Genomic DNA, 230,686 nt, shown 5'->3' with positions numbered 1-230,686 from the left:
GTGGTAGTCCTGCACGACCACCACTGCACCCCGGGCCGCCTCGTCGGCCAGCGCCTCGGCGAACGCGCGGTTGTACGCCTCGTACGACGCCCACTGGCGCCTGAACTCCGCGTCGAAGACCGGCTCCAGTGGCGTCTGGTACAGCATGTGGTGGACGAACCACAGCACGGAGTTCGCGATGCCGTTGTAAGCGTCGGCGTGCACCTCGGCGTCGATGTCCAGCATCCGTACGCCGTCCTCGCCGACCCCGCGCCGCACCGCCTCGCGGTCCCCGTCGCCGAGTGCCGAGCACACCCACAGGGCGCCCGCGTCCGGCCCGATCGCCGACAGGCCCGAGACCAGCCCGCCGCCACCGCGCTTGGCGATCAGCGAGCCGTCCTCGCGCACCTCGTAGGTGACCGGGCCGCGGTTGGAGGCGACCAGGATCCGGTGGGCACCGTGCGTTGAAGCCATGCCACGAAACCTAGCCCGGCACCGAAACGCTCAAACGTTCCCCTTGGCTGTATGCAATGCGGCGCCGCGTGAGATCCGCGGGCAGGCGGGGGCCGGCCGCGCAGTTCCCCGCGTCCCTCACGGACACGGCCTACGCGGCCTTCCGTTTCTGGTACTCGGAGATTTCCACCATCGGAGGGCGTTCTTCCGTGTCAACGGAGTGGGTGCGCGGCTCGAAGCCCTCTTCGCCCCGCTCGAACTGCGTGAGCGACGGGCGGATCATGTGGCCGCGGGCCAGGCGCAGCTGGGCGGTGCGGTAGATCGCCGCGGCCATGCGGCCCAGCGCCTGTCCGTCCTGGTGGCGGTGCTTGCGGACGCCCACGTCGACCTGGGCCAGGGCGTCCAGCCCCACCAGGTGCAGGGCGTCGACGAGCATGCCCAGCTCGACGCCGTACCCGACGGGGAACGGCAGCTGTTCGAGCAGCGAACGGCGGGCCGCGTACTCGCCGCCGAGCGGCTGGACGAAGCCCGCGAGCTGCGGCCAGTGCATGTTCAGCAGGGGGCGGGCCATCAGCTCGGTGACGCGGCCGCCCTGGCCCGCGGCCTGGCCGAGGGGGCGGTCGTACATCGCCTTGACCAGGTCCACGCCGGGTTCGGTGAGCAGCGGCCCCACGATCCCGGAGACGAAGTCGGACGAGAATTCCTTCAAGTCCGCGTCGATGAAGCAGATGATGTCCCCGCTCGTCACCAGCAGCGACCGCCACAGGACCTCGCCCTTGCCGGGCACGGTAGGGATGCGCGGCAGGATCGCGTCCCGGTGCACGACGCGCGCGCCCGCGGCGGCGGCGACCTCGGAGGTGCGGTCCGTCGAACCCGAGTCGACGACGACGATCTCGTCGACGAGGGGCACCTGCTGCATCAGATCGTGGCGGATGATCGCGACGATCTCGCCGACGGTCTCCTCCTCGTTGAGCGCGGGCAGGACGACACTGACCGTCGACCCGGTGGTGCGCTTGGCGGCCATGAGTTGGTGGAGCGGGCGATCGGTCACGGACCAGGAGCGTGTGCTCAGCCAGCGCTCGACTTCCTTCAGCACAGTCTGCGGCTCCTCACTGTCTGATCACCCCGTCTCGCACGGTGTGATCCATCTCGCGGTTCGGACGACTATCTCAACTGTCCTGGCCTTCGGTTACAGTCTTGAACAACGCGGATGACCATCGCATTGCGTAGATCATCGGCGCGCATGGTGATCAATAGTTCAACAACCGAATACCGCTCATCCAGAGGGGCAGAGGGATACGGCCCGTTGAAGCCCCGGCAACCCTCCAGCCGGTCTTGTCACGTTGACGTGGCGAGGCTCCCGGCTAGGGAAGGTGCCAAATCCGTCTCACGGCGAAGTGCGTCGTGAGGAAGATGAGGAGAAAGGGCCTCGCCTCCATGGCTGCGCAGACTGTTGCAAGCACCACGAACACCGTAGACGCCGTTGATCTCGGCCCCGCCGCCGCGCTTTCCTGCCGCGAGTGCGGGCACCGGGTCCCACTCGGCCCGGTCTTCGCCTGCGAGGAGTGTTTCGGCCCGCTGGAGATCGCGTACGACTTCTCGGCCTACGACACCGAGGAACTCCGCAAGCGCATCGAAGCGGGCCCCGCGAACATCTGGCGCTACGCGCCCCTGCTGCCCGTCCCCGCGGACGTCGCCGAGAAGCCGAACATCAACCCCGGCTGGACCAAGCTCGTCAAGGCCGACAACCTGGCACGCGAGCTCGGTGTCGACGCCGGCAAGCTCTTCGTCAAGGACGACTCCGGCAACCCGACGCACTCCTTCAAGGACCGCGTCGTCGCCCAGGCCATCGAGGCCGCCCGCGCCTTCGACTTCACCACCCTCTCCTGCTCCTCCACCGGCAACCTCGCCGGCGCGGTGGGCGCTGCCGCCGCCCGCGCCGGCTTCCGCTCCTGCGTGTTCATCCCGCACGACCTGGAGCAGGGCAAGGTCGTCATGGCCGCGATCTACGGCGGCGAGCTCGTCGGCATCGAGGGCAATTACGACGATGTGAACCGCTTCTGCTCCGAGCTGATCGGCGACCCGGCCGGCGAGGGCTGGGGCTTCGTCAACGTCAACCTGCGGCCGTACTACGCGGAGGGCTCCAAGACCCTGGCGTACGAGATCTGCGAGCAGCTCGGCTGGCGGCTGCCCGACCAGCTGGTCATCCCGATCGCCTCCGGCTCCCAGCTCACGAAGATCGACAAGGGTCTGCAGGAGCTGATCAAGCTCGGCCTCGTCGAGGACAAGCCGTACAAGATCTTCGGCGCCCAGGCCGAGGGCTGCTCGCCGGTGTCCGTCGCCTACAAGGCCGGACACGACGTCGTACGGCCGCAGAAGCCGAACACCATCGCCAAGTCGCTCGCCATCGGCAACCCGGCCGACGGGCCGTACGTCCTCGACATCGCGCGCCGCACGGGCGGTGCGGTGGAGGATGTCAACGACGAGCAGGTCGTCGACGCGATCAAGCTCCTTGCGCGCACGGAGGGCATCTTCGCCGAGACGGCGGGCGGTGTGACCCTCGGCGTCGCCAAGAAGCTGATCGAGAACGGCCTCCTCGACCCGACCCTGACCACGGTCGTCCTCAACACCGGCGACGGCCTCAAGACCCTGGACGCGGTGGCCGGCACCGGCCTGACCGCGACCATCCGCCCGAACCTGGACTCCTTCCGAGAGGCTGGCCTCGCATCATGAGCGTCAACGTCCGCATCCCCACCATCCTGCGCACCTACACCGGCGGTCAGGCCGAGGTGACGGCCGAGGGCGGGACCCTCGCCGAGGTCCTCGCCGACCTGGAGAAGAACCACACGGGTATCGCCGCGCGCGTTCTGGACGATCAGGGCAAGCTGCGTCGGTTCGTCAACGTGTACGTCAACGACGACGATGTGCGGTTCGAGCAGGGTCTGGAGACGGCGACGCCGGACGGTGCGGGCGTGTCGATCATCCCGGCGGTCGCGGGCGGCTGAACCCGTCACCCAGGGTGAGATTGTTACCGTAGGTAACGCTCATCACTAAGAGTTCATCGAATTGCCCCCTCCGTGAGAGAAACGGAGGGGGCAATTCTGCATGGTTGAGCACGGTAGAGTTGGGGAAGCTGCTTCGCTTTTCATGCCGGACGCATATGAGTATCTGCGCGACAGCCGACAAGAAGTAGCCAAAGTGCCCCACCTTTTTGAGCCGATTATGGCATTTACGGGGCCCGACTTGCCCTGAATCTTCGCGAATTCTCCGCATTTTCCCGATCGGCCGTGCCCAGAATTCTCGTCCGATTGACCTGTTGCAGACGGCAGTTGGACAGATACATTCAGCCGCGGTCGACGCGTTCCGGCGCACACCCCCAACCGTTGGGGGGTGAGGTCTGACCCGGATCCGCGAAGTGTGGATCTGTGCAAGGGCCAGTAATAGGGGAGTTAGGCATGGCTCAGGGCACCGTCAAGTGGTTCAACGCGGAGAAGGGGTACGGCTTCATCGCGGTCGACGGTGGTGCGGACGTCTTCGTGCACTACAGCGCGATTCAGATGGACGGCTACCGCACCCTTGAAGAGGGTCAGCGAGTGGAGTTCGAGATCTCGCAGGGCCAGAAGGGTCCGCAGGCGGACATGGTCAAGCTCGCCGTCTGATCCCGGCGCGAACGGCCACCGACGCACTCACGCCGAGGGGCCCGCATCCCATCAGGGACGCGGGCCCCTCGTGCGTTCCCGGACCCGCTCCCGTTCGTGAGAGGCGCTTGCGCCCGCCGGTCGGCCGACTACCACCCCTCAACGGGCTCGTTGCGCGGGAGCACCTTGCACTCGAGGGGGCCGAGTGCTAATCATTGGCGTTAGCACTCTCCCAGTGAGAGTGACAGAACTTGGATCGGGTCAGCGAGGTCCGCAAGCCGGTGGGGCAAGGAACCACAAGGCTTGCAGGCCGTCCGTCGCGGGCGCGGGCACGGTCCGGAGCAATCCACCCCGTCCGGGAGGACCACTTCACATGGCCAAGATCATCGCGTTCGACGAGGAGGCACGGCGCGGTCTCGAGCGCGGGATGAACCAGCTCGCCGACGCCGTCAAGGTCACCCTTGGCCCCAAGGGCCGCAACGTCGTCCTCGAGAAGAAGTGGGGCGCCCCCACGATCACCAACGACGGTGTCTCCATCGCCAAGGAGATCGAGCTCGAGGACCCGTACGAGAAGATCGGTGCCGAGCTGGTCAAGGAGGTCGCGAAGAAGACGGACGACGTCGCCGGTGACGGCACGACGACCGCGACCGTCCTGGCCCAGGCGCTGGTCCGCGAGGGTCTGCGCAACGTAGCCGCCGGCGCCAACCCGATGGCCCTCAAGCGCGGTATCGAGAAGGCCGTCGAGGCCGTCTCCGGTGCCCTGCTCGAGCAGGCCAAGGATGTCGAGACCAAGGAGCAGATCGCTTCCACGGCCTCCATCTCCGCCGCCGACACCCAGATCGGCGAGCTCATCGCCGAGGCCATGGACAAGGTCGGCAAGGAAGGCGTCATCACCGTCGAGGAGTCCCAGACCTTCGGTCTGGAGCTCGAGCTCACCGAGGGTATGCGCTTCGACAAGGGCTACATCTCGGCGTACTTCGCCACCGACATGGAGCGTATGGAGGCCGTCCTCGACGACCCGTACATCCTGATCGCCAACTCGAAGATCGCCAACGTCAAGGACCTGCTCCCGCTCCTCGAGAAGGTCATGCAGGGCGGCAAGCCGCTGCTGATCATCGCCGAGGACGTCGAGGGCGAGGCCCTGTCGACCCTGGTCGTCAACAAGATCCGTGGCACCTTCAAGTCCGTCGCCGTCAAGGCCCCGGGCTTCGGTGACCGCCGCAAGGCCATGCTCGGCGACATCGCCATCCTCACGGGCGGCGAGGTCATCTCCGAGGAGGTCGGCCTCAAGCTGGAGAACGCGGGTCTGGACCTGCTGGGCCGCGCCCGCAAGGTCGTCATCACCAAGGACGAGACCACGATCGTCGACGGCGCCGGCTCCGCCGACCAGGTCGCCGGCCGGGTCAACCAGATCCGTGCCGAGATCGAGAACTCGGACTCGGACTACGACCGCGAGAAGCTCCAGGAGCGCCTGGCGAAGCTGGCCGGCGGCGTGGCCGTCATCAAGGCCGGTGCCGCCACCGAGGTCGAGCTCAAGGAGCGCAAGCACCGCATCGAGGACGCCGTTCGCAACGCGAAGGCCGCCGTCGAGGAGGGCATCGTCGCCGGTGGTGGCGTCGCTCTCATCCAGGCGTCCGCCGTGTTCGAGAAGCTGGAGCTCGAGGGTGACGAGGCGACCGGCGCCAACGCCGTGAAGCTCGCCCTGGAGGCCCCGCTCAAGCAGATCGCCGTCAACGGTGGTCTCGAGGGTGGCGTCGTCGTCGAGAAGGTGCGCAACCTGGCCGTCGGTCACGGTCTGAACGCCGCGACCGGCGAGTACGTCGACATGATCGCCGAGGGCATCATCGACCCGGCGAAGGTGACCCGCTCTGCCCTGCAGAACGCCGCCTCCATCGCCGCGCTGTTCCTCACCACCGAGGCCGTCATCGCCGACAAGCCGGAGAAGGCCGCCGCGGCCGCTCCGGGCGGCATGCCGGGCGGTGACATGGACTTCTGATCGACCTCCGGTTGATCACTGTCCTTACGTTTCGAGGGCGGTACCCCCACTCCCAGGGGGTGCCGCCCTCGGGCGTTTCCGGGACCGGAGTGGCCGGGATCACAGAATGGGTCGGTGGGGCGCCGGAATGCCGACGCGGGGGAGGCGGTTGACGCTGAGGGACGGTTGATGCATGTGCACATACCGTCCGGAATCTCCGTCTTCCATCTGCTCGATGTCCGATCGACCTCTCCGAGGAGCCCCCACGTGACTGCCGCCGCCTCCCGCGCAGCCGAGATCCTGTCCCGCCCCGTCTCCCTGAACGGCCTGACCGTCCCGAACCGGATCGCGATGGCCCCGATGACCCGGATGTTCTCGCCGGGCGGCGTGCCGGGGGAGGACGTCGTCGGGTACTACTCCCGCCGCGCCGCCGCGGGCGTCGGCCTGATCGTCACCGAGGGCACGTACGTGGGCCACGATTCGGCCGGGCAGAGCGACCGGGTGCCGCGCTTCCACGGTGAGGAGCAGCTGGCGGGCTGGGCGAAGGTCGCCGACGCCGTGCACGCGGCGGGCGGCACGATCGTGCCCCAACTGTGGCACATCGGCATGGTGCGCAACCAGGGCGAGCCGCCGTTCGCGGACGCCCCGGCGGTCGGCCCCTCCGGCATCGGCTCCGAGGGCGCCGACGTCGCCGGCAAGGCCATGACGCAGTCCGACCTGGACGACGTGGTCGGCGCCTTCGCCGCGGCGGCGGCCGACGCCGAGCGCATCGGCTTCGACGGTGTCGAGCTGCACGGCGCCCACGGCTACCTGATCGACCAGTTCCTGTGGGCGGGCACCAACCGTCGCACGGACGCGTACGGCGGCGACCCGGTGGCCCGTACGAAGTTCGCGGCGGAGATCGTGGCCGCGGTCCGCGCGGCGGTCTCCCCGTCCTTCCCGGTGCTCTTCCGCTACTCGCAGTGGAAGCAGCAGGCGTACGACGCCCGGCTCGCCGAGACCCCGGAGGAGCTGGAGGCGATCCTGACGCCGCTCGCCGCCGCCGGAGTGGACGCCTTCCACGCCTCCACCCGCCGCTACTGGCTCCCGGAGTTCGACGACTCCGACCTGAACCTGGCCGGCTGGACGAAGAAGATCACCGGCAAGCCCGCCATCACCGTCGGCTCGGTCGGCCTGGACGGTGACTTCCTCAAGGCATTCCAGGGAGAGGGCTCCTCGGTCAAGGGCATCGACGACCTGCTGGACCGCCTGGAGCGCGACGAGTTCGACCTCGTCGCCGTGGGCCGCGCGCTGCTTCAGGACCCGGAGTGGGCGGCAAAGGTCCTCGACGGACGGTTCGCGGACCTGGCGCCGTACGACGCGGCGGCCCTGAAGACCCTCAGCTGAGCTGAGCCTGCTCGCCGTACGCCCCGGGGGCGGCTCTTCTGCAGCAGCGGAGCCGCCCCCGGCGCATGGGGTCAACCGGCTGCGTCCTCGGGTGAGTCGGTGCCACCATGGCGATGCGCGACGGGGGCATCGAGCGGTTCGGCCTCACGGCTCAGTCCGCGTAGTCCTTGAGTTTCTCGGTGTCCAGGGTGATGTTCACGGGGGAGGGGAGCTCGACTACAGCTCCGTACGGGTATGAGGGGCTCTGCCGGTAGGTCCCGTTCCTCAGATCGTTGTGCACGACGAGGGTGTCGTTGTCCCGGTCGATGAGCAGGTAGACGGGAATGCCCGCCTCCGCGTAACCGCGGACCTTGTCGACGCGGTCGCGCCGGTCGGTGTCGCGGTCGCGAGAGGTGACTTCGACGACCATGAGGACGCCCTCCGGATCGGCCCATTCCTGCCGGGACATCTGTGGGCGCCTGGTGCCAAAGGTCATGGTGAGCTCGCCTCCTTCCCACCATGGTGCCCCGGGCGTGTGCTTCCGGACCGTTGGAGCGGTCATACGCGTGGCCTTTCTCGTCGGTCGACCATCGCCGCGCGGGCCGCGGCGGCGTGGGCGTGGACTGCCGAGGTCGGCACAGGGCCTAAGGGCCGGGGCGGCGCGGCCTCGCCGCGGCACGGGCCGCAGACGCCGCCCGGCAGGGCCTCCGGGCGGCCCGGTGTTCCGCACTTCGCGCACTCCAGTACGCGCAGGGGTGGTCGTAGGGTGCGTACGGGGTCCGGCGGGAGTTTGTCCCTCAGCCGGGTGGCGACGAGGGCGGCCGGGCTGTGGACGGGGACCGGGAGCCCGGCGGTCAGCGCGCGCAGTACGTCCTCCTCGGCGGCGCCCCGGGCGAACCACTCGGTGACCAGCGGTGCGAGTTCCGCGCAGGCCGCGTGCGACAGGGACAGGACCGGGGCGGTACGGCCGAGCGCCGCGAGCAGGATGTAGGCGCGGGAACGGGTGGGGGCCTTCCTGGCGTTCGGGGACTCCTGCGGTACGTCGCCCCGCGTGAACGCCGCCCACCAGTCGTCGTCACGTGCCGTGCGGGAGAACCACGTTCGGGTGATCCAGTGTTGGCTGCCCGACTCGGCCAGGTGTTCGCGGCCTCGGCGTAAGTGGCCTGCGTTGGTGAGGTTGTTGAGGGCTGTGCGGAGGGCGCATTGCCCGTACGGGAGCGTCTTGGCCAGCGTTTTTACGGAGATGTCGGCGCCGTCGGGGAGGCGGTCGACGTACGCGGCGATCGCTGCTTCGCGGGGCGGGAGGTGCGTGAAGTCGTGGTTGGTGCGGGGGAGTTGGTCCGGGGCGGCGCGCTTTCCGTAACCCGGGTTGGCCATTGGGTGCGGGGACGCGTGCGCGGACAAAGGCGCGGCACTAAGCTTGGCATCAGCCATGGGATCGAACTTGTCCTTCGATCTTGTCGGTCAAGCCCCCGCAGGTGTTGCTAGCACCTGACGGGGGCTGTTTGTTCTCCGCACGCCAGAGCGTCGTCACTGTGTGTGGCAAGTCGAATGCGTCAAGTCAACTCGCGGGGAGGGTGGGCGGGTTGAGGCCCGCCTCCCGTTCCTTGCAAAGAGGGCTCGGAGCTCGGCGCCCGAGGCTCAAGTCCCCTGGCAGGAGCCGTCGGTGACGTCGACGGAGAGGGCCGCGTACGTCTCGTTCGTCGGCGTCGCGTGGATGTGCATGCAGAACGCGGCGTCCGTACCGGGGCCGGTGATGGTGTAGTCGTCGTCGGCGGCGGGGACCTTTTCGAAGGAATGCGTGGCCTGGTCGATCACTGCGCCGGTCGACGGGCCTTCCCCGGTGCGGTCGATGGCCTCGTCGATGTAGCTCTGGAAGCCCAGGTACTCGTCGTAGACGACCGGCTTCCTCTCCAGGTCGTCCGCCGCTTGGTGCACCGCCGAACGGAGTTCGCCCTCACTCCAGTTCGAGCTCGCGTGCAGGTAGTACATGCCGCCTGCCGCGAAGAGCAGCGAGCCGAAGACGAGGGCGAGGCCGACGGGGTTGTTCGGGTTGTAGACGTACCGGTTCGTCCCCCACTTGCTTCTGACGAAGACCGGCTCGTGATCGCGCGGTTCGCTCAACGGGCGCCCCGGACCTCGCCCTTGACGCCCATGACGAACGCGGACCAGACCTCCGCCTGGAACACGAGCTTCGGGCCGTGGGGGTTCTTGGAGTCGCGGACGGGGACGGCGGTGGGGTGATCGTCGGCGACTTCCAGGCAGTCGCCGCCTTGGCCGCCGCTGTACGTCGACTTGCGCCAGCGGGCGACTTCCAGACAGTTGCCGCCGCTCCCGCCGCTGTGGCTCGACTTGTACCAAGTGGCCGTGCTCAGGTCGTACTCACGGGTGCTGTGCTCCATGTCCGTAATCCTGCGCCACCGACTCGACCAGAGCCAGGGAGTTTCGTGGCGAAAGCGCTGCGGCCTGGAGGAGGTTGAACATCAGCGTGTGGCGGGCGACCGTGGCAGGGTCGTCCAGCAACTTCCCCATGTCTGGCGCTTCGACGAAGGAGAGCGAAGGCGCGTCCTCGAACTCCATAAGTTTCAGGGAACCTTCCATCGATGCGTGTGCTCCGGAGCTGAACGGCACCACCTGCAGGATGATCCGGTGCTTGTGCGCCAGGTCTGCCACGTGACGCAGAGCCTCCGCCATCACCGTGCCGCCGCCGGTCGTCCGCCGAAGGGCGGCCTCATCGAGGATCGCTCACAACAGAGGCGTTGTTGGATCGTCCAGGAGGTGGGCGCGTTCCAGCCGGGCCGACACCAGAGCTTCGATCTCGACGTCCGTGGCTGTCGGCTTATACGCGCGGCACACCGCCTCCGCGTAGGCCTTCGTCTGTAATAACCCCGGGATCAGCAACTGTGAGTACTCCCTGATCGCCGTAGCGATCGCCTCCGCCTCCGCGGCCTCCGCGAAGTGATCGGGGTACTTCGACCTGGCCAGCGCCTTGCAGTTGCGCTCGAAGAAGCCGTTCATGCCGAGGATCTCGTCTATCTGGACGGCGTATTCGAGTTGCAGGCGTCGCGTGCCGGCCTCCAGCTGGCCGATGAACGAACCGCTGACGAACAGCGGCTCGCCGAGCTCGGCCTGGCTGAGGCCCGCGTTCTCGCGGGCGTGCCGCAGCTCCGCGCCGATCATGGCGCGTGGCGACGAGGACGGATCGAGGTCCTTCGGTCCTGGCATGGCAACTCCCTGTCACACAGGCGAGGTTGTTGAGGCGCCGTCTCTTGCCAGGTTAGAGGCGGGATGGCCACGCTGTGTGGTGAAAGCGAACACTCAGCGTGGAGGAGCGGGGTGATGGAGATGACGTCGAGTAGGCGGGTGCGGCCCACCGAGGAGATCGTCGAGGAGCTGCGGGCCGCCCTGGTCGGGGTCGGTGTGGTCCTGCCGTCGCTGCGGGTCGACCCGGTGACGGGTGCGAGCGACGAGCCGTTCGCCCTGGTCGCGCTGGGGCGCTGCAACGTGGGCACGGCGCAGAAGCTGACCGCCGTGTTGCGCGGGCTCGGCGGGCCGGGCGGCGGCGGTGAGTCGTGACCGAGGAGTACGCGATCGACGTACGGGACGGGCGGCTCGGTCAGGTCATGGGGCGCGAGGGCGGCTACGTACAACTGCGGCCCCTGGGCGGCGGATGTGAGTGGGACTGTCCTGCGGAGGCGCTCGGACAGGCGCCGCCGGGGGAGGTGCTGCGGGCGCGGGTGCGGCGGATCAACGCGGAGGGGCGGCTGCCCTGAGCAGCCGGTGCGCGGGCGCGGTCACGGGCTGCTCCCTGTCGCGTCGGGCTACAGATTCCCCATCGGTTCGATGTCCACTCGTACCGGTGTGCCCCAGATCCTCAGCACCTCGTAGTCCGTGAACTCGTGGACCAGGCGGTAGGCCATGCCCGGGCGGGGCGTTCTGCGTTCGGCGGCCAGGTAGCGTTCGGCCTCCTGGCGGTCGCGGCGGGGGGTGCCGCAGAGCTGCCACGCCTGGCCGTTCCAGACCTCCGGGAGCCAGCGCTGCTGGGGCTGGGGGCGGTCGCCGCGCAGGCCGTAGCGGGACTTGGTGCGCTCAGGGGCTTCCTCGGAGCCGGTGGTGGTGCGGCCGTGCGCGTACGCGTCGTTGACCTCGGAGCGGCGGGCGGCGCGGCGGCGGGTCTCGCAGAGCAGGCAGAGGTCGGCGGCGCCCTCGTCGACCGGCCCGGTCGGGTGCTCGGCGCAGCGGGTGGTGGGCGCCGCTGTCGTCACCGTCTCGTCGAGCAGGTCCAGGGCCCGCTTCAGGTCCGCCTTGACCTCGTGCAGCTTCGCGTCGGGCGTGTCGGCGGTCAGCGCGTCACCGTGCTCCCCGAGCAGGCGCAGGGCTCGCCCCAGGGCGGTCAGCTGTGCGTGGTTCATGGCTCCACCTTTGCACGCGCCACTGACAACCCGGCAGGGCCGGTGGGGCCGGCGCGGTCGGTGAGGCCGGTGAGACCGAAGAAGTACGTCGCGGCGAAGCCGACCACGTATCCCGTGAACAGGCCGCCCGCGTAGATCGCGGCCGTCAGGGCCAGGCCCCGGTTGCCGGAGAGCAGGGGGAACAGGGCCCAGCCCGACGGACCGATGGCTGTCGAGCCGACCTTGTCGCCGAGCATGGAGAAGAAGCCCACGAAGGCGCCGCCCGCCGCTCCGCCCGCGCAGGCCGTGATGAAGGGGCGGCCGAGGGGGAGCGAGACGCCGTAGATCAGGGGTTCGCCGACGCCGAGGAGGCCTGCGGGGAGCGCCGACCTGATCGTCGTGCGGATGGAGTGGTCGTGGCGGAGGCGGACGTACACCGCGGCGGCCGCGCCGACCTGGCCCGCGCCCGCCATCGCCAGGATGGGGAGGAGGACGGTGTAGCCCTGCTGCTCGATGAGAGTGGTGTGGATGGGGATCAGGGCCTGGTGCAGGCCGAGCATGACGAGGGGGAGGAACAGGCCGCCCAGGATCAGGCCCGCGAAGGCGCCGGTGTTCTCCAGGAGCCAGTTCGCCGCCGTGCCGATGGCCGTGGAGAGCTCGCCCGCCGTGTACATCAGGGCGTAGAGCGTCACCAGGCCGGTGAGGAGGACGGTGAGGGTGGGGGTGACCAGGACGTCCAGCGTCTCCGGGACCCAGCTGCGGCACCATTTCTCGACGTACGTCCCCAGGAGCGCGGCCGCCAGTGCGCCCAGGACGCCGCCCTGGCCGGGAGCGAGCGTCATGCCGAACACCGTCACCTTGGCGACGCCCGCGTACACGATCACCGCCGCCACGGCGCCGCCCAGGATCGGCGTGCCGCCGAACTCCTTCGCCGTGTTGTAGCCGACGAAGACGGCGATCAGAGCCATGAAGCCGGAGGCGATGGCGGCGAGAGCGGGGGTGACCGTCGCCAGCAGACTCAGGTTGATCAGCAGGCCGTTCAGGCCCGCGATGACGCCGCAGCCGATCAGGGCGGGGATCAGGGGGACGAAAATGTTCGCGATGCGGCGCAGGAGGAGTTTGAGGGGGGTGGCGTTGCGTTGTCGCCTGGTTGCCTTCAGCTCGGCGCCCTTGGCCGCCAGGTGATCGGCGGCGGTCGCCAGCAACGCCTCGAACTCCGGGGTCACTCGGGCGACCGTGCCAGGGCCGAGGACGATCTGGTACGTGTCGTCGTCGGCGACGATGCCGAGTACGGCGGGGAGTGCTCTGAGGGTGTCCTCCTGGACCTCGGTCCGGTCCCGTAGGCCCAGGCGCAGGCGGGTCATGCAGTGGGCTACGGAGGTTACGTTCGCGGGGCCGCCGACCAAGGGGAGGATCGCGGCGGCGGTGGCGTGGGGGGAAGGGTTCACTGTGCGTTTGTCCTGGTTGCTCGGGGGTGGATGCGTTACCAGCGCTTGCAGGGTGCCGCCGTGCCCACCCGTGCTGCCCCGGCGGCACGATGGCCCACGGCTATGAGGGCGGGTGGGCTGCTGCCCCGGGGCCGCGCATGGCCGCGGCTATGAGGGCGGGTGGGCTGCTGTTCCAGGGGTGTGCGTGCTCACGGCTATGAGGGCGGGTGGGCTGCTGCCCCGGGGCCGCGCATGCCCGCGGCTGCGACGGCGGGTGGGCTGCCGCCCCAGGGGCACGCATGCGCACAGTTGTGACGGCGTGCTTTCAGTGGGGCGCTGCCGCCAGTGCCGCTCGCAGGTGGCCCTTGCTCTCGTCCAGGAGGTGGGCCGCCGTGGGACCGTCCACGCCCCCCAGGATGGTCAGGATCGCGTTCTTCACCTCGCCGTCGGTGGCGGTGAGGGCCTGTTCGATTTCCTCGTCCGAGGCGCCGGTGGCGAGGGCGACGATGCGGCGGGAGCGGGCCCGCAGCTTCTCGTTCGAGGCGCGTACGTCGACCATCAGGTTCCCGTAGGTCTTGCCGAGGCGGATCATGGTGATCGTCGAGAGCATGTTGAGGACGAGTTTCTGGGCCGTGCCCGCCTTCAGGCGTGTCGAGCCGGTCAGGAGCTCGGGGCCCACGACGACCTCGAGGCCGTGGTCCGCGGCGGCGGCGAGCGGGCTGTCCGCGTTGCAGGACAGGCCGATCGTCAACGCGCCGCGCGCGCGGGCGTGTTCGACGGCGCCGACGGCGTACGGGGTGCGGCCGGAGGCGGAGATGCCGACGACCGTGTCGTCGGGGGTCAGCCCCAGTCCGGAGAGGTCCTGCGCGGCCAGCTCCTTGGAGTCCTCGGCGCCCTCGATCGAGGTGATCATGGCGGTCGGGCCGCCCGCGATCAGGCCCACGACCTCGGACGGGTCGGTGTTGAAGGTGGGCGGGCACTCGGAGGCGTCCAGGACGCCGAGGCGGCCCGCGGTGCCCGCGCCCGTGTAGATGAGGCGGCCGCCGCGGGACATGCGGTCCGCGATGTCGTCGATGGTGGCGGCGATGAGCGGGAGCTGCGCCGCGACGGCCGTCGGCACGGTCGCGTCCTCGCCGTTCATGATCTTCGCGATCTCCAGGGTGGCCAGCTGGTCGATCTCGGCGAGTTCGGGGCGGAACGCCTCGGTGGTGAGTGTCTCCAACTCGGCCCTCAGGCCGCGGTAGTTGGAGGAGGCGTCGGCGGTTGAAGTCATGGAGGACGGCTCTTTTCCGTGCGGTACGACGACTTTCCGGTGCTGCGAGAAGAAGGGCCCCGTTGGAGAAGAGAAAGAAGAGAAGAAGAGAGGGAGAGAAGAAGAGATGGGCCGGTGGTGCGCGGTCTAGCGGCGTCCCCCGCCGCGCGGCGTGTGGCGGTGTGCCAGGGCCTCGTACGAGGCGGACAGCGCCGGCGCCGCCGTCTCGTACGTCCGCTGGGCCACCCCCACGAACAGACAGTCCACCACCAGCAGCTGGCTCGTGCGCGACGACATCGCCGCCGGGCGCAGCTCGCTCTCGCGGGCCGTCGACGTGGTGAGGATGTGGTCCGCGTACTGCGTGACGGGACCGCCGGGGCGGCCGGTGATCGCCACCGTCGTCGCCCCGTGCTCGAAGGCGACCCGGAGCGGTTCGATGACGTCGCCGGTCGAACCGGAGTGGGTGATGGCTATCGCCACGTCCTTGGCGCGCAGCTGTACCGCGTTGGTGACGGCCAGGTGCGGGTCGCTGTGCGCGTGGGCTATGAGCCCTATGCGCATGAGCTTCTGGAAGAGGTCCTGGGCGACCAGGCCGGACGCGCCGACGCCGTAGATGTCGATGCGGCGGGCCGCGGCGATCGCGGCGACCGCCGCGCCGAGCTGGAGGGTGTCGAGCCCGGCGGCGGTGTCGGCGAGGGTCTGCTGCTCGTCGTACGCGAGTTTCGCGACGACGTCCGCGATGGGGTCGTCGACCGCGATGTCGGCGGTGACGGCGGGGGCGCGCCCCGACTGCTGCTGGGCGGCCAGTCCGGCGAGCGCCAGGCGCAGATCCCGGTAGCCGGGGTAGCCGAGCAGACGGGCGGTACGGACGACCGTCGCCTCGCTGGTGCCGGTGAGCTCGGCGAGGCCGGTGACCGTGAGGGCCGCGCAGCCGGCCGGGTCGCCGGCGACGGCCTCGGCGACCCGCTGCATGGAGCGGGTCATCGACGGGGCGAGTGTCCGCACCTTGGCCGCGAGGGCGGCGGGGGCGGGCGGCGCCTCTCCCGCGAAAATTTCCTTCACGTCATGGGTCACAGCTGAAAGATATTTTCCGTTGGGGCATACGGTCAAGGGTGCGCACAATGGGTGCATGGACCCCATCAGCCCCCTGGAGCAGGCCTTGCACGCCGCTCGCGCCCTTGTCCTCGCCGATCTCGTCGCGGGTGACGTGGCCGAGGCGGACGTCGTCTCCCTGGTGGAGGAGTCGGTCGTGCAGCGCCGCTGGTGGATCGAGCAGTGGCCGGAGGGCACGGACTACGTCGCCGGGCTGGTCGCCCAGGACGTACAGGACGCGTTGCTGGAGCGGTACGGCCGGTGGCCGCTGTGCCCCGTCTGCGGCTCCGGCGATCCGCACGCCCTCGACGTGGAGCCCGAGTTGGGGCCCGACCCGCACTGGGTGTGCCACAAGGCGGGCGTGAAGGTCGCCTCGGTGGGCTCCCTCGGCTCGGCGACGGGTGGGGCCGCCTCCTCGTGACCGTCTACATCGATCCACCCACCTGGCCGGGGCACGGTCGCATGTGGTCCCATCTGATCAGCGATGTCTCGTACGACGAACTGCACGCGTTCGCCGCGGAGTTGGGTGCGCCGCGGCGTGCCTTCGAGCGGGACCACTACGACATTCCCGCACACCGGTACGACGATGCCGTGCGGGCGGGTGCGGTGCAGGTGAGCAGCCGCGAGGTGGTGCGGCTGCTGTACGGGGCGGGGCTGCGCCGCCGCAAGCGGCCGGGAGACAGCCGCTGAGGCTCGGGGCGAACCCGGGCTGTCAGGTCGCCCGGGCGTACAGCTGGAGTGAGCGGTCCATGCCGTGGAGCTCGTACGCGTAACGTTCCATGTCCTCGCTCACCCGGGTGAAACCGGCGCGCGAAATGACGCGTTGGGAGGGCGTGTTGGTCCGGTCGATGGCGGCGAAGAGGAGCTGGACGTCGTCTCGGGCCAGGGCCCAGGCGGCGAGGGCGCGCAGGGCCTCGGTCGCGTAACCGTTGCCGCGGGCGCTCTCCGCGAGGTCGTAGCCGACCTCGGCCCGGCCTTCCTCGTCGGGCACGCCGTGGAAGCCCATGCCGCCGACCGCGCGCCCGTCCTCCCGGCGGACGAGGACGAACATGCCCCACTCCGGCCGGTGCACCCCGCCCTCGTACGCCTTCACGACCATCCCGGCGGCGTCCCGTGTGCCCTCGAACGGGCCGCCCGCGATCCACTCGAAGCCGCCCGTGCCCCCCGCGCGCAGCTCGGCGGCGGCCGCCGGGGTGACCCCCTGGAGCGTGAGCCGCTCGGACTCGATCACGAGGTTGTTGCTCCAGCGCCACTCGGTGACCGGGGCGCGGCCCGGCAGTTCGCCGCGGCCGGTGGCCCACAGGAGGGTGCGCCAGGGGGAGGGCCCTGGCCGGACCTGGGGAAAGATCCGGGTGAGGACGCCCCCGCAGAGTGCGGCCGGGGGTTCGTAGGCAAGCCCCAGTCCCTCCGCGATGTCATGCGTGTGCAAGAGGACTTCGGCGATGCCCATCGCGGCGAAGCCCTCGCGGTTCGCGCTGCGGAAGGGGTACGGGTGGAAGGCGCGCACCTCGCGCGGCGTCGTGCGGACGGTGGCCGCGAACAGGGCGCCGGTCGTCTCGATCACGTCGATGACGCCCGCGTTGTCGGTGCCGTCCTCCATCACGATCTCGAAGGGCACGTACGCCTCGGTGGCCCGCCCGGCCAGCTGCCCCGCGTACGCGATGAGATCGCTGGAGATGTGCTCGGCCGTCCGCCGGCAACTCCACTCCAGGTGCCCCGCCTTGATGCCTTCCCAGTCACGCCCGGCAGCCGTACGCAGCAGCGCGACGCTCCCCGCGACGGCTTCCGCCACCTGGTCCGCGGCCAGGTGCCCGCCCACTTCCGCACCCATGGCCTCGCCCGGGTCCCGGCTCAAGTCCCGGTTCAAGTCCCCGCTCAAGTCCCCGCCCATGTCTCCCATGCGGGCGAGGATAGGTCGGATCACGCTTCCGTACGTACCGATTTGTTCGCGGCCCCCGCCTTGGGCACGACGGTCACGCCGCGCGAGGACCGCGTACGGCGGTGCAGCCGCAGTGAGACGACGGCCACGCCGATCGCGGACACCGTCATGGCCGCGCCCGCCCAGGCGGTGGAGGCGTACCCGAACCCCGCGTCGATGACCGCACCGCCGACCCAGGGCCCGCCGGTAAGGCGCGCACCGGCTGTCGGGGTGGTGGTCCACCGGGCGATGTCAGTCGGTGAGCAGCTCCAGCTCGGCGCCGATGTTGTACCGCGCGGTGTTCTCCCACAGCGCCGCACCGTGCGGTGTGCGGAACAGGCGGGGCAGGTCGAGGAGTTGACGCAGGATCGCGGCGCGGCCCTCGTGGAACGCGTCGTTCGGGACGAAGGCGTACTCCTGGCGGACTGCGGCGGTGTACGCGGCGTACGCGTTCGGGGACGAGGCCAGGATCGCCAGGTCGGCGTCGCACAGGACCTGGCCGTTGCGGTCGTCGTCGGCAGGGTCGTGGGTGACCGTGAGGCGGACCAGGCGGGCGACCTCCGCGGTCCTCTCCTGGGACACCCCGGCCTCGGGGAGCGCGCGTTCGGCGAGGCGGGCCGAGCGCTCCTCGTTCTCGGAGCGGTCGGGGAAGTACACGGCGTCGTGGAACCAGGCGGCCAGGCGTACGAGGTCCGGGTCGTCCGCGTGTTTCTCCAGTACGTCGATGTGGTCGAGGACCGCCTGGAGGTGCGTGACGGTGTGGTAGTGGCGCTGGGGCTCCTGCCAGCGGGCGAGGAGATGGTCCGCGTACGGAACGGGGTCCGGGCCGCCGCCGGGCGCCCGGGCTCCTTCCAGGGCACGGGTCCAGCGGGTGCGCAGGGCGTCGAGATCGGCCATGCGCCCATTCTCCCGTGCGGAGCCCTCGGCCCCCTAGCGTGGCACCCATGACTACTGCTGACATGCACGACGTACGGGACCCCGAGCTGCCCGGGCGGCTTCTGACGATCGAGCGTGACGCGCTGATACCGCTGCTGCGGGCCCGGCCGGAGGAGGACTTCGCGCTGGCGACCGGCGCGTGTCCGGGGTGGACCGTGCGCGACGTGCTCGCGCACTGTTCGGCCGCGTTGATCCGGGTGGTGGAGGGGCGGTTCGAGAAGGGCGTGTTCTCGCCCGAGTCGAACGACCGGGACATCGCGGAGCGGGCCGCCTGGACGAACGCGTGGGTAGTGGACGAACTGGAGCGCGGGATGACCGAGGCCGGGCCGGTGATCGCCGAGGCGGGTGGTGTGCTCGACCCGATCGCGCTGGGGGAGTGGGTGCATGCCGGGGACGTGCGCGAGGTCTTCGGGGAGCCGGGGGCGTACGCGGGCGACGGGCTGCCGCACGCGCTCGCCCTTCTCGCGCGGGTCACCCGCCACAAGGGGCATCTGCCGCTGCACGCCGACGTCGACGACATGGACGAACCGCTGCGGTTGGGGAGTGTGCCGGGGGAGCGGCCGCCGGCCCGGTACATCGGCAGTGCCGCGACGCTGGTACGGCTGTACGCGGGACGGCCGGTCGACGGCGAGCGGTATGAGCTGGTCGGGGCGGAGAAGAGGGAGCTGAACATCTTCGGCTGACGGGCGGATGAGGGCGGCGGGGTTTTTGCTGCCCCACCCGGAGCGGGCTGGTAGCGCAGTTCCCCGCGCCCCTTCAGGGGTGCGGGGAACTGCGGCGATCTTTTGGCAGGGGTCTGGGGGCGGTGGTTCCCAGGGGCGGGACGGGTAGGGGCGGAGGGGGCGAAATCCACCCACCCGCGCACCGACGCGGCGTGATCTTCTCGCGGCGGCAGCCCCACCCGCGTACTCTGAGATTGGACTAGACCTGTAGCCGCCCAAGGGAAGAGGTCCGATGATCAAGCGCAAGCGCGCAGTCCTGGAGGTGATCGCCCTCGGCGTGGAGGACGCGGTCGCCGCCCAGGCCGGAGGTGCGGACCGGCTGGAGCTGGTCACCGACATGGCCGCCGAAGGGCTCACCCCACCGGTGGAGACCTTCGCCGGTATCCGCGCCGCCGTGGACATCTCGCTGCGCGTGATGCTCCGCCTCGCGGACGGATTCGCCGCGGGAGACGTCGACGCGCTCGTCCGCGTCGCCGGGGAGATGCGCGCCGCGGGGGCGGACGAGTTCGTGCTCGGCTTTCTCGACGAGCACGGCGGCGCGGACCTGGCCGCTGTAGAGCGGCTCGTCGCCGAACTGGACGGCTGCCACTGGACCTTCCACCGCGCGATCGACCGCGCCGCCGACCGCGACGCCGTGCGCAAGCAGCTCGCGGACCTGCCGGGCCTCGACGCCTACCTGACCGCCGGTTCCGCGGCGGGCGTCGACGACGGCCTCCCCACGCTGCTCGCCGAGGCCGCCCGCGGCGGTGAGCCGGGCTACGAACCGCGGATCATGGTCGGCGGCGGTCTGCGCCTCGACCATGTGCCACCCCTGCGCACGGCGGGCATCGACGCCTTCCACATCGGCGGCGCCGCCCGCCCGGGCGGGTGGACCGCACCGGTGTCGCCGGAGGCCGTCCGGGAGTGGCGGGAGGCGCTGGACGCCTAAGGCCTGTCCGGCGGTTCATGTCGGAGACGCGGGTCCTGGCACGCCCTCCCCCACTCTCGGCTTCGCTCGAGCGGGAGGTGCCCCCACCGGCGTTGTCGTCGGTTGCCGACTCCCCCACGCTCGGCTTCGCTCGCGCGGGGGACCCCTATCGCGTCGTCGCCCTCCTCCGCCTTGCGGCCGGACGCACCAGGACCCGCTCACCCGCGCTGATGAGGAGCCGCAGGTCCCCTCCGACCTGATCCGCCGGACAGGCCCCAGGGACGCGGCGCCACGCGGCCTTCGCCCCAGAACCCGTTCACCGCTGCACCCCGCCCCCACCCGGTCTCGCCCACCCCTGACCCAAGGTCACGGATCGGTATCCGAGCGGTAGTTGTTGTGTGCTGACCGCCCTCCCGCGATCTCTCCCCGGCTCGGTGCGTGCATAGTAAAGACGCCCTGGATCGGCCAGGGCATGACAAGCCGTGTCACGTCATGGCATGTCAAGCCACTACGCACGCGCGCCGTGGGAAGTGACACGCGCGCGAAGCACGAAGCACGCAGCAACAGGGGGACAAGGCTCCATGCCATCCATACGCAGCCGCTCGCTCGCGGCCGCCGCAGCCGTGATCGCGGCCGTCATGGTCACCACCACGGCCTGTGACAGCAAGAAGGACGACGGGGCCGCCGCCCAGCCCTCGTCGTCCACGCAGGCGGGCAAGAACGTCGACACCGGCCAGGACGACGACGGCTCCACCTCGCTCGGCGGCTACAAGCTGCCCGTCGGCATTCCCACCGATCTCAGCGGCGCCGCCCTGGAGAAGTGGAAGAACGGGGGGTGGAAGGACTACAGCAACTGGGCATCCAAGGCCGAGGACTTCGCCAACCCGTACATCAAGGACTTCTGGACGCCGGAGAAGATGGCCGCGGCCAAGTCCAGCATTCCGGTCGCGCAGGCGGGCAGCACCAGCTCCGGTTCGGGCAACGGTGCCACCTCGTACCTGCCCGACGGGACGGTGAAGCGGAAGACGGCCACGAAGGTCAAGGCGACCTACCACCACTACGCGGCCCCGGTGGGCAAGCTGTTCTTCTCCTCGCCCGAGGGCGCCATGGTCTGCTCCGCCGCGGTCGTCACCGACCCGGCGCACCCGGGCAAGTCCAACATGGTGTGGACCGCGGGCCACTGCGTGCACGCGGGCAAGGGCGGCGGCTGGTACCGCAACATCGCCTTCGTCCCCTCGTACAACAACGGCGCGAGGCTGAGCAACCGGCAGATCACCGACCCGCGTGCCAAGTCCGTCTCCCCGTACGGCATTTGGTGGGCCGACTGGGCCACCACGTCGTCCCAGTGGATCAAGGGTGGCGGCCACCAGGGCAACGCGGCCTCGGCGTACGACTACGCCGTGCTGCACGTGAAGCCCGAGAGCGGCAAGAAGTCCCTTCAGGAGCGGCTCGGTTCCGCCCTGCCGGTGTGGTTCAACGCCCCGGCGGCCAACAAGGTCAAGAACATGAAGGTCCGCGGCTACCCCGCCGAGGCGCCGTACGACGGCTCGAAGATGTACGACTGCCGCGGCGCCACCAAGCGTTTCGTGCTGGCGAGCAACGCCCCCGCCCAGTTCATGATCGGGTGCACGATGAACGGCGGCGCCTCCGGCGGCCCCTGGTTCCTGACGCACAACGGCCGGACCTACCTGGTCTCGAACAACTCGCTGAGTGACCGCAAGACGTTCATCACCGGGCCGCGCCTCGGCAAGAACGCCAAGCAGGTCTATCTGGCGACCAGCCGCAAGTTCAAGTAACGGCATCCGCAGGATCGTTGGCGGCCTCCGGCGCTCGGCGCCGGGGGCCACTCGCCCGTGCCCGCGTGGTCACGGCATTAGGCCAGTTGTGCCGGTAGCGGCGCCGCGTGCGTGACGATCAGGCCGGAGACCGCTCGGGTCAGGGCCACGTACAGGCGGCGCAGGCCGGTCCGCTCGTCCGGCTCGCCGTCGACGACGCCCTGCGGCTCGTCCAGGACCACGTAGTCGTACTCCAGGCCCTTGGCGAGCGAGGCCGGCACCAGGGTCAGACGGGTCTCGGCCGTCGTCTCCTCGCCCGGGCCGAGGTACGTCAGCCCGGCCGCCGTCAGCACCTCGGCGAGAACCGGAACCCGGGCGTCGGCGGCAATGAGCCCGATCGACCCCTCGTTGCGAAGCAACTCCGCGCAGGCGCCGACCACTTCGGAGTCGGCCGTGCTCGGCCGTACCTCGAAGAAGCCCGGGTTCTCCCGCACCGACGCCACCGGCGTCAGCCCGGGCGCGATGTGCGGCAGCAGCCGGGACGCGTACATGATGACATCCGTGGGCACGCGGAAACCCGCCGTCAGCTCCTCCACGACGGCCTCCGCCTTGCCGAGATGGCGCAGCGCCTCGTCCCAGCTCCGGGTGGCCCAAGGAGTCGTGCCCTGCGCGAGATCCCCGAGCACGGTCGCCGAACCGGTCGTGCAGCGCCGCCCCACCGCCCGGTACTGCATCGGCGACAGATCCTGCGCCTCGTCGAGCACCACATGCCCGAGCGAGTGCGTGCGCCGCACCAGATCGGTGGCCTCGTCGATCAACACGGTGTCGGCAGCCGACCACTTGGCAGACTTCACCGAGCGCACCGGCCTCTGCCAGAGGATCTGCTTCTGCTCGTCCTCGTCGAGGACCCCCTGCGCGTGGACGGCGAGGAAGTCCGCGTCGGAGAGCAGCCGCAGGACGAGCTTGGCCGGGTCGACGGGGGGCCAGATGGCCTTGACCGCGGCCTTCACGGCGGTGTTGCGGGCGACGGCGTCCTGCACCCGGTCGTCCGGCGCCTCTCCGGACCGCTCCATCTGGACCAGCACGGCGTGCGCGATGCGCTGCGGAAGGGCCTCACGGGCGGCGCCGTAGCGGATCTCGCGGTCCAGCAACTCCCGTACGATCTCTTCGAGTTCGTGCGCCGCCACGCGCCAGCGCCGCGAACCGCGCACGACGACGACGGGCTCGGTCGGCAGCGTCACATGGGAGCGCACCGCCCGCCGCAGCACCTCCGCCATCCGGGCGTCGCCCTTGATGACGGCGGCGGTCGCTTCGTCGCTCCCGCGCACCTCGACATGCGCGACGAGATCGTCGACCGTCGCCTGCTTGACCTCCAACTCGCCGAGGGCCGGAAGGACTTGCTCGATGTAGTGCAGGAAGGACTTGTTCGGCCCGATGACCAGGGTGCCGGTGCGGGCCAGCCGCTCCCGGTGGGCGTACAGCAGATACGCGACCCGGTGCAGGCCGACGGCGGTCTTCCCGGTGCCGGGGCCACCCTGCACGCACACGGACCCGGCGAGCCCGCTGCGGACGATCTCGTCCTGCTCCGGCTGGATGGTCGCCACGATGTCGCGCATCGGACCGACACGAGGCCGCTCGATCTCCTGCTGGAGCAGCTTGCTGGTGGTCGCCGCCTCGCCCGGGTCCGACAGATGCTCGTCCTCGTACGCCGTGAGGTCACCGCCGGTGTAACCGAAGCGGCGCCTGAGCCCGACGTCCAGCGGGTCCTTCTTCGAGGCCCGGTAGAACGGCTGCGACACCGGCGCGCGCCAGTCGATGACCATCGGGTCGCCCTCGGCGTCGTGCACATGGCGCCGTCCGATGTAGAACCGCTCGCCCGCCGCGCCCTCCGCCTTCTCGGCGCCGGGCGCGTGCAGGTAGTCGAGCCGGCCGAAGAACAGTGGCGTGTGGCTGAGGTCGGCGAGGGCCTTGATGCGCTCGCTGATCTGCCGGTGCAGCACTTCGGCGTTCACCCAGTTCGCGGTGACGTCGCGGATGTCGAGGTTCTCCACGTCCTCGCGCATCGCACGCAGGGCGGCGCGGGACGAGCTGAGGTGGGTCCGCTCACGGGAGAGGGGATCGTCGGACGGGTAGTCGGGCGGGGTGGACACGGGTGTTGCCTCCGGGGATCTGCTGCGGGCGTGATTCCGTCGAGGAGCTGCCGATGGATCTGCGGGGAATCGGTGACGGTGCGTGATTCCTGGATGCCGTCCGGTTTCCGGCCGGGCGGCGGCACTCCGTGAAGGGAGGCGGGCAAGAGCGGAGATTCTAGGTGACCGGAGGATGTGGGGGCCAACGGTTTTTCACCGCCTCGGGGACGCGCCCCCCAAGGCCCTAGGGGTCGGGGTCCGTCGTGAGGCGTACGGCGGGCGGCCCGCAGGTGTACGAGGGGTCCACCGAGGCTCGGTCCGCAGGCCGACGCCATTCGGGGCAATGCGTTCCACCATGGATACATGAGCGCAGCCACTTTCACCCCAGGACCTGTCCACCCCAACCCACCGACCGGCGCGACCGCCGCCACCTCCACCCACCACCGCCACCGCCTCGGCGACGCCCTGCGCGCCGTCAAGGTGTTCGCGGAGGCGGCCTTCGGAGTGGTGGTCCTCGGCGAGTACGGCGAGGAGGCGGGCGTACGACGCCGGTGATGCCCAAGTCAGTGAGCAGTACGCCCGGCCCACGCCAGCGAGCGGTACGCCCGGCTCGCGCCGGTGAGCGGTACCCGGCTCGCGCTGGTGAGCGGTATGCCCGGCACTCACTGAGCGGTACGCCCGGCTCGCGCTGGTGAGCGGTATGCCCGGCACTCACTGAGCGGTACGCCCGGCTCGCGCCGGTGATCGGTACGCCCGGCTCGCGCCGGTGAGCGGTACCCGGCTCGCGCTGGTGAGCGGTATGCCCGGCACCCACTGAGCGGTACGCCCGGCTCGCGCCGGTGATCGGTACGCCCGGCTCGCGCCGGTGAGCGGTACCCGGCTCGCGCTGGTGAGCGGTATGCCCGGCACCCACTGAGCGGTACGCCCGGCTCGCGCCGGTGAGCGGTACGCCCGGCTCGCGCCGGTGAGCGGTACCCGGCTCACGCTGGTGAGCGGTATGCCCGGCACCCACTGAGCGGTACGCCCGGCTCGCGTCACTGACCGGTACGCCCGGCTCGCGCCGGTGAGCCGCACGTCGGGCCGAACGGCTCGGACACTAGGGTCACTCCGTGCCCCGACGGAACGTGATCGCCGCGTCACCCACCGAAGTCGCCCTGCTCGCCTTCTCCTTCGTCGCCTTCTGCGCGCTGTGCGTCGTCACGCACGCCCCCATGGCCGACGCGCTGGTCTACCGGGCCGAGGGCGCGGCCTTGCTGAACGGCACGAATCTCTACGGATTCACCGTCACCGAGTGGCAGCTGCCCGCCACCTACCCGCCCTTCGCGGCGCTCCTCTTCGTGCCGACGGCCTGGCTCCCGCCGGACGTCCTCAAGGTCGCCTTCGTCGCCGGAAACGTGGTCCTGTTGGCCACGCTGGTCCGGCTCTCCTGCCGTCTCGCCGGACTCCCGGGGCGGCTCCCCGCCGTCTGCGCCGCCACCGCCCTGGCCCTCTGGCTCGAACCCGTCTTCCAGACCGTCCTTTTCGGCCAGGTCAACCTTGCCGTCGCCTGCCTGATCCTCTGGGACCTGACCCGGCCGCCGGGCGCGCCCGGCAGGGGAGTCGCTCTCGGCGTCGCGGCGGGCGTGAAGCTCACCCCGGCCCTCTTCATCGCCTATCTGCTGCTCACCGGGCGCGTTCGCGAGGGAGTGACGGCGCTGGCCGCGTGTGCCGGGACCGTACTGGTGGGAGCGCTCGTGCTGCCGTACGCGAGCGTGGATTTCTGGACCCGACGGCTGTATGAGACCCACCGCGTCGGCAAGGCGTGGATCGTGGACAACCAGTCGCTCCAGGGGCTGATCGCGCGTGCGCTGGGGGAGCCGTCGCCGGGCCCGGCGTGGGCGGTGCCGGCGGTGGCCGTTGCCTGCGCGGGCCTCTGGCTGGCCCGCCGCACGGCCACCTGTGACGACCGTCGGGGCATCCTGATCACCGCCTTCACCGCCCTCCTCGTCTGCCCGATCAGCTGGTCGCACCACTGGGTGTGGTGCGTACCGCTGATCGCCGTGCTGGCGGCGGACGGCCGCAGGCGTACGGCGGCGCTGGTGGCGGCGGTCTTCACGGCCCGCACGCTGTGGCTGGTCCCGCACCAGGGCCCGCTGGATCTCCAACTCCCGTGGTGGCAGCAGCCATTGGCGTCACCGTACGCGCTGCTGACGCTGGTCCTGCTGCCTCAGCTGTCGACGTCGTCGTCGACGTCGGCCTTGCCGGCGTCGCCGGCCAGCAACTCGTCCGCGTCGACGATCCGGTAGGCGTACCCCTGTTCCGCCAGGAACCGCTGCCGATGGGCGGCGAAGTCCTGGTCGATGGTGTCGCGGGCGACGACGGAGTAAAAGTGGGCCTGGTGGCCGTCGGCCTTGGGGCGCAGTACCCGGCCCAGCCGCTGTGCCTCCTCCTGCCGCGACCCGAAGGTGCCCGAGACCTGGATGGCGACGGTCGCCTCCGGCAGGTCGATGGAGAAGTTCGCGACCTTGGACACGACCAGGACGCTGATCTCGCCCTCACGGAAGGCGTCGAAGAGCTTCTCGCGCTGCGCGTTGCTGGTCTCGCCCTTGATGACGGGCGCGTTCAAGTGCTCGCCCAGCTCGTCGAGTTGGTCGATGTACTGCCCGATGACGAGGATCTGCTGCCCCGCGAAGCGGCGGACGATCGCCTCGGTGACCTTCCGCTTCGTCTCCGTCGTCGCGCAGTAGCGGTACTTCTCCTCGGTCTCGGCGGTGGCGTACGCGAGCCGCTCGGAGTCGGTCAGATTGACCCGGACCTCGACACAGTCGGCGGGCGCGATGTACCCCTGCGCCTCGATCTCCTTCCAGGGCGCGTCGAACCGCTTGGGCCCGATCAGCGAGAAGACGTCCGACTCGCGCCCGTCCTCGCGCACGAGGGTCGCGGTGAGCCCCAGCCGCCTGCGCGCCTGCAGATCGGCGGTGAACTTGAACACCGGCGCGGGCAGCAGATGCACCTCGTCGTAGACGATGAGCCCCCAATCCCGCGAGTCGAAGAGCTCCAGGTGCGGGTAGACACCCTTCCGCTTGGTCGTCAGCACCTGGTACGTCGCGATGGTGACCGGCCGGATCTCCTTCCTCGTACCGCTGTACTCGCCGATCTCGTCCTCGGTCAGCGAGGTTCGCTTCACCAGCTCGTGCTTCCACTGCCGGGCGGAGACGGTGTTGGTGACGAGGATCAGGGTGGTGGCCTTGGCCTGCGCCATCGAGCCGGCTCCCACGAGCGTCTTGCCGGCACCGCAGGGGAGGACGACGACCCCACTGCCGCCGTGCCAGAAGTTCTCCACGGCCTGCTTCTGATACGGCCGCAGCGCCCACCCGTCCTCCGCCAGCTCGATGGGGTGCGCCTCCCCGTCGACGTAGCCCGCGAGGTCCTCGGCCGGCCAGCCCAGCTTCAGCAGCGTCTGCTTGATCTGCCCGCGCTCGGAAGGGTGCACGGCGACGGAGTCGGGGTCGATCCGCGCCCCGACGAGCGGCGCGATCCGCTTGGATCGCAGGACCTCTTCGAGCACGGGCCGGTCGGTGGTGGTGAGCACCAGCCCATGGGCGGGGTGCTTGCTGAGGGTGAGCCGCCCGTAGCGGTCCATGGTCTCCGCGATGTCGACGAGCAGCGCGTGCGGAACCGGATACCGGCTGAACTCCACGAGCGCGTCCACGACCTGCTCGGCGTCGTGCCCCGCGGCCCGCGCGTTCCACAGGCCCAGCGGCGTCACCCGGTAGGTGTGAATGTGCTCGGGCGCCCGCTCCAGCTCGGCGAACGGCGCGATGGCCCGACGGCAGGCGTCGGCGAGCTCGTGATCGACCTCGAGGAGCAACGTCTTGTCGCTCTGGACGATTAGGCAGGACACACATACCTCCGGAGATAAGGTCGTCTCATGACAGAAACAACGCCTGTCACAGCACGGGCTATGCCCCGTGCCCGACGCCGGAAGGGCGTCCCGGCCAGCGCGCCGGGGATGCGCGCCGCTATCTATATTCGCCTATCGCGCGAAACCGACGAGACGACTTCGCCTGAACGCCAGCGCGCGGCCTGTGAGGCGTTGTGCGAGGCACGCGGCTGGGAGGTCGTAGCCGCCGAGGAAGACATCGTTGTCTCGGGCTTCTCGCGTGGACTCGTCCGGCCGGGACTGTAACGCATCCTGACCAGGCTCGCCGAGCTGGACGTGATCGTGTTCTTCAAGATCGACCGGCTTAGGGAGAAGCGTCGGGAGGGGACATCGCTGCTGCGCGGTGTCCTGCACTGCGGAGTCTGCGGTGAGCGCATGTACACGTTCAGTGGGCGAAATGGCCAGCTTCGGTACCGGTGCATCGGGCCCCTGAAATACCGCCAGCGGGCGGCCAAGGGGGAGGAGGAGCCGGGCGTGAAGTGCTACGGGCCGACCGTGGCGGGAGTGACCACTGAGGAGTACGTCACCGAGCAGTTCCTCGCGAAGTACGGGCACCTTCCCGTGATGCGGATGGTCCAGGAGGTTGGAGAGGACTTCCGTCCCCAGATCCGGCAGGCTGAGGAAGCCTTGGCCGACTTGCAGAAGGACCGCTACGACCGGGGCCTGTTCAAGGGCGACGACGGTGCGGCGCGGTACGCGGAGCAGTACGCCAAGCTGGAGGACCGTGTCGCATCCCTGAAGGAGAAGCAGCGAACGGCGAAGCCCGGCGGTGTGAAGGCGGAGCCGACCGGCGAGACGCACGCCGAGCAATGGAAGCGCTCGGACGTGGCCGGTAAGCGCGACCTCTTGCTGAACGCGGGCGGCTACGTGGAGGTGGCACCCGCGCGGCGTGGCGGCAAGAAGCTGGACACGTCGCGTCTGTCGGTGCACTTCGGCGAGGAGGGGCACATGCGGCGGGCGGCAGCGGTGAAGAAGAGCGGACAGGAGACCGAGGCGGCCGACAGCGAGGGCTGACGCCGACGCCACCGGACACACGCAGGGGCGCCCTCACCGGACGGACGAGGTGGGGGCGCCCCTGCGTGTGTTCAGGTCAGTTGGCGCGCTGGCCGGGGTTGTGTCAGGGGTCGATGACCTTGATAGCGGGGCAGCAATACGACAGCGCGGCGCCATCGCGGGTTATGAACTCAACTGTCTCTGCAACGAGTTCACAGAGGGCATCCCCGTCTGTCTCGGATAGTGCAATCCTCAGCGTTGGGACGGATTCTGCCAAATCCCATGTTTCTTTACTGGACCAAGGCGGCCCGCCTACGGCGGGCCGCGCGCGCTGGCGGCCACGGGCCACCGCCGCTCCTTGTCTCCGCCACCGCTCCGGCGGCCGACCCGGACCCGTCATGGGTGACGTACTTCGACGAGACGAAGCTGATCGTGGACACGGGCATCGCTCACGGCCGACTGGGCGAGGCTGCGACCGCCGAACCTTTGATCGCGGACGCTTTGCGGCGCGAGGCCCGCAGCAACCAGCGCGGCCGGGCGTTTCACTCGTGCTGGCTTGCTCGTACGCAGCTGGACCAGGGCAAGCTTGACCAGGCGTGCCACACCGCCACGCAAGCACTGGAGCCCGCGTCGGCGGTGGCCTCCGAGCGCGTGTCAGGCCATCTCAGGGAGTTCTACGACCAGTTGGCCCCGCACAGGCAGGAACCCGTAGCCCTGGCCTTCGAGGCGCGGCTACGGGAACTCCTCCCACCGGTCAGCGGATCGTTTCATCCATGAGCAGGTACAGCAGACCCACGAGCGAGCCGCTGCTCACGATCTCGCGGCGGTCGATCATGCGAGAGCGACAGATCTACACCAACAAGTGGGTGAATTTGTGCCTGGTCGACGTCCAGCAACCTGACGGGTGCCTCAAAGGGCGATGATCACGGCTGGTCGTCCGCCAGCTCCGACACCCCCGTCACGCGGTGCAGTGGATATGTGCGGACTTCGTCAGCGGTGTGGTCGTACGCCGTCACGAAGCCGCCCTCGACGCGGATGGGGGCGATGACGCGCTGGCTGGCGGAGCCCTCGGCGTTGACGTAGCCGATCCAGAGGGACTCGCCGGTGAGGACGGCGGCCTGCATGGTGGCGAGGGTCTCGGCGGAGCCGGTGCGGGGGAGTTCGCCGTTGCCGGGGCGGTCGCCGGCCGGGGCCGGCTTGCGCGGGGTGGTGGAGGCCAGGTCGCCGGCCCGGATGGCGCGGATCGCGGCGCCGAGGAGGGTGGCGTCGGGGACCGGGGGGCCGTCGGGGACGGGCTCGGGGGCGCTGCGCGGCGGGGTGCGGTGGGCGTGCGCGCGGGTGATCAGGACGTCGCCCTCGGCGGACTCGGCGGCGGGCGCGAACCCCATGGATCGGAGGCCTTCCAGGAGGGTGGCCGGGTCGGCCTGGGCGGCCAGTACCGTGGGCGCGAGGCGCCGCAGGCGCAGTCCGGCCGAGCGCTTGTCGGCGAGGATCTCGTTCAGCAGCGCGTCGTCGTCGCAGCGGACGTACGCCGATGCCGCGCCGATCCGCAGATGGCCGTGTCTGCGCGCCACGTCGTCGATCAGATACGCGAGCGGCTGCGGTACGGGGGTGCGGGAGTGCGCCGCGAGGAAGGCGTGCAGTTCCGACGCCGAGCGGCCCGCGTCCAGAGCGCGGCGTACCGAGCCCGGCGTGAAGCGGTAGACCGTCGCCCCGCCCTTCGACTCCACGTCCGCGAGGACGCCGAGCGTGTCGGCCAGCGGGCGCTCCAGGGGGCCCGGCGCGACCGCGGTGAGGTCCGCCTGAAGGAGGACGTGGTCCAGCGGCTCGGGGAGGAGCGGGGCGAGCAGCCGGGCTGCCCGGGCGGCGGCCGCGGCCCGCTCGGCGGGGGCGTGCGGAGCTTCGGGGAACGGGTGGTGCCGCTTGTGGACGGGGAGCTTGTCGCCGGGGCCGGCGGAATCGGCGTCCAGGGCGCTCGCCGGCGGGAACCCGAGCAGAGCCCGCCCTTGGGCGGACAGCGCCCCGCGGCCCGTGATCCCCAGCAGCTCCGCCTCGGACAGGGTCCAGCGGGCCAGCCGGGTGCGCAGGTCGTCCGTGGTGTCCTGAGGGCCCCGCAGGGGACGCTCCCAGTGGAGGCGGGCGAGAACGGAGTCCTCGGCGGGGGAGGCGCCCTCGGGGAGCGCGGCGAGGAAGGCGAGCACGCGGTGGCGGACCTCCGGCGCGGCGGAACGGTCGAGGCCGGGGCCCAGCGCCGAGAGCGTACGGTCCTTCGCGTCCCGCCCCCCGACCAGGCCCGCCGTGCGGGTCGCGGCCAGCCACGCAGAGGCGAGCCGCGCCCAGCGCTCGGCGGCGGGCAGCTCCAGCCACTCGTCGTACGCGGGCGTCGCCGCGTATCGCTCGTCGGCCTCACCGTCCGACGCCAACAGGCCTGCCGCGTAGGCGAGTTCCACCCAGAACGCGGCCACCGGCTCCACCGCGTCGAGCGCCACCGCCGTCCGCTTCAGATCCCGCACGCTCAGCCCGCCCGCGCGCAGCACGGCCGGACCGCCCTCGTGCCAGTCCTTGAGCAGCTCCTCGATCGTCGCCAGCGCCGTGTACGCCTGGCCCGCGGCCGCGGCGTCCACAACCTGTGGACGGTGCGGCCGTGCGGGCTCGACGGCCGGAGGCGCCGGCTCCGTCACCCGGTGCGCGCGGCCCGCCCGCAGGTGCAGGGCGACCTCCCGGGGCAGTACCACCGTGCCGGGCGCCGTCGGCAGCAGCAGCCCGCGGTCGATCAGCCAGCGCAGATGGCGCGCCGGGTCCGCCGTCACCTGGCCGTACGGCGGTCCCCACACCAGCCGGGACAGCACATCCACCGAGTCGGCGGGGGCGTCGTCGAGGAGCGCCGCCATGCGGGCGCGGTCCGTGAAGAGGGTGGCGAGCGCCGCCACGGCGGACACCGAGTCGTGGGTGGTCGCCAGCCCCGCCGCCGCCACGATCTCCTGGATGCGCCCCGGGGACATGCCCGCCGTGGCCTCCGCGACGGTCGGTCCGAGCCCCGTCGGGGACGGGTGCTGCGGGGACGGGGCGAGCAGCTCCCGGGCCGTCCGCAGCAGCCGGAGGCGGGCGTCGGGGCCCCACACCAGGGCCTGCTCGCGGAGCGTGCCGAGCGCGCGCGGGAACGCCGCCGTGACCGCCGGGTCGGCGTCGTCGCCCGCCATCAGTCCGAGCAGCTCGTCGTACGTCGCCGGGTCCGACGCCACGGCCAGCGCCTCCGCCGTCTGCAGGGCGAAACGGTCCAGGCGCTCCAGGGCCCGGACCACCGAGGCGCGGGTGCCTGCGCGGGTGGCGAGCTGGGTGAGGTCCGTGGGGACGGGGGTGATCAGGTCCGGGCGGGACCTGAGGAGCGCGGACAGTGAGGCGTCGTCCCGCGCGCGGAGGGCTTCCGCCAGGGAACGCGGAGCGGTCTCGGTGCTCATCCTGTCAACGGTAGCGGGTGGGGTGCGGCTGGGGTGTTGTTCGCCCCCTCCGCCGCCGCCCGTCCCGGACCAGCCCTTCGGCTGCGAGTGGGCGGGGGCTGGTCGCGCAGTTCCCGGCGCCCCTTCAGGGCGCGGCCCCCAGGTACGGGACGGGTGGGGACGGAAGGGGCGGGGAAACCCGGTACCTTCGTCAGCGCGGGGTATTCAACGCGTGCACCCCGGAGGGGACTTCGTGGGGATCGAGAGCGACCAGCTGGTCTTCGACTACCTGAGCCGGGTCGGCGACCTGGCTCAGCAGCGCCAGCTGCCGTCCGCGACCCGCATGCGGCTGGTGTCGGAGCTGCGCAACGAGATCGACCGCCGCAGGGCGAAGACGACCGTCGACAGCCCTGCCGCCGTCCGCCGCATCCTCGCCCGCCTCGGCACCCCCGACGAGATCGTCGCGGCGGCCGGCCAGGGCGGCGACGCGGCGCCCGGGACGCAGACGTGGGCCGCCGTTCCCACTCAGCGCGCCACCGAGCCGGAGCCCCGCCCCAAGGGCCTGCGCCGCGTCGTGCCGAGGCCGCGCCCCGCGGAGCCGGAACCCGACGAGAACCTCGACGCCCCCTCCCCGCCGCACCTCGCGAGCGCGCAGGAACTCGGCGACAGCGCCACGCAGCCGGACTGGTGGCGCGTCGACAGCAGCCCGTTCGGGCTCGACGACAGCGTGCCGGGATTCGTCGGAGGCGTGGAGATCCCCGAACTCCTCAAGCGGCCGACCGAGCGGAAGCCGGACGAGGAGGCGCAGCCACCGAAGGACACGGTTGCGGAGAAGGAGCCGGAGGCCGAGGAGGAGACGGGCCGGACCCCGCGCCGCCTCCTGCCCCGACTCAGCGGCTGGAGCAACCCCCTCCTTCTGCTCGCCGCCGCACTCCTGGTCGCCGGCGCCGTCCTCGGCAACTGGTTCGCCCTGGGCCTCGGCTGGCTCATCGCCTACGGCTCGCGCCGGCTGACCCCCGCCGAGTCGAAGTGGGCGGTCCTCGTACTGCCCGGCCTGGCCGCCACGGCCGGGCTCGTCTGGCTCTGGGGCCGCACGAACGGCCGCTGGGGCGCCCCCATCGCCGAGGGCCACATGAACGACGCCCTCACCGAGACCTGGCCCTGGGTCGTCCGCGGCGCAGCCGTGACCTCCGCCCTCTACCTGGTCTGGCGCTCCCAGCGCCAACGCTGACCGGCGGACCGCCCCGCCTCGCGGACGCTGGGCACAATGGCCCATGTGACTTCCCCCGCGCTGACCGTCGGCTTCGACCTCGACATGACCCTGATCGACTCCCGCCCCGGTATTCAGGCCTGCTACCAGGCGCTTTCCGCGCGGACCGGGACGTACATCGACTGCGATCTGGCGGTCACACGGCTCGGGCCGCCACTGGAGGACGAGCTCGTCAACTGGTTCCCGGCGGAGGATGTCGCCGCCGTCGCGGATGTCTACCGTGAGATGTACCCCACATACGCCATCACCGGCACGTTCGCGATGCCCGGCGCCCGGGAGGCGGTCGCGGCCGTGCGGGCCTCGGGCGGGAGCGCCGTCGTCGTCACGGCGAAGTGGGAGCCCAACGCCAAGCTGCATCTGGAGCATCTGCGCATCGACGCGGACGCGGTCATCGGCAACCTGTGGGCCGAGCAGAAGGCGGAGGCGCTGCGCGAGCACGGCGCGAGCGTGTACGTCGGCGACCACACCGGAGACGTACGCGGCGCCCACACGGCGGACGCGTATTCCGTCGCCGTGGCCACCGGACCGTGCGACGCCGCGGAGCTCCGCGCGGCGGGCGCGGACGTCGTCCTCGCCGATCTCACGGAATTTCCGGCGTGGCTGGAGGAGTACCGGCGTTAGTCCGTGCCGGGGCGACCGCCCCGGCACGCGCGAGGACCTGCCGTTCTAGCCCCGCGCCGCGCGCGCCCGGCGGCGGCCCTCCGCGATGGACTGGAGCACCCCGGCTCCGGCCATCAGGAATCCGACACCCATGAGCATGCTCAAGCCGAACATGTATGTCGGAAAAGGAGTCGTACCGAGCAGCAGTGGTGCCACGGTGACCAGAGTGGCCACGGCTCCGATGAAGAACACGATGGCACCGGCACGGATCAGCCGGTCCCCGGCTTCGGCGGAATTCGCTTGGGTTTTGTCACGCACCGGACCAGGGTAGTTCCCTGCGCGAAGGAACAATCCAGCGACGTCTTGTCACCAGCCGCCGGACCATTAGCCTTGGTACCGGCGGGTCGGACGACCCGCTGTAGTGCTATCCAGAGCCGTTTCCGGGCCAGTTGCCCGCGCAGTTTTCAGAGCAGTTTCCGACGAGTACGGCGTCACTGCCATTGCCAAGGCTCTCGGAGTCTCCCGCGCCACCCTCTATCGGCACGTTGGCCAGCCCCTCACACTTCCCCCACCACTTTGAGCCTCTGTCGACACAGGCAGGGGCTCACTGCCGTTTTAAGGCGTGTTCCGCTGGAGAGACCCCCGGTAGGCTGTCTCAACGGCCGTTCAACAAGGTGAAACCGGCGTCCAGGAGCAGCCGGGACCGATCGAGGGAGCGTGTGCTTTGCCGACTGGCAAGGTCAAGTGGTTCAACAGCGAGAAGGGCTTCGGCTTTCTCTCCCGCGACGACGGCGGCGACGTCTTCGTTCATTCCTCGGTCCTGCCCGCCGGAGTCGAAGCTCTCAAGCCCGGCCAGCGCGTGGAGTTCGGCGTCGTCGCCGGTCAGCGTGGTGACCAGGCGCTTTCGGTGACCATCCTGGACCCGACCCCGTCTGTCGCGGCCGCGCAGCGCCGCAAGCCGGACGAACTGGCCTCCATCGTCCAGGACCTGACGACCCTCCTCGAAAACATCACGCCGATGCTGGAGAAGGGCCGTTACCCCGAGAAGGCCTCCGGCAAGAAGATTGCGGGCCTGCTGCGAGCCGTCGCCGACCAGCTGGACGTCTAGTACTACAGCCGGACTTCCGCGTTCCCGCAGGTCAGCTGCGTCACCGAAGGCATTCAGAACTGACCATTCGTCAGCTGCGAGGTCACTCTCGCGACGCTCACCAGGCAGAATCCCGGCCCGCCGACTCGGAACGCGAGTGCTGTCGGCGACGGCCCGCGCGAAGTCCGGCTGTAGTACTAGTCGCGTCCTGGACCCCCCTAGGTCCTGCCGTCGAACTCCCGCCTGCCCTCCGGGCGGACGACGGGAGTTCGACGGCAGGACCTAGGGGAACGCGAGCGCATCCGGGCCGAGGGGCGGCACCAGCCCCTCGGCCGCCGCACGTGTGAGCAGTCCGCGGATGGCGGCGTACCCGTCGTCGCCCAGCTCGGCGGTGAACTCGTTGACGTACAGGCCGATGTGCTGGTCCGCGACCTTCGGATCCATCTCCTGCGCGTGTTCCAGGACGTAGGGGCGGGAGGCCTCGGGGTCGTCCCAGGCGGCGTGGACCGAGGCGCGGGTCGCCTCGGCGAGGGCCCGCAGCCGCTCCTCGCCCAGTGAGCGCTTGGCGATGATCGCGCCGAGCGGGATGGGCAGCCCGGTCGTCCGCTCCCAGTGCTCGCCCATGTCGGCGAGCTTGTGCAGCCCGTAGTTCTGGTACGTGAAGCGCGCCTCGTGGATGACGAGCCCCGCGTCCACCTTCCCGTCCCGCACGGCCGGCATGATCTCGTGGAACGGCATGACCACGATCTCGCCGACCCCGCCGGCCACGACGTCCGCGGCCCACAGCCGGAAGAGAAGGTAAGCGGTCGACTTCTCGCTGGGCACGGCGACCGTACGCCCCGTGAGGTCCGCGTCGGCGATGGGGGTTCCCCCTGCTCGAACGGAGTTGAGAGCTTGGGGGAGGGTGAGCACCAGGGGCCCGCAGCCCCGCCCCAGCGCGCCGCCGCACGGCAGCAGCGTGTAGGCGTCGAGGATGTACGGCAGGACGGCGTACGACACCTTCAGCACATCGAACTCGCCGCGCTCGGCCATGCCGTTGGTGATGTCGATGTCCGCGAAGGTGACGTCGAGCGCGGGCGCGCCCGGCACTCGGCCGTGGGCCCAGGCGTCGAAGACGAAGGTGTCGTTCGGGCAGGGCGAGTACGCGATCTGCAGGGGTTCGGGCAGCTTCTCAGGGCTCATGCGGGTTTCAACTCTCCAGTACGGGTGCGAGCTTCCCGAAACCCTCGGTGAGAGCGGCGAGAGCGTCGCCGATGCGCCAGGCGGCGCGGTCGCGCGGGCCGACGGGGTTGGAGACCGCGCGGACCTCGAGGACGGGTACGCCATGAGCCGAGGCCGCCTCGGCGACCCCGAACCCCTCCATCGCCTCGGCGAGGGCACGAGGGTGCCGGGCGCGCAGCTCGGCGGCGCGGGCGGCGGTGCCGGTCACGGTGGAGACGGTGAGCACCGTCCCGGCGCGTCCACCCGTGGCCGCGGCGATCGCTCGTACGAGTGATTCCGGTGGACGGTGGCTGACGGTTCCGAAGCCGAGTCCGGTGACGGGGACGAAGCCGTCCGCGGTGTCCGCGCCCAGATCGGCCACGGTGATGTCGTCGGCGACGACGAGCGAACCGACAGGGGCGTCGGGCTGGAAGCCGCCGGCGATGCCGGCCGAGACGACCAGGTCGTACGGTTCACCGCCGATCTCGGCCGCCGTGAGCGCCGAGGCGGTGGAGGCGGCGGCGAGAGCGGGACCGACGCCGGCGGCGAGCAGGTCGAACCGGGATGCGCTGCCCGCTCGGTGGAGCGTCACGCCGGGGAGCGGGACCTCACGGGGCGGGCCGGCGAACGCCCCGGCCACCGCGTCCCGTTCGACCGGGACAGCGGTGGCCACGAGGACACGTAGTGCGGAAGACGTGGTCAGGAGTCCTTCTTGAGCTTGAAGGACCACAGACCGGTGACCGTCTTCTCGCCCTCCTTGATGGAGACGAGCGTGGAGTTGCCGCTGGCGCCGTACTGCGCGTTGAAGAACACGCTGCCCGGGATCGTGCGGTACGTCTTGTTGCTGGAGTCGGTCAGCGGCTGACCGTTCATCAGGATCGTCCAGCCGTTGTCCGCGATCTTCGGGTCCACGCCGAACCGCACGGTCTCGTCGGGGTCGACCTTGATGGACTTGATGTCCTTGGACTTCAGGCAGCTCGCCAGCTCCGCGGTCGACACCGCCTTGCCGTCGTTGTAGCAGTCGGTCTCGGAGCTCACCGAGTTCTTGCCGACCGTGATGGTGGCCAGCGGCGTCGGCTTTTCACAGGCGGACAGGACGAGAAGTCCGGCGGATACCGTGCCGACGACGGCAACGGCGCGACGGCGGCGCGCAGCGCTGAGTCCATTAGCGGCTCTGCCGCGGGGCAGGGATGTCATGGCGGAAGGCTATCGGGCAGGTCCAGCGCTCTCCCCACGTGGGGTACGGCGTGCCGTGCCGTGCCCCCGCCCGGCCGCCCGGCTCAGGCCACCCGGGGCCGCGCGGCTCCCCCGTGCCGCGCCGAGCTCAGCAGCCCCCGTACGGTCGTCAGCCACCCGGCGGCGACGATCGCGGCGGCCACGGACAGCCCGAGCGTGCCGTTGAGCGGCAGCACGATGCCGATGCCGCCGCCGAGGACCCAGGCCATCTGCAGCAGCGTCTCGGAGCGGGCGAAGGCGGACGTGCGGACGAGCTCCGGGACGTCCCGCTGGATCAGCGCGTCCAGGGACAGCTTGGCGAGGGCCTGGGCGAACCCGGCGACCGCGGTGAGACACGCCACGAGCGCCGCCCCGAAGAACAGGGCGGCGATGATCGCGGTACCCAGCACGAACGCCACGACCGTCACGATGATGATCTCGGGAGCGCGCTGTTTCAGCCAGGCTCCGACCGCGGTGCCGAGCGCGTTGCCCGCACCCGCCGAGACGCCCACTATCCCCAGCGAGACCGCCGCGCTCTCGCCGGTGAGCGGGTGCTCGCGCAGCAGGAAGGCGAGGAAGAAGATCAGGAAGCCGGACAGGCAGCGCAGGGACGCGTTGGCGCCGAGCGCGTGCGTGACGGCCGTGCCGACGGTCCGCAGCCCGGGCCGGCGCACCTTCTTCTTGATCAGCTGCGGCCCGTGCAGATGCTCCTCGTCCGCGGCGAGCAGCGCCCTGTCCTCGCCCTTGGCCGAGTCGACCTTGTGCGGCAGTGTGAACGACAGGAACGTACCCGCGATGAAGATCGCGAAGGCGCCGTAGAGCGGATAGCGCGGGCCGAGCACCTGCAGCCCCGCCCCGATCGGCGCGGCGACGCCGGTGGCGAGGAGCCCGCCGAGGGTGACCCGGGAGTTCGCCTTCACCAGGGAGAACCCGGGCGGCAGCAGTCGCGGCACGACAGCGCTGCGTACCACCCCGTACGCCCTGGACGCGACCAGCACCCCGAGCGCCGCCGGATACAGCTCGATGCCGCCGGTGACGACCGCGCTGGAGAGCAGCAGCGCGAGGAAGGCCCGGGCGAGCATCGCGCTCGCCATGGCGGCGCGGCGGCCGTGCGGGAGGCGGTCGAGGAGGGGGCCGATCACGGGGGCGAGGAGGGCGAAGGGCGCCATGGTGATGGCGAGGTACAGGGCGACGCGGCCGCGGGCCTCGTCGGTCGGGACGGAGAAGAAGACGGTGGAGGCGAGGGCGACGGTGATCATGACGTCCCCGGCGCCGTTCACCGCGTGCAGCTCGATCAGCTTGCCGAGCCCCGACTCACCGGCCCCGTGCGCGTGCGTCGCCTTGCGGATCCCGCGCGCCGTCCCCGTCACCGGGAGGTGCAGGGCGCGCCCGACCGCACGGACGGACCCGCTCACCCGGCCCGATCCGCCACTTCGACTGCTCCCCTTGGCACCGCCACCGACTCCGGTGGCTCCCTGGGGCGCCCTTGCGGCTGCCACTCCGTCATAGTGCCCCGAGATGGGGGTGCGTAGTGCGGTTACCGCGCGTATGGGGGCCGAGTCGGGCGGGGCGGGATGTCGGGGTGTACTCCGGGGATGCCCTTGCTGGAAGCCTTGCGGGGTGCACGGCGGGAGCGCACTTTGGGGGGCGCACGTCGTGGGCGCGCGTTGGCGCGTCGGGGGCGCATGTTGGGACGAGGGTCGTGGGCGTACGTCGGGGACGAATGTCGTGGGTGACGTCGGGGACGAGTGTCGTGGGCGTACGTCGTGAGCGCACGTCGGCGGCGAGCGTCGTGGGCGGGTGCCGGGGACGAGCGTCCGGGCGGAGCCCGGGAGACGGACCGAGTCGGGTGGGCGGGCGGGAAAAACGGCGCGGAGCGCCGAAGAAACCGCCGCGGAGCGGCGTGAAACGCGACCGCGGAACGGTGAAGAGCGTGCGCGGAGCGGCGAAGACCCGGCCGCGGAGCGGCGGAAAGCCCGGCGCGGAGCGCAGAAGAGCCCCGCCGGTGTGGGCCCAGGGGCCAGGAGAAGGTAGCGTGCGTAACGCGCCTGCGGCGATTGTTCTCGGCCGCGCGCCTCTCGGCCATCCCGCAGAATGGATGACGTAGGTGCGCCCGAGTGCGATCGGGCGCGGACGTCGACGCGGTCCCCTGGTCCGCTCCGTCCGCACCCCCGCCGAGAAACGGCGCACCCGTGAGACGGCGTAGGAGAGAAGCGATACCTGTGAGCGCAGCGACAACGCGAAGCCGCACCCCCGACCGCCTGTGCGCCGAGGCCGTCGACCTCGCCCGCGCCGCCGCCGAGGAGGCCGCCGCACCCGGCATCGTCGGCGAGCACGTAGGGCTGGTCTCCGAGGGGGACCGCGTTGTCACGCACTTCTTCGAGTGCAAGGAGCTGGGCTACCGCGGCTGGCGCTGGGCGGTGACCGTGGCCCGCGCCTCCCGCGCGAAGTTCGTGACGCTCGACGAGACGGTCCTGCTGCCCGGCCCCGACGCCCTCCTCGCCCCCGAGTGGGTGCCGTGGAGCGAGCGGCTGCGGCCCGGTGACATGGGGCCGGGGGACCTGCTGCCCACGGACGCCGAGGATCTCCGCCTCGAGCCCGGTTTCACCGGCGAGGACGAGCCGCCGCCGAACTCGCCCGTCTCCAAGGAGATGGCCGAGCTGGTGGAGGCGGAGGACGCGGAGGTCGCGGGCGGGAGGCCGGCGACCCTGCCGGTTGCGCCTCGACGTGGCTCGATCGCCGCCGTGGCGGAGGAGCTGGGGTTGCGCCGTGCGCGCGTCCTGTCCCGGTACGGGCTGCATGTCGCGGCCGATCGGTGGGAGGAGGGGTACGGCCCGAAGACCGCGATGGCGCAGGCCGCGCCCGCGTCGTGCGTCAGCTGTGGCTTCCTCAACCCCATCGGGGGCTCGCTCGGACAGGCGTTCGGTGTCTGTGCCAATGAGTTCTCGCCCGCGGACGGGCACGTGGTCTCCCTCTCGTACGGCTGCGGTGGTCACTCCGAGGCCGCGGTCATGCCGAAGCCTCCGCGCCCGGCCGCGCCGGTGATCGACGAAACCCGGGTGGACCCCTTCCCCCTGCGCCCCTCCCCGGATTCCGGTTCGGTCTCGATCACGACGGACGAGTCCTCCGCGGAACTGGGCCACTCGTAGCCGGGCGTTTTCTCGCCCCTCCGCCCCTGCCCGTCCCGTGCCGGCCTTTCGGCTGCGGACCGGTGGGGGCGCGGGGAACTGCGCGATCTTTTGAGCGGGGGTCTGGGGGCGGCAGCCCTCAGGGACGGGACGGGCAGGGCAGGGACGGAGGGGGCGAAAGACCCTGGCGCCCGCACCATCGCAGGGGGCCCTGCGAGGGAGAGCCCCGGCCGGACGTCGGTCCGGCGCGCGGTACCTTCATGCCGCGGCCGAGCGCAGCACTCGCGGTCGCGCCAGGCGAGAGGGAGAGTGAACCGTGAGCAAGTTCGTGCGGCCGGCAGCCGAGGGCGCGGACCCGTTCGGGACGGCGCGCCTGCGACGCGGCGTGCTGGACGCCTGGGCGACCAGCCCGGCGCGGTTCCGCGAGGACGCCAACGCCGAGGAGGACCTCGTCCTCGGCGGTTACCGGGACCGACTCGTCGTCGAGCTGGCCCAGAACGCGGCCGACGCGGCGGCAAGGGCCGGCGTCCCCGGCCGCCTCCGCCTCACCCTCCGCGACGATGTACTCGTCGCGGCGAACACCGGCGCCCCGCTCGACGCGACCGGCGTCGAATCGCTCTCCACGCTCCGCGCCTCCGCCAAGCGCGACGCGCACGACACGGCGATCGGCGCCGTCGGCCGTTTCGGCGTCGGTTTCGCCGCGGTGCTGGCCGTCACCGACGAGCCTGCCGTCGTCGGGCGGCACGGCGGCGTCCGTTGGTCCCTCGCCGAGGCCCGCGAGCTGGCGGGGGACACCGCCCGCCACAGCCCCGGACTCGGGGACGAGATCCGCCGGCGGGACGGTCATGTGCCCCTGCTCCGGCTGCCGTTCGCGGCCGAGGGCACCGCCCCGGACCCGTACGACACCGTCGTGATCATGCCCCTGCGGGACCCCGCCGCCCAGGATCTCGCCGAGCGCCTCCTGCAGAACATCGACGACGCCCTGCTGCTCGCCCTGCCGGGCCTGGAGGAAGTGGTCGTCGAGATCGGGGACGCGGAGGTACGCACGCTCCGGCGCCGTACCGAAGAGCACGGGGTCACCCTCGAGGACTCCCGCGAGGGCACCACCCGCTACCGCACCATCTCCCACCACGGCCCCCTCGAGCCCGCCCTCCTTGCCGACCGTCCGGTCGAGGAGCGGCTGCGCCCGCACTGGTCCGTGACCTGGGCCGTGCCCGTGGACAGCGGCGACGGCACCCCGAGCCGCCCCCGCACCAGCCCCGTCGTGCACGCACCCACGCCCAGCGACGAGCCGCTCGGCGTGCCCGCCCTGCTCATCGCCTCCTTCCCGCTCGACACCACCCGCCGCCATGCCGCCCCCGGTCCGCTCACCGACTTCCTGGTGGAGCGCGCGGCGGACGCGTACGCCGAACTGCTCGCCGCGTGGCGCCCGGTGGACGCCGCGATCATCGACCTCGTGCCGGGCCCGCTAGGCAAGGGCGAGCTGGACGGCGGCCTGCGCCAGGCGATCCTGGACCGGCTGCCGCGCACCGCCTTCCTGCCGCCCGCCATCGAGCCGGACCACGCCCCGGACACCCCCACCGAATGGCTCGAGACCAGCGCCGCGGAAAACCCGGCCGCCCTGCGCCCCCGTGACGCCGAGGTCGTCGAGGGCGCCGGAGCCGAGACCGTCCGCGTCCTCGCCGAGGTGCTGCCCAGCCTGCTGCCCGCCGGGCTCGAACGCCGGGTGGAGCTCCGGACGTTGGGGGTCGCGCGGGTGCCCCTCACGGAGGCCGTGGACCGCCTCGCCGGTCTCGAGAAGGACCCGACCTGGTGGCGGAGTCTCTACGACAGCCTCGCCGGGGTCGACCCCGACCGGCTCTCCGGGCTGCCCGTGCCGCTCGCCGACGGGCGTACGACCATCGGCCCCCGGCAGGTTCTGCTGCCGGTTCCCGACGGGCCAACCCCCGACGACACCTGGGCCGCCACCTCCGACTCCCTCGCCCGCCTCGGCCTCAAGGTCGCCCACCCGGACGCCGCCCACCCGCTTCTGGAAAAGCTGGGCGCCCTCCCGGCCGCGCCCCGCGCGGTGCTCACCACCCCGCAGGTGCGCGCCGCCGTCGCCGCCTCGCTCGACGACGACGGCGGGGCGTGGGACGAGGACGCGCCGGACGCCGAGGAACTGGCCGACACCGTGCTCGCGCTGGTCCGCGACGCCGGCCTGGAACCCGGCGACGAGCCCTGGCTCGGCGGCCTCGCCCTCCCGGACGACGAGGGCGAGCTCGCGCCCGCGGGTGAACTGGTGCTGCCCGGCAGCCCGTTCGCGCAGGTCATGCGTGAGGGCGAACTCGCCTTCATCGACGCCGAGTTGGCCGACCGCTGGGGCGAACAGCCGCTCGCGGCCTGTGGCATCCTCGCCAACTTCGCCCTCGTACGCTCCACCGATCTCGTCCTCGACCCGGACGAACTGGAGCCCCGGGACTCCGACTTCGCCGAACCCGACGACGCGGGCCTGCTGGACGCCGTCGACGTGTGGTGCGAGGACGTCCTCGACCGGTTGCCGGACACGCCGGTGCCGCCGGTCGCCACCGAGATCGTCGCAGTACGGGACCTGGACCTGGTGGACGACGAGCGGTGGCCGCAGGCCCTCGCGCTGCTCTCGCAGCCGCCGCTACGGGACGCGCTGACCCAGCCGGTGCGGATCCTGCTGCCCGACGGCACGCACGAGATCGTCCGGCCGTACACCGCCTGGTGGCTGCGCGGCCATCCCGTCCTCGACGGCCGCCGGCCCGCCGGACTGCGCGCCGAGGGCGGCGACCCGCTCCTGCACGGCCTGTACGACGCCGCCGACGCCACCGGCTTCGACGACGAGCAGGTGCTGCGGGCGCTCGGCGTCCGCACCTCGGTGGCCGCTCTCCTCGCCGAACCCGGCGGCGCCGCCGAGCTCCTCGACCGGCTCGCCGACCCCGACCGGAAGGTCTCGGGCGCCCAACTGCACGCCCTCTACGGCGCGTTGGCCGACCTCGACCCCGAGCAGGTCACCCTGCCCGACGAGGTGCGGGCCGTCGTCGACGGTGAGGTGCGCGTGGTGGACGCGGCCGACGCCGTGGTCGTCGACTCGCCCGACCTGCTGCCCTTCACCGGCGGGGTGCCGCTGCTCCCCGTACGGCCGTCGCGTGCTGCCGAGCTCGCCGAGCTGTTCCAGGTGCGGCGGCTGAGTGAGTCCGTCACCGGGGACGTGGACTCCGAGGGCACCGAACACGACGTACCGGACTCCGTGCGGGTCCTGCTGGGGCCGTCCACCCCGAGCTCGTACGTCGAACACGAGGAGCTCATCGTCGAGGGCACCGAACTCGACTGGCGGCGCACCCGGGACGGCGTGCTGCACGCCGCCACCCTGGAGGGCGTCGCGGCCGGACTCGCCTGGGCGGCCGGACAGTGGCCGCGCCGCTTCGAGGTCGCGGCCCTCCTGGAGGACCCGTCCCGCACGGAGGAACTGGCACGGGACCGCTGGTTCGACTGACCCGGCCGCCGGGGAGGTGGGAGGGGTCCCTCTCACCTTCCTGTGATCTTGTTAATCCGCGCACAAAATCTTCACCTCCCGTACAACCATCCGTATTCGTGGCGGATCTGATCTCCCGAGTCAACAGACTCCACGATCACTTGGGCCCCGTGCGACGACGAGCCGTGAGGAACGACCACCACCGGGGCCCCTTTCTCCACTTGGGGATCGCATGCGCATACGTGCCACCGTGGCCGCCGTCTCCGGCGCCCTGGCCCTCTCCGCCTTCGTCGTGCCGGGCGCCCACGCCGCCGACGTCCCGTCCTTCGCCAAGCCGGACGCCGCGTCCCGCTTCGACACGTCTACGAAGTCGGCGTTCGCCACCGCGGCCGATGAGCCGACCATCTCCAACGTCACCGTCAACGGCGGCAAGAACATCGTCCTGGGCACCACGGCCACGAAGACGATTACGGTCTCGCTGACCGCCACGCACGCCTCCGGCATCGAGGACGCGTACATCGACCTGTGGCACGGCACGGACGTCGAGACGGACATCGACGGCCTGCTGGTGCCGAACGAGGACGCGGCGACCTGTACCGCCGTCAGCGCCACCACGTCGACCTGCAAGCTGACGATTACCGTCGACCCGCAGCTCGACCTGTACGCGAACTCCCTGGCGGGCACCTGGCACGTCACGGCGGCCGCGCTTGCCACCGACGGTAGCGTCTACTGGAACGACTACTACAAGACCGCGCGTGTCCAGCGCTACTCCAAGCTGGCGGTCAACGCGGGCCCGGAGCCGGTCTCCAAGGGCAAGACCCTGACCGCGACCGGCAAGCTGAGCCGCGCCAACTGGGAGGACCACCTGTACCACGGCTACACCAACCAGCCGGTCAAGCTGCAGTTCCGCAAGGCGGGCACCAGCACGTACACCACCGTCAAGACGGTGTACTCGGACTCGACCGGCAACCTGAAGGCCACCACCACCGCCAACTACGACGGCTACTGGCGCTTCAGCTTCGCGGGCACGACGACCACCCCGGCGGTCTCCGCCACCGGTGACTACGTCGACGTGAAGTAGTCCGGCACCACCCCTACGCGGGAAAGCGGCGGGCGACCCACTTCCACAGGAACTCCAGGGCGGCCGCCGCCACCACCGAGACGCCCACCGCGATCCACGGCATCGTCGTGCCGACCAGCTTGAGCGCGAAGAAGTGCTGCAGGCCCGGCACCATGAGCACCAGCAGGAACGCCCCGCCCATCGCGGCGACGAGGCAGATCCGCCACCAGGTGTAGGGGCGGGCGATGATCGCGAGCACCCACATCGAGATCAGGAAGAGCGTCAGTGTCGCGGCGCTGGTCTCCGCGTCCAGCGAGCCCTCGCCCGTGTAGTAGTGACGGGCGAGCAGATACGTCACGAAGGTGGCCAGCCCGGCGATGACCCCGCCCGGGATCGAGTACCGCATCACGCGTCGTACGAAGTGGGGTTTCGCGCGCTCCTTGTTGGGGGTGAGTGCCAGGAAGAACGCCGGGACGCCGATCGTGAGCGTCGACAGCAGCGTCAAGTGCCGTGGCAGGAACGGGTATTCGACCTGCCAGCACACCACCAGGATGGCCAGCAGCACGGAGTAGACCGTCTTCACCAGGAAGAGCGTCGCGACCCGGGTGATGTTCCCGATGACCCTGCGGCCCTCCGCGACCACCGAGGGCAGCGTCGAGAAGCTGTTGTTGAGAAGGACGATCTGGGCCACCGCCCGGGTGGCCTCCGAGCCCGAGCCCATCGAGACACCGATGTCGGCGTCCTTCAGGGCGAGCACGTCGTTCACGCCGTCGCCCGTCATCGCCACCGTGTGTCCGCGCGACTGCAGCGCGCCCACCATGTCGCGCTTCTGCCGCGGGGTGACCCGCCCGAACACCGTGCCCTTGTCCAGCGACTTCGCCATCTCCTCCCGCTCGTCGGGGAGGTGGCGCGCGTCCACGACGGAGCCGGTGAGCCCGAGCTTCCCGGCCACCGCGCCCACCGACACCGCGTTGTCGCCGGAGATGACCTTCGCCTTGACCTCCTGCTCGGCGAAGTAGTTCAGGGTGTCCGCCGCGTCCGGGCGCAGCCGCTGTTCGAGGACGACGAGGGCGGTGGGCCGGGCGCCCTTCTTGACCTCCGGGGCGTCGAGATCCTTGGTGGCCCGGGCGAGCAGCAGCACCCGCAGCCCGGCCTCGTTCAGCCGCTCGGTCTCGGCGAGCGCCGGATCTCCGGCGGGCAGCAGTACGTCGGGGGCGCCGAGGAGCCACGTACTGGATTCCCCGTTCCCCTCGCTGAAGGACGCCCCGCTGTACTTGCGGGCCGAGGAGAAGGGCAGCGACTCGGTGCAGCGCCACTCCTCGCTGTCCGGGTAGGCGGCGATGATCGCCTGGAGCGAGGCGTTCGGCCGCGGGTCCGACTCGCCGAGCGCGCCGAGGACCCTGCGTATGTACGACTCGTCGGTGCCCTGGAGCGGCCGCAGCTCGGTGACGTCCATGCCGCCCTCGGTGAGGGTGCCGGTCTTGTCGAGGCACACGGTGTCGACGCGGGCGAGCCCCTCGATGGCGGGAAGTTCCTGTACGAGGCACTGTTTCCGGCCAAGGCGGATGACGCCTATCGCGAAGGCGACGGAGGTGAGCAGGACCAGCCCCTCCGGGACCATCGGCACGATCCCGCCGACCGTCCGCGCGATGGAGTCCTTGAGGCCGTGCTGCTTGACCACGAGTTGGCTGATGACCAGACCGATCGCGGTCGGGATCATCATCCACGTCACGTACTTGAGGATCGTGGAGATACCGGTCCGCAGCTCGGAGTGGACCAGCGTGAACCGTGACGCCTCCTCGGCGAGCTGTGCCGCGTACGCCTCCCGCCCCACCTTCGCCGCGGTGAACGCGCCGCCGCCCGCGACCACGAAGCTGCCCGACATCACCTGGTCCCCGGGGTGCTTGACCACCGGATCGGCCTCACCGGTGAGCAGCGACTCGTCGATCTCCAGGCCGTCGGCCTCGGCACAGGTGCCGTCCACGACGATCTTGTCGCCGGGGCCGATCTCGATCAGGTCCCCGAGCACGATCTCCGACGTACTGACCTCGGCGGCGACCCCGTCCCTGCGCACGGTCGGTTTCGCCTCGCCGATCACCGCGAGCGAGTCCAGGGTCTTCTTGGCCCGCCACTCCTGGATGATGCCGATCCCGGTGTTGGCGATGATCACGTACCCGAACAGGCTGTCCTGGAACGGCGCCACGAACAGCATGACCAGCCAGAGCACACCGATGATCGCGTTGAACCGGGTGAAGACGTTGGCGCGGACGATCTCGCCCATCGAGCGGCTGCTGCGCACGGGGACGTCGTTCACCTCGCCGCGCGCGACCCGTTCGGCCACCTCGGCGGCGGACAGCCCCTCCGACCGCCGGGAGGCGGGCAGGGGCACGGGGTGAACGGGATCGAGTTCGGCGCCCGCGTCGATGTGCGTCATGCATTCGACGGTACGTGCGGATATACGGCTTCACCTGCCGAGTGCCCCAAAGATCCGACCTGGGGAGGACTCGGGCGCGGGGGAGTGATGCCCTGGGTGTAGGGGGAGCTTGTTACTCCGCAGCAGTGGCGGCCTGATCCATGCCGGCGGCCGCGGCGCGCTTGATGGCGGCGTCGCGCTTGCGGACGTACCAGATGCCGATCAGTCCGAGACCCGCGCCGGCCAGGCACGTCCACACCCACCAGGTGTGCCCGTGGTCGTCGAACCAGCCGTAGAACGGCAGCTGCACCAGGAAGAGGACGAACCAGAGGATCGTGCCGCCGGTGATGGTGGCGACGACGGGGCCCTCCAGGGGCTCCGGCGCCTCGTGCTTGGGGGTCCACTTCGCCATGTGCACAGCTTACGAGGCCGCGGATCGGGCGGGAGCCGGGCCCGTGCGCCCTTGTATACCAACGGTCTACGCGCGGAGATAGCGAATTCGGACTCATATGTTCATACTGAAACGGTCTGAGTCTGGCTCTTTCTCTTCGTACGAAACGCCAACGGAAACATCGAAGAAACCTGCTGGTGATCGCGTAACGGCCAGACTCGATCAAGTTCCCAGCCCGGCGCCCTCCCCCACTCTCGACTCCGCTCGAGCAGGGGGATCCCCATCGTCAGGGCGCTCGTACTGGCCCCGTAAGGCCCCGCACGATGAGGTCACGCATGTCCACCTCGGCCGTCACCAAGGCCCCCACCCCGAAGCAGCCGGAGCCCCGCCCCGCGCAGGGCGCCCTGGACCGCTACTTCAAGATCTCCGAGCGGGGCTCCAGCATCCCGCGCGAGATCCGCGGCGGTTTCGCCACCTTCTTCGCGATGGCCTACATCATCGTGCTGAACCCGATCATCCTGGGCAGTGCGAAGGACATGTACGGGCACCACCTGGACAACGGCCAGCTGGTCACCGCGACCGCCCTGACCGCGGCGTTCACCACGCTCCTCATGGGTGTCATCGGCAATGTGCCGATCGCGCTGGCGGCGGGCCTGGGTGTGAACACGGTCGTCGCGCTCCAGCTCGCCCCGCGGATGTCGTGGCCGGACGCGATGGGCATGGTCGTCCTCGCCGGCTTCATCGTGATGCTGCTGGTCGCCACCGGTCTGCGTGAGCGCGTCATGAGCGCGGTGCCGCTGGGCCTGCGCAAGGGCATCGCGATCGGTATCGGCCTGTTCATCATGCTGATCGGCCTGGTCGACTCCGGCTTCGTCACGCGCATCCCGGACGTCGCGCAGACCACGGTCCCGCTCCAGCTCGGCGCCGACGGCCACCTCAACGGCTGGCCCGTCCTGGTCTTCATCCTCGGCACGCTCTTCACGCTGGCGCTGATGGTGCGCAAGGTGCCCGGCGCGATCCTGATCTCGATCGTCACGATGACGGTCGTCGCGGTGATCATCAACGCCGTCGCCACGATCCCGTCCTGGGGTCTGACCACCCCGAAGTGGCCCGGCAACCCGGTCGCCACCCCCGACTTCGGGCTCGTCGGCAAGGTCAGCCTCTTCGGCGGCTTCGGCAAGGTCGGCGTGCTGACCGGCGTCCTCTTCGTGTTCACCGTGCTGCTGTCGACCTTCTTCGACGCGATGGGCACGATCATGGGCATCAGCGACGAGGCCAAGCTGACCGATGCGCAGGGCAACATGCCCGGCATCAACAAGGTCCTGTTCGTCGACGGCATCGCGGTCGCCGCGGGCGGTGCCACCTCCTCCTCGGCCACCACCTGCTTCGTGGAGTCGACGGCGGGCGTCGGCGAAGGGGCCCGCACCGGCTTCGCGAACGTCACCACCGGCGCGCTCTTCGCCGTGGCGCTCCTCCTGACTCCCGTCGCCACGATGGTGCCGTCCCAGGCCGCCACGCCCGCCCTGATCGCGGTCGGCTTCCTGATCATGTCCCACTCGATCAAGGAGATCGACTGGGCGGACTACACGATCGCCATCCCGGCCTTCGTGACGATGATGATGATGCCGTTCACCTACTCGATCACGAACGGCATCGGCATGGGCTTCATCACCTTCGTGGTGCTGCGCCTGGCCGCCGGGCGCGGCCGCGAGGTCCCGATCGCGATGTACGTGGTGTCGGCGGTGTTCGCCTTCTACTACCTGATGCCGGCGCTGGGTCTGACGTAAGCGGCCGTACGGGGTCTCAGGTGACCCCGTAGAACTTCTCCGTCTCCTCGACCGCGGTCTGGAACCGCTCGTCGAAGTCATCGCGAATGAGCGTCTGGACGACATAGTCCTGGACGCTCATTCCGCGTTTGGCGGCATGGTGTCGGAGCCGGTTGAGCAGCTCCCCGTCTATCCGCAGGCTGAGCACTGTGGTCCCCATGGAGTCGAGGGTCGTCGGACCTCGACGGAGGAGGGGTCACTTTCCGGAGCGGGCTCACTCATATGAGTGATGTCGGGGGCCAGTGGTGCGGTTCACGGGTATCCGGGTGGTCTTTAGGGAGAGTAATGAGTTACCCTAAGGACATGCCTGACCTCACCCATGGCGACGACGAGGCCGCCGTGAACGCCTTGCGCTCCGCAGTGATGCGGTTGTCGCGTCGACTCAAGCACCAAAGGGTCGACGAGTCGCTGAGCCCCACCGAGATGTCGGTGCTCGGCACCCTGGCCCGCTGCGGCACCGCCACGCCGGGCGAGCTCGCCCGCAAGGAGCATGTGCAGCCGCCCTCGATGACGCGCATCGTCGCACTGCTCGAAGCCAAGGGTCTTGTCAGGCTGGAGCCGCACCCCGAGGACCGGCGCCAGAAGGTCGTCACACAGACCGACAAGGCCGAGGCGATGCTCGAAGAGAGCCGACGCAAGCGGAACGCGTTCCTGGCCGGACTCGTCGAGGTCCTCGACGAGGACGAATGGGCAAAGCTCCGCGAAGCCGCCCCCGTTCTGGAAAAGCTCGCGCATCTGTGACCACCTGCGGCCCCCACCCGGGAGGGCCGCTCCCCTGTTTCGACCATCGCCGACGCCCTCCCATGACGCCGACGTCAACGACTGCCAAGGAGGCGAGCCCTTTTGAGTACGGGACCCGGAGCAGACTCCGCCCCCGCACCAGCCACCCACGACTCCCCGTCCGCTCCCGACCGTTCGCCCCGCGCGACGCGTTCGTCCTCGATGTTCAGCTCGCTGAAGATCCGGAACTACCGCCTGTTCTTCCTCGGCCAGGTCGTCTCCAACACCGGCACCTGGATGCAGCGCATCGCCCAGGACTGGCTGGTACTGAGCCTGACCGGCTCGTCCGCCGCGGTCGGTATCACCACCGCGCTGCAGTTCCTGCCGATGCTCCTCTTCGGGCTGTACGGCGGTGTCCTCGTCGACCGCCTCCCCAAGCGGCCCACGCTGCTCGTGACGCAGACGGCGATGGCCATCACCGGCCTGGCGCTCGCCTTCCTCACCCTCTCCGGCCATGTCCAGGTCTGGCACGTCTACCTGGCCGCCTTCGCCGTGGGCCTCGCCACCGTCCTCGACAACCCGGCCCGCCAGTCCTTCGTCTCCGAGATGGTCGGCCCGGGCCAGCTGCAGAACGCGGTCAGCCTGAACTCGGCGAACTTCCAGTCGGCCCGCCTGGTCGGCCCCGCGGTGGCGGGCCTGCTGATCACGGGCGTCGGCACCGGCTGGGCCTTCCTCTTCAACGGCCTCTCCTTCGTGGCCCCCATCGCGGGCCTGCTGCTGATGCGCGCCCGCGAACTCCACGTGGTCGAGCGGACGCCCCGCGGCAAGGGCCAGTTGCGCGAAGGCCTTCAGTACGTGGCGCGCCGCCCGGAGCTGATCTGGCCGATCGTCCTCGTCGGCTTCATCGGCACCTTCGGCTTCAACTTCCCGGTCTGGCTGTCGGCGTACGCGGACGACATCTTCCACGCGGGCGCCGGCGCATACAGCCTCTTCAACACGCTGATGGCGCTCGGCTCGCTGGCCGGCGCGCTGCTCGCGGCCCGCCGCGGGACGGCCCGGCTGCACATCCTGATCGCGGCGGCGGCGGCGTTCGGCGCGCTGGAAGTGGTGGCGGCGGCAGCCCCTTCCCTCTGGCTCTTCGCTCTCCTGATGGTCCCGATCGGCATCTTCGGCCTGACGGTCAACGTCACCGCGAACACCTCGGTCCAGATGGCCACCGACCCCGCGATGCGCGGTCGCGTCATGGCGCTGTTCATGATGGTCTTCATGGGCGGTACGCCACTGGGGGCACCACTCGTCGGCTGGGTCACGGACGCCTACGGCGCCCGCGCCGGCTTCGCCCTCGGCGGCCTGATCTCCTTGGCGGCCGCGACCACGATCGGGCTGATCCTGGCCCGCATCGGCGGCCTCCGCCTCTCCCTCGGCTGGCACCACGGCCACCCGCACGTCCGCTTCGTGCCGAAGGAGCAGCGGGAGGAGCAGCTGGCCCCGGCGGCGTGACGACAGACGGCTGCACGCACCGGGCCGGCACCTGGCCCGGCGCGTCCCCGACGGTGAGGACGCCGTCGGGGTGAAGCCGTTGCCCTCGTGGCACGCGACGAGCTTGCCGTCGTCGCCCGCGCGGCGGTTGCCCCGCAGCGGGCATCCCGCACCCCCGGGCACGGGCATCCGGCGTCCCCCGGTGGACGTGCGGATCTCCAAGCCGGGCGGGGGTCGCCGGTTGATCCGTTCCCTGGAAGGGTGACGGCATGAGACTTTTTGCGGCGGTGCTGCCTCCGGAGAGTGTGGTCCGTGAACTCGCCTCGGAGGTCGATGAGTTGGTGCGGCTGCCCGGGGCCGAGGCATTGCGGTGGACGGGCCGCCCCGGCTGGCACTTCACGCTCGCGTTCTACGGCGAGGTGGACGAGGAGCTCGTCCCGGACCTCTCGGAACGGCTGGCCCGAGCGGCCCACCGCACGGATCCCTTCCCCGTGTCGCTGCGTGGCGGTGGCCACTTCGGCGGGCGTGCCCTGTGGGTGGGTGCGGCAGGCGACCTGGGGACCATGCGACTGCTGGCCGACCGGGCGGACGCGGCCGCACGCAAGGCGGGCATCCCGATGGGGCACCACCGCCCCTACCATCCGCATCTGACAGTGGCCCGCAGCCGCGCTTCCGCGCGCTTCGAGGCGTACGTCACCGCCCTGGGCGCCTTCGAAGGGCAGGAGTGGACGGTGGGGGAGCTGTGCCTCGTCCGCAGCCGGCTGCCGAAGTCGGGGGTGCCCGGGGAGCAGCCCCGTTATGAGGCGGTCGCCCGCTGGCCGCTCGGGGCGGCCGGTTAGGCTCGATGTGTGGACCCGAAGACCCGTAACCGGATCATGGCCGGTGTGCTTGTGCTGATGTTCGTCGTGGTGGCGCTGGCGGCGGCGGTCAGGTAACCGACCGCCACCGCCGCGCTCCGTCGGAGAGCCGAAATGCCGCAGGTGGTTCGCCGGCTGCGGGCCGGCCGTGGCCGGTCGCGCAGCTCCCAGCGCCCCTTACGGAGTGCTACCAGGCGAAAGCCTCCGGCGACGGACCGGGCCCCGGGAAGATCTCGTCGAGACCTTCCAGTACCTCCTCCGACAGCTCCAGCTCGACGGCGCGCAGCGCGGACTCCAGCTGCTGCGCGGTGCGCGGGCCGACGATGGGGCCGGTGACGCCGGGCCGGGTCAGCAGCCAGGCCAGCGCGGCCTCGCCGGGCTCCAGGCCGTGCTTGTCGAGCAGATCCTCGTACGCCAGGATCTGCGCGCGTACGGAGGTGTTGGCGAGGGCGTCGGCGGACCGGCCGCTCGCCCGGCGCCCGCCCTCGACCTCCTTCTTGATCACACCGCCGAGCAGACCGCCGTGCAGCGGCGACCAGGGGATGACCCCGAGCCCGTACTCCTGCGCGGCCGGGATGACCTCCATCTCGGCGCGCCGCTCGGCGAGGTTGTAGAGGCACTGCTCGCTGACGAGGCCGATCGTGCCGTGGCGCCGCGCGGCGATCTCGTTGGCCTGGGCGATCTTGTACCCGGGGAAGTTGCTGGACCCCACGTAGAGGATCTTCCCCTGCTGGACCAGCACGTCGATCGCCTGCCAGATCTCCTCGAAGGGAGTCGCGCGGTCGATGTGGTGGAACTGGTAGATGTCGATGTAGTCCGTCTGCAGGCGCTTGAGGCTGGCGTCGACGGCCCGCCGGATGTTGAGCGCGGAGAGCTTGTCGTGGTTGGGCCACGGGTCGCCGTCGGCCGCCATGTTCCCGTACACCTTGGTGGCGAGGACGACCTTGTCGCGCCGCTCGCCGCCCTCGGCGAACCAGTTGCCGATGATCTCTTCCGTACGGCCCTTGTTCTCGCCCCAGCCGTACACGTTCGCGGTGTCGAAGTAGTTGATCCCCGAGTCCAGCGCCGCGTCCATGATGGCGTGGCTGTCGGCCTCATCTGTCTGCGGACCGAAGTTCATGGTGCCGAGGACGAGCCGGCTGACCTTGAGTCCCGTGCGTCCGAGCTGCGTGTACTTCATGACTCCTTAGCCAACGGGGTGGAGTGCGCTCTAGGCAAGGGCGTTCGCCCTCACGGCGGCGGCGCTCCACCCGTCGGGCAGGCACGGCAATGCCTTCCGGGTGGAACCCGAGGCCCTTGCTCATCCCGCTCGCCGCCCTGGCGTCGCGTACTGGCGTACTGGGCGGAGGATCACCTGCCACCGCACCCCGAAACCCAGTCCCGCGCCCCGTGAGCCGCTTGGCTCGTACGTCGTGACCGCACTCGACGCACTCGTACGGCCCGACCGCTACCCCCGCCACTCCGCCTACGACCCGGGCCGGCTCCTCGGCCTCGACATGGGCCCTCACCCCCTGTGGCCCTTGGAGGACCTTGCACGGGACCTGGACCTGCGGCCGGGCATGCGGGTCCTCGACCTGGGGTCCGGGAAGGGGGCGACCTCCGTCTTCCTCGCCCGTGAGTACGGCGTACGGGCCCGTCGCGGCCGACTGGTGGGTCGGGGCGGACGAGGCGGCGGCCGTCTTCGCGCAGGCGGGTGTCGACGGGCAGGTGGAGGCCGTGCGGGCCGAAGCGCATCAACTGCCCTTCGAGGAGGGCAGCTTCGACGCGATCGTGAGCATCGACGCGTTCGAGTACTTCGGCACGGCGGACAGCTATCTGCCGTACCTGGTGAGGTTCCTGCGTCCCGGTGGCCAACTCGGGATCGCCACCCCCGCGTTGACGCGCGAGGTCCGTGAGTTGGGGGCGGTCCCCGCGCACATCAAGGCCCTCGTTGGCTGGGAGGCGATCGCCTGGCGCACACCCGAGTGGTGGCGGTTCCAGTGGGAGATCACCGAGCTGGTCACGGTGACGTCCGCGCGCCTGCAGGAGGACGCCTGGCGGGACTGGCTGCTGTGGAGCCGGGCGGGCGCCGAACACCTGCCGGAGGGTCGCGCCGCGTACCAGCCGGTCATCGACATGCTGACCGCCGACGCCGGCGAGTTCCTGTCCTTCGCGTTGGTGACAGCCCGTAAGCAGGACCGTGATCCGGCCGCCGCTTGACCTCAACCAAGCTTTAGGTCAGAGGCTTGCGGTATGACCACGCACACGGATCATGACGTCATCAGCCTGTTCGTCAGCCGGTTCTTCCGGTCGCTCGACGAGCGGAAGTTCGACGACGACTGGGCGCGCGCCTACTTCACGGACGACGTACGAGGGGTGAGCCCTCTAGGGGTGACCGAAGGCAGGAAGGCCCTGGCGGAGGGCACCGCCGAGGCGCTCGGCCGGTACGCCCGCACGCAGCACATCGCCACGGACGTCGTCACAGACGTCGTCACGGCGTCGGAAGGCCTGACGGCCGACGGGGCGACACTCACCGTCTCCTGGAACGCCCTGATGACCCACGTCCACCTCGACACCACGCTCAACGACCGGGGGCCGGACGCCGACCCCCTTTTCACGGTGGGGGGTTACTACCGGGCCGAACTCCGCCGCACCCCACTCGGCCGGCGCTTCAGCCGCATGGCCATCGAGGCGATCTGGACCCGGGGCGAGCCGCCGGTCATCGCCCGCAGGGCGGGTTAGTCGCGGGGGAACTCGTCGGTCTTGAGGGTGAGGCCGACCACCGTGTCGGTGAGGTCTACGGTGTCACCGAAGGCGATCTTCGTCTCGGTGGCGTAGTCGCCGTCCTTGGGCTGAGTGAACAGACGGTACCTGCCCTGGTAAGGGTCGACGATGAGGTAGACGGCGACTTCGGCGAGGGCGTACGTGAGCTTCTTGGGGCCGTAGTCATTGGCTGCGGTGTCCTTGGAGATGACCTCGGCCACGAACTCGACGTCCTGGTAGCGCCAGCGGCCCTTGCTGTCCTTCACCGATCGATCGGTCATCGCCGCCACGTCGCAGGCGAAGCCGTTCAGGTGCCCGGGGAATCGATCCGTACGTCCGATGCCAGCCGTCCGCGTGGAGGAGGGCGCCGCGCATGGTGCCTTCGAGGGAGTAGCCGGCCTTGGCCGCCACTCGGCAGGATGCCGGGTTGGCCACCGAGTGGCACAGCCGCAGACGGTGCAGTCCGAGATCCTCAAGGGCCCACCGGCTGAGGCGCTTCACGGCCTCGACCACGACACCGCCGCCACGGGCCGCGGGCAGAATCCAGTAGACGATCTCAGCGCTGCCGCCGGTGAGATCGATGTCGTTCCATCCGATGAGTCCCATGGCTTCGGCGCCGCCGCCACCGTCGCCGGACCGCGCGATCGCCCAGATCGCGCCCTGTTCGGCCTGCCAGCGCTCGTGCATGCGCGCGATCCTCTTACGGGCGTCTTCCGGCGACTTCACATGCAGGAAGTTCCATCGGCGAATCGTGGGCTCCTGGCCCGCGGCCACCAGCGCGTCGGCGTCGCCCGGGCGCCAGGGGCGCAGCTCCAGTCCTTGCGGCAGGTCGAATGCCGGTTGCGGGGCCCGGGCCATCCGACCTGCGGGAACGGCGGGAGGTATGGGGGAGTTGGCGATCACCGCGGCATCGTGCCACCTGCCTTTCGGCGCGCGATACGCACGGTGGCGGGCGACGCCGGGAATCGGTCAGGCGGTTTCGGCCGTGTAGGGCTCGCCCAGGTCCCACGCCTGGTACATCGCCGCCGCGAACCCTTCCGCGATCTTGTGCTCGCCGCTCGCGTTCGGGTGCGTGCCGTCGTACGTGTCGAAGTTGATGTCGTACGACGGGGGTGGGGAGGCCAGGAGAAGCGGGGAGCGGGGTTCGTCGAGGTCGGCCACGGTCTTGGCGAGGAGTTCGTTGAAGGCGGCGACCTCGGCGGCGAAGGGGGCGTCGGACTCGGCGCGGACGTTCGGTGTCACCGGGAGCAGGACCATGCGGATCCGCGGGTTCGCGGCGCGGGCCTGCTCGATGAAGGCGCGGGCGTTGTCCGCCGTCTGGGCCGCGTTCGTGTAGAAGCCGAGGTCGATCAGGCCGAGGGAGACCAGCAGGATGTCGGCGCGCTGCGCGCGGACCGCGTCGTGTATCAGCGGGGCCATGTGCAGCCAGCCCTCGCCCCAGCCGGCCAGGTGGGCGCGGGGGAAGTCCGGGTCCGCGTACTCGTACGAGTCGGGGGAGTCCGTCGCCTTGTCGTAGAGCGTCTCGCGCGGACCGACGATCTTGAACGGGCCCCCGTACGTCGCGCGCAGGTGCTGCCACATTCGGTAACGCCATGTGTGTTCGCCCGCGCTACCGATCGTCATGGAGTCGCCGACGGGCATGAACCTGAGCATCCGCTCATCATGGACGATCAGCGGGAGTGTCTTGGGCCGTGAGGGTGTGAGGCTGGACACGCCTCCGTGTGGGACCCGCCTCCGTGCGGGACACGTCGCTATGAGGGACGCGTCTCCGCGCGGGACACGTCGCTATGAGGGACGCGTCTCCGCGCGGGACACGTCGCTATGAGGGACGCGTCTCCGCGCGGGACACGCCTTCACGCGAGTTCGGCCGGCGGCCACCGCGTGAACCGTCCGCCGGGATGGCAGGCTTGGGGCCATGCGCCGATCGCCTTCGCTTCTCGCCGGAGCCGTCCTCGTCGTCGCCCTGGCGGCGCCGGCCGTCGCCGACAGCGCGGACAACGGGTTCACGATCAAGGACTCCAGGATCACCGAGTCCAGCGGACTCGCCGCCTCACATGCCCACCCCGGCATCTACTGGACCCACAACGACAGCGACGACGGGGCGTACTTGTACGCCGTCGACAGCAGGACGGGCAGGACGGTCGCCACCATCACCATGAGCGGGGTCGGCGCCCCCCGGGATGTCGAGGCCATCTCCATCGGCCCGGACGACAACCTCTACGTCGGCGACATCGGCGACAACCTCGGCGGCAAATGGGATCACGTGTGGATCTACAAGCTGCCCGAGCCGAAGGTGCTCAAGAACCAGACGATCCGCGCCACGCAGTACGTCGTGAAGTACTCGGACGGGCCGCGCAACGCCGAGTCGCTGATGGTCCATCCCAAGACCGGGCGCGTCTACATCGTCGACAAGAACGAGGACGGCGGCCACCTCTACGAGGGCCCCGCCCAGCTCTCCGCCTCCGGCACCAACGTCTTCAAGCCCGTCGCCACGATCGACCTCTGGGCAACCGACAGCGCCTTCTCGCCCGACGGCAAGCAGCTCGCCGTACGCGGGTACTTCGGCGGGATCGCGTACGACTGGAACGGCGGGAAGATCAAACGTCAGGGGCGGCTGAACGTCCCCCTGCAGGGGCAGGGCGAGTCCCTCACCTACACTCCCGACGGGTCCGAGCTCATGTACGGGAGCGAGGGCGCGGACAGCAGCGTGCAGCCGGAGAGTGTGCCCGGGTACCACGGGTCCGGTTCCAAGTCGCCCTCGAAGGACGGCAGTTCGGCATCCGGCAGCGATGGCGACGGGCTGAGCGACGGGTTCAAGGTCGGCGCCATCGCGGTCGCAGCCGCCTTCGCCGTCGTCATCGGCTTCAAGCGGCTGCTCCGCCGCAGCTGACCTGCATCACTTCGAGAACTACTACTACTCCAGCGGCCGCACTTCGTAGTGCAGCGTCGGTGTCCGCATCACCTTGTGGGCGAGCGGCACGAAGACGCCCTGCATGACGGGGTACTTGCGGCGCAGCAGCTTCGCCGCGTGCTTGTCCTCCTCGCTGCCGTGGTCGAGCAGCCGGGTCCGGGCGTGGATCTCGGGCCCGGTGGGCGCGCCACGGAAGGTGGAGGGAGCGATCTCCACCTCCGGGTTGTTGCGCAGGCGTTTGACCTTCCAGGTGCTGCCGGGGGTGCGGAAGTACGCGTGGTCACCCTCGACGGCGATGTTCACCGGGGTGCCTACGCCCGTGCCGTCCTTCCTGTGGCTCGTCAGCAGGACGGCGTACTGCTTGGCGAGCGGGGCGAGCTCGGGGCTCGGAGTCGGGGTACTGCTCATGTCTTCCATAGAGGCACTGATTGCCCCGCTTGTCACTCTCTCGGGGAGAACCGCGGCGACCCCCTGGGGCCTCTCGGCGGGTACCCCCGGGTCTCCTCGGTGAGAGCCTCAGCCCTCTCGGCGAAACGTGTCCGTCCGAACGCTTGACGTGCCCATGGTCAATCCCTTCCATGGAGAGTGCGCGGTGCATGGGAGCGCTCCCATCCGTTCCGGGGCCGCGCTTCCCCGAGAGGAACCCGCAGATGTTCCGCAGCCTCCGAAGAGCACCGGGTTTACGAAGGGCGCTGTGTGCTGCTGCCGCCGCGCTCCTGTTGCCGTTGGCGGGCGCGCAGACCGCCCACGCCGCATCCCCCGGTGCCGGTTACTGGCACACCAGCGGCCGGCAGATCCTCGACGCGGCGAACCAGCCCGTACGCATCGCCGGGATCAACTGGTTCGGCTTCGAGACCGGCAACTACGTGGTCCACGGCCTCTGGTCACGCGACTACAAGAGCATGATCGACCAGATGAAGTCGCTGGGCTACAACACCATCCGACTCCCGTACAGCGACGACCTGTTCAAAGGTGCCGGTGCCGTGCCCAACAGCATCGACTTCTCCGGCGGCAAGAACGCCGACCTGCAGGGGCTCAACTCCCTCCAGGTCATGGACAGGATCGTGTCGTACGCCGGTCAGGACGGCCTCAAGGTCATTCTCGACCGGCACCGACCGGACTCGGGCGGCCAGTCGGCGCTCTGGTACACCTCCGCCGTCCCGGAGTCGACGTGGATCAGTGATCTGAAGGCCCTGGCGGCGCGTTACGCCGGACAGGACACCGTCATCGGCATCGACCTGCACAACGAGCCGCACGATCCTGCCTGTTGGGGCTGCGGCGACACGGCGACGGACTGGCGGCTGGCCGCACAAAGGGCCGGGAACGCCGTGTTGTCGGTCAACCGGGATCTGCTGATCTTCGTGGAGGGCGTGCAGACGTACGCCGGTGTGTCGGGCTGGTGGGGCGGCAACCTGATGGGAGCCGGGCAGTACCCGGTGCAGCTGGATGTGACGAACCGGGTCGTGTACTCCGCCCACGACTACGCCACCAGCGTGGCCCAGCAGAGCTGGTTCAGCGATCCCTCGTTCCCCGACAACATGCCCGGGGTGTGGGACAAGTACTGGGGCTACCTCTTCAAGCAGAACATCGCGCCGGTGTGGGTCGGCGAATTCGGTACGACGCTCCAGCCGACCGTGGATCAGAAATGGCTGGCGGCCCTCGTCTCGTATCTGCGCCCGACGAGCACGTACGGCGCCGACAGCATCTCCTGGACCTTCTGGTCGTGGAATCCCAACTCCGGTGACACGGGCGGCATTCTCAAGGACGACTGGGTGACCGTGGACACGGTGAAGGACGGGTACCTGGCGAGCGTCAAGGCGCCGGGGTTCCCGAGTACCGGCGGTGGGGGCGGAGCGGCGGCAGCACGGCTGCTTGCAGTGCCGCCTACACCGTCGGCAGTGACTGGGGCGGTGGCTTCAACGCCGACGTGAAGGTGACCAATACGGGGACGGCCGCGATCAAGTCCTGGAGGGTGACGTGGACCTGGGCCGGGGCGGAGAAGGTCACGAACATGTGGAACGCGACGTACACGCAGAGCGGGACGACCGTCACCGCCGTCAACGCCGATCACAACGGAGCGATCGCGGTGGACGGTTCGGCGAGCTTCGGCTTCGGAGGAGCGCCGGGGGTGGCGCGGTGCCGGCGGTTTCCTGCACGGCGACATGAGGGGTTCCTGCACGGCGACATGAGAGGGGGGCGCCCGGCCAGTGCCGGGCGCCCCCCTCCTCGTACGAACGGCTACAGCTTCTCGATCACGTAGTCGATGCACTTCGTCAGGGCCTCGACGTCCGCCGGGTCGATCGCCGGGAACATCGCGATGCGGAGCTGGTTGCGGCCGAGCTTGCGGTAGGGCTCGGTGTCGACGATGCCGTTGGCGCGCAGCACCTTGGCGACGGCGGCCGCGTCGATCTCGTCGGCGAAGTCGATCGTGCCGATGACCTGCGAGCGCTTGGCCGGGTCGGAGACGAACGGCGTGGCGTACTTGGAGTCCTCGGCCCAGGTGTAGAGGCGGGTCGAGGAGTCCTTCGTGCGGCCCGTGGACCAGCCGAGGCCGCCCTGGCCGTTGATCCACTCCAGCTGCTCGTTGAGGAGGAAGAGGGTGGCGAGAGCCGGGGTGTTGTACGTCTGGTTCTTGCGGGAGTTGTCGATCGCCGTGGGAAGGCTGAAGAACTCCGGGACGTGCCGGCCGGACGCGTGGATCCGCTCGGCGTGCTCGATCGCGGCCGGGGAGAAGACGCCGATCCACAGGCCGCCGTCGGAGGCGAAGGACTTCTGCGGGGCGAAGTAGTAGACGTCGGTCTCGGCGATGTCGACCGGGAGGCCGCCGGCGCCGGAGGTGGCGTCCACGAGCACCAGCGCGCCCTCGTCGGCGCCCACGACCCGCTTGACGGGGGCGGCGACACCGGTGGAGGTCTCGTTGTGCGTGAAGGCGTAGACGTCGACGCCCGCCTCGGCCTGGGGCTCCGGGTGGGTACCGGGGTCGCTCGCGATCACGGTCGGCTCGGCCAGCCAGGGGGCGAGCTTGGCGGCCTTGGCGAACTTGGAGCTGAACTCGCCGAAGCTGAGGTGCTGCGACTTGTTCTCGATCAGGCCGTGGGTCGCGACGTCCCAGAACGCGGTGGAGCCGCCGTTGCCGAGGATGACCTCGTACCCGTCGGGGAGCGAGAACAGCTCGCGCACGCCGTCACGGACCTTGCCGACCAGGTTCTTCACCGGGGCCTGGCGGTGGGAGGTACCGAGCAGAGAGCTACCGGTCGCGGCCAGCGCGTCCAGCGCCTCCGTACGCACCTTGGAGGGGCCCGCGCCGAATCGTCCGTCGGCGGGCTTGATGTCAGCGGGGATCTGGATATCAGCCACGATCGGAGCCTAGCCGTTTCGGGAAACCTGGGCGAAACGTCGTCCGTCGGGTGAGACGGGGGCGGGGGTGATGGTTGGGTTCTTTCACCCCGCCGCGCCCCGTCAGGGGCGCGGGGAACTGCGCGACCAGCAGCCCCCACCCGCCCCGCAGCCGAACGACATGGCCGGGGGCTGGGGCGCAGCCCCCAGGTACGGGACGGGCAGGGGCGGAGGGGCGAAAACCCTCCCCACCTCAGCCCGTCGTCAGCCGTACCGGCAGTTCGAAGAGGTCGTTCTGGGTCACTACGGGCTTGTGGCGGAGTTCCGAGGCGGGGATCGCCAGATCGAGGGACGGGAAGCGGGCGTACAGGGCCGGGAGGGCCACCGCCGCTTCCAGGCGGGAGAGGGCGGCGCCGGGGCAGACATGGGGGCCGTGGCCGAAGGAGATGTGCCGGTTCTCGGCGGTGCGGGTGATGTCGAACTCGCCGGCGGTCGGCCCGTGGGCCTGCTCGTCACGGCCGATCGCGCCGTACGACACGATCAGGGCGTCGCCCGCGGGGAGCACCTTGTCGCCCACCGGAACGTCCTTTGTCGCGAAGCGGATGAGGACGTGGGAGGTGGGGGTGGAGTAGCGGAGGGTCTCCTCGATCACCGACGCCCAGTCGGCCTCGCCGGAGAGGACGAGGGCGCGTTGGCGGGGGTGGGTGGAGAGGTTGACCACCGCGTTGACGATCAGCGAGATCGTCGTCTCGTGCCCCGCCGCGACCATCAGCTGCAGGGTGGAGACGATCTCCTCGTCGGTGAGGTGGTCGCCGTCCTCGGAGGCCAGGATCAGTGCGGAGGTGAGGTCGTCGCCGGGCTCGGCGCGCTTCGCCGCGACCGTCTGCGCCATGATGCCCGCCAGTTCCGTCAGCGTCGCGATGACCTCCGCCGGCGGGGTCTGCGTCGAGAAGAACTTCTCGAAGAGCTCCTTCAGCCGGGGAAGCCGGGACTCGTCGATGCCCATGAGGTCGGCGATGACGTACATGGGGAGGGGGTAGGCGAAGTCCGCCTTCAGGTCGATCACCCAGGCGGAGTCCGGCAGGCCGTCCAGCAGGCTCTCCGTCAGCTTGGTGATCCGCTCGCGCATCTGCTCCACCCGGCGTGGGGTGAGCGCCTGCGCCACCAGCGTGCGCATACGCCGGTGGTCCGCGCCGTCCACCGTGAGCATGGAGCGGCCGGGGTCGGCGAGCCCGATCAACGGCCAGTCAGGGGGTATCTCGCCGCGCTGCCAGGCACCCAGACGTTGATGTCCTTCACCAGCCGGGGGTCCGTGAGCAGGGCACGCGCCTCGGCATGGTGCGTGACCGCCCATACCGGGACGCCGCCCGGCAGCTCGACGGCGGCGAGCGGGCCCGCGGCGCGCAGTGCCGCGCTCTCGCCGTCCAAGTCGGTGACGAAGGGGTCCAGGGCGATACGAGTGGTCATGCGGCAGGGCCTCCAAGAGCGGGAGTGGGCGTGAATCTCACAGGGAGTTCGGTCAGGCCGCGCAGCCACGGGGACGGCCGCCGCGTCAGCGACTCGGCGGGTACGGCCAGGTCGATGTCCGGCAGCCGGTCCAGTACGACCTCGATCCCCGTCCGCGCGATCACCTCCGCGACCTCCTGGGCCGGGAACGGGCAGCGGTGCTCCCCGTGGCCGAAGGAGAAGTGGGCGCTGTTCCCGCCGGTGAGGGCGGAGCCGTCGGTGCGGACCTGGGGGTCGGAGTTGGCGCCCTGGAGGCCGAGCAGCAGCAGGTCGCCGGCGCGGACGCGGCGGCCGCCGAGCCGGGTGTCGCGGGAGGCCCAGCGCCCTGCCACGTTCTGGGTGGGGGTGTCCTCCCACAGAACCTCGTTCATCGCCTCGGCGACACTGTGCCGGCCGCCGAAGAGCGACGCCGCGAAACGTTCGTCCGTCAGCATCAGGCGCAGCGAGTTGCCGATCCAGTCGGCGGTCGGCTGGTGCCCCGCGGCCATCATGACCATCAGGTCCTGCATCAGCTCTTCGTCGGTGAAGCCGCCGCCGTCCGGTGGATGTCCCGGTTGTTGCGCATGTCCCGGTTCTTGCGAACGACCCTGCTCTTCTGCATGTCCCGGCTCTTTCGGATGCGCCCTCGCGAGCATCCTGGACACGACGTCGTTCGCGGGCTCGGCCTTCCGGTCGGCCAGCAACCGCGCCATGGACGTGGCCAGGTGCCGCTGACCCGCCAGCGCCCCTTCCCGCCCGTTGATCATGTCGTTCAGGGCGGTGACCAGGCCCGGCCCCTGCGCCTCCGCGAAGCCGTAGAGCGTCGCGAGGACGCGGACGGGCAGCAGCGCGGCGTACTCCCCGACGATGTCCGTCTCGCCCTTGGCGCAGAACGCGTCGAGCAGTTCGTCGGCGAACCTCTCGGTGTGGGAGCGCAGTTCGAAGGGATCGACCGCTTCGAGCGCGTCGCTGATCACCGCGGCGCGCTCGCGGTGGCGTTCACCGACCGTGTAGAGGATGGACGGCTGCCTGCGCCCGATCATCGGCAGCAGCGGCCAGTCGTCGGGGATGCGCTCCCACTGGTTCCACAGGTCGGAGTCACGGCTGAACAGGACCGGATCGCCGGTGACCTGGTGCAGTTCGCGATAGCCGAGCACCAGCCACGCCGGTATGTCGCCGTCGAGCACGACCGGAGCCACGGCACCGTGGTCGCGCCGCATCTCCCGGTACAGCTCGGCGGGTTCGGTCTGGAACCGGGGCCCGCTGAGGGGCACGGGGGCGGGGGTCACAGCGCCAACTCCGGAGATCGTGGGATGGACAGGGACTTGAGGTGCTCGACGAGGGTGATCAGCACCCGCTTGGCGGACTCCCGCGAACGGGCGTCGCAGTCGAGGAGCGGGACGCCCGGGTCGAGGTCGAGGGCCTCGCGGATCCGGGCGGGCGGGTGCGTGGGGCCGCCGAAGTCGTTGCAGGCCACGATGAACGGCGTGCCGCGGTGCTCCAGACGGTTGACGGCGTACCAGGAGTCGCCGATACGGCGGGTGTCGACGAGGACGACCGCGCCGAGGGGGCCGGAGAAGAGCCGGTCCCAGAGGAACCAGAAGCGTTCCTGCCCCGGCGCGCCGAAGAGGTACAGCACATTGCGGGCGTCCAGCGTGATGCGGCCGAAGTCGAAGGCCACGGTGGTCGCGGACTTGCCGCGTCCCTCGCTGATGTCGTCGACCGCCTCGCCGGCCTGCGTCATCGTCTCCTCGGTGTTGAGGGGACGCATCTCGCTCACGGATCGGACCAGGGTCGTCTTGCCGACGCCGAAGCCGCCGACGACCACGATCTTGAGCCCGTTGTCGGCCGACGCCGCCAGGGGCGTACGGGCGCCGGGGCCACCCGTGGACGTACGGGCGTCAGAGGTTGCGGAGTCCAACGAGCACCTGCTCCAGGATGTCGGGATCGGGCAGAGCGGCGGCGTGCGGGTGGCGGGCGCTGACGCGGCCCGCGGCGAGAAGGTCGCTGAGCAGGATCTTCGTGATGCTCACCGGCAGCCGCAGCTCCGCCGCGATCTCGACGACCGCCGTGGGCCGTTCGCACAGCCGCAGGATCGCGGCGTGCTCCGACTGCATGCCCACCACCGGATCGCACTCCGCGACCACCAGCGTCACCAGGTCGAAGGGGGTGTCGGGCGCGGACCGGCTGCGCCCTCCCGTGAGGGTGTACAGGCGGTCGGGTGCGTCGTCCCTGCCCGGCCGGCTCATGAGGTGCGGGGCCGCGCGCTCAGGTGTTCGCCGAGTTGCTCCACGAGTTCGCTCATGTTGTGCCCGACCAGACCGGCGTCCGCGTCCTCGGCGGTGACCACGGCCAGGTGCGCGCCGTCGCCCGCCTCCACGATGAACAGGACCCCGCCGTAGAACTCGGCCATGGCCGAGCGCACTCCACCACTTCCGTCGCCGAACTCCACGGACGCGCCGTGCGACAGCGACTGGATGCCGGCGGCGATCGCGGCGAGCTGGTCGGCCTGGTCGACCGAGAGCTCCGGGGTCCGGCACAGCTTCAGGCCGTCGCGGGAGAGCACGAGCGTGTGCCGGGCGCCCGGGGTGCGCTCGAGAAGGCCCTCGATGAGCCAGGTGAGCTTCTCGTCGGCGGTGGTCGTGCCGGTCATGGAGTGGTGTCGCCTTCCGGATGCGAGTGAGGGGTGGCGGGGGTGGTGTCCGGTACGGCTTCCGTCTCCCCTACGGCGTCTTCGGCTCGTACGGCGTCCTCGGCGCCCTGGGCCGCGCTGCGTACCGCCTCGCGGAAGCTGCTGAAGCGGGCCGCGACGCTTGCTGTGGAGCCGTCGGCGGCACGGGGCTGCGGATCGGCCTGGGGCGGCGGCGTGGCGTGCGCTCGGCTGCGCTCGGCGTGCGCGAGGGTGCGGCCCCGGCGGCGTTTGGGGAGGGCGCCCGTGGACGGCGGGAGCGGCTCGTGCCTGGGCGAGTCGTGGGTGGGGACCGGGTCCGGGTCGAGATCGCCCATGGCGTGGGCGGCGGCGTACGACACCTCGGTGGCCGGCCCCGGAACCGCGACCGGTTCGGGCTCCGCGGGCAGCGATGCGGACGGCAGCGGCGTGGTCGGGGGCGTGAGGAGGTCCTGGGGGATGAGCACCAGGACGCCCGTGCCGCCACGCGCGGAGGGCCGGAAGGACACCTTCAGCCCGTGCTTGCGGGCGAGCCGGCCGACCACCGCGAGGCCGAGCCGGGTGCCCGAGAGCCCGCCGAGCTCCGCAGTGTTCCCAGCGTCTGCGGAGACGGCGCGCTCGGCGCGGCGCAGTTGGACGTCGCCCATGACGAGCCCGCTGTCCTCGACGGAGACGATGACACCGGCCGGGACCTCTTCGACGTACACATGCACTTCGGCGGTCGGCGGCGAGAAGTTCGCGGCGTTGTCGAGGAGTTCGGCGAGCGCGTGCATCACGCCCTCTGCGGCGTGTCCGGCGACGGCGGCCTCGCTGGCGGAGTGCACGCGCACGCGCTGGTAGCCGCCGATGCGGCCCATCGCGCCGCGCAGGATCGACTCCATGACGATGGGGCGTGCCCAGCGGCGGCCTGAGCGGGCGCCGGCGAGAACGGCGACGGAGTCGGCGAGGCGGCCCGCCTGTGCGGTGCGGTGGTCGAGGTGGAGGAGGTCGGCGAGGACCTCCTCGTCGGAGTGCCGCTCCTCCATGGCGCGCAGGTCGGCGAGCATGCCGGTGGCCAGCGCCTGCATGCGGCCCGCGGCGTTGGCGGTCGCCGAGATCGCGGCGGCGCGTTCGCTCGTGGCCTGCCGGGCGCGCTCGGTCAGCCGGGCGTTCTCCTCGAAGAGACGGGTGCGTTCGTCGGTGAGGTGCTGCCGCTCGGCCGCGAACTCCTCGGTGAGGAGGGCGCGTTCCCGCGCCGCCGTCTCGGTCAGACGCACGCGTTCCCGGGCCGCCGCCTCGGCCAGGCGGGCCCGTTCGCGCGCGGAGTCGTCGGCCAGCCGGGACCGCTCCTGGTGGAACTCTTCGGTCAGCCGGGCTCGTTCCTGGAGCAGCCGTCCGGCGTCCTGGGTCACGGCGTCGAGTCGGCGGCGTACCAGCTTCGTCGACTGTACGGCGCGGGCGGCCACCGCGACGGCCGCGCACAGCAGCACCGCGGCCGCGCTCGCGCCCCAGGCGAGGGGAGCGCGCACCGAGTCGGGTGCCAGGGCGACCGCGCCGACCACCGCGAGCGCGGCCGGGACGGCGGCGATCAGGGGAGCGGGCGCGACGGCGCGGAGGGTGGGGCGTTCGCCGGAGGGGGTGGGCGCGGTCATCAATCGGTCCTCGGTCGTGTTCTGGGGGGAGAACGTTCCTCGGTCGTGTTCTCGGGCGTTTCCTCGGGCGTGTCCTGGGTGAGAAGCGACACCTGATGCTCAACTCGCCGTCACTATATGGGAGTTCGTGATCGAATTGGGAAGGTTCTGGAAGCGGTTGCATGATCGACAGTGATCGGCAGGCGTTCCGTCCGCGATTTTGGCTGCGCGGGTGACGGTCACTGTCCGTGCCCGGCTGCATCCTGGAGGCATGACGGATCTCGGGGAGCAGGGCACACCGGCGTCGGCGGCCGATCTCGCCGGGCTGCGGACCGGGCTGGAGCGGGCGGTGCGCGGCGCGGTCGCCTTCGACGCGACCGCGCGGGCGCTGACCACCATGGACGCGTCCAACTACCGGCGCGTCCCGCTCGGCGTCGTCTCCCCGCGCGATGCCGACGACGTGGCGGCGGCCCTCGCCGTGTGCCGCGCGCACGGCGTGCCGGTGGTGCCGCGCGGCGGCGGCACGTCGATCGCCGGGCAGGCCACGGGCACGGGCATCGTCCTGGACTTCACACGGCACATGAACCGGATCGTGTCGCTCGACCCGGCGGCCCGTACGGCCGTGGTCCAGCCCGGTGTCGTACTGGACCGCCTCCAGGACGCCGCCGCCCCGCACGGCCTGCGCTTCGGCCCCGACCCCTCGACCCACAGCCGCTGCACCCTCGGCGGGATGATCGGCAACAACTCGTGCGGCTCCCACTCGGTGGCCTGGGGCACGACGGCGGACAGCGTGCGGGAGCTCTCGGTGGTCACCGGTCAAGGGGTCGCCGTGCGCCTCGGCCAGGACTGGGCGGGTGCCCCCGATGGCCTCAGGGCTCTGGTGGAGGGCGAGTTGGCCCGTCTGCGCACCGGCTTCCCGGATCTGCCGCGCCGTATTTCCGGGTACGCGCTGGACGCCCTCCTGCCCGAGAAGGGCGCGGACGTCGCCCGCGCCTTCTGCGGCTCCGAGGGCACCTGGGGGGTGCTGACCGAGGCGGTCGTACGACTGGTGGAGGCGCCGCGTGCGCGGGCGCTGGCCGTGCTGGCGTACCCGGACGAGAGCGCGGCGGCGGAGGCGGCCGCGGGGCTGCTGCCGCACCGGCCGCTCACGGTGGAGGGGATGGCCGCGGATCTCGTGCCGGCCGGCGCGGGGCTGCCACGGGGCGGGGCCTGGCTGTTCGTGGAGACGGGCGGCGCCTCGGAGGCGGAGGCACGCGCGCGTGCGGACGCGATCGTGCGCGCGGCCGACGTGCCGGACGCCCTCGTGGTCACCGACCCGGCCGGGCAGCGTGCCCTGTGGCGCATCCGCGAGGACGCGAGCGGTACGGCGACCCGGATGCCGGACGGCAGCGAGGCCTGGCCCGGCTGGGAGGACTGCGCGGTGCCGCCCACCCGGCTGGGCGGGTATCTCCGGGACTTCAGGGGCCTGCTGTCCGCCCACGGCCTGCGCGGCACGCCGTACGGGCACTTCGGCGACGGCTGCATCCATGTGCGTATCGACTTCGACCTGATGAGTTCCGAAGGCGTGGCCCGCTTCCGGCGCTTCTCCGAGGAACTCGCGGCACTGGTCGTCTCCCACGGCGGCTCCCTGTCCGGCGAGCACGGGGACGGGCAGGCACGCGCGGAGCTGCTGCCCACGATGTACGGCGCCGAGATGGTGGGCCTCTTCGAGCGGGCCAAGGGCCTCTGGGACCCGGACGACCTGCTCAACCCCGGGATGCTCGTACGGCCCCACAGGCTGGACGAGAACCTGCGGTTCGCGGTGCTGCCGCGGGAGCCGGTGGACGTGGTGTTCGGGTATCCGGCGGACGGCGGGGACTTCTCGGCGGCGGTGCGCCGATGCGTGGGGGTCGCCAAGTGCCGTGCTCCCGTGGCGGCGGACGCCGGGGTCATGTGCCCCTCCTTCCGGGCGACCGGAGCGGAGGAGCACTCCACGCGCGGGCGGGCCCGGCTGCTCCACGAGATGCTCGCGGGCGAGGTCGTGACGGACGGATGGCGGTCCACCGAGGTCCGTGACGCGCTGGACCTGTGCCTCTCCTGCAAGGGGTGCAAGTCGGACTGCCCGGTCGGCGTCGACATGGCCACGTACAAGGCGGAGTTTCTCCACCACCACTACGAAGGGCGCCGGCGCCCGGCCGCGCACTACGCGATGGGGTGGCTGCCGGTCTGGCTGGCGGCGGTGACCCGGACGCACTCGGCCCGACTGGTCAACTCCCTCGCGTCGGTGCGTCCGTTGGCCGCCCTGGCCAAGCGGCTGGGCGGGATCGCGCCCGAGCGGGAGATTCCGCGGGTGGCGCGGGAGACGTTCAGCCGGTGGTGGTCGCGGAGGTTCCGGGATCGGGTACGGGCGTTCGTGCGGGACGCGCGATGCGGGCAACGGGGCGCGTTCCCGGGGTTCGGAGGGGACACCGTCGTGGTGTGGCCGGACACCTTCACCGAGTACCTGTCACCGTCCGTCGGCAAGGCGGCCGTACGGGTCCTGGAGGCGGCGGGGCTGACGGTGCTGCTGCCGCCGACGATCCGGACGAGGTTCGGGCCGGCGCTGGAGGGACTGGCCGAATACCCGGCGGAGGGCGCGCCGGATGGGGCGCCGGTCGGGGACGGGGTGCCGCGCGGCCCCGTCGGGGACGGGGTGCCGCTGCGGCCGAGCGCCTTCAACACGCTGCTGTCGCGCCGCCAACGCGTCTGCTGCGGACTGACGTACGTCTCGACCGGCCAGCTCGACCGCGCCCGCGCCGTGCTGCGCCGCACGCTGGACCTGATGGAGCCGTACCTGGAGATGGACGGCACCTCGGTCGTCGTACTGGAACCGAGCTGCGCCGCCGCCCTGCGCACCGACCTCCCGGAGCTGCTGCCCGACGACCCCCGCGCGGCGCGTCTGGCCGCGGCGGTGCTGACCTTCGCCGAGGCGCTGGAACGCCATGCCCCGCTCTGGACCCCGCCCCGCCTGGACCGCCCGGCCGTCGGCCAGACCCACTGCCACCAACATGCGGTGCTCGGCGACGCCGCCGACCGCCGGCTGCGCGAGGCGGCGGGGCTGACCGGCAGCCTCACGGGCGGCTGCTGCGGCCTGGCGGGCAACTTCGGCTTCGAGAAGGGCCACTACGAGGTGTCCACGACCTGCGCGGAGGAGCAACTGCTCCCGGCCGTCCGCGCGGCCACCGACGACGCGGTCGTCCTGGCGGACGGCTTCTCCTGCCGCACCCAGCTGGAGCAGTTGGCGGGGCGGAGGGGGCGACATCTCGCCGAGGTGCTGGCGGAGGCGCTGCCGGAGGGACACCCGTAAGTACGCTGGCAGGTCCACCGGGCCGAGGATCTGCGGACCCCGGGACCCCGGGACCCCGGGGCCCTGGAACCCCGGAGCCCTGGAACCCCGGGGCCCTGGAACCCCGGGACCTCGGGGCCCTGGAGCCCCGGACCCGTGGAACCCCGGGACCTCGGGGCCCTGGAGCCCCGGGGCCCTGGAACCGGGACCCCGGAGCCCTGGAACCCCGGGGCCCGGACACGCGAACCCCAGGACCGCCCGAACCTCAGAACCGGCCGAACCTCAGAACCGCTCGAACCCCAGAACCGGCCGAACCCCAGAACCGGCCCAACCCCAGAACCGGCCGAACCTCAGAACCCTCAGGACCCCGAGGAGCAGTGCGCATGAGCCTCCGCCTTCAGGCGATCACCCGTGAAGAACACCTGGCGTTCGTCAGGACGCGGCCCTCGGCCAGCCACATGCAGGTGCCGTCGTGGGGCGATGTGAAGCCGGACTGGCGGGCGGAGAGCCTGGGATGGTTCGACGTCGGTGACGGTGACGGTGACGGGGACGGTGACGGGGACGGGGACGGGGACGGGGACGGGGACGGGGACGGCGGCCGTCACCGTGGCGGAGGCGGAGGCGGGCGACTGCTCGGCGTCGGGCTGGTGCTGCTGCGCCCGCTGCCGAAGGTGAAGCGGTATCTCGCGTATCTGCCCGAGGGGCCGGTCATCGACTGGCACGCGGCGGACCTCGCCGAGCGCTGGCTCGAACCCATGCTGGCGTACCTCAAAACGCGGGGCGCGTTCTCGGTGAAGATGGGGCCGCCCGTCGTCGCACGCCGATGGAGCGCGGACGCGGTCAAGACGGCGATCGCCGATCCGGCGGCACGGCGGCTGGGGGACGTGGAGGCCACCACGTACGAGCCGGGCGCGGTCGAGGTCGCGGAGCGGCTGCGCGATATGGGCTGGCGGCGGACCGAGCCGGGCGGCGAGGACGGCTTTGCGGCCGGACAGCCGCGGTACGTCTTCCAAGTGCCGTTCGCCGGGCGGTCGTTGGAGGAGATCCAGGGCGGGCTCAACCAGCAGTGGCGGCGCAACATCAAGAAGGCCGAGAAGGCCGGCGTGAAGGTGGTGCGGGGCGGCCACGACGACCTGCCCGCCTTCTACGAGCTGTACGCCGAGACCGCCGAACGCGACCGTTTCATCCCACGCCCGCTGCCCTACTTCCAGCGCATGTGGACCGCGCTGACGGCCGAGGACCCCGACCGCATGCGGCTCTACCTCGCCCACCACGACGGCGACGTCCTCGCGGCGGCCACGATGCTCACCGTCGGCAGCCACGTCTGGTACTCCTACGGCGCCTCCACCAGCCGCAAGCGCGAGGTCCAGCCCAACAACGCCATCCAGTGGCGCATGATGACCGACGCCCACGAACTCGGCGCCGCCGTGTACGACTTCCGAGGCATCACCGACACGCTGGAGGAGTCCAACCACCTGCTCGGCCTGCTCCGTTTCAAGGCCGGCGCGGGCGGCGAGGCCGTCGAGTACCTCGGCGAGTGGGACTTCCCGCTCAACCGCCTGCTGCACAAGGCGCTGGACCTCTACATGGCGCGCCGCTGAGCTCCGCGAGCCCGACGACAGACATCCAGTACTCAGGTGATCAGGGGGCGCTGCGGCTGCCGCTGTTCGTGGAGGCGCGCCAGTGTTCATGGAGGGGGGCGCTCCGCCTGACGGCCCGCACCGGTCCCTGTCCCCCCAGCGCCCCAGGACAGTTGCGCAACGGGTTCACACACCTGACGGAGTCCATTACCCTGGACTGACAGGTACATCACGATGAACAAACCCTGAGCCGATTCCCTGGAAGGCCCCGTGAACACCCCCAGCGCTGCCCCGTCCTCCCCGGCCCCGGCCGCCCCCGCCACGGCATCCATGCCCACCGCGGGCGTGCCTGCGGCGGGCGGCCCGCGCCGACGGGGCTCCCTCGGGCCCGTGGGCCTGGTCCTCGCCGGAGGTATCTCCGTGCAGTTCGGCGGCGCCCTCGCGGTGACCCTGATGCCGCGGGTCGGTGCCCTCGGTGTGGTGACCCTGCGGCTGCTGGTGGCCGCGATCGTGCTGCTCGCGGTGTGCCGCCCCAAGGTGCGCGGGCACTCGCGCGCCGACTGGGGCACGGTCGTCGTCTTCGGCGTGACGATGGCCGCGATGAACGGCCTCTTCTACCAGTCGGTCGCCCGTATCCCGCTGGGCCCCGCGGTCACGCTCGAAGTGCTCGGACCGCTCGCGCTCTCCGTCCTCGCGTCCCGCCGCGCAGTGAATCTGGTCTGGGCCGGCCTCGCCCTCTGCGGCGTCTTCCTGCTCGGCGGCGGAGGCTTCAGCAGCCTCGACCCCACTGGTGTCGCCTTTGCCCTGGGTGCCGGCGCCATGTGGGCGGCGTACATCATCTTCAGTGCGCGTACGGGCCGACGCTTCCCCCAGGCCGACGGGCTCGCTCTCGCCATGGTGGTCGCGGCGGTGGCGTTCCTGCCCTTGGGGATCGTCGAGTCCGGTTCGAAGCTGCTCGTCCCGACCACGGTCGCGCTGGGTGCCGCGGTGGCCGTCCTCTCCTCGGTCCTCCCGTACACCCTCGAACTCCTCGCCCTGCGCCGCCTGCCCGCCTCCACCTTCGCCATCATGATGAGCCTCGAACCGGCCGTCGCCGCCACCGCCGGCTTCCTCGTCCTGAACCAGGCCCTCTCGGCCACCGAGGCCCTCGCGATCGCCCTGGTCATCGCGGCGAGCATGGGGGCGGTGCGGACCCAGGTGGGGCGCGGGAAGGCCAAGGGGCTGGAAGGGGAGTTGGGGACCGGCGGCTGACCGGCCCACGGTCGAGCGGGTCGACCAGCCCACGACCGAGCCGCCCGACGGGCGCGCGCGGTGTCGAGCAGGCTGACCGGCGCGGCGTGCGGAGACGAGCAGGCTGACCGGCGCGCGTATAGAGCCGAGCCTCCCGATCGCCCGCCGAATCGCGCCCGCTCAGCTCAAGCGCTGCAACGGTGGCATTCAGCTCGTGCGCTGCAGCGGCCGCATGGAGCCGTACGGCCGTTCATGCTCGCCGAACCACAACTGCGGCGCCCGCTCGTAGGCGGCCTGGGCGAGTTCGCGCCCCCACTGGCGGCTGGCGTACATCGGGATCCTGATCCGGTAGCGGCGGTCCGGCAGGCCGGGGCGCAGCGGCTCGTCCCGCACGACGAGCGGCTTGAGCAGCGGATCGGACGCGTCGACGTCGCCGTACGGGCACAGTTCAAGGCTCATGACCTTCTGGCCGGCCTTGGCGTTGCCCTTGTGCGCCCAGTACAGCCCGACTCCGGCGAGTGACTGCCACGGCACCACTGTCTGCCGCTCCTGGCTGTGCTGCCACCACACTCCGTATGCGTCGAAGGCGAGCAGCGTCCCGCGCCCCGCCCACAGCGCGTACGTCATCAGCGCCCCGAGCCCGCCCCAGAGCAGCAGCCACACCCCGGCGAAGATCCACTGCCCGGCCCCCGCCCCGCCCTTGCCTGCCGTGACGACGAGCGGGAGCGGTGCGAGCAGGAGCGCGATCAGCGTGCCCGGCAGCCCGGTCCGGAGCCGGCGCATTCCGAAGCGGTAGACGGCGGCGTCGGGGCCGGGATGGGGCGGCGGAGAGGGAAACATGGCGGCAGAGCGTAGCGGGGTGACCTGTGCATGGCGAATTCGCCCGGGTCTCGTCGGCGGGGCGTTTCGGTGGCTGCATCTGCGTCAATTAATGCAAGCATGCTTGCTTGTTTCTGTGAGCACTGCCATGCTCCCGGACACACAACTCGTGCCCCGAGGGGAGCGCATCGTGTCCGACCCGTCGTCCGTGATCGACGATCTGCACCGGGAGAGCGAGGAACTCGACCGGTTGGTGGGGAAGTTGGGGGAGGGGCAATGGACGCGCGCGACACCCGCTCCCGGGTGGACCGTCGCCCATCAGATCGCGCATCTCGCCTGGACCGACCGCTCCGCGCTGCTCGCCGTGACCGACGCCGAGGCCTTCGCCAAGGAGGTCGAGAAGGCGCTCGCCGCGCCCGACGGATTCGTGGACGACGGTGCGGCGGAGGGGGCCGCACTGCCGCCCGCCCGGCTGCTCGCCGAGTGGCGGGAGGGGCGTGCCGCGCTGGAGAAGGCCCTGCGCGCGGCACCCACCGGAACCCGGTTTCCCTGGTACGGCCCGCCCATGTCGGCCGCCTCTATGGCCACCGGCCGTCTTATGGAGACCTGGGCCCACGGACAGGACGTGGCCGACACGTTGGGCGTGGTGCGCGCACCCACGGACCGGCTGAAGCATGTGGTGCGCATCGGGGTGCGGGCCCGTGGCTTCGCCTTCGGGGCACGGGGACTCACCGCGCCCGGTGAGGAGTTCCGGGTCGAACTGGTCGGCCCCTCGGGCGAGTTGTGGACGTACGGCCCGGCGGACGCCGCCCAGCGCGTCACCGGGCCCGCTCTCGACTTCTGCCTGCTGGTGACCCAGCGGGCGAACCGCGCCGACCTCGCCGTACGGGCGGTAGGCCCCGACGCCGACCGCTGGCTGGACATCGCTCAGGCCTTCGCGGGGCCACCGGGCGTCGGGCGCGCGCCGAAGGGAGCCGCAGGGTGAGCGGCGTACCACCGCTGCGCATCGGCAATGCCTCCGGCTTCTACGGCGACCGCTTCGACGCCCTGCGCGAGATGCTCACCGGCGGCCCGCTGGACGTCCTCACCGGCGACTACCTCGCCGAGCTGACGATGCTCATCCTGGGCCGCGACCGGCTGAAGGACCCGAGACGTGGATACGCCAAGACCTTCCTGAGGCAGCTGGAGGAGTGCCTCGGCCTGGCGCACGAGCGGGGCGTGCGCGTCGTCGCGAACGCCGGCGGCCTCAACCCGGCCGGACTCGCCGACGCCGTCCGCGAGTTGGCCGACCGGCTCGGCATCCCGGTACGCGTCGCCCATGTCGAGGGCGACGACCTGACGCACCAGTACGCGGGGAGTCTCGCCGCGCACGCCTACCTCGGCGGCGCGGGCATCGCCGCGTGCCTGCGCCAGGGCGCGGACATCGTCGTCACGGGGCGGGTCACGGACGCCGCGCTCGTCACCGGGCCCGCCGTCGCCCACTTCGGCTGGGGGCCGCGCGCGTACGACCGGCTCGCGGGCGCCGTCGTCGCCGGGCACGTCCTGGAGTGCGGCACCCAGGCCACCGGCGGCAACTACGCCTTCTTCGCCGACCACGACCCGGCCAGCCTGCGCCACCCCGGCTTCCCGCTCGCCGAACTCCACGAGGACGGCACCAGCGTCATCACCAAGCACGACGGCACCGGAGGCCTCGTCGACGTCGGCACGGTCACGGCCCAACTCCTGTACGAGACACAGGGCGCCCGGTACGCGGGCCCCGACGTCACCGCCCGGCTGGACTCGGTCCGGCTCACCCAGGAGGGCCCCGACCGGGTACGGATCGAGGGCGTGCGCGGCGAGGCCCCGCCCCCCACCCTCAAGGTCGGCCTCAACCGGCTCGGCGGCTTCCGCAACGAGGTCGTGTTCGTCCTGACCGGGCTCGCCATCGAGCACAAGGCCGCTCTGGTACGGGCCCAGATGGAGGCCGCGCTCGACGCCGCCAAGTCCCGCCCGGCGGACGTCCGCTGGGACCTCGCCCGCACCGACCACCCCGACGCCCCCACCGAGGAGACCGCGAGCGCGCTGCTCCGGCTCGTCGTGCGGGACAAGGAGCAGGAGGTCGTGGGGCGGGCGCTCAGCGGGGCCGCCATCGAGCTGGCGCTGGCGAGCTACCCCGGATTCCATGTGATGGCGCCACCTGGGACGGGCGCGCCTTATGGGGTCTTCGAGGACGTGTACGTCCCCCATGGGGCTGTGGACCACGTGGCGGTCCTCTATGACGGGCGACGGGTCCGTGTGGCTCCGGCGGAGGACACCCGCGTACTGGAGACGCCCGAAGAGCCGCCGCTGCCCGAGCCGTTGCCCTTGACCGGACCGACCCGCCGCGCTCCCCTCGGGCTCATCGCCGGGGCCCGGAGCGGGGACAAGGGCGGGAACGCCAACGTCGGTGTGTGGGCGAGGTCGGACGACGCCTGGCGATGGATGGCGCATCAACTGACGACTGACAGATTTCAGAATCTGATGACCGAGAGCCGTCATCTGAAAGTCGTCCGTCACATACTGCCCAACCTTCGCGCCCTCAACTTCGTCGTCGAAGGCATCCTCGGCGAAGGCGTCGCCTCCCAGGCCCGATTCGACCCCCAGGCCAAGGCCCTCGGCGAATGGCTCCGCTCCCGCCACCTGGACATACCGGAGACCCTCCTGTGACCGTCCTCTCCTCCGCGCTCGACATCAACAGCCCCGACTACACCGCCCACCGCGAAGCCATGCTGGTCAAGCTGGCCGACCTGGACGCCGAGCACGCCAAGGCGCTCGCCGGCGGCGGGCCCAAGTACGTCGAGCGGCATCGCAAGCGCGGCAAGCTCCTCGCGCGCGAACGCATCGAGCTGCTGCTCGACCCGGACACGCCCTTCCTGGAGCTGTCGCCGCTGGCGGCCTGGGGAAGCGACTACGCGATCGGCGCCTCGCTCGTCACCGGGATCGGGGTCGTCGAGGGCGTGGAGTGCCTGATCACGGCGAACGACCCGACCGTGCGCGGCGGTGCCAGCAACCCCTGGAGCCTGAAGAAGGCGCTGCGGGCCAATGACATCGCCCTCGCCAACCGGCTGCCCTGCATCAGCCTCGTCGAGTCGGGCGGCGCCGATCTGCCGTCCCAGAAAGAGATCTTCATCCCTGGCGGTGCGATCTTCCGCGACATCACGCGGCTGTCGGCGGCCGGAATCCCCACCGTGGCCGTGGTCTTCGGGAACTCCACCGCCGGAGGCGCATACGTCCCCGGTATGTCCGACCACGTGATCATGGTCAAGGAGCGGGCCAAGGTCTTCCTGGGCGGGCCGCCGCTGGTGAAGATGGCCACCGGCGAGGAGAGCGACGACGAGTCGCTGGGCGGCGCCGAGATGCACGCGCGCGTGTCGGGTCTGGCGGACTACTTCGCCGTCGACGAGCGAGACGCGCTGCGGCAGGCCCGGCGCGTGGTGGCACGGCTCAACCACCGCAAGGCGTACGGCGATCCGGGCCCGGCGGCCCCGCCCAAGTACGACGAGGACGAGCTCCTGGGGATCGTGCCCGGCGACCTGAAACACCCCTTCGATCCGCGCGAGGTCATCGCCCGCATCGTCGACGGTTCGGACTTCGACGAGTTCAAGCCGCTGTACGGGACGAGCCTCACGACCGGCTGGGCGGCGCTCCACGGCTACCCCGTCGGCATCCTCGCCAACGCCCAAGGGGTGCTCTTCAGCGCCGAGTCCCAGAAGGCGGCCCAGTTCATCCAGCTGGCCAACCAGCGCGACATCCCCCTCCTCTTCCTGCACAACACCACCGGCTACATGGTCGGCAAGGAGTACGAGCAGGGCGGCATCATCAAGCACGGCGCGATGATGATCAACGCGGTGAGCAACTCGCGCGTCCCGCATCTCTCCGTGCTCATGGGCGCCTCGTACGGCGCCGGTCACTACGGCATGTGCGGGCGGGCGTACGACCCGCGCTTCCTGTTCGCCTGGCCCAGCGCCAAGTCGGCCGTCATGGGCCCCCAGCAGCTCGCGGGCGTCCTGTCCATCGTCGCCCGGCAGTCGGCGGCGGCGAAGGGGCAGCCGTACGACGAGGACGCCGACGCCGCCCTGCGCACCATGGTGGAGCAGCAGATCGAGTCGGAGTCCCTGCCGATGTTCCTGTCCGGGCGGCTGTACGACGACGGGGTCATCGACCCGCGCGACACCCGCACCGTCCTCGGCCTGTGCCTGTCCGCGATCCACACGGCGCCGTACGAGGGCGCGCGTGGCGGCTTCGGCGTCTTCCGGATGTGAGGGATCCAGTGATCACTTCTGTGCTCGTCGCGAACCGCGGCGAGATCGCGTGCCGTGTCTTCCGCACCTGCCGTGAGGGGGGAATCCGAACAGTCGCCGTGCATTCGGACGCCGACGAGAACGCCCTCCACGCGCGCGTGGCCGACACGGCGGTACGGCTGCCGGGGGCGGCGCCCTCGGAGACGTATCTGCGCGGCGACCTGATCGTGAAGGCGGCCCTGAGCGCCGGCGCGGACGCCGTGCACCCCGGGTACGGCTTCCTGTCCGAGAACGCCGACTTCGCACGGGCCGTCCTCGAGGCGGGCCTCGTCTGGATCGGTCCGCCGCCCGAGGCGATCGAGGCGATGGCCTCGAAGACGCGTGCCAAGAAGCTGATGGGGATCGAAGCCCTGTCGCAGGTGACGGCCGACGACCTCCCCGTGCTGGTGAAGGCGGCCGCGGGCGGTGGCGGGCGCGGTATGCGCGTGGTCAGGGAACTGGCGGAGCTGGACCCCGAGTTGACGGCCGCCCGTGCCGAGGCGCTCGGGGCCTTCGGCGACGGGGAGGTCTTCGTCGAGCCCTATGTGGAGGGCGGCCGGCACGTCGAGGTGCAGATCCTCGCCGACACGCACGGCACGGTGTGGGCACTCGGCACCCGCGACTGCTCCCTCCAAAGGCGTCACCAGAAGGTCATCGAGGAGGCTCCCGCACCGGGGCTGGGCGACCTCACTCAGACGTTGTACGACCTGTCCGTACGCGCCGCCCGCGCGGTCGACTACGTGGGCGCCGGAACGGTCGAGTTCCTGGTCGCCAACGGCAAGGCCCACTTCCTGGAGATGAACACCCGCCTCCAGGTCGAACACCCGGTCACGGAAGCCGTCTTCGGCATCGACCTCGTGGCGCTGCAGATCCAGGTCGCCGAGGGCGCGGCGCTGGACAACGCACCGCCGCGCGCGCGTGGCCACGCGGTCGAGGCCCGCCTCTACGCGGAGGACCCGGCCGGCGCGTGGGCCCCGCAGACCGGCACCCTGCACCGCCTCACCGTCCCGGACGGAGTCCGCCTCGACACCGGCTACACCGACGGCGACCCCATCGGCATCCACTACGATCCGATGCTCGCCAAGGCCGTCGCCCACGCCCCGACGCGCGCGGAAGCCCTCCGCCGGCTGTCGGGCGCCCTGGAGAGGGCGACGATCCACGGCCCGGTCACCAACAGAGACCTGCTCGTACGGTCGCTGCGGCACGAGGAGTTCACCGCGGCCCGGATGGACACGGGCTTCTACGAGCGCCACCTCGCCGATCTGACGACACCCGCCCCCGACCCGTACGTCCCTCTGGCCGCCGCCCTCGCGGACGCCCACGGGCGCTCCGGGTTCGGCGGCTGGCGGAACCTGCCCTCGCAGCCCCAGACCAAGCGCTACCTGATGGCGGGCACCGAACACGAAGTCCACTACCGGCACACCCGCGAGGGCCTGACCGCCGACGGGGTGCGCGTGGTGCACGCCGACGCCGCTCTCGTCGTACTCGAAGTGGGCGGCGTACGACGGAAGTTCGAGGTCGCGCGCTACGACGACCAGGTCTTCGTGAACGCGACCGCCCTCACCGCCCTGCCCCGCTTCCCCGATCCGGCCGCGGAGCGCGCCCCCGGCTCACTGCTCGCACCGATGCCCGGCACCGTGGTCCGGGTGTCGGAGGGGCTGGCCGCAGGAGCCGCTGTAAGGGCCGGAGAGCCCCTGCTGTGGCTGGAGGCGATGAAGATGGAGCACAAGATCTCCGCGCCGATCACAGGAACGCTCAGCGCTCTGTACGCCGCACCCGGCCAGCAAGTGGAGGTCGGCGCATTGCTGGCGGTCGTACAGCAGACCTGAGGGGCGCCGGGCTGCATCGAATATGCGGCTCCGCCGCGTGAGCGCGCCAAGCCACCCAAGACCCGCACCCTCCAGACGGCCGACCCCCCTCTCCCTGAGGAGCCCCCATGACCGATCTCGTCGAAACCGAAGAGCACAAGGCCCTCCGCTCGGCCGTAGCCGCCCTCGGCAAGCGCTACGGCCGCGCATACCTCACCAAGGTCGTCGCCGAGGGGGCCCACCCGGACGAACTCTGGTCCGAGGCGGCCAAGCTCGGCTACCTCGGCGTCAACCTGCCCGAGGCGTACGGCGGTGGGGGTGGCGGCATGGCCGAACTCTCCATCGTGCTGGAGGAGTTGGGAGCGGCGGGCTGCCCGCTGTTGATGATGGTCGTGTCCCCGGCGATCTGCGGCACGGTGATCGCCCGCTTCGGCACCGAGGCGCAGAAGCGGGAGTGGCTGCCGGCCCTGAGCGACGGCACCCGCACCATGGCCTTCGGCATCACCGAACCCGACGCGGGCTCCAACTCCCACCGGATCACCACCACGGCGCGCCGCGACGGCGACACCTGGGTCCTCACCGGCCGCAAGGTGTTCATCTCCGGCGTCGACATCGCCGACGCCACGCTCATCGTGGGACGCACCGAGGACGCGCGGACGGGCCGCCTCAAGCCGTGTCTGTTCATCGTCCCGCGTGATGCCGAGGGCTTCGGGCGGCGTCGGATCGACATGGAACTCCAGGGCGCGGAGAAGCAGTTCGAGCTGACCCTGGACGACGTACGGCTGCCCGCCGACGCGCTCGTCGGCGACGAGGACGCCGGCCTGCTCCAGCTCTTCGCCGGGCTCAACCCGGAGCGGGTGATGACGGCGGCGTTCGCGATCGGCATGGGCCGGTACGCGCTCTCCAGGGCCGTCGAGTACGCGCGCGAACGCACCGTCTGGAAGGCGCCCATCGGCGCCCACCAGGCGATCGCGCACCCCCTGGCGCAGTCCCACATCGAGCTCGAACTCGCCCGCCTGATGATGCAGAAGGCGGCGTTCCTGTACGACTCCGGGGACGACGTCGCCGCCGGAGAGGCGGCCAACATGGCCAAGTACGCGGCCGCCGAGGCCTGTGTGAGGGCCGTCGACCAGGCCGTGCACACCCTCGGCGGCAATGGCCTCACCCGCGAATTCGGCCTCGCCTCACTGATTACGGCGTCGCGCGTGTCTCGTATCGCACCGGTCAGCAGGGAGATGATTCTCAACTACGTCTCCCACCAGACCCTGGGCCTTCCCAAGTCGTACTAGCGAGCCACTCGAGCCGCTCTAGGAGGAACCGTGTTCCGCAGCCAGTACGCAGACGTCCCGTCCGTCGAGGAACCCATCCATGACGCCGTCCTCGGCCGTGCCGCCGAGCGCGGCGGTGCGCCCGCGCTCGTCGACGGTGTCGACGGAACCACGCTCACGTACGAACAACTGGACCGCTTCCACCGGCTGCTGGCCGCCTCGTTCGCCGACGCGGGCGTCCGCAAGGGCGACGTGCTCGCCCTGCACAGTCCGAACACCATCGCCTTCCCGACGGCGTTCTACGCCGCCACGCGTGCGGGGGCGTCGGTCACGACCGTGCACCCGCTCGCCACGCCCGAGGAATTCGCCAAGCAGTTGCGCGACAGCGCGGCTGCCTGGATCGTCACCGTGTCGCCCCTCCTGGAGACCGCCCGCACGGCAGCCGAACTCGCGGGCGGCATACGGGAGATCTTCGTCTGCGACCAGGCGCCCGGGCACCGCTCGCTGATCGACCTGCTCGCCACCACCGCGCCGGAACCGCGGATCGACATCGACCCCGTGGCCGACGTCGCCGCCCTCCCGTACTCCTCCGGGACGACCGGCATCCCCAAGGGTGTGATGCTCACCCACCGGTCCATCGCCACCAACCTGGCGCAGCTCGTGCCGTCCATGCCGCTGGGCCCCGGCGACCGCATCCTCGCCGTGCTGCCGTTCTTCCACATCTACGGGCTGACGGCCCTGATGAACGCTCCCCTGCGGCAGGGCGCCACCGTCGTCGTACTGCCCCGCTTCGAGCTGGACACGTTCCTCGCGGCCATCGAGAAGCACCGCATCAACGTGCTGTTCGTGGCCCCGCCGATCGTCCTCGCCCTCGCCAAGCACCCGGCGGTCGCGCAGTACGACCTGTCGTCCCTCAAACACGTCATTTCCTCCGCCGCGCCCCTGGACGCGAAACTGGCGCGGGCCTGCTCGCAGCGGCTCGGGCTGCCGCCCATCGGCCAGGGCTACGGCATGACGGAACTCTCGCCCTGCACCCATCTGGTGCCCCTGAACACCCCGGACGCGCCCCCCGGGACGGTCGGCAGGCTCATCGCCGGCACCGAGATGCGCATCGTCTCCCCCGACGACCCCGACAAGGAGCTGGGCGTCGGCGAGGCCGGAGAGATCGCCATCCGCGGCCCTCAGGTCATGAAGGGCTACCTGGGCCGCCCCGACGCCACCGCGGCGATGATCGACCCCGACGGCTGGCTGCACACCGGAGACGTCGGGCACGTGGACGCCGAGGGCTGGCTGTTCGTCGTCGACCGCGTCAAGGAACTCATCAAGTACAAGGGTTTCCAGGTCGCCCCCGCCGAACTCGAGGCGCTGCTGCTCACCCACCCCGGCATCGCCGACGCGGCCGTCATAGGCACCTACAACGAAGACAACAACGAAGTCCCCCACGCCTACGTGGTGCGCCAGCCGTCCGCGACCGACCTCTCCGAAGGAGAGATCATGATGTACGTCGCCGAACGCGTCGCCCCGTACAAGAGGGTCCGCGTCGTCACCTTCATCGAAGGCGTCCCGCGGGCGGCCTCCGGGAAGATCCTGCGACGCGAACTGCGGGGCCGCTCATGACCGTTGTACACATGGCGCGCGACCGAGCCGTCACCACCCTCACCCTCGACTCGCCCGCCAACCGCAACGCCCTCTCGGCCGTCCTCGTCGGCGAACTGGCGGACGCGCTCACCAGGTGCGGCAAGGACGGCGACGTACGCGCGATCGTCCTGACCCACACCGGGAACACGTTCTGCGCGGGCGCCGACCTGCGCGACCCGCCGCACCCGGAAGCCCTCGTCGGACTGTTGCGGCAGATCGTCGAGCTGCGCAAACCCGTGCTGGCCCGGGTGACCGGACACGTACGGGCGGGCGGCCTCGGCCTGCTGGGCGCCTGCGACATCGCGGCCGCCTCCACGGACGCCACCTTCGCCTTCACCGAGGTACGCATCGGCGTCGCACCCGCCGTGATCTCCCTCCCGCTGCTGCCCCGCACCGACCCCCGCGCCCTCGCCCGCTACTACCTCACCGGCGAGCGCTTCGACGCCGCCGAGGCGGTCCGCACCGGACTCCTCACGGTGACCGGCGACGACGTCGACGAGGTGCTCGCCCCCCTCCTCGACGGTCTGCGCCGAGCGTCCCCCCAGGGCCTCGCCGAGACGAAAGAGCTGCTCACGGCTAAGGTGCTGGAGACCTTCGACCGGGACGCGGCCGAACTGACCGCGCTCTCGGCCCGGCTGTTCTCCTCCGCGCAGGCCCGCGAAGGGATGACAGCCTTCCTCGAACGACGGGATCCCGCATGGGTGGTGTGAGCACGACGGAACAGGCCACGCGTCTTCCGCATGTTCCCAAGCAGGACCGCAGCCGGGCCACCCGGCAGCGGCTCCTGGCAGCCGCTGTGGCCTGCCTCGCCGAACACGGCTGGGCGGGCTCCACGGTCTCCGTCGTCGCCGAACGCGCCGGCGTCTCCCGGGGCGCCGCCCAGCACCACTTCCCCACCCGCGAGGACCTCTTCACGGCGGCGGTCGAGTACGTCGCCGAGGAACGCTCCACCGCCCTGCGCGCCCTCTTCCCCGACGGCGCCGCCGACCGCCGCGCCGTCGTCGCCGCCCTCGTCGACCTCTACACCGGCCCCCTCTTCCGCGCTGCCCTGCACCTCTGGGTCGCCGCCTCCAACGAGGACCAACTCCGCCCGAGGGTCACCGAACTGGAGGCCCGCGTCGGCCGCGAGACCCACCGCATCGCGGTCGACCTCCTGGGCGCCGACGAGTCCCGGCCCGGCGTGCGCGAGACCGTCCAGGGCCTGCTGGACATGGCCCGGGGCCTGGGCCTGGCCAACCTCCTCACGGACGACGCGGGGCGTCGGGAGCGGGTGGTGGAGCAGTGGGGTTCGCTGATGGAGGAGGCGCTCGGCCGAGGCGTCGGCCTCAGGGACTGAGCCGCTCCACCCGCCAGCTGCCGTCCGGCTCCGCCACGTACCGGAGCCGGTCGTGCAGGCGGTTCTCGCGGCCCTGCCAGAACTCGACCGCCTGCGGGGCGATACGGAAACCGCCCCAGTGCGGCGGGACCGGGACCTGCTCGCCCTCCGGGTAGCGGGCGCTCAACTCCGCGTAGGAGACGTCCAGTTCGGTGCGGGAGCGGATGACCGAGGACTGGGCGCTGGCCCAGGCGCCGAGCTGGGAGCCGTGCGGGCGGGTGCGGAAGTACGCGGCGGTCTCGTCGCGGCCGGTGCGCCGCGCCGTGCCGGTGACGATGACCTGGCGGGCCAGCGGATGCCACGGGAAGAGCAGCGAGATGTACGGGTTGGCGGCCAGCTCGCGGGCCTTGCGGGAGTCGTAGTTGGTGTAGAAGACGAAGCCCTGCTCGTCGTACTGCTTCAGCAGCACCGTGCGCGAACTGGGGCGGCCCTCGGCGTCCGCCGTGGAGACGACCATCGCGTTCGGCTCGTGCACGAAACCGTGCACCGCGGCCTGCGCCGCCTGCTCGAACCAGCGGGCGAACTGGTCCATGGGGTGCGGGGCGAGGTCCGCCTCGTCCAGACCCTCGGCGCGGTAGTGCGCGCGCATTGCGGCGGGGTCGGCGGCGAGTTCTTCGGCGTCGGCGTCGGCGGCCTCGGCTGCGCGCTGGACGATGGGCTCGGCGGCGGATTCATCCGGGAAGCGGTCGTTCACGCGGTCATCCTGCCGTATGCGCCCCTGCCTCCGGTGGGCGTGTGCTGCATCACTGCGTGGCACTCAGTGCCGCACACTCTCCCCAAAGGTGGCACTCGGGGATATCGTGCTGCTGCCGTTCCGGTTGGGATGACCGCCAGCCGCACGGGGCATCACCGGGGTGACCGCTTCGGACCGCGAGTCGGCGAGGACCCTTCGAAAGGCTCCGAAGAGCCTTCGAGAGTTTTCGGGAACGACCGTGGAACCGGGCCGGCGGACGAACGACATCGACCGCCACCCACGCCTGACACATGGTCGCGAACACCACGTACACCACAAGCAGCATGTACGCCACGCACACCCCACAACACCATCTGTCGCACACATCACGAGGAGCCGCCTGATGTCCGACTTCGTACCCGGGCTCGAGGGAGTCATCGCGTTCGAGACGGAGATCGCCGAACCGGATAAGGAGGGCGGCGCACTCCGGTACCGAGGCGTCGACATCGAGGATCTGGTCGGCCACGTCTCCTTCGGCAACGTCTGGGGGCTGCTCGTCGACGGCGCCTTCAAACCCGGCCTGCCGCCCGCCGAACCGTTCCCGATCCCCGTCCACTCCGGCGACATCCGCGTCGACGTCCAGTCCGCGCTCGCCATGCTGGCACCCGTCTGGGGCCTCAAGCCCCTCCTCGACATCGACGAGCAGCAGGCCCGCGAGGACCTCGCCCGCGCCGCCGTCATGGCCCTCTCGTACGTCGCCCAGTCCGCCCGCGGCCAGGGCCTGCCCATGGTCCCGCAACACGAGATCGACAAGGCGCAGTCCGTCGTGGAGCGGTTCATGATCCGCTGGCGCGGAGAGCCGGACCCCAAGCACGTGGCGGCCGTGGACGCCTACTGGACCTCCGCGGCGGAGCACGGCATGAACGCCTCGACGTTCACGGCGCGCGTCATCGCGTCGACGGGCGCGGATGTCGCCGCGGCGCTCTCGGGCGCCGTAGGGGCCATGTCGGGCCCGTTGCACGGCGGCGCGCCGTCCCGCGTCCTCGGCATGATCGAGGAGATCGAGCGCACCGGAGACGCCGAGGCCTACGTCAAGCAGGCCCTCGACAAGGGTGAACGCCTCATGGGCTTCGGCCACCGCGTCTACCGCGCCGAGGACCCGCGCGCGCGGGTCCTGCGCCGCACCGCCCGCGACCTCGGGGCGCCCCGCTTCGAGATCGCCGAAGCCCTGGAGCAGGCCGCCCTCGCCGAACTCCACGCCCGTCGCCCGGACCGCGTCCTGGCGACGAACGTCGAGTTCTGGGCCGCCATTGTCCTCGACTTCGCCGAGGTCCCGGCCCACATGTTCACCTCGATGTTCACCTGCGCCCGCACTGCGGGCTGGTCGGCGCACATCCTGGAACAGAAGCGCACGGGCCGGCTCGTACGCCCCTCCGCGCGCTACGTGGGCCCCGGCTCGCGCAGCCCCCAGGAAATCGACGGCTACGAGGACATCGCGCACTGAGAAATGGCGCACTGAGAATCGGTCGCACCGGGAACCGGGTCGTACCGGCGCACCGGGAACCAGGTCGTACCAGCGCACCGGGAACCAAGTACCGGCGCACCGGGAATCAGGTCGCACCGAGGAGAAGGGTCCTCGCCGTACGCCGGTCGTCACGCGGGCGTGAGCAGCTCCGCGTGATGACGGGCGGCGACCAGCGGATGCGCCCGCAGCTTGCCCTTCAGCTCGTTCCTGCCGTACTCGGCGAAGAGCGGATTCGCCGGATCCGTCGTCACCCCGGGCGCGGTGGCCGCATGCGGGAACGGCAACGGCTCGACCCGCGCGTCGAGCCGCGGGTTGTAGAAGAACGGCACGGAGAACCGCTCGGTGGCTCCAGCCGGACTGACCACCCGATGATTGGTGGCGATCAGATACCCGTTGGTGGCCACTTCCAGCAGCTCACCGAGATTGACGACGAAGGCTCCCGGCAGCGGCGGCACATCATGGAACAACCCGTCCTCCCGCTGCACCTGGAGCCCGCCCACCTGGTCCTGCAGCAGCAGCGTCAGAAACCCGTAGTCCTTGTGCGCGCCGACCGTTCCTAAGGACTGAGCGGAAGTGAGTCCTGTTGCCAGGATTCATGCTCAGCCGAACGCCCCGAACGGTGGTGGGCGTTCTGCAGCAGGCGGATGAGGGCATGGCGCACCTGCGCGTCGCGGTGCGCGGCAGTGCCGGACAGGTCGTAGTCGAACCGGCGCGGCTCACCGACCGGGTTGCCGTGCGCGTCCAAACGCCAGGCCGCCAGGTGGTCGGCGTTGGTGTCCACGCCGATCAGGCCGCTCGCGCGGGCGGCCTCCAGGGGCACGGCCCGGGCCGGGGGGATGGTCCACGAGGCGGTCAGGTACCAGCGCCCGCGGTCGGTGTCTTCGTGGATGCGGTAGGCGACGGCCCGGTTCGCGGTGACGCGGTCGCGCCACGTGTCGCCCCGGTGCGCAAGGGCCACCCGCGCGGCCAGGACGTAGCGGCCGTGCGGGGCGTTGGCCAGGTGGGCGAGCGGCGCAGGAAGCCTGACCGACACTTCGCCGCCGGGGCTGACGCGGATCGTCTCGTTGCCGTAGCGCTTCCCGCTCTCCCCGTCGGCCTGCAGGAACCGGCGCGACGCCTCCCACCGGCGGCGCCACTCGTCCTGCGTGAGCCCGGCCTGCTCCAGGTGGTGCCGGGTGGTCAGCAGCCGCTTCCCGCCGCGCACCACCCGCACCCGCCCGGCCGCCCGGTCGGCGCGCTCATGTTCCAGCCGGTCCTCCAGCACGTGCAGGCGCCGCGTCTTTTGGAACCACTCGTGCTCGCTGCGGTATCCGCCCGCCGCCCGCTTCGATCCCCTCTCCCCGAGGGGGAGCGAGAGCCGGTGCCGGATCGTCTGGATCCCGGCCTCAAGCCCCCGGATGTGCGCGGCCTGGCCGCGTCGGGCCAGCGCCCACTGATCATGCGTGGCCTTCGTGAGCGATCCCGCCCACCGCGACGACGACTGGCCGGTCAGCTCCCGCTTGCGCGCGGCCCACCGGTCTGCGTCGTGCTCCAGCCCGGCCGCACACCGCGCCCTCAGATCCCGGGACGCCAGCGACCCGAGGTGGCCGCCGACCAGCCGCAGCACCTCCTCGTCCCAGGCCGCCAGCCCCCTGAGCCGGTCACGGACAGCCACCCCCGACGGGCCGGTCACCACGAACGGCGACGCCACCTCCCGCAGCACACCCACCCCATCACCCCCGCACAGCTCGACGATCCCGTCACCGCACCCAATGACCACCGCACGCAAAGGTCACGCATTCGACGGGCAAACTCTCGTTCCCATCGACAGGAAGTCCGCCCATACGCCCCGGCCACCGGCGCCGGGCTCACTCATGCTCATGAAAGCGCACTCGTACACGGTCAAGCGGCAGCAGTTCCGAACCCCCTGATCGCCGCCGTCACCCGCCCTCCCCGGATACCGCACCAGCTTCAGATGCGGATGAGCCCGATCCCCGAAGATCGGCTCGTAGAAGTCGCCGGGCGCCCCGATGGCCGTCAGCAGCTCGCGCAGCAGCCGCGCCGCGACCGAGCTGAGCCGCTCGATCCACGCCAGCGCGGCGACCCGCAGCTCCGGCAAGGCGTCCGGCCACTGATTCGGCCCCTCCAGCCACCAGTACGCAGGCTCACCCGGACCGGGTGTCTGCGCGGCCCGCTCGCCTATGTCGAGCCTCATCGGGGGAGACCTCATGTCCCCACAAGCTGGAAGAACCCCACATTGTGCGCGGCACTGTGCAACTGCGCGTGCAGCAGCGCACGGGCCTGGGGCCCGCGGTCGGCCGCGGACAGATCAATGATCGGAAGCTGCTGGTGGGGCCACGGGTGCCAAGTGGAGGGAAGAGAGCAGCACTGCACGAAGTGCAGGACCGCGAGGAGTGCCAGGGGCTGGGTCAGGCAGAGCGCCGACAGCCCATGCTCGTGACGCGCACGAAGTCCACGTGACGGCGTCGAACGAGCATCGGAAGCATGGCCCAAGAGTACTGCGGGGCATCACCTGCCGATGTGCCCCACCTCACGCCACTCCCGAAACGCAGGCGACCCGCGAACTCGGGGTCCCTCCGCCTCACGGCGAAGAAGCCGGCCGGACGTACCGGCGAGCTCGCGGGTCGGGTGACTGCGTGGAAATTCGGCCGGCTGCACGCTGAGCGCGCTGGTCCGGCACCGTACTGGATGTGGTGACGGGCCGCTTAGCCCGCAGCCACCTCGCTCGTCCGGGTTTCATACATCTGCCGGATCACCTCCTTTCTCAGCGTGGGACCCACCCTAGGAACCGATCGGACGCGACTCAACCGTTTTTCCGAGATGTTGACGGCACGAGCCCTTCCCGCCGGTGAGCAGGCCACTCCAGCACCCGCAGCTCGGGCCACTCCTGCCTCCACCGCTCCGCCTTTGCCTCGTACACCTCCCTGGGCGCGAGAACCGGATTGGGCCGCACCACGAGGTTGAACACGTCGGCCAAGCCATGCGGCGCATAGACCCGCCACCGGCCGTCGGCCTCCAGCCGTACCCCCAGGCAGCACGTCGTTGACGCGAAGGAGTCGATTGCGGACTCGACGCTGTCGTGGGGTGGGCGGGGGACGCCGAATTTCTGCTCGTACCAGAGATGGACGCGGGCCTCGTTGCGGATCTCGACGTCGGCGGACAGGTCGCTGAAGGCCTCCCGGCCTGCGCGGATCGCGATGTCCTCGGCCTTCCAGGAGAGGTCGGTGTCGTCGAAGTAGAAGACGTCGTAGTCCTTGATGCCGTGGGTCGGGGGCCTGTTCGTGACGACGTTCCAGACGGTCTGGAACAGGCAGCCGGCGGTCAGGTACCAGTGGGGCAGGGTCAGGGCGGCGGTGCGTTCGAGGATCTTCAGGAGTACGTCGTTGTGGGAGAGCGTGGTTCGCAGGGCGGTGAGCTGGGTGTCCAGGGGGAGACGGGCGAGGGGCGCCGGGGGTGTCCCCGGGGGCGGTTCGTGGGGCGGGCCGGGTGGAAATCCGGCGTACAACGATTTCGTCCAATCTTTGGGGAACGAGGTGTGGGCTGGGTCACGTTCGAGTTGAATGATTACCAGTGAGCGAACTGTCGCGCCGTACGTGCGGACGCAGCCTGCAGGGGGTCCAGGTGAGTGCTTCCCGGCGTAGTGGGACCACCGATGAGCTGGGGCCGGACGAGCCCGAGCGGGATGGTTCGGATCTGCTTGCCGCGCTGCTGGACGGGATGGACGCGGCGCTCTGTGCCTTCGATGCCGAGGGGGTCGTGACCCACTGGAATCGAGAAGCTGAGCGGATTCTGGGGTGGACCGCGGCCGAGGCCGTGGGACGGCAGGGGTTCGCCGGGTGGGCCGTGCGGACCGCGGACGCCGAGGAGGTCGAGGGGCGGTTGCTGTCCGCCATGCAGTCCCCTGGGCGGCAGGTGCATGAATTCGCCCTGCTGACCAAGGACGGGGGGCGGGTGCTCGTACGGACGCAGTCCGCCGCCGTGCCGGGCCCGGACGGGAAGCCCGCCGGGGTGTACTGCGCCTTCAGCGAGGTGCACGCGCAGATCGATCTCGAGCGGTCCATCGCGCTGAGCGAGGCGTTGTTCGAGGACGCCAGCTGGGGCGTGGTGCTCGTCGACGCCGATCTGCGACCCGCCGTCGTCAACGCGCATGCGGCGCGAGCTCTGGGGACCGGGCGTACGTCGGTGCTCGGGCGGCCCCTGGGGGACCTGCTCTCGCAGGGCGTGGAGGAGCTGGAGAGCGCGCTCACGCATGTGCTCGCGGAGGGCGCGCCGCCCGCGCCCGCCGAGATGTGGGTGAGTGTGCGGACGACGGAGGGCGAGAAGCGGCGCTGCTGGCGCAGTGGGTTCCTGCGGCTCGCCTCGCCGCTTGCGGAGGAGCCCGTACCGCTGGGGGTCGGGTGGCTCTTCCAGGACGTCACCGAGGCCAAGCAGACCGAGCAGGAGGCGGCGCTGCTGCGGTTCCGGGCCAATCAGCTGCACCGGGCGGCGCGGGCCGCGGCCGAGTGCGAGGACCCGGCGGAGGTCGCCACCGTCCACCTCGACTTCGCGCTCGCCGGTTTCGCCGACCACGCGCTGATCGACCGCGTGGCGGGAGGTTCGTCCTGGGACGGCGAGGGGCCCGTGCGGCTCGTACGGGCCGCCGCCACGCCCTCCGGTGCGCCGGGGCCGAGTCTGCTCACCGGGAAGGCGGGGCTGCCCGTCCGGTACGCGGAGGGCCATCCCGCCCTGCAGTGCGTGGAGCGCGCCGGGTCCGTACGGGCCAGCGCGGGTGCCGCCGCCGCCGAGCGGGCGCGCGAGTGGGCCGTGGCGCGCCAGTGGCCGCCGGACTCGGTGCATGCGCTGTGCGCGGTGCTGCGGAGCCGCGGGCGGACGCTGGGGGTCGTGACGTTTCTGCGAGGGGCGGGGCGTAGTCAGTTCGAGCGGACGGACGCGACGTACGCGGAGGACGTGGCCGTACGGATTGCCATGGCGCTGGACCTGGAGGGTGTGCTGGGGCTCGGGTAGGGCGGCGCCCGGGCTCGCGCGATGCGGTTGCCCGGCCTCGGGGGCCGGGCTCGGGGCGGGTGCGCTCACCGGGTGCCCACAGGGGCGCTGTATCCACCCGTGCCGCCCCAGCGGCGCGATGGCCCACAGCCATGACCGCTGAGGAGGGGCTTCCGCCCCGGTCTTACGCCTGCCCGCGGCCAGGACGAAGTGCCTCTCAGCGGCGGTAGAAGATTCGGTCCCCGTATTCCGTCATCACGCGGCTGTTCCACTCGTGGCCGCCGTCCACGTTGCCCGAGCGGAGGAGGGGTGGCTCGATGCCGCGGTCGGCGAGGGCGCCGGCGGCCGTGGCCATGACGGCCTGGAGGAGGGCCGTGGTGACGACGGTGGAGGCGGGGGCGAAGGGAGCCTCGATCGCGTCGAGAGTGAGTTCCGCGTCGCCGACCGCGATCCTCGAGTCGAGGACGATGTCGCAGTGGTCCTTCAGATACGTCCCCGAGACGTGCCGGGACCTCGTCTCGGAGGCGTAGGCGACCGAGGTGACACCGATGACCTTCACCCCCAGCGCGCGGGCCTTCATGGCCATCTCGACGGGGAGCGCATTGCGGCCGGAGAGCGAGATGATCACGAGTACGTCGCCGGAGCGGACCGGGCTGGAGTCCAGGACGGCGCTCGCGAGGCCGTCGACGCGCTCCAGGGCGGAGCCGAGCGTCGCGGGCATGACGTCGACGCCGACGACGCCGGGTACGGCGAGCAGGTTCATCAGGGCGAGGCCGCCCGCGCGGTAGACGATGTCCTGCGCGGCGAGCGAGGAGTGTCCGGCGCCGAAGGCGAAGAGCCGTCCGCCGGCGGCGACGGTGTCGGCGATCAGGGTCCCCGCCGCCGCGATCTCCCCGGCGTCCTCGTCCCGGACCCGCTGCAGCATGCCGATCGCGGCGTCGAAGAACTGCCCGGCCAGCTTGCTGTCGCTCATCGGCGAAGCCCCTTAGAAGTCTCGTCCGCGTCGGGTGGGCATCGTGTCGCGGATCACGTTGCGGTCTGGACCAGTGCCCTGTCAATACGGCCCGCGGGGGCGACACTGGGCTCGGGGCGCCGCGCCACATCCGCCCCGGCCGAGCCCCGCACCCGTACAGCCGCACAGGCACTCGTCAGCGCGTGGTTTCCACGGCGAGGCACGGTTGTCAGTGGTATGCGTCAGAATTGGGTTCAGGGCCAGCGCACACGCCGGTGAGCCATCGAGTCTCCGGCAGAGCTAATCGAGGGGCACGAATGTCCGGACTGATCGACACCACGGAGATGTATCTCCGCACCATCCTCGAGCTGGAGGAGGAAGGCGTTGTCCCCATGCGCGCCCGGATCGCGGAGCGGCTCGACCAGAGCGGCCCGACGGTCAGCCAGACGGTGGCGCGGATGGAGCGCGACGGTCTGGTGTCGGTCGCCAGCGACCGGCACCTGGAGCTCACCGAGGAGGGGCGGCGGCTGGCCACGCGTGTCATGCGCAAGCACCGCCTCGCGGAGTGCCTGCTCGTCGACGTGATCGGCCTGGAGTGGGAGCAGGTGCACGCCGAGGCGTGTCGCTGGGAGCACGTGATGAGCGAGGCCGTCGAGCGGCGGGTCCTCGAGCTGCTGCGCCACCCGACCGAGTCGCCGTACGGGAATCCGATCCCGGGCCTGGAGGAGCTGGGCGAGAAGGACGGCGCCGACCCGTTCCTGGACGAGGGCATGGTGTCGCTGGCCGAGCTCGACCCGGGGCACGACGGCAAGACCGTGGTCGTACGGCGTATCGGTGAGCCGATCCAGACGGACGCCCAGCTGATGTACACGCTGCGGCGGGCGGGCGTGCAGCCCGGCTCCGTGGTGAGCGTGACCGAGTCGGCGGGCGGGGTCCTGGTGGGCAGCGGCGGCGAGGCCGCGGAGCTGGAGGCGGACGTTGCCTCCCATGTGTTCGTCGCCAAGCGCTAGCGCCGGCGGAGAGGGGCGCCGGGCGCCGGCACCTGATCATCGCCGGGTGCCGATCCCCGTGTGATCGGCACCCGGCGCCGGTACCCGCGAGGGGCAGCTCCCGGGCGCCGGCCGTGGGGGCCGGCATCCGCCGTCCCCGCGGTCGGCACCCGGGCGCACGCCACCGACCTCCACGCCGGCCCCGGGCGCCTGCCGCGCCCGCTCGCCCACGTGGCTCTGGGCATGTCAACTCCCGTGACGCCAGAGGCAGTTGTGATGCTTCCGCGACCTCACTGAAACCAAGATTCAGTGTGCCGAATCGCAGCGCCGGGACCATTTGCGTGCGAGGCTGTCGCGTGAGGCATATGACCTGAGGGCTCTTGACCGTGTCCGAGAGCGATGGTGCGCGGTCGGGGAGGGGGCGGGGAGGATGTGCCGCAGATGTGGAGAGGGCCCCGGCGCCAGATGGCGCCGGGGCCTGTCCTCCCCTGTGCTGACCCGGAGCCCCGAGCTCTCAGGGTCATTCCCCTCGGACCGTTTTCCCCGAGCGGTCCGCCTCCCGCTGAAGATCTCCCCTCGACGGCGGCGGTCAATCCCCGAGCATGGTCACTCGAATGAGGGGTGTTGCAGCCAGGAAGGCCATTTTCGAAATCCCATTCGATAGCGTGGCGGTGCAGTAGGGGTACACGTAGAGCAGCATTGGTAGTAGGAGCAGCGGTACGACAGCGGTAGGAAGCGGTACGAGTGGACCGGCCGGTTCGAGCGGGAGCGAGCCGGTCCGAGCGAGCTAGGGGGGTGCCATTACCGATGGTGGGGCGCATCGACGTGACGGGAGCGGGCGGCGTACGCCTCGCTGCGTGGGAGTTCGCCGATCCTCCGAAGGCGGATCCCTCCAGGGCCGGCGAGGCCTCGGGAGCCCCCGGAGTGCTGTTGCTGCACGGCCTGATGGGCCGCGCCTCGCACTGGGCGTCCACCGCCCGCTGGCTCTCCGAACGGCATCGTGCCGTCGCCCTCGACCAGCGCGGCCACGGCCAGAGCGACAAGGCGCCTCAGGCGGAGTACACCCGCGAGGCGTACGTCGAGGACGCCGAGGCCGCGCTCGAGCAGCTCGGCCTCGCCCCCGCCGTTCTCATCGGCCACGCCATGGGTGCGCTGACCGCCTGGCAGCTCGCCGCGAAGCGGCCCGATCTCGTACACGGGCTGATCATCTGTGACATGCGGGCGTCGGCGTTAGGGGCCGCGTCGCAGCGTGAGTGGGAGGACTGGTTCAAGGCCTGGCCGGTGCCCTTCGCCACGCTCGCCGACGTACGGAAGTGGTTCGGCGAGGACGATCCCTGGGTGGAGCGGCCGAATCCGTCCCGGGGGGAGTTCTACGCCGAGGTGATGCACGAGTCCCCGGACGGGTGGCGTCCGGTCTTCGAGCCCGATCAGATGCTCAAGTCCCGGCAGACGTGGGTGTACGACGCGCACTGGGAGGAGCTCGCGCAGGTGCGGTGTCCCGCGCTCGTCGTGCGGGGGCTGGACGGGGAGCTGGGGCGGGCCGAGGCGCAGGAAATGGTCCGGGTGCTGCCGTACGGACAGTATGCGGAGGTGGCCGAGGCGGGACACCTTGTGCATTATGACCAGCCGGAGGCTTGGCGGGCGGCGATCGAGCCGTTTCTGGACGGGGTCCTCACCGGGAGCTGAGCGCTTCCCGTGCAGGGCAGGGCTCGGCGCCGCCCCTGGCACGACGGTCCACAGGGTGAGCCGTGTGGATCACCCCTTGCTGACCGCCGCCAAGATCTCCGGCAGCCGCCGTGCCGTGCGAGGCGCCGCCAGGCGCAGCCCCACCACCGTGATCAGGGCCGCGTACCCGGCGCCCAGTGGCAGCAGCAGCCAGGTCCACTCGTCGCCGTCCGCCGTGACGTTCAGCCAGATGGTGACGGTGATGACAGGGGCGGCGAGCAGAGCCGCCGAGACCATGCCGCCGAAGATGGAGATCCAGGCGAGGCCGGTCTGGCCGGGGGCGACGTTCTTGTACCCCTCCTGGGGGATCGAGTACGGGAAGCGGGCAGAGGACCACGCGCCGGTGGCGAGCATCGCACCGAGCAGTGCGAAGGAGAGGCCGAGCACCTCGGGCAGCTTGGGCCAGTCGCCGAGCATCGCCGTCGTCAGGACGGTCACGAGGGTCGCGTACGGCAGGGTGATCACCAGCAGTGCCAGCGCGCGCCCGCGCAGTTCGACGTATGCGTCCCGGGTGGACGAGATCGTCATCGCCACGATCCAGAACGCGGACGTGTCCTGCCCGAACTGGTTGTACATCTGGATCCCGAGCATCCCCGCCGCGAAGCATGCGAAGTAGATCGAGCCGGTGCCCTGGAGCGCGTTGAAGACCGGCACGATCAGGCCGATCGCCAGCGATGTCACCCACGCCGCCTTGGTCTTCGGGTCGCGCCACACATAGCGCAGGCTGCGCTCCATGACCGTTCCGGTGCGGCCCGACGGCAGCAGCCGGCCGAGCCCCGACGAGCCCCGCTCCCGGGCGGCGGGCTCGGCCGCCTGCAACGTGGACCCGTCCGGCGAGGTCATCAGCCGGGTCAGATGACGGGACCACAGCGCCAGCAGCCCGGCCAGGGCGGCCACGGCGAGGATGAGTTGGGCGATGCCCACCCCGTACGACCCCTCGCTCACCGAGTCCACCGCCCCGATCGCCGAGGCGGGCGGCAGCCACCGCAGCACGTCCGCCACGGGGTCGAGCTTCGACAGGCCGCCCGCCGAACCGAGCCGCTGTGCACCGAAGTTGACCAGTTGTGCGCCGATCGCGATCACCAGGCCGCTGAGCACCGCCAGATCGCGGCCCTTGCGGCTGGACAACAGCCGGATGTTGGCGGCCGCGACGGCCCGTGCGAGGGCCACGCAGACGAGCAGGGCCACGACGACGGCGACGACGGCGGTGACGTACGCCGCCGCGCCGTGTGCCACGGAGATGACCGAACCGATGAGCAGGCACAGCGTGAAGACCGGCCCGATGCCGACCAGTGAGGCCACGAGCAGCGCCCGTACGAGCGGACGCGGGCGCAGCGGCAGCATCACCAACCGCGTCGGGTCGAGCGTCTCGTCGCCGCTGGGGAAGAACAGCGGCATCACGGCCCAGCCGAGTGCCAGGACCGCGATGAGCAGCATGGCGACGGCGGTGGCGTGCGCGTTGCCGCGCAGCGCGATCAGGCCGAGCAGCTGGAGGGCGGCGAAGAGCAGGACGAGGACGACGGAGGTGACGTACGCGGCCCGCCGTCCGGCGGACTGCCGCAGCCCGTTGCGCAGGAGCGACAGCTTCAGTCGTACGACGACGGGGGTGATCGACGCGGCGGAGACACCGGCGTTGCTGCTCATCGGGCGGCCCCGCCGCCCAGCCAGTCGAGATCGGTCCCGGCGGTGCGGCCGTGCGCGCCGACCAGCTCCAGGAAGGCCTGCTGGAGGGAGGGCGCGCTGCCGCGCACCTCCGCGAGCGGGCCGTGTGCGCGGATGCGCCCCGCGGCCATGACGGCGACCCAGTCGCACAGCGACTCGACCAGCTCCATCACGTGCGAGGAGAAGACGACCGTGGCGCCCGATCCGGTGTACCGCTCCAGGACGCCGCGGATGGTCTGCGCGGAGACCGGATCGACGCCCTCGAACGGCTCGTCGAGGAAGAGGACTTCGGGGTTGTGGAGGAGGGCGCAGGCCAGGCCGATCTTCTTGCGCATGCCGGTGGAGTAGTCGACGACGAGTTTGTGCTGGGCGCCCGCGAGGTCGAGGACGTCGAGGAGCTGGGTGGCGCGTTTGTCGACCTCGGTGCCGTGCAGGCCGCGCAACCGGCCGGTGTAGGCGAGGAGTTCGCGCCCGGAGAGCCGCTCGAAGAGACGCAGTCCCTCGGGCAGCACGCCGATGCGGGCCTTCACCTCCACCGGGTCGCGCCACACGTCGCGGCCGACGACCTCGACCGTGCCCTGGTCGGGCCGGAGCAGCCCGGTCACCATCGAGAGAGTGGTGGTCTTCCCGGCCCCGTTCGGACCGACGAGCCCGATGAACCGGCCCGCGGGCAGTTCCAGATCGATCCCGGCGACGGCGACCTGCTCCCCGAACCGCTTCCAGAGCCCGCGCACACGGACGGCGGGCACCGCTTCCCCAGCTACGTCGGTCATGCAAGCACCCTAAGGGGAAGCGCCCCTGTCTTCAGGGGCGCGGGGAACTGCGCGACCAGCCGCGACGAACCCGCGGAGACGACGACGCCGATCCAGCGTTACCGGTCCCGCCCGCACGCGTAAGCAAGCGGCGAGATCAACTCCTCCGCATCCGGAAGCCACCGATTCGCAGGTGTCGGCCGGCAGGCCCACTGCACCGCGCCGCGCGAGCCGAACCGGGTCGGCGGGGCAGCGACGTACGCCCCCTCCCCGAGGGTGACGAGGTCGAGGGAGGAGGGCGGCCACCCCAGGTTGCGGACCAGGTCGGGGACCTTCGCGGCGGCACCGGGGAGCACGAAGAAGTGCATGCGCCGGTCCGGAGTGCAGGAGACGGGGCCGAGGGTCAGCTCCATGCGCCGCATCCGGGCGAGCGCGAGACAGCCGGCCGTCTCGGGGACCTCGATCGCATCGAACGTCCGTCCGGTGGGCAGCAGAATCGACGCCGCCGGCTGCTTCGACCACATCCGGCGTACGACGGTCACACTGCCCGTCGTCTGTGTCGCCCAGTCCTCGCGCGCCGGATGTGCGCCGGGCGCGGCGCACACGGGCTCGCCGCAGGAGCAGTGCTGCACCCCGTCGGCGGCTTCCAGCCAGGTGCCCGGGAACACGTCCCAGTGGCGCTCCTCGGCATAGCGCACGGCGGCTTCCTGCAGCGATTCGCCGCGCTGCTTGGGGATCTGTGCGGTCTTTGTGCCTGCGATGGTCTCTTCCACGCTGAACTCAACTCTCGGGTCACCCTCGGGTTACGGGGGACACGCGCGCGGGGGAGGAGCATCGATTCCGCATGTGGGGCGCATGGATGCACGTGTGGGGGCGCGCAGGGGCAACGGCAGCGGGGTGTGGGTAACCAGGGGAGGGGTCGGGCAGCCGCCTTTACCCCGGCAATCCTCACATGTCTCGCATCTTCGGTATGTCGGCGGGGCATTGATCTTCGTGGCCGACTTCTTTCGGTGCGGTCGGCCGGTGAAGACACGTCAACTCGGTGCGTGGGCAGGCACCGCAGCCACAGGGGGTACGCCATGGCCGCAAGGCCTCTCGTCGCCAGGCAGCCGAACGAACGGTTGCAGGCGCTCATTCAGGAAGCGGGCTGCTCGAACGCCGGGCTGGCCCGCCGGGTCAACATGTGCGGCGCGGAGCACGGTCTCGATCTGCGTTACGACAAGACGTCCGTGGCGCGCTGGCTGCGTGGACAGCAGCCACGCGGACGGGCTCCGGCGATCATCGCCGAGGCGCTCGGCCGCAAGCTGGGCCGTACGGTCACGATCGACGAGATCGGCATGGCCAACGGCAAGAACCTCGCGTCCGGCGTCGGTCTCCAGTTCTCGCCGACCGTACTGGGGGCCATCGAGCAGGTCTGCGAGCTGTGGCGCAGCGACGTCGGACGCAGGGACTTCCTCTCCGGCTCGTCCGTCGCCGCCTCCGCGCTCGTCGAGCCGAGCCGCGACTGGCTGATCTCCGCGCCGGACTCGCAGGTGGCACGCTCGGCGGGCCCGCGCGTCGGGCTCTCGGACGTGGCGGCGGTCTGCGCGATGACCCAGGCGCTGGTCGATCTGGACCACCAGTACGGCAGCGGGCATGTACGCCCGGTCGTCGTGCACTACCTCAACAGCGTGGTCTCCGGGCTGCTCGCGGGTTCCTACCGGGAGGCGGTCGGGCGTGAACTGTTCGCCGCGGTCTCGCGGTTGACGGAACTCGCCGGCTATATGGCCATCGACACCGGCCAGCCGGGACTCGCCCAGCGGTACTACATCCAGGCGCTTCGGCTCGCGCAGGCGGCCGGGGACCGCGGGTACGGCGGATACGTGCTGGCCGCGTCGATGAGCCACCTGGCGGCCCAGCTCGGCAACCCGCGCGAGATCGCGCAGTTGGCGCGCGCGGCGCAGGAGGGAGCGCGCGGGCGGGTGACGCCACGCGCGGAGTCGATGTTCCACGCCGCGGAGGCGCGCGGGCACGCGCTGATGGGTGACGCGCGCGCCGCCCAGGTGGCGTCCGGGCGCGCCGTCACCGCTCTCGAGGCGGCCGACCCGGCCTCCGGGGACGACCCGACGTGGATCGCGCACTTCGACGAGGCCTATCTGGCCGACGAGTTGGCGCACTGCCACCGTGACCTGGGCCAGGCGGAGGCCGCCGCGCGGTGCGCGGAGGAGTCCCTCGCCGGGCACCCCGAGTCACGGGCCCGCCGCCGGGCGATCGGTTTCGTGCTGCTCGCCACGGCGCAGGTCCAGCAGCGCGAGGTGGAACAGGCCTGCCACACGGGTCTGCGTGCGGTGGAGCTGCTGGGCACCCTCCGCTCCAACCGGGGCGCTGAATACCTCGACGACTTCCAGCAGCGGCTGGAGCCGTACCGGGACGAGCCGGTGGTGCGGGAGTTCGGGGCGCGCATGGAGCTGCAGGCGGCCGCCTGAGCGTACGGGTGTGAGAGGACGTGGAAGAAGGGAAGCGCGCGCGGGCGTGAACATACGACCCGCGCGGGCATGAACGCCGGGGAAACAGGGGTGCCGGGTGCGGGAGGAGGTATGTGCAGCGCACCGGGGGCAGTTTTGTTACGCCGGTCACAGGGAGCGGAGGTCACGTCCTGTGCTGCGTGGCACCGGGTTGTCGGGACCCGGTAGCGTGAGCCGACGATTCCGAAGGTCCCCCATTAGTAGGAGTCCCGGTGACGCAGAGTGGACAGGGCGATGAGCCCTCGGCGCGGCCCGCGCGCGAAGGCATCGTGCTGCCCTCCGACGGCGGCGAGCCGCTGCTGCCGGGTACGACGGGCGACCGCACGACCCCGGCGGGCGGCCAGGCCTGGGGGCAGCCGTGGGGCCCCGAGCAGTCCGCCCCCGCCCCGCAGCCCGGGCAGGGCTGGGGAGCGCCGGTGAACGGAACCCAGACGTGGGATGCCGCCGAGCCGCCTCGGCCCACCGCCCCCGCCCCGGACTGGGGCACCCCCGACGCCTCCCAGGGCTGGGCGGCGCAGCAGCAGCCGGGCACGGACGGCTATCAGCAGCAGAGCTTCGCGCCGCAGCCGGCGCCCGGCGCCGGTCCGCTGCCGCCCGAGGGTGCGCAGACACCGTCGTACGGCGCGCAGGGCGGTTTCACGCCGGAGGCGCAGGGCGCGCAGGCGGGCGCCGGATACGGCGGGTACGCGGCGCAGGGCCGGCAGGGTCAGCAAGCTGCGCAGTCCTCGCACCCCGGGAACGGTCTTCCGCGGGCGGGGGACGCGTACGGCACCCCCGGGAACGGTCTTCCGCAGGCGGGGGACGCGTACGGCACCCCGGGGGCCTCGCCCTCCCTGCCGCCGGCCGCGCAGTCGGCACCGCTGTCGCCTGCCGCCGATGACGGCGCGACCCAGTACATTCCGCACATTCCGCCCGCCCCGGGTGGGGGCGAGGGGGCGACGCAGTTCATACGGCCCGTCCCCGCCGCGGCGGACGAGGGCGCCACCCAGTACATCCCGCCGGTAGGCCCGGGGGCACTGCCGCCCGAGGTGTCGGCCGACGCGACGCAGTTCCTCGGGCAGGCGCCGCAGGGCGGCCCCGGAGCCGGGTCGCTGCCGGCTGCCGCACACCCGGACGCCGAGGCCACGCAGTTCATCGCCCCCGTGCCCGCGCAGCCGGCCGGGGCGCCGTACGGGATACGCCCGGGCGCGCCGGAGGACCGGCAGCCCCCGGCGGAGTTCGACAGCCTGTTCCGCAGCGAGCCGGAGGGGCCCGCGTCGACGCAGCAGATGCCGCGCTTCGACCCGTCGGCGCAGGACCCGCACGGCGGCGCGCAAGCCGCGTACGGTGCTCAGGCTCCGTACGGGGCGCACGCCCCCGGCGCGCCGGGAGGCCGGGCCGCCGCACGGCGTGGCGGTGTATCCGACGGCGACGGTGGCGGCGGACGCGGTGGCCGCAGCGGCTCGCGCGTCCCGCTGATCGCGGCCGTGGGCATCGGCATCGCCGTGCTCGGCATCGGCGCCGGTGCGCTGCTCAGCGGCGGCGGTGACTCCGACAGCAAGGGTGACGGCAGCAAGACCGTGTCGGCCACGGCCCCCGCCACGGGGGACTCGGCCTCGCCGGCCGCGGACCCGGTCAAGGCACAGGCCGTCGAGCTGGACAAGCTCCTGGCGGACAGCAGCAGCAGCCGCGACTCGGTGATCAAGGCTGTGGCGGACGTGAAGACGTGCGACAACCTGGCCCAGGCGGCCAGTGATCTGCGCGACGCGGCCAAGCAGCGCGGCGAACTGGTCACCCGGCTCGCCGCCCTCTCCGTCGACAAGCTTCCCAGCCATGCCGAGCTGACCATCGCGCTCACCAACGGCTGGAAGGCCTCCGCGTCGGCCGACAACCACTACGCGGCCTGGGCCGACCAGGTCGCCGGCAAGAAGGGCTGCAGGAAGGGCCACGCCCGCACCACCGGGCAGACCCAGGCCGGCAACCGGGCCAGCGGCACGGCGTCCGCGGAGAAGGAGAAGGCCGCCAGGCTGTGGAACTCCATCGCGTCCAAGTACGGACTGACGCAGCGGTCGCGGACCCAGCTCTGAGCCGTTGGCGGGTTCCCCGGGAAACCCCGAGGAGCCCGGCGGTCCTCAGTCCGCGTTCTCCAGAGTCTTCGACACATTGACGAACCCACGCCGTGCCGACACCAGCTGACCCTGGCGTACGACCTGGAAGGTCACGTCGGCGTTGACGAGGCGCGGGAAGTCGACGGCCGCCATCATGTCCTCGAAGCGCCAGCTGAGCGTCGGAGTGAGTCCGCCCGTGGTCACCTTGAGGCCGTCGTCGAGGGCGCGTCGGATCGCGTGCGCGGACATCTCTGCGTTGCCGAGCGACTCGATGGCCGCCTTCAGCACGGTGTACGCGATCCAGGTGGTCTGCACTCCGGCGTCGGCGGGGTCGATCCGGTTGTCGCCGAAGGCCTGCTCCTTGATCACCTTGCGCATCGCGTCCCAGTGCGGGTCGTTCGAGTTCGGGTACCAGCCGGTGACGTAGGAGCCCTCGTACGGGCTCGACTTGCCGCCGGTGGCGTCGATCAGCGACTGGTCGACGCTGCCCAGCACGGTGCCCGTGCGCACCTGCGGGTAGTCCTCGCGGTCGCGCCGGAAGGAGTCCATGAAGGTGCCGGTGCGGTCGCCGAGCGAGGGCACCACACAACCCCGCTTGAGCGGGTCGCTGGTCGCGCGCGTGAGCGCCTGCTGGGTCTCCCGCGAGTATTCGGTGGCGTCGTCGGCGGCCCGCTGGTCCGCGGCGGACGTATGGCCCTCCGACTTCAGGCCGGAGTTGAGCAGCCCGGGGAGCTCGTCGCCCGCCGTGGTGTCGGGGCGGATGAGCGCGACCGGGCCGCAGTTCTTGCCGAGCTGTTCGCCGAGGCCGGCCAGCAGCGCGGGCTCGCCCCCGTTGATGGGGTAGGAAAGCGGGCTGGTGAACTCGTCGTCGGTGACGCCGTAGCCGCCGATGTAGGGGATGCCGGCGCTTTCCAGCGGGGCGAGGAAGGTCCTGCCGTGCTGGCTGTAGGAGCCGACGACCGCGACGACGTTCTCGTCGACCGCGCGCTGGGCGCACTTCGCGGCGTCCACGAAGTCGTTGTGGTCGTTGCAGGTGAGGACCTTGAGCTTGTGGCCGTTGATGCCGCCGTGGGAGTTGACCCAGCGGGCGTACGCCTTCGCCATCGCGGGCATGCCGGGCTTGTTGGTCGCGGCCGTCTTCTCGGGCGCCCAGGTCATGACGGTGACGGGGTCGTCCCCGGAGCCCCCCGTGGCACCAGGGACGACCCCGCATCCGACGGCGATCGACGCACACGCTGCCAGCGCGCCCGCGGACAGCAACGTGGCCTTGACGGGCCGGGGGAGGACGGGTGAGCTGGTGCGTGTGCGTCGCCTGCCGGTCATGGAGCCACACGATTCCGCCACATCGCGAACCCGGGAGTGACCCGCGGTCAACGGCAGGTGACGCAGAGGTGAATTACGGGGGCCGATGAACTGTTTTTCACAGGGAACGTACGATCGGTGACCGTGCAAGGTTCGGAGAACTCTTCCCGTCGCGGCCGTCGCTCGTCCACCATGGGCGGCATGCCACTGAACGACATGCCGTGGTGGCGCTGGCGCAGCAATGTGCGCTCCGCGCTGCACATGCTCTCCGACCCCGCCTTCCAACGTGACGTCTGGCTCGCCGGTGTCGATGGGTACGGGGACGTCACCGACGCCGTGTACCGCCTGGTCGAGGACACCTGGCTGGACAACTGGTCCGCAGAGAAATACGTCGGCACGATCTTCCGGGACTCCCAGGAGGCGGCCCTCGTCGACACCGCCGTGCTGCGCGTCCTGCGGATCATGCACCAGGTCGGGCCCGACGCACCCGTCTCCGCGTACCTGGACCACCACGCCTGGCCGGAGGCAGTCCGCGCCGCCCGCGACGCACATGTACGTCTGGCGGCGAGCGACGGGGAGGAGCCCGACACCCCGCCGCGGACGCTCGAAGTGCTGCGGATCCTGACGCGGTCGGCGTAGCGGTTCTCGGGCGATCCCGGAGGGCGTCCGCGTGGCGGGACACCCGTCCCTCCTGGGCGGCCCGTGTGGGACCCTGTCCTGCATGAACGAGCAGTCCGTCCGCGGGGCCGCACCCGCCGCCGAGCAGTACGTCCTGACCATCTCGTGCCCGGACAAGCCGGGCATCGTGCACGCCGTGTCGAGCTACCTGTTCATGACCGGCTGCAACATCGAGGACAGTCAGCAGTTCGGCGACCACGACACGGGACTGTTCTTCATGCGGGTCCACTTCTCGGCGGAGGCGCCGGTGACCGTGGAGAAGCTGCGCGCGAGCTTCGCGGCGATCGGTGACTCCTTCCACATGGACTGGCAGATCAACAGGGTCGAGGACAAGATGCGGATCGTCCTCCTGGTCAGCAAGTTCGGCCACTGTCTGAACGACCTGCTCTTCCGTGCGCGGATCGGCGCGCTGCCGGTCGAGATCGCCGCCGTGGTCTCCAACCACACGGATTTCGCCGAGCTCGTGGCTTCGTACGACATTCCCTTCCACCACATTCCGGTGACGAAGGAGACGAAGGCGGAGGCCGAGGCGAAGCTGTTGGAGCTGGTTCGCGGGGAGAACGTCGAACTCGTCGTCCTCGCCCGCTATATGCAGGTGCTGTCCGACGACCTGTGCAAGCAGCTCAGCGGGCGGATCATCAATATCCACCACTCCTTCCTGCCGAGCTTCAAGGGCGCAAAGCCCTATCACCAGGCGCACGCCCGGGGAGTGAAGCTCATCGGTGCCACCGCGCACTATGTGACGGCCGACCTCGACGAGGGGCCGATCATCGAGCAGGAGGTCGAGCGGGTCGGCCACGATGTGACTCCCGATCAGCTGGTCGCCATCGGGCGCGATGTGGAGTGCCAGGCCCTGGCGCGGGCGGTGAAGTGGCACGCGGAGCGCCGCATCCTGCTGAACGGACGCCGCACGGTGGTGTTCGCGTAGCGATGGTCGCCCCCCGGCCCCTTCTTGGGTGCGCGGGGAACTGCGCGATCTTTTAGGGGGGTCTGGGGGCGCAGCCCCCAGGGACGGGACGGGTAGGGGCGGAGGGGGCGAAAACCACCCGACGGCCCCCTACATCCGGCTCAGTGACGCCGCCGCCAACAAAACCTCCCTGATCGCCTCCCGGTCCCCGTCCTGCCCGGCGGCCGCCTCCTCGGGCGACACATGCCCCGCCGCCAGCCGGCAGAACTCCACCCCGTCCAGCGCGACGTGAGCCACCTCGCGCTCGGTGGAGCCCACCGCGCCGGGTGAGTCGAGCGGGATCAGCCAGTCCCCGCCCCCGGATCCCTCGATCTCGAGCCGCAGGCTGCGCCCCGGCGCTCCCGCCGCCACAAGGTGCCGCCCCGGCGCGGCGGAGAGCCCCGCCCGGCGGCGGGCGGCCAGCGACGTCGGCAGCATCCGCGCCGCGAGGTCGATCATCCGGTGGAGATGCCGCGGCGCCGGCGGCTCGTACGGATAGTCCACCGCGTCGGCGATGTCTCCCGCGTGCACCCAGCATTCGAAAGCCCGGTCCAGCATCGAGTCCCGCAGCGGCAGTTCGAAGCCGCCGTACGGCACGGTCAGGCGCCCGGAACCGCCGCCCGCGAACGACACCGTGCGCACCAGGTTGTGGCTCTGCTCCCGCCAGGGTCCGCGCACGGACCGGGTGGGTGGGAAGTGCGAGCCGCGCCAGAATGCCTCGGTGCGTCCCGCGGGGGTCGGGTCCTCGGAGGCCGGGCCGGTCGGGCCGAGCGGATCCTCCAGGCCCAGCGCGACGGCGACGAGACCGTCGACGCTGAGCAGATGCGCGATGACTCCCGCGACCGTCGTACGACGGCTCTTGGGCCTCGCGCCGTCGAACCAGCGCAGCCGCACGGGCGCATGCCACTCGGCACCGCCGATGTCCTGCAGCAGCGCGTCGAGCCGCGCGGTCTCCGCGTCGTACGGAGCCGCCCACTCGGGCACCGGAATCTTCGGCGGGCGCCGGTCGAGGCAGCCCTCCAGGACGCGGGTGCGCAGCGTCGGGTCGAGGTCGAGGCTCTCGGGCGGGTGCAGCAGCTCGACCGCCCCGCGCAGCCGCAGCGCCTCGTCCGCGCAGGAGCCGCAGTCCCCGAGGTGCTCCTCGACGGCCGCGGTCTCCTCCGCCGAGCAGGCGGCCAGCGCCCAGGCGCCGAGCAGTGACTTCAGCACACGGTGTTCGAGGACGAGTAGCGCCTGCTCGGGAGCGGCGGCCGGCTCGGGCAGCGGTCGCCCGGTGTCCTCGACGGAGGAACGCGGCAGCGGTATGCGCGGGGGCTGCTCCGGCTCCCCACCATTGCCGTGGGCGGACCCGCCGGGCCCCTCCGGTCCGCGGGGTCCCTGCGGTCCCTGAGGTGACCCGTCGCCCCCATCGGCCGAGCCCCTCTCCGGTTCTACGCCACTACTCGCGGCGTCCGCCTGGCCCTCGTACGCAGCGCCCTCCTCGTATCCGCCCTCCTCGTATCCGCCCTCCTCGTACCCCTCATGCCCCGGGTCCTCATGCCCGTCGCGTTCGTCGCGCACGTCGAAGGCCTCGAACCGGTCCGCTCCTCCGTTCACCGCACACCCCCGTATTCGGGCGGTGCGCCGGTGGGGCCGGTGTCCTGGGCGGTGGACAGGAGCTGGAGGCCGAGGCGGAGCCGTCGGCGGGCCTCGTCCTCGGTGACGCCGAGGTCGGCGGCGGCCTGGCGGTAGTCACGGCGCTGGAAGTAGGCGAGCTCCAGGGCGGCGCGCAGTGGGGCGGGCATGGACGTGACGATGTAGTCCGCGCGGGCGGCGACGGACGCACTGCGCACCTTCCGCTCCAGCTCCTCGGTGGTGCCGTGGCCGCCCCTGGCGAGCGCGGCGGTCTCGTTCGCGCGCAGCCGCTGGACGGCGAGGCGCTGGGTCAGCGTGGCGACCCAGGAACGCATCGGGCCCTGCTTGGGGTCGTACGCGTCGGGGTTCTCCCAGACGTGGGCGAACACCTCGCGGGTGATGCCGTCGGCTGCCCTTTCGTCTCCGAGCACGCGGTGGGCGAGGCCGTGCACGAGCGAAGCGAACCGGTCGTAGAACTCGCCGAGCGCGGCCGCCTCCCCGCGTGCGAGCCGCTGCTGCATCTTGCGGTCCCAGCGGGGCGGTGCGTCCTTCTTCGCCATGCGGCCCCCTCACCCCTGGTCGTGCCCGGCGCCTGTCCCTGTGCTCGGCCTGTGTGCTGTCCGGCCTCTGTGCTGCTGTCCAGCCTGTGTGTACTGCTGTCTCGAATGTAGTCGGCACGTCTGACAGCGCACGCCCCTTTACGTCAATGCGCGCCCCCGGACAGGCCGTGGATGGTAGAAGCTCATTGTCTTCCCCATCGAATTCGATCGAATCAGACCGTACGCGTCCGAAACAGTTCGCTCGCTACACAATTTCGACCGTGGACCGACGTTTCTTCGTTCGCGGACCGGTGTTTCATGGAACGACGGCGGGGCAGCCGCGCTGGAGGGAAGCGTAGGGACTGCTTCCGTTTCCGGTGGGCGAGGCGAGCGAGAGGCATGGCGGTGACGCTCAAGGTGACCGACGGCGAAGAGGGCGAGTGGGCCGTGGTGCGGGTGTCGGGCGAGCTGGATCTCGTCACGTCCCCGGTGCTGCGCCAGCGGGTGCACGACGCGGTGGCCGACGGCCGCCGCAGTCTCGTGCTCGACCTCTCCGAGGTCCTTTTCTGCGATTCGAGCGGCGTCGGCGTGCTCATCGCCACCCGCCGCCTCATCCGCTCCTGCCAGGGCACGCTGCGCCTGATCCTGCCCGCCCAGGGCGCGATCGACGGCTCCCACGTCAATCGCGTCCTCGCGGCCCTCGGCGTCCGGCGCCTCTTCGACGTGTACCCGGACGTTCCCACGGCCGTCGCCGACGAGCCGAGCCCCCTGTCGGCGTGACCCCTCCGGCACGCTCCGCGACACATCGCCACACAGTTGTCCCAGAATTCCCGCAGTCTTGGTACAACCGTCGTTTTCCCGCTCCCGCGACGGCCGTGGCGTCATACGCTCCGTGCCAGATGAACCCCCAAGTCCGGCGGAGAGACCGGCGGAGATGTAAGGCGGTCCGAACACACCATGGTCAGCACCGAGTACGAGCGCAGGATTGCCGCCCGGTTCGCCGGCTTCGACCAGGACGGCAATGGCTACATCGACCGGGAGGACTTCAACGCCGCGACCAAGGCGGTCCTCGCCGAGTTCGGTACGACGGCACGGTCGGACAAGGGGCAGGCCCTGTATGTCGGCGCCGAGGCGTTCTGGCAGGGCATGGCCGGGATAGCGGACCGGGACGGCGACCAGCGGATCACCCGCGAGGAGTTCGTGAGCGGCGCGGTGAAGCGGCTGCGCGACAACCCCGAGCGGTTCGCCGAGATCGCCCGACCCTTTCTGCACGCCGCCCTGGCCGTCGCGGACACCGACGGGGACGGCGCGGCCACGGCCGAGGAGACCGAGCGCGTCCTGCGGGCCCTCGGTGTGCGCGACGACATCGCCGCCGTCGCGGCCGGCGCCCTCGACACGGACTCCGACGGCCGCATCGGCGAGGCGGAGATCGTGAGCGCGTTCGCCCGCTACTTCACGGTGCCGGAGTGAATCACTTACTTCACGATGCCGGAGTGAGTCACTGCGAATAACGCTCCCTGAGCCGGTACTTGAGCACCTTGCGCAGGGTCTCGTTCCGCGGAAGGGCGCCCACCACCTCCAGCTGCTCCGGCAGCTTGTGCACGGACAGCCCTTCCGCGCGCAGATACGACGTGATCGCCACGAGGGTCAACTCATCGGCTCCCGGGGGCTGTTCGACCACCGCGCAGACCCGCTCCCCGCGCTCTGCGTCGGGCAGCCCGATCACGGCCACGTCCCCGACGTCCGGGTGCCGGTGCAGCAGGTCTTCGATCTCCTTGGCCGAGATGTTCTCGCCCTTGCGGATGATGATGTCCTTCAGTCGGCCGGTGAGGACGAGGTGCCCGCTCTCCGTCAGATGCCCGACGTCCCCGGTGATCAGGAACCCGTCCGCGTCGAAGGCCTCCGCCGTCTGTGCCGGATCCAGGTATCCCTGGCAGACGGCCTCCCCGCGCAGCCGAACATCGCCGTCGACGCCGTACGGCCGTGACGCCCCGTCCCCGTCCACGATCCGTATCCTCATGCCCTCGGGGGGCCTGCCCTCCGTCGTCGCCAGGTTCTCGACCGTGTCGTCCGGCGACCCCATCGTGATCATCGGGACCTCGGTCATCCCGTATCCGTGGGTGAACTGCACGCCCATCTCCCGTACGACGCAGTGGTAGACCTCCGGCGGCTTCGGCGCCCCACCGCCCGCCAGGAGCCGAAGAGTCGGAATGACGGGCTCTCCCGGCTGCTTGCGCTGTTCGGTGAGGAACATCGAGTAGAAGGCCGTCGAGCCGCCCGCCACCGTCACGCCGTGCTTGCGATAGCCCTCCAGGGCGGCGGGCAGCGCGAAGTGCTCGAACATCACCGCCGGGAAGCCGTACAGCAGCAGCATCACCGTGTAGTCGGGCCCGGCGATGTGCGCGTACGGGAAGGCCATCGAGCCCACGTCGTCGGCCGTCAGGCGCAGCGCGTGCGCCAGGCACGAGCCGCCCGCGATCAGTGAACGGTCCGTGTGCAGCACGCCCTTGGGGTCGGAGGTGGTGCCCGAGGTCCAGTAGATCCAGCGGACGCAGGTGCCGTCGGCGGGGGGAGCGGGGAGCACGGCGGGGTCGCCGTCCGGCAGCGTGTCGTATGCCTCGAAGGCACCCTTCGCGCCGAGCCGCCGCGCCATCGCCGTGTGGTCGAAGCCGCGCCACTCGCCCGGTACGGCGAAGTACTCCGCCTTGGACTCCCGCAGCGCGAAGCCGACCTCGCGGTCGCGGTAGAAGGGGATCACCGGGGACTGCACGGCGCCGAGACGGGCCAGCGCGAAGGACAGCAGCGCGGTCTCGATCCGGGTGGGCAGCTGCCAGGCGACCACGGTGCCGGGGCGTACGCCCATCTCGTGCAGGCCCGCCGCGACCCGTTCGGCACGGTCCCGCAGTTCGCCGAAGCTCAGGGAGCGGTCGTCCTGGAGGAGGACGGGTCGATCGGGGGTGAGGTCGGCGCGGCGTGCGACCAGTTCCCAGAGCGTACGGGCGGAACTCAGGGCGTGTGCGGTGTCGTTCACTTCGACCCCCTGTAGCTGACGGTGAGTCAGATCGTGGGCAGAGCGTAGGGCTCGCCGCCTTGTCGGTCCATAGGCGCGGGGCTAGCCTGCTTGGGCAGAGGAATCTGACGGACCATCAGAAACGTACGCCAGGCGGAGGGGAACCATGACCGAACTGCCCCGCATCATCAGCGTCGACGACCATGTGATCGAGCCCGCGCACCTCTTCGAGACCTGGCTGCCGCAGAAGTACCGCGAGCGCGGGCCGCAGCCCCTCACCGCCGGCATCGGAGAACTCGCCTACGTCGGCGGCAAGTACCAGATCACGATGGATCCGCAGGGACCGCCGACCGACTGGTGGATCTACGAGGACCTCAAGTTCCCGTACAAGCGCAACATCGCCGCCGTCGGCTTCGACCGCGACGAGATGACCCTGGAGGGCATCACGCGCGCGGAGATGCGACGCGGCTGCTGGGACCCCGTCGAGCGCCTCAAGGACATGGACCTCAACCATGTCGAGGCCAGCCTCTGCTTCCCCACCTTTCCGCGCTTCTGCGGGCAGACGTTCGCCGAGGCGCACGACAAGGAAGTGGCCCTGGCCTGCGTGCGCGCGTACAACGACTGGATGGTCGAGGAGTGGTGCGGCGACAGCGGCGGCCGGCTGATCCCGCTGTGCCTGATCCCGCTGTGGGACATCGACCTCGCGGTCGCCGAGATCCGGCGCAACGCGGCTCGTGGCGTGAAGGCCGTGACCTTCTCGGAGATCCCCACCCACCTGGGGCTGCCCTCCATCCACTCCGGCTACTGGGACCCCTTCTTCGCGATCTGCCAGGAGACGGGCACGGTCGTGAACATGCACATCGGGAGCAGCAGCCAGATGCCCGCCGCCTCCCCGGACGCGCCCCCCGCCGTCCAGGCGTCGCTGTCCTTCAACAACGCGATGGCCTCGATGATGGACTTCCTGTTCAGCGGGGTCCTCGTGAAGTTCCCGCGTCTCAAGCTCGCCTACTCCGAAGGGCAGATGGGCTGGATCCCGTACGCTCTGGAGCGCGCCGACGACGTCTGGCAGGAGCACCGCGCCTGGGGCGGAGTCCGCGACCTGATCCCCGAGCCCCCGTCGACGTATTACTACCGGCAGATCTTCTGCTGCTTCTTCCGCGACAAGCACGGCGTCGCGTCCCTGGACGTGGTGGGGCGCGACAACGCGACCTTCGAGACCGACTACCCGCATGTGGACTCGACCTTCCCGAACACCAAGGAGGTCGCCCTCGACCATGTGAAGGGCCTCGACGACGAGACCGTCCACAAGCTGATGCGCGGCAACGCGATCCGGATGCTGGAACTGGACCTCTAGTGGACAGGGGCCTCTAGTGGACCTGGCGTACACCCCGGAGGAGGAGGAGTTCCGCGCGCGCCTGCGCGAGTGGCTCGCCGAGGTGCTCCCGTCACTGCCCCCGAAGCCGTCCCCCGACGACTGGCCGGGCAGACGGGCCTACGACCTCGGCTGGCAGCGGATGCTGTACGACGCCGGGTACGCGGGCCTGCACTGGCCCGTCGACGCGGGCGGCCGGGGCGCCACCCCGACGCAGCACCTCATCTACCTGGAGGAGACGGAAAAGGCGGGCGCGCCCTACGTAGGGGCGAATTTCGTCGGGCTGCTGCACGCCGGGCCGACCATCGCCTCCGAAGGCAGTGCCCAACAGCGGGCGCGATGGCTGCCGCCCGTGCTGCGCGGCGAGGAGGTCTGGTGCCAGGGCTTCAGCGAGCCGGACGCCGGCTCGGACCTCGCGGCGCTGCGCACGCGCGCGTGGCGGGACGGCGACGACTACGTAGTGAGTGGGGCCAAGATCTGGACTTCCCACGCGGAGGTCGCGGACTGGTGCGAGCTGCTGGTCCGCACCGACGCCACCGCCCCCAAGCACCGCGGCATCTCCTGGCTCGCCATGCCCATGGACGCGCCCGGGATCACCGTCCGGCCGCTGCGGACGCTCGCGGGCTCCACCGAGTTCGCCGAGGTCTTCCTCGACGAGGTGCGCATCCCGGTCGCCAACCGCGTCGGCGCCGAGAACGACGGCTGGCGGGTGACCATGGTGACGCTGTCGTACGAGCGCGGTACCGCCTTCGTCGGCGAGGTCGTCGCCTGCCGGCGCGTGCTGGGCGAACTCGCCCGCGAGGCTCGCAAGAACGGCCGCTGGGACGATCCCGCGCTGCGCCGCCGGCTCGGCCGGCTGAACGCAGAGTTCCGCGCGTTGTGGCGGCTCACTCAGTGGAACGTCAGCGACTCGCAGAGGACCGGGGGAGTGCCCGGAGTCGGCGGCTCGGTCTTCAAGCTGCGGTTCTCGCACACGCGCCAGGAGCTGTACGACGCCGCCGCCGAGGTCCTCGGCCCCGAGGCGCTCGACCTCGGGCGGGAGTGGACCCTGGACCGGCTCTCGTCGCTGTCGTACACCATCGCGGCCGGTACCTCGCAGATCCAGCAGAACATCGTGGCCGAGCGGATCCTGGGCCTTCCCAAGGGGCGGTGAGCTCTCCGAAGTGGACTTCCAACTCACGGATGATCAGCGGGCGTTGAAGGCGGGCGTGCGGGAGCTGCTGAGTGCGCGCTTCGGCCGGGAGCGGCTGCGGGCCGCCGCGGACGACGGGCCGCCGGGCCTAGACCGGGTGCTGTGGCGCGAGCTCGGGGAGGCGGGGCTCTTCGCGCTGCGGCTGCCGGAGGCGGACGGCGGGGTCGGACTCGGACTGCCGGAAGCCGTGTTGGCCTTCGAGGAGGCGGGACGGGTGCTGCTGCCCGGCCCGCTGATCGCGACGCACCTCGCGGCGGGCGCGGTGGACGGGGCGGCCACGGGCGAGACCGTGGTGGCCGCCGTCGACGGGTGGCTGGTGGAGTGGCTGGCCGAGGCCGATGTCGTACGAGGGGACACGACCGGCGCCGAGCCGCTGCGGTCGGTGGATCCGCTGACACCGCTGCACCGGGTGCCTGCGGCCGGCGTATCCAGGGGGGCCGACCCCGACGCGGTACTCCTCACCTCGCTCCTCACCGCCGCCGAACAACTCGGCGGCGCCGCCCGCACCTGCGAGCTGGCCGTGCAACACGCCCGGACGCGGGAGCAGTTCGGGCAGCCGATCGGGGCCTTCCAGGCGGTGCAGCACCTGTGCGCGCAGATGCTGGTGCGGGTGGAGGTGGCGCGCGCCGCCGTCTACGCGGCCGCCGTGACCGCCGACCCGACGGATGTCGCCGCGGCCCGACTGCTCGCTGACGAGGCCGCCGTGCGTGGCGCTCGCGACTGCCTCCAGGTGCACGGCGGCATGGGCTTCACCTGGGAGTCCGATGTCCATCTGTACCTGAAGAGGGCGTGGGTGCGGACGCACCGTGCGGGTGGCGTCACGGAGAGTGAGGATGCGTTGGCGGACGATCTCCTGGCCGGAGCGGGCTGAAGGGGCTCTGTGCAGGCACGTCGCGAGAAGGGCTCACATGAATGTCGCGGATCGTGGCATACCGGAATTACAGAGCGTTGATATCGGGTTGTGTCCTAGGCGTGACTTGTCACGGCCTGGAGTCGGCGCCGGGCTCCGGTACCTTGTGTGGGATGCGAGTGGTTCTGAGGCTGAGCCATCCCGGTGTTGCCCCTGAGGCCGCGCCGGACCCGGCGATGCATGCCGCTCGCACGGCAGGGCGGACCCCCGCACCTGCCTGTTCGACTCCCCGTGGCGAGCGTCGCACAGTATGCCGCACGCGTACTCCTTCGCGCTGGAATATGCCCGAAGCGCTTGTTGGGGTGACTGTACGTCAACCATGCTGTCTCGCAAGGGAATCACTTTCCGTGATCCTTGTTCTGGCCATGCAGAAAATGGCTACGATCGTGGCCCTTGTGAGGCGCGAGGCGATGTGTCCGCCGGTTCGGATGGTGTGAGCGGTGCAGGTGCTTCAAGTGCAGCTGGAGATCCGGCCCGACCCCGCGGAGGTGGGGCGAGCCCGGAGGTGGGCCCGATCCAGGCTCGCCGGGTCCGGGATAGGGGCCGATGAACCGCTCGCCGAGACGCTGATCCTGCTCGTCTCCGAACTCGTCACCAACGCCGTGGTGCACACCGGCTGTCCGGCCGTGCTGCGGTTGTCCCTGCCGGGCGGGGCCGAGGCTGCCACCGTCCGCCTGGAGGTGGCCGACTCCAGCGCCCGGCCCCCGTGCCCCCGCCACGCCGAGGGTGACGAGACCAACGGCCGTGGCCTGGAGCTCGTCGACGGCCTCGCGGACCGCTGGGGCTGGAACGCCGAGGGTGCCGGCAAGCGCATCTGGTGCGAGGTGGACCGCTGCGCGCCGGGAGCTTCTGCGGGGGCCGCGTATCCGGCGTATGAGGACTTTGCGTACGAGGCGGTCTAGGCCGCAGGGTCTGCGGCCGGGCACGCGGGGTTCGTGCATGTATGCACGAACCCCGTGTACAGAACCTCGATTGTGGCTGAATGCGCCGGGGAGTGCTTCTGTGCGCGCTGTCACAAAGGGGACGTAAACTGATAATTCCCCGAACGGGTGTTGACGTGACGTGTCCGTTTGATCACGCTTGTGTTCAGCGATTCGCCGCGAGGGGACGGCGAGGGTTTCGGTGACGGGAGCCCTCGGCGAGTGTGGGTCGCGATTCGGCGTCGGCTCCTACAGGGCCACAGGAGCAGGGCGGGTACGCCGGAGCCGGATGGCGGCGCGCGGTGCCGTGCTCGGGGCGAGCAGTGACGCGCCGCCAGCCGACCCTCTCGTGCACGGGCATGTCCGGCCGGCCCCTGTCCCGGTGGGCCTGATCAGTCGGCCCTCCCCTTCGAGCGGGCTTGTGCCGCAGGGCTTCTACAGCAGGGCAACCGGCGCCACCGGTGTGCCCGTGCCGCCCACGAAGGGTTCGGGCATCGCCGACAGCAGGAAGGTGTAGCGCCCCTCTTCTCCACAGGCTGTGGACAACTCTTCGAGATTCCAGTTCTGGCCCTGCAGCATCCCCATCTCGACCAGGTCGAGCGCGTGCACGGGCAGCCAGAGGTCCTCGATCTCGGGCGGAAAGATCTCGAAGGTGAGGGTGTCGTTCGCGACCGCCGCGACATCGCGCGCGTGGAACCACTCCGGGGTTCGGACGGACAGCCCGGGTGACGGATATCCGTATCCGTGTTTGTCGCCGGCCAGATACACCTGGATCTGCCCGGTCCGTACGAGGGCGATGTCGCCCGCCCGTACGCGTGTCCCGGCCAACTCCTCGGCCGCGTCCAGGTCTTCGGGCGTCACGGCATGGCCGCCGTCCAGCCGGTCCGTGCCCCGCGCTCGCGCGACGTCGAGCAGCACGCCGCGCGAGACGATGTGCCGCGGCTTGTCGATCCCGCTGAACTCGGCGCCGCCGTGCGGGGTGATCGTGTCGGCCGGACGGCCGTTGTAGAGCTTCCCGGAGTGGGAGACATGGGTGAGCGCGTCCCAGTGGGTCGCCGCCTGGAGCCCCATGGTGACGGCGTCGTCGCTGCAGGCGACGGTGCCCGGCCCGAAGAGCTCCTGGTTGATCTGCACCATGGCGTGCAGCGGATTGACGCGACCCGGGATCATGCCGGTCTGTACGCCGTCCTGTTGAAGGGGGAGGGCGAGGGGGACGCGGCGGCCGCTGCGGACGCAGGCGGCGGCCTCCCGTACGACGTCATCGGTGATGAGGTTCAGGGTCCCGATCTCGTCGTCGGACCCCCAACGCCCCCAGTTGTTCACGCGCTTGGCGATCTCGTGAAACTCCGGACGAAGCGTCGGCAGTGACATGAGTCCTCCCCGGGGGCTTGTCTCCAGGTGTCTGACGGGTCGTAGAATCCGAGTTGAATCTAACGGACCGTCAGAAACTGCGGGAAGGGGCCGGGCGTGGGGAACTTCTTGGCAGGCAAGGTCATCGCCGTCACCGGGGCGGGGCGGGGGATCGGCCGTGCCGTCGCCCTCACCGCGGCGGCCGAGGGCGCACGCGTCGTGGTCAACGACTACGGCGTCTCCATCGAGGGCGCGGAGCCGACGAGTTCCGTCGCCGGGGCCGTCGTCAAAGAGATCGAGACGGCGGGCGGCGACGCGGTCGCTGTGGCCGACGACATCTCGACGATGGCGGGCGGGCAGCGGGTCGTCGACGCGGCGCTGACGTCGTACGGGCGCATCGACGGAGTGGTGTGCGTAGCCGGCATCCTGCGCGAGCGCATGCTCTTCAACATGTCCGAGCAGGAGTGGGACCCGGTGGTAGCCACCCACCTCAAGGGCACGTTCACGCTCTTCCGCGCCGCCTCCGCGGTGATGCGCAAGCAGGGCTCCGGGACGCTGATCGGTTTCACCAGCGGCAATCACCAGGGGTCGGTTTCACAGGCCAACTACAGCGCCGCGAAGGGCGGAATCATCTCCCTCGTCCGGAGCGCCGCGCTCGGCCTGCACAAATACGGGGTCACGGCGAACGCGGTCGCCCCTGTCGCGCGGACGCGCATGTCGGCGAACGTCCCCATGGAGCTGAAGGAGATCGGCGAACCGGAGGATGTGGCCGCGCTGGTGGTCTACCTCCTGTCGGACCGCGCGCGGGAGGAACGGATCACCGGGCAGGTGTACACCATCGCCGGCCCCAAGATCGCGGTGTGGGCCCAGCCCCGGGAACTGCGCGCCGGATACGCCGAGGGCACTTGGACCCCCGAGAAGATCGCGGACTTCCTGCCGGGGACCGTGGGGGTGGATCCGATGCCGCTGCTGGAGCGGGTGGAGGCGATGGCGAGGGCGGCGTCGGAGGGGGCGCGACCGAATGCGTAGGGCGTGTGCGCGGTGGGGGGCTGTCTCAGTCGTCCTCGTCGCGGGCATGCGTGCCGCTGGGGGGCGGCGTCCGTCCCACAGAGCGCGGCACCCCGTAAGCGCCGGGTTGCGCTGCTCACCCCTGGCTCGGCCCGAACCCCGGGCGCCCAAGCGAGAGACGTCCACTCGGCCAACATGGAGGCGGCAACCGTGGAGTTCGGATTCGGCCCCGAGGACGAGGCGTTCCGGTGCGAGGCGCGCGCCTGGCTGGAGGCGCACCGCACCGGTGCCCCCGCCCGTCGGGACTGGGAACGGGAGCTCGGCCGGGGCGGCTGGATCGGCCTCGGCTGGGACGAGGACGGGTACGGCAACCGGCGGGGCAGCCTGACCCAACAGGTCGTCTGGGCCGAGGAGTACGCCCGGGCGAAGGCACCCGCCCGCTCGGGCCACATCGGCGAGAACCTCCTGGCGCCGACCCTCATCGCCCACGGAACGCAGGAACAGAAAGCCCGCTTCCTGCCCCCCGTCGCCCAGGGCGAGGAACTCTGGTGCCAGGGCTACAGCGAGCCGGGAGCGGGCTCGGACCTGGCGGGCGTGCGCACCGCTGCCGTACGCGACCGCGACTCCTACCGGGTCACCGGCCAGAAGATCTGGACATCCCTCGCCCACGAGGCGGACTGGTGCTTCGTGCTCGCCCGGACGCAACCCGACTCCACCCGCCACCACGGCCTGTCCTTCCTCCTCGTCCCGATGGACCAGCCGGGCGGCGTCGAGGTCCGCCCGATCCGCCAGCTGACCGGCACGAGCGAGTTCAACGAGGTCTTCTTCGACGGCGCGTTGGCCCGTGCGGAGCACGTGATCGGCGGCGAAGGCAATGGCTGGCGCGTCGCGATGAGCCTCCTCGGCTTCGAGCGAGGTGTGTCGACGCTGGCCCAACAGATCGGCTTCGCCGAGGAATTGGGGCGCGTGGTCGAGACGGCCGCCGCGACCGGCGCGGCCGCCGATCCCGTCGTACGCGACCGGCTCGTACGGCAGTGGGCAGAGCTGCGCACGATGCGCTGGAACGCCCTGCGCACGCTGGGGAGTTCCAGCGGCCCTGGAGACGCCGGGGCGCCCAGCGTGGCGAAGCTGCTGTGGGGTGGCTGGCACCGGAGACTCGGTGAGCTGGCCATGCGGGTGCGGGGGGCCGCGGCGGCCGTGGGCCCGGCGGACTGGTCGGCGGCGGCACCGTACGAACTCGACGCGTTCCAGCACCTGTTCCTCTTCAGCCGGGCCGACACGATCTACGGCGGTTCGGACGAGATTCAGCGCACGATCATCGCCGAGCGCGTGCTCGGCCTGCCTAGGGAGCCGAAGGGCTGAGGGAGTCGCGATGCGAGGCGTGATCTTCGATGGGAAACAGACCCAGGTCGTGGACGATCTGGAGATACGGGATCCGGGGTCGGGGGAGGTTCGGGTCGCGATCTCCGCGGCCGGGCTGTGTCACAGCGACCTCTCTGTGGTGGACGGGACCATACCGTTCCCCGTTCCTGTGGTGCTCGGCCATGAGGGCGCGGGTGTGGTGGAGGCGGTGGGGGCGGGCGTCACCCATGTCGAGCCCGGCGACCATGTGTCGCTGTCCACGCTCGCCAACTGCGGGGCCTGCGCGGAGTGCGACCGGGGGCGACCGACGATGTGCCGCAAGGCCATCGGAATGCCGCAGCAGCCGTTCGCGCGGGACGGCCGACCGCTGTACCAGTTCGCGTCCAACTCTGCTTTCGCCGAACGGACGTTGGTCAAGGCGGTCCAGGCGGTCCGGATCCCGAAGGACATCCCACTGACGTCCGCCGCGCTGATCGGTTGCGGCGTTCTGACGGGCGTCGGCGCCGTCCTGAACCGTGCCCGTGTGGACCGGGGCGACAGCGTCCTGGTCATCGGCACCGGCGGCATCGGCCTCAATGTCATCCAGGGCGCCCGGATCGCGGGAGCCTTGCAGATCGTCGCGGTCGACTCCAACCCGGCGAAGGAGTCGGTGGCCCGCCAGTTCGGCGCGACGCACTTCCTGGCCTCGACGGAGGGCGTGAAGGACATCCTCCCTCTGGGCGCGGACCACGCCTTCGAGTGCGTCGGACGGACCGAACTCATCCGCCAAGCCGTCGACTTGCTGAATCGCCACGGCCAAGCGGTTCTCCTCGGAGTTCCCCCGGCGACGGCCGAGGCCTCCTTCCTCGTCTCCTCCATGTACCTGGACAAGTCGATCCTCGGCTGCCGCTACGGCTCATCGCGTCCACAGCGCGACATCGCCCTGTACGCGGACCTGTACCGGGAGGGCCGCCTGCTCCTGGACGAACTGGTGACGGCCACCTACCCGGTGGAGGACTTCGACAAGGCGGCCCAGGACGCGCACGAGGGGAGGGTGGCGAGGGCGGTGCTGACGTTCTAGCCGGCTCCGAGCGTGGATGCGGCGAGGGGCGGCAGCCCAGCCGTCCCGGCTGCGGGCAATCGTGCCGCTGGGGCGGCACCCGTGCCGGCTGTTGGCATCATTGCGCTGGGGCGGACACCCGTCCCACAGAGAGTGGCACCCTGGCAGTGCCGGTAGTCGCCCCCACGCCGACCGCGGCCGCATCCCGCGGGGACAGTTGTCCACAGGCCGGGAAATCCCGTGGGCGGCGTTCCTGTACGGGCTGCGCGACTGGCCGGGCCAACTGCTCACCCGGAGCGTGCTGCTGCTCTGCGCGATGTCCGGGTGCGTGGCGGTGGTCGCGCTGATACCGAGCCTCGCCTGGATCGCGGCGGCGCTCGTCCTCGCGGGCGTGCTGCAGGCCGGAGCCATGCTCACCCGCAACCTGGCGCTGCGCGAGATCCTCCCGCCGAGCGCGCTGGCCGCGGGCTACTCGGTGATGTACGCGGCCGTGGGCGCCGGTTACGCCGCGACCGGCTCCCTCGCGGGCGCCCTGCTCCACTTCGCGGCGCCCTCGACCGCGATCCTGGCGGGTGTCGGACTCACCCTGCTGCTCACCGCCGTGGGCGCACTGGGGGAGAGCCGCCGGGCGGCCGACGTGGCGAGCGCCGGTGAGCGCTCAGCCTCCGGACGGGACAAGGGAGTTGTCAAAAGCCCCGCCGACGCCCGCCCCGGAGCGGAACGTGCGCCGATATGCAGTGGGAGTGACACCGAGCGCCGCCTGTAGGTGCTGCCGCATCGACTGGGCCGTTCCGAAGCCGGCGTCCCGCGCCACCTGGTCGATCGACAGGTCGCTGGACTCCAGCAGGTGCCGGGCCCGTTCGACGCGCTGCTGGGTGAGCCATTGCCCGGGGCTGACGCCGACCTCCTCGCGGAAGCGCCGCGTGAAGGTGCGTACCGACATGGACTCCTGCTCGGCCATGTCGCGCAGTTGGATCGGCTCGTGGAGGCGGCCCAGGGCCCAGGCGCGGGCGGCGGTCGTGGTGACCGCCTGCGCGTCCGGCTCCGGGCGCTGGATGTACTGCGCCTGGCCGCCGTCGCGGTGCGGCGGTACGACGGTGCGGCGGGCCACCTCGTTGGCGACGGCGGCGCCGTGGTCGCGGCGTACGAGATGGAGGCACAGGTCGATCCCGGCCGCGACACCGGCTGAGGTGAGGACGTCCCCGTCGTCGATGAAGAGCACATCGGCGTCGACCTTGACCTTGGGGAAGAGCTCCTGGAAGTGCTCGGCGTGCATCCAGTGCGTGGTGGCCGGGCGGCCGTCGAGATAACCGGCCGCGGCCAGGACGTAGCCGCCGATGCAGATGGAGACGAGGCGGGTGCCGGGGCGGATGTGGGCGAAGGCGGCGGCCAGTTCGGGTGTGGGAGCGGGAGGTAGCCCTCCTCCTCCGCAGCCCGGAGAACACGCGAGAACTGGCAGAGGCCAAGTTCGGACAGGCCATCGCCTACCTGGTCACGTGCGGCGAGAACCCGGACCTTCTCATGGGTCCGTCTGAGCAGGTGGATGAGGCATGGCACTCGTTCATGCTCGACTCGATCCCGTACCACCACTTCACCAGTCGGCACTTCGGCCGGTACATCCACCACGTCCCGGAGCTTCCGGGGGCGGCGGCAGGTGTCCTGTGCGTCACCGACGACGAGGTGACGCGGGATGGGCATGATCCCAAGACTGGCGGCCCGCTCGTCCTGGAGCAGACGATCAAGGCCATCAAGGCGGCCGGGTTCGAGATCGCCCCCGACCTGTGGGGTATGGAGGACGCGGCCGACTGCAACCAGTGCCACGCCGGGTGTCACGACTCGCCCAAGTAGTAGTGAGCAGCAGGTGAGTTGGGGCCTGCCTCCGTACGTTGGGGGCGGGCCCCTCTTGCCGGAAAGGATCACCGCATGTCATTGGCTGAGTCCTGGGACAGGTACGCGGTCGCGAGCAAGCCACGCCGGACCATGAACGCCACGGGCGATACGACCTGGCTGAACTGGACTCAGTACGCCGATCACGGCCCGAACGAGAGCGTTCTGGGCCCCGTGGCCGGACGCCGGGTGCTGGAACTCGGCTCGGGGAGCGGTGGCAACCTCGCGCACCTCGTGAGGCTTGGCGCGACAGGTCAAGGGGTGGACATCGCCCCCGCCCGCGAGACGGTCGCACGGGAGCGCTGGGGCGATCTGCCGGGCATCGCGTTCCGTACGGCGGAGGCGACGGCGTTTCTGAGCGAGACGGACGAGACGTTCGATGTCGTGCTCTCGATCTTTGGTGCCGTGTGGTTCGTCGATCCGGACACCTTGCTCCCGCTGATCCGCTCGCGTATGGCTCCGGGCGGCATCCTGGCCTTCTCGCATTTGCCCTCAGGAAGCCAGGGGCCCAAGCCTGCCAAAGCCGGACTGCGGCACGACCGCACCCCGGATGAGTGGTGGCGCATCCTGGCGGGGCACGGCTTCTCCGACGTGTGCGTGTCTCTGATCGATCCGCCAGAGGGCAGGACCGTGGGCACGATGCTTGTTCGTGCCCTGGTGGCCTGACCCTGTGGCTGAGCGCCTGTGTCAGGAGCTCCCGGCCTTCTGGCAGACGGAGCGAACCGTCATGGCGCTCCACTTCGCGGCTCTGCGCGGGGGTAGGCCTTCAGTGTCGAGCTGCTCGCCGATGGCCCGGTAGCTCATCCCCTCCGCCCTCAGTTCGAGTATGCGGGCCTGTGCGGCCTGCTCCGTGGGGTTGGGTGCCGCGTCGCGCTCTCGCCCCTCTCCGTCCCCGTGGAAGCCGTAGGCGTACGCCCCGACAGCCTTCCGTCCGGATGCTGCCTTGGCCGCGCGCCCGTCCCGGAGACGCTTGACCACCATGCGCCGATCGAGTTCGGCGAACACGCCGATGACCTGTCGCATGGCCGTGCGCATCGGGTCGTCAGGGTCGTCCTGGTGGACCTCCCCACCATCGGCGGTGAAGACCTTCCCCCCGTCACGCCAGACCACGGCAAGCGTGGCTTCCTGCACCGTGAGCGCACGGGCCAACCGGTCGAGCCGAGGTATCAGCAACCCCTCTGCCTCGCCCTCCCTGATGAGTAGCAGAGCTTCCGACAGGCCCTGACGGTCAAGCGCTTCGGTCGCACCAGACACGCCCTCATCGCGTGATACGTGAACGATGCGGTGACCGTGGGTCTTGGCCCACGCCTTGACGGCCTTCTCCTGTACGTCCAGGCCGAAGCCGTCCGAGGCCTGTCCAGCCCCGGATACGCGGATGTAGGCAACGAGCTTCATGCCCCCTCTTCCATGATCATGTAAGTTTTTCCGTGGAAAAACTTACAGTGCAGGTCGGGGGCTGCAACGTTCATCGCATGACCGTGGCGGGCAACGGCTCGCACAGTCGCGTACAGGGCGACGGGGGAAAGGGGTGGGGTATGCCCCCCTGAAGGACCTTGCTCGACCGCCGTGTCTTACCGGCCAAGATTGAGCCACGGTTGCAGGGTCGATTCTGGCCTACCTGATACGGAAGGGTCCGACCGAGATTGACGCCTGGGTGATCGCTTCAGCGAGTACGCGTGAGCGCGCACCCGGCGGCTCGGAGGCAGGAGCCACGTCGACAAGCGGGAAGCGGGTCAGCCTCACAGGCTTCTCCTCCCCGTCGAGCAGTACGGCCACGGTGACCACCTGGCCCTTGCTCAGCAGGGATGGCTTCAGGTCGAGCCAGGTCTCGCCGACGACGGTTTGAAGCTGGGCCGACCCAGCCGAGGGGGGTGCCACGTGGAGGCGCCACGGGAAATGCTCCAGCGAGGGGGGCATGCTGCCGGCGGGGGCAGTGGTGACATCCAAGATCGTGCACAGAACAGCGCCGAAGTCGAACCGAATCGACTCGCTGTTGTGGAACATCGCCGAAGTAAGGTCACGTCGGCCCTGGTTCGCAATCACGAGTTCTACGATGCGCGGATTGTCGATTGAGACTCCGTGGAAGGTCACGGCAAGTGCTCCGTCGGCAGAGTGCTGCGGCACGCTCATGAGGGGTGTGTTGGACTGCACCCACCAGTTGAGTTTCCGCTTCGGGTTGGCGGACCGGAATGTAGCCCAAGTGCCGAGCGAACCGACCAGTAGGGCGACGACGGCTGAGACGACAATCGCCCAGACGTTTACGTTCTCCCACCATTCCCCCGCCATGCTGCTCATGCGGCGAAAATACAGCACCTCACGACCACTCAGTGCGCTTTCAACTCACCTACAGCAGGCCAAGCTTGGCCATGTCGAAGTGCTCGTCGGTCAGGTTCTCGTACCCGTGCTCAGTGGCGTACGCGAGGATGCGCGCGAGTGGCGTGTCTGGGGCTGGCGGTTCGGTGGCCAGTTCGAAGCCGGTGACCTGGAGAGCGAAGCGGAGACCGGTGTCGTCGGCGTGATCGTTGACCATCGCACCATCGCACCATCGCACCATCGCAGCGAGGGTGAGCCCCTGCCCGGCCTCATTTTGAGAGGCGCCTCACATGCAGTGACCTGCGCTTTTCCCTTCTGCGCCCTGTACGTTTCGGGTTCCCCTGCGATGGTGGCGGGACGGATGTTGTCGCCGAGGAAGGGAAACCAGAGATACAGGAACACGTATGGCGCCGTGCCCTTGTGCGCTCCCACATGAAGCAGGCAGAGAAGTTGGTCGGCGTCGCCATGGCGTTGTATGCGGACTACGAGACGGGCGAGAACGTTTGCCCGTCCAACGGGACGATCGCCAGAGAACTTGGCTACGGCGGGAAGGCTCCAGAGCAGACAGTCAACAAGATAGTTGGCAAGCTGCGTAGGGCGGGCTGGCTCACGAAGACAGGCAAGGTGCCGGACGGTCCGGTGATCTACCGACTCACCTTGCCGAAGCAGGGGGGTATGGCTCAGGAGCCATACAACCTACATACCTTCAAGAGCGACGGCGGTGGGAGTGAGGAGCCAGCGGCGAAGAGCAAGCCGGTAGGCGAAGAGCGGCCCCCCGTAGGGGGCCGACAGGGCGAAAACGAAGAGCGCAAGCAGTCGGCGCAGGCGGGCCGCGTGAGCGGCCCCCAAAAGGAAGACGAAGGGGCTGGCTCCCTTGGGGGGCCTTCGGCCCCCACCTTGTCCTTCGTAGATCTTGGCAAGGTCAAGCAAGAGGAACAGCGTCGACGCTGGTTCGGAGACGCGTACGCAGCTCCCTTGCCGGTGGACTTCGACTACGACGGCTTGACCGACCGGTTCCACGAAGCAGGTCAAGAGCCGCCGCCCTTCTGATCGGGCGTGATGAAGACGAAGCCCTGCTCTCGGGTGAGAGCGGGGCACGAGTCGAGCGGGGCTCGCTACGCGTCGGGTTCGTCGTCGGCGGTGTGGTTCCACTCCACGGTCATGTAGTCGTCCACGGTCATCTTCGCCGCCTTCTTGAAGCCGTTGGGGTGCATCGTGATCGTGGTGACGAACTTGACCCACGCCCGGCGGACGGGGAGCGGCGTGTTCGGCCAGTCCTGAATCAGGCCAGCGATGCCCGAGACGGGGTCGATCGGGGGCAGGCCAGTGACACCGGACAGCTTCTCGCCGATCTCGTCGAGCCTGGCTCGGATCGCCTCGGTACCGGCCGTCATCTGCGACAGGGTGATGACTCCGGAGGCGTAGGACACGGCCAACCCGTCGAGCCGTTCCCGCAGGGTCTGAGCTTCCTGGTGAAGGTGGGCCGAGTCATCCCCCTGCTCCTGCCGAGCAGCGAGAACCCAGGGCAGGAAGTCGGGGAAGACGATCCGCGCCAGGACGGCGTTACCGGCTCGCTTGTCGGCCAACTCCCGGGGTACGCGTACGTGCTTCTGTCCACAGCGGTAGACCGGGGTCCCTCGGTACATGCCGCCTCTCACGGTCTCCCCGCAGCGCCCACATGTAGCCAGTCCGGCGAGCAGGGTCTGAGGGGCCGAGCCGGTACGCGCACCACCCGTGAAGCGCTTGGGGTTCGTCAGTGCCGACACGAGGGCGTAGTGAGTCACCTCGTCCAGGATCGCGGGCCACTGCCCCTCACCCACCACTTCGCCGTGGTAAGTGACCTGTGCGATGTACCGAGGGGAGATCAGTACCTTCTTCACTCCGCCGACACCCCACCCCTTCGCCTCGCCCTTCGCCGTGCCGGACGACGAGCGGGGGGCGAGTAGACCGAGGTCGGTCCAGAAGCGGGCGACAGCCGCCAGGGTCTCGCCCTGAAGAACCATCTCGGCACCCTTGCGGATCGCTTCTGCCTCAGCCTCGACCACGGTCACGTAGTCGTCGGCGTATCCGAACGGCCGCAAGCCTGTCCTGTGCGGCGTGCCGTTCTTCGCCGCCTGAAGGTTCGACGCCTTCTGGCGTAGCGCCTTCTGCTCGCCCTCGTACTCCGCCCACGCCGTAACCGTCTTGGCCGTGGCTCGACCGGCCGGAGTCGAGAGGTCCAGGTGTCCGGCGTGGATGGCGTGAACGTTGACCCCGAGTGCGATCACTCGCAACAGGTCTTCCGTCTTGCGTACGAGCCGGTCAGTGTGCCAGCAGAGGATCGCGTCCGGCTTGGACGCCAACAGCCGCTCGAACCCCGGTCGTACCTTGCCCGAGGTGGCGCTGACGTCGTTGTCCGCGATCACCTCTCGTACGGTCCAGCCTCGGGCTGCGGCGAACGCCCGGCACTCGTCCTCCTGTCGCTGAACGCCCAACTGGTCGCCGTGCTGATCGAGGCTGAGTCGTACGTAGATGGTGATGTCCACCCTGTCTTGCCCCCCTTGTTCCTGCTCGCCGTGCTTTGTGCCCTAAAGTTTTACCACGAGTTCCACTGGTCGCGCGGCACGATCGGCGCGGCGGTCTCGATCAACCTCGTGCTGTACGGGGTGACGGCGCCGTTCGCGGCCGCGCTGATGGACCGATTCGGCATCCGGCGTGTGGTGGCGGTCGCCCTGACGGTGATAGCGCTCGGTTCCGGGCTGACGGTGTGGATGACGGCGGCCTGGCAGCTCCTGCTCTGCTGGGGCCTGCTGGTGGGCCTGGGCTCCGGCTCGATGGCGCTCGCGTTCGCGGCGACGGTCACGAACCGCTGGTTCACGGAGCGGAAGGGCCTGGTGACGGGCATCCTGACGGCGGCCTCGGCTTCCGGCCAGCTGATCTTCCTCCCGCTGCTCTCCTGGATCGTCACGGATCACGGCTGGCGTCCCGCCGCGGTGACGGTGGCCCTCGCGGCCCTCGCGGTGGTCCCCTTCGTATGGCTGCTGCTGCGGGACCACCCGGCGGACGTGGGCCAGAAGCCGTACGGGGCCGAGGAGTTCGTGCCCAAGCCCGAGCCGGTCCGGGGCGCGGCTCGCCGCACGGTCACGGTCCTGGCCTCCGCCGTCCGCACCGGCCCCTTCTGGCTGCTGGCCGGCACCTTCGCGATCTGCGGCGCCTCGACGAACGGCCTGGTCCAGACGCACTTCGTGCCCGCGGCCCACGACCACGGCATGCCCGTCACGGCCGCCGCCTCGCTCCTTGCGGTCATCGGCGTCTTCGACGTGGCCGGCACGGTCGCCTCGGGCTGGTTCACCGACCGCTTCGAGCCCCGTCGGCTGCTGGCGGTGTACTACGCGCTGCGCGGCATCTCGCTGCTCTTCCTCCCGATGCTCCTGGCCTCGACCGTGCACCCTCCGATGATCTTCTTCATCGTCTTCTACGGCCTCGACTGGGTCGCCACGGTCCCGCCCACCCTCGCCCTGTGCCGCGAGCAGTACGGCGAGGACAGCGCCATCGTCTTCGGCTGGGTCCTCGCCTCGCACCAGGTCGGCGCCGCCCTCGTAGCCTTCCTAGGTGGCGTCGCGCGGGACACGTTCGGCTCGTACGACGTCGTCTGGTACGCCTCGGGCGCACTGTGCGCGGCGGCTGCGCTGATGGCGCTGGTGATCCGGCGGCGACCGGTTCGGATGGCGACGGCCCTGGCCTGACCGAGGCCGGCGGGGCGAAGCGTCCCTGGCCGACCGGATGAGAAGGGTGTCCTGTCGAAGGGGCGCGGGGACCTGCGCGACTAGAGGAAGCGCCCCTTGTGGAACAGCAGCGGCGCCAGGTCGTCGGCGCCGTCCCCGATGCCGAGCGCGTTCACCCGCCCCACCACTATCAGGTGGTCCCCGCCCGTGTGCACCGCGTGGATCGTGCAGTCGATCCAGGCCGCGACGCCCGCGAGGCGGGGCGAGCCGGAGACGGGCGCCGCGTCGTACACGACCCCGGCGAACTTGTCCGCGCCGCTCACCGCGAAGCCGCGGCACATCTCGCCCTGGTGGGCGCCGAGGACGTTCACGCAGAAGACGCCCGCGCGGGCGATCCGCGGCCAGGTCGTCGACGTACGGCCGACCATGAAGCAGACCAGCGGAGGGTCGAGGGAGAGTGAGGAGAAGGACTGGCAGGCGAAACCGGCCGGCCCCACCCTGTCTTCGCCTTCGCCGGCCGGTGCGGTCACCACGGTGACGCCGGTCGCGAAGTTCCCCAGCACACGGCGGAACTCGGCCTGATCGACCGGCGCCCGTTCGTCGTCGCCGACCGCGCGCAGATCCGGGCGCGGCAACGCTTCGACGGGCCCCGCGACGGTAGGGGCCCCGGCCGACCTGAGGTAGCGGACGGCGGCGGCCGCCATCCCTGCGTGTCCCATCACATCAACCATTGAAGCTGACGGTGCGTCAGATGGGAAGGGTGCAACCTCCGCCTTGGCCCTCCCGTGCCCCTCACACGCAGCCCCACGTATCTTTCGCCCCATGAGGTGGGGAGACGCATGGCGGCCCAAGCGCTCAGGACTGAGCTGGGCGAACGCCGAACTGAACGCGGCCGCGGCGGTCTGTGCGGCGCAGCTGGCGGTGGTCTGCGCGATCTGGTGGGTCGGGACGTTCGACGACGACACCCACGGTGCGGGGTCCGGCGGTGGTCTCGCCGCTGTCGGTCTGCTGTGCATGCTCGTCTTCGGCCCGCTGCTCCTCGCCGTCCTGGGTCTGGTGCACGCGGCGGCCCACACCATGCCGGCCGCCACGTTCGCCCGCATCGCGACCCGGCGCGTCCGCGGCTCCGAGGAGGCCTGGCACCTGGTGTTCGTGGCCGCACTCGGTGTGCTCTGGGCGGCCGTGGCCGTCGTACTCGGCGACCTCTCGCCCACCGGCACGACCGCCCTGCTCATCGCGGCGTCCGGTGTCCTGCCCGCGCTGGGCGTGGCGTACGTCCGGCGGCGGGAGCGCGCCACGGGCCGCGTTCCGCGCAGCCGCCGCATCTGGGTCCGCTCGGCGCTCGCGTCCTTCGGAGCGTGCGTGCTGGTCGCCGGCGCGGGCGCTGTGGGCCTGTCCACGGGACTCATCAAGGAGTACGAGCCCCCGAAGCTGTCCGCCGGGCAGCTCGCGGGAGTCTGGCGGGGCGACGGCGGGGCCGTCCTGCGGCTGCGCGCCGGCGGTCGGGCCGAGCTCACCGCGCTGCCCGCCCAGCCCGAGTTCGGGGACGTGACGACCAAGGACTTCACGCGGTGCCACGGGACGGGGAGTTGGTTCCTGGACACCGAGGGCCGCTACGACCCGTACTCCGACGCCTACGACGAGGGCGACCCCGCGGCACGGGACGGTGTCGTCGTACAGGTCGCGGACTGCGGCCACGACACGTACTGGACCATCGGCGGCAGTGAGCACAGTCCCGAGCTGTTCGTGCTGTTCGGCGACGCCGACTCGGGGGACCTGCGCATTCTGAAGCGGGACTGAAACGGTCGTCCGCTCCGCCGCTCCGCCGCTTCGCCGCTTCGTCGTTCGGCCGTTCGGCCGTTCCGTCGTTCGGCCGTTCCGTCGTTCGGCCGTTCCGTCGTTCCGTCGTCCGTCGTACCGCCGACCGGGTGCAGCTCAGCGGCCCCGGTATCTGGGACTCCGCCGCTCCACGAAACTCGCGACCCCCTCGTTGGCGTCGGCCGTCGTCATGTTGATCTCCTGCGCGGCCGCCTCGGCGGCGAAGGCGGCCGCGCGGTCGGTGTCGAGGGAGGCGTTGACCAGCTGTTTGGTGAGGGCGAGGGCGCGGGTCGGGCCGGCCGCGAGGCGCTCGGACCACTCACGCGCGGTCTTCTCCAGCTCGTCCGGCGGTACGACCCTGTTGACGAGGCCGAGCCGTTCCGCGTCCGCGGCCGTCAGCGCGTCGCCGAAGAACATCAGCTCCTTGGCGCGCTGCGGGCCGATGAGGCGGGGCAACAGATAGGCCCCGCCGCCGTCGGGGACGAGCCCGCGCCGCATGAATACCTCGATGAATCTGGCCGGCTCCGCCGCGAGGACGAGGTCGCAGGCGAAGGCGAGGTGCGCGCCGATCCCGGCCGCCGTCCCGTTGACCGCCGCGATCACCGGCTTCTCGCAGTCGAGGACGGCGGCGATCAGGCGCTGGGCGCCGCGGCGGACGGTGCGGGCGACGTCGCCGGGCACCCGTTCCCCGGCCGGCGGTCCCCCGCGCAGGTCCGCGCCGGCGCAGAAACCGCGGCCCGTCGCCGTGATCACGACGGCCCGTACGTCCGGGTCGGCGGACGCCTGCGCGAGCAGCGCGATCACGCGTTCCCGCTGGTCCCAGGTGAGGGCGTTCATCGCCTCGGGGCGGTTGAGGGTGATCCACGAGACGGCGTTGTCAGTGGTGTGACGTATCAATGAGTCGAGGGACTTTTCGGCAGACGCAGGGGATTCGGGAGCTACACGGGATTCAGCAGTTTCACGGGATTCACGGGATTCACGGGGGGAGTCGGACATGGGGGTACTCCGTTTCGTACGGGGCGTGGCGGGCCGCTTGCCCGGGAGGCGTGGCAGTGCGGGCGACCGCTCAGCGGCACACCACCAGCGCGTCCAGCGCGACGGCTCCCTGTCCCCTAGGCAGCACCATCAGCGGATTGATGTCCAACTCCGCGATGTCGTCCCCGAGTTCGAGGGCCATGCGCTGCACCCGGATCACGACCTCCACCAGCGCGTCCACATCGACCGGCGGCCCCCCGCGGACCCCGTCGAGCAGCGTCCGCCCCCGCAGCTCGGACAGCATGGCCCGCGCCTGGTCCTCGCCGAACGGCGGCACGCGGACGGCCGCGTCGCGCAGTACCTCGACGAGGACACCGCCGAGCCCGACGGTCACGGTCGGCCCGAAGAGCGGGTCCTGCGTGACGCCGACGACCATCTCGACGCCCCGCTCGACCATCTGGCACACGAGCACCCCGTCGAGCGAGATCCCTTCGTAGCGCGCGATGTCGGTCAGCTCGCGATAGGCGTCGCGGACCTGGCTGGCGGAGGTCAACCCGATCTTCACCAGACCGAGTTCGGTCTTGTGGGCGACCTGGGCGCCGGAGGCCTTCATGACGAGGGGGTAGCCGACCTGGCTGGCCGCCCGCACCGATGCCGCCGCGCTGGTCACCAGCTGCTCGCGCGGCACGCGGATCCCGTACGCGCGCAGCAGCTGCTTGGCCGCGTGCTCGCTCAGCTGCTGCCCGGGACGCATCAGTGCCTGCGACTTGCGGAAGGAGGGCGAGGGAGTGCGCGGCGCCTCGTCGAAGGGAGAGCGGTACGCGCAGACGAACCGGTGGTGGTCCAGGTAGGCGCGGACGGCGGTGATGCAGTTGGCGAACGTACGGAAGGTGGCGACCCGGGACGACCCGAGCAGCGTCTCGCGGTACGCGGCCTCCGTGCCGACCGGCGACCCCCACACCACGCACACCAGCTTGTCCGTCTGCTCCGCCGCGTCCACCAGATCCTGTGCGAGCTTGTCGCTCATGGGCGGGAAGGGCCCGGTGATGGGGCAGATCAGCACCCCGACGGCAGGATCGGCGAGGATCGCGTCGATGATCTTCCGGCCGCGCCAGTCGCCGACGGGGTGGCCGCCGTTGTCGACGGGATTGGCGACGTTCAGGTATTCGGGTATCCACTCGTGCAGCTCGGCCTGCTTGTCGGACGACAGCGTGGGCAGGGAGAGTCCCGCCTCACTCGCCAGGTCCGCGAAGTGCGCGCCCGTGCCGCCCGAGATCGAATAGACGACGACCCCGTCGCCCTGGGGGGTGCGGGCCCGCGCCAACAGGGCTGCGGTGTCCTGGAGTTCGTCCAGTCCGTCGACCCGGATCACGCCGTACTGCCGCATCGCCGCGTCCACCACCGTGTCGGCGCCGGTCAGCTTGCCGGTGTGTGAGGCGGCGGTACGGGCGCCGGTCTCGGTGCGGCCGACCTTGACCGCGACGACGGGCACCCCGCACCGGGCGGCGCGGTCGGCGGCGAGCAGAAAGGAACGGCCGTCCTTGAGCCCCTCCACGTAGCAGGCGATGGCGCCGACCTCGGGCTGTTCGGAGAAGTAGGAGATGAAGTCGGCGGTCTCCAGGTCGGCCTCGTTGCCGGTGGGTGCCCAGTGGGAGAGCCGCACCCCCAACTCCTGCATCGCGAACACCGGCCGTCCCTGGTGGCCGGACTGGGTGATGAGCGCGATCGCGGGACCGTCGAGGTCGTCGCGGAACTTCTCGAAGGCGTTGAGGTTGGTGTTGGGCCCGAGCAGCCGGAGGCCGGAGCGGCGGACGGCGGTGGCGAGGCGGGCCTGCGCGGCGGCGCCCTCGGCTCCGGTCTCGGCGAACCCGGAGGCGAAGGCGACGGCGAACTTCACCTTGGCCTCTGCCAGTTGCTCGATCACGGGAAGGGGGTCGCCGACCAGGAGCACAGCCAGGTCGACCTGCTCGGGCAGGTCCGCGACGGAAGGGGAGCAGGGTATGCCGAAGACCGACTGACGGGTGGGGTGCACGGGGTGCAGCCGGGCGCCGACCCGCTCGGCCCAGGCGATCAGTTGCCGGGTGATGCCGGTGTTCGGCCGCCCCTCGGCGTCCGAGGCGCCGATGACGGCCACGGACTCCGGACGGAAGAAGCGGTCCAGGTCGGGTACGTCGGCGTACAGCGGACGGCCGCTGACGTCGAGGTCGTCGGCCTCGGCCGGCCGGCCGTGCACGACCGGTGAGGGTTGCTCGCCGCAGGCGATGACCCGGGCCCGGCGGGAGTCGGTGGTGAGGGTGCCGTGGGTTGATCCAAGCATCGGTCCGCCCGCTCCTGTGTGACAGCCAACTTATAACTGACGCAGTGTCAGATTACTGAACTGATGCCACGTCAGGAACCGTTGTGCAGGCAAAGACCTGTGGCGGGCACCTTGGTGGTACCCGCCACACGGACGTCGGGAACGCCGTACGGAAGCAAGCGGCCCGTCACAGCGCCGCCAGGATCTCCTTCGCCACCCGCTCGCCGGAGCGGACGGCGCCGTCCGTGTAGCCGTTCCAGTAAGTGGAGGTCTCGGTGCCGGCCCAGTGGATGCCGCCGGCGGGTCTGCGCAGGGCCGGGCCGTACTCGGTGAGGACGCCGGGTGGGGCGTAGGCGACCGGCCGCCGCGAGAGAAGCCCTCGTTGTCCCAGCGTTGGAGCACGAAGGAGGTGGGGGACTTGGCCTTGTCGCCGAAGTAGGTGGCGTAGTCCTTGAGGACGGCCGCCTTGACCTCGTCGACGGACGAGGCGTCGAACGCGCGCATCTCGTCGGCCTCGATGAAGCCCATCAGGGCGCCGTAGGAGGCGTCGGGCGGTGAGTTGTCGAAGGTGGAGCGGGCGATGCCGGTATCGCTGACGACCTGGCCGTCGAGACCGTCGGCGCGCCAGAACGGGGTGACGTACACCGCGATCGCCTTGCCGATCGAGCCCATCGGCAGCCGCTGGCTGAGCTGGTCACGGTCGGCGGGCAGCAGCGGTTCGTGACGACCCGGCCGCCGACTCGCCACGTCTGGCGCACGCGTAACACACGTGGTACGTCAGGGAGTTGAGAGTTCGTGCGCCGGGCGTCGCTGAAATCAGCGCGTGTCGGACGGCTGCTTCCGTGTCACGGAGCGGGCCACCGCTTTCGCGATCTTCTCGGCGTCGAGGGCGAGTTCGCGGAACATGCCGCTGATGGGGTTGGTGAAGCCGGTGAAGTACAGGCCGGGGGCGTTCCTGGGGGTGCGGGCGCCGTGCACGACGGGGCGCCCGCGGTCGTCGAGTACGCCGAGGTGCCCGACGACACGCTCCAGCGCGCGGACGTACCCCGTCGCGGCGATGACGACCTCCGGGCCGATGCGGCTGCCGTCGGCGAGGACGACCTTGCCGTCCTCGAATCCGTCCACCGCGGCCACGATCTCCACGCGGCCCTTGCGGACGGCGTCGATGAGGCCGACGTCCTGGACGGGGATGGAGCCCTCGTTGACGCGGGAGTAGAGCCCGGTGTCGGGGCGGGGCAGCCCCTGGGCCGACAGGTCCGGCACGCTCAGCTTGGCCATCGGCCCGGCGAGGCGGTCGACGAGGCGCACCGGCAGCCGCCGTACGAGAATCCCGGTGAACTGGGCGGCCCAGCCGGCCGTCGAGCGGCGCACGATGTGCGGGGCCGTGCGGACCGAGAGGCGTACGCGTGAGGCGCCGCCCTCGATCAGGTCCACGGCGATCTCGGCGCCCGTGTTGCCGACGCCGATGACGAGGACGTCGCGGCCGGCGTAGGGGGCGGGGTTGCGGTACTCGCCGGCGTGCAGGAGTTCGCCGGTGTAGGTGTCGCGGCCGGACCAGTCGGGCAGGTGGGGCGTGTGGTTGTAGCCGGTGGCGACGACCACCGCGTTGCCGGTCAGTTCGCGGCCGCCGGTGGCGTGCAGCAGCCAGCCGGCGCCGCCCGGCGCGGGCTCGACGCGTGAGACCTCGACGCCCGTGACGATCTCCAGCTGGTGGTGTTCGGCGTACTTCTCCAGGTAACGCACCACGTTGTCACGTGACACCCACCGCCCGAACGAGCGTGGCATCGCAAGCCCCGGCAGCGCGGACAGCCGCCGCGTGGTGTGCAGGTGCAGCCGGTCGTAGTGGCGCCGCCAGGACGCCCCGACCTTGTCGGACTTCTCCAGCACGACGGCCCGTACGCCCTGGGCCCGCAGCGCGTACGCCACCGCGAGTCCACCGGGGCCGCCGCCGATCACGTACACGGGGCGGTCTTCGTGGGACGGCACCGTGCGGGGCGTCGAGGAAGCAGTCGAGTCGGCCATGAGCGCGAGCGTAATCACGCCCCCGCTTGATAGGTCTCGGTCAAGACCGGAATCGGTTGCGAACTGATCACGGGTGTAGGAGGAGTGGGTGGGGCTGGTGGCGTAGGTGGCTTGGTTGTGTGTGTGGGGTGTGCAGGGGCGAGTGGCCCCCGCCTCTTGCGCAGACATGCTCCGTACGCTGAACTGACGTACCGTCAGATTCCGCGTGCGGCAGGAGGTTCGGCCATGGACACGATCTGGCTCAGCGGGGCGCAGTGGCTGGCCGTGCTGCGGATCGGGCTCGGGCTGTGGTGGCTGGAGAGCTGGCGGCACAAGGACAAGAAGGGCTGGTTCGAGCGGGGGACCGGGATCGCGTGGGCGGCGGACGTCGCGGCCAAGCACCGGTGGAACGCGGTGCGCTCGGGCTTCGACGTGGTGGTCGCGCCACGCCCCCGCACGATGGCGTACATCGTCGTGTACGCCGAGTTGGCCCTCGGGCTCGGCCTGGTGGCCGGACTCCTGACGCCGATCGCCCTGGTCGGCGCGCTGCTCCTGAATGTCCTCTACCTCGTCCTCATGATCCACGACTGGGCCGAGCAGGGGCAGAACTCGATGATGGCGCTGATCTCGATGGTCGGGCTGTTCGGAATGTCGTGGCAGACGTGGTCGCTCGACAACGCGATCGGACTGTTCCGGTGAGCGCGGGGTTCGACGTCCCCGAGGTGGACGCCTTCACCCGCCCGTACTGGGACGGGGCGGCGGAGGGGCGGCTGCTGGTGCGGCGCTGTGGTGGGTGCGGGCGGGCCCATCACTACCCGAGGGAGTTCTGCCCGTACTGCTGGAGCGAGGACGTGGCGTGGGAGACGGCGAGCGGCCGGGCCACGCTCTACACCTGGTCCGTCGTCCACCGCAACGACCTGCCGCCGTTCGGCGAGCGTGTGCCGTACGTCGCCGCCGTCGTCGACCTCGCGGAGGGCCCCCGGATGATGACCGAGGTGGTGGAGTGCGCGGAGGGCGCGCTGCGCATCGGGATGGAGCTGGAGGTCGCCTTCCGCGCGGGGGTGCCGGTTTTCCGGCCCCGGACGCCGCTTCCCCCGGGCTTCCCGGGCGCGCGCCCGGCGTGAGCCGAGGGTGAGGGGTCCCCGGGGTGTGCCCCGTACGGCCGACGCGTTTCAATGGCCGGATGGCTGACGTCCACGAGCACCACGCGACCCATTCCTCCCCCGAGCTGCACGGTCACGGTCTGCGGCTGCGCCTGTGGAACGCTGAGTCCGACACCGACGTCGCGGCGTATCTGCGCGGGCTGTCGGACCCCGAGTTCCAGCGCTGGAACACGCCGCTCAGGATGATCCGGGACCTCGACGGCGCCCGTGAGTCGCTCCGCTCGCGCACCGAGAGCACGGCGGACGGTACCGGGTTCTCCTTCTGCGTCGTGGACGCGGACACCGGTGCGATCCTCGGTCACATCGGCGTCAACGAGATCAACCACGTCATGAGCCGTGCCGTCGTCGGCTACTGGGTCCTCCCTGAAGCCCGCGGCCGCCAGGTCGCCACCCGTGCCCTGGCCCTCGCCGCCCGCTACGCCCTCACCGACCTCGGCCTGCACCGCCTGGAACTGGGCCACGCCCTCGGCCACGAGGTGTCCTGCCGCGTCGCCGAGCGCTGCGGATTCCGGTACGAGGGGACGCTGCGGGGCGCGATGTTCGAGGCGGGGCGGCATGACGCGTTCCGGGACGAGCATCTGCACGCGCGGCTGGCGACGGATCCCGAGCCGCACCTGGGGCTGCCGGAGGCATCATGAAGCCGCAACGGGCTGTCCCGGAGGCGCCATGAAGCCGTCTCCGGGACAGCCGGAGGCCCAATAAATCGGAGGTACGGCGCCGCGGCCCCGCGCGAGTATGGGGCATGACCCCTGTTGCGTACGACTGGCATCTCACCCATGACCTGGACGTCTTTCTCGGGCGGGCCGGGGAGTTCCTTCGCTCGCGGCCCGCGGAGCACACCGTGCCGCTGACGGTCACCGACACGTTGCGCAGGCGCGGCCCGCACGGGTTCGGGGAGGAGGCGCCGGTCTTCGGCTTCCTGGAACGGGAGGGTTCCGTACGGGCGGCCTTCTTCCGTACGCCGCCGTACCCGCTGAGCGTGACACCGCTGTCCGAGGAGGACGCGGACGCCCTCGCCGCCCGGCTCGCGGACGCCGGGCACAGCCCGCCCGGTGTCTTTGCCGATCACGCCGGCGCCACGGCCTTCGCCGAGGCCTGGCAGCGGCGGGCGGGAGCCACGGCCATACTCCGGCGGCGCGAGCGGCTGTACCGCCTCGAAACTCTGACACCACCCCAGCCCGCGTCGCCCGGCCGGGCCAGGGTCGCGACCAAGGCCGACCGAAGCCAACTCATCCGCTGGCACGGGGAGTTCGCGGAATTCATCGGCGAAGGCGGCGCTCGTGACGACGGCGCCTGGGCCGACGACCGGATCTCCTACGGCGGCGTCACCCTCTGGGAGACACCCGACGGGACCCCCGTCTCCATGGCGGGCGCGACCGCGCCGGTCGCCGGGCAGATCCGCGTCGCCCCCGTCTACACCCCGGCCGATCTGCGCGGCCGGGGTTACGCGGGCGCCGCCACCGCCGAAGTCAGCCGCGCCGCGCTCGCCTCCGGCGCCGAGGAGGTACTGCTCTTCGCCGACCTCGCCAACCCCACCAGCAACGGCCTCTACCGGCGCATCGGCTACCGCCCGGTCTCGGACTTCGCGAGGTACGACTTCACGACGTAGGAGTGCGGGATGTGCGACTTCACGACGTAGGGCTGCGGGATGTGCGACTTCACGACTCAGGACCGCGGGCCGTACGGCTCCATGACGTAGGACTTCACGGCCACAGCAGCTCCTTGAGCCAGCCACGGTCGTCCGTGTCGCGGCGGTAGGTGAGGCGTACGTGCCGCCGCCGGGCGTCGCCCTGGAAGAACTCCACCTCGTCCGGCCGGAGTCGGTACAGGGTCCAGGTGGGGGCGGGCGCGTCCGGCTCCCGCCGGGCCCGGTCCCACGCCGCGTCCGACGCCCGCGCCAGCTCCTCCCGCGACGGCAGGACGTCGCTCTGGTGGCCGACCAGCGCGGCGGCGAGCGCACCCGTGGAACGGGCGTGCAGGTCCGCCTGGCCCTCCTCCGGCGAGGCGACGGCGACGGGGCCACGAAGCCGGACCTGTCGCCCTTGATCAGGCCAGTAGAAGCCGAGGGCGGCATACGGGCGGGCGGCCAGCTGCCGACCCTTGCGGCTCGTCGCGTGCGTCGCGAACGACCAGCCGGCCGCGTCCGCGCCGTGCAGCATCACGATGCGGACGTCGGGCAGGCCGTCCTCGCCCGCCGTCGCCAGCGACATCGTGTGGGGCTCAGGCTGCCCGGCCGCCACCGCCTCCGCGAACCACCGCGTGAACAGGGCCAACGGCTCCTCCGGCGCCTTCTCCGGTTCGAAGCCGGGCAGCTCCGTGTCCCACACCCGCAGCGATCTCAGCAGCTCATGAAGATCCGGTTCCATGCCCCCGAGTATCGCTCTCGGGTCTGACACGGCTGCGCCATCAGCTCCCCAGCAGCTCCACGTCCAGGTCTGCAGGGGCCACTGCAGTCGATGAGCACGTAGGAAGGCCGCAATCGGGTCTTCGCCGAGAACCGGGGAGGTAGTACGTTGATCTCCCAGCCGGAGCGGGCCAACGGACTTCTTCGATCTGTTCGGCATGCTGCGTGCCCAGGCACTCACGCCTTGAGAGTCCGCAGAAGTCGCAGAAGTCATCGAGAGGAAAGCGGGGCGACTGTGAACGAGACGGAACTCGCCTGGTTCAAGTCGAGTTGCAGCACCAATGAGGGCGGCGCCTGCTTCCTCCGTACCGCCCGTTGAGGCCCCGGCCCGTAACGGGCGCCGCACTCACCGGCGCCCTCCTGCTCGGCCTCACCGCATGCGGCGTCGGGAAGCCGTCGCCCTGGATCACCGCGCCCGAGGTCTTCTACCTGCGTCCCCTCGGTGACAAGTCCGGGCCCTCGGACAAGGAACCCTTCCATCTCAGGGCCGAGGACGGCAGGGGCACGGGCGGTCGTCGGCTCACCGCGGACGTAGTGGGCGGCTCGGAAGACGCCGTCCGGCTGCGCGGGAGCGGCGGCTGCAAGGGTGGTGACACGCACGTCACTTGTGAGGTCGGCGCCGAGTACAACAACTGGGCGGACTTGGCGCGCGTCTCCCCGGTCGCCGCCAAGGGCAGCAAGCCCGGTGACACGGGCGTCGTGCGCTTCACGTACACCACGAAGGACGGGAAGAGGCTCACCGCACGTACCCGGTTCGTGGTCGGTGAGCCCGTGGTCGAGGCGCTCGTCCTCAAGTCCCTGGAGCACGTCAGTCCGGGCGTCGAGGTGACCAGCCCCGTTGTCGTCCGGAACACCGGCGAGGTGCCGGTCGTGGGACTGGGGCTGGAACTCAGCTCCGGCGGGCTGGAGTTCGAGAAACGGTACGCCAACTGCCGCTACCCGGAGATCAGCCACCACCACATCGCGGTGTGCCGTTTCCCGGACCTGCGGATCGCGCCGGGGGAGACCGTCGTCCTCAGGCCGGCGCTGCGGCTGCGTGCCCCGAAGACGCAGATGTACACCTCCTTCGGCCGTGACGTCTGGGCCCTGGACATGGGCCCGGGCCAGCACGGCAGCTATCCGAAGGGCGGCGACCACGGCGACGGCCCGACCCTCGAGGCCGAGGTCACCAAGGACACGAAGGGCACCTTCGCGAAGGGTGGCGGTCACACGTATCTGGCCCTCGACACCCACGCCGACTACGAGGTCTCCGACGTCGACCTGCACGGCGCCCACGGCACCAAGCGCACGCTCCGCCTCACCGTCCGCAACAACGGCCCCGCCGACTCCGGTTCCTCCACCCAGCTGGTGTTCAGCCCTCCCTTTGGCCTGACCCTGCTGAAGCAGCCCATGGAGGAGTACGACGACGGCGTCTTCCAGCCCTACTGCGAGAGCCATGACTTCGCGTACACCTGTGACGTCGGCGAACTCGGGCCGGGGAAGTCCCGCACCTTCGAGTTCACCGTGCGCCTCGGCGACCCGGGGGAGGGGACGGTCAGCCTCGTGGACAAGGACCCGCCCAGCGAGTTCGACTTCGGCCGCCACGACCCGAACCCGTCCAATGACGAGGCGACCATCACGGTAGGGCCGTAGATCCCCTCACCCCCGGCCCAGCACCACCGTCCCCGACGAGCAGAACCAGCCCCCGGTGCCGGAGGCCACAGCCAGCTGCGGCAGCCCTCCGTCCGGCTTGCGCACCTGCCGCCCCTCGCCCGCCTCCCCACGCAGTTGACGCACGGCCTCGACGATCAGGAACAGCCCCCGCATCCCAGGGTGCTGGGCCGACAGCCCGCCCCCGTCGGTGTTCACCGGCAGTTCCCCGCCCACCAGCAGCCGCCCCTTCCCGGCGTCCACGAACGCACCCCCCTCGCCCTTCGCGCAGAAGCCGAGATCCTCCAGGGTCACCAGCGTCATGTAGGTGAAGGCGTCGTAGATCTCGGCGAGGTCGATCTCCTGCGCGCGCACCCCTGCCCGCTGGAAGGCCAGCCGGCCGCTCACGGCCGCCGGGGACACCGTGAAGTCCTCCCACTCGGACATGGTGGTGTGCGAGACGTGCTCACCGGTGCCGAGGATCCACACCGGGTCCGTACGGCAGTCGCGTACGTACTCCTCCGCCGCGAGCAGCACCGCCGCGCCGCCGTCGGAGCGGATGCAGCAGTGCAGCTTGGTGAAGGGGTCCGCGATCATCGGGCCGGACAGGACGTCGTCGACGGTGATCGGGTCGCGGAACATCGCCTCCGGGTTCGCCGTCGCGTTCGCGCGGGCCTGGACGGCGACCGAGGCGAGCTGTTCCGGCGTGGTGCCGTACTGGTGCATGTGGCGGCGCGCGGCCATCGCGTACTTGGCGATGAGTGTGTGGCCGTACGGGACCTCGAACTGCAGCGGGCCGCGCGCTCCGAAGGAGAGGTTTCCGGTGCGCCGACCCGTCTTGACGTCCGCGCGAGCCGTCGAGCCGTAGACGAGCAGCACCGCGTTCGCACGGCCCGCCGCGATCGCGTCCGCCGCGTGCGCCGCCATGACCTCCCAGGTGGAGCCGCCGACGGAGGTGGAGTCGACCCACGTGGGCTTCAGGCCCATATATTCGGCCACTTCTATGGGGGCCAGGGTGCCCAGGCCCGCCGACGCGAAGCCGTCGATCACCGACCGGTCCAGGCCCGAGTCGGCCAGAGCGCGGCGGGCCGCCTGGGCGTGCAGGGCGTACGGGGTCGCCTCGTCCACCCGGCCGCAGTCGGAGAGGGCTATGCCGACGACGCCGACCTTCCGCTGTCCTGTCCGCTGTCCTGGAGTCATGAATCTGACGGTACATCAGATAAGTCCTCCGCCGAGAGGCGGCCGCACCCCTGTGCATCTGCCACCCCTCGCCCTAACATGACGGCCCGTCAGATCCGGGAGGAGCCCACCCATGGACGCCCGTTTCACCGCCGAGCAGGACGAGATCCGCCGCACTCTGCGGGAGCTGCTGGTCAAACGCTGCGGCCCGGAGGAGCTGCGGGCCGCCGTGCGGACCCCCGCCGGACACGACCCGGCACTGTGGGAGGCGCTCGCGCAACAGCTCGGGCTGCCCGGGCTCGCCCTCCCCGAGGCATACGGCGGTGTCGGCTGCTCGGTGACCGAACTCGCCCTCGCCTGCGAGGAGTCGGGGCGCGCCCTCACCCCCTCGCCGCTGCTCGCGACCGCCGTCCTCGCCGCCCCACTGATCCTCGCCCTCGGCACCGGGGCCCAGCAGACCGAACTGCTGCCACGCCTCGCCTCGGGCGAGCTGACCGCCGCCCTCGCCGTACCGGGCGCGGGGCTCGCGACGGCGCTCGGGCTGGTCGGCGACAACCGTGGGGACTGGGCGGGCGACGGGCGCGCCGGGGGCGTACAGGCGCGGCGGGTCGAGGGTGCCTGGCGCCTCTATGGGCAGGCGACACAGGTGCTCGACGGACACAGCGCGGGGCTGCTTGTGGTGGCCGCACACACAGGGGGCTTCGCTCGGTCGCGGACGCTGCTGTTCCTCGTACGAGAGGGCACCCGGGGGCTCGTGCGAGTGCGGCAGACGTCCTTGGACGAGACACGGCCGCAGGCCCGGGTCGAACTGCGGTACGTGGACTCCGAGTTGCTCGGCGACGACGGATCCGACGTGCCTGCCGCGCTCGCGGCTGTCGGAGACACCGCCGCCGCCGTGCTGGCCACGGAGGCCGTGGGCGCCGCCGACCGCGCGCTGGAGCGGACCGTCGAGTACGTGCGGCAACGTGAGCAGTTCGGGCGGGCGATCGGGTCCTTCCAGGCGGTGAAACACCGGCTCGCGGATGTGTATGTGGGGGTGCAGGCGGCGCGGTCGGCGGCGTACTACGCGGCGTGGGCGGCCGGTGCGAGCGGGCAACGGGTGGGTGCGCTCGCGCTCGCCCAGGCCCTGGAGGCGCTGCGCACCGCCGCCTCCGAGGGAATCCAGCTGCACGGCGGCATCGGCTTCACCTGGGAGCACGAGGCCCATCTCTACTTCAAGCGCGCCTCCGGCGACGAACTGCTCTTCGGGCCGGTGCACCGACTGCGAGGGTACGCCGCCGACGCCGCGCGCCTCTTCGACGGCGGGGAGATGGCGGTCTGATGGCCGCGGGCGAGGGGCCGGGCGGGGAGGCGGCTGCGGGATCGGGCGAGGGGCCGGGTAGGGGATCAGGTGCGGGACGGGGTGCGGGTTGGGGCAATGGGATCAGGTGCGGGTTCGGGCGCGGGATCAGGTGAGGGACCGGACAAGGAAGCAGGTAAGCAGGCAGGTGAGGAAGCAGGTATGGGATCGGGCAACGGGTCAGGTGCGGGGCCGAGGCGGATTCCTGGGGTCCGGCTGGTGCAGAAGGTGTCCTCGACGCGGGCCTTCGCCCGGGTCGCCCCGCACCTGGTCCCCGCCCTCGACCGTGCCGTGCACCGACTGACCCGCGGCAAGGTGCTGCTCAGCGCGCAGATGCTGCCGGGCGTCATCCTCACCGCGCGCGGCGCGAAGAGCGGGCTGGAACGGCGGACGCCGCTGGCCTGTATGCCGGAGAGTGCCTCACCGGAGGGCGGCCCGGGAAGCTGGCTCCTCATCGGCTCCAACTTCGGGCGTACGGACCACCCCGCGTGGACCGGCAATCTCCTCGCCCATCCCGACGCCGAGATCAGCTGGAAGGGCGAGGACATCGCCGTAACCGCTCATCTCCTCGAGGGCGAGGAGCGAGGCGCGGCGTGGAAGGCGGTGCTGGCGTTCTGGCCGCCCTACGCCACCTATCAGGCGCGGGTCGACCGTGAGATCAGGTTGTTCCGGATCGTGCGGCGCTGAAGGGCGTACCTCCGCCCGGCGCGCTCGCCGTCACCCTGCCCGGGCGTTCGTCACCCCGCCCGGGCGCCCGGGCCCGGGGGCAGGGCCTCGGCAGCCACCTCCTGAGCCAGGCCTTCGGGCACTGCGCGGCGCTGGGCCGTGACCGGATCGGCCTCGGTGTGGACACCGACAACAGCAGCGGCGCGCTCGCGCTCTACGAGCGGCACGGCATGACCCTCGATTACGCCGTGGACACCTGGGAGCTGGTCCGCCCCGTCTGAGGGTGGTGCCGTCCGTCGGTTCGGCCTCACAGCGTGGCCAGGCGCTCCACCAGCAGAAACCCGCCGATGCCGAGCATCGCTGCCCCGGAGGTGCGGACCACCGCGCGGGCCGCGGCCGGCCTCGCCCCCAGGACGGCGCGGGCCAGCACACCGACGCCGAGGTAGACGGCGGCACAGCAGGCCATGTGGACCGCACCGAGCACTGCGGTCTGCGCGGCCACCGGCGCTCCGGCCGTCGGCCTGAGGAACTGCGGCAGTACGGAGAGGTAGAGCAGCAGACCCTTGGGATTGAGGCCACTGATCGCGGAGCCGCGGAGGAATGCGCGGGCGGCGGAGGGGACGGGAGGCTCGGCGCTCTCCGGCGGTGCGGTGGTGTGGGCTCGGGCCGCCATGGGTGCTGCGGTGTGGGCTCCGGCGGCAACTGGCGGTGTGTGGGCTCCGGTGGCTACCAGTGCTGCGGTGTGGGCTCCGGCTGCCATCACCGGTGCTGCGGTGTGGGCCCCGGTCGCTACCGGTGCGTCGGCGTCGGCTCCGGTGGCTACCAGTGCTGCGGTGTGGGCTCCGGCGGCAACTGGCGGTGTGTGGGCTCCGGTGGCTACCAGTGCTGCGGTGTGGGCTCCGGCTGCCATCACCGGTGCTGCGGTGTGGGCCCCGGTCGCTACCGGTGCGTCGGCGTCGGCTCCGGTGGCTACCAGTGCTGCGGTGTGGGCTCCGGCGGCAACTGGCGGTGTGTGGGCTCCGGCCGCTACCAGCATGGCGGTGTCGGCTCCGGCCGTCACCGGAGCCGTAATGTCGCCGCCTCCGGGACCCCCCGGCGTCGCCGGCCTTCGCAGGACCCCCCACCCCAACCACACCAGATACCCCGCCCCCGCCACCGTGAGCGCGGTCAGCAGGCCCGGTGAGCTCGCGACCAGGACCGCCAGCCCGGCCACCGCGAGCACCGTGTGCACGGCGTACCCGGCGACGAGTCCCGAGACGGCGGGGAGCACCGACCGGCCGCGCAGTCCCGCGGATATCACGTATGCCCAGTCCGCGCCCGGTACGCACACCAGCAGCAGATCCACGGCGAGAAACGCCGTGACCATTCCCCAGTCCAGTCCCCAATCCATACGGGGGACATTAGGCGCGATTGGCCCAAAGGTGTTTCCGAAGTTTGCCCGTGATCGAGGACTTCGGGGGAAGTTCTGCCTCGTGAATGCCGTGGGCCAGAAGATTCTTGCCGAGCTCCGGCGGGGGGCGGCGGACCGGGACCGAGCCGGCCGCGCGGGTGCGGCTCAGCGGCTCGCCGTGTCATCGGCGACTGCGGGAGCCGGAGCGGTCCGCCTGCCGGACTGTCTGCTGCGGGTCGTCGTCGCCGCCTCGCGGGCTTCCGGTGGCTCTACGGTGACCGGCCGGCGACGCTGCCGGGCGTGCAGCGGCCGACGTCGACGCCGGCGATGAAGTGCGTGGTGACGGATCGCCCGCTGCCCGCGCAGGGCCGCGCCGGTTCCACAGCGCAGCAGGCGGCAGTCCACACCGGTGGACTGCCGCCTGCATGACAGGAGTTGGAGCAACAGGGAAGAGGCGTACTACTTCGTCGGCTTCTTCCCGGTCACGCCGAGATGCACCAACAGCGCCAGATTCGGCTTGAGTTCAGCCTGCTTGACGCCCCACGTCTGGAAACCCTTCTGGTGCGAGGCCACCGCGGCCAGCATGGCGACAAGGGAACCGGCCATCGCCGCCGGGTTCACCTCCTTGTCGACCTTGCCCTTGGCCTGGAGGTCGGCGACCGTGTCCGTAAGGGAGTTGTTCACGGAGTTCAGGATCTTCATGCGGATCTTGTAGAACCGTTTGTCGCCCTCGGCGGCGCCCAGATCGACGACCCTGAGGATGGCGTCGTTCTTGCGCCAGAACTCCAGGAAGCCGTCGACGAGTTCCTGCGCGGTCTGCCAGCCGGCCTTGCCGACCCAGGAACGCCCTTCGAGCAGCTGGGTCAACCCCGCGCCCTCCGCGGCCATTTGCTCGGCGATCTCAAGGACGGCGCCTTCGACGTCCGGGAAGTACTGGTAGAAGGTCGCCGGTGAAGTGCCCGCCTTCCGGGCGACATCAATGACTTTGACGTCCCGGTAGGGCGAGGAGCTGAGCATCTCGCTGAGGCAGTCGAGCAGCTTCTGCCGGGTCGCCTGCCCTCGCCGTCCGGCCACGCGGCCGTCGACGGTACGCACTTGTCCTGTCATGCCGTCAGCTTACCGAGGGGTGATCGGAGCGCGATTCGGCCGACTGCAAATGGGGTGCGGGGGGTGACTGTGGGGCCGTTATCGGCGGAGAGGTGGTGGGGTGTGGGGCCGATGTCAGCGCAGAGGTGGTGGGGTGCGCGGGCGAGATCACTGGAGTGGCGGTGGGGTGCGGAGGTGGAGGAGAGTGGGGTGCCGAGGGATGCGGCCGGGGCGCGGGTGGAGTGTGAGCCGCCGCGCGCGCTGGATCAAAGGCCGTTAGCTTGACCGCATGGCCGAATCAGACGTTTCCTCTGATTTCCCAGAAGGCGTGCCCTGCTGGGTCGACGCGCAGCTCCCGGATGTGGAGGCGGGCAAGCGCTTCTACGGCGAGCTCTTCGGCTGGACCTTCGCGGAGGGATACGGCCCCGACGGCCTGGCGCACCTCGACGGTGAGCCCGTCGCCGGTCTCACGCGCAAGCGCGACGGCCGGATGCCCACCGTGTGGACGGTGTACTTCGCGACGCCCGACGCCGGCGCACTCTCCCGGCGCATCACCGACGGGGGCGGGCAGCTCATCACGGCACCGTCGCCGGTCGACTCCCTGGGCACCATGGCCCTCGCGACCGACCCGGAGGGCGCCGTCTTCGGCCTCTGGCAGGCCGGCACCCACGCCGGCTTCGGCAGGCGGCACGAGCGGGGCTCCTTCTGCTGGGCCGAGCTGTACGCGCGGGACACCACGGCCGTCGACCGGTTCTACGGCGCCCTCTTCCGCGACGCCCTCTTCGGCCCGGACGCGTCACCCGATTTCGGCCGCGCGCCCGTCTCCGATGTCTTCCCGGCGGAAATGCCGCCGCACTTCCTCGTCCACTTCGGCGTCGAGGACTGTGACGCGGTTCTCCAGACGGTGAACCGGCTCGGTGGGCGGGTCCAGGCGACACCCTTCGACACGTCGTACGGAAGGGTGGCCGTGGTCACGGACAATCAGGGGGCGTCGTTCGCCGCACTTCAACGGTGATGCGTGGGGCTTTTGCCCCGAGACACCCCAATTCGACCCCGGGTTCGCAACCTGTGGCCGAGCCAGGAAGAATCGGGGTGCGTGCCGCCATGGCGGTGCGGTGGTGAGACGCTGCACGGGGCCGCGTTCATACGTGGATGACGTGGCCCGTACGGGGAGGTGGCAGGCAAGTGGTGGATCAGCTGACGCAGCACGATCCGCGGCGGATCGGGCCGTTCGAGGTGCTGGGACGGCTGGGTGCCGGCGGCATGGGGCTGGTCTATCTCGCGCGCTCGGCTTCCGGCCGGCGCGTGGCGATCAAGACGGTCAGGACGGAACTCGCCGAGGACCAGCTGTTCCGGGTCCGCTTCACACGGGAGGTGGAGGCCGCGCGGGCGGTCTCCGGCTTCTACACGGCGGCCGTGGTCGACGCCGACCCGCGCGCGGCCGTGCCGTGGCTGGCCACCGCGTATGTGCCCGCGCCCTCGCTCGAGGAAATAGTGAATGAGTGCGGGCCGCTCCCGGCCCAGGCGGTGCGATGGCTGGCGGCGGGCGTCGCGGAGGCGCTCCAGTCCATCCACGGCGCGGGACTCGTGCACCGTGACCTGAAGCCCTCGAACGTCCTGGTGGTGGAGGACGGGCCGCGTGTCATCGACTTCGGCATCGCGTCCGGCGTCTCGAACACCCGCCTGACGATGACGAACGTCGCCGTCGGTACGCCCGCGTACATGTCGCCCGAGCAGGCGAAGGACTCGCGCAGCGTGACCGGCGCGAGTGACGTCTTCTCGCTCGGCTCGATGCTGGTGTTCGCCGCCACGGGGCACGCGCCCTTCCATGGCGCCAACCCCGTCGAGACGGTCTTCATGCTGCTGCGGGAGGGCCCGGACCTGGAGGGACTCCCGGAGGAACTCCGTCCGCTCATCGAGTCCTGCATGCAGATGGAGGCGACGGGACGCCCCAACCCGGCCGACCTCCAGGCACAACTGGCTCCTCATCTCTTCGGCTCAGGATCCGACGACAGCGGTACGGCGTCCGCGTGGCTGCCCGAGCGGGCGGTGGGCCTGATCGAGGCGCGCCGTGGGGGCCGTCCCGCGGTGAAGCCGTCGTCGGGTGGCGGGGGGCGCAGTGGTGGGCGCCCGGTCGTGCCGCCGCCTCCCTCGCACGCCCCCGTGCCCGTCGGGGCGCCCGACAGCGGTCCGGTGCGGCTCGCCGGCGCCCAGGTGCCCATCGGCCCCGGGCCGCGCGTCGCCGACGCCCGCGCCGCCGCCGTCAAGGCGCCTCCTCCCGAGGCGGGCCTCGCCGCGTCCTGGTCCCGGCCGCGCGCCGGCGTGAACGGCGCCGATCCCGCGCCCACCGTGGCACCGCCCCCGCCCGCCGAGTCGGCCTCCGGCTGGCGCCCCTGGCGTTTCCGCATGTCGAACGACGTATGGGGTACGCCGTCGGTGGCGGACGACCTGGTCTACGTCACCTCCTTCGAGGTCCACGCACTGGACGTCGCGACCGGTCGGCGCCGCTTCAAGACGCGTGACGTGGCGTGGTCGATGGCGGTGGCGGACGGCCGGATCCATGCGTCCGACGGGCCGACGCTCTTCGCCCTGGAAGCCCGGGAGGGCGGTGATCTGTGGCGACTGTCCACCGAGGCCTGGGTGTACTCGCTCAAGGCCGACCGGGGGACGGTCGTCACCGGCACGCGCGGGGGCGGCGTACAGGCCTGGGAAGCCTCCAACGGGCAGAAACTGTGGGAGATCACCGGCGCCCAGACGGACTTCGAGTCCCCGGAGGCCGGGCCCGCCGTCCACGACGGCACGGTGTACGTCTGGAAGGACGCCCGGCTGCGTGCCCTGGAAGCCCGTACCGGCGAGGAACGCTGGTCGTACCCGATCGGCGACGCGGCGTCGTGCGGCGGAGTCCCGGTCCGCCTGACCCAGGCGCCCGACGGCTACGTGTACATCTCCGCCGGCACCCGCGTGCTGGCCGTCGACGTGGCGAGCGGTCATGTCCGCTGGCACTTCGAGGCGCCCGCCGTCTTCCTCTGCCCGCCGACCTTCGTGCCGGGCCCGGCGGTGACGGGCGGCGGCGTCTATCTGGCCGACTACCTCGGCACGGTGTACGCCCTCGACGCCACCGACGGGCGCGACCGCTGGCGCATCGCCACCGAGTCGCGTGCCTCGATCGAGCCGGTCCTCGTCGCCGCGGGGCACGTCCACGTGGGCAGCGGCAAGGGCCTCTACACGCTCGACGCGGTCACCGGTACGCCGAAGTGGCGCTTCCAGGCGGGGGGCGACCTGGTGGGCGCGCCAGCCGTGGCCGAGGGGCGCATCCACTTCGGTTCCACGGACCACCTTCTCTACACCCTGAAGGCGGACGACGGCCGACTCCGCTGGAAGCTCGCGACGGGCGGGGAGATCACCGGGGCTCCCGTCGTCAAGGAGGGGGTGGTGTACGCCTGCAGCAAGGACCGCTGCGTGTACGCGCTGGACGCGGAGAAGGGGACGGGGACGGCTCGGACGACGTGACGGGGGCGGGGATGGGTGAGTTTCTCGCCGCCGCTACCCGGTGGGTGCTTGTCGCGCAGTTCCCCATGCCCCTTTTCAGGGGCGCGGGGAACTGCGCAATCTTTTGGCGGGGGCTGGGGGCGGCAGCCCTCAGGGACGGGAATGGGGAGGGCGGCGGGGGCGAAAAACTCACCCGTGACGGCCGTCGTAAAGGCCACGGAAGGGGCTCCGTACGGCGGCCGTCGCTCAGGGGAGCGGGCGCGGCCCCCGCTCTCGATGCAGACGCTACGCCGAGTGCGACGACCCCGCCACGCGGCGCTGCCCGTGCCGCGGGCACCGCAGAGTGGACCTACGGCCTGTGTGTCGGATCACGCCTGGGCCGCGGTGGTGAGGCGCCGCAACCCGAGGTCGGCGTGATCCGAAAGACAGGCCCTGCCTAGCGCAGCCGAAAGCCGGGCCGCCGGGCCATGAAGAGTCCCGCCTGGCGCTCCCCGGGAAGGTTGCCCATCGAGACGAGCTGCGGCGCGTGCGCGAGGGCCTGCGCGCGGGCCGCCTCCTTGGCCAGCCACAAGGCCCGCACGGTCCCCTGAACGGCCTCGACCGGATACGAGGCGATGACGGCCGCGCAGTCGACGGCCGCCGCCAACACCCCGCCGGGAGCGGTGACTTCGGACACCAATCCCACCTCGTACGCCCGCCGCGCGGAGATCCGCTCAGCGGTCCCCATCAGCGCCATCCGCGCCACCTCGCCGAACGGCATCCGCTGCGCCATGTAGATGGACTCGTACGCGCTGACCATCCCGTACGTCGTGTGCGGGTCGAAGAACGTCGCCGCCTCGTCCGCCACGATGAACTCGGCCTCCCCGAGCAGATAGAAGGCACCCCCGCACGCGATCCCGTTCACGGCCGCGATCACCGGCTTCCACAGGTCGTTCGCCTTCGGCCCGATCGCGACGAGCGGATCGTCCACCATGTAGGGGGAATTGGGCTGCGGGACGACCACGTCCCGGTCGATCCCCGTGCAGAAGGCCCGCGCACCCGCTCCCGTGACGACGACGGCCCGTACGGAGTCGTCGAACCGGAACTCCCGCCAGGCGGAGGTGAGTTCGGCGGCTGTGTCGAGGTCGATGGCGTTGAGCTTCTCGGGCCGGTCGAGGGTGAGGACGGCGACCCCGGTGTCCTTGTCGGTGCTGACCCTCAGATGACCGCCACCGCCGCTCACGGCCGCTCCAGAACCCAGCGTGGCACGGACATGCCGTTCACCTCCGTGAAGGCCACCTGCACCCGCGCCCCGATCCGTATCCGCTCCGGGGCAACCGAGTTGAGCGGCGCCTCGGGCCCGCTCACCAGATTCCCCACGAGCCGTATCCGCGGGGCGTCCGCCAGCTCCACCACGATCGCGTTGTACGGGGCCTGCTCCGCGTAGGCGGGCAGGAGTGGCGGATGCGGGATGACGTACGACCACACGCGTCCCCTCCCGCTCACCTTCCGCCACTCGCTCGCGAAGGAGTGGCAGTGCGGGCAGCAGGGCCGGGGTGGAAAGCGGAGTTCGCCGCAGTCGGCGCAGGCCTGGATCCGGAGTTCGCCCTGGGCGGCGTACCGCCAGAAGGGCGCGCCGTCGTCGTCGAGGACGGGGGAGAGCAGGGACTCGTTCATGCCGGTCTTCATGTCAGCTCCTTCAGCTCCTCAGGCCCTCAGAAGGAGGGCGGAGGTCGGGACCCCCTCCCCCGCCGTGACCAGGCAGGTGGCCGCCCCCGGCACCTGCGCCGTACTCGTGCCCCGCAGTTGCTTCACGCCCTCGTTGATGAGGTTGAAGCCGTGTACGTACGCCTCGCTGAGACCGCCGCCCCCCGTATTGACGGGCAGTCGCCCGCCGATCTCCAGCGCCCCGCCCTCCGTGAAGGCCGCGCCCTCGCCCCTCCCGCAGAAGCCGTATCCCTCCAGGGACAGGGGTATCAGCGGTGTGAAGGCGTCGTAGATCTGCGCGACGTCCACCTCCTCCGGCGTGAAGTCGGCGTGTTTCCACAGGTGTCGGGCGGCGGTCCAGGCCGGACCGGTGAGGGGGTCGTCGTTCCAGTAGTTGACCATGCCGTGGTGCTGGGCGGGCAGGCCCTGGGCCGCGGAGTGGACGTACACGGGCCGCTGCCGGCAGTCCCGCGCTCGCTCGGCGGACACGATGACGCATGCCAGCGCCCCATCGGTCTCGAGGCAGTTGTCGAAGAGGCAGAGGGGTTCACTGATCCAGCGGGAGGTCATGTACATCTCGCGGGTGAGGGGCCGCTCGTACATGATCGCGGCGGGATTCTGGTTGGCCCGGTTGCGGCAGGCGAGCGCGACATTGAAGAGGTGGTCGCGGGTGGCGCCGTACTCGTGCATGTACCGGCGGGCCAGCATGCCGATCTCGTCGGCCGGGCGCAGCAGTCCGAAGGGGCGGGTCCACTGGGCGGGGGTGGGGAGTTGGACGCTGGCGTTCTTCCACGGCCGGGGGCCGGACCCTCGCTTCCGTGACCGCCAGGCGACCCCCACCGTCGCCTGTCCGCCGGCGATGGCGGCGGCGAGATGCGCGACGGTGGCACAGGAACCACCCCCTCCGTACCCCACCTTGCTGAAGAAGCTGAGGTCACCGAGCCCGACGGCCTTGGCCACCTCCACCTCGTCCGTCTCCTCCATGGTGTAGGAGGCGAGCGCGTCGACTTCGGCGGGCGCGATCCCGGCGTCGTCGAGGGCGGCGAGGACGGCGCGGCAGGCCAGGGTCTTCTCGGATTCGGGGAGTTGCTTGGCGAAGGGGGTCTGCCCGATACCGACGACGGCGGTGGCGTCCTTGATTCCGGCCATGCGCGCACCTCCTGATGGGGTCCCGACTGCTGACAGGCCGTCAGGCTATCGTTAATCTGACGGTCAGTCAGCTAGTGGTTCGTCGTTCATAGGGAGGCGTGCGATGCGCGGGAACCTGGAGTGGGGCAGCATCCCGGGGCTGGTGCGCTCGGCGGCGACGCGCTTCGCGGACCGCGAGGCGGTCGTCGAGGGCCGCACCCGTATCTCGTACGCCGAGTTGGGTGCCCGAGTGGAACGCGCGGCGGCGGCGTGCATGGCGAGCGGCGTACGGCGGGGCGACCGGGTCGCCCTCTGGGCCCCGAACACCCTCGACTGGATCGTCTCCGCGCTGGGTGCGGTCTCCGCGGGAGCGGTCCTCGTCCCCCTCAATACCCGCTTCAAGGGCACGGAAGCGGCGTACGTCCTGTCCCGCAGCCGCGCGAAACTGCTGTTCGTGACCGGAACCTTCCTGGGGACGTCGTACGTGGCGTCGCTGCGGCGGGCGTCCGGCGAGGGCCCCGGATCCGGCCCGCTGCCCGGCCTTCCACACCTGGAGCAGGTGGTGGTGCTCGCGGACGACACCCCCGCCGACTTCCGTACCTGGAAGGACTTCCTGGCGGACGGGGAGGGGGTGGGAGCGGCGGACGTACGTCAGCGCGCCGACACCCTCCCCGGCTCCGCCCCCTCGGACGTCATCTTCACGTCGGGAACCACGGGCCGCCCGAAGGGCGCGCTGATCACCCACGCGCAGACGCTCCGCGGCTACGAGATCTGGAGCGACCTCGCGGGCCTGCGCGAGGGCGACCGCTACCTGATCGTGAACCCCTTCTTCCATACATTCGGTTACAAGGCGGGCATCATGGCCTGCCTGATGCGCGGCGCTGCGATGGTCCCGCAGCCGGCGTTCAACGTGGACACCGTGCTGGCGAACATCGCCTCGGAACGCATCTCGGTCCTCCCGGGCCCGCCCACTCTCCACCAGTCGCTGCTGGACCACCCGTCCCGGGACGCGTACGACCTCTCGGCTCTGCGCCTGGTGGTGACGGGCGCGGCGGTGGTGCCGTTGCGCCTGGTGGAACGCCTGCGCTCGGAACTCGGCGTGGACACGGTGCTGACGGCGTACGGCCTCTCCGAGGCGAGCGGCATCGTCACGATGTGCCGCCGCGGCGACGCGCCGCCGGTGATCGCCTCGACCTCCGGGCGGGCGATCCCGGGTACGGAGGTACGGGTGGTGGACGCGGCGGGGGCGCCCCTTGGAGCCGGCTCCCCGGGGGAGGTCCTGGTCCGCGGCTTCAACGTCATGCAGGGCTACTTCGAGGACCCCGACGCCACGGCGGCCGTCCTGGACGCCGACGGCTGGCTGCGCACGGGCGACGTCGGCGTCCTGGACGACGCCGGCAACCTCCGCATCACGGACCGCATCAAGGACATGTTCATCGTCGGCGGCTTCAACGCGTACCCGGCCGAGATAGAGCAACTCCTCGGGCTGCACCCGGACGTGGCCGACGTCGCGGTGATCGGGGTTCCGGACGGGCGGCTCGGGGAGGTGGGCAAGGCGTACGTCGTCCGGCGCCCGGATTCCGTCCTCACCGGCGACGACCTCATCGCGTGGTCGCGGCGCGAGATGGCGAACTACAAGGTGCCGCGGGTGGTCGAGTTCGTGGGCGAGCTGCCGCGGAATGCGAGCGGGAAGGTGGTGAAGGGGGAGCTGAGGGGGCGGTGAGGGTGTTCAGCGCGGTTTCGACCGGGTGTGCTCCCGACCCCCGCTGATCGCGATCTCCACCGGTCGCTGGGGGTTCGCTCCCGCCGGGGCGTGAGAGGCGTGCCCGGCGCCCCGCGGTCGGTCATGGCATCCCGGTTTCGGCCTGAGCGAGGGCGGCGCGGATCTCCTCGATCATCCGTGCGGGGCGGTAGAAGACGTCGGTCGCTGTGTACCGGAGGAGGAGGCGGACTTCCGGGCACTGGAGGACCTGGTTGAAGCGGGCGATGTCCTGGCGGTGGGCGGCGCGGGTGCCGTGGTAGGCGTAGCCCTCCGCCTCCACGGCGAGCCCCTCGGCCCGGAAGAGGAAGTCCAGGCAGCGGCGGCGCCCGTCGGGCGTCCTCAGCTCGGCCTGGCTCTCGGGGTGGAGGCCCGCGTCGTGCATGCGCAGACGGGCGATGGTCTCGGCGGGCGAGCCGGCCTTCGGGTCGGCCAGCCGGAGGCGGCTGCGGGCGCCGGACCCACCGCGCAGCGGGCCTTCGAGCGCGGCCGTCAGGGCGGCGAGGGTGACGAGCGGGACCCGGCGTACGCCGCCGACGGTTCGCCGAGTGAGGGCGGAGTCGACGGCTACGAGGGCTTCGTCGCGGTCGCCCGTGCGTAGGAGGTCGACGACGGTGCGGGTGGGGGTTGTGAGGCGCAGCCCCCAGCGGGTGACGACGTCGCCGGGCGCGAGGGAGGCCCTGTGCACGCGCACACCTCCCTCCCCGTTCCGGCGGGTACGGAGCTCGGGATCGGTGAAGAGCAAGGGCGCGGCGCCCGCTTTCGGTCCGAGGGTCTCGATCCGCCAGAGCGTGGCAGCTGTCCGGTGGCTGAGACCAGCTGGGGTTTCCGGAGCTGGGCGGCACGCAGGCGGGTGAGGAGCGTGACCTGCCGCCCGGGCTCAGCCCAGGTGCCGGGGGAGAGCCGGGTCCAGCGTTCGGCGGTCAGGGTGCGAAGGAGGGCACGTGGTTCCCAACCGGCCGTCAAAGCAAGGGAGGTGAGCAGCACGCCCCCTTGGACCAGGCTTCGTAAAGAAGGTGACTCCCGCCTCTCCATCCCCTCACCCTCCCGCAGTCCCGATTCAGGTCGTCCTGCCTGTGGATAACCCGGCCGACCAGACAGGTGGGATTGAGGGACTGGCAGTTTTCGGCGGTGGGGAAGCGTGTGTGCCGGGTGGATACGGGGCCTGGGGTGCCGCAATCCTCCAGTTGCCGCCTTCGCGCGGGTTCAGAAGCGCGGAGTGGGGGGTGCGGCCGAGTGCAGGACACACATCGGCCGCGACGGCTCCCCCTCCGCGCCGCCGCGGCCGATCCCCGTGTGGGATGAAGGTCTAGCTGGGCTCGGACGTCACGTGGGTGTTGTCCGGGGTGGCTGTGCCGTCGTCGCCGGTGACGGTGTTCAGCGGCTTGATCGGGCTGCTGGTCACATGGGTGTTGAGCGGCGTGATTTCCTCGCCGTCCTCACCACCGGTGACGTGGGTGTTGTCGGGCTCGACGATCGGCTCGTTCTTCGCTGCATCGCTCATGGTGCTGCCTCCCCTTGGTGGCTCTTGCTGAACTGGGGGCCCGTCCGGCCATTCCCCCGAGGACGGCCGGACGGGCCACTCGGGTCGCCAACCCTAGACTGCGAGTACGGCGACCTCACCGGCGGTCCGTCTGCCCCCCGACGCGACGGATCGACAACCAAGAGAGTGCCGGATGGCGATAAACGAACGATGAACGCCCGCCGGACCTACGCGGCGGCGACCGGAGTGAGAAGCGTCCTTACCTCTGCGGCCTCCGGTGAGTCCAACTTCTCGTAGATCTCCAGGGCTTCGCGCCAGCAGACCTGCGCCCTCCCGGACTGCCCGATCCCGTGCAGCGCCTTGCCCAGTACGGTCAGTACATTGCCCCGGCGCCATTCGCCGCCGATGCCTCGCAGCACCGTGAGCGCCATCTCGGCGTTGCTCGCGGCGCGAGCCGACTTGCGCGCATCAAGGTCGACCTCCGCGAGACGGCAGAGGGCCATGCCCTCCCACAGACGCTGACGGCTGTCGCGGAAGACCCTCAGCGCTTCTTCGAGTTGGGCTGTGGCATCAGCGTGCTGGCCGCTCTTGCCGAGGGCCATACCGAGCGCGTAACGGCCGTTCGCCACACGAAGGGAGTGGCCCAGGGTCTCGTAGATCTCCGTACCTTGGCCGGCAAGAGCGACAGCGCTGTCGGCACGCCCCGTCGCGAGGTGCAGACGGGACAGGTTGCAGAGCGGGCTTGCCGAACCGGCCAGGTCGCCACAGGCGCGGAACTCCTCGATGGCGCGGCTGAAGTACCCCTCGGCGTCCACGTAGCGCTTCTGGTAGAAGGCGATGCTCCCGAGGATGTTCGCCGCCCAGCAGCAAGGAAGCGGATCGTCGGACGCCTCGGCGAGCTGGAGGGCCTGCTGCGCCTCTCGGTAGGCCTGGTCGAACACTCCGGAAAACAGGCGCGCGTTGCTCAGGACGACGCAGGCCCGGCCCTCCGCGTGGACGTCCGATTCCGCGCGGGCGGCGTCACGCAGGGCAGTTGCGGCCACCTCGTATTCCCTCGAATTGGCTCCCGACTCCGCCAGGTCGACCGCGGCCCAAAGAAGATCGATCGCGCGCCGCAGTGTTCCGGCTCCTGCCGATTGCCGTACGCAGGCAAGGAGAGGTACGGCTTCGGAGTAGAGCCAGTCCCAGGAGGCCTGTCGGTTCGCGAAGGCCAGGCCCGGTGTCCCCGTCGGTTCCAGATGATCCACCAACCGATCACCCGGCCGCTCAATCGCATAAACCCCCGCAGCCGTGGCCAAGTAGAAGTCCAGCAACCGAGACATAGCCGCATCCCGCTCACTCGGCGGCCGCTCGTCCCGCTCCGCGCACGCACGCGCGTAGAGCCGTACCAGGTCGTGGTACCGGTAGCGACCCGGCGCCGCCGACTCCAGCAGGGAGGTGTCGACGAGGGACTCCAGGAGGTCCTCGGTGTCCTCGACCGGGAGGTCCAGGACCGCGGCCGCGGCCGCCAGCGATATGTCCGGGCCGTCCGCCAGGCCGAGGAGCCGGAACGCGCGCGCCTGCGCCGGCTCCAGCTGGCCGTAGCCCAGCTCGAAGGTGGCCTTCACGGCCAGGTCGCCCGCCTGGAGTTCGTCCAGCCGGCGGCGTTCGTCGGCGAGCTTCGCCGCCAGGACCGAGACCGTCCAGGTGCGGCGGGCGGCCAGGCGGGACGCGGCGATGCGGATGGCCAGGGGGAGGAAGCCGCAGGCCGCGACCACGTCGAGCGCGGCCTCGCGCTCCGAGGCGACGCGTTCCTCTCCCACGATCTTCGTGAAGAGCTGCAACGCCTCCTCCGGGCTCATCACGTCCAGGTCCACCAGGTGGGCCCCGGCCAGGTCCACCATGCGCACCCGCGACGTCACCAGCGCCGCGCAGCCCTCGGTGCCGGGAAGCAGCGGACGCACCTGTGCGGCGTCCCGCGCGTTGTCCAGCAGCACCAGCACCCGGCGGCCGTCCAGCACTGAGCGGTACAGGGCCGAGCGCTCCGCCAGGGAGTCCGGGATCGCCGAGTCCGCCGTACCCAGGGCCCGGAGGAAGGCTCCCAGCACCGTCTCCGGCTCCGCCGCCCGCGCCCCCGCTCCCTGCAGGTCCACGTACAGCTGCCCGTCCGGGAAGGCGCCGCGCGCCTGGTGTGCCACATGGACCGCGAGGGTCGTCTTGCCCACGCCGCCGATCCCCGCCAGCGCCGATACGGCCATCACCTGGCCCTCGGCGGAGGAGGCGGAGGCCAGGACGTCGCTCAGCTCCTGGACGAAGGAGGCGCGGCCCGTGAAGTCGGTGACGGTGGCGGGGAGTTGGGCGGGACGCACCGATGCCGCCGCGGGCTCCGCCGGCGCAGCCGATGGTTCCGCGAGGCCGGGGTCCGCCTGGAGGATGCGCTGCTGGAGTTCCTTGAGGCCCGCCCGCGGGTCCACTCCCAGCTCGTCGGCCAGCAGGCGCCGTGTGTCCGCGTAGACGGCCAGCGCCTCCGCCTGGCGGCCTGAGCGGTACAGCGCCAGCATCAGCAGCTCGCGGAGCCGTTCCCGCAGGGGATGCGCCGCGGTCAGGGCGGTCAGCTCGGACACCGCCGCCGCGTGGCAGCCCTGCTCCAGGTCCATGTCGAGACGGGACTCCAGCAGTTGCAGCCGCCACTCCTCCAGCCGTGCCCGCTGTGTCTCCGCGTAGGGCCCGGGCACGCTCGCCAGCGGCTCCCCGTCCCACTGGCCGAGCGCGTCGCGAAGCAGCTCGCGGGCTCGGCAGAGGTCTCCGGCACCGCGCGCCTTCTCGGCGTCCGCCGCCAGCTCCTGGGCCCGGGCGAGGTCCAGCGCGCCCTCCCCGAGCGACCGGATCGCGTAACCGCCCGACTCGCTGACCAGGACCTCGGAGCCCAGCGCCTTCCTGAGCCGGGACGCGTAGGTCCGTACGGCGGCCAGTGCCTGGGACGGGGGCTCGTCACCCCACAGGGCGTCGATGAGCTCGGACGCCGTCGCCGTGCGGCCCTCGCGGAGCAGCAGCGCGGCGAGCAGGGCGCGTTGTTGCGGTGACCCCGCAGGCAGGGGTTCGTCGTCGCGCCAGGCGCGCACCGGACCGAGCACGCTGAAGCGCAACGCCACCGATTCCTCGGGACGCCGCTGCTCCGGTACTCGCGGCACACCGTCCATCGCTGTCCCCCTGCCGAACCGTCAGTGCAACGAGGCCAGTTTGCCTTGTTCATGGCGGATACGTCAGCCGTGGGAGGCAGCGATCACAGGGCGCCGCACGGTACACCACAAGGCCCTCACGCGGTCTCCCCACACGTCCGCATGGATTCACCCGGCCCAGAGGTACGGAAGAGCTAGCTGACGGGCCGTCAGATCAGCGCTACCGTGAACCGCATGGAGACCATGGAGACATCCCGGATCTTCCCGAAGATCATCTCGGTCGACGACCACACGGTGGAGCCCCCCGACGTCTGGCGCGAGAGGCTGCCCGCGAAGTACCAGGACACCGGGCCCCGTATCGTCCGCGCACCCCTGAAGGAAATGACCTTCCTGGGCGGCAAGTTCGCTCCCGTCATGGGCAGCCCGGGCGACGACGGCCCCATCGGCGACTGGTGGGTGTACGAAGACCTCCACCGGCCGCTCACCCGCCTCGACACCGCCGTCGGATACGACAGGGACGAGATACGCCTCGAAGTCATCACGTACGAGCAGATGCGGCCGGGGTCGTACGACGTCCCCCAGCGTCTGGCCGACATGGACGTCAACCACGTCCAGTCCGCCCTCTGCTTCCCCACCTTCCCGCGCTTCTGCGGCCAGACCTTCACCGAGGCCAAGGACCGCGAGCTGGGCCTTCTCGGGGTGAAGGCCTACAACGACTGGATGGTGGAGGAGTGGTGCGGGCCGGCCGCTCGTGGGCGTCTCATCCCGCTCACCCTCATTCCGCTCTGGGACGCCGAACTTGCGGCGGAAGAAGTACGGCGCAATGCCGCCCGTGGCGTACGCGCGGTGGCCTTCTCCGAGATTCCGCCGCATCTGGGGCTTCCGTCCATCCACACCGACGCATGGGACCCCTTCCTCGCCGCCTGCGACGAGACCGGCACGGTCATCGCCATGCACATCGGCTCGTCCAGCCGCATGCCGTCGACCTCCGCGGACGCCCCGCCCGCCGTCGGCTCCACCATCACCTTCGCCAACTGCTGCTTCTCGATGGTCGACTGGCTGATGAGCGGCAAGTTCGAGCGCTTCCCCAACCTGAAGGTGATGTACGCGGAGGGCCAGATCGGGTGGATCCCGTACATCCTCGAACGCGCCGACGTGGTGTGGGAGGAGAACCGCGGCTGGGGCGGTGTGGCGGACAAGGTCCACCGGCCGCCGTCCGAACTCTTCGCCGAGCACGTCTACGGCTGCTTCTTCGACGACGCCTTCGGACTGAAGAACCTCGACGCCATCGGGGTCGCCAACGTCCTCTACGAAACCGACTACCCGCACTCCGACTCGACCTGGCCCAAGTCCAGGGAGGTCGGCGAGGCCCAGATGGGTCACCTCGACGCGGACGTGGTCGACCGGATCGTACGGCGCAACGCGATCGATCTGCTGGGGCTCACGAAGGACGGCCTCTGGGCGCCCTGAATACCGGTCCCACCGTCCAACCCCTTGTCTGACGGTCCGTCAGCTACGACCATGGCGGGCAGCGCTGATGAGATGACGAACTGTCAGATAAGAGGTGGGCGCCCATGCATGTGCTGCCCGAAGGACGACTGGCGTACGGAATGCAGCTCCCGATCCAGTCGCAGAGCACCATCTACGCGGAGGCGTGGGAGGCGGGTGCCGGGCCCGAGGACCTCGTCGAGATCGGCCGCGCCGCCGACCGCTCCGGCTTCGCGTACATCGCGAGCTGCGACCACGTCGCCATCCCGCGGCGGCTGGCCCCCGCGATGAGCACCATCTGGTACGACCCCGTCGCCACCCTCGCCCACCTGGCGGGCGTGACCGAGCGGGTACGGCTGCTCAGTCATGTCGCGATCGTCGGGCTGCGGCATCCGCTCGTGACCGCGAAGCAGTACGCGACCCTCGACCACCTGAGCGGGGGGCGCCTGATCCTCGGGGTCGGCGCCGGACACGTACAGGAGGAGTTCGAGGCGGTCGGGGCCGACTTCGAGCGGCGCGGCGCGGTCCTCGACGAGTCGATCGACGCGCTGCGCGCCGCGCTCGGGGCGGATGAATTCCCCGTACATCATGGGAAGTTGTACGACTTCGAGGGTCTCGGGCAGCGGCCGCGGCCCGCGCAGGAGCGGGTGCCCGTGTGGGTCGGCGGGTCCTCGCCCGCCGCCGTACGCCGGGCCGCGCTCCGGGGGGACGGCTGGCTGCCGCAGGGGGATCCGCGCGACCGGCTGCCGGAGCAGATCGCCAAGCTGCGCCGGATCAGGGACGAGGCGGGGAACACCGAGCCCGTCGTGGTCGGCGCGATCACCGAGCCCCTCTATGTCGGTGAGCCCGGCTGGGACGTCGGGCGGCGCACGCTGCACGGGGCGCCCGAGACGCTCGCCGAGTCGCTGCGGGCGTACCGCGCGATGGGCGTGCACCAGATACAGGTGCGGTTCCGCAGCAGGAGCCGCAGCGAACTCACCGACCAGATCACGGCGTTCGGCGCGGACGTCGCGCCTCACCTCTGAGCCTCACCCCTAAGGAGAGCCATGGGCAAGCTGGACGGACGTGTCGTCCTCATCACGGGTGCGGCGCGCGGGCAGGGCGAGCAGGAGGCGCGGCTGTTCGCCGAGGAGGGTGCTCAGGTCGTCCTGGCCGACGTGCTCGACGACCAGGGGGAGACCCTGGCCAAGGAGATCGGCGCGCGGTACGTGCACCTCGATGTGAGCCAGGAGGCCGACTGGCGCGCGGCGACGGCGGCCGCGAAGTCGGCGTACGGGCGCATCGACGGCCTCGTCAACAACGCCGGCATCCTCCGCTTCAACGAGCTGATCGACACGCCTCTCGACGAGTTCCAGCAGATCGTGCAGGTCAACCAGGTCGGGGTGTTCCTCGGGATCAAGACCGTCGCCCCCGAGATCGCGGCGGCGGGCGGTGGGACCATCGTGAACACCGCCTCGTACGCGGGACTCACCGGGATGGCGTGGGTGGGGGCGTACTCGGCGACCAAGCACGCCATTGTCGGGCTGACGCGCGTGGCCGCCCTGGAGCTCGCCGCCAAGAAGATCCGGGTCAACGCCGTCTGCCCGGGCGCCATCGACACCGCCATGAGCAACCCCTCCCAGCTCGACCCGGACGCCGACCCCGCCGACAGTGCGGCGGCCGCTCAGGCGCTCGACGAGCTGTACCGCAAGCTCGTGCCGCTCGGTCGGATCGGCCGGCCGCAGGAGGTGGCCCGCCTGGCCCTCTTCCTGAGCGGCGAGGACTCCTCGTACATCACCGGACAGCCGTTCGTGATCGACGGGGGGTGGCTTGCGGGGGTGAGCGTTCTCTGATCGCGCATCGGGTCATCAGCTGACATGGCGTCAGCTATTGACGGTGCTTGGGCGCGGTGCCACAGTCGGCGGCAGATGAATCTGACGGTACGTCAGATCGGGCTGATCCTAATTTGGGGACGGTGAACCTCCTTGGAATTCGGGCTCTTTGTACAGGGATACGTGGGCAAGCGGGCCGAGACCGATCCGCTCGCGGAGCACAAGGCGCTGATGGAGGAGACCGAGTACGTCATCCAGGCGGACAAGTCCGGCTTCAAGTACGCCTGGGCGTCGGAGCACCACTTCCTGGAGGAGTACTCGCACCTCTCGGCGAACGACGTCTACCTCGGCTATCTGGCGCACGCGACGGACCGTATCCACCTCGGCTCCGGGATCTTCAACCCGCTCGCCCAGGTCAACCACCCGGTGAAGGTCGCCGAGAAGGTCGCCATGCTCGACCATCTCTCCGAGAACCGCTTCGAGTTCGGCAGCGGCCGCGGCGCCGGCTCGCACGAGATCCTCGGCTTCCTCCCCGGCATCACCGACATGAACCACACCAAGGAGATCTGGGAAGAGACCATCGCCGAGTTCCCGAAGATGTGGCTCCAGGAGGAGTACGTCGGGTTCAAGGGCAAGCACTGGCAGCTCCCGCCGCGCAAGGTGCTGCCCAAGCCGTACGGTAAGTCGCACCCCGCCATGTGGTATGCCGCCGGGTCGCCGCCCTCGTACGCCATGGCCGCCCGCAAGGGCCTCGGGGTGCTCGGCTTCAGCGTGCAGAAGGTCTCCGACATGGAGTGGGTCCTCGAGCAGTACAAGACGGCGGTCGTGAACGCCGAGCCGATCGGGGACTTCGTCAACGACAACGTGATGGTGACGACGACCGCGATCTGCGCGCCGACGCACGAGGAGGCCATCCGGATCGCGGTCGGCGGCGGGCTGCACTACCTGCCCTCCCTCGTCTTCCGCTACCACGACACCTTCCCGCGCCCCGAGGGCTTCCCCGTGTGGCCCGAGACGCTCCCCGAGTACAACGAGGAGTTCGTCGAACTCCTCATCGAGGAGGAGCTGTTGATCTGCGGCGACCCGGACGAGGTGCTCACCCAGTGCAAGCGCTGGGAGCAGGCGGGCGCCGACCAGCTCTCCTTCGGACTGCCGGTCGGGGTGGCGCGCGAGGAGACGCTGCAGACGATCAGGCTGATCGGCGAGCACGTGATTCCGAAGATCGACACGGATCCGGTGCATCGGACCACCCGGTTCCGCCAGGCTGCTTAGGGGGTTCCACCGCGATGCTCGACCACCTGATCAAGGGCGCGACCGTCGTGGACGGGACGGGCGCGCCCGCGTACACCGCTGACGTGGGGATACGCGACGGCCGTATCGCCGTGATCGGTACGGTGACCGAGCCGTCCCGGAGCAGCGAGGATGCCGCCGGGCTCGTCCTCGCCCCCGGTTTCGTCGACCCGCACACGCACTACGACGCCCAGCTCTTCTGGGACCCGTACGCGACCCCGTCCCTGAATCACGGGGTCACCACGGTCGCGGGCGGCAACTGCGGCTTCACCCTCGCCCCGCTCAACCCCGCGAGGCCCGAGGACGCCGACTACACGCGCCGCATGATGTCCAAGGTCGAGGGCATGTCCCTGGTCGCTCTGGAGGAGGGCGCGCCCTGGAACTGGCGCACCTTCGGCGAGTACCTGGACGCGCTGGAGGGACGGATCGCCGTCAACGCGGGCTTCATGGTGGGGCACTGCGCGCTGCGGCGGTATGTGATGGGGCCGGACGCGGTGGGCGGGCAGCCCACCGAGGAGCAGTTGTCGCAGATGCTCGCCCTCTTCCACCAGGCGATGGACGCCGGAGCGTGGGGTCTGTCGACCACGCAGTCCTCCACGCACTCCGACGGCGACGGGAAACCGGTCGCCTCCCGGCACGCGAAACCCGCCGAGCTGCTGGCTCTGTCGAAGGCCGTGGGGGAGCACGAGGGCACCCAGATCGAGGCGATCGTGGCCGGCTGTCTCGACCGGTTCAGCGACGCCGAGATCGATCTGTTCGTGGAGATGAGCACGGCGGCGGGCCGCCCGCTCAACTGGAACGTCCTGACGATCGACGCCGCCGTCCCCGAGCGCGTCCCGAGGCAGCTGGAGGCGAGCGAGCGCGCCCGCAAGGCCGGCGGCCGCATCGTCGCGCTCACCATGCCGATCCTCACGCCGATGAACATGTCGCTCGGCACCTTCTGCGCGCTGAACCTGATCCCCGGCTGGGGGCCGGTCCTGGGGCTGCCCGTGCCCGAGCGGATCGCCCGGCTGCGTGATCCGGACGTACGGGCCGAGATGCTGCGGCGCGCGGACTCCAAGGAGGCGGGCGTCTTCCGGCGGCTCGCCGACTTCGGGCGGTACGTCATCGGGGACACGTACAGCGCGGCGAACGAAGGCCTGACCGGGCGGGTCGTGAACGACATCGCGGCCGAGCGAGGCCAGGAGCCGTTCGAGTGCCTGGTCGAGATCTGCGCCCGCGACGAGCTGCGTACGGTGCTGTGGCCGATGCCCACCGACAACGACTCCGACTCATGGGCGCTGCGCGCCGAGACCTGGCAGCACCAGGACGTCATGCTCGGCGGCTCCGACGCGGGTGCCCATCTGGACCGTATGTGCGGAGCCCCGTACACCACCCGTTTCATCGGGGACTGCCTGCGCGGGCGCAAGCTGGTGACGCTGGAGCGGGCCGTGCAGATGCTGACGGGCGATCCGGCGCGGCTGTTCGGGCTGCGCGAGCGCGGACGTATCGAGGTGGGGTGGCATGCGGACCTCGTGCTCTTCGACCCGGAACGCATCGACGCCGGGAAGGCCACCCTGGTGCACGACCTGCCGGGAGGCAGTCCGCGCCTCGACTCGAAGGCGATCGGGGTGAGCGCCGTGTGGGTCAACGGGGTCGAGGCGATACGGCGGGATGTGGTGACGGGGGCGGTACCCGGGAAGGTGCTGCGCTCAGGGCGGGACACGCGGACGGTGAGCACCGAGTGAGCGACGACGAGCAGCGGTTGTTCATCGGCGGGTCGTGGGTCGCGCCCGACCACGGGTACTACGAGGTGATCGACCCGGCGACCGAGGGTGTCGTCGGGCGGGCGCCGGAGGCCTCACGGGAGCAGGTGCACGCGGCCGCTGCCGCGGCCCGCGAGGCCTTCGAGGCGTGGTCGCGCACCTCCGCCGAGGAGCGCGCAGCCGTCCTCGGCCGGACGGCGGACATCATCCAGCGCAACGTCGTCCCCTACGCCGAACTCGCCCGGGCGGAGAGCGGCGCGACGACGGGGACGGCGCGCGGAATGCAGGTGGGAGTCGGGATGGCCCGCTTCCGGCGCTACGCGAAGGTGGAGCCCGTCGAGCAGCCGCTGCCGCCGCAGATCAACGAGGCCGGGCCCTTCGGCAGGGCGGCCGTGATGGGCGCGCTGGCCGTACGTCAGCCCGTCGGGGTCGTCACCTGCATCACCTCGTACAACAATCCCTGGGCGAACCCGGCCGGCAAGATCGCCCCTGCGCTGGCGATGGGCAACACCGTGGTGGTGAAGCCGGCCCCGCAGGACCCGCTGTCCGTGTACCGCATGGCGCAGGCGCTGGAGGCGGCGGGCGCGCCGCCGGGGGTGGTCAACGTGGTGAGCGGCTCGCGCCCGGAGGTGGGGGAGGCCGCGGTGGACTGTGGCGACGTGGACATGGTGAGCTTCACCGGGTCCACCGCCGTCGGGCAGCGGATCGCCGAGGTGTGCGGCCGGGGGATGAAACGGCAGCTGATGGAGCTGGGCGGCAAGGGCGCGGCGGTCGTCTTCGACGACGCCGACCTGGAGTCGGCGGTGTCGGGGATCGGCACGACGTTCTCGTTCTACAGCGGGCAGATCTGTACGGCGCCGACGCGGGTGCTGGTGCAGCAGGGCGTGCACGACCGCCTGGTGGAGCAACTCGCGGCGTACGCGGGGTACTTGAAGGTGGGCGACCCGCGGGAGCAGGGGACGGTGGTGGGCCCCGTCATCTCCTGCGCCCACCGGGACCGCGTCGAGTCGTATGTCGAGCTGGGCCGGAAGGAAGGGGCGCGGGTCGTCACGGGCGGCCGACGTCCCGCTCCCGAACGCGGCTTCTACGTCGCCCCCACCCTCCTCGCCGACTGCACCCCCGACATGCGGGTGGTCCGCGAGGAGATCTTCGGCCCGGTCGTCGTGGTCGTCCCCTTCGAGGACGAGGAGGAAGCCGTCGCCCTCGCGAACGACAGCGACTACGGCCTCATCGACTACGTCTGGTCCGGCGACGTCGCCCGCGCCTTCCGCGTCGCCCGTCGCCTCCGGGCCGGCGGGGTGGGCGTGAACACCGTCGGCCGCAACATGGAGGCCCCCTTCGGCGGCTTCAAGAAGAGCGGGGTGGGGAGGGACGTGGGGTCGTACGCGCTGCACGCGTACAGCGAGACGCAGGCGATCGTCTGGCCCGGTTGAGTACACCGTTTGCGCAGTTCCCCGCGCCCCTTTTCAGGGGCGCGGGGAACTGCGCAGTCTTTTTTTGGGGGGGCCTGCGGCGCAGCCCCCAGGGACGGGACGGGCGGAGGGGACGAAGAACCTCAGTCCGCCAAGTCGACCCGCACCGTCATCAGCCGACCCCCCACCGCCCGGACGGCCGCGCTGTTCAGCCGGGGCAGCGTCTTCAGCCGGGCCAGGGGGTCGTCGTCCGGCAGAAGGTGGGCCGTGCCGCTGTGCCAGCGCCCCCTGATGCGCACGCGCACCCGCGCGTCGGCGCGGATGTTGCGCACGTACTGGGACCTCTCCCCGTATTCGGAGACCAGCCAGAACGAGTCGCCGACACGACGGCCGCCCACCGGGGTACGGCGGGGCAGACCGGACGTCCGGCCCGTGGTCTCCAGCACGGTCTGCATCGGCAGACGGCGCAGCACCGGGTTGCCGACGCGCCGCTGGAACGGCGTGACGATCCGGTACTTGAGCTCGGCGTAGCGCGTCATGTGGGGGCCGCCTCTCCTGTCTCGTCGTCACTGAAATTACACGGGCCGCCGGGGCGGGCGTAGCGACGTTGCCGCCGAGGGGAGGGTGCGATGCGGAGCGTCGCCGTCACGGGTCTTTGGGCGCGGAGCGAGCGCACGGCCACCGGCGGAGCCGGTGGCACATGCGAACACCAGTACCCGTGATCACTGATCGGGGTGGTGCTTTCGTGATCGGGGCATGTGTGTGCGGTTCTCGTACCTATGGTCGTGTCGCAAGGCTCGGAGTGCCACGGTGGCACGGGTCAGGGAGCCGTGGGAGGGGGGCGGGCATGGCGGAGTCGCTGGCGGTTGCCGAGGCCGTGGAGGCGGGGCGGGCCCGTTTCACCTACCGGCTGCGGGTGTCGGCCACCGACGCTGCCGCGCTGCAGGCGGAGTGGGCCCGCTGCCGGTGGGTCTGGAACGAGTGCGTCGCCCGCTCCCGAAAAGCCCACCGGGATGGCGAGATGTGCGGACCGGCCCGCCTGGACCGCATGCTCACCGAAGCCCGGCAGGCCAACGCGTGGTTGCGGGAGGGTAGTTCAGTGCCCCAGCAGCAGATCATCCGAGACTTCGCCAAGTCCCGCACCAAGGCACTGAAGGACATCAAGGAGCGCCTGCCGCAGCGGCAGCGCGCCGGTATGCCCAGGTACAAGAAGAAGCGCGCGGCCGGTGTGACGCTGAACTACACTCGGCGCGGCTTCCGGCTCAAGGACGGGCGTCTGCATCTGGCGGGCGGCGTCACGGTCACGGTGGTGTGGTCGCGGGCCCTGCCCATCGCACCGTCCAGTGTGCGGGTCTACCGCGACAGCCTTGGCCACTGGTACGCCTCGTTCGTCGTTGCCGTAGAAGTCCGGCCGCTGCCCGGGACCGGCCGCGTGATCGGGATCGACTGGGGCGTGAGGGTGACCGCGACCACCACCAGCGACGCCCATGACCTGCCCCACGCCCAGCACGGCAAGAAGGCGCAGGCGCGGCTGTCGCGCTACGACCGGATGATGGCCCGCCGTAGACCCGCCAAGGGTCAGTGCGCCTCTAAGGGCTACCGGGAAGCACAGCGTTTGCGGGCCAAGGCGCACCAGAAGGTGGCCCGCCAGCGGCAGGACACCGGTCGAAAGTGGGCCAGGAAGGTTGTGACGGATCATGACGCGCTGGCGGTGGAGGACTTCCGGCCGAAGTTCCTGGCCAAAACGACCATGGCGCGCAAGGCGGCCGATGCCGCCATCGGCGCTACCAAGCAGGCCCTGATCGAGATGGGCCGCATGCACGGGCGGGACGTACACCTCGTGCATCCCGCGTACACCACCATGGACTGTGCCCGCTGCGGAGCGAGAACCAAGCACGCACTCCCGCTGTCCGAACGTACCTACACCTGCACCGTGTGCGCGGCAGTGTCCCCCCGGGACAAGAACTCCGCCCGCGTGATGCTCGTCCGGGCTGGTCTCCACCCGGCTGGTGTCGAGGGCGTAAGACTTTCCGGAGCGCCGCTCCGGAAAGCAGCCTGAGCCAGGAATCCCCTCCCTTCGGGCAGGGGAGGATTCAACTCCGGCACGAACCACTTCGCCACGGGCGGTCACCCCATGGAGCAGACCGTGATCCCGGCGTACCAGGAGCGCTACGCGGGCTTGATGGACCAGGTCGCCCAGCGCCTGGCCGCCCTCGCGCCCGCCGGCGCGGACGCGGCCCAGGTGGCCGACGCGATCGTCGAGGTCGTCGGCACTCCGCACGGAAAGCGGCCCTTCCGGGTCCACGTCGACCCCTCGAACGACGGTTCCGAGGAGGTCAGCCGGGTCGCGGACCGCATCCGGGCACAGTTCCTGACGAGGATCGGCCTGGAGGACCTCCTCGCCCCGCACGGGACGGCCGTGTGGCCAGCCGTGTGACCAGGCACATGACCAGCCGTACGACCTCGGATAGCGTCGCTCCCGTGAGTACGAAAGCGCGCATTCTCGAAGTGGCGGCCGCCCTGGTCGCGGAGTCCCCGAACGGGGACGTCTCGACCCGGGCGGTCTGCGAGGCCGCCGGGGTCGGTGCCCCGGCGCTCTACCGCCACTTCGGGGACAAGGAGGGTCTGCTGTCGGCGGTCGTCGACCACGGCTGGGACAAGTACCTGGCGACCAAGCGCGAACGCCGACCCGGTACGGACCCGGTGCAGGACCTGCGCGACGGCTGGGACTCCCACACCGAGTTCGCACTCCAGAACCCGAACCTCTACCGCCTCATGAACTCCCCGGCGATGCGTACGCCGCCGGCCGCGGCCCTGGAGTCCCACGAGATCCTCACCGCGGACCTTCGACGAGCCGCCGAACAGGGCATGTTGTGCCTCGCCCCGGAACTGGCCGCCCAGATCATCATGTCCGCCAACGTCGGCGTCGCCCTGATGCTGGTCTCCCGCCCCGCGACCTTCACCGACCCGACGGTCTCCCGCCGGGTACGGGACGCGGTCCATGCGGTGGTCTTCACCCCGGACGTGACGCAATCCCGTACGCCGTCCACGACCACCCCGGCCGAAACCGGCGTCCCGGCCACCGCGACCCGCCTGGGCGCCCTCCTCCGCCAGACCCCGAGCCCGGCCTTCACCGCGGCCGAGGGCTCCCTGCTCTCCGAGTGGCTGGACCGCCTCTCGAACACGCCGCCCGAGTAGGGCCGGGGTCCAGCGGTGGCCGTCGCGGCGGAGCACCGCATCGGCGGCCCACTGGACCGTCAGCCGCAGCCGGCTGCGGCGGGGACGCGATTCCCCGACGCAGCCGGCGGTTCCCGTCTACGGGGCTACGGGTGCAGCACCACCTTCGTGTAGCCCTCGATCCGCTTGTCGAACTTGTCGTACGCCGACGGCGCCTGATCCAGGGGCAGTTCGTGGGACACGACGAAGCTGGGCTTGGCCCTGCCCTCGATGATCATGTCGCGCAGGAACCGGTTGTAGCGCTTCACGTTGCACTGTCCCGTACCCAACCGCAGACCCTTCTCGAAGAGCTTGCCGATCGAGACGAGGAGCATGCCGTGCTTGGCCTGCTCGTCCGGGCCTCCGGGGTCGGACGGAACATAGAGGCCGGGTATGCCGAGCGCTCCGGTGGCCCGGACCGTACCGACGAGCGAGTTCAGAACGGTCGCCGGTTCCTCGCGGTCCGTGCCGTGCGCCGTCGCCTGGTAGCCCACGGCGTCCACGCCCTTGTCCGTGCCGATGCCCTCGGTCTGCTCCTTGATCTGCTCGACCGGGTCACCCTCGGCGAAGTTGATCGGAACCGCGCCTATCTCCTCGGCCTTCTGCAGCCGCTCGGGGACCCGGTCCACGACGAACACCTTCTTGGCGCCGCGCAGCAGAGCCGAGTAGGCGGCCATGAGCCCGACCGGCCCTCCGCCGTACACCGCGACGCTCTCGCCGGGACGGACGTCGGCGAGTTCGCAGCCGTGGTAGCCGGTGGGGAAGATGTCGGCGAGCAGTATGAAATCGCTCTCGTGCTCGGTTCCCTCCGGCAGCTTCAGACAGTTGAAGTCGGCGTAGGGAACGCGCAGATACTCCGCCTGGCCGCCCATCCAGGGCCCCATGGCGACATAGCCGTAAGCTCCGCCTGCGAAACCGGGATTGACGGTCAGGCAGAATCCGGTGAATCGCTCGACACAGTTGATACAGAACCCGCAGGCGACATTGAAGGGCATGACCACGCGGTCACCCTCCTTGAGCGTGGTGACGCCCTCGCCCAGGTCCTCGATGATTCCCATGTTCTCGTGACCGAATACGATGCCGGACTCGGCAGCCGTGCGGCCCTCGTACATGTGCAGATCAGAACCGCATATCGCGGTGGAGGTGACCCGTACGATCACATCGTTCGGGTGCTGGATGCTGGGCTTTTCAACCTCTTCGACCGCCACGGTGAACGGTTCCTTGTAAACGACGGCTTTCATTGCTGCCACCTCGGCTCGGCGATGCGTGTGATCCGGTTGCCGCCCCCCGCCCGCTTTCTCCGCGTGACCTATCTCTCATGATTCTCCGGCCTGCCTGATAGGACAACCCGGTAATCTCGGAATGAATATCTACCCCGGTGCCGTATCGGGAAATGGAGAGGCAGGGCGAAAATGTCAGCGCAACGACTGGGAACACTGCTCGTCGCCGTGCCCGGGCTCTCCGGAACCACCTACCCGCCGGGAACGACCGTGACCGTCCGCGGTCGAGGCGCGACTGTCGACGCCTTCGTCAACGGCGACTGGCTCCCGTTGTCGTGGTGGGAATTCTCCGACGGTCTCCGCGAGGACATCGCCGACCGCTGACTCCGCCTGTGCCGCCCATGGCTGCGCACCGGACGCCGGGCGACGTCACCCCCCGCCCGCGCCGGCGGATACCGGAGCCCTGAGCAACCGTCCACCTTCCGCAGCCGCTTGGCCGGCCCGGGTACCGCACCGGTTGACCCCGTGGCCCCTTCCGGACCGGCTCGGCTGCGGCTGCCCCTGAGTGCTACTCCTGCTCGCCGGGTGCCCCCAGGAAAATCGGATTCGTGAACGCCGCCAACGCCCCCGGCAGCGGCCCCACCGCCACCTCGTGACGCAGTTCCGCCCGTACGTACGCCGCGTACGCCGCCGTCGTCTGCCACTCGGCCGTGCCGGATCCGGAGACCGGCAGGGGCGCGCTGGTGAAGAGGACGCCCTGGTCGGTGACGAGACGGATGGTGCAGCGGGGGGCGCCGGCGGCCTCCAGGCGGATGGTGACCGGGGTGTCCTTGTCCACGCGGAGGCGTTCACCGATGCCCGCGTGTTCGCCCTTGGGGCCGGATGCCGTGAAGGTGAGGGAGACCAGCTTCGACTCGGCCACGTAGGAGCGGCCGGTGCGGATGCCGGCCTGGATGGCCTCGCGGGTCAGGTCGTCGGCCAGGACGACCGTCTGGGGGGTGCCGATCGGGTCGGGGTAGCGGTGGGCGTCGCTGTTGCCCATCGCCGGGATCCAGTCGTGGCCGGAGCGTACGGCGGCGACCAGCGTGTTGTCCCACTCGGCCAGGGACACCTCGTCGTCGGGGGTGAACGGGCCGTTCCACACCTCGACCGCGTCCGCCTCCCCGAAGCCGAACTTCCAGCCGCAGCCGATGCAGGTGGCGTGCGGATGGGCGGGGACGACCAGGCCTCCGGCGCGGTGGATCTGGCGCGCGTACTTGCCGAAGCGGTTGTCGCGGGCCCGGTAACGCCAGTCGACGAAGGTGCCCGGGTCCGTGCCGAGGGCCAGTACGTGGCCGTTCCTCGTCGTCACCTCCTCGCCGAGCATGATCAGGAGGTCGTCACCCGCCTGGTCCGCCCAATGCGGGTGCGAGGAGTGGGTGTTGTGCTCGGACGTGTTGATGAAGTCCAGCCCTGCCGCGCGGGCCAGCGCCGCGATCTCGGCGGGGGTGCGGCGGCCGTCCGAGTACCAGGAGTGCAGATGGCAGTCGCCGCGGTACCAGTCGCGGCCGCGGCCCTTCGCCCGCGAGGGCGGGTACGTCGGCTGCGCGACGACGCCGGGCTCCCCGTACGTGAGGGTGATCGTGACCTCGTACGGCAGTCCCTGCGGTGCCACCGTGTACGGGCCCAGCGCGATGTGCCAGGTGCCGGGGCGAAGGGGGCCGGGGATGTAGCCGGGGGTCGCGTCGTCGCCGCGGAGGAAGAATTCGGTGCGCGCCCCGCCCGACCAGCCGCGGAAGCCCCGGCCGCCCAACTCGGTGCCGCGCTCGTCGAAGATGCCGATGTCGAGGGCATTGCCCATGGTGCCGGCGGGCACGGACGGCTTCTCGTAGGTGTAGGAGACCTTGATCTCCCGGACGCCGTGCGGGACTTCGACCGGGAGGTACACGAAGTCCGGCGATCCGATGGGAAGGGTGCCGCGTACCGTCTTCGTCTCTTGGTTGCTTGCCGCTTCGGCTGCGGGGCCGTTGGAGAAGCTCACGCTTCCCAACGTAAGCGCGGCGGCGGCACCCGTCACGAACAGGGCGCGTCTGGCCATCCCGTTTCCGTGGTCGTCCTCGCACATGCTGCTGCTCCTAGGTGTTGAGCGTGACAGTGACATGACATAGTCGGGGGAGGGTGTGACACGTACAACCCTGGTATTCGGCCGTGAACGCCGGTGCACGGGAAGGGTATCGGCGGCTTGCGCGGAACTGGCGGCTTGCACGGGACAGGCGGCTGCGGCTTGCGCTGAACCGGTGGCTGCCGCTTGTGCGGAGGCCCGACTGCTGTCCCCCCGCGACGCCCTGCCGGACCCGCTCGGCCGGTACCAGTGCCACCCTGTAACGATCCGCCGCGCGCGAGGAATACGCCCAGGCCTGCAACGCCTGATCAACGCGATCGTATGCTCGAAGGATGACGACTTCCGCGACTCCCGGGACCGGGCCGACGGCGAACTCCATGCGACGCGCGCTCAAGCGTGCGCGGGACGGCGTCGCGCTCGACGTCACCGAGGCGGCGGTGCTGTTGCAGGCGCGCGGAGCGGACCTCGACGACCTGACCGCGTCCGCCGCCCGGGTGCGGGACGCGGGGCTCGAGGCGGCGGGCCGCCCCGGCGTCATCACGTACTCGAAGAGCGTCTTCATCCCGCTGACCCGGCTGTGCCGGGACAAATGCCACTACTGCACCTTCGTCACCGTGCCCGGCAAACTGCGCCGGGCGGGCCACGGAATGTTCATGTCCCCCGACGAGGTCCTCGACGTGGCACGCCGAGGCGCCGAACTGGGCTGCAAGGAAGCCCTGATCACGCTGGGCGACAAGCCGGAGGACCGCTGGCCCGAGGCCCGCGAGTGGCTGGATGCGCACGGGTACGACGACACGATCGCGTACGTACGGGCCATTTCGATCCGCATTCTGGAGGAGACCGGGCTGCTTCCGCACCTCAACCCCGGGGTGATGTCGTGGACCGACTTCCAGCGGCTCAAGCCCGTCGCGCCGAGCATGGGCATGATGCTGGAGAACACGGCCACCCGGCTGTGGTCCGAGCCTGGCGGGCCGCACTACGGCTCGCCCGACAAGGAACCGGCGGTGCGGCTGCGCGTGCTGGAGGACGCGGGCCGGTCCTCCGTCCCGTTCACCAGCGGCCTGCTGATCGGGATCGGCGAGACGTACGAGGAGCGCGCCGAGTCCCTCTTCGCGCTCCGCCGCGTGTCGCGGTCGTACCACGGCATCCAGGAACTCATCATCCAGAACTTCCGCGCCAAGCCGGACACCGCGATGCGCGGCATGCCGGACGCGGAGCTGGACGAGCTGGTGGCCACGGTCGCGGTGGCGCGGCACATCATGGGCCCGGCGGCGTGCCTGCAGGCGCCGCCGAATCTCGTCGACAGTGAGTACGGGCGGCTGATCGGCGCGGGGATCGACGACTGGGGCGGGGTCTCGCCGCTGACCATCGACCATGTGAACCCGGAGCGGCCCTGGCCGCAGATCGAACTGCTCACCTCGGAGTCGGCCGCCGCGGGCTTCGCACTGCGCGAACGGCTCTGCGTCTACCCCGAGTTCGTGCAGCGCGGCGAGCCCTGGCTGGACCCGCGGCTGCTGCCGCACGTGCGCGCGCTGGCCGATCCGCAGACGGGCCTCGCCCGCGAGGACGCGGTGGTCGAGGGACAGCCGTGGCAGGAGCCGGAAGAGGCCTTCACCTCCTCCGGACGCATCGACCTGCATGTGTCGATCGACACCGAGGGCCGCACCGGCGACCGCCGGGACGACTTCGACGTCGTCTACGGCGACTGGGAGGCGCTCCGCGAGGCCGCGGCGCCCGGGATGGCGCCCTCCCGTATCGACACCGACGTGCGCGCGGCGCTCGCGACGGCCGCCGACGACCCGACGCGGCTCACCGACGACGAGGCGCTCGCGCTGCTGCACGCCGACGGCCCGGCGCTCGACGCGCTCTGCCGGATCGCGGACGACGTCCGCAAGTCGGCGGTCGGCGACGACGTCACGTACATCGTCACGCGGAACATCAACTTCACGAACGTCTGCTACACCGGCTGCCGTTTCTGCGCCTTCGCCCAGCGCCGCACGGACGCGGACGCCTACACGCTCTCGCTGGAGCAGGTGGCGGACCGTGCCGCCCAGGCCTGGGACGTCGGCGCGGTCGAGGTCTGCATGCAGGGCGGCATCCACCCCGACCTGCCCGGCACGGCCTACTTCGACATCGCCAAGGCGGTGAAGGAGCGCGTCCCCGGCATGCACGTGCACGCCTTCTCCCCGATGGAGGTGGTGAACGGCGCGACCCGCACCGGCCTGTCGATCCGCGAGTGGCTGACCGCCGCGAAGGAGGCCGGCCTGGACACGATCCCCGGCACGGCGGCGGAGATCCTCGACGACGAGGTGCGCTGGGTCCTGACGAAGGGCAAACTGCCCGCGGCCACGTGGATCGAGGTCGTCACGACCGCCCACGAACTGGGCATCCGTTCCTCCTCCACCATGATGTACGGCCATGTGGACCAGCCCCGCCACTGGCTCGGCCACTTCCGCACGCTCTCCCGCATCCAGCAGCGGACCGGCGGCTTCACCGAGTTCGTGACCCTCCCCTTCATCCACACCAACGCACCGGTCTACCTGGCCGGCATCGCCCGCCCCGGCCCGACGACCCGCGACAACCGCGCGGTGGTGGCGATGGCCCGCCTCCTCCTGCACCCGCACATCCCCAACATCCAGACCAGCTGGGTGAAGCTGGGCACCGAGGGCGCGGCAGAGATGCTCCGCTCGGGCGCGAACGACCTGGGCGGCACCCTCATGGAGGAGACCATCTCCCGGATGGCGGGCTCGTCGTACGGCTCCTACAAGTCGGTCAAGGACCTGATCGCGGTGGCCGAGACGGCGGGGCGCCCGGCGAAGCCGCGGACGACGCTGTACGGCGAGGTGCCCGAGGAGCGGCAGCGGGCGGCCGCCGCCTCCGACGGTCATCTGCCGGAGTTGTTGCCGGTGCTCGAGTAACGGACGGCGGCGCGACGGCGGCCGTGGTCAAGCGGCCGAGCCGGTCTGTCCGAACGGCAGGTGGACGACCAGCAGCACGACCCCGCTCAGCAGGAACACCCGGGTCGCCGCCTCCAGCCCGTTCCAGTCCTTCGACTGCCACATCGCGAACCACTCGCCGCCGATCGCTATGAACCCGGCACCGAACAGCAGCATGAGCATCAGCAGGCCGTAGGTGGAGATCCGGCGGGCGCGGGGGTGGTCGCTACGGGCCCAGAGCCAGGTCCCGTAGATGAGGACGAGGGCGGCGATGGTCTCCCAGACGATGATGGCGATGTACGCCGCGTCCTGAAGGCTCTTGCTGGTGACGGCTCGCCACATCAGGTCGTCGTCCTCGAAGGTCGTGTCCATCGCGAGGACATGCCGCACGAACTGCTGGTTGGTGCCGAAGTCCGTGATGTTCCCGAAGGCTACGAGAGCGATGTAGAGGGCGACGGTGCCGGTGAGGAGGGTGGCGGTGAGGGGGAGGGCGCGTGAGGTGGGGGTGGCCATGCCGGTCTCTTTCCCCGCGCTGTCCGGTACAGCCCGCGCACATTCGGCCAGAATGAAGACACGCGAGGTCTGAGGCGGGCGGACGAGGGGACGTACGGGTGGCGCAGGCGCGGCCGTCGATGCAGGAGCTGATCCGGCAGCGCAGGCGTGCCGGGTTCGTGGGCCGGGATGCGGAACGGGCCGCGTTCCGGGCGAACTTCGAGATTCCGCCCGAGGACGAGCGGCACCGGTTCCTCTTTCACGTGCACGGCAACGCGGGCGTCGGGAAGACGTTCCTGGTACGGGAGTTGGAGCAGGTCGCGCGGGAGAAGGGCGCGTCAACCGCATTTGTCGACGAGAGTGCCGGGAGCGTGCCGGAGGCGATGGCGATGCTGAGTCGTCAGTTCGCCGGGCAGGGGCACAGGTTCAAGGACCTGGACCGGCTGCTCGCCGCGCATCGCGAGCGTCGGTACGAGGCGGAGGCGGCTGCCGTCGCCATGCTCGAACCGGAGCCGGCGGGGCCGTCGGCGAGCAGCGTGGTGGCGGCGCGGGCCGGACTGGTCACGCTGGGCATGGTGCCGGGGATCGGCGCCTTCGCCGGAGTGCTCGACGCGGCCCAACTCGCCCAGGGAGCCGACCGGTTGAGGGCGGGCCTCAGCGCACGCTTCCGCAATCAGGAGGACGTGCAGCTGGTCCTGTCCCCGGAGCGCGTGCTCACCCCGGTGCTGCTGAACGAACTCACCGACGCGGCGTCCGGCGCGCCCTGGATCGTCCTGTTCTTCGACACGTATGAGCGGACGGGACCGTTCCTCGACGGCTGGCTGCACGAGCTGATGACGAGCGATCGGCACGGCACCCTGCCCGCCACCGTCGTCATGGTGACCGCCGGCCAACGCCCCTTCGACACCGCCCGCTGGGGCGCCTTCGCCGACTTCATGACGGACGTGCCGCTGGGGCCGTTCACCGAGGCGGAGGCCCGTGGGCTGCTGGCGGACAAAGGGGTCGTGGCGGAGCCCGTGGTGGAGGAAGTGCTGCGCCTCACCGGTGGACTGCCCCTGCTGGTCTCGACCCTGGCCGAGCAGCGACCCACCGACCCGGGCGACGTGGGCGACCCCAGTGCCACGGCCGTCGAGCGCTATCTGTGAAGTGGGAGCAGGATCCGGTACGCCAGGCGGTGGCACTCGCGTGTGCGCTGCCCCGGCGCCTGGACATGGACGTGTTCCGGGCGGCCGTGGACTGCCCGGACGAAGAGGCCGACGCGTTCTTCGGCTGGCTGCGTCGGCTGGCGTTCGTGGACGATCGCGGCGACCGGCTGCGGTATCACGACCTGGTACGCGAGCCGATGCTCCGGTTGCTGCGGCGCCGTTCTCCGCGGGGGTGGACCGAGCGGCACGAGAGGCTCGCGGAAGTGTTCGGCCGTTGGCGTGAGGAGGCGGCGCGCGGCCTGCGGCCTTACGCGGAATGGGCGCACGAGCAATGGTGTGAGCTGCGGCTGGAGGAGATGTATCACTTGTTGTGTGCCCGCCCTCTCTCGGCGCTCCCCGGGGTGCTGCGGGACCTGATCGGGGTCTGCGGGACGGACCACGGGACCGGCCGGCACTGGGCGCGCATGCTGGAGGAGGCGGGCGCCGACGCCGACGCGCCGGACCTGAAGGACTTCGGTCGTCGCCTGGGCGAGGCCCTCGCGGACGACGAGGCCGGGGTGACCAAGGCGATGGACCTGTTTCTGGCCCGCTCCGGGACGACCGTGCGGGACCGGGCGCTGGCGCACACGCTGCGGGGGAGCGAGCTGCACTACGCCGGGGAGGACCGGCAGGCTCTGCGCGAGTGCGATCGGGCGGTCGAACTCGATCCGGATCTGGATCTGGCCCACGTCAACGGTGGTGTCGCCCAACGGTCTCTGGGCGACTTCCCGGCGGCTCTGGCCGCCTTCGACCGTGCCGAAGAGCTGGCTCCTCATGACGGGCGGGTCATTGCGGCCCGCGGCGAGACGTATCGGCTGGCGGGTCGGTTCGAGGAGGCCGTCGCCGACTTCGACCGGGCCGTCACACTCGATCCGACGGATCCCGGTGCCCTGGCCTCCAGGGGCGTCTGCCGGCACGCGCTCGGGCTGCCGGACGAGGCGCTCGCCGACTTCGACCGCGCTCTGCGCATCGACGAGGACTACATTTTTCCATTGGTGCGCCGGGCTCGCCTGCACGCCGACATGGAGGAGTGGGACAAGGCGTTCACCGACCTGGACCGTGCGGCCCTGCTTTCGCCCGACTCGGCCTGGGTCGCGTCGGAACGGGGAGAGGCCTATCGGCTGGCAGGCCGCTTCGAGGAGACCGTCACCGAACTCGACCGAGCCGTCTCCCTCATGCCCGACTACCCTTCGGCCCTCGCGGGCCGTGGGGTCGCCCACCACGAACTGGGCCGCGACGAGGAGGCTCTGGCCGACCTGAACCGCGCTGTCGAGTTGGAGCCGGACTACTCCTGGGCCCTGCTGAGGCGGGCACGGGTCAAGCGCCGACTGCAGCACCAGGACGGCATGTTCGAGGATCTACGGCGTGCGGTCGCGGCGAGCCCCGGAGTCAACTGGATCGAGACCGAGCTGGGCGACGCCTACCGGATCGCGGGCAGACACCAGGAGGCGATCGCCGTCTTCCACCGCGTGGTGGAACGCGATCCCGGCAACGCCTCGGCGTTGGCCAGTCTTGGCGCATCGCACCGTGCCCTGGGGAACCACACCGAGGCGCTGGCATTTCTGGACCGCGCCCTGGCGGCGAGTCCGGACTACGCGTGGGCGTACGACCAGCGGGCGCGTGTCTTCCTGGCGACCGGGCGGACCGACCAGGCCGTGGCCGACTGGGACCGGTGCCTCACCCTGGACGGGGCCCTGGCCACGGCCCGCAGCAACGCCATCGAGGCGCTGATCCACAGCGGCCGATGGGACGAGGCGCTGGCCCGTGTGGCCGACGCGGACCGGTCGGCCGACCCGGCCGACGGCCTCGACTACCTGCGCGTCGTGGCCTTCCAACACACCGGGCAGTGGGCACAGGCCCGACGCCTCGCCGAGCGGATCCGCGCGGAGGACGTGGTGCCGGGCACGTTCCTGCTGGCGGTGATCGACAGCAGATCCCGGGGACTGGCGGCCGCGGAAGCCCTGTGGCGTGAACTGGCGCAGGTCCTGGACGCAGGCGAACTGGACGAGCTGACGCGCGTGACAGGGCGGTGCATCGTCGACTGGGCCCTCGCCGACTGGGACGAGGCCGACCGGGCCTTGGCCGAAGTCCTGGCCATGGAGCCCGCCTGGGACGACCTGGCGGGCCTCGCCGACATCCTCACCGACCTGCTGCACAGCCCCGGCGCCGACCGCTCCGAACTCTCGCCCCGCCTGGCGACGGTCACATCGGCCCGCGACACCGTGCGGGCGCGCTACGCGGAATGACCCGCGAACTCCACGAACTCGACCCAGACCCCGTCCGTGAAGGCGAGCTGTGCGCTCAGCCGGTCCTTGGAGTCGCGTACGTGCACGGTGGCGTCGGTGGTGGCTATGGCGACCTCGACGCAATCTGGACCGTCGTTGCTGCTGTAGCTGCTCTTGAACCACTCCAGGGTCATGCTTCTTCTCCCAGGACTTTCTCGATGAAGGCCAGCGACTCCCGGGGCGGGAGGGCCTGCGCCCGGATCATTCCACAGCGCATCTCCAGGATCTGGACCTCCCTGGGATCACTGATCACGCGACTGTGCAGCTGGGCCTCGGCGTGCCCCAGTGTCTTGCCGCCCCTGAGCCTCAGTAGCTGGAGTGAGCCGCCCATGCCCGCGTGGTCCTCGCGGTCCGTGGGCATCACCTGGATCTCGACGTGCCTCAACCCGCTGATCTCCAACAGGCGTTCGAGCTGTTGTCGCAGCACCATTCTGCCCCCGATAGGCCGCCGCAGCGTCACCTCTTCCTGGACGAAGGTGAGGAGCGGCCGGGGCACCCGGTCGAAAACTCCGCCGTGCTGCACGGCCGCGTACCGGGCCGGGACTTCCGGCTGACGCTCGTGCTGGACGCGGGCGGCACACTCCGTATCGAGGTGACCGACGCCCGAGGCGACCGGGTCCCGCGTATCCAGGACCCGGGTGCGGAGTGCGGGGAATCGGGACGCGGCCTGCTCATGGTGGCGGCGTACGCGGGCCGTTGGGGCGTCGACGAGGCGCCCGCCCACTGCAAGACGGTATGGGCGGAGCTGTTGCCGGGTCGCGTGGATCCGTGACTCGGTCGGGCGCGACGCCAAAGAAGTAAAGAACCGGGGAAAGAACCAACCCCATCCCGGCCACCCCCGGCGATCACCCTCAGGGGTGAACATCACCAACTCGGCTGGCGTGCCGGGGCCGTTGTGGTGCAGCGTCGGCCGCAACAACCGCACACATGAAACGGCCCCCGCCGGGACTGCAATCCCAATGCGAGGGCCTGATCACCGAGGAAGAGTAGGGCCTTCCCGATGACTGAGCAGCAGCCTAGCGCGCCCCCGCGCGCCCGGTCCGGCCATTCCGGCGCCGGAGTCGATCACGTCACCGAACGCCACAACGAGCGCTTCACCGTGGTCGGAAACCACCTCGCCCAGCACCCTGATTTATCCCTGACGGCGATCGGCCTGGCCACCCACATTCAGTCGCTTCCCAAGGGTGCTCGGGTCGGGATCAAGGCCCTGGCCGCGAGGTTTCCCGAGGGTGAGCTCCGCATCGCCGCCGCACTACGTGAGTTGGAGACGCACGGCTATCTGGCGCGGATCAAGGAGCGTCTGCCCTCCGGCAGGATCGTGACCCGCACGGTCTCGTACAACAAGCCCCAGACCACACAGCCCAGTCCGGCCGCACCGCCGCCCGCACCCCACCGCGAACCGACACCGACGCTGGAGTCGGCAGCGGAGCCGGAGACCACGGACCTCCGAAGCCGCCGTACCGCAGTCGATCTGCTGGTCGGACTGCGCGCCTACGACGCGCGCCTGCTGCTCACCGAACAGGACGTACGCCGCCTGGCCCCGGCCGTCTCCGCCTGGCCCCGGCCGTCTCCGCCTGGCCCCGGCCGTCTCCGCCTGGCCCCGGCCGTCTCCGCCTGGCCCCGGCCGTCTCCGCCTGGCCCCGGCCGTCTCCGCCTGGCTGGAGCGGGGCGTGCTTCCCGCTGCCGTACAACGCACCCTGACAGCTGACCTACCCCTGGAGCCGCTACGGCGTCCGGTGGCATTCCTCGAACATCGCCTCACAGCCCTCCTGCCCCCACCCCTTCCCGTCGCACCACGTCCACCGGGTCCAGTGGATCGAGATCCAACAGGTCCCCGTCGCCCAGCCCCGTTCCAGACCTGCGACGGCTGCGACCGGGCCTTCCGGGCAGAGCGGCCCGGCCGGTGCCGTGACTGCCGTCTGTCCGGCGCGGCGGCGTAGTGGGCACGGAAGTGAGTGGACCACTGATTCCCCTGCCCGAGCTGACCCCGGACGCGCTGCGGGCAGCGGTCACACGCATCGCCCCGAGCCGGATACCGGGGCTCGCGCAGCACCTCTTCGAAGCCACGACGAACGTGCAGCAGACTCAGAGCCTCGCGCCGCTGCGGGCCTTCGTGTACTCCTGGGCCGTGTTCGTCGCGATCGAACGGTATCCGGAGCGAGCCGCCCGGCTGCGTGAGCTGGAGCGGATCGTGGACGCGGGGGAGCAGGACCCGGCAGAGGCCATGACCGAGATCCGCGCGATCCGGGAGGCGGCCGAGGCGGAGGCGGGGTGGTGACGGACTGGGCCTGGGGTACGGCTAAGCCCAGATCCGGTCATAAGTGATCTGCTGGGCCACATTCCGCATACCGATCCGCCCCCTCAACCGACCGTTCCCGTTCGATTACAGTGCTGAGCTGTCGGACGTACGGGCGGTTCCTGGGGAGGTCTCGGTGGGTGCGACAGCCGGTGCCGTCTGGGGCCGTGCCGAACAGCAGGACTTCCGGAGCAGGGTGCGTGGGACGGTGCTCGGCGCGGCCCTCGGCGATGCCCTGGGTGCGCCGGTCGACGGGCTCGGCCTGGCGGAGATCCGGGAGGCGTACGGCGCGGAGGGGCTCACCGATCTGGCCTTCGGGTACGGCAGGCGCGGCGCCGTCACGGATCTCACGCAGCTCACGCTGTTCAGCGTCGACGGGCTGATCCGTGCCCAGGTGCGCCGCGACACCGGCGCCTGGCATCCGCCGACCGATCTGCACCGGGCCTACCGCCGCTGGGCGGCCACCCAGAGCGACTGGGGGCCCGACGAGCGCCGCAAGGAGGACGGCTGGCTGGCCCGCGAGGAGTGGCTCTACGCCCGCCGCGACCCGGCCCGCCCCTGTCTGCTCGGCTTCGGCGACGAGACGATGGGCACGCTGGACGCGCCCAAGAACCCCGGCGAGCTCGGGCCCGAGGCAGCCGCCCGCTCCGGGCCCTTCGGGCTGCTCGTCGGCTGGGAGCCGCAGCTCGTGGTGCAGCTCGCCGTCGAGTGCGCCGCGCAGACGCACGGGCACCCCACGGCGTATCTCTCGGCGGGCGGGTACGCCGTGATCGTGCACGCGCTGGCCCGCGGCGAGAGCCTCGACGCGGCCGTGCAGAGAGCCCTCGCGATCCTCGCGGCGCGGCCGGGACACGAGCCCGTCACCGACGCGCTCCAGCACGCTCTGGGCGCGGTACGGCAAGGAATGCCGTCGCCCGGACGGGTCGAGGAGCTCGCCGGGGAGGGTACGGCGGCGGGGTTGCTCGCGGTCGCGGTGTACTGCGCGCTGGTCGGCGAGGACATCCGGCACGGCTTGTGCCTCGCGGTGAACCAGGGTGGGCCCTCGGGTGTGGCGGGCGCCCTCACCGGGGGACTGCTGGGGGCACTGCACGGTGAGACGGCCCTTCCGCCGGCCTGGCTGGCGGAGCTGGAGGGCCGTCCCACGATGCTGGTCCTCGCGGACGACTTCGCGATGGAGATGACGCAGGGCCCGGCGTTGCACGGGCCGGGCGGGTCGTCGCCCGGCTGGCTGAGCCGGTATCCACGGGGCTGAGGCCTACGGTGTTCGCGCAGTTCCCCGGGCCCCTTTCGGGGCCGCGGGGAACTGCGCGAACGGGATGTGGGGCGGAGCCCAAGGGACGGGCAGGGGCGGCGGGTGCGGAACCCGCCTAGTCCTTCACCGGGGTCGCCACCCCGCCCGGCGCCCCCGCCGGCGCGGGAACGGCCGCGGAGGCCGCACCGTCGTCATCCGTGTTGATCTTCTCGATGATCGCGTCCCGCTCAGGCGTGTCCTCGGGCTTCAGGAAACCGATGAGGATGTACAGGACGAGGGAGATGACCATCGGGACGGAGACCTGGTACTCCAGCTTGACATCCGTGCGCTGGGAGAAGTCCAGGTTGTAGTTGACGAAGAAGAAGGCGAGCAGACCGCAGGCCCAGCTGGTGAGGGCCGCCGTCGGGCCGGACTTACGGAACGGTCGGAGCAGGCCCAGGATGAACGGGATCGCGATCGGGCCCATCAGACCGGCCACCCACTTGATGACGACCGTGATGATGTCCTTGAACGTGGGGGAGTTGACCTGCGTCGCCACCGCCATGGAGAAGCCGAGGAAGGCGACGGTGGTGACGCGGCCCGCGACCAGGCCCGTCCGAGTGTCCCAGGCCCGCGCGGCCTTCGACAGCACCGGCATCACGTCCCGCGTGAACACGGCGGCGATCGCGTTCGCGTCGGACGAGCACATGGCCATCGTGTGCGAGAAGAACCCGACGACGACCAGGCCCAACAGGCCGTGCGGGAGCAGCTGTTCGGTCATCAGGCCGTACGCGTCCGACCCGTCGGGCTTCTTCGCCGTGACGAGGAGCGGCGACAGCCACATGGGGATGAAGAGGATCACCGGCCACACGAACCACAGCCCGGCGGACAGGAACGCCGAGCGCGTCGCCTGCTTGGCGCTGCCGGTGGCCATGTAGCGCTGGGCCTGGTTCCACATGCCGCCGTTGTACTCGAAGAGTTTGATGAAGAGATACGCGATGAAGAAGACGGTGAGATAGGGGCCCGCGAAGCCGTCCCCGTGACCGTCCAGCTTCGGCGAGTCGAGGGCCTTGGACAGCCCGCCCTGGTCGGAGATCTTGTTCAGCGCGATGATCAGCATCGAGACACCGGCCAGCAACTGGATGACGAACTGGCCGAGTTCGGTGAGCGCGTCGGCCCACAGCCCGCCGATCGTGCAGTACACGGCCGTGATGCCACCGGTGATGACGATGCCCTGGGTGAGGGTGACCCCGGTGAACACGGTGAGCAGGGTCGAGATCGCGGCCCACTTCGCGCCGACGTCCACGATCTTCAGCAGGATGCCGGACCAGGCGAGCGCCTGCTGCGTCGGTACGTTGTAGCGGTCCTTGAGATATTCGAGGGGCGAGGCGACGTGCAGTCGAGAGCGCAGCCGGTTGAGCCGGGGCGCGAAGGCCTTGGCGCCGATGGCGACGCCGATGGCGATGGGCAGCGCCCAGGTGACGTACGAGGTGATGCCGTAGGTGTACGCGATGCCGGCGTACCCGGTGAACATCACCGCGCTGTAGCCCGACATGTGGTGCGAGATGCCGGACAGCCACCACGGCATCTTGCCGCCCGCGGTGAAGAAGTCGCTGACATCGTCCACACGCTTGTGGGACCAGATACCGATCGCGGTCATGACGCCGAAGTACGCGACCAGGACGGCCCAGTCGAGACCGTTCATGTGCCCCCTCCAGGGGTCCGCCTTGTGAACCTGCAGATACCGGACGGCACTTCGCCAGTACGCGCATGGGCGGCGCCCCCGTGCGGGAGCGGGGACTTCGGGGATTGAACCGCTGGTTCGACCAGCCGGTCAAGACCTCTCGCGGTCATAGATATGAACGCAGATCAGAAAGCAGAACGATTTTGCCTCTACTTTACCCGTAGGGCTGTTGTCGTGTTCGTGACGTGGAACACACGATGAGCGGGCACTTCGTCAGCGACATCAACACGCCGATCGCCACGACGATCGGCGGCGATCGGCAGGACGACAGAGACGACGGGCGTACGGGATGCGGGTCCCGTGCGACTGGGAAGGGAGCCGCGACGGCCGTACCTACCGCATGAGTTCGCCGGCGTTCACGAGCAGCGACTGTCCCGTGATCGCGCGCGCCCGGTCGGACGCCAGGAACACCGCGGCGTCCGCCACATCCCCGTCCGTGGCCAGCTCGGGCAGGGCCATCCGCTCGGCGAGCCGGGCCAGTACGTCCGCCTCCGGCACGCCCTCGGTGTGAGCGGTGAACTGGACATACGCCTCGACGGGCGGGCCCCACATCCAGCCCGGCAGTACGGTGTTGACCCGTATCCGATGCGGGCCGAGCTCCCTCGCCAGGGAGTACATCGCACTCGTCAGGGCGCCCTTCGACGCCGCGTACGCCGCTTGCCGCACCTGGCTCGGCGCGGCCACCGACGACTGGGTGCCGATGATGACGACCGCGCCGCCGCGCGACTTGAGCGCGGGCAGGCAGGCGCGGGTCATCCGCAGGGTGCCGAGCAGATTCACGTCGATGACCGACTGCCAGGTGGCGAAGTCGGCGTCCTCCAGGCCGCCGAAGTAGCTGTCCCAGGCGGCCACATGGACGACCGCGTCGATCCCGCCGAACCGCTGTGCCGCCAGCGCGGCCAGCGCCTCGCACTGTCCCTCGTCCGTGATGTCCGTCGCCCGGTAGGCCGTGTGCGCGCCGTCCGGATCGAGTTCGGCCGCCGACTTGGCGAGATGCGCCTCCGTACGCGCCCCGAGCACCGCGTTGCCCCCGTCGCGCACCACGGCGGCCGCGACCTGATGGCCGAGACCGGCCCCGACCCCCGACACGACGACGGTCTTGCCCGCGAGCAGTGACATCGGAAGCCTCCCCAGCTCTGGCGCATTGTCTGACGGAGCGTCAGAGTATGGGCGTCCGGCGGAAGAAGGAAGGGGATCGTCATGTCGGAGGAGACCCGCAGCGAGACGTACGCCGAACTGGCCGCCCTCGGCCCGTACGGCGTCCACCCGGGCCACGCCCTGATCACCATGGTCGAACCGCACCCGGGCCACGAGTACGCGTACAACCGCTGGTACGAGGACGACCACTACTACGCCGGCGCGATGGCCATGCCCTGGATGTACGCGGGGCGTCGCTGGGTGGCTACCCGTGATCTCCAGATCCTGCGCTACCCGGAGAAGTCGGCAATCGCCCAGCCGGTCACCGCGGGCTGCTACATCTCCACGTACTGGGTCACCGAAGGCCGCTACGACGACCACATGAAGTGGACCGTCGGCATCAACAAGCGGCTCAACCGGGACGGCCGCGTCTACCAGGACCGTACGCACGTCTTCACGGCCTTCCAGGACCACGAGGCCACGGTCTACCGGGACGGGGCCGCCGGTCCCCGCGACTTCCACGCCCTCGACCACCCGTACGCGGGCCTGGTGGTGGAAGTCGTCGACGCGGAATCCGCCGCGCAGCGCGCCCAGTTGCTGGAGTGGCTGCGCTCCCGCCACCTGCCGAAACGCCTCGCGGGCTCACCCGCGGCCATGGTCACCGTCTTCCGCCCGACCCCCCTCCCCGGCGACCGCATGACGTACGTCAAGCAGGTCGAGGGCGTGGACACCCGGCTGACCCTGCTGTGGTTCCTGGAAGCGGATCCGCGGGAGTGCTGGGAGGAGTACTTCGCAGGGTTGGACACGGCGGTCGGCGAATCGGGGCTGGGGAGGGTGGAGCTGGTGGCGCCGTTCATTCCTACGGTGCCGGGGACGGACCGGTACGTGGACCGGCTCAGGTAGCCCCGCCGGGTTCGGTAAGGCCGAGCCCCCTCGGCCGGGACGGCGGGCCAGTCGAGAGGGCTCTGTACGTGACGCGTATGAAGTTGTCTGTGGTCATGTGTCGGGCGAGGTCTTAAACGCCCCGGCTCACCTCGGCCACGAAGGCATTCCACGCGTCCGCGGGAAAGGCCAGCGTGGGGCCCTGGGGGACCTTGGAGTCGCGTACGGCCATCGCCGCGAGAACCGGGGACTTGACCTCGACGCAGGCGCCGTTGCCGGTGGAGTAGGAAGACTTGGTCCACGTGTCGGTGGCGCCCTGCTGAATTGCCATGTTCGCTCCAGTAGCGAGTTGTTGAGTTGCTGAGTTGCTGTCACCGCACTGCTGGTTCGCTCCGGAACCCGCTGCTCGGTTTGCGCCAACGTTGTTGTTCGGTGGCGTGATCGACGCTACTCGCCAACATCGGCCGACGAAGCGACTATTCACTCGACTGGATGGCATATTCCATGGGGGTCTTCCGCATTGGTGTGGCGAAGGTGTATTGTCCGGCACCTTCCCGGCGGGACTGCCGTCATGCGCCTCGGCGGGACCGCCGTCCCGGCCTCAGCGCGCGTACTCCTTCGCGATGTCGGCGATGAACTGACGCGACTGCTCCACGTTCAGGGCCTGCGCCCGGAGATGCTCGTACATCACGCTGTACTTCTGGACGTCGTTCGCCTTCTCCAGGTACAGGTCGCTGGTCACGCCCTCGATGTAGACGACGCTGGAGTCGGCCGCGTCGGGGAACTCGAGGATCGCGTACTGGCCGTTCAGCCCCGGGTGCGCCCCCATGTCGAAGGGGATCACCTGCACGGTGACGTGCGGCAGTTGGGACTGCTCGACGAGGTGTTCCAGCTGGTCGCGCATGAGGGAGCGGTTGCCGACGGCCCGGCGCAGGGCGGCCTCGTCGAGGACGGTCCACAGGCGCAGCGGGTTGTCGGGGGCGGAGATTCGTTCCTGCCGCTTCAGCCGTACCTGGACCCGCTTGTCGATGTCACCGGGCGCGGTCTCGGGCAGGGCGCCCGCGATCAGGGCCTCGGCGTACGGCCGGGTCTGCAGGAGGCCGGGGACGACCTGGGGGTCGTAGACGCGAAGTGACGCGGCGTCGGTTTCGAGCCCGATGTAGACGCTGTACGGAATGTCGCCGAAGGAGTGCCACCAGCCCTGCTGGCGCGAGTCCTTGGCCATCTGCATCAGTGAGTCGACGATCCGGTGGTCGTCGACCTCGTAGACCCCGCACAGATCGCGGACGTCGCGCTGGCTGATACTGCGCCGTCCGTTCTCCAGTCGGCTGATCTTCGACTGGGAGACCAGCAGCCGCTCGGCGACCTCTTCGGCCGTCATGCCCTTGAGCTCGCGGAGCCGACGCAGTTCCTGGCCCAGCCGGCGCCGCCGGACGGTGGGATTGACATTGGACGCCACGGGACGTGCACCTCCGGCTGCGGACCTGTACTTTGCGTATCTGCTGTTGAGCAGACTGCCACCAAGGTGCTTTCTACCGCTGGGAAACAGCGGATATGCGCTGGGTAGGCGCCAGTTCGAGGATCCGGCGTGTATATGCGGCTGCCCCGGCCTCCGTCGAGGCTCGCGCGGATGCGGCCGCGCGGGGCGATGAGGCCGTGTCGTCGTCCGGACGTACGGCCTCATCGCCCCGCGCGAGCCAGCGGCTCCCGAACCGGTCTTGGGGACTGCGGTGCGGCGCTGACGTGCTGGCGGTGCTGGTCGTGCTGGCGGTGCTGATACTGCGTGTGGTGCCGGGTGCCATGGGACTGCGGCTCAGTGGGCCACGGCTCGCGCCATGGAACCGCGGCGCGGTTGCATCGGAACACCGCGGGCGGGTTCCGGTGCGGTCCTGACTCCGGCAGTGGCCGGGCGGCCTGCCGGTGCCGGGCTGCGGCGCGGTTGTGCGGCCACACCGTTCTGGACGTCCATGACCGCGTGAGCCACGAGACCGCCCATGGGGTCGTGCCTGATCAGGTCCCGCAGCCGGGAGCGGGACGAGCGTCCCTCATTACCCGGATACAGGTGCTTGCCGAGACCGACCGCATGGGCCAGCGCGGCGAGCGCCGCGGTCCGCGGGTCCGGCGGGACGCCGGTGCGGATCGCGCTGTCCAGCCGGGACCTGATCTCCCGGCTGATCGCCGTGTCCGTCGCTTGGTAGCGAGTCGTCGGCAATACCCCGCACATCTGGCCGGCCACGGCATGGACCATGCCGCACCTCTCCAGATGCGAGAGATAGGTCTGGCGAAGTCCCAGTCGGGGTCCGCCAATCCAGTTGACCGCGCGTACGGGTGCTCCGCGCCGGCGAAGCAGTTCCAACGCACAGTCCAGTGTTGGATCTCCAGTCGGCCGTGGGGCCACCACGGCGATACGATCCCCGTCTGGGGCTATCCGTCCGGCCAGCGCCAGCTCCACTAGCTGTGCTCCGGCCAGACCTAGGTCGAGCGACTGCGGCTGTGCGGTGGTACCCGTGGTCGGGTCCAACGCCAGCAGCAGAAGCTCCTCCGGAAGTGTTCTGCGGCTCCTGCCCATCCATGCCTCCCCGCGTGGATGAATGACAGGGTGACCCCTCTCACATTGGTCTGTCGAGGGCGCGTGACCGGAATGTAGTGGAACCGGTAGGTATGTCGTTCTCGTCTACCGCGGGGGTTAAGCCCTCACACAGGACACTGGTACATGGTTCGGACAGCGGTGTCCGGCGGCGGTTGCAGGGTTTGACGGTTCGGTTTGGCGCACGGAGCGCGTGTGCCGCATGGAGGAGGCATCGGTGGCGGGCGAGTCCCCCGACAGGTCGAAGCAGCACGAGTCGTCGGCGTCGTCGGCAGAACCGACGCCGGGGACCCCGGCCGCGGTTCCGGGTCCGGCGCGAGGTGCCGCGTCGGCCTCGACCCCGGCCCCGGCTTCGGTCGACCCCCGCATGGCGGTGGCCCGCGAGCGGGCCGCCACGGTGCGGGTGGATCAGGCCACGGCGGTGTTCTCCACGAAGGCCTTGGCGGGGGCCGAGCGGGGGGGCTCCGCCGAGCCCGGCGAGAAGGGCTCCGAGGGCGACTCCCGACTGCGGGCGGCCGTGGCCGCGTGGGTGGCCGGGGCCGACGGGGACGACTCCCCGGCCACCGGGGAGTCCGGTCGCGACACGCCTGACGCTGCCATGGGGCGCTCCACGGACGGCGAGGGCTCCGACGCGGGGCGCTCCACGGACTCCGAGGGCTCCGACGTAGCCGCGGACGACGACGAATCGACCGATGCCGTTGACGGCGACGCGGCGACGTCCGGCGTGGACTCGCCGCGCGATGCGGGGGGCTCCCGCGGGGATGACACCGACGCGGCTGCCGACGGCGCCGCGGCGACGGCCGGGTCGGGGGCCGAGCCGACGTCCGACGAGGCGGCAGCTTCGGACGCCGAAGCGGTTGAAGGCCGGGACTCCGCCTCCGACGAGGACTCCGTCGCCGACGAGTCCGACGGCAAGGCCGAGACCGCGGCCGGTTCCGCGTCCCGCGCCGGCTCCGCGCAGGCCGCCGACGAGACCGGAAGCCAGGCCGAGAGCACGACGGGCTCTGCGCCCAACTCCGGCTCCGCGCCCGTTGCCGGGTCCGCCTCCGGCGCTGCCTCGGCGTCCGCCTCGGGCTCCGCGTCCGCCGGCGGCGAGGCTTCTGCCGCCGGTGAGTCCAGGGGTGAGGCCGAGACCGTGGCCGCCTCCGGCTCCGCGTCCGGCTCCGCGTCGGGCTCCGCCTCCGGGTCCGAGGCCGCCGCCGGTGAGTCCAGGGGTGAGGCCGAGACCGCGGCCGCCTCCGGCTCCGCGTCCGGCCCCGAGGCCGCGTCCGGCTCCGCCTCCGGCTCCGCCTCCGGGTCCGAGGCCGCCGCCGGTGAGTCCAGGGGTGAGGCCGAGACCGCGGCCGCCTCCGGCTCCGCGCCCGGCCCCGAGGCCGCGTCCGGCTCCGCCTCCGGGTCCGAGGCCGCCGCCGGTGAGTCCAGGGGTGAGGCCGAGACCGCGGCCGCCTCCGGCTCCGCGTCCGGCCCCGAGGCCGCGTCCGGCTCCGCGCCCGGCCCCGAGGCCGGGTCCGAGGCCGGGTCCGAGGCCGCCGCCGGCTCGGCATCCACCTCCGCCTCCGAGGCCGCCGCCGGCTCGGCATCCACCTCCGCCTCCGAGGCCGACGCCGGGTCTTCGTCCGCGTCCGCCTCCGGCGCCCGGGCCGCGTCTGCGTCCGCCGCGGACTCCGTCTCCGCGTCTGCCTCCAGCGGTGCGCCCGAGTCCAAGTCCGACGACGACACCTCGGGCGAGGACGCAACCCCCAGCCCGAAGGGCACCGTCGAAGGCTCCCCGAAGGCGCCCTCGGCGTCCCCGAAGGCCACCTCGACGGGCGCCAAGGACTCCACCACCCCCGAGCCCCCGGTCGACCAGCCCACCGCGATCTTCAAGGCACCCCGGCCCCCGGCCGTGGACCAGCCCACCACCATGCTCAAGTTGGGCGGTGGCTCCAAGCCGACCACTGAAAAGCCCGCGACCAAGCCCGCGACCAAGCCCGCGACCAAGCCCGCGACCAAGCCCGCGACCAAGCCCGCGACCAAGCCCGCGACCAAGCCCGCGACCAAGCCCGCGTCCGACGCCGAGCGCACCAGCAAGTTCGTCGCCCTCAAGCCCCTCGACGAGCCGGCTGCCCCGGCGAGGCCGAAGGCCACTCCGCCTCCCGGCACCGCGACCAAGCCGGCGGCAGCCCTCGCCCCGGGAATCGCTGACAAGCCGGCGGCAGCCACCGCCGCGCTCCCGCAGGTCGGGCCCGAGCGCACCACCCAGCAGCCGCTGCCGCCGAAGCCCCCGTTGGATCTGCTGGCCGAGCTGACGAACACGCCGCCGCCCCCGCAGACCCCGGTCCGGACGATCGTGCGGCGGGTCAAGATCTGGACCCCGATGGTCCTGCTGCTCGCGGTGATCTTTGCAGTAGTACAGGCCGTGCGCCCGCTCCCGCCCCCCGCACTCGCGCTCACCGCCGACGAGACGTACACCTTCGAGGGCGGCAAACTCGACCTGCCCTGGCCGGGGCAGGGACAGTCGGCGATCGAGGTCGAGGGCGTCGGCAGCCTCGGCACGGAGGGCAAGCAGACGCCCGCCCCCATTGCGAGCGTCGCCAAGATCATGACGGCGTACGTCATCCTTCAGGAACACCCGCTGAAGGGGAACGAGGGCGGCGAGAAGATCACCGTCGACCAGCAGGCCGAGGACGAGTCGAAGCTGCCGGACGAGTCGACGGCGGCGATGTCGAAGGGGCAGCAGTTCACGGAGCGCCAGATGCTCCAGATGCTGATGATCCCGTCCGGCAACAACGCGGCGCGGCTGCTGGCCCGTTGGGATTCCGACAACAAGACCTTCGTCGGCAAGATGAACGCCGCGGCGAAGAAGCTCGGCATGACGAAGTCGACGTACACGGACCCGAGCGGTCTGCAGAAGACGACGGTGAGCACCGCCACCGACCAGCTCGAGCTGGCGAAGGCGGTGATGCAGAACGAGGTGTTCCGCAGCATCGTCTCGATGGCCAGCGCGAAGATCCCCGGGCTCGACAAGCCCATCTACAACAACAACGACCTGCTGGTGAAGCAGGTCGGCGTGATCGGCCTGAAGACCGGTTCGTCGACGCCCGCGGGCGGCAACCTGGTGTGGGCGGCGACCAAGACCGTGAACGGCAAGACGCAGACGGTCTACGGCGCGGTGCTCGGCCAGAACGCCGGCACCGGCAAGGTCTGGGACAGCCTCCAGCTGGCACTGACCAACAGCCAGAAGCTCATCGACAAGGTCCAGCAGAGCCTGACCTCCGCCACGGTGGTGAAGAAGGGCGACGTCGTCGGCTACGTGGACGACCAGCTCGGCGTCAAGACGCCCGTCGTCGCCACCAAGAACATGACGGCGGTCGGCTGGCCCGGCCTGAAGACGAAGCTGTCGATCGGTGACGAGGACGGCGAAACGGTCCCGCACTCCGGCAAGGCCGGCACGGTCGTCGGCCGGCTGACCGTCGGCGACGGCTCCACTCACGCCGTGACGATCCCCGTCGCGCTCCGGTCGGACCTCGCCGAGCCCGGCCTCGGCGCCAAGCTGACCCGCGTCAGCTGAACGGACGTACGCACCGGTGACGTACTGCGGTACGCACCGGTGACGTACGCCGGGTACGAAGCGGCGCACCGCACCCCGCGGGCGGAGCCCCACCCGGGGCGCTCCCCGGCGGGGTGCGTGCTAGCGTCGCTGAGTGGCCTCGGGGCTGGTCGTGGGCCGTGGCTCCCGGCGCAGAACGGACAACGGGACACGGGAGAGCCTTGCAGTGGCGACAGCGGAGCCGACACACGCCGACGACGCCGATCCGGGCCCAGGGGCAGGCCCGCGAATACCGCTGCGCGCCCCTACCCCTGACGGAGCGCAGGACGCAGCGTCCAAGCCGGAGCACAGCACCCGCCTGAGCCGTTTCCTGCACCACCCCGTCGTCCTGGCCACCGTCCTTGCCGGTGTCCTCCATGTCGTCTGGTTCTTCACGTTCGCGAACAGCGGTGGGGATCTCGCCGCGCAGGACGCGTGGGCGGAGTTCGTGGGGCGGCACCCGGACTCGGCGTACAACCTCGCCTGGTACGGCGGGATGCACCCGGTCTCGTACAGCGTGGTGTCGCCGTATCTGATGTCGGTGCTCGGTGTCCGTACGACGATGATGATCGCGGGGACGATCTCGGCGGCCCTGCTGACGATGATCCTGATACGCAGCCGGGCGGTGAAGAACCCGCTGTGGCCCGCCTTCGCGGGCGTCTTCGCGCTTTTGTGCAACGCCATCTCGGGCCGGGTGACCTACGGCCTCGGCCTGGTGTTCGCGCTCGCCGCGGCCGCCACCGTCTTCTGCTGGCCCTACCGCTGGCGCTACAAACGCTGGGCGAAGGCCCTGTGCGCGGCACCGCTCGCCGCGCTGGCGACCGCCGCGTCGCCGGTCGCCGGACTGTTCGTCGGTCTGGTCGCGGTGGCCCTGTTCCTGCAGAAGCGCCGCCCCGGCGCGTACGCCCTCGGCGTCGCGCCCGCCGTCGTGGTCGCCGTATCGGCCTGGCTGTTCCCCTTCTCCGGCACCCAGCCGATGGCCTTCTACTCGGTCATCCTGCCTTTCCTGTACTCCGTCCTGGTCTTCGTCCTCGTCCCCGAGGAGTGGAAGACGGTACGGATCACGGCGGCGGTGTACGGCGCCTCCGTGCTCGGCGTCTGGCTGATCAGTTCGCAGATCGGCACCAACATCTCGCGCATGGCGATGCTGTTCGGCGGAGTCGTGCTGCTGGCGGCCCTGCCCTTCAGCGTGCCGAAGTCGCGCAAGTGGTACGCGATCGTCGTCGCCTTCATCGGACTCAATGGGTGGATCGGCTTCAAGGCGGTCGACGACATCGTGCATACGACCCCGGCGGCGTCCTGGGCGCGTGAGCTGGCCCCGCTCGTCCATCAGCTCCAGGTGGTGGGCGCCGAGAAGGGCCGTGTCGAGGTCGTCCCGGCCCGCTCCCACCGCGAGGCTTCCGCCCTCTCCCCGTACGTCAACCTCGCCCGTGGCTGGAACCGCCAGGCCGACATGGAGCGCAACCCGCTCTTCTACGACGACACCCTCAACTCCGCGAACTACCACGAATGGCTGCAGCGCTGGGCCGTCCACTACGTGGTGCTGCCTAAGGGCGAACCGGACGGGGACGGCGGTGAGCGGGAGCGCGAACTGGTCCAGCGGGGGATGCCGTATCTGCGCCAGATCTGGGGCGACGCGAACTGGCAGCTCTTCGCGGTGACGGACCCGGTCCAGCTGGCCGAGCCCAACGCCGTCGTCGACCGCGCCGAACAGGGTGAGCTGACGCTCGAGGTGAAGAAGGCGGGCCGCATTCTCATCCGGATCCCGTACTCCCCGTGGCTCAGCATCGTCGATGCCGAGGGCAAGAGCGTGAAGCCGCCGCAGGAGACGGAGCAGTCCAAGAACCGTGCCGAGGGAGTACCGAAGACGTACGACAACCTCCATGGTTGTCTGATGCCGACGGAGGAGACCGCGGCGGGCGACAAGTGGACGGAGCTACTGGCCCCGAAGCCGGGCACCTATCACCTCGCGGCGCCGTACCAGCTCCCCCGGGGAACCCCCTGCCCGGAGGAACTGCGCTGACCGGCCCGAGCCGGGTTCAGAACGTTTTTTCGCCCCCTCCGCCCCTCCCCGTCCCGACCAGCCTTTCGGCTGCGGGTGCGTGGGGGTTGATCGCGCAGTTCCCCGCGCGCCTTTTCAGCGGGGGTCTGGGGGCGCAGCCCCCAGGGACGGGACGGGTAGGGGCGGAGGGGGCGAACAACACCCCGCTCAAGTCATCTCACCGGAAACGCCACGTCACACACCGCGTCCTCCGGTCCCGCCGCGTCCCAGTCCGCGAAGTACACCTCGCGACAGGGACCGTCGTACGAGAGCCCCCGCTCGGCGATCCACGCCTCGACGGCCTCGAAGGCGGCGAGGATCTGGGGGTGGGCGACCTGCGCCTTGGCGATGCGGGTGTAGGCGAGCCGCTGGGCGGGCTCGACGCGGACCTTGGCCTGCCAGGGCAGGCCCTGCTTCTCGGCCCAGGCACGCGCGGCGTCCGCGTCGGCGACGGGAACGCATGTCTCCGCCGGCCCGTCGCTTTCGGTGCTGACCTCGGCGTAGTAGACGACGAAGGGCGCACCGGTGATCCCCCCGCACTGTTCCGCGCCCTCCTCCAGCCGCCCCAGCGAGGCCGGAATCCAGACCGGCAGCTCGTCCGCCAGGGTGTGCCGCGTCTCCGTCAGCACCACCCGCTCCGGTACGTCCACCGTCTCGACCACGAACTTCGCGTACATCTCGGAACTCCTTCCCGACAGCCGTCCACGGAGGTACTCGGCGAGCGTCCGCCGCGCGGCGAACCGTGCCTCGGCGTCAGCCCAGTACGCGGCGAGGAGATCGGCGCCGGCCCGGCTCTCCGCCTCGACCACCTCCGCGATCCGGGCGAGCGGCATGTCGAGCTGGCGCAGCAGCGCGACAAGGCGGGCGCGTTCGACCTGGCCGGCGCGGTAGTAGCGGTAGCCGCTGACCTCGTCGACGTGCGCCGGAGCCAGTAGTCCGAGCCGGTCGTACAGCCGAAGCGCCTTCGGCGAGAGCCGCGCGCGAGCGGCGAACGCGCCGATCGTGAGCAGTTCCTGATCCGCCGGGCCGGGCTCCGGTCGCGGTCCCCGATGCGCGTGTTCCTGATGCACGAGCCCATCCTCCGTCACCGGGCGCCTTCCGCCCGGTGACACAGGACGTTCCCCCTTGCCCCAGGGGCAAGGTCAAACACGCCGGAGTCAGCCGGCGAGCTGCTTCTCCACCGCCGCGACGACCTCCGCGGACTCCGGCTCGGTCTGCGGCGAGAAGCGGCCCACGACCGCGCCGTCCCGCCCGATCAGGAACTTCTCGAAGTTCCAGCGGATGTCCCCGCTGTGCCCCTCGGCGTCCTCGGTGCCGACCAGACGCTGGTACAGCCCGTGCCGCCCGTCCCCGTTCACCTCGGCCTTCTCGGTCATCGGGAACGTCACGCCGTACGTCGCCGAGCAGAACTCGGCGATCTCCTCGGAGGTCCCGGGCTCCTGCCCCATGAACTGGTTGCAGGGCACGCCGAGCACGGTGAAGCCCTGGTCGGCGTAGCGCTCCTGGAGGCGCTCCAGGCCCGCGTACTGCGGGGTCAGCCCGCACTTGGAGGCCACGTTCACGATGAGGACGGCCTTGCCCTTGTACTGCCCCAGATCGGCGGAACCACCCTGAAGGGCCCCGATTTCGACGTCAAGCACAGAGTTGTCAGTAGTCATGAGCGGATGCTAACTCCGGTGGATGACGTGACCGTCAGCCCCGCTGGGCTGTGACGAGTACCTCACCGGCCGCGGTCCGCGAGTACAGCACCGACCGCCCCGCCCGCCGCCGCTGTACGAGCCGCGCGTCCAGCAGCACCTTCAGATGCCGTCCGACCGAGCCCAGCCCCTGCCCGGTCACGGCGACCAGCTGGCTGGTCGACATGGGGGAGTCGAGGAGGACGAGGACGCCGGCGCGGGCCGGTCCGAGGAGCGCGCCGAGACTCTCGGGCACGGCTTCGGCGCGTATGTCGGCCAGCACACCCGCGCACGGGTAGACGACGGCGTACCTGTGGGACTCCTCCCAGGACACCCAGCCGGCCTTGGGAGTGACGGGCACGAAGAGGAGCTGCGCTCCGGAGATTTCGCGCGGCGGATACTCGTGGAGGTTGACCTGGAGGCGGTTTCCGCCGAGCCAGCGCGTCCCCGGCCGCAGCGCGTCCAGCGCCGCCGCCCAGCCGCCCTGGCTCAACTGCGCCGTACGGGCGACCACATCCGCCTCCAGGATGCGCCGTCGCCGGTCCCAGTACGGCCGTACGGCCTCGTCCCATACGTAGGTGAGGAGCTCGGCGGCGCGCCCGGGCAGATCGTCGCGGTCCACCAGCCGGTCGGGCAGCGGGCCGCGAAGGGAGACGGCGAGGTGGGCGCGCGCGTCGTCCGGTGATGCCTCCCGCACCCGGGCGACCTCGTCCTCGAAGGTCTCGTCCCCGTGCGGCGTCGGGGTGAGGAAGTCGGCGATCCACTCCCGCCCGAGCCCGGAGCGGATGAGCAGCGCGGTGACCGGGTCGCAGGCGAGGCGCTTCCGGTACGCGGGCAGATGGGCCCGCAGCCAGGCGTGCTCCCCGGGATGCGCGCCCACGCCCGCGTGCAGCACCTTCAGGCTCGCAAAGGTCTCCGCGAGCGGCGACAGCACGAAACGGCTTCCGGCAAGGGTGTCGGCGTTGACCTGCCACCAGCCCATGCGCCGCACCCTTCCCGTCGTCTTGGTTTCGCCTCCGCGCGAAACAATAACGACCGCCTCGCACGGCCCTCGAGACTCCGCCCATGCGCAGCTACTCCGACCTCTTCCGCACGCGGGAGTTCACCCCGCTGTTCCTGTCCTCCTGCTTCAAGACCGCGGCCTCGACGGTGAGCGGTCTGGCCCTCGCCACCCTGGTGTACCGGGCGACGGACTCGCCCCTGCTCTCCGCGCTGAGCATGTTCGGACCGTCGTTGGCGCAGGTCGTGGGCGCGACGACGCTGCTCTCCGCGGCGGACCGGCTGCCGCCGCGGGCGACGGTGACGGGCATCGCGCTCGCGTTCGTGCTCGGTACGGCGGCGATGGCGACCCCCGGCTTTCCGATCTGGACGATCTTCGTCCTGCTTCTGCTCCTCGGCCTGGTCCAGTCGTTCGGCGGCGGAGTCCTGTGGGGCCTGCTGAACGAGATCCTCGCCAAGGAGGGCTATCTGCTGGGCCGTTCGGTGTTCAACATGATGAGCGGCGTCGCGCAGATCACGGGATACGCGACCGGTGGCGTCCTGGTGGCGCTGCTGTCCCCGCGGGTCACACTGCTCCTGGCGGCGGCCCTGTATCTGGCGTCGGCCCTGACCGCCCGCCTGGGCCTGACCCGCCGCGCCCCGCGCGCCGCCGGCCGCCCGTCCGTCGCGGAGACCTGGCGCACGAACGCGCGCCTGTGGTCCTCGCCCGAGCTCCGCACCCTCTACCTCCTTCTCTGGATCCCCAACGGCCTGATCGTCGGATGCGAGTCGCTGTACGTGTCGTACGCGCCGAGCCGGGCGGGCGCGCTGTTCGCCTGCGCGGCGTTCGGGATGTTCGTCGGGGACGTGACGACGGGCCGCTTCCTCCCGCCCCGGGTGCGCGCCCGTCTGGGCATCCCGTTCCTGCTGCTCCTCGCGACGCCGTATCTGCTGTTCGCGCTCCGGCCCGGGATCGGCGTGGCGGCGGCCGCCGCGGCCGTGGCCTCCATCGGCTTCGGCGCGAGCCTGATCCAGCAGGAACGGCTGGTGTCCCTGATCCCGGACGAACTGAGCGGCCACGCCCTGGGGTTGCACACGGCGGGCATGCTGACCATGCAGGGCGTGAGCGCGGCGCTGGCGGGCGGCGTCGCCCAACTCACCTCGTCCGGCACGGCGATGACGGTCCTGGCCGTGGCCTCGATCGCCGTGACGCTGACGCTGGCACCGTCGCTCCTCCGCGGCCGTATCGCGCCCCGGGATCGCCAACGCCCGGAGGTGTCCGCACCAAGGGAAAGACAATCCGGAGTGAACTCTCCCTGAATTGAGCGAAGTTGTACGACCGGGGCCACAACCACCCCACGGTCACCAAGGTCTAAGAAGGCGACCGAAAGCGCACATGAGCGCACAGAAGCACACCAAGGGGTAATCATGTTCAGTCGCCGTACCGCCGCCGCCCTGCCGAAGGCCCTGGCGCTGGCCGCCGTGTGCGCCGCGGTCGCCGTCCCGACGGCACACGCCGCGACCCCCAAGAGCGCGACCGCGGTCTCCACCGGCCAGAAGCTCTACTACACGGCGGCCGCCGGTCAGACGAACCACCTGAAGATCTCCTGGGCACTCGGCGCGACCGACCCGGACTCCCAACTGGCTGACTACATCTACACCTTCGACGACACCGTGAGGATCTCCCTCGGTGCCGGCTGTGTCCGTCCGGACGCGAGCGACGACACCAAGGCGGTCTGCACGGTCACCGAACCCAACACCTCGGCATCCGACCTCGACACCCTGATCGTCGATCTCGGCGACGGCGACGACACCGCGACGGTCGACCCCGACAACAGCGGGTACTCGCGCATCTACGGCGGATCGGGCAACGACACCCTGACCGGCCACGGCGTGGACGTCCTCTACGGCCAGGACGGCAACGACCACCTCTCCGGAGGCGGCGGAGTCTACAGCGAGGGCGCGTTCGGCGGCGCGGGCAACGACACCCTCACCTCCTGCGGCTACACGTGCCACGGCGGCGCGGGCAACGACACCCTGTACGGCGGGATCAGCGAGGACAACGCCGAGGGCCGCGACTACGGCAACGCCCTGTACGGCGACGACGGCAAGGACAAGCTGTACGGCAACGCCGGCAGCGACCTCCTCCAGGGCGGCCGGGGCAACGACACCCTGTACGGCGGCACCGGCGACGACAAGCTGTACGGCAACAGCGGCGACGACCTCCTGCACGGGGGCGCCGGCAACGACTATCTCTCCGGTGGCCCGGGCAGCGACAAGATCCACCAGAACTGAAACACCGCGGGCGTGGGCGGGCGCGAGGAGCGCCGGCCGGGTGCCGTGGGTTACCTGCGGCACCGCCACGGCCCCCGTTGACACTCTCCGTGTCCGAACGCTAACTTCGCGGCGTCGTCGCCACACCAGGAGCACGAGGCTCCATTGGGACTAGCGACGCGAAGGACACTCTCCAGTTGACGACTGCGACAGTTCCCGAAATCCAGCACGTCACTCCCAGGCCCGTTCTTTCCGGCCTCTTCAGAGTTCAGCCCTACACACCCCACTGTCAGGTCATTCACGCCGCGGGCGACCATGCCGTGATCGGTGTCTCGCCGGGCAACAGCTACTTCTCGGCCGGTCGGATCAATGACCTCGCCCGTTGGGGCATCGACCACTTCGACCGGGTCGACTTCGTCTATACCGACCTCCATGTCGCCGAGATGTACGAGGCGTTGGGCTATGCCGCCGACGACGCCCGGCGCAAGGCGGTGAAGAACCTGCGGGGCGTACGCGCCAAGGTGAACGCGGCGGTGGAGGCCTTCGGTACCGGGGGCGGGGCGGGGGGTGGGAGGCTCGCCGCCCACGCCATGTCGGACCTCGCGGACCACCCGGCGTACCGGCGGATCCACGACCACATCCGCGAACTCCTCGACACGGACGGGGAGTTCCGTGAGACCTGCGACGCCCTCGTGGACGCGTACCTCTCCTCGAAGGTCCTCGACGGGAGGGAGGGCACCGAGCGGCAGCGCGAGGTGTGCCTGAAATACGTCTGCGCGGAGGCGCCGCTGTTCCTGGACACCCCCGCCATCCTGGGTGTCCCGTCCTCCCTCAACTGCTACCACCAGCTGCTGCCGATGGCCGAGCTGCTGTACGCGCGCGGCTCGGGCCTGCGCGCGTCCCGCAACCAGGGCCACGCGATCGTCACGCCCGTCGTCGCGCCGGAGGAAGGGGACGGCGATGCGCGCTGAGAACCTGCTCGACTTCCCGTTCTCCTGGCGCGGGGACCAACTGCCCACCGAAGTCGAGGAACTGCGCTCCTCGACCCCCGTTCGGCGGGTGCGGACCATCGCGGGCGACGAGGCCTGGCTGGTCTCCTCGTACGACCTGTGCAAGCAGGTCCTGGAGGACAGCCGCTTCAGCCTGAAGGACACCTCGGCACCCGGCGTGCCACGCCAGTACGCCCTGACGATCCCGCCCGAGGTCGTCAACAACATGGGCAACATCACCGGGGCCGGGCTGCGCAAGGCCGTCCTCAAGGCGCTCAACCCGAAGAGCGAGGGCTTGGCGGACTGGATGCGCCGGTACGCCTCCGAGCTCGTCGACGCGCTGCTGGCCGAGGGCGCTCCCGCGGACCTGCGCGGCGGCTTCGCCGACCCGTACTCGGCGGCGATGCACTGTCACATCCTCGGCATTCCGCATGCGGACGCACCCCGGCTGATGCGCAGCCTGGACATCGCGTTCATGAACTCGGCCTGCCCGATCACCGGCGCGAAGCTGAACTGGGACCGTGACATCGCGTACATGACCGCCCGGCTGGACGACCCGGCGACGACCGGTCTCATGTCCGAGCTGGCGGCCCTGCGCGACGACCCGGAGTACGCCCACCTGACCGACGAGATGCTCGCCACGGTGGGGGTGACGATGTTCGGGGCGGGCGTGATCTCCACGTCCGGCTTCCTGACGATGGCGATCGTATCGCTGCTCCAACACCCCGAGCTGCACGTTGAGTTGCTCACGAACCGGGACCGGATTCCGGCCGCCGTGGACGAGCTCCTGCGCATCAATCTGTCCATCGGCGACGGACTGCCGCGCCTCGCCCTGGACGACGTCCGGTTGGGGGGCGTGGAGGTCAAGGCGGGCGAGCTCGTCCTGGTCCTCGTCGAGGGTGCCAACTTCGACCCCGAGGAGTTCCCCGACCCGCACCGGGTCGACCTCACCCGGGAGAACAACACCGCCCACCTCTCCTTCGGCGGCGGCCACCACTACTGCCCCGCCACGGCCCTCGGCAAGAAGCACGCCGAGATCGCCCTGGAGACGCTGCTCGACCGCATGCCGGAGATCCAACTGGCGGTTCCCATCGAGCAATTGGTGTGGCGGACGGGTTTCATGAAGCGCATTCCCGAGCGGCTGCCGGTGATGTGGTGAGCGGCGCGGGGAGAGCCGTGGGTACGCCTGTCCTGAGGTGAGGCTGTGGGAACGGCCGGGAGCCCGCTGTGCCGGGGCTCCCGGCCGGCGCAGCGGGACCCCCTGCGCGGCCCCGGCCCGCTTCCCCCTCGACGCCCCGGCGGTCGCCGACAACCACCCGGACAGGGAGGAGGTGGTACGTGCGGAGTCAGCCGTCCTGGAGCACGGCCGGGCGGCGGCCCGGGGAACCCGCCAACGGCACCCCGCGGTTGGTCAATTCGCAGAGGAGCTGCGCGCGATGGACAGACGGACCTGGCACACACGTACAGCCGCGCAACCGGGAGATGATCGCGTGTTGGTACGGCGTCGTTCAGTGTCTGCGCATAAGGTCGTTCACATACCCAAGGGGTAACTCCGCGACGCGTGGTGGCGGTGTAATCCATGCTTCGGCGGTTCCGGAACAGCACCCGGCCCAGCGCGCATCCCGGGCCGGGCGCTGTCGTCATCCGTCGTTGGAGTGTTTCGCGCTGTGAGTGGCATGACGAGGGCCGCTCGGGGACGACATCTGCCCGACGAGCTCCCGGAAGCAGACCAGGGCGGTAACAGGTGGAATTCCGACGATCACCATGGCGAGTGCGGAGTGCGGAGAATGGCCTACGCACATGACCACAGCCGTTCCGGAAGAGATCACCATGACGGTCCAGGACCGGCGAGCGGGTCGGCGCTGAATGGATGCCCGCAGGATGGACAAACCTGCCACAAGCCACGGCCCATATACTGTCAGTGGCCACCATTGCGCCAGGTTGCGCGGCTCCACCAGCAAAGCGATAGCGCGTAGTTGATTATATGAATACGAGAGGGACCAGCCCAACATCGTCACCGAGCAGGCGATGATTGTTGCCACCAGGATCGCGACAGGGATGGGTTTGCGCTGCCTGACGAGGAGCCCTTGGCCCGGCCGTGGCCGCCGTCGATCGACCCGGTGGTGGCGCGGGGGCGCGTAGCCGTCCACCAGGGAAGAGGAAGGATCCATGGTGGACGCCGTGCCGAGCATCTCGGCCAGCTCCTCGGCCGGATCCCATTCGTTCGGCGAGACCGCCGGTTGGGGGATGTGCAGAACGCGATCCGCATCGAACAGGTCATGGTCATAGGGGTGTTGGCCCGACCATGTCTGGTCGGATCTCACGTTGAACTGCATGTCCTGCAGACCTGGTTCGTTCTGGCTCCTGTTCATCTCCGGCTCCCCCGTAGCCTGGTTCGGAACGTTCCTTCCAGGGATTGAGTCCTGAGGCCATCGGCGACCGCACTGGTGATGCCAGTTCCTTCCATGGAGGCCTGCAGGTATTCACTCTCCATCCGGCTGATTGTCTTGAGGAAGTCCTCAAGCAGGTCCGAACAGTGGTTGAAGTGTGCCTGCTCTTCAGGGTCTTCGTAGAGGCGGAGGGCCGAACGCACCTCACCTAGAGACATTTCCTTCCACGTCACGACCATCTAACGGGCGTAACCGGCAGTGAGGTAACGGGCATTCAGAGTAATTCTTTTGGTAGTGGCGGTCGATCGCTGTGGATATTGGATTGCACTACAAGGGTGGCGAATGTCTGAAGATGCATTTCGCAGTCTTGTCGAAGATTGCATTATTGGCCAGGTCTTTCCGTCCTATGAGTCGTTTATGGTCTTGCTGATGGGCGGGTGAAGTGTAGAACTGCTGGTAGGCCTATTCGTCCGGCAGGATGCGGCATGGGCGGCCGGCGGCCGCCGGGGGTGGCGTCGACGGCCAGAGTCATGACGGTCGTGAGACCCGATCCGCACGCTTCCGTTACGACAGACACCCTTGACAGCGTGCGTACTGTTTCGCGACGTTTGAGCCTCGCTGGACAGTTCGAGACTCGGTCGGCGACCGTGGAACGAGCGCGTACACGGCGTGGTTCAGGGGATAGCCAAAGAAGTGACAGGACGCGGCCGGCGCGTCATGGGGGAACTGGGGGGAGCGGTCGCCCATGCGATCCATGAGCAATGATCCACGCGCCTTAGGGGCCTGCGCCGTGACCAGTACGTCCCTCGCGGAGCCTGTGGAAGGGCGGTTGATCTGAGGTGGACATCACGATCCACAGACCCGGGGAGCTGAGTGCTCGGCTTCGCGTGGCGTGGCACCGGGCGATGGACGAATCGCCCGATTACGCCAACCCCTTCCTGGCGCCGGAGTTCGCGGCCGGGGTCGGCAGACACCGCGGTGGGGCGCGGGTGGCGGTCCTGCACGAGGGCGGAGAGCCCGTGGGCTTCTTCCCGTACGAGCGCAACTCCTTCGGCGTCGGCCGGGCCATCGGGCTCGGTCTGTCCGACTGCCAGGCCCTCGTGCACCGCCCCGGGGTCACCTGGGACACGCAGGAACTGCTGCGGGCCTGCGGGCTGTCCGTCTTCGAGTTCGACCATCTCGTCGAGGAGCAGAAGCCCTTCGGCAGATACGCCACGGGAACCTTCGCCTCACCGGTCATCGACCTGAAGGACGGCGGCCACGGCAGCTATGCGGAGTGGCTGCGCGGCGCGTACCCGGGGCTGGCCAAGACGACGCTGAAGAAGGAACGCCGGCTGGGCCGCGACCTGGGCGAGATGCGGTTCGTCTACGACGAGCGCGACCCGCGTGTGCTGCGCACGCTCATGCGGTGGAAGTCCGCCCAGTATCGAAGAACCGGTCGCATGGACCGGTTCGCGCGGCCGTGGATCGTGGACCTGGTGGACCATCTGTTCGACGTCCGCGAGGAGCACTTCACCGGTGTGCTCTCCGTGGTGTACGCCGGCGACCGGCCGGTGGCCGCGCACTTCGGACCGACATCGCGTACGGCGTTCGCGGCCTGGTTCACCGCGTACGACCCCGAGCTGCGCTACTACTCGCCCGGGCTGATCATGCATCTGCGGATGGCCGAGGCCGCGGGCCGGGACGGCGTACGGCTCATGGATCTGGGGCGCGGCGACAAGGAGTGGAAGGACTGGCTCAAGACCCGCGAACTGCGCGTGGGCGAAGGGTTCGCGATCCGCCCCCACCCGGTGGCGGCGGCGCACCGGCTCTGGCGCAGGCCGGTACGCGGCCTGCGGAACACGGTGCTTGCCCACCCCAGGCTGCGCGATCCGGCCGACCGGCTGCTGAAGACGGTCGGCACGCTCCGCACGTCGGGCCGGACGGGCTCCGGCGGAGCGGGGCCGCGCGCAAGCTGACCGGGCTTCGCCGCTCGGACGGAATGCGCACGCCGGAAGGCATCCGCCGGACTGCCTCCGCATGCCCTCGGCACGGCCGGCTCTCACTTGCGCTACGGCGCTGGTGCCGGCCTCCGTGTCCGTGGGACGGCGGCATCGACATGCCGCTGTAGGGGAGTCCACCGGGCGGAGCTGCCGCCGTCCTGGAGTCCACCGGGCGGAGCGTGGTCGCCTGCCCCGCGTTCACCTGTGGGAGCGTGGCCGCCGTCCCTGATTTCAGCGGGCGGAGCGTGGCTGCTGCGGTCCCGGAGTTCGGCGGGCGGAGTGGCTGCCTGCCGTCCCTGAGTTCGCCCGGCGGAGCGTGGCCGCCGTTCCGGACTCCACCGGGCGGAGCGTGGACACCGCCCCCGTGTCCCCATCCTCCAGGAGCGTGATGAGCGTGGCCCGGAACCGCCGTCTGATCCTGAGCTCGCCCCCCGAGGTCTGGCGCCTGCTGTCCGATGGCCACCGCTACGGGGAGTGGGTGACAGGAACCCAGCAGGTCCTTGATGCGGACCCGCACCGGCCAGAAGCAGGCGCCCGCCTGAAAGTCCGCGTCGGCGCCGGCCCCCTCACCCTCGACGACACCTGCGTCGTCCGCATCTGCGAACCGCAACACCGCCTGGAACTGGAAGCGAAGGCAGATCCCTTCGGCGCAGCCCGTATCGCCATGACCTTGATCCCCTGGGGCGAGAACACCCCTTTCACCCTCGACTGGCACCCCCTCCGCGGGCCCGGCACCCGAATGCACGGACTCCCCGTGGACTACGTCGTCGCGGTCCGCAACGGCATGATGCGCTGGCTCGGATCGCGGTGCGCGAGCATGACGGAAGCGCCTGAGGCCCCGCATAACACCCGAGCTGTCCGCGACCCAGGTCCTCGCCATCACCCGAGGCCTTCGCCGGGGCGAGATCATCGGCCTCCGCCGGACCGGCATCGACGTGGACAATTGCGTGATCTACGTTCCGCAGCACACGCGGTGAAAAGGGTGTTCTCGCCCCAGGGGATCAACGAAGGCGCGGCGTGCTCTACGACGACGAGACGAAGAACCCCCACCGCCGTGCATGCCGCTTCCCGCGATGTGCATCGCGCCGCGTCGCCGACGCCGCCGGCCCTCGCGTCATCCGGCTGGTCGCACCGCTGTTGACCGTGGTTGTCCGCCCCCTATGGGCACGGATGGGGCGTGGCGGCGGCTATTTGTGCTTCCCGCTGCCCTTGTCGTCGCTTGCCTGGCCGTTCCCGGCCGCGTTGTCCGTGCCGCCGGGGTTGTTGCCGGAGGTGCCGGTGTTTCCCGCCGTGCCGTTGCCTGCGTCTGCGGCGCCCCCGCTGGGCTTGCCCGTGCTGTCCGGCCTGCTCGGCGCCGCTGTCGCTCGCGCCAGCTGCTCGGAGCAGTACGCGGCGACCTTGTCCTTGCCGCCGGCGGCCGCGACGAGCCGCTGCCAGCTCGTCGCGTCGAGCGCCTTGCCGCGGTCCTTGACCTGCTCGTAGGCGCGGCAGTGGGCTTCGGTGTCCTGGGCGGTGGCCGGGCGGTCCGTCGCTCCGGGGCCGCCGGACGCCGACGAGGCCGCATCGCCCGGCCGGTCCGGGGCGACCGCCGACGGGTGTGCGGTCCCCCGCCCGGCACCGGCACCGTCCGTGGACGAGCCGGCGGAACCGATGGCCGCGACCGCGACTCCACCCAGGGTGAGGCTGGCGAACACCACGCCGAACGTCATCTTCACCGGGCGCCTGGCACGCCGCTCCGCGGCCGGCCGCCAGTCGTCCCGGCGCCGGGTACGCGCCCGGTGCGCGCCCGCGGTGTGGGCGGTGCGGAAGACGGCCACGGCCCGCTGCTCCGCCTCGGGGTCGAGATCGCCTCCGCGCAGGACGGCGGCCAGCACGCTTTCCAGCGCGGCGTCGTCCCGTACATCCCGCGGACCGGACACGGTGCCGCCAGGGTGCACACGCCGACGGCCCAGAGCTCCGTCACCGCTCAGCCGTTCACCCATGTCCGCTTCCGTTCCTGTTCGACCGGTTCGATTCGTTCGGGGCACCGGATCTGATGCCTGTCTGTCGGCGGCTGTCGTCGTCCTGGTTCATTTCGACTCCCCCAGCGTTCGGGAAGCCTCATCCGTCACACCCTCGTCCGCCTCGCCGTCGATGCCCAGCTGACGGGCGAGGCGTTTCAGGCCTCGGTGGGCGGCGGTGCGCACCGCTCCGGGGCGTTTACCGAGGACGCGTGCGGTGGCGGGACCGTCAAGGCCGACGAGGACCCGCAGGAGCACGGCCTCGGCCTGGTCCCGCGGGAGTCCGCGGACCAGTTCCAGGGCCCGCTCGGTGGAGAGGGACTCCAGGGCCTGTTCATGGGTGCTGTGCGGGCCGGGCAGGTTCAGTACGTCCTGTTCGATCGCCCCCGGCCGGGGGCGCACCCGCTGGCGGCGCAGATGGTCCAGTGCCCGGTGCCGGGCGATGGTCACCGTCCAGCCGCGGAAACCGGCCCCGTCCCCCTTGAACCGTCCCAGATCGCGGGCAATCTCCAGCCAGGCGTCGGACGCCACGTCCTCTGCGTCGTCGCCGACGAATCCGCGCAGATAGCCGAGCAGGCCTGGCTGCACGATCCGGTAGGCGAGAGCGAATGCGGCCTCGTCGCCTCCCTGGGCCCGCGCGACTGCCGCGCCCAATTCCCCGTCGTACGCCTGTACGCGCCGGGGTTGCCGTACCTGGCCCAAGTCTGTCCTCGTTCGTACGGGGTTCATAGCGAGTCCGTACCGCCCGAGGCGTTCCGGTCGCATCGACGGCCCCCATGTTTCTCAGCGTCCGTCCTCACAGAATTGTCACAACGCACCAGGCGTCCTTCCCGTCGTGGCCGGGGCCCCGTCGCGCGGTCGCCGACGGCGCGCGGGTCGTCGCCGCACTCCGAGAGGTGCGCCGGGTCGGGGACACACACGTACCCGTGTCGGGGCCGGGTCGACATGACAGCTCGTCGGCGGCCCCTGGACACGGCGCTGGGACGGCGGTACGAGAACCGCACCGCCCGGACCGGGTGACGTTTCGCGCCGACCGTGCGCTGGGTGAGTACCGGGTTCGTGCCGTACGGACGCAGGCCGACCGCCCGACGGGGCGCCGGAACCGCGACCCACCGCTCCCCGGACCTCTCTCCGTGCCGCTCTTGACTCCCCCCGAGAGCGGCACGGAGAGGGATGGGGGCGGCCGGGCCCCGCCCACTGCACGGGGTTCCGGCCGCCCCTAGGCATGTGCCGGGCCAACGGCGGGCGGGGCAGGCGCGGATCATGGAGCTCACCGCGGCCGCTGATCCCGGGGTTCGGCCGCGCCGGCCGTCGCGTCGCGGCACAGCAGCCGCAGCGAACCGTCCTGGACGAAGCAGCGGCGGGCCTCGCCGAGGGGATCCCACGGCCGTCCGCCGGCCGTGCGGATCCGGTGATCGTCGACCGGTGCCGGGAGATTCCCGGCACCGGCGTGGGACCGCGGACCGCCCCCACCTCGCGCGCACGACGGTCGACGCGCCTTCCGGGAACGGAGCCGCCGAGCCGCGTGATGCTTCGGTGCCCTCGTGCGCTCCTTCTGGCATGAGTACGTACCTCCGTCTGCGAGCGGTGCCGCCCCCGGCACTGCGCAACAGCGCGACCTGGTTGGAACGACTTTTCGAGGCCGAGTCGGGGACCGTCCGGCAACGGGCCGTCCGGCACCGTGAGGAGGTGCTGGACAAGCGTTACCTGGACCAGGAGCGCCTCTACGCCGGCGCTTCCCCGAATCCTGCCGAGGCCCGGCCCCGGACCCAGGTGGTGCTCGGTGGCCGGCCGGTGTTCCGCGCCGACCGGCACAAGCCGCCGTTCCTGGTGCTGACGGCGGCCCAGGCCCGCCAGGTGGCCGGGTTCCTGGCGATGGCCGACTTCGACGCGCTGTGGGATTTCGCCCGCGACGAACTGCTGCCGCGCTACGGCGGCGTGACCGCGGAGCCCGAGACGTTGCATGCGTTCGCGGCGGCGCACCAGGAGTTGCGGGCGTTCTACGCACAGACTGCCGAGTACGGGGAGGCGGTGGTGAAATGGCTACCGGCCTGAGGCGCTCGCAGGGCGCGGGCCAGAGACCTGAGGCCGACAGAAGCATCGCGTGTCCGCCTCACGGAGGACCAATGGCGGGCTTGCTCCCCGCCGGCCTTGCGCAGGCCGGCCGTCCTCCCGCAGGCGGGCCCTCGGCAAGCACTCTGGCCAATTGGCCACTTCTTGCCCGGTGAATCCCTTTCGGTCGAATTATCCGTACTGCGCGGCCGAGGTGTAACACTTCCGGCCGAGTGCGCTCTTTCCATGCGGACGACCACGTCGGTCGGCCAGGACAGGGGGCACGACTCGTGCAGTGGACGGACCAGAGCGGCGGAGCGTACGGCGAGGATCCGTACAGCGGCGTCGGGTACGCGTATGCCCACGAGTACGGGTACGGCTACGGCGGCAGTGCCACCGCCGACACGGCCACGCTGTCCTGGGATCCAGGACAGCTCGCGCAGTGGACGTACCCGCAGAGCAACGCCCATGCGACGGGGACGGACCCCTACGTCACCGAGATGCCTCTCTATGCGGCCGGGCCGGGCCCCGCCACGACGGCGTGGGGCGTTCCCCATGGGGACGTCCTCACCGTGCCGCCCCCGCCATCCGACACACCCGGCCATCCCGTACCAGGACCGGACGCGCCGGTGAGCGAGTCGGTGCGGCCGGTCTTCGTCGATTCCTCGGGGCGACGCCAGCGCCGCGTGCTCCGCGCCGCCCGGCTGCTGGTGATCCCCGCCGGCGGCTATGTCGCCCTGCTGATCAGCACGATGCTGGGCGGCCCCAGCATCAGCTCTCCGTTCGTCCCGCAGTCGGCCGCCACGCACCCGGCCACGCCCCGGACGACCGCACCCGACTCCTCGTCCGGCACCGGACACTCCGGAGAGAGCGTGAGCCCCACCGTGGCGCAGAAGAACTCCAGCCCCGTGGCGCAGAAGACCCCCAGCGCCACCGAGCAGGCGGCAGCCTCCGCTGCCCCTGCGGCCACGTCCGGGTCCACTGCGGCACCCACCCGGATCACCGCCCCGACCTCGACCGTCACCCCCACCTCCAAGGGGCGCGCCGTCGGCTCGTCCCACAATCCCGTGAAGTAATCCAAGGCCCTGACGTGACCGACCGCCGACGCCGCCGCAACGCTTCTGCCCGCCGCCACAGCCGCACCCGCCAGATCACGCCCCGCACCCACTGGCTGCTGCTGAGCGTGCTCGCGGTGACCCTGTCGACGGCCCTCCTGCTGCATGGTTACACCCACCACATGTTCGGGATCGCATCGGACGATGTGAGCGGTGCCCGTGGCCGGAGCGAGGCAGTGCCCAACGAGGTGACCCATGGCGGCCCGGTGATCGCGGATGCCGCCACCTCTCCGCACACCGCCCGGGTGAAGGCCCGCACCATCGCACTCACCTTCGACGACGGCCCCGACCCCGTCTGGACGCCACGGATCCTGGACGTGCTGCGCCGCAACCATGTGCACGCGACCTTCTTCGTCGTCGGAACCGAGGTCGTGGCCCACCCGGAGCTGATCCGCCGGATCGTCGCCGACGGTCACCAGATCGGCATCCACACCTTCACCCATCCCGATCTGGCCCGTCTCGCCCCGTGGCAGCGTTCCCTGGAGCTGCGCGAGACGCAGTTGGCGGTGGCCGGCGCCGCGGGGGTCACCACCGCCCTGCTGAGGCCGCCGTTCTCCTCGAGGAACGACGCGCTGGACGACGCCGACTGGTCCGTCCTCGAACAGGCCGACGCGGCAGGTTATGTCACGGTGCTCTCCACCAAGGACGCCGAGGACTGGCAGCGTCCCGGTGCGGACCGCATCCTCTCCCACGCGACACCGCACGGCCACGCCGGGCAGATCGTGCTGATGCACGACGGCGGCGGTGACCGGTCACAGACCGTCGCCGCGCTGAGCGCCCTGGTCCCACGGCTCAAGGCGCAGGGCTTCCGGTTCGCGACGGTCGGCGCCGCAGTCGGCATGGCCGGACCCGTCCAGCCCGCCGGGCTCGGCGACCATCTGCAGGGAATGGCCCTCATCAAGGTGCTGCAGGGCGGCGACTGGGTGGTGTGGCTGCTGGGCGTGCTGATGTACGCGGCCGGAGTGATCAGCGTGCTGCGCGCGGTGGTCGTGCTGACCGCCGCCCGGAGGCATCGGCGCCTGCGGGCCAGGCGCCGCGGCCGGTCCTGGGGGCCGTCGGTGACCGAGCCGGTCAGCGTCATCGTCCCCGCGTACAACGAGAGCGCCGGGATCGAGGCGGCCGTGCGCTCACTGCTCGCCTCGGACCATCCGGTGGAGATCATCGTGGTGGACGACGGTTCGACCGACGGGACCGCCGACCTTGTGGAGTCGCTCCGCCTGCCGGTGCGGGTGATCCGGCAGCCGAACGCGGGCAAGCCCGCCGCGCTCAACACCGGACTCGCCGCGGCCCCGTACCCCCTGGTGGTCATGGTCGACGGCGACACGGTCTTCGAACCCGAGACCGTCCGCACGATCGTGCAGCCGTTCGCCGACCCCCGGGTGGGTGCCGTCTCGGGCAACGCCAAGGTCATCAACCGCGGTGGCCTGCTGGGCCGCTGGCAGCACATCGAGTACGTGGTCGGGTTCAACCTCGACCGCCGTCTGTTCGATCTCGCCGAATGCATGCCAACCGTTCCCGGAGCGGTCGGCGCGTTCCGCCGCCGGGCGCTGCTCGACCTCGGCGGCGTCAGTGACGTCACCCTCGCCGAGGACACCGACCTCACCATGGCGCTGTGCCGCGACGGCTGGCGCGTTGTGTACGAGGAGGGCGCGAAGGCCTGGACCGAGGCACCCGCGTCACTCAACGCCCTGTGGCGGCAGCGGTACCGCTGGTGCTACGGAACTCTGCAGGCGATGTGGAAGCACCGCGGCGCGCTGGTGCAGCGCGGTGCCGCCGGCAAACTGGGCCGCCGGGACCTGGGCTATCTGCTGCTCTTCCAGGTGCTGCTGCCGCTGCTTGCACCCGTCGTGGACGTCTTCGCCGTGTACGGGCTGGTCTTCCTCGACCCGGTCCGGATCATCGGGCTGTGGCTCGCTTTCCTGCTCCTGCAACTCCTGATGGGTCTGTACGCGTTCCGCCTGGACGGAGAACGCCCGGGCCCGCTGTGGAGCCTGCCGCTGCAGCAGTTCGTCTACCGGCAGCTGATGTACCTGGTGGTGATCCAGTCCGTCTTCACCGCCCTGTCGGGCTCACGGCTGCGGTGGCAGCGCATGGAGCGGTACGGCAGCCTGCAGGCCCCGGTGGTCGCGAAGGCGCCCGGCAATGACCTCCCTCCGCAGAACCCCGGCTTTTTGCGGCCGGCGCCATACGACGGTCGTCCGGAGCCGGCAGCGTACGACGGCTTTCCGGAGCCGGCAGCGTACGACGCCCTCCAGCAGCCGGCACCGTACGACGGCCTTCCGGAGCCGGCAGCGTACGACGCCCTCCAGCAGCCGGCACCGTACGACGGCCTTCCGCAGCCCCCACCATCCCACCAGGGCTTCCGGCAGCCCGGACCGTACGAGACACCGCAGTTGTACTGAGAGGACAGTGAGCAGAGCTCATGAGCGGACACCGGCGCCGACCGCCGCAGCGCGTCAACGGTGGCAGGCGTGCCGGGGGTGATCGCGCCACGAGCGGCCGGGCCTCACTCCGTGACCAGGGCCTCCGACAGGACATGCCACGCCGTACCCGGAGAAGGGCGCCACAGAAGAAACGTTGGATCGACTACCCGCGCCGAAGCAGGACGGGCCCGCGCCGCTGGCTGCCGTCGGTGCGCCAACTGCTGGCGCTCTTCCTGCTCTTCTTCGGCGGCACGGCAGCAGCCGTCGGCTATGCCTACGCCACGGTCACCATTCCCGACCCCAATCCCACGACGCTGCTGCAGAACAACGTCTACTCCTGGTCGGACGGCACGGTCCTGGCGACCGACGGCAGCGTCAACCGGCAGAACGTGTCGCTCTCGCAGGTACCCGCCGACGTGCGGTGGGACTTCATCGCCGCGGAGAACGCCTCCTTCTACACCGACCCGGGCATCGACCCGAAAGGCATCCTGCGCGCCGTCGTCGACATGGCCGAGGGCGGTTCCGTCCAGTCCGGATCGACGATCACCCAGCAGTTCGTCAAGAACACCTACCTGGATCAGTCGCAGACGGTCTCACGCAAGTTCAAGGAACTGCTGATCTCCACCAAGATCGGCGCCGGCATGACCAAGGAGCAGATCCTCCAGGGGTATCTGAACACCTGCTTCTTCGGCCGTCAGGCCAACGGCATCCAGGCCGCGGCCCGCATGTACTACAACCTCCCTGTGGACAGGCTCGACGTGAGCCAGGGAGCCTTCCTCGCCGCGGCGGTCAACGAGCCGAGTCTCTTCCAGCACGCGGGCTCCGACCCCGCGGCCAAGGCGCAGGCGGAAGCACGCTGGTCCTGGGTGCTCGACCGGATGGTGAAGATCGGCAAGCTGACGCCACAACAGCGGGCACGGTACGCGGCCGCCGGATTCCCCGCACCCAGGAAATGGACCCCCGGTTCGGGGTTCACGGGCGAGACCGGCTACCTGGTCCAACTCGCCAGGTCGTACATCGAGGCACACGACCGGACCATCACCGACAGCACCCTGAGCCGGGGTGGCTACCAGATCCACACCACCTTCGACAGGAAGAAGACGGCGGAACTGGCCAGGGCCGTCGCAAGGGTGCGCAAGCAACGCCTCGACCCCGCCCACCGGTCGGTCGACCGGGACGTCCAGGTCGGAGCCGCCTCGGTGGAACCCGGGACCGGCAGGATCCTCGCCGTCTACGGTGGCCCCGGCTTCGACCACGCCCACTACTCGGACAACGCCGACACCTCCGGCGTCCCGGTGGGATCGACCTTCAAACCCATCGTCCTCGCGGCCGCGCTCCAGCACGGAGCCGTCCTGCAACCCGGCAAGTCCCCGGAGCCGATCACCCCGGCCAGCAGGTTCAACGGTGACGACGGCATCAAGATCAAGGACCAGCAGGGCCATTACGTCGCCGACCCCAAGGACCCCACCGGCCTCCTCCACCAGCACAACGACACCGACCAGCGCTGGGGCTACATCTCCCTGCGCAAGGCGATGGAGCAGTCGGTCAACACGCCGTACGTGCAACTGGGAGAGGACGTCGGCCACGGGAACGTGGCGAGGACAGCACAAGCCCTCGGCCTGCGCCCGGGCAGCCTCGCCGCCCCCAGCGCCGGCTTCTACATCGGCACCTCGACACCGAGCGCCATTCGGATGGCGGGTGTCTACGCGACCTTCGCCGCCAAGGGGATGCAGACACCCCCGTACTCGGTGACCAAGGTGACCCACAACGGCTCCGCACTGTCCGGCTTCCCCGCACCCGCCCCCGTGCGGGCCCTGCAGGCGGCGGTCGCCGGCAACGTGACCGACGTGCTCCGGGGCGTCGTCGCCCGGGGCACCGGCACCAAGGCCCAGGCTCTCGGCAGGACCGCGGCGGGCAAGACCGGAACCACCGACGACTTCCGGTCGGCCTGGTTCATCGGCTACACGCCGCAACTCGCCACCTCCGTCGTCCTCTTCAGAGAGGACCCGAAGCACCCACAGCTGCAATCCCTGGTGGGCGTCGGTGGCTTGCAGAAGGTGTTCGGCGGCGACATCCCCACCGCGATCTGGACCCAGTACATGCGCGACGCCCTCGCCGGCCTGCCCGACGTCCCCTTCCCTGCGCCGGCCTCCCTCGGCCACGGCACCGACGAGCCCGGCGCTCCCACGCCGTCCCCGTCCGCGGCCCCCGTCAAGCGGGGCGGCAAGACGGGCAAGAGGACGACCACCACTGCCGCCCCCACGCCGGGCGCCCCGACGACAAGCCCCAAGTGCCGCCACCACAAGTGCCGTTGACCACGACAGCGCCGAGCACCGCAGGCGGCGCCAGCCGATCGGCCGCCTCACCCGGACGGACACCCACGGGCCCCGATCGGGCCACCCGCTCGCGCGGCGGCGCCGGATTGCGCGTGGGACGAGTGCCGAGCAACCAACTCGCGCCCCCAGCCGGGGAAACGACGGCGTCTGCGGCGGGCGGGCAGGCAGTTGCCCTGGTGTCCCGCGCCGGAGATCCGTTGGCAGAAGCGGGCGAGGGAGTCGAGGATTTCCTCGGCTGTTTTGGTCCAGATGAACGGCTTGTGGTCCTCGCTCCAGTCCTTGGCCCACGTGCGGATGTCGGCCTCGAGGGCCGGGACGTTCTTGCCTGCGCCGCGGCGGATCTTCCGGTCGGCCAGGAAGCCGAACCACCGCTCGGCCTGGTTGATCCAGGAGGAGCCGGTCGGGGTGAAGTGCATCTGGAACCGCGGGTGTTTGGCCGGCCAGGTCTTGATCGCGGGGGTGTTGTGGGTGCCGTATTCGTCGCAGAGCAGGTGGATCTGGAGCTGCGCGGGCACCTCGTTGTCGATCCTGATCAGGAACTTCTTGACTTCCGCTGCCCGGTGCCGGCGGTGCAGGGCGGCGTGGGCGCGCTGGGACTGCAGGTATTGGTGGGTGATGAGCAGCCCGTAGATCTCCTGCACGACCCCGTCGGGGCTTTGGGAGCGCAGCAGGGTCCGGTGGCCGCGCTGGGGGATCTTGGCCTGGCCGACCGCGGCCGAAAGCAGGACTCCTCGATGCGTGTACGTCGTGGGCCCGAGACCAACGAGCCGTGATCCGAGGCCGACGCGCCGGCACGGGCGCACGCGGGTGGTGGAGCGACGTCACTTCGACGAGAAACAGTCCGTCTTACCGAGACTCCAGGGGTGACGCCGGTGACTGCACTCCCGGGCGGGTCGGCTCGGCCGCGTGCACCCCGTGCGCGATGCTGGCGAGGGGCGACAGGCGGCGGGCCCGCGCACTCAGTAGGCACCGTCACCGCGCAGCACGGCAGGCAGGGTCCGGAAGAGGATCGCCAGGTCCAGTCTGAGCGACCAGGTGTCGACATAGTGCAGGTCCAGGCGCAGGGCGTCCTCCCAGGCCAGGTTGGACCGGCCACTGATCTGCCAGAGTCCGGTGAGTCCCGGCCGCACCTGCAGGCGATGGCGTGCCTCCCCGGTGAACGCCGAGTCCTCGACCGGCAGCGGCCGGGGACCGACCAGGGACATCTGCCCCTTCAGTACATTGACCAACTGCGGCAGCTCATCCAGGGAATAGCGGCGCAACCAGTGTCCGACCGCGGTCACGCGCGGGTCGTCACGGATCTTGAACAGGTGTCCATCCGACTCGTTGCGAGCCGCCATGGTCTCCCGCATCTTCTCGGCCCCGACTCGCATGGTGCGCAACTTGAGGACCTGGAACTCCTCGCCCCGCCAGCCCGTTCGCCGCTGACGGAATAGCAGCGGGCCTGGAGTGTCGACCTTCACGGCAACGGCGGCCGCCAGGAGGATCGGCACCAACAGCAGGAGCAGGACGGCGGCCCCCACCAGATCGATGGTGCGTTTGACCGCTCGGCCTGTCCAATGCGCTTGCCGAAACGGGGATGGCCGATGGCGAGCCACCTCTCCAACGAATACCGACATAAACTCCCTCTCTTGGACAGAACAGGTGAAACGCCCTCACTTGAGGGCATGTCAACCAGCATGATGTCCCAGTTGACCCATAACTGAGTAATAGATAGAAACACGACACCGTCCTGATCTTCGGCAGTGACACTGCAACTTGCCCTTGCCAAGCCTGGCGTGGGGCGACCGGGAGGACCTGCATGCGTGCGGTAGTGACGGGTGGGGCCGGCTTCATCGGTTCCCACTTGTGTGAGCGGCTGATCCACGAGAACTACGACGTGGTCTGCGTGGACAACTTCCTGACCTCCGACCCTGACAACGTGGCACATCTCGCGGACGACCCCCACTTCCGGTTGATGCACCGGGACATCAGCCAGGGCCTGGACGTGCCCGGCCCGGTGGACGCCGTGTTCCACCTGGCATCACCTGCCTCGCCCGCGGACTATCTGAGGCTGCCCCTGGAGACACTTCGTGTGGGCTCGGCCGGCACCTGGCACGCCCTGGACCTGGCCGCCGCGAAGGGTGCACGCTTTCTGCTGAGCTCCACTTCGGAGTCGTACGGCGACCCGCTGATTCACCCCCAGCCGGAGAGCTATTGGGGGCATGTCAACCCCGTCGGTCCCCGCTCGGTGTACGACGAGGCAAAACGCTTCGGTGAGGCACTGACCATGGCCTACCGCAGAAACCGTGGTGTGGACGCCAAGATCGTGCGCATTTTCAACACCTTCGGCCCGCGGATGCGCGCAGACGACGGGCGCGCCATCCCCAACTTCATCGGCCAGGCGCTGCGCGGAGAGCCGATCACAGTCACGGGTGACGGCAGCCAGACCAGATCGCTGTGTTATGTGGACGACTTGATCGAGGGGTTGCTACGCATGCAGGCGAGCGACCACGGCGGTCCCGTCAATCTGGGCAACCCCCATGAGGTCTCCATGCTCGAGCTGGCGCAGTGGATCAGCAAGCTGACCAGGGCCACCTCCGAGATCACGCTGATCCCGCGCCCCGACGACGACCCGGAACGGCGCCGCCCGGACATCACCGTAGCCCGCGAGCTATTGGGCTGGGAGCCCGTGACTCCGGTGGAACAGGGGCTGTGCGACACGATCACCTACTTCCGGCGCCAACTGGTTTCCGGGGACTTCGCCGAAGGCCGGCACCGCCCTCTGTCCTCGTCCCCGATCCCTCAAACCCGCTCATGACGGCCTCGACCCGTGTCCAGCAGACCTCTGCGGCGCCCACCGCGCCCGTGGTCGAGTGCCTGGGCGTGCCCATCACGGCGCACACGCGGGAGAGCGCGGCCCGTCATGTGCTGCACCTGGCCCGGCGGACCCGCGAGACACGCCATGCCCAGCCCGATGCTTCGCAGGCCGTCACCGCCAGGCAGGGCAGCGACGTCCACCTCTCGAACGCCTACACGCTTGCCCTGGCGGACCGGGACACCGAGCTTCGCCGCCTTCTTCGATCGGCCTCCCTGAACCTTCCCGACGGACAGTCAGTCGTCTGGGCCAACCAACTGCTCCACCGCGGCACACCACTGCCCAGCACACGCGTGTACGGGCCCGACCTGCTTCTGGACGTCTTTGCCCTGAGCCAGAACACCGACGTGCGCCACTACCTCCTCGGCTCCACACCTCAGGTGCTGGACGGGCTGCACCGGGAACTGCGCCGCCGCTTCCCCGAGGCGCGGATCGTCGGCGCATGCTCTCCTCTGTTCGGCCCGCTGAACACGGAGGAACTGCGCCGCCAGGCCGAAGACATCCGCGCCGCCGATGCGGACGCCGTCTGGGTGGGCCTCGGCACCCCGAAACAGGACCGCTGGGCCGCCGACCTGTGCGCCCAACTGCCCGTGGTGGCCGTGGCCGTGGGCGCGGCCTTCGATTTCATCGCAGGCACCAAACGTCAGGCACCGCCCTGGATGCAGAACAACGGGCTGGAATGGCTGTTCCGGCTCGGCTGCGAGCCGCGTCGTCTGTGGCGGCGGTATCTGTTCGGCAATGCGCGGTTCGTGTGGAGGGTGACCCGGCAGACAGTGATGGCCCGGGCACGGCCCGGAAAAACAGCCCCAGCCGCCCTGTCCCCTGCACTGGAAGGGCGAACCCGTTTGGGGCAGAGCGGACGGGCAGGAGAATCAGGGAGAGGACAAGCATGTCACTGATCGGCAAGGCGCGGTGGATCTTGGGACATCCAGCCTTCACGGCTCAGCCGGTCATCTCGCTGCTTCGGCTGGCCGCCTGGCGGGTACGGACCGCGGTACGCATCGGAGCCACGGTCTCGCTTGGGAACTCCGGAATGCGGATGTGGTGTCCGCCAGAGTGGCGGGGCAACGCGAAGCTGACGTACCTATGGCGCAACGCCTACGAATCCGAACTGGCCCAGCTCCACCGCTGGGTGAGCCCCGGTGACCACGTCGTGGACGTAGGGGCCCACTACGGCGCGTACGCGCTCCCGATGTCCCGGATCGTCACCGCCGAGGGATTCGTCACCGCACTGGAGCCCTCGCTGCATGCCCGCGCCGTGCTGTCCAAGAACATCCAGCTCAACAACGCGCGCAATGTACGGGTCCTGCCGGTCGCAGCTGGAAGGGACACGTCCCGGGGCACCCTGCACATCCACAGGGACCGATCCCGTTCCTCCTTGGCCGGGCTGTCCGATGGGGCGGCCGCCAAGGAGCCCGTCGAGGTGGCGCGGCTCGATGACGTAGTGCCGAGGGACCGCCGGATCGCGCTCATCAAGATGGACATCGAGGGATACGAGCAGTGGGCGCTGGAGGGGGCCAGGTCCATCCTCACCGAGGACAGGCCCGTGGTCATCTTCGAGTACACGCCGCCAGCTGCGACCGCCGCCGGGCTGCCTGTTCGGGGAGCCTGGGACGCCCTGGTCGCCTACGGCTACCAGATGCACCGGGTCACGGACGGCGGCGAAGTCCGCCTGGTGTCGGACCCCGAGCATCGTTGCGGTGCCACGGACAACATCGTGGCCATCCACCCGGCTACTACCTCGGAGCAGGCGGCGTGACGCACAGAACGCGCAGGCGGGTCGTCGTCGTACAGCCGTATTTGCCGAGCTACCGCACCCGCTTCTTCGAGCGCGCGCACGAGTGTCTGGACGACCGGGGGATCACGCTCGAGGTCGTTCACGGCCCGCCTCCCCCGGGCCAGGACGCCAGGCAGGATGCGGCCGCTTGCTCCTGTGCAACCGAAGTACACACGGCACGGCTGCTCACGGTGGGCGAAACCTCCGTGGCTTGGCACCGCGTCGGCCGTCGCGTGGAGTCCGCCGACGCGGTCGTGCTCGAACAGGCGTTGCACAGTCTGGAGGCGTTTCCGCTTGCGCTGCGCCGGCGTACGGCGCGAGGGGGCAGACGCGCTCCGGTGGTGGCCTTCTGGGGCCACGGTCGGACCTACACCCGGCCGGTGAACCGCCTGGAGGCCCGCATCAAGGATGGCCTGACGAGGCAGGGCAATTGGTTCTTCGCCTACACCGAGGGAGGTGCGGACCACTTGGCGCTGCGGGGCTTTCCCCGCAGCAGGATCACTGTGGTACGCAACTCCGTCGATACCCGTGCTCTCACCCAGGCAGGCGACCGTGCTTGCCGACCGGGAACCGAGGAGCACGCGCAAGCCGAGGCCCTCAGGCAGCGTCACGGCCTGACACCACACCGTACAGCGCTGTTCCTCGGAGGTCTGGACGCGCCCAAACGCATCTCCTTCCTGCTGGACTGCGCCGTGCGCATTGCCCGCGAACTGCCCGGATTCCGGCTGCTCGTCGCCGGGGAGGGCATGGATCGGGATCTGGTGGACGCTGCGGCAAACCGCCCCGGAAGTCCGGTAGTCCCCCTGGGCCGCGTGACGGGAGCGCGCACCGCGGTGCTGGGAGCGGTCAGCGACATCATGCTGATGCCGGGGCGAGTCGGCCTGTGCGCCGTGGACTCGTTCGCGCTGCACACGCCGATCGTAACCACCGACTGGCCTTGGCACGCCCCGGAGTTCGAGTACCTGGCACATGGGCACAATGCCTTGGTCGTCCCGGATTGCCCGAGTGCCTACAGCGCGGCCGTCGCCGCCCTGCTGCGCGACGGCGACCGACTGGCGGCGCTACGTGCGGCATGTACGCAGAGCGCGGCCGAGTACACGGTCGAAGGGATGGCCGAGCGGTTCTGCGACGGAGTCATGGGACTGCTCTCGACGGGCAGTGTAGGTGCCGACCGGTGAGGCAGCGCCTTCGAACCGCGTGGGAGCTCGTGCACCGGCTGTATGCGGTGCGGCAGAACGTGCACCTCAGCCGCGGTGTGCGGATCGGTATGGGGTCGGTGCTGTGGGCACCGAGAAAACTGACAGTGGGCCGGGACGTCTACATCGGCAAGGGATGCACCATCGAGGTCGATGGCACGATCGGAGACTGTGTGCTCATCGCGAACCGCGTGGGGATCGTCGGCCGGACCGACCACGCCATGCGGCAGGTCGGCACCGCGGTCCGTCATGCAGATTGGGTCGGTGATCGCCCAGACCGGTTGAGCCGGCCCGTGCGTATCGGCACAGACGTGTGGATCGGGTACGGAGCGGTGGTGCTGAGCGGGCTCAGCATCGGGCGCGGCGCGGTCGTGGCCGCGGGCGCGGTCGTCACCTCGGACGTGGCACCGTACGACATCGTCGCGGGCAGTCCCGCGGCACCCATTGGCCGACGGTTCGGGTCCGACGAGATCGCCCAGCACGAGCGGCTTCTCACCGCAGGCGTCATCCAGCCGGATGCATGACCGCACGCATGGCCGCGGATGGAAGGAGCGGGTATGGAAGGCGTTGAGTACCGGAGGGAGAAGCACGAAGCGGACGAGGACGGAGTGCGGCCGCTGCGGATCGTCCTTGTCTCCTACCGGTGCGATCCGGACCGGGGTACGGAACCGGGCCTGGGCTGGGCCTGGGCTGAAGCGCTCGCGCTGCGCGGTCATACGGTGGACATCCTGACTCGCCACGATGGAGACAACGTCCGGAACATCGCCCGCCGTATCGATGACCTGGGCCCGGTCGGAGAACGGGTCAGGTCGCACTTCGTACCTGTCCCCGCCCGCCCGTGGTGGATCGCTGCGGCGCCTGGTCCGCTGCGGGACCAGGCCCGTGAGTTCGCGAGCTACGGCGGCTGGCAGACCAATGCCCTGCGATACGCACGCCGGCACGGGTTCTCCGAGGCCGATCTCGTGCACCACGTCTCGTACGGTTCCCTCGTGGGTGGCAGCGTCCTGCGGCAGTTGGGGCCGCCACTGGTGTTCGGCCCTGTAGGCGGTGGCCAGACGGCCCCGTACAGCCACCGACGGTTCCTGGGGGCGGGGTACGGACGCGAACTGGTGCGGGAACTGCTGTGGGTCCGCACCCTCAGCCGCCGTCGCGCCTGCCGGGCGACCGTGCGGGAGGCCGCCGCCGTCCTGACCACCAACACGGACACCGCCCGGCGCGCCCGGCGCCTCGGCTGCCGGAATCCTGTCATGGTTCTGGCCGATGGCGTGCCGGACGATCTAGTGCAGACCGCAGGCCCGGGCCCGGCGTACCGGAGGTCTGGCGCGCCCACCGTGCTGTGGGTGGGGCGGCTCGCGCCGTTCAAGGCGCCACGGCTGGCCCTCCACGCGTTCTCTCACCTGAAGGAGCGTCTTCCGGACGCGCGTCTGGTCTTCCTCGGTGATGGCCCACTGCGCGCGACAATAGAGGATCTCGCGTCACGCCTTGGCGTGGCCGAGTCGGTCCGATTCCGCGGCCGGGTCCCGTGGGACCAGGCTCTGCGGGCCTACGACGAGGCTGACGTGCTGCTGTTCACCAGCCTCCGCGACTCCTCCGGTGTGCAGACTCTCGAAGCCTGGTCAAGGGGCCTGCCAGTGGTGCACTTGGACCACCAGGGCATTGGCGACTTCTCCGCGCCCGGCGGTGCCGTCGCCGTGCCGCTCGGACAGCCGGCGGGCCTCCCGGACCGTCTGGCGCAAGCCCTCCACGGCGTGCTCACCGACGACGAGGCGCGGGTGCGGATGTCGAAAGCAGCACTGCGCTGGGCACGCAGGCACACCTGGGCAGCCAAGGCGGAGGCCGCGGAACGGCTCTACCACGAACTGCTCCGCCAGCACCAGTCCCGCGTCGGCGCACCGAGAGTACCTGCCGAATGAAGGGCGACTTCCCGCGGGACACCCGCGGCGTGTCGCCCCGCGCGCGCAGGACCCACCAGGGTGGTGTGCGTCGAGCAAACATAAACGCACTACTTCCTGGGCTGCGGCAGCACGGCGTCGGAGACGCGTGCCACCCACTGCTGCTCGACATCGATGGCCTGGCCCTCCGGTTTGCAAAAAACAGCCTTTGATCATAGCAAAACAGTACGGGGGCCTCTGCTGCACGCGCAGACGGGGGAATTAATTTCGAACCCGAGTGTCCACGCAATCCACAACAGAATATTCATGTCACGCTGCCGCTATGTCGCTGCCAAGGGAATTCGTCAAACTCGCGGTTGGTGCCGCTAAGCGGCCGATTGCTCGCCTACGCTTCTCCCGGGCACTGGCGTCGGAAGCGCCACCTTACAAGATCGAGATCGGCGCTTACCGGACCAGACGCCCAGGCTGGATCGACACGGACGTTTGTTGGCGTGCACGTCATCACATGGATGCGACAAAGGGCTGGCCGGTGCAGACTTCGTCTGCCAGTCACATTTATGCTGATAATGTGATCGAGCACCTGCGTATGCAGCCCAACAGAAGGCTGTTCCGTGAAGCGCACCGAGTACTCGTCCCCGGCGGGCGAATTCGACTGGCAACCCCGGACGTCGAGTACCTGGTGGCACGCTACACAAAGAGAGATGACGAAACGCGACGCCTCGTCGCATTGTCGAACATGAAGAATTATGAAGCCCATCATCCAGTTGATCTGCTCCGCGTCGCTTTCCAAGAGTGCGGCCATCACATTGGATACCTGTGGGACTTCCAGGCGCTGCGTGACGAACTGACCCTGGCCGGTTTCGCCGATGTCCGCAGGTTCGAACCGGGGCGGAGCGACGATCCGGATTTGAGAGACATGGAGATCCGTGAGGATTTCGCCCTCATTGTGGAAGCCGAAGCCGTCAAGAATCCTTCCTTGAAACGGTCGGTGCAGCAGACGGTCCCGGACCTCACTCGTTGATACGCGCCCGAATCACGAACAGCGGCACCTGGCTGACCCGACGGCCGAGACATGGCTCTTCGGGTTGAACCCAACGGAGGCCCCGAATGGAACACGGCCGATATGGGCGCAGGGATGTTCGTGTTCTGCACGTTCTGAACCGCCTGCGGGCCTCGGGAGCCGAGGTGATGCTCCATGCTGCCGCCGGGCAGTGGAAGCATCACGGCATCGAGGTGGACGTACTGGCTGTGGGCCCCGAGCCGGGCCCCTTCGCGGCCGATCTGCGAAGTGTCGGCTACACGGTGGTCCACGAGCCGGACGGACTGCTGTTCCGTGTACCACCTCGGCTCGCCCGCCGGGTGCGCGATGGGGGCTACGACGTGGTTCACGTGCACACCGAGCGGGCGGGCTTCTACTTCGGCCTCGCGGCTCTCAGTGCTGGAGCGGGGGTCCTCCGCACGGTGCACAGTGTCTTCGGATTCGGCGGCATGCTGCGTATACAGCGAAAGCTACAGCGGCAGGTCCTTCGCCGCATGGGCGTCGTTCACGTAGGTGTGAGCCATGGGGTGGCCGACAATGAGAAGCGCCGTTTCGGGAACCCGTCCCAGGTCATTGAGAACTGGTGCGGCAAGGAGTTCACACCGCCAACAAAGCGTCAGCAGGACCAGGCACGGCAAGCCCTGAAACTCCACGACCACGACTTCGTGGTGGTCAGCGTCGGAAATTGCGCGCCGGTCAAGCGCCATGAGGCGATCCTGGAGGCGGTCGCCCACATCTCCGGGTTGTCGGACTTGGTGTACCTCCACGTGGGAGACGAGGACGGAACCGGCAAGGAGCGACGTCTCGCCGAACAGTTGGGCATCTCACGCCAAGTCCACTTCCTGGGACACAGGCGTCCGTTGCAGGCATTGCACGCCGCAGATGTCTTCGTCATGACGTCCGCATACGAGGGACTCGGACTGGCTGCTGTCGAAGCGCTCATGACCGGTCTGCCGTTGGTGCTCGCAGATGTTCCCGGGCTCAGGGATGTGGCAGAAGCCAGTCCGGCTGCATGGTTGACCGACACCGGTCCCGCGCAGCTCGCTGCCGCCATCGAGAGGGCCGCAGATTTCTGCAAGAGCAGGCCTCGTATGGATGCAGCTCGATCATTTGGGGATCGATTCAGCCTGCAGCGCGGCGTAGCCAACTACGCCGAGATCTACCACCAGCTGGCGCGTTCTTCGAGTGCCCATGGCCACGGTTCATGTGTTGATGGCATGTCATAACCGGTGTGCGAGCCGGCGCGCTGCACGATCGCCGGCGCGATTTTCGCCCAATAACCAGGAAGGAGGGCCATGCGAGTAGCGATCGCTGCGCCGGTTGATCTGCCGCGGCTTGCACGTCTGCTCGACCGGTCCGCGGAGCAGACCACACCCGCAGGCCTGGGAGGGCCCGGCACCGCAACTCTGGTCGCGGAGCTTGTCTCGAGAGGTCATGACGTGACCTTGGTGACCCTGAGTCGCGAAATCGGCAGACCTGTGCACAGACGCATCGGCACCGTCGATGTCCTGATCGGCCCTTATCGTCCTCGGCACCGCGCCAGAGATGTCTTCCGGCAGGAACGTGATGTCGTTCGCACGTTGCTCGACTCGGTGGATATCGACGTGGTGCACGCCCACTGGACGTATGAGTTTGCGTTGGGAGCTCTGGCGGGTCGGCATCCGACGTTGGTCACCGTCCGCGACTGGGCGCCTGCCATCCTGAGACACCAGCCGGACGCCTACCGGATGGTGCGGCTCTCCATGCAATACCGGTGTCTGGCGAAAGCGAGACACCTCACGGCGGTCTCCCCCTACATTGCTGACCGATTGCGGCGATGGTGCCGAGGAACGACCACCGTGGTGCCAAACGGCCTGCCCACCGCCGCCTTCAGACACGAGCCGCCGAGGGTTCAACAGCCTGTCCGGCGCCTGCTGTCGGTGAACTCCGCATTTTCGAAGGGCAAGAACACCGCCACCCTCCTGCGCGCCTTTCCTGCTATCCGTGATCAGCTGGGGGATGTCGAACTGACCCTGATCGGGAGCGGACACGGCCCCGGAGGGCGGGCGGAGCGCTGGGCACGCAGCCACGGACTGGCTGATGGAGTAGTCTTCGCCGGCTTTATGTCGGCAGAGCAAGTGCTGGCCGTCATGGACACCGCAGATGTCTTTGTGGCACCGACCCTCGAAGAATCCTTTGGGATGACCGTGCTTGAAGCCATGGCACGAGGACTTCCGGTAGTGGCGGGCCGCTCCTCGGGAGCGGTGCCGTGGCTCCTCGACCTCGGCCGCGCCGGAGAGTTGGTCGACGTCCGTCGACCGAAGCCCATCTCCCAGGGCGTTTTGCGGCTGGCGCGGAACGCCGACCTTCGTGCCCAACTGAGCCAGCAGGCACTTGCGCGGGCTCGGCTGTTCGCTTGGCCCAACGTCGTACCAGCCTACGAAGCCCAGTACGAACAGGTTGCCCAGAGTGCTTCAGCCCTGCGTGTGCCGCCCGGCCGGACCGTTTAACGCTCCTGTGCCGAGCCCCGGCTCTCCCGGGCCGACCAAATAGTCAGTCATGTCGCCATTCCAGACATGCCGACTGTGCCACCGGTATTCAGCACACTGTTCCTGCTCACTCCCGTGCCATGGGCCTTTGCCGGACCGTGGAAGGGACGAACGTCTTGCAAGACTCTTTCACGGCCGGGGCACCGGCACGGTTTCGGGTTGCTTCACTCGTCGGCCTGGCCGGCGTAGTAGTCCGATCTCGGCTGCTGCCCGATAGGCCGGCAACCGACCGCGCAGCAGCAAACCGCACAGCAGCACCGGAGACATGGCGAGCACCGCACCAGGCAAACCGCCCAACGCGCCCTCGCCCCAGTTGCCGGCTGTGGCCAGCAAGGCCCCGGCCGCAAGGTGCGTCAGATGGGCGCGGCCCACGGCGCTGGCGTCGAGCGTGTCCGTTCTATGCCAGCGGACCAGCTGAACGACGTGGCCGACGGCCAGCCCGGCCATCCCGGCCACGATGAACGGCAGTGGCTCGCGCCAGCTGACGGCGCCGACGAGCCCCACTCCGGTGACGACGAGGAGGACCAGCTGGGTGCGGACGAGGTCGCGTCGGTCCCCACGGGCAAGGTCCAGCGCACACCCGGCTGCAAATACGACCTGCAGTGCAGCGCTCACGGCGAATGCGGGCACCAGCGCCACGGCCCCTTCCCAGCCGGGGCCAAGCAGCAGGGCGAGCGCAGCGGGTCCGGCGCCGGTCAAGGCGCCGAAGGCGACGAAGCTCGCAGAGGCGGCGTACAGCAGATGCTGCGCGGGCCGGATCAATGGCAGTCCCTGGCTGCGGCGGTCGGCGAGCAACGGTACGGCTGCCTGATTGAGACCCCTGAGCAGGACGTTCACCGGTACGTCGGACAGCATCTGGGCGCGGGACCAGAGCCCGGCCGTGCCGGGACCGAGCAGTCGGCCCGCCACCCACAGCGGAGCGCTGGCCCCGAGGGTGCGCAGCAGCGCGAAGCCGGTGAGGAACCCGGACAGCCCCAGCAGGGAACCGGACGGAGCGCCCGAGTCTCGCGCCAGAACGAGCTTCGCCCTCGATCCGCTCACGGAGAGGCCGAAGGTGGCGAACGCTGCGACCGGAAGCGCCAGGGCGAGGGCGGCCGGGGAGCCGGTACGGGCGAGGACGACGGCTGCGACCACGCAGCCGGCCACCTGCCCGGTGAGCTCGGCGACCGTTGCGTGGCCGGGCAGGCCGACCCGGCGCAGCGCGGACAACAACACGCAACCTGTCGGCGCCACCAAATACTGGCAGCCCAACAGCCGGAGGAAAAGCGTCAGTTCGGGCATCCCCCACAGGGCCGCGCACCACGGGGCAGCGACCTCGACGACCGCCCAGCAGGCCACGCCGGTCAGCAGCGAGAGCCGGAGTGCAGCGCGGAAGAGGGCGCGGCTGAGTTGCTCGGCACGCAGAACGCAGGTCGCCAGGCCTGCCGTGGCGATCAGCCCCGGCAACTGCGTCACCGTGAGGGCGATCGCATAGGCGCCGAAGGCGCTGTGCGGCGCCACCCGCGCGGTCCAGGCGGTGTAGCCGAGTTGGAGGGCGACGGACACGGCGGCGCCGCCGAAACTCCAGCTCAGCACAGAGAGGACGCGGCCTGCGGATTTCGGGGCATCGGTCATGAGGGAGTGAAGGGGGCGGTGGTCAGCAGGAAGTTCTGGTGGCGTGGGGGAGGGACGAAGCCGGGCGGTACGACGACGGGACCGTGTGAAGCGAGGTGGTGGACGTGGTGGTATCCGAACTCGGCGGCCGTGGAGCGCAGCCGTTCCAGGGCGGGCCGGTCGAGGCACTCGGCGATCACGATCGGACGGTGGGCGGCGAGAATCCGCGACATACCGCGCAGCACCTCCGGTTCCAGACCTTCCACATCGATCTTCACCAGGTCGACGGGCCGATCACCGACCGCGAGGTCCGCCGTGGTCACTTCCACGTCGACGGTGCTCCGCCCGGGGGTGTCGGCCCCACCACGCAGGGTAGCCGTCGTGATGCGCTCGGGCACGGTCAGATGTGCCCGGCCCGGTGCCTCCGAGAGTGCCTTGGAAACGACCTGCACTCTGGGTCCGAAGCCGTTGACGTCGAGATTGCGGCGCAGCATCCGGGCCGCGACCGGGTTGGGCTCGACCGCAACGGCGTGCAGTTGCGGGTTGGCTTGACAGGCCAGCAGGGTGTAGAGGCCGGCGTAGGCCCCGGCGTCCAGGAAACCGCGCGCGGTACGGGCGAGCCGGTAGAAGAGCGGATGGGTGGCCTCCTCCCACAGCCGCAGATCCGTCCAGACCACCGGCCCGGCGAGTACGTCGTCCGGGCTGCACTGGTAGCGGAATGTACTGCTGTCGGGTGCGTGCAGCTCCCAGACGCCGGTGGGGCGCAGATGCCGCCAGACGGTGAGCGGTACATGGCCGCGTACCGTTCCGGCCCGTACCGCCTGCTGAACGGTGCGCGATCGCATCAGCAGGTCACGGGCACGACGCAGCACGGGCTTGACAAGGCTCAGCTGCGGGACGGCGGCAGCGGTCATCGTTCAGGCTCCTGTCAGCGAACGCTGGCGGGCAGGAGCCGGGACAGCGGCCAGCTCGGCGTCGACCATGATCCGGGCCAGTTCCGGAGCGTGCACGGTGGCCCGCCAGCCCAGTTCGCGTTCGGCCTTCGAGGCGTCACCGACCAGGTCCGGGACCTCGGAGGGGCGCAGATAACGCTCGTCGAAGCGGATGTGCCTCTCCCAGTCGAGGCCCGCATGCTCGAAGCAGAAGCGCAGGAAGTCGCGGACGCTGTAGCTGGTGCCGGTGGCGACCACGTAGTCGCCGGGCTCGTCCTGCTGGAGCATGCGCCACATCGCGTCGACGTACTCGGGCGCGTAGCCCCAGTCCCGGCGGGCCTCCAGGTTGCCGAGGTGGAGGACGTCCTGCTCGCCGCGGGTGATGCGGGCGGCGGCGCGGGCGATCTTGCGGGTCACGAAAGTCTCGCCGCGGCGCGGGGACTCATGGTTGAAAAGGATTCCGTTGACAGCGTGAACGCCGTACGCCTCACGGTAGTTGCGGGTGACCCAGTACGCATACACCTTGGCGGCCGCATACGGCGAGCACGGGTGGAAAGGCGACGACTCCGACTGCGGGGGCGCGGTCGTCCCGAACATCTCGGAACTGGAGGCCTGGTAGAAGCGGCACGGCAGCCCGGTCATCCGGATGGCTTCGAGTAGACGGGTGGTGCCCAGGCCCGTGGTGGTCCCGGTGAACTCGGGTTCGTCGAAGGAGACCCGGACGTGGGACTGGGCGGCCAGGTGATAGACCTCGTCGGGCTGGATGCTTTCCAGCAGGGCAGCGATGCGGGAGCCGTCGGCCAGATCTCCGTAGTGCAGCCGGAGTTGGGCGTCGGGCTCGTGCGGGTCCTGGTAGAGGTGGTCGATCCGCTGGGTGGTGAAGGTGGAGGAGCGGCGGATGAGGCCGTGCACCAGATAGCCCTTGGAGAGCAGGAGTTCAGCTAGATACGAGCCGTCCTGGCCGGTGATGCCGGTGACGAGCGCGGTTTTGTCGGACACGGCGACTCCTGAAGGGTGGGGGGACGAGGTGCGCTGCGCGGCCGTGCGCAGACCGCCAGCAGGCCGAGGATCACGGCCTGTTCGGCGGTGAGGGAGTAGGCGATCATGTAGACCAACTGGCTGCAGATGAGCAGCCGGAGCATCAGTCTGTGCTCGCTGTCCGCTCCTGCTGCGCGCCATGCCGTGGCGTACACCAGGAGGAGTACCGCGACGCCGAGGAGGCCGAGGCGCAGCA

At 70.5% G+C, this 230,686-nt stretch carries 196 protein-coding genes, 20 pseudogenes and 1 riboswitch (2 of these 217 running past the window's edge); of the genes and pseudogenes, 118 read left to right on the top strand and 98 right to left on the bottom strand.

The window, feature by feature from the left end; all coding sequences use genetic code 11:
- On the bottom strand, positions 1–453 hold the 5' end (the start) of the coding sequence (locus OG390_RS23415; RefSeq protein ID WP_406170756.1) for a trehalose-6-phosphate synthase. Its footprint begins 936 nt before the window's first position; 453 of the gene's 1,389 nt are visible here — the first part of the coding sequence; it begins with the start codon at positions 451–453; the stop codon falls past the left edge of the window.
- A gap of 130 nt (positions 454–583) precedes the next feature.
- Positions 584–1,528, bottom strand: coding sequence for a glucosyl-3-phosphoglycerate synthase (locus OG390_RS23410; RefSeq protein ID WP_406170754.1), 945 nt, complete (start codon positions 1,526–1,528; stop codon positions 584–586).
- A gap of 177 nt (positions 1,529–1,705) precedes the next feature.
- Positions 1,706–1,852: riboswitch (SAM riboswitch) on the top strand.
- Between the two features lie 17 nt (positions 1,853–1,869).
- Here OG390_RS23410 and thrC point away from each other — a divergent pair.
- The 5 genes from thrC (at position 1,870) to OG390_RS23385 (ending at position 7,431) form a co-directional block, all read left to right on the top strand.
- Complete coding sequence (gene thrC / locus OG390_RS23405) at positions 1,870–3,165, top strand: threonine synthase (protein WP_406170752.1); 1,296 nt, start codon at positions 1,870–1,872, stop codon at positions 3,163–3,165.
- Positions 3,162–3,437 (top strand): MoaD/ThiS family protein, encoded by a 276-nt coding sequence (locus OG390_RS23400; RefSeq protein ID WP_399085899.1) that lies wholly within the window; start codon positions 3,162–3,164, stop codon positions 3,435–3,437. Before thrC ends, OG390_RS23400 begins: the two co-directional genes overlap by 4 nt.
- Positions 3,438–3,887: 450 nt before the next feature.
- Positions 3,888–4,091: a cold-shock protein gene (locus OG390_RS23395; RefSeq protein WP_005315736.1), complete on the top strand. Its 204-nt coding sequence runs from the start codon at positions 3,888–3,890 to the stop codon at positions 4,089–4,091.
- Between the two features lie 352 nt (positions 4,092–4,443).
- Positions 4,444–6,066, top strand: a complete 1,623-nt coding sequence (gene groL / locus OG390_RS23390) for a chaperonin GroEL (RefSeq protein ID WP_399085896.1) — start codon at positions 4,444–4,446, stop codon at positions 6,064–6,066.
- 246 nt (positions 6,067–6,312) lie between these two features.
- Complete coding sequence (locus tag OG390_RS23385; RefSeq protein WP_406170749.1) at positions 6,313–7,431, top strand: NADH:flavin oxidoreductase; 1,119 nt, start codon at positions 6,313–6,315, stop codon at positions 7,429–7,431.
- A 151-nt stretch (positions 7,432–7,582) separates the two neighbouring features.
- Here OG390_RS23385 and OG390_RS23380 read toward each other — a convergent pair.
- The 5 genes and pseudogenes from OG390_RS23380 to OG390_RS23360 form a co-directional block, all read right to left on the bottom strand.
- Positions 7,583–7,870, bottom strand: a pseudogene (locus tag OG390_RS23380) (Uma2 family endonuclease); the annotation flags it as partial.
- A gap of 98 nt (positions 7,871–7,968) precedes the next feature.
- On the bottom strand, positions 7,969–8,844 hold the full coding sequence (locus OG390_RS23375; RefSeq protein ID WP_406170747.1) for a hypothetical protein: 876 nt from the start codon (positions 8,842–8,844) through the stop codon (positions 7,969–7,971).
- Positions 8,845–9,051: 207 nt separating this feature from the next.
- Complete coding sequence (locus OG390_RS23370) at positions 9,052–9,534, bottom strand: hypothetical protein (protein ID WP_406170745.1); 483 nt, start codon at positions 9,532–9,534, stop codon at positions 9,052–9,054.
- On the bottom strand, positions 9,531–9,812 hold the full coding sequence (locus tag OG390_RS23365; RefSeq protein ID WP_406170743.1) for a DUF397 domain-containing protein: 282 nt from the start codon (positions 9,810–9,812) through the stop codon (positions 9,531–9,533). The genes OG390_RS23370 and OG390_RS23365 overlap by 4 nt, the downstream gene beginning before the upstream one ends.
- A pseudogene (locus OG390_RS23360) lies at positions 9,793–10,635 on the bottom strand (helix-turn-helix domain-containing protein). The gene OG390_RS23365 and the pseudogene OG390_RS23360 overlap by 20 nt, the downstream one beginning before the upstream one ends.
- A gap of 120 nt (positions 10,636–10,755) precedes the next feature.
- On the opposite strand from OG390_RS23360, the gene OG390_RS23355 reads away from it, so the two are divergent.
- Both OG390_RS23355 and OG390_RS23350 read left to right on the top strand, forming a co-directional pair.
- Positions 10,756–10,986: a hypothetical protein gene (locus OG390_RS23355; RefSeq protein ID WP_406170741.1), complete on the top strand. Its 231-nt coding sequence runs from the start codon at positions 10,756–10,758 to the stop codon at positions 10,984–10,986.
- Entirely contained in the window at positions 10,983–11,183 is a 201-nt protein-coding gene (locus OG390_RS23350) for a hypothetical protein (protein ID WP_406178371.1), read from the top strand. Before OG390_RS23355 ends, OG390_RS23350 begins: the two co-directional genes overlap by 4 nt.
- A 48-nt stretch (positions 11,184–11,231) precedes the next feature.
- Here the strand turns inward: OG390_RS23350 and OG390_RS23345 are convergent, their stop codons facing one another.
- The 4 genes from OG390_RS23345 to OG390_RS23330 all read right to left on the bottom strand — a co-directional run bounded on the left by OG390_RS23345 (position 11,232) and on the right by OG390_RS23330 (position 15,554).
- Positions 11,232–11,822 (bottom strand): hypothetical protein, encoded by a 591-nt coding sequence (locus tag OG390_RS23345; protein ID WP_406170739.1) that lies wholly within the window; start codon positions 11,820–11,822, stop codon positions 11,232–11,234.
- Positions 11,819–13,249 carry a PTS transporter subunit EIIC gene (locus OG390_RS23340; protein ID WP_406170738.1) on the bottom strand — a complete coding sequence of 477 codons (1,431 nt, stop codon included), beginning with the start codon at positions 13,247–13,249 and terminating at the stop codon, positions 11,819–11,821. The genes OG390_RS23345 and OG390_RS23340 overlap by 4 nt, the downstream gene beginning before the upstream one ends.
- Before the next feature lie 304 nt (positions 13,250–13,553).
- Positions 13,554–14,501 carry an N-acetylmuramic acid 6-phosphate etherase gene (gene murQ / locus OG390_RS23335; protein WP_406170736.1) on the bottom strand — a complete coding sequence of 316 codons (948 nt, stop codon included), beginning with the start codon at positions 14,499–14,501 and terminating at the stop codon, positions 13,554–13,556.
- 126 nt (positions 14,502–14,627) lie between these two features.
- A complete protein-coding gene (locus OG390_RS23330) occupies positions 14,628–15,554 on the bottom strand; it encodes a MurR/RpiR family transcriptional regulator (RefSeq protein WP_406170734.1) in 927 nt (308 codons plus the stop codon).
- Between the two features lie 55 nt (positions 15,555–15,609).
- Here OG390_RS23330 and OG390_RS23325 point away from each other — a divergent pair, with 55 nt between their 5' ends.
- Together OG390_RS23325 and OG390_RS23320 are read left to right on the top strand one after the other, a co-directional pair.
- Positions 15,610–15,993: a hypothetical protein gene (locus OG390_RS23325; protein ID WP_406170733.1), complete on the top strand. Its 384-nt coding sequence runs from the start codon at positions 15,610–15,612 to the stop codon at positions 15,991–15,993.
- Positions 15,990–16,262 carry a DUF4031 domain-containing protein gene (locus OG390_RS23320; protein ID WP_406170731.1) on the top strand — a complete coding sequence of 91 codons (273 nt, stop codon included), beginning with the start codon at positions 15,990–15,992 and terminating at the stop codon, positions 16,260–16,262. The genes OG390_RS23325 and OG390_RS23320 overlap by 4 nt, the downstream gene beginning before the upstream one ends.
- 22 nt (positions 16,263–16,284) lie before the next feature.
- Here the strand turns inward: OG390_RS23320 and OG390_RS23315 are convergent, their stop codons facing one another.
- The 3 genes from OG390_RS23315 to OG390_RS23305 form a co-directional block, all read right to left on the bottom strand.
- Positions 16,285–17,364: a GNAT family N-acetyltransferase gene (locus OG390_RS23315; protein ID WP_406177815.1), complete on the bottom strand. Its 1,080-nt coding sequence runs from the start codon at positions 17,362–17,364 to the stop codon at positions 16,285–16,287.
- 128 nt (positions 17,365–17,492) lie between these two features.
- A complete protein-coding gene (locus OG390_RS23310; RefSeq protein WP_406170729.1) occupies positions 17,493–17,621 on the bottom strand; it encodes a hypothetical protein in 129 nt (42 codons plus the stop codon).
- Positions 17,622–17,742: 121 nt separating this feature from the next.
- Entirely contained in the window at positions 17,743–18,387 is a 645-nt protein-coding gene (locus tag OG390_RS23305) for a hypothetical protein (protein ID WP_406170727.1), read from the bottom strand.
- 47 nt (positions 18,388–18,434) lie between these two features.
- On the opposite strand from OG390_RS23305, the gene OG390_RS23300 reads away from it, so the two are divergent.
- From OG390_RS23300 to OG390_RS23290, 3 genes are all read left to right on the top strand, one after another.
- Positions 18,435–19,109 (top strand): maleylpyruvate isomerase family mycothiol-dependent enzyme, encoded by a 675-nt coding sequence (locus tag OG390_RS23300; protein WP_406170725.1) that lies wholly within the window; start codon positions 18,435–18,437, stop codon positions 19,107–19,109.
- A gap of 271 nt (positions 19,110–19,380) precedes the next feature.
- Complete coding sequence (locus OG390_RS23295; protein WP_406170724.1) at positions 19,381–20,076, top strand: copper homeostasis protein CutC; 696 nt, start codon at positions 19,381–19,383, stop codon at positions 20,074–20,076.
- Between the two features lie 560 nt (positions 20,077–20,636).
- Positions 20,637–21,851, top strand: coding sequence for a trypsin-like serine peptidase (locus OG390_RS23290; protein ID WP_406170722.1), 1,215 nt, complete (start codon positions 20,637–20,639; stop codon positions 21,849–21,851).
- Between the two features lie 77 nt (positions 21,852–21,928).
- Here the strand turns inward: OG390_RS23290 and OG390_RS23285 are convergent, their stop codons facing one another.
- Positions 21,929–23,980, bottom strand: a complete 2,052-nt coding sequence (locus OG390_RS23285; RefSeq protein WP_406170720.1) for a HelD family protein — start codon at positions 23,978–23,980, stop codon at positions 21,929–21,931.
- A gap of 342 nt (positions 23,981–24,322) precedes the next feature.
- On the opposite strand from OG390_RS23285, the gene OG390_RS23280 reads away from it, so the two are divergent.
- Together OG390_RS23280 and OG390_RS23275 are read left to right on the top strand one after the other, a co-directional pair.
- Positions 24,323–24,514 (top strand): hypothetical protein, encoded by a 192-nt coding sequence (locus OG390_RS23280; protein ID WP_406170719.1) that lies wholly within the window; start codon positions 24,323–24,325, stop codon positions 24,512–24,514.
- A gap of 599 nt (positions 24,515–25,113) precedes the next feature.
- Positions 25,114–26,244, top strand: coding sequence for a glycosyltransferase 87 family protein (locus OG390_RS23275; RefSeq protein WP_406177813.1), 1,131 nt, complete (start codon positions 25,114–25,116; stop codon positions 26,242–26,244).
- Here the strand turns inward: OG390_RS23275 and OG390_RS23270 are convergent.
- Positions 26,166–27,842, bottom strand: coding sequence for a DNA repair helicase XPB (locus tag OG390_RS23270; RefSeq protein ID WP_406170717.1), 1,677 nt, complete (start codon positions 27,840–27,842; stop codon positions 26,166–26,168). The two genes, OG390_RS23275 and OG390_RS23270, sit on opposite strands and share 79 nt — an antisense overlap.
- A gap of 27 nt (positions 27,843–27,869) precedes the next feature.
- On the opposite strand from OG390_RS23270, the gene OG390_RS23265 reads away from it, so the two are divergent.
- From OG390_RS23265 to OG390_RS23255, 3 genes and pseudogenes are all read left to right on the top strand, one after another.
- Complete coding sequence (locus tag OG390_RS23265; RefSeq protein ID WP_406170715.1) at positions 27,870–28,127, top strand: recombinase family protein; 258 nt, start codon at positions 27,870–27,872, stop codon at positions 28,125–28,127.
- Positions 28,128–28,157: 30 nt separating this feature from the next.
- The gene (locus OG390_RS23260) at positions 28,158–28,895 is read left to right on the top strand and encodes a zinc ribbon domain-containing protein (RefSeq protein ID WP_406170713.1); all 738 of its coding nucleotides are present in this window, start codon (positions 28,158–28,160) and stop codon (positions 28,893–28,895) included.
- Positions 28,896–29,252: 357 nt separating this feature from the next.
- Positions 29,253–29,651, top strand: a pseudogene (locus OG390_RS23255) (hypothetical protein); the annotation flags it as partial.
- On the opposite strand, the pseudogene OG390_RS23250 reads toward OG390_RS23255, so the two are convergent.
- Positions 29,629–29,709 (bottom strand): annotated as a pseudogene (locus tag OG390_RS23250) (NUDIX hydrolase); the annotation flags it as partial. The pseudogenes OG390_RS23255 and OG390_RS23250 sit on opposite strands and share 23 nt — an antisense overlap.
- Here OG390_RS23250 and OG390_RS23245 point away from each other — a divergent pair.
- A pseudogene (locus OG390_RS23245) lies at positions 29,708–29,779 on the top strand (NUDIX hydrolase); the annotation flags it as partial. The pseudogenes OG390_RS23250 and OG390_RS23245 sit on opposite strands and share 2 nt — an antisense overlap.
- Before the next feature lie 18 nt (positions 29,780–29,797).
- On the opposite strand, the gene OG390_RS23240 reads toward OG390_RS23245, so the two are convergent.
- Positions 29,798–32,332: a helicase-associated domain-containing protein gene (locus OG390_RS23240; RefSeq protein ID WP_406170711.1), complete on the bottom strand. Its 2,535-nt coding sequence runs from the start codon at positions 32,330–32,332 to the stop codon at positions 29,798–29,800.
- Between the two features lie 232 nt (positions 32,333–32,564).
- Here OG390_RS23240 and OG390_RS23235 point away from each other — a divergent pair, with 232 nt between their 5' ends.
- Together OG390_RS23235 and OG390_RS23230 are read left to right on the top strand one after the other, a co-directional pair.
- Entirely contained in the window at positions 32,565–33,542 is a 978-nt protein-coding gene (locus OG390_RS23235; protein WP_406170709.1) for a hypothetical protein, read from the top strand.
- Positions 33,543–33,578: 36 nt separating this feature from the next.
- Positions 33,579–34,202 carry an HAD family hydrolase gene (locus OG390_RS23230; protein WP_406170707.1) on the top strand — a complete coding sequence of 208 codons (624 nt, stop codon included), beginning with the start codon at positions 33,579–33,581 and terminating at the stop codon, positions 34,200–34,202.
- 45 nt (positions 34,203–34,247) lie between these two features.
- Here OG390_RS23230 and OG390_RS23225 read toward each other — a convergent pair whose 3' ends face one another.
- The gene (locus OG390_RS23225; RefSeq protein WP_189186196.1) at positions 34,248–34,499 is read right to left on the bottom strand and encodes a hypothetical protein; all 252 of its coding nucleotides are present in this window, start codon (positions 34,497–34,499) and stop codon (positions 34,248–34,250) included.
- Positions 34,500–34,602: 103 nt separating this feature from the next.
- Here OG390_RS23225 and OG390_RS23220 point away from each other — a divergent pair, with 103 nt between their 5' ends.
- Together OG390_RS23220 and OG390_RS23215 are read left to right on the top strand one after the other, a co-directional pair.
- Positions 34,603–34,761 carry a helix-turn-helix domain-containing protein gene (locus tag OG390_RS23220; protein WP_406170705.1) on the top strand — a complete coding sequence of 53 codons (159 nt, stop codon included), beginning with the start codon at positions 34,603–34,605 and terminating at the stop codon, positions 34,759–34,761.
- A 144-nt stretch (positions 34,762–34,905) separates the two neighbouring features.
- A complete protein-coding gene (locus tag OG390_RS23215; RefSeq protein WP_327429679.1) occupies positions 34,906–35,289 on the top strand; it encodes a cold-shock protein in 384 nt (127 codons plus the stop codon).
- A 261-nt stretch (positions 35,290–35,550) separates the two neighbouring features.
- Here the strand turns inward: OG390_RS23215 and OG390_RS23210 are convergent, their stop codons facing one another.
- The 4 genes from OG390_RS23210 to OG390_RS23195 form a co-directional block, all read right to left on the bottom strand.
- On the bottom strand, positions 35,551–36,450 hold the full coding sequence (locus tag OG390_RS23210) for a 1,4-dihydroxy-6-naphthoate synthase (protein ID WP_406170703.1): 900 nt from the start codon (positions 36,448–36,450) through the stop codon (positions 35,551–35,553).
- A 7-nt stretch (positions 36,451–36,457) separates the two neighbouring features.
- Positions 36,458–37,141, bottom strand: coding sequence for a futalosine hydrolase (locus OG390_RS23205; RefSeq protein ID WP_406170702.1), 684 nt, complete (start codon positions 37,139–37,141; stop codon positions 36,458–36,460).
- Between the two features lie 26 nt (positions 37,142–37,167).
- On the bottom strand, positions 37,168–37,665 hold the full coding sequence (locus OG390_RS23200; protein ID WP_399085823.1) for a DUF2771 domain-containing protein: 498 nt from the start codon (positions 37,663–37,665) through the stop codon (positions 37,168–37,170).
- A gap of 83 nt (positions 37,666–37,748) precedes the next feature.
- Positions 37,749–39,182, bottom strand: coding sequence for an MFS transporter (locus OG390_RS23195; RefSeq protein WP_406170700.1), 1,434 nt, complete (start codon positions 39,180–39,182; stop codon positions 37,749–37,751).
- 723 nt (positions 39,183–39,905) lie between these two features.
- Between OG390_RS23195 and OG390_RS23190 the strand changes: the two genes are divergently transcribed.
- The 3 genes from OG390_RS23190 to OG390_RS23180 all read left to right on the top strand — a co-directional run bounded on the left by OG390_RS23190 (position 39,906) and on the right by OG390_RS23180 (position 45,373).
- Positions 39,906–40,832, top strand: coding sequence for a DUF3027 domain-containing protein (locus tag OG390_RS23190; RefSeq protein WP_406170698.1), 927 nt, complete (start codon positions 39,906–39,908; stop codon positions 40,830–40,832).
- A gap of 295 nt (positions 40,833–41,127) precedes the next feature.
- Entirely contained in the window at positions 41,128–44,313 is a 3,186-nt protein-coding gene (locus tag OG390_RS23185; protein WP_406170696.1) for a sacsin N-terminal ATP-binding-like domain-containing protein, read from the top strand.
- Between the two features lie 211 nt (positions 44,314–44,524).
- Positions 44,525–45,373 (top strand): DUF5707 domain-containing protein, encoded by an 849-nt coding sequence (locus tag OG390_RS23180; protein ID WP_406170694.1) that lies wholly within the window; start codon positions 44,525–44,527, stop codon positions 45,371–45,373.
- A 13-nt stretch (positions 45,374–45,386) separates the two neighbouring features.
- On the opposite strand, the gene OG390_RS23175 is transcribed toward OG390_RS23180, so the two are convergent.
- Both OG390_RS23175 and OG390_RS23170 read right to left on the bottom strand, forming a co-directional pair.
- The gene (locus tag OG390_RS23175) at positions 45,387–47,786 is read right to left on the bottom strand and encodes an HAD-IC family P-type ATPase (RefSeq protein WP_406170693.1); all 2,400 of its coding nucleotides are present in this window, start codon (positions 47,784–47,786) and stop codon (positions 45,387–45,389) included.
- A gap of 112 nt (positions 47,787–47,898) precedes the next feature.
- On the bottom strand, positions 47,899–48,177 hold the full coding sequence (locus tag OG390_RS23170; protein ID WP_406170691.1) for a DUF2530 domain-containing protein: 279 nt from the start codon (positions 48,175–48,177) through the stop codon (positions 47,899–47,901).
- A gap of 314 nt (positions 48,178–48,491) precedes the next feature.
- On the opposite strand from OG390_RS23170, the gene OG390_RS23165 reads away from it, so the two are divergent.
- A complete protein-coding gene (locus tag OG390_RS23165; RefSeq protein WP_406170689.1) occupies positions 48,492–49,943 on the top strand; it encodes an NCS2 family permease in 1,452 nt (483 codons plus the stop codon).
- 16 nt (positions 49,944–49,959) lie between these two features.
- On the opposite strand, the gene OG390_RS23160 is transcribed toward OG390_RS23165, so the two are convergent.
- Positions 49,960–50,142 carry a ribbon-helix-helix protein, CopG family gene (locus tag OG390_RS23160; protein WP_399085800.1) on the bottom strand — a complete coding sequence of 61 codons (183 nt, stop codon included), beginning with the start codon at positions 50,140–50,142 and terminating at the stop codon, positions 49,960–49,962.
- A gap of 143 nt (positions 50,143–50,285) precedes the next feature.
- Between OG390_RS23160 and OG390_RS23155 the strand changes: the two genes are divergently transcribed.
- The 3 genes from OG390_RS23155 (at position 50,286) to thpR (ending at position 53,020) form a co-directional block, all read left to right on the top strand.
- Entirely contained in the window at positions 50,286–50,723 is a 438-nt protein-coding gene (locus OG390_RS23155) for a MarR family winged helix-turn-helix transcriptional regulator (RefSeq protein ID WP_406170687.1), read from the top strand.
- 102 nt (positions 50,724–50,825) lie between these two features.
- Complete coding sequence (locus OG390_RS23150) at positions 50,826–52,202, top strand: MFS transporter (protein WP_406170685.1); 1,377 nt, start codon at positions 50,826–50,828, stop codon at positions 52,200–52,202.
- Positions 52,203–52,450: 248 nt separating this feature from the next.
- Positions 52,451–53,020, top strand: coding sequence for an RNA 2',3'-cyclic phosphodiesterase (gene thpR, locus OG390_RS23145; protein ID WP_406170683.1), 570 nt, complete (start codon positions 52,451–52,453; stop codon positions 53,018–53,020).
- Between the two features lie 205 nt (positions 53,021–53,225).
- Here the strand turns inward: thpR and OG390_RS23140 are convergent, their stop codons facing one another.
- Positions 53,226–54,218, bottom strand: coding sequence for an aldo/keto reductase (locus OG390_RS23140; protein ID WP_406170681.1), 993 nt, complete (start codon positions 54,216–54,218; stop codon positions 53,226–53,228).
- A gap of 434 nt (positions 54,219–54,652) precedes the next feature.
- On the opposite strand from OG390_RS23140, the gene OG390_RS23135 reads away from it, so the two are divergent.
- Both OG390_RS23135 and OG390_RS23130 read left to right on the top strand, forming a co-directional pair.
- Positions 54,653–55,237, top strand: a complete 585-nt coding sequence (locus OG390_RS23135) for an SAM-dependent methyltransferase (protein WP_406170679.1) — start codon at positions 54,653–54,655, stop codon at positions 55,235–55,237.
- Between the two features lie 33 nt (positions 55,238–55,270).
- A complete protein-coding gene (locus OG390_RS23130; protein WP_406170677.1) occupies positions 55,271–55,759 on the top strand; it encodes a nuclear transport factor 2 family protein in 489 nt (162 codons plus the stop codon).
- Here OG390_RS23130 and OG390_RS23125 read toward each other — a convergent pair.
- The 3 genes and pseudogenes from OG390_RS23125 to OG390_RS23115 form a co-directional block, all read right to left on the bottom strand.
- A pseudogene (locus OG390_RS23125) lies at positions 55,756–56,135 on the bottom strand (Uma2 family endonuclease); the annotation flags it as partial. The gene OG390_RS23130 and the pseudogene OG390_RS23125 sit on opposite strands and share 4 nt — an antisense overlap.
- Before the next feature lie 47 nt (positions 56,136–56,182).
- Positions 56,183–56,638, bottom strand: a pseudogene (locus tag OG390_RS23120) (GNAT family N-acetyltransferase); the annotation flags it as partial.
- A 111-nt stretch (positions 56,639–56,749) separates the two neighbouring features.
- Positions 56,750–57,433 (bottom strand): SGNH/GDSL hydrolase family protein, encoded by a 684-nt coding sequence (locus OG390_RS23115; protein ID WP_406177811.1) that lies wholly within the window; start codon positions 57,431–57,433, stop codon positions 56,750–56,752.
- A gap of 262 nt (positions 57,434–57,695) precedes the next feature.
- On the opposite strand from OG390_RS23115, the gene OG390_RS23110 reads away from it, so the two are divergent.
- Positions 57,696–58,670 carry a WD40 repeat domain-containing protein gene (locus OG390_RS23110; protein WP_406170676.1) on the top strand — a complete coding sequence of 325 codons (975 nt, stop codon included), beginning with the start codon at positions 57,696–57,698 and terminating at the stop codon, positions 58,668–58,670.
- Between the two features lie 24 nt (positions 58,671–58,694).
- Here the strand turns inward: OG390_RS23110 and OG390_RS23105 are convergent, their stop codons facing one another.
- The gene (locus tag OG390_RS23105) at positions 58,695–59,099 is read right to left on the bottom strand and encodes a PPOX class F420-dependent oxidoreductase (protein ID WP_406170674.1); all 405 of its coding nucleotides are present in this window, start codon (positions 59,097–59,099) and stop codon (positions 58,695–58,697) included.
- A 242-nt stretch (positions 59,100–59,341) separates the two neighbouring features.
- Here OG390_RS23105 and OG390_RS23100 point away from each other — a divergent pair.
- Positions 59,342–60,857 (top strand): annotated as a pseudogene (locus OG390_RS23100) (cellulase family glycosylhydrolase).
- Positions 60,858–60,929: 72 nt separating this feature from the next.
- On the opposite strand, the gene serC reads toward OG390_RS23100, so the two are convergent.
- The 7 genes and pseudogenes from serC to OG390_RS23065 form a co-directional block, all read right to left on the bottom strand.
- Positions 60,930–62,048, bottom strand: a complete 1,119-nt coding sequence (gene serC, locus OG390_RS23095) for a phosphoserine transaminase (RefSeq protein WP_406170672.1) — start codon at positions 62,046–62,048, stop codon at positions 60,930–60,932.
- A gap of 232 nt (positions 62,049–62,280) precedes the next feature.
- A pseudogene (locus tag OG390_RS23090) lies at positions 62,281–63,494 on the bottom strand (cytochrome P450).
- A complete protein-coding gene (locus tag OG390_RS23085; RefSeq protein WP_406170670.1) occupies positions 63,491–64,801 on the bottom strand; it encodes a cytochrome P450 in 1,311 nt (436 codons plus the stop codon). The pseudogene OG390_RS23090 and the gene OG390_RS23085 overlap by 4 nt, the downstream one beginning before the upstream one ends.
- Positions 64,798–65,433: a GTP-binding protein gene (locus OG390_RS23080; RefSeq protein WP_406170668.1), complete on the bottom strand. Its 636-nt coding sequence runs from the start codon at positions 65,431–65,433 to the stop codon at positions 64,798–64,800. Before OG390_RS23080 ends, OG390_RS23085 begins: the two co-directional genes overlap by 4 nt.
- Positions 65,414–65,761, bottom strand: coding sequence for a DUF742 domain-containing protein (locus OG390_RS23075; RefSeq protein WP_406170667.1), 348 nt, complete (start codon positions 65,759–65,761; stop codon positions 65,414–65,416). The genes OG390_RS23080 and OG390_RS23075 overlap by 20 nt, the downstream gene beginning before the upstream one ends.
- The gene (locus OG390_RS23070) at positions 65,758–66,165 is read right to left on the bottom strand and encodes a roadblock/LC7 domain-containing protein (RefSeq protein ID WP_406170665.1); all 408 of its coding nucleotides are present in this window, start codon (positions 66,163–66,165) and stop codon (positions 65,758–65,760) included. The genes OG390_RS23075 and OG390_RS23070 overlap by 4 nt, the downstream gene beginning before the upstream one ends.
- Positions 66,162–67,811: an ATP-binding protein gene (locus OG390_RS23065; RefSeq protein WP_406170663.1), complete on the bottom strand. Its 1,650-nt coding sequence runs from the start codon at positions 67,809–67,811 to the stop codon at positions 66,162–66,164. Before OG390_RS23065 ends, OG390_RS23070 begins: the two co-directional genes overlap by 4 nt.
- A gap of 250 nt (positions 67,812–68,061) precedes the next feature.
- Here OG390_RS23065 and OG390_RS23060 point away from each other — a divergent pair, with 250 nt between their 5' ends.
- The 3 genes from OG390_RS23060 (at position 68,062) to OG390_RS23050 (ending at position 73,925) form a co-directional block, all read left to right on the top strand.
- Complete coding sequence (locus OG390_RS23060; RefSeq protein WP_406170661.1) at positions 68,062–71,115, top strand: FAD-binding and (Fe-S)-binding domain-containing protein; 3,054 nt, start codon at positions 68,062–68,064, stop codon at positions 71,113–71,115.
- A 362-nt stretch (positions 71,116–71,477) separates the two neighbouring features.
- Positions 71,478–72,695: a lipid II:glycine glycyltransferase FemX gene (locus tag OG390_RS23055; protein WP_406170659.1), complete on the top strand. Its 1,218-nt coding sequence runs from the start codon at positions 71,478–71,480 to the stop codon at positions 72,693–72,695.
- A 249-nt stretch (positions 72,696–72,944) separates the two neighbouring features.
- Complete coding sequence (locus OG390_RS23050; protein WP_406170657.1) at positions 72,945–73,925, top strand: EamA family transporter; 981 nt, start codon at positions 72,945–72,947, stop codon at positions 73,923–73,925.
- Positions 73,926–74,111: 186 nt separating this feature from the next.
- Here OG390_RS23050 and OG390_RS23045 read toward each other — a convergent pair whose 3' ends face one another.
- On the bottom strand, positions 74,112–74,744 hold the full coding sequence (locus OG390_RS23045) for a hypothetical protein (protein ID WP_406170655.1): 633 nt from the start codon (positions 74,742–74,744) through the stop codon (positions 74,112–74,114).
- Between the two features lie 169 nt (positions 74,745–74,913).
- Here OG390_RS23045 and OG390_RS23040 point away from each other — a divergent pair, with 169 nt between their 5' ends.
- The 8 genes from OG390_RS23040 (at position 74,914) to OG390_RS23005 (ending at position 85,071) form a co-directional block, all read left to right on the top strand.
- On the top strand, positions 74,914–75,708 hold the full coding sequence (locus OG390_RS23040) for a TIGR03084 family metal-binding protein (protein ID WP_406170654.1): 795 nt from the start codon (positions 74,914–74,916) through the stop codon (positions 75,706–75,708).
- The gene (locus tag OG390_RS23035; RefSeq protein ID WP_406170652.1) at positions 75,705–77,408 is read left to right on the top strand and encodes an acyclic terpene utilization AtuA family protein; all 1,704 of its coding nucleotides are present in this window, start codon (positions 75,705–75,707) and stop codon (positions 77,406–77,408) included. The genes OG390_RS23040 and OG390_RS23035 overlap by 4 nt, the downstream gene beginning before the upstream one ends.
- Entirely contained in the window at positions 77,405–79,003 is a 1,599-nt protein-coding gene (locus OG390_RS23030) for an acyl-CoA carboxylase subunit beta (protein ID WP_406170650.1), read from the top strand. The genes OG390_RS23035 and OG390_RS23030 overlap by 4 nt, the downstream gene beginning before the upstream one ends.
- An 8-nt stretch (positions 79,004–79,011) precedes the next feature.
- Positions 79,012–80,850 (top strand): acetyl/propionyl/methylcrotonyl-CoA carboxylase subunit alpha, encoded by a 1,839-nt coding sequence (locus tag OG390_RS23025; protein WP_406170649.1) that lies wholly within the window; start codon positions 79,012–79,014, stop codon positions 80,848–80,850.
- A 107-nt stretch (positions 80,851–80,957) separates the two neighbouring features.
- Positions 80,958–82,118, top strand: a complete 1,161-nt coding sequence (locus OG390_RS23020) for an acyl-CoA dehydrogenase family protein (RefSeq protein ID WP_406170647.1) — start codon at positions 80,958–80,960, stop codon at positions 82,116–82,118.
- A gap of 30 nt (positions 82,119–82,148) precedes the next feature.
- On the top strand, positions 82,149–83,714 hold the full coding sequence (locus OG390_RS23015) for a 4-coumarate--CoA ligase family protein (protein WP_406170646.1): 1,566 nt from the start codon (positions 82,149–82,151) through the stop codon (positions 83,712–83,714).
- 11 nt (positions 83,715–83,725) lie between these two features.
- Complete coding sequence (locus tag OG390_RS23010) at positions 83,726–84,445, top strand: enoyl-CoA hydratase family protein (protein WP_406170645.1); 720 nt, start codon at positions 83,726–83,728, stop codon at positions 84,443–84,445.
- The gene (locus tag OG390_RS23005) at positions 84,433–85,071 is read left to right on the top strand and encodes a TetR/AcrR family transcriptional regulator (RefSeq protein WP_406170644.1); all 639 of its coding nucleotides are present in this window, start codon (positions 84,433–84,435) and stop codon (positions 85,069–85,071) included. Before OG390_RS23010 ends, OG390_RS23005 begins: the two co-directional genes overlap by 13 nt.
- Here the strand turns inward: OG390_RS23005 and pdxH are convergent.
- A complete protein-coding gene (gene pdxH, locus OG390_RS23000; RefSeq protein ID WP_399088085.1) occupies positions 85,061–85,699 on the bottom strand; it encodes a pyridoxamine 5'-phosphate oxidase in 639 nt (212 codons plus the stop codon). The two genes, OG390_RS23005 and pdxH, sit on opposite strands and share 11 nt — an antisense overlap.
- Before the next feature lie 487 nt (positions 85,700–86,186).
- Between pdxH and OG390_RS22995 the strand changes: the two genes are divergently transcribed.
- Entirely contained in the window at positions 86,187–87,287 is a 1,101-nt protein-coding gene (locus tag OG390_RS22995) for a citrate synthase 2 (protein ID WP_399087848.1), read from the top strand.
- A gap of 149 nt (positions 87,288–87,436) precedes the next feature.
- Here OG390_RS22995 and OG390_RS22990 read toward each other — a convergent pair.
- The 4 genes and pseudogenes from OG390_RS22990 to OG390_RS22975 all read right to left on the bottom strand — a co-directional run.
- Positions 87,437–87,859: pseudogene (locus tag OG390_RS22990) on the bottom strand (2OG-Fe(II) oxygenase family protein); the annotation flags it as partial.
- 83 nt (positions 87,860–87,942) lie between these two features.
- Positions 87,943–89,016, bottom strand: a pseudogene (locus OG390_RS22985) (IS200/IS605 family accessory protein TnpB-related protein); the annotation flags it as partial.
- Between the two features lie 192 nt (positions 89,017–89,208).
- Positions 89,209–89,681 (bottom strand): annotated as a pseudogene (locus OG390_RS22980) (2-oxoglutarate and iron-dependent oxygenase domain-containing protein); the annotation flags it as partial.
- Between the two features lie 430 nt (positions 89,682–90,111).
- Positions 90,112–90,735 (bottom strand): nucleotidyltransferase family protein, encoded by a 624-nt coding sequence (locus OG390_RS22975; RefSeq protein ID WP_406177809.1) that lies wholly within the window; start codon positions 90,733–90,735, stop codon positions 90,112–90,114.
- A 194-nt stretch (positions 90,736–90,929) separates the two neighbouring features.
- On the opposite strand from OG390_RS22975, the gene OG390_RS22970 reads away from it, so the two are divergent.
- A complete protein-coding gene (locus OG390_RS22970) occupies positions 90,930–92,312 on the top strand; it encodes a PAS domain-containing protein (protein WP_406170643.1) in 1,383 nt (460 codons plus the stop codon).
- Between the two features lie 196 nt (positions 92,313–92,508).
- On the opposite strand, the gene OG390_RS22965 is transcribed toward OG390_RS22970, so the two are convergent.
- On the bottom strand, positions 92,509–93,264 hold the full coding sequence (locus tag OG390_RS22965) for an SIS domain-containing protein (RefSeq protein WP_406170641.1): 756 nt from the start codon (positions 93,262–93,264) through the stop codon (positions 92,509–92,511).
- Between the two features lie 296 nt (positions 93,265–93,560).
- Between OG390_RS22965 and OG390_RS22960 the strand changes: the two genes are divergently transcribed.
- Positions 93,561–94,253 carry a metal-dependent transcriptional regulator gene (locus OG390_RS22960; RefSeq protein ID WP_406170639.1) on the top strand — a complete coding sequence of 231 codons (693 nt, stop codon included), beginning with the start codon at positions 93,561–93,563 and terminating at the stop codon, positions 94,251–94,253.
- A 786-nt stretch (positions 94,254–95,039) separates the two neighbouring features.
- Positions 95,040–95,918 (top strand): alpha/beta fold hydrolase, encoded by an 879-nt coding sequence (locus OG390_RS22955; protein WP_399087856.1) that lies wholly within the window; start codon positions 95,040–95,042, stop codon positions 95,916–95,918.
- Positions 95,919–95,987: 69 nt separating this feature from the next.
- Here the strand turns inward: OG390_RS22955 and OG390_RS22950 are convergent, their stop codons facing one another.
- The 3 genes from OG390_RS22950 to OG390_RS22940 form a co-directional block, all read right to left on the bottom strand.
- Positions 95,988–97,601, bottom strand: a complete 1,614-nt coding sequence (locus OG390_RS22950) for a transporter (protein ID WP_406170637.1) — start codon at positions 97,599–97,601, stop codon at positions 95,988–95,990.
- Positions 97,598–98,392, bottom strand: coding sequence for an ABC transporter ATP-binding protein (locus tag OG390_RS22945; RefSeq protein WP_406170635.1), 795 nt, complete (start codon positions 98,390–98,392; stop codon positions 97,598–97,600). The genes OG390_RS22950 and OG390_RS22945 overlap by 4 nt, the downstream gene beginning before the upstream one ends.
- A gap of 98 nt (positions 98,393–98,490) precedes the next feature.
- Complete coding sequence (locus OG390_RS22940) at positions 98,491–99,144, bottom strand: bifunctional DNA primase/polymerase (protein WP_406170633.1); 654 nt, start codon at positions 99,142–99,144, stop codon at positions 98,491–98,493.
- Positions 99,145–99,450: 306 nt separating this feature from the next.
- On the opposite strand from OG390_RS22940, the gene OG390_RS22935 reads away from it, so the two are divergent.
- Positions 99,451–100,836 (top strand): transcriptional regulator, encoded by a 1,386-nt coding sequence (locus OG390_RS22935; RefSeq protein WP_399087864.1) that lies wholly within the window; start codon positions 99,451–99,453, stop codon positions 100,834–100,836.
- Between the two features lie 251 nt (positions 100,837–101,087).
- Complete coding sequence (locus tag OG390_RS22930) at positions 101,088–102,941, top strand: hypothetical protein (protein ID WP_406170631.1); 1,854 nt, start codon at positions 101,088–101,090, stop codon at positions 102,939–102,941.
- Positions 102,942–102,986: 45 nt separating this feature from the next.
- On the opposite strand, the gene OG390_RS22925 is transcribed toward OG390_RS22930, so the two are convergent.
- Positions 102,987–104,285, bottom strand: coding sequence for an ABC transporter substrate-binding protein (locus OG390_RS22925; RefSeq protein WP_406170629.1), 1,299 nt, complete (start codon positions 104,283–104,285; stop codon positions 102,987–102,989).
- A 117-nt stretch (positions 104,286–104,402) separates the two neighbouring features.
- Between OG390_RS22925 and OG390_RS22920 the strand changes: the two genes are divergently transcribed.
- Positions 104,403–104,903 carry an SCO4402 family protein gene (locus OG390_RS22920; protein ID WP_399087870.1) on the top strand — a complete coding sequence of 167 codons (501 nt, stop codon included), beginning with the start codon at positions 104,403–104,405 and terminating at the stop codon, positions 104,901–104,903.
- An 82-nt stretch (positions 104,904–104,985) separates the two neighbouring features.
- Complete coding sequence (gene purU, locus OG390_RS22915; protein ID WP_406170628.1) at positions 104,986–105,870, top strand: formyltetrahydrofolate deformylase; 885 nt, start codon at positions 104,986–104,988, stop codon at positions 105,868–105,870.
- Positions 105,871–105,999: 129 nt separating this feature from the next.
- On the opposite strand, the gene OG390_RS22910 is transcribed toward purU, so the two are convergent.
- Positions 106,000–107,484 (bottom strand): maleylpyruvate isomerase N-terminal domain-containing protein, encoded by a 1,485-nt coding sequence (locus OG390_RS22910; RefSeq protein ID WP_406170627.1) that lies wholly within the window; start codon positions 107,482–107,484, stop codon positions 106,000–106,002.
- A complete protein-coding gene (locus OG390_RS22905; protein WP_406170625.1) occupies positions 107,481–108,062 on the bottom strand; it encodes a sigma-70 family RNA polymerase sigma factor in 582 nt (193 codons plus the stop codon). The genes OG390_RS22910 and OG390_RS22905 overlap by 4 nt, the downstream gene beginning before the upstream one ends.
- Positions 108,063–108,440: 378 nt before the next feature.
- On the opposite strand from OG390_RS22905, the gene OG390_RS22900 reads away from it, so the two are divergent.
- Positions 108,441–108,821, top strand: coding sequence for an STAS domain-containing protein (locus tag OG390_RS22900; protein ID WP_406170624.1), 381 nt, complete (start codon positions 108,441–108,443; stop codon positions 108,819–108,821).
- Between the two features lie 177 nt (positions 108,822–108,998).
- Positions 108,999–109,511 carry an EF-hand domain-containing protein gene (locus tag OG390_RS22895; RefSeq protein WP_406170622.1) on the top strand — a complete coding sequence of 171 codons (513 nt, stop codon included), beginning with the start codon at positions 108,999–109,001 and terminating at the stop codon, positions 109,509–109,511.
- A 28-nt stretch (positions 109,512–109,539) separates the two neighbouring features.
- Here the strand turns inward: OG390_RS22895 and OG390_RS22890 are convergent, their stop codons facing one another.
- A complete protein-coding gene (locus OG390_RS22890) occupies positions 109,540–111,072 on the bottom strand; it encodes a class I adenylate-forming enzyme family protein (protein ID WP_406170620.1) in 1,533 nt (510 codons plus the stop codon).
- A 145-nt stretch (positions 111,073–111,217) separates the two neighbouring features.
- Between OG390_RS22890 and OG390_RS22885 the strand changes: the two genes are divergently transcribed.
- From OG390_RS22885 to OG390_RS22870, 4 genes are all read left to right on the top strand, one after another.
- Positions 111,218–112,405: an amidohydrolase family protein gene (locus tag OG390_RS22885; protein WP_399087884.1), complete on the top strand. Its 1,188-nt coding sequence runs from the start codon at positions 111,218–111,220 to the stop codon at positions 112,403–112,405.
- A 16-nt stretch (positions 112,406–112,421) separates the two neighbouring features.
- On the top strand, positions 112,422–113,576 hold the full coding sequence (locus OG390_RS22880) for an acyl-CoA dehydrogenase family protein (RefSeq protein WP_406170618.1): 1,155 nt from the start codon (positions 112,422–112,424) through the stop codon (positions 113,574–113,576).
- 10 nt (positions 113,577–113,586) lie between these two features.
- A complete protein-coding gene (locus tag OG390_RS22875; RefSeq protein ID WP_406170616.1) occupies positions 113,587–114,486 on the top strand; it encodes an acyl-CoA dehydrogenase family protein in 900 nt (299 codons plus the stop codon).
- Positions 114,487–114,965: 479 nt separating this feature from the next.
- Complete coding sequence (locus tag OG390_RS22870) at positions 114,966–115,427, top strand: ATP-binding protein (RefSeq protein WP_406170614.1); 462 nt, start codon at positions 114,966–114,968, stop codon at positions 115,425–115,427.
- Between the two features lie 453 nt (positions 115,428–115,880).
- Here the strand turns inward: OG390_RS22870 and OG390_RS22865 are convergent, their stop codons facing one another.
- Entirely contained in the window at positions 115,881–116,816 is a 936-nt protein-coding gene (locus OG390_RS22865) for a cyclase family protein (RefSeq protein ID WP_406170612.1), read from the bottom strand.
- A gap of 96 nt (positions 116,817–116,912) precedes the next feature.
- Here OG390_RS22865 and OG390_RS22860 point away from each other — a divergent pair, with 96 nt between their 5' ends.
- The 4 genes from OG390_RS22860 to OG390_RS22845 all read left to right on the top strand — a co-directional run bounded on the left by OG390_RS22860 (position 116,913) and on the right by OG390_RS22845 (position 120,970).
- A complete protein-coding gene (locus OG390_RS22860) occupies positions 116,913–117,824 on the top strand; it encodes an SDR family oxidoreductase (protein WP_406170610.1) in 912 nt (303 codons plus the stop codon).
- A gap of 189 nt (positions 117,825–118,013) precedes the next feature.
- Positions 118,014–119,165 carry an acyl-CoA dehydrogenase family protein gene (locus OG390_RS22855; protein ID WP_406177808.1) on the top strand — a complete coding sequence of 384 codons (1,152 nt, stop codon included), beginning with the start codon at positions 118,014–118,016 and terminating at the stop codon, positions 119,163–119,165.
- 10 nt (positions 119,166–119,175) lie between these two features.
- Entirely contained in the window at positions 119,176–120,225 is a 1,050-nt protein-coding gene (locus OG390_RS22850; RefSeq protein WP_406170609.1) for a Zn-dependent alcohol dehydrogenase, read from the top strand.
- Between the two features lie 196 nt (positions 120,226–120,421).
- Positions 120,422–120,970, top strand: a complete 549-nt coding sequence (locus tag OG390_RS22845; RefSeq protein ID WP_406170607.1) for a hypothetical protein — start codon at positions 120,422–120,424, stop codon at positions 120,968–120,970.
- Here the strand turns inward: OG390_RS22845 and OG390_RS22840 are convergent.
- Positions 120,863–121,606 (bottom strand): annotated as a pseudogene (locus OG390_RS22840) (GlxA family transcriptional regulator); the annotation flags it as partial. The gene OG390_RS22845 and the pseudogene OG390_RS22840 sit on opposite strands and share 108 nt — an antisense overlap.
- Here OG390_RS22840 and OG390_RS22835 point away from each other — a divergent pair.
- Both OG390_RS22835 and OG390_RS22830 read left to right on the top strand, forming a co-directional pair.
- Positions 121,603–122,052 (top strand): glycine-rich domain-containing protein, encoded by a 450-nt coding sequence (locus OG390_RS22835; protein ID WP_406170606.1) that lies wholly within the window; start codon positions 121,603–121,605, stop codon positions 122,050–122,052. The pseudogene OG390_RS22840 and the gene OG390_RS22835 sit on opposite strands and share 4 nt — an antisense overlap.
- Before the next feature lie 75 nt (positions 122,053–122,127).
- Positions 122,128–122,757, top strand: coding sequence for a class I SAM-dependent methyltransferase (locus OG390_RS22830; RefSeq protein WP_406170604.1), 630 nt, complete (start codon positions 122,128–122,130; stop codon positions 122,755–122,757).
- A 21-nt stretch (positions 122,758–122,778) separates the two neighbouring features.
- Here OG390_RS22830 and OG390_RS22825 read toward each other — a convergent pair whose 3' ends face one another.
- The 3 genes from OG390_RS22825 to OG390_RS22815 all read right to left on the bottom strand — a co-directional run bounded on the left by OG390_RS22825 (position 122,779) and on the right by OG390_RS22815 (position 124,621).
- Entirely contained in the window at positions 122,779–123,486 is a 708-nt protein-coding gene (locus OG390_RS22825) for a recombinase family protein (RefSeq protein WP_406170602.1), read from the bottom strand.
- A 219-nt stretch (positions 123,487–123,705) separates the two neighbouring features.
- A complete protein-coding gene (locus OG390_RS22820; RefSeq protein WP_406170599.1) occupies positions 123,706–124,386 on the bottom strand; it encodes a hypothetical protein in 681 nt (226 codons plus the stop codon).
- Positions 124,387–124,435: 49 nt separating this feature from the next.
- Complete coding sequence (locus tag OG390_RS22815; RefSeq protein WP_406170598.1) at positions 124,436–124,621, bottom strand: hypothetical protein; 186 nt, start codon at positions 124,619–124,621, stop codon at positions 124,436–124,438.
- A 215-nt stretch (positions 124,622–124,836) separates the two neighbouring features.
- Here OG390_RS22815 and OG390_RS22810 point away from each other — a divergent pair, with 215 nt between their 5' ends.
- Positions 124,837–125,454 (top strand): hypothetical protein, encoded by a 618-nt coding sequence (locus OG390_RS22810; protein WP_406170596.1) that lies wholly within the window; start codon positions 124,837–124,839, stop codon positions 125,452–125,454.
- A gap of 65 nt (positions 125,455–125,519) precedes the next feature.
- Here the strand turns inward: OG390_RS22810 and OG390_RS22805 are convergent, their stop codons facing one another.
- Positions 125,520–126,929 (bottom strand): recombinase family protein, encoded by a 1,410-nt coding sequence (locus OG390_RS22805; RefSeq protein WP_406170594.1) that lies wholly within the window; start codon positions 126,927–126,929, stop codon positions 125,520–125,522.
- Positions 126,930–126,935: 6 nt separating this feature from the next.
- Here OG390_RS22805 and OG390_RS22800 point away from each other — a divergent pair, with 6 nt between their 5' ends.
- Positions 126,936–128,129, top strand: coding sequence for an MFS transporter (locus OG390_RS22800; RefSeq protein WP_406170592.1), 1,194 nt, complete (start codon positions 126,936–126,938; stop codon positions 128,127–128,129).
- Positions 128,130–128,209: 80 nt separating this feature from the next.
- On the opposite strand, the gene OG390_RS22795 is transcribed toward OG390_RS22800, so the two are convergent.
- Complete coding sequence (locus OG390_RS22795) at positions 128,210–128,827, bottom strand: flavin reductase family protein (RefSeq protein ID WP_406170590.1); 618 nt, start codon at positions 128,825–128,827, stop codon at positions 128,210–128,212.
- 103 nt (positions 128,828–128,930) lie between these two features.
- On the opposite strand from OG390_RS22795, the gene OG390_RS22790 reads away from it, so the two are divergent.
- Entirely contained in the window at positions 128,931–129,908 is a 978-nt protein-coding gene (locus tag OG390_RS22790; RefSeq protein WP_406170588.1) for a hypothetical protein, read from the top strand.
- 135 nt (positions 129,909–130,043) lie between these two features.
- Here OG390_RS22790 and OG390_RS22785 read toward each other — a convergent pair whose 3' ends face one another.
- The 4 genes and pseudogenes from OG390_RS22785 to OG390_RS22770 form a co-directional block, all read right to left on the bottom strand.
- Positions 130,044–130,922, bottom strand: a complete 879-nt coding sequence (locus OG390_RS22785; RefSeq protein WP_406170586.1) for an enoyl-CoA hydratase/isomerase family protein — start codon at positions 130,920–130,922, stop codon at positions 130,044–130,046.
- A gap of 70 nt (positions 130,923–130,992) precedes the next feature.
- Positions 130,993–133,218 carry an acetate--CoA ligase family protein gene (locus OG390_RS22780; protein ID WP_406170585.1) on the bottom strand — a complete coding sequence of 742 codons (2,226 nt, stop codon included), beginning with the start codon at positions 133,216–133,218 and terminating at the stop codon, positions 130,993–130,995.
- 166 nt (positions 133,219–133,384) lie between these two features.
- Positions 133,385–133,920, bottom strand: a pseudogene (locus OG390_RS22775) (flavin monoamine oxidase family protein); the annotation flags it as partial.
- A 93-nt stretch (positions 133,921–134,013) separates the two neighbouring features.
- The gene (locus OG390_RS22770; RefSeq protein ID WP_406170583.1) at positions 134,014–135,219 is read right to left on the bottom strand and encodes a flavin-containing monooxygenase; all 1,206 of its coding nucleotides are present in this window, start codon (positions 135,217–135,219) and stop codon (positions 134,014–134,016) included.
- 225 nt (positions 135,220–135,444) lie between these two features.
- Between OG390_RS22770 and OG390_RS22765 the strand changes: the two genes are divergently transcribed.
- The 4 genes from OG390_RS22765 (at position 135,445) to OG390_RS22750 (ending at position 137,970) form a co-directional block, all read left to right on the top strand.
- Entirely contained in the window at positions 135,445–135,897 is a 453-nt protein-coding gene (locus OG390_RS22765) for a DoxX family protein (RefSeq protein WP_406170581.1), read from the top strand.
- Positions 135,894–136,322 carry a Zn-ribbon domain-containing OB-fold protein gene (locus OG390_RS22760; RefSeq protein WP_406170579.1) on the top strand — a complete coding sequence of 143 codons (429 nt, stop codon included), beginning with the start codon at positions 135,894–135,896 and terminating at the stop codon, positions 136,320–136,322. The genes OG390_RS22765 and OG390_RS22760 overlap by 4 nt, the downstream gene beginning before the upstream one ends.
- 59 nt (positions 136,323–136,381) lie before the next feature.
- The gene (locus tag OG390_RS22755) at positions 136,382–136,999 is read left to right on the top strand and encodes a GNAT family N-acetyltransferase (protein WP_406170577.1); all 618 of its coding nucleotides are present in this window, start codon (positions 136,382–136,384) and stop codon (positions 136,997–136,999) included.
- Positions 137,000–137,103: 104 nt separating this feature from the next.
- Positions 137,104–137,970, top strand: coding sequence for a GNAT family N-acetyltransferase (locus OG390_RS22750; RefSeq protein ID WP_406170575.1), 867 nt, complete (start codon positions 137,104–137,106; stop codon positions 137,968–137,970).
- 94 nt (positions 137,971–138,064) lie between these two features.
- On the opposite strand, the gene OG390_RS22745 is transcribed toward OG390_RS22750, so the two are convergent.
- The gene (locus OG390_RS22745) at positions 138,065–138,727 is read right to left on the bottom strand and encodes a pyridoxal 5'-phosphate synthase (protein WP_406170573.1); all 663 of its coding nucleotides are present in this window, start codon (positions 138,725–138,727) and stop codon (positions 138,065–138,067) included.
- 353 nt (positions 138,728–139,080) lie between these two features.
- Between OG390_RS22745 and OG390_RS22740 the strand changes: the two genes are divergently transcribed.
- The gene (locus tag OG390_RS22740) at positions 139,081–140,397 is read left to right on the top strand and encodes a hypothetical protein (RefSeq protein ID WP_406170571.1); all 1,317 of its coding nucleotides are present in this window, start codon (positions 139,081–139,083) and stop codon (positions 140,395–140,397) included.
- 6 nt (positions 140,398–140,403) lie between these two features.
- Here the strand turns inward: OG390_RS22740 and OG390_RS22735 are convergent, their stop codons facing one another.
- Positions 140,404–141,594: a thiolase C-terminal domain-containing protein gene (locus OG390_RS22735; protein ID WP_406170569.1), complete on the bottom strand. Its 1,191-nt coding sequence runs from the start codon at positions 141,592–141,594 to the stop codon at positions 140,404–140,406.
- Between the two features lie 112 nt (positions 141,595–141,706).
- Here OG390_RS22735 and OG390_RS22730 point away from each other — a divergent pair, with 112 nt between their 5' ends.
- The 3 genes and pseudogenes from OG390_RS22730 to OG390_RS22720 form a co-directional block, all read left to right on the top strand.
- Complete coding sequence (locus OG390_RS22730) at positions 141,707–142,894, top strand: acyl-CoA dehydrogenase family protein (protein ID WP_406170567.1); 1,188 nt, start codon at positions 141,707–141,709, stop codon at positions 142,892–142,894.
- Positions 142,895–143,074: 180 nt separating this feature from the next.
- A complete protein-coding gene (locus tag OG390_RS22725) occupies positions 143,075–143,599 on the top strand; it encodes a nitroreductase family deazaflavin-dependent oxidoreductase (RefSeq protein WP_406170566.1) in 525 nt (174 codons plus the stop codon).
- Between the two features lie 71 nt (positions 143,600–143,670).
- A pseudogene (locus tag OG390_RS22720) lies at positions 143,671–143,859 on the top strand (GNAT family N-acetyltransferase); the annotation flags it as partial.
- 26 nt (positions 143,860–143,885) lie between these two features.
- On the opposite strand, the gene OG390_RS22715 reads toward OG390_RS22720, so the two are convergent.
- Positions 143,886–144,488: a LysE family transporter gene (locus OG390_RS22715; protein WP_406177807.1), complete on the bottom strand. Its 603-nt coding sequence runs from the start codon at positions 144,486–144,488 to the stop codon at positions 143,886–143,888.
- 180 nt (positions 144,489–144,668) lie between these two features.
- A pseudogene (locus OG390_RS22710) lies at positions 144,669–144,968 on the bottom strand (LysE family translocator); the annotation flags it as partial.
- 82 nt (positions 144,969–145,050) lie between these two features.
- Between OG390_RS22710 and OG390_RS22705 the strand changes: the two are divergent.
- Positions 145,051–145,397 (top strand): annotated as a pseudogene (locus OG390_RS22705) (AsnC family transcriptional regulator).
- Between the two features lie 30 nt (positions 145,398–145,427).
- On the opposite strand, the gene OG390_RS22700 reads toward OG390_RS22705, so the two are convergent.
- Positions 145,428–146,063 carry a TetR family transcriptional regulator gene (locus tag OG390_RS22700; protein ID WP_399088089.1) on the bottom strand — a complete coding sequence of 212 codons (636 nt, stop codon included), beginning with the start codon at positions 146,061–146,063 and terminating at the stop codon, positions 145,428–145,430.
- Positions 146,064–146,343: 280 nt separating this feature from the next.
- Between OG390_RS22700 and OG390_RS22695 the strand changes: the two genes are divergently transcribed.
- Positions 146,344–147,069 carry a VOC family protein gene (locus OG390_RS22695; RefSeq protein WP_406170564.1) on the top strand — a complete coding sequence of 242 codons (726 nt, stop codon included), beginning with the start codon at positions 146,344–146,346 and terminating at the stop codon, positions 147,067–147,069.
- A 170-nt stretch (positions 147,070–147,239) separates the two neighbouring features.
- Positions 147,240–149,564 carry a PQQ-binding-like beta-propeller repeat protein gene (locus OG390_RS22690; protein ID WP_406170562.1) on the top strand — a complete coding sequence of 775 codons (2,325 nt, stop codon included), beginning with the start codon at positions 147,240–147,242 and terminating at the stop codon, positions 149,562–149,564.
- 415 nt (positions 149,565–149,979) lie between these two features.
- On the opposite strand, the gene OG390_RS22685 is transcribed toward OG390_RS22690, so the two are convergent.
- From OG390_RS22685 to OG390_RS22675, 3 genes are read right to left on the bottom strand one after another with little or no spacing between them, the layout of a single operon-like run.
- Complete coding sequence (locus OG390_RS22685; protein WP_406170560.1) at positions 149,980–150,765, bottom strand: enoyl-CoA hydratase/isomerase family protein; 786 nt, start codon at positions 150,763–150,765, stop codon at positions 149,980–149,982.
- Complete coding sequence (locus OG390_RS22680) at positions 150,762–151,187, bottom strand: Zn-ribbon domain-containing OB-fold protein (RefSeq protein WP_406177806.1); 426 nt, start codon at positions 151,185–151,187, stop codon at positions 150,762–150,764. The genes OG390_RS22685 and OG390_RS22680 overlap by 4 nt, the downstream gene beginning before the upstream one ends.
- A gap of 42 nt (positions 151,188–151,229) precedes the next feature.
- Positions 151,230–152,378, bottom strand: coding sequence for a lipid-transfer protein (locus tag OG390_RS22675; protein WP_406170558.1), 1,149 nt, complete (start codon positions 152,376–152,378; stop codon positions 151,230–151,232).
- Between the two features lie 103 nt (positions 152,379–152,481).
- Here OG390_RS22675 and OG390_RS22670 point away from each other — a divergent pair, with 103 nt between their 5' ends.
- Positions 152,482–154,080 (top strand): FadD3 family acyl-CoA ligase, encoded by a 1,599-nt coding sequence (locus OG390_RS22670; RefSeq protein WP_406170556.1) that lies wholly within the window; start codon positions 152,482–152,484, stop codon positions 154,078–154,080.
- Positions 154,081–154,201: 121 nt separating this feature from the next.
- Here the strand turns inward: OG390_RS22670 and OG390_RS22665 are convergent, their stop codons facing one another.
- The 3 genes from OG390_RS22665 to OG390_RS22655 form a co-directional block, all read right to left on the bottom strand.
- Positions 154,202–154,804 (bottom strand): hypothetical protein, encoded by a 603-nt coding sequence (locus OG390_RS22665; protein WP_406170554.1) that lies wholly within the window; start codon positions 154,802–154,804, stop codon positions 154,202–154,204.
- A 621-nt stretch (positions 154,805–155,425) separates the two neighbouring features.
- On the bottom strand, positions 155,426–155,620 hold the full coding sequence (locus tag OG390_RS22660) for a hypothetical protein (protein ID WP_406170552.1): 195 nt from the start codon (positions 155,618–155,620) through the stop codon (positions 155,426–155,428).
- 206 nt (positions 155,621–155,826) lie between these two features.
- Positions 155,827–158,778, bottom strand: a complete 2,952-nt coding sequence (locus tag OG390_RS22655; protein WP_406170550.1) for a BTAD domain-containing putative transcriptional regulator — start codon at positions 158,776–158,778, stop codon at positions 155,827–155,829.
- A 213-nt stretch (positions 158,779–158,991) separates the two neighbouring features.
- On the opposite strand from OG390_RS22655, the gene OG390_RS22650 reads away from it, so the two are divergent.
- The 6 genes from OG390_RS22650 to OG390_RS22625 all read left to right on the top strand — a co-directional run bounded on the left by OG390_RS22650 (position 158,992) and on the right by OG390_RS22625 (position 166,524).
- Complete coding sequence (locus tag OG390_RS22650) at positions 158,992–160,227, top strand: amidohydrolase family protein (protein WP_406170548.1); 1,236 nt, start codon at positions 158,992–158,994, stop codon at positions 160,225–160,227.
- A gap of 104 nt (positions 160,228–160,331) precedes the next feature.
- Positions 160,332–161,270: an LLM class F420-dependent oxidoreductase gene (locus OG390_RS22645; RefSeq protein ID WP_406170546.1), complete on the top strand. Its 939-nt coding sequence runs from the start codon at positions 160,332–160,334 to the stop codon at positions 161,268–161,270.
- A gap of 21 nt (positions 161,271–161,291) precedes the next feature.
- Positions 161,292–162,077 (top strand): SDR family NAD(P)-dependent oxidoreductase, encoded by a 786-nt coding sequence (locus OG390_RS22640; protein WP_406170544.1) that lies wholly within the window; start codon positions 161,292–161,294, stop codon positions 162,075–162,077.
- A gap of 132 nt (positions 162,078–162,209) precedes the next feature.
- The gene (locus OG390_RS22635; protein WP_406170542.1) at positions 162,210–163,328 is read left to right on the top strand and encodes an LLM class flavin-dependent oxidoreductase; all 1,119 of its coding nucleotides are present in this window, start codon (positions 162,210–162,212) and stop codon (positions 163,326–163,328) included.
- A gap of 14 nt (positions 163,329–163,342) precedes the next feature.
- Positions 163,343–165,073: an amidohydrolase family protein gene (locus tag OG390_RS22630; RefSeq protein ID WP_406170540.1), complete on the top strand. Its 1,731-nt coding sequence runs from the start codon at positions 163,343–163,345 to the stop codon at positions 165,071–165,073.
- Entirely contained in the window at positions 165,070–166,524 is a 1,455-nt protein-coding gene (locus OG390_RS22625) for an aldehyde dehydrogenase family protein (RefSeq protein ID WP_406170538.1), read from the top strand. Before OG390_RS22630 ends, OG390_RS22625 begins: the two co-directional genes overlap by 4 nt.
- Before the next feature lie 122 nt (positions 166,525–166,646).
- Here the strand turns inward: OG390_RS22625 and OG390_RS22620 are convergent, their stop codons facing one another.
- On the bottom strand, positions 166,647–167,042 hold the full coding sequence (locus OG390_RS22620) for a nitroreductase/quinone reductase family protein (protein WP_406170536.1): 396 nt from the start codon (positions 167,040–167,042) through the stop codon (positions 166,647–166,649).
- Positions 167,043–167,350: 308 nt separating this feature from the next.
- Here OG390_RS22620 and OG390_RS22615 point away from each other — a divergent pair, with 308 nt between their 5' ends.
- From OG390_RS22615 to OG390_RS22605, 3 genes are all read left to right on the top strand, one after another.
- Entirely contained in the window at positions 167,351–168,562 is a 1,212-nt protein-coding gene (locus OG390_RS22615) for an RNA-guided endonuclease InsQ/TnpB family protein (protein WP_406170534.1), read from the top strand.
- A 75-nt stretch (positions 168,563–168,637) separates the two neighbouring features.
- Positions 168,638–168,940, top strand: a complete 303-nt coding sequence (locus OG390_RS22610) for a hypothetical protein (protein ID WP_406170533.1) — start codon at positions 168,638–168,640, stop codon at positions 168,938–168,940.
- 44 nt (positions 168,941–168,984) lie between these two features.
- Positions 168,985–169,701, top strand: a complete 717-nt coding sequence (locus OG390_RS22605) for a TetR/AcrR family transcriptional regulator (RefSeq protein WP_406170531.1) — start codon at positions 168,985–168,987, stop codon at positions 169,699–169,701.
- Positions 169,702–169,826: 125 nt separating this feature from the next.
- On the opposite strand, the gene OG390_RS22600 is transcribed toward OG390_RS22605, so the two are convergent.
- Complete coding sequence (locus OG390_RS22600; protein ID WP_406170529.1) at positions 169,827–170,960, bottom strand: glutathione-independent formaldehyde dehydrogenase; 1,134 nt, start codon at positions 170,958–170,960, stop codon at positions 169,827–169,829.
- A 171-nt stretch (positions 170,961–171,131) separates the two neighbouring features.
- Between OG390_RS22600 and OG390_RS22595 the strand changes: the two genes are divergently transcribed.
- Entirely contained in the window at positions 171,132–171,323 is a 192-nt protein-coding gene (locus OG390_RS22595) for a hypothetical protein (RefSeq protein WP_048456904.1), read from the top strand.
- Positions 171,324–171,507: 184 nt separating this feature from the next.
- Here the strand turns inward: OG390_RS22595 and OG390_RS22590 are convergent, their stop codons facing one another.
- Entirely contained in the window at positions 171,508–173,043 is a 1,536-nt protein-coding gene (locus tag OG390_RS22590) for a CehA/McbA family metallohydrolase (protein WP_406170527.1), read from the bottom strand.
- A 329-nt stretch (positions 173,044–173,372) separates the two neighbouring features.
- Here OG390_RS22590 and OG390_RS22585 point away from each other — a divergent pair, with 329 nt between their 5' ends.
- The gene (locus OG390_RS22585; RefSeq protein ID WP_406170525.1) at positions 173,373–175,958 is read left to right on the top strand and encodes a bifunctional FO biosynthesis protein CofGH; all 2,586 of its coding nucleotides are present in this window, start codon (positions 173,373–173,375) and stop codon (positions 175,956–175,958) included.
- A 27-nt stretch (positions 175,959–175,985) separates the two neighbouring features.
- Here OG390_RS22585 and OG390_RS22580 read toward each other — a convergent pair whose 3' ends face one another.
- Complete coding sequence (locus tag OG390_RS22580) at positions 175,986–176,489, bottom strand: DUF2165 domain-containing protein (protein WP_406170523.1); 504 nt, start codon at positions 176,487–176,489, stop codon at positions 175,986–175,988.
- Between the two features lie 98 nt (positions 176,490–176,587).
- Here OG390_RS22580 and OG390_RS22575 point away from each other — a divergent pair, with 98 nt between their 5' ends.
- Both OG390_RS22575 and OG390_RS22570 read left to right on the top strand, forming a co-directional pair.
- Positions 176,588–177,613: an ATP-binding protein gene (locus OG390_RS22575; protein WP_406170521.1), complete on the top strand. Its 1,026-nt coding sequence runs from the start codon at positions 176,588–176,590 to the stop codon at positions 177,611–177,613.
- A complete protein-coding gene (locus tag OG390_RS22570; protein WP_406170519.1) occupies positions 177,610–179,898 on the top strand; it encodes a tetratricopeptide repeat protein in 2,289 nt (762 codons plus the stop codon). Before OG390_RS22575 ends, OG390_RS22570 begins: the two co-directional genes overlap by 4 nt.
- On the opposite strand, the gene OG390_RS22565 is transcribed toward OG390_RS22570, so the two are convergent.
- The gene (locus OG390_RS22565) at positions 179,886–180,071 is read right to left on the bottom strand and encodes a DUF397 domain-containing protein (protein WP_406170518.1); all 186 of its coding nucleotides are present in this window, start codon (positions 180,069–180,071) and stop codon (positions 179,886–179,888) included. The two genes, OG390_RS22570 and OG390_RS22565, sit on opposite strands and share 13 nt — an antisense overlap.
- Positions 180,068–180,445, bottom strand: a pseudogene (locus OG390_RS22560) (DUF5753 domain-containing protein); the annotation flags it as partial. The gene OG390_RS22565 and the pseudogene OG390_RS22560, both read right to left, overlap by 4 nt.
- Between OG390_RS22560 and OG390_RS22555 the strand changes: the two are divergent.
- The 4 genes and pseudogenes from OG390_RS22555 to OG390_RS22540 all read left to right on the top strand — a co-directional run.
- Positions 180,446–180,709, top strand: a pseudogene (locus OG390_RS22555) (ATP-binding protein); the annotation flags it as partial. It lies immediately after the preceding pseudogene.
- A gap of 228 nt (positions 180,710–180,937) precedes the next feature.
- Complete coding sequence (locus OG390_RS22550) at positions 180,938–181,645, top strand: helix-turn-helix domain-containing protein (RefSeq protein ID WP_406170516.1); 708 nt, start codon at positions 180,938–180,940, stop codon at positions 181,643–181,645.
- 243 nt (positions 181,646–181,888) lie between these two features.
- On the top strand, positions 181,889–182,215 hold the full coding sequence (locus OG390_RS22545) for a hypothetical protein (RefSeq protein WP_406170514.1): 327 nt from the start codon (positions 181,889–181,891) through the stop codon (positions 182,213–182,215).
- A gap of 154 nt (positions 182,216–182,369) precedes the next feature.
- Positions 182,370–183,485 carry an ADP-ribosylglycohydrolase family protein gene (locus OG390_RS22540; RefSeq protein WP_406170512.1) on the top strand — a complete coding sequence of 372 codons (1,116 nt, stop codon included), beginning with the start codon at positions 182,370–182,372 and terminating at the stop codon, positions 183,483–183,485.
- A 115-nt stretch (positions 183,486–183,600) separates the two neighbouring features.
- On the opposite strand, the gene OG390_RS22535 is transcribed toward OG390_RS22540, so the two are convergent.
- A complete protein-coding gene (locus OG390_RS22535) occupies positions 183,601–185,169 on the bottom strand; it encodes a sodium:solute symporter family protein (RefSeq protein ID WP_406170511.1) in 1,569 nt (522 codons plus the stop codon).
- A 372-nt stretch (positions 185,170–185,541) separates the two neighbouring features.
- The gene (locus tag OG390_RS22530; protein WP_406170509.1) at positions 185,542–186,327 is read right to left on the bottom strand and encodes an SDR family oxidoreductase; all 786 of its coding nucleotides are present in this window, start codon (positions 186,325–186,327) and stop codon (positions 185,542–185,544) included.
- A gap of 81 nt (positions 186,328–186,408) precedes the next feature.
- On the opposite strand from OG390_RS22530, the gene OG390_RS22525 reads away from it, so the two are divergent.
- Positions 186,409–187,248 (top strand): hypothetical protein, encoded by an 840-nt coding sequence (locus OG390_RS22525; protein WP_406170507.1) that lies wholly within the window; start codon positions 186,409–186,411, stop codon positions 187,246–187,248.
- Positions 187,249–187,360: 112 nt separating this feature from the next.
- On the opposite strand, the gene OG390_RS22520 is transcribed toward OG390_RS22525, so the two are convergent.
- From OG390_RS22520 to OG390_RS22510, 3 genes are all read right to left on the bottom strand, one after another.
- Complete coding sequence (locus OG390_RS22520) at positions 187,361–187,558, bottom strand: DUF397 domain-containing protein (RefSeq protein ID WP_406170505.1); 198 nt, start codon at positions 187,556–187,558, stop codon at positions 187,361–187,363.
- Between the two features lie 270 nt (positions 187,559–187,828).
- The gene (locus tag OG390_RS22515; protein ID WP_406170504.1) at positions 187,829–188,686 is read right to left on the bottom strand and encodes a helix-turn-helix domain-containing protein; all 858 of its coding nucleotides are present in this window, start codon (positions 188,684–188,686) and stop codon (positions 187,829–187,831) included.
- A gap of 354 nt (positions 188,687–189,040) precedes the next feature.
- Complete coding sequence (locus OG390_RS22510) at positions 189,041–189,796, bottom strand: GPP34 family phosphoprotein (protein ID WP_369247303.1); 756 nt, start codon at positions 189,794–189,796, stop codon at positions 189,041–189,043.
- 220 nt (positions 189,797–190,016) lie between these two features.
- Here OG390_RS22510 and OG390_RS22505 point away from each other — a divergent pair, with 220 nt between their 5' ends.
- The gene (locus OG390_RS22505; protein ID WP_406170502.1) at positions 190,017–193,364 is read left to right on the top strand and encodes a serine hydrolase; all 3,348 of its coding nucleotides are present in this window, start codon (positions 190,017–190,019) and stop codon (positions 193,362–193,364) included.
- Between the two features lie 205 nt (positions 193,365–193,569).
- On the top strand, positions 193,570–195,405 hold the full coding sequence (locus OG390_RS22500; RefSeq protein WP_406170500.1) for an MFS transporter: 1,836 nt from the start codon (positions 193,570–193,572) through the stop codon (positions 195,403–195,405).
- Positions 195,406–195,596: 191 nt separating this feature from the next.
- Here the strand turns inward: OG390_RS22500 and OG390_RS22495 are convergent, their stop codons facing one another.
- From OG390_RS22495 to OG390_RS22485, 3 genes are all read right to left on the bottom strand, one after another.
- Positions 195,597–196,493, bottom strand: a complete 897-nt coding sequence (locus OG390_RS22495; protein WP_406170498.1) for a MerR family transcriptional regulator — start codon at positions 196,491–196,493, stop codon at positions 195,597–195,599.
- Positions 196,494–196,580: 87 nt separating this feature from the next.
- Positions 196,581–197,081 carry a glutathione peroxidase gene (locus OG390_RS22490; protein ID WP_406170497.1) on the bottom strand — a complete coding sequence of 167 codons (501 nt, stop codon included), beginning with the start codon at positions 197,079–197,081 and terminating at the stop codon, positions 196,581–196,583.
- 34 nt (positions 197,082–197,115) lie between these two features.
- Positions 197,116–198,081, bottom strand: coding sequence for an ArsR/SmtB family transcription factor (locus tag OG390_RS22485; protein WP_406170495.1), 966 nt, complete (start codon positions 198,079–198,081; stop codon positions 197,116–197,118).
- A gap of 83 nt (positions 198,082–198,164) precedes the next feature.
- Between OG390_RS22485 and OG390_RS22480 the strand changes: the two genes are divergently transcribed.
- The 4 genes from OG390_RS22480 to OG390_RS22465 all read left to right on the top strand — a co-directional run bounded on the left by OG390_RS22480 (position 198,165) and on the right by OG390_RS22465 (position 202,499).
- On the top strand, positions 198,165–199,397 hold the full coding sequence (locus OG390_RS22480) for an MFS transporter (RefSeq protein WP_406170493.1): 1,233 nt from the start codon (positions 198,165–198,167) through the stop codon (positions 199,395–199,397).
- Between the two features lie 108 nt (positions 199,398–199,505).
- Positions 199,506–200,372 carry a calcium-binding protein gene (locus OG390_RS22475; RefSeq protein WP_406170491.1) on the top strand — a complete coding sequence of 289 codons (867 nt, stop codon included), beginning with the start codon at positions 199,506–199,508 and terminating at the stop codon, positions 200,370–200,372.
- Positions 200,373–200,548: 176 nt separating this feature from the next.
- The gene (locus OG390_RS22470; protein WP_406170489.1) at positions 200,549–201,322 is read left to right on the top strand and encodes a tRNA-dependent cyclodipeptide synthase; all 774 of its coding nucleotides are present in this window, start codon (positions 200,549–200,551) and stop codon (positions 201,320–201,322) included.
- The gene (locus OG390_RS22465; RefSeq protein WP_406170487.1) at positions 201,312–202,499 is read left to right on the top strand and encodes a cytochrome P450; all 1,188 of its coding nucleotides are present in this window, start codon (positions 201,312–201,314) and stop codon (positions 202,497–202,499) included. Before OG390_RS22470 ends, OG390_RS22465 begins: the two co-directional genes overlap by 11 nt.
- A gap of 481 nt (positions 202,500–202,980) precedes the next feature.
- Here OG390_RS22465 and OG390_RS22460 read toward each other — a convergent pair whose 3' ends face one another.
- Together OG390_RS22460 and OG390_RS22455 are read right to left on the bottom strand one after the other, a co-directional pair.
- Positions 202,981–203,712, bottom strand: coding sequence for a DUF2637 domain-containing protein (locus OG390_RS22460; RefSeq protein ID WP_406170485.1), 732 nt, complete (start codon positions 203,710–203,712; stop codon positions 202,981–202,983).
- Positions 203,709–203,969: a hypothetical protein gene (locus OG390_RS22455; RefSeq protein ID WP_406170483.1), complete on the bottom strand. Its 261-nt coding sequence runs from the start codon at positions 203,967–203,969 to the stop codon at positions 203,709–203,711. The genes OG390_RS22460 and OG390_RS22455 overlap by 4 nt, the downstream gene beginning before the upstream one ends.
- Before the next feature lie 600 nt (positions 203,970–204,569).
- Between OG390_RS22455 and OG390_RS22450 the strand changes: the two genes are divergently transcribed.
- The gene (locus OG390_RS22450) at positions 204,570–205,688 is read left to right on the top strand and encodes a GNAT family N-acetyltransferase (protein ID WP_406170481.1); all 1,119 of its coding nucleotides are present in this window, start codon (positions 204,570–204,572) and stop codon (positions 205,686–205,688) included.
- A gap of 412 nt (positions 205,689–206,100) precedes the next feature.
- Positions 206,101–206,853: an SRPBCC family protein gene (locus OG390_RS22445; protein WP_406170479.1), complete on the top strand. Its 753-nt coding sequence runs from the start codon at positions 206,101–206,103 to the stop codon at positions 206,851–206,853.
- Between the two features lie 46 nt (positions 206,854–206,899).
- Here OG390_RS22445 and OG390_RS22440 read toward each other — a convergent pair whose 3' ends face one another.
- On the bottom strand, positions 206,900–207,694 hold the full coding sequence (locus OG390_RS22440; protein ID WP_406170477.1) for a hypothetical protein: 795 nt from the start codon (positions 207,692–207,694) through the stop codon (positions 206,900–206,902).
- An 87-nt stretch (positions 207,695–207,781) separates the two neighbouring features.
- Positions 207,782–208,414, bottom strand: a complete 633-nt coding sequence (locus OG390_RS22435) for an RNA polymerase sigma factor (RefSeq protein ID WP_406177805.1) — start codon at positions 208,412–208,414, stop codon at positions 207,782–207,784.
- Positions 208,415–209,272: 858 nt separating this feature from the next.
- Here OG390_RS22435 and OG390_RS22430 point away from each other — a divergent pair.
- From OG390_RS22430 to OG390_RS22415, 4 genes are all read left to right on the top strand, one after another.
- Positions 209,273–209,767, top strand: a complete 495-nt coding sequence (locus OG390_RS22430; RefSeq protein ID WP_406170475.1) for a DUF1877 family protein — start codon at positions 209,273–209,275, stop codon at positions 209,765–209,767.
- A gap of 287 nt (positions 209,768–210,054) precedes the next feature.
- Complete coding sequence (locus OG390_RS22425; RefSeq protein WP_406170473.1) at positions 210,055–210,840, top strand: hypothetical protein; 786 nt, start codon at positions 210,055–210,057, stop codon at positions 210,838–210,840.
- 14 nt (positions 210,841–210,854) lie between these two features.
- The gene (locus OG390_RS22420; protein ID WP_406170471.1) at positions 210,855–213,281 is read left to right on the top strand and encodes a glycosyltransferase; all 2,427 of its coding nucleotides are present in this window, start codon (positions 210,855–210,857) and stop codon (positions 213,279–213,281) included.
- Between the two features lie 230 nt (positions 213,282–213,511).
- Positions 213,512–215,617: a transglycosylase domain-containing protein gene (locus tag OG390_RS22415; protein ID WP_406170469.1), complete on the top strand. Its 2,106-nt coding sequence runs from the start codon at positions 213,512–213,514 to the stop codon at positions 215,615–215,617.
- Positions 215,618–215,664: 47 nt separating this feature from the next.
- Here the strand turns inward: OG390_RS22415 and OG390_RS22410 are convergent, their stop codons facing one another.
- On the bottom strand, positions 215,665–216,441 hold the full coding sequence (locus OG390_RS22410) for a transposase (RefSeq protein WP_406170467.1): 777 nt from the start codon (positions 216,439–216,441) through the stop codon (positions 215,665–215,667).
- A gap of 156 nt (positions 216,442–216,597) precedes the next feature.
- Positions 216,598–217,188, bottom strand: a pseudogene (locus tag OG390_RS22405) (sugar transferase); the annotation flags it as partial.
- A gap of 251 nt (positions 217,189–217,439) precedes the next feature.
- Here OG390_RS22405 and OG390_RS22400 point away from each other — a divergent pair.
- The 9 genes from OG390_RS22400 (at position 217,440) to OG390_RS22360 (ending at position 226,888) form a co-directional block, all read left to right on the top strand.
- Complete coding sequence (locus tag OG390_RS22400) at positions 217,440–218,438, top strand: UDP-glucuronic acid decarboxylase family protein (protein ID WP_406170465.1); 999 nt, start codon at positions 217,440–217,442, stop codon at positions 218,436–218,438.
- Positions 218,435–219,394, top strand: coding sequence for a WecB/TagA/CpsF family glycosyltransferase (locus OG390_RS22395; protein WP_406170463.1), 960 nt, complete (start codon positions 218,435–218,437; stop codon positions 219,392–219,394). The genes OG390_RS22400 and OG390_RS22395 overlap by 4 nt, the downstream gene beginning before the upstream one ends.
- On the top strand, positions 219,385–220,254 hold the full coding sequence (locus OG390_RS22390) for an FkbM family methyltransferase (RefSeq protein ID WP_406170461.1): 870 nt from the start codon (positions 219,385–219,387) through the stop codon (positions 220,252–220,254). Before OG390_RS22395 ends, OG390_RS22390 begins: the two co-directional genes overlap by 10 nt.
- 398 nt (positions 220,255–220,652) lie before the next feature.
- Complete coding sequence (locus tag OG390_RS22385; RefSeq protein ID WP_406170459.1) at positions 220,653–221,450, top strand: glycosyltransferase family 4 protein; 798 nt, start codon at positions 220,653–220,655, stop codon at positions 221,448–221,450.
- Positions 221,447–221,992, top strand: a complete 546-nt coding sequence (locus OG390_RS22380; RefSeq protein WP_406170457.1) for an acyltransferase — start codon at positions 221,447–221,449, stop codon at positions 221,990–221,992. The genes OG390_RS22385 and OG390_RS22380 overlap by 4 nt, the downstream gene beginning before the upstream one ends.
- Before the next feature lie 33 nt (positions 221,993–222,025).
- On the top strand, positions 222,026–223,381 hold the full coding sequence (locus OG390_RS22375) for a glycosyltransferase family 4 protein (RefSeq protein WP_406170456.1): 1,356 nt from the start codon (positions 222,026–222,028) through the stop codon (positions 223,379–223,381).
- A 301-nt stretch (positions 223,382–223,682) separates the two neighbouring features.
- Positions 223,683–224,381 (top strand): class I SAM-dependent methyltransferase, encoded by a 699-nt coding sequence (locus OG390_RS22370; protein WP_406170454.1) that lies wholly within the window; start codon positions 223,683–223,685, stop codon positions 224,379–224,381.
- 86 nt (positions 224,382–224,467) lie between these two features.
- A complete protein-coding gene (locus OG390_RS22365) occupies positions 224,468–225,625 on the top strand; it encodes a glycosyltransferase (RefSeq protein WP_406170452.1) in 1,158 nt (385 codons plus the stop codon).
- 69 nt (positions 225,626–225,694) lie between these two features.
- Positions 225,695–226,888 carry a glycosyltransferase family 4 protein gene (locus OG390_RS22360; RefSeq protein ID WP_406170451.1) on the top strand — a complete coding sequence of 398 codons (1,194 nt, stop codon included), beginning with the start codon at positions 225,695–225,697 and terminating at the stop codon, positions 226,886–226,888.
- A gap of 168 nt (positions 226,889–227,056) precedes the next feature.
- On the opposite strand, the gene OG390_RS22355 is transcribed toward OG390_RS22360, so the two are convergent.
- The 4 genes in view from OG390_RS22355 to OG390_RS22340 are tightly spaced (at most 3 nt apart) and all read right to left on the bottom strand, a layout consistent with a single transcriptional unit that may run on beyond the window.
- Entirely contained in the window at positions 227,057–228,541 is a 1,485-nt protein-coding gene (locus OG390_RS22355) for an oligosaccharide flippase family protein (RefSeq protein WP_406170449.1), read from the bottom strand.
- Positions 228,538–229,434, bottom strand: a complete 897-nt coding sequence (locus tag OG390_RS22350) for an FkbM family methyltransferase (protein WP_406170447.1) — start codon at positions 229,432–229,434, stop codon at positions 228,538–228,540. The genes OG390_RS22355 and OG390_RS22350 overlap by 4 nt, the downstream gene beginning before the upstream one ends.
- A gap of 3 nt (positions 229,435–229,437) precedes the next feature.
- Positions 229,438–230,451 carry a GDP-mannose 4,6-dehydratase gene (gene gmd, locus OG390_RS22345; protein ID WP_406170445.1) on the bottom strand — a complete coding sequence of 338 codons (1,014 nt, stop codon included), beginning with the start codon at positions 230,449–230,451 and terminating at the stop codon, positions 229,438–229,440.
- Positions 230,394–230,686 carry the 3' end of an O-antigen ligase family protein gene (locus OG390_RS22340; RefSeq protein WP_406170443.1) on the bottom strand. It continues 1,024 nt past the right edge of the window, so the window shows 293 of its 1,317 coding nt (coding positions 1,025–1,317); the start codon falls outside the window, past its right edge — the gene reads right to left on this strand; the stop codon is at positions 230,394–230,396. The genes gmd and OG390_RS22340 overlap by 58 nt, the downstream gene beginning before the upstream one ends.

Origin of the sequence: Streptomyces sp. NBC_00996 (genome assembly GCF_045162675.1) — a bacterium.
GTDB lineage: Bacteria > Actinomycetota > Actinomycetes > Streptomycetales > Streptomycetaceae > Streptomyces.
Note: the sequence above shows the minus strand (reverse complement) of the source record. Positions and strands in the feature narration are given on the sequence as shown.

Coding starts and splice junctions, on each gene's coding strand:
- OG390_RS23065 (WP_406170663.1), bottom strand. CDS start 67,811: ATGACCGCGCCCACCCCCTCCGGCGAACGCCCCACCCTCCGCGCCGTC.
- OG390_RS23060 (WP_406170661.1), top strand. CDS start 68,062: ATGACGGATCTCGGGGAGCAGGGCACACCGGCGTCGGCGGCCGATCTC.
- OG390_RS22525 (WP_406170507.1), top strand. CDS start 186,409: ATGTCGGAGGAGACCCGCAGCGAGACGTACGCCGAACTGGCCGCCCTC.
- OG390_RS22935 (WP_399087864.1), top strand. CDS start 99,451: ATGGCCGCAAGGCCTCTCGTCGCCAGGCAGCCGAACGAACGGTTGCAG.
- OG390_RS23020 (WP_406170647.1), top strand. CDS start 80,958: ATGACCGATCTCGTCGAAACCGAAGAGCACAAGGCCCTCCGCTCGGCC.
- OG390_RS23055 (WP_406170659.1), top strand. CDS start 71,478: ATGAGCCTCCGCCTTCAGGCGATCACCCGTGAAGAACACCTGGCGTTC.
- OG390_RS23400 (WP_399085899.1), top strand. CDS start 3,162: ATGAGCGTCAACGTCCGCATCCCCACCATCCTGCGCACCTACACCGGC.
- OG390_RS22900 (WP_406170624.1), top strand. CDS start 108,441: ATGGCGGTGACGCTCAAGGTGACCGACGGCGAAGAGGGCGAGTGGGCC.
- OG390_RS23240 (WP_406170711.1), bottom strand. CDS start 32,332: ATGAGCACCGAGACCGCTCCGCGTTCCCTGGCGGAAGCCCTCCGCGCG.
- OG390_RS22945 (WP_406170635.1), bottom strand. CDS start 98,392: ATGACCGACGTAGCTGGGGAAGCGGTGCCCGCCGTCCGTGTGCGCGGG.
- OG390_RS22535 (WP_406170511.1), bottom strand. CDS start 185,169: ATGAACGGTCTCGACTGGGCCGTCCTGGTCGCGTACTTCGGCGTCATG.
- OG390_RS22695 (WP_406170564.1), top strand. CDS start 146,344: ATGGCCGAATCAGACGTTTCCTCTGATTTCCCAGAAGGCGTGCCCTGC.
- OG390_RS22520 (WP_406170505.1), bottom strand. CDS start 187,558: ATGGCAATTCAGCAGGGCGCCACCGACACGTGGACCAAGTCTTCCTAC.
- groL (WP_399085896.1), top strand. CDS start 4,444: ATGGCCAAGATCATCGCGTTCGACGAGGAGGCACGGCGCGGTCTCGAG.
- OG390_RS23115 (WP_406177811.1), bottom strand. CDS start 57,433: ATGCTCAGGTTCATGCCCGTCGGCGACTCCATGACGATCGGTAGCGCG.
- OG390_RS22360 (WP_406170451.1), top strand. CDS start 225,695: ATGCGAGTAGCGATCGCTGCGCCGGTTGATCTGCCGCGGCTTGCACGT.
- OG390_RS23180 (WP_406170694.1), top strand. CDS start 44,525: ATGCGCATACGTGCCACCGTGGCCGCCGTCTCCGGCGCCCTGGCCCTC.
- OG390_RS22745 (WP_406170573.1), bottom strand. CDS start 138,727: ATGGAACCGGATCTTCATGAGCTGCTGAGATCGCTGCGGGTGTGGGAC.
- OG390_RS22810 (WP_406170596.1), top strand. CDS start 124,837: ATGAAGCAGGCAGAGAAGTTGGTCGGCGTCGCCATGGCGTTGTATGCG.
- OG390_RS23375 (WP_406170747.1), bottom strand. CDS start 8,844: ATGGCTGATGCCAAGCTTAGTGCCGCGCCTTTGTCCGCGCACGCGTCC.
- OG390_RS22750 (WP_406170575.1), top strand. CDS start 137,104: ATGACCCCTGTTGCGTACGACTGGCATCTCACCCATGACCTGGACGTC.
- OG390_RS22610 (WP_406170533.1), top strand. CDS start 168,638: ATGGAGCAGACCGTGATCCCGGCGTACCAGGAGCGCTACGCGGGCTTG.
- OG390_RS22355 (WP_406170449.1), bottom strand. CDS start 228,541: ATGACCGATGCCCCGAAATCCGCAGGCCGCGTCCTCTCTGTGCTGAGC.
- OG390_RS23355 (WP_406170741.1), top strand. CDS start 10,756: ATGACGTCGAGTAGGCGGGTGCGGCCCACCGAGGAGATCGTCGAGGAG.
- OG390_RS23110 (WP_406170676.1), top strand. CDS start 57,696: ATGCGCCGATCGCCTTCGCTTCTCGCCGGAGCCGTCCTCGTCGTCGCC.
- OG390_RS23005 (WP_406170644.1), top strand. CDS start 84,433: ATGGGTGGTGTGAGCACGACGGAACAGGCCACGCGTCTTCCGCATGTT.
- OG390_RS22925 (WP_406170629.1), bottom strand. CDS start 104,285: ATGACCGGCAGGCGACGCACACGCACCAGCTCACCCGTCCTCCCCCGG.
- OG390_RS22485 (WP_406170495.1), bottom strand. CDS start 198,081: ATGGGCTGGTGGCAGGTCAACGCCGACACCCTTGCCGGAAGCCGTTTC.
- OG390_RS23230 (WP_406170707.1), top strand. CDS start 33,579: ATGGCCCATGTGACTTCCCCCGCGCTGACCGTCGGCTTCGACCTCGAC.
- OG390_RS23325 (WP_406170733.1), top strand. CDS start 15,610: ATGGACCCCATCAGCCCCCTGGAGCAGGCCTTGCACGCCGCTCGCGCC.
- OG390_RS22865 (WP_406170612.1), bottom strand. CDS start 116,816: ATGTCACTGCCGACGCTTCGTCCGGAGTTTCACGAGATCGCCAAGCGC.
- OG390_RS22950 (WP_406170637.1), bottom strand. CDS start 97,601: ATGAGCAGCAACGCCGGTGTCTCCGCCGCGTCGATCACCCCCGTCGTC.
- OG390_RS23075 (WP_406170667.1), bottom strand. CDS start 65,761: ATGAGCCGGCCGGGCAGGGACGACGCACCCGACCGCCTGTACACCCTC.
- OG390_RS22995 (WP_399087848.1), top strand. CDS start 86,187: ATGTCCGACTTCGTACCCGGGCTCGAGGGAGTCATCGCGTTCGAGACG.
- pdxH (WP_399088085.1), bottom strand. CDS start 85,699: ATGCGCGCGCACTACCGCGCCGAGGGTCTGGACGAGGCGGACCTCGCC.
- OG390_RS22370 (WP_406170454.1), top strand. CDS start 223,683: ATGTCGCTGCCAAGGGAATTCGTCAAACTCGCGGTTGGTGCCGCTAAG.
- OG390_RS22590 (WP_406170527.1), bottom strand. CDS start 173,043: ATGTGCGAGGACGACCACGGAAACGGGATGGCCAGACGCGCCCTGTTC.
- OG390_RS22640 (WP_406170544.1), top strand. CDS start 161,292: ATGGGCAAGCTGGACGGACGTGTCGTCCTCATCACGGGTGCGGCGCGC.
- OG390_RS23210 (WP_406170703.1), bottom strand. CDS start 36,450: ATGAGCCCTGAGAAGCTGCCCGAACCCCTGCAGATCGCGTACTCGCCC.
- OG390_RS23140 (WP_406170681.1), bottom strand. CDS start 54,218: ATGAAGTACACGCAGCTCGGACGCACGGGACTCAAGGTCAGCCGGCTC.
- OG390_RS22530 (WP_406170509.1), bottom strand. CDS start 186,327: ATGTCACTGCTCGCGGGCAAGACCGTCGTCGTGTCGGGGGTCGGGGCC.
- OG390_RS22660 (WP_406170552.1), bottom strand. CDS start 155,620: ATGAGCGATGCAGCGAAGAACGAGCCGATCGTCGAGCCCGACAACACC.
- OG390_RS23165 (WP_406170689.1), top strand. CDS start 48,492: ATGTCCACCTCGGCCGTCACCAAGGCCCCCACCCCGAAGCAGCCGGAG.
- OG390_RS22430 (WP_406170475.1), top strand. CDS start 209,273: ATGAGTACGTACCTCCGTCTGCGAGCGGTGCCGCCCCCGGCACTGCGC.
- OG390_RS23070 (WP_406170665.1), bottom strand. CDS start 66,165: ATGACCGGCACGACCACCGCCGACGAGAAGCTCACCTGGCTCATCGAG.
- thrC (WP_406170752.1), top strand. CDS start 1,870: ATGGCTGCGCAGACTGTTGCAAGCACCACGAACACCGTAGACGCCGTT.
- OG390_RS23010 (WP_406170645.1), top strand. CDS start 83,726: ATGGCGCGCGACCGAGCCGTCACCACCCTCACCCTCGACTCGCCCGCC.
- OG390_RS22770 (WP_406170583.1), bottom strand. CDS start 135,219: ATGGCCGACTCGACTGCTTCCTCGACGCCCCGCACGGTGCCGTCCCAC.
- OG390_RS23160 (WP_399085800.1), bottom strand. CDS start 50,142: ATGGGGACCACAGTGCTCAGCCTGCGGATAGACGGGGAGCTGCTCAAC.
- OG390_RS22670 (WP_406170556.1), top strand. CDS start 152,482: ATGCGCGGGAACCTGGAGTGGGGCAGCATCCCGGGGCTGGTGCGCTCG.
- OG390_RS22645 (WP_406170546.1), top strand. CDS start 160,332: ATGCATGTGCTGCCCGAAGGACGACTGGCGTACGGAATGCAGCTCCCG.
- OG390_RS22765 (WP_406170581.1), top strand. CDS start 135,445: ATGGACACGATCTGGCTCAGCGGGGCGCAGTGGCTGGCCGTGCTGCGG.
- OG390_RS22905 (WP_406170625.1), bottom strand. CDS start 108,062: ATGGCGAAGAAGGACGCACCGCCCCGCTGGGACCGCAAGATGCAGCAG.
- OG390_RS22790 (WP_406170588.1), top strand. CDS start 128,931: ATGAGGTGGGGAGACGCATGGCGGCCCAAGCGCTCAGGACTGAGCTGG.
- OG390_RS23295 (WP_406170724.1), top strand. CDS start 19,381: ATGATCAAGCGCAAGCGCGCAGTCCTGGAGGTGATCGCCCTCGGCGTG.
- OG390_RS22445 (WP_406170479.1), top strand. CDS start 206,101: ATGAGCGTGGCCCGGAACCGCCGTCTGATCCTGAGCTCGCCCCCCGAG.
- OG390_RS22795 (WP_406170590.1), bottom strand. CDS start 128,827: ATGGGACACGCAGGGATGGCGGCCGCCGCCGTCCGCTACCTCAGGTCG.
- OG390_RS22895 (WP_406170622.1), top strand. CDS start 108,999: ATGGTCAGCACCGAGTACGAGCGCAGGATTGCCGCCCGGTTCGCCGGC.
- OG390_RS22850 (WP_406170609.1), top strand. CDS start 119,176: ATGCGAGGCGTGATCTTCGATGGGAAACAGACCCAGGTCGTGGACGAT.
- OG390_RS22375 (WP_406170456.1), top strand. CDS start 222,026: ATGGAAGGCGTTGAGTACCGGAGGGAGAAGCACGAAGCGGACGAGGAC.
- OG390_RS22730 (WP_406170567.1), top strand. CDS start 141,707: ATGGACGCCCGTTTCACCGCCGAGCAGGACGAGATCCGCCGCACTCTG.
- OG390_RS22510 (WP_369247303.1), bottom strand. CDS start 189,796: ATGGGCAGGAGCCGCAGAACACTTCCGGAGGAGCTTCTGCTGCTGGCG.
- OG390_RS23310 (WP_406170729.1), bottom strand. CDS start 17,621: ATGACGGTGTCCGCGATCGGCGTGGCCGTCGTCTCACTGCGGCTGCAC.
- OG390_RS22630 (WP_406170540.1), top strand. CDS start 163,343: ATGCTCGACCACCTGATCAAGGGCGCGACCGTCGTGGACGGGACGGGC.
- OG390_RS22480 (WP_406170493.1), top strand. CDS start 198,165: ATGCGCAGCTACTCCGACCTCTTCCGCACGCGGGAGTTCACCCCGCTG.
- OG390_RS23155 (WP_406170687.1), top strand. CDS start 50,286: ATGCCTGACCTCACCCATGGCGACGACGAGGCCGCCGTGAACGCCTTG.
- OG390_RS22650 (WP_406170548.1), top strand. CDS start 158,992: ATGGAGACCATGGAGACATCCCGGATCTTCCCGAAGATCATCTCGGTC.
- OG390_RS22885 (WP_399087884.1), top strand. CDS start 111,218: ATGACCGAACTGCCCCGCATCATCAGCGTCGACGACCATGTGATCGAG.
- OG390_RS22600 (WP_406170529.1), bottom strand. CDS start 170,960: ATGAAAGCCGTCGTTTACAAGGAACCGTTCACCGTGGCGGTCGAAGAG.
- OG390_RS23300 (WP_406170725.1), top strand. CDS start 18,435: ATGACTACTGCTGACATGCACGACGTACGGGACCCCGAGCTGCCCGGG.
- OG390_RS22655 (WP_406170550.1), bottom strand. CDS start 158,778: ATGGACGGTGTGCCGCGAGTACCGGAGCAGCGGCGTCCCGAGGAATCG.
- OG390_RS22350 (WP_406170447.1), bottom strand. CDS start 229,434: ATGACCGCTGCCGCCGTCCCGCAGCTGAGCCTTGTCAAGCCCGTGCTG.
- OG390_RS22565 (WP_406170518.1), bottom strand. CDS start 180,071: ATGACCCTGGAGTGGTTCAAGAGCAGCTACAGCAGCAACGACGGTCCA.
- OG390_RS22365 (WP_406170452.1), top strand. CDS start 224,468: ATGGAACACGGCCGATATGGGCGCAGGGATGTTCGTGTTCTGCACGTT.
- OG390_RS22400 (WP_406170465.1), top strand. CDS start 217,440: ATGCGTGCGGTAGTGACGGGTGGGGCCGGCTTCATCGGTTCCCACTTG.
- OG390_RS22755 (WP_406170577.1), top strand. CDS start 136,382: ATGGCTGACGTCCACGAGCACCACGCGACCCATTCCTCCCCCGAGCTG.
- murQ (WP_406170736.1), bottom strand. CDS start 14,501: ATGACTTCAACCGCCGACGCCTCCTCCAACTACCGCGGCCTGAGGGCC.
- purU (WP_406170628.1), top strand. CDS start 104,986: ATGAACGAGCAGTCCGTCCGCGGGGCCGCACCCGCCGCCGAGCAGTAC.
- OG390_RS22585 (WP_406170525.1), top strand. CDS start 173,373: ATGACGACTTCCGCGACTCCCGGGACCGGGCCGACGGCGAACTCCATG.
- OG390_RS23395 (WP_005315736.1), top strand. CDS start 3,888: ATGGCTCAGGGCACCGTCAAGTGGTTCAACGCGGAGAAGGGGTACGGC.
- OG390_RS23290 (WP_406170722.1), top strand. CDS start 20,637: ATGCCATCCATACGCAGCCGCTCGCTCGCGGCCGCCGCAGCCGTGATC.
- OG390_RS22820 (WP_406170599.1), bottom strand. CDS start 124,386: ATGAGCAGCATGGCGGGGGAATGGTGGGAGAACGTAAACGTCTGGGCG.
- OG390_RS23200 (WP_399085823.1), bottom strand. CDS start 37,665: ATGACATCCCTGCCCCGCGGCAGAGCCGCTAATGGACTCAGCGCTGCG.
- OG390_RS23365 (WP_406170743.1), bottom strand. CDS start 9,812: ATGGAGCACAGCACCCGTGAGTACGACCTGAGCACGGCCACTTGGTAC.
- OG390_RS23175 (WP_406170693.1), bottom strand. CDS start 47,786: ATGACGCACATCGACGCGGGCGCCGAACTCGATCCCGTTCACCCCGTG.
- OG390_RS22735 (WP_406170569.1), bottom strand. CDS start 141,594: ATGACTCCAGGACAGCGGACAGGACAGCGGAAGGTCGGCGTCGTCGGC.
- OG390_RS22780 (WP_406170585.1), bottom strand. CDS start 133,218: ATGCTTGGATCAACCCACGGCACCCTCACCACCGACTCCCGCCGGGCC.
- OG390_RS23265 (WP_406170715.1), top strand. CDS start 27,870: ATGACAGAAACAACGCCTGTCACAGCACGGGCTATGCCCCGTGCCCGA.
- OG390_RS23130 (WP_406170677.1), top strand. CDS start 55,271: ATGACCACGCACACGGATCATGACGTCATCAGCCTGTTCGTCAGCCGG.
- OG390_RS22490 (WP_406170497.1), bottom strand. CDS start 197,081: ATGACTACTGACAACTCTGTGCTTGACGTCGAAATCGGGGCCCTTCAG.
- OG390_RS22815 (WP_406170598.1), bottom strand. CDS start 124,621: ATGGTCAACGATCACGCCGACGACACCGGTCTCCGCTTCGCTCTCCAG.
- OG390_RS22955 (WP_399087856.1), top strand. CDS start 95,040: ATGGTGGGGCGCATCGACGTGACGGGAGCGGGCGGCGTACGCCTCGCT.
- OG390_RS22785 (WP_406170586.1), bottom strand. CDS start 130,922: ATGTCCGACTCCCCCCGTGAATCCCGTGAATCCCGTGAAACTGCTGAA.
- OG390_RS22390 (WP_406170461.1), top strand. CDS start 219,385: ATGTCACTGATCGGCAAGGCGCGGTGGATCTTGGGACATCCAGCCTTC.
- OG390_RS22580 (WP_406170523.1), bottom strand. CDS start 176,489: ATGGCCACCCCCACCTCACGCGCCCTCCCCCTCACCGCCACCCTCCTC.
- OG390_RS23105 (WP_406170674.1), bottom strand. CDS start 59,099: ATGAGCAGTACCCCGACTCCGAGCCCCGAGCTCGCCCCGCTCGCCAAG.
- OG390_RS23345 (WP_406170739.1), bottom strand. CDS start 11,822: ATGAACCACGCACAGCTGACCGCCCTGGGGCGAGCCCTGCGCCTGCTC.
- OG390_RS22830 (WP_406170604.1), top strand. CDS start 122,128: ATGTCATTGGCTGAGTCCTGGGACAGGTACGCGGTCGCGAGCAAGCCA.
- OG390_RS22465 (WP_406170487.1), top strand. CDS start 201,312: ATGCGCGCTGAGAACCTGCTCGACTTCCCGTTCTCCTGGCGCGGGGAC.
- OG390_RS22725 (WP_406170566.1), top strand. CDS start 143,075: ATGGGATCGGGCAACGGGTCAGGTGCGGGGCCGAGGCGGATTCCTGGG.
- OG390_RS22550 (WP_406170516.1), top strand. CDS start 180,938: ATGACTGAGCAGCAGCCTAGCGCGCCCCCGCGCGCCCGGTCCGGCCAT.
- OG390_RS22460 (WP_406170485.1), bottom strand. CDS start 203,712: ATGAACAGGAGCCAGAACGAACCAGGTCTGCAGGACATGCAGTTCAAC.
- OG390_RS22620 (WP_406170536.1), bottom strand. CDS start 167,042: ATGACGCGCTACGCCGAGCTCAAGTACCGGATCGTCACGCCGTTCCAG.
- OG390_RS23170 (WP_406170691.1), bottom strand. CDS start 48,177: ATGGCGAAGTGGACCCCCAAGCACGAGGCGCCGGAGCCCCTGGAGGGC.
- OG390_RS23305 (WP_406170727.1), bottom strand. CDS start 18,387: ATGGCCGATCTCGACGCCCTGCGCACCCGCTGGACCCGTGCCCTGGAA.
- OG390_RS22505 (WP_406170502.1), top strand. CDS start 190,017: ATGGAGGAGGCATCGGTGGCGGGCGAGTCCCCCGACAGGTCGAAGCAG.
- OG390_RS22615 (WP_406170534.1), top strand. CDS start 167,351: ATGGCGGAGTCGCTGGCGGTTGCCGAGGCCGTGGAGGCGGGGCGGGCC.
- OG390_RS22395 (WP_406170463.1), top strand. CDS start 218,435: ATGACGGCCTCGACCCGTGTCCAGCAGACCTCTGCGGCGCCCACCGCG.
- OG390_RS22715 (WP_406177807.1), bottom strand. CDS start 144,488: ATGGCAGCCGGAGCCCACACCGCAGCACTGGTAGCCACCGGAGCCCAC.
- OG390_RS23280 (WP_406170719.1), top strand. CDS start 24,323: ATGAGCGCAGCCACTTTCACCCCAGGACCTGTCCACCCCAACCCACCG.
- OG390_RS22475 (WP_406170491.1), top strand. CDS start 199,506: ATGTTCAGTCGCCGTACCGCCGCCGCCCTGCCGAAGGCCCTGGCGCTG.
- OG390_RS22675 (WP_406170558.1), bottom strand. CDS start 152,378: ATGGCCGGAATCAAGGACGCCACCGCCGTCGTCGGTATCGGGCAGACC.
- OG390_RS22965 (WP_406170641.1), bottom strand. CDS start 93,264: ATGAGCGACAGCAAGCTGGCCGGGCAGTTCTTCGACGCCGCGATCGGC.
- thpR (WP_406170683.1), top strand. CDS start 52,451: ATGAGACTTTTTGCGGCGGTGCTGCCTCCGGAGAGTGTGGTCCGTGAA.
- OG390_RS22595 (WP_048456904.1), top strand. CDS start 171,132: ATGTCAGCGCAACGACTGGGAACACTGCTCGTCGCCGTGCCCGGGCTC.
- OG390_RS23045 (WP_406170655.1), bottom strand. CDS start 74,744: ATGTTTCCCTCTCCGCCGCCCCATCCCGGCCCCGACGCCGCCGTCTAC.
- OG390_RS22455 (WP_406170483.1), bottom strand. CDS start 203,969: ATGGTCGTGACGTGGAAGGAAATGTCTCTAGGTGAGGTGCGTTCGGCC.
- OG390_RS22960 (WP_406170639.1), top strand. CDS start 93,561: ATGTCCGGACTGATCGACACCACGGAGATGTATCTCCGCACCATCCTC.
- OG390_RS22825 (WP_406170602.1), bottom strand. CDS start 123,486: ATGAAGCTCGTTGCCTACATCCGCGTATCCGGGGCTGGACAGGCCTCG.
- OG390_RS22440 (WP_406170477.1), bottom strand. CDS start 207,694: ATGGGTGAACGGCTGAGCGGTGACGGAGCTCTGGGCCGTCGGCGTGTG.